Genomic DNA, 228,061 nt, shown 5'->3' with positions numbered 1-228,061 from the left:
TGCCGTCAAAAGTGAGCGTGTTGCCGCCACCCGTTCCGGCCAGCAGGTGATACGTGCTGGACGTGTCGACGTTGCCGATGGTCGCTACATTGTTTGGGCCGTCGCCCATCGTGATACCCCCGTTGAGGGTGCCACCGCTCCAGGTGACGTTATCGCTCCCACCGGCGGTGGCGACATCGCCCTGGATCGATCCCGCGGTAATGTTGACCGTATCGTCACCCGCGCTACCGAGGACGGCCACAGCCGCCGGCGACACGGCCGTGATTGCCCCGCTGTTGCTGAAACTCGTACCCGTACCGTTGGACAGGTCCACCACCGGCGCCGTCGTACTTACCGAATTCAGGGTGCCGCTGTTGGTCACCGACGAGGCCGTGCCTGCGAGAAGCGCGGGGCCACCCGCCGCATTGAGGATGTTCACGGTCGCTGCGCTGGCGACTGCACCGTTGGTCAATGCCTGGATGCCCGTCGCGCCGGCACCGTTACCGTTGATGACGAAGCCCGGGCCGGTAACGAGATTGGTACTCGCCGCACTGCCATCTGCACGACGGAACGCGTAACCGACGCCCGCCCCGTCCACCTGGACCGTCGCCGTCGAGGCCGGATCGATCGATGTGGCGGTACGCAGGCCAGCGCCATTGACGACGTGCAAGGTCGCACCACTGAGCGTAATGGCCCCGATCTCGGCCGCGTTCTCGATAGCGTTGCCGGTTCCCAGCGTGGTGATCGTCGTGCCGGAAGCCGTCAACGACGTCGCACCCGCGTCGAGCAGTACACCATGGGCTGACCCGTTGGTGACGATCGCCGAATCGCCGCTGCCAAGTGCGAGGCCCGCGCCGCTGATCAACTGCACGCCGGCAAGGCCGTCGTCCACCATGATGGACCCGGCCGGATTCAGGCGCTGCGTGCCCGCTCCCTCCACGCGCACGCCGGTTCCGCTCAAAACGTGGATCGTGCCGTTGTTCGCGAACGTGCCACCCGAGCGCAGGATGGCTCCCGTCGCCGCCGGGCCGCTCAGATTGACGGCCGCGCTATTGGTCGCCGCCGCATTGGTTTCCACGATGAAGCCCGTGGCGTTCGCGCCGGTAAAGTTCACCACGCCGGCATTCGACAACGATGCACCGTTCCGGGCGATGTACCCGGTCACGCCGCTCTGCGGAGAGGTCAGGCTAGCCATGCTCTTGAGTGACGTACTGCGCACCACCGAGCCACTGTTCGCGCCGGTAAGGTCATGCTTCTGGCCATCCGCGACGCCGGCGATGGCACCCACGCCGGTCAGCGACATGGTCGTCGCCGCGTCGATCGTCGCGGCCGAACCGCCTTCGGCCACGACGCCCTGCGCAGCGGCGCCCGACACGGTGATGTTCGCGTTGCGGGTGTTCAGCACTGACCCTGTTCCGCTACCGAGAATGCCGGTGGACTGCGCCCCCGACGCGCTCATGGTCAGGCCGGTACCGTCGAAGTCTGCGCCGCTGTCGAGGCGAAACAGCGTGGACTGTGCAGTCGACACATCGAGGTTGGAACCACCGTTGACGTTGATATGCGCGTCGTTTCCGAACGCAAAGAAACCGATCTGCTTTGTGCCGCTGGAAAAGGCCGGTGCAGCACCGGCGGCTACGGTGACCGTCGCACGACCGCGTGCATGAATGCCGATGGCACCGTCGCCCAGCAGGTTCACGGGCCCTAGTACATTCGCGCGTGCCGTCCCCGTACCCTGCCCCTCCGCCCAGACACCGAAGTTGCGTGTCCCGCTGGACGGATCGCCCCCGCCGCTGACGTTGATGGTCCCCGTCGAGCTGACCGTGGAAGCGGCGGCGGTGGTTGAAAGCGCCTTGATACCGACGCCATTCACACCGTTGACGTTAACGGTGCCGCTGTTCACCACCGTGCCGCTGACACCACCGTTCTGCACGAGGATGCCATCGTTTTCGCGGGGAACGGCGGCCGCACGACCGTTCACGTTGATCGTGCCGGAACTAGTGACGTTTGCCGTAGGCGATGTCACCAGGATGCCTGCCGCATTTTGCGTGAGGCTGCCGATGGTGATGTTGCCCTGGTTGTTCACCGTGCCACCCACGGCGACATTGATGCCGGTGGTGACCGCTTGCTGGTTGATCGCGACATCAGCAGGTGCCACCGCCGGATCCTGTTGCGGGCCCCGTCCTATGTAGATCGTGCCGCCGGCCGTGTTGATGAAGTTCGCGGTCGCATCGTTGAGGTAGATGCCGTCCATCGAGCCGTTGGAGCGCGAGCCCGTGACCCCGACGTTGACGATGCCGCTATTGGTGGCGCTTGCGCCGGCACCGACGCGAATGCCCGTCGACTTGCCTGCGCCGTTGGAGTTTCCCGTCGCGAGGTTGATGATCCCGTTGTTGGCGAACGTACTGTTCGACTGCACATCGACCACGTTGGAACCAAACTCGCCGTTGGTCACCGCGCCCGCCGCCGTGCGGAAGAAGTTCCCGTTGATCACACCGCTGTTTGTCCCCGAGCTACCGGTGGTGAGGATGACGGCCGAGCCGTCGCCCGTCGTATGCGTCGTGGCCAGCGTGCCCTGGATGGTCACCGTGGCACCGCTTTCACCGCGCACCGCGCCATTGTTTGCGTTCACCACTTCAAGCGTGGCGCCCGGTGCAATCGTTCCGTGTGCATTCGCTCCCACCAGGTGCATCACGATGCGATTGCCGATGGGTTGGGCGACTTCGTCGGGCGGGCTATCAGCGCTCTGTCCGTAGGTAATCTGTTCCGTCGTGGACGTATAGCCGCGGGAGAACAGCGTGTTGTACTGCGCTGGATCGAGGTTGCCGGCCTGCAGCTGGGCGATCAGGAAGTTGTTGTAGGTCCGCAAATCGGCGTCGTTGTTCACCGTGTGCGACGAGGTCACCCCGTCACTGGTGGTGACGTTGAACGTCCCGCCGTAGTGGGCGACGAAGGACACGCCGAATGTATTGGGAACCGTTGGGTTGGCTACCGCGCCGGTGAAGGTGATCCGGTTATTCGAGGTCCAGTCGATGTTGCTGGCGGCCGTGCCGGTGCCGTCGGCATAGAACAGCGACGATTGCTTGGCCGCCATCGTCCAGCCGTTCGTGGCGGCCGTGCTCGCAGCGCCGGCGGTGCCGATGTTGACGGTCAACGTCCCGCCCGCCGCAGTGACCGTGCCGACACGTGCGTTGATGTACTGCTGGTTGTTCACGTTGACGACATCGGGGACCGTCGTATTGAGGTCCACGGGCGCCGTCGGATTGAGGTTGGCCGTGGCATACGTCGACACCACCCGCCGTCCACCCGTGATCGGATCGGGCACGCTCACGCCGAAGTTCTGGCTTCCGGGATTGAGGCGCGCGGCGCCGATCCATTGCGTACCGGAAATCAGCCGGCCCAGGGAATCGAGGGCACCGAGCGTCGTGTTGCGCGTGCCGGAGTCGCCGGCAGCAAAGAGCTGCGGGCCGGATAGCGTGACCGTTCCGCCGCCGGGAACGACGGTCTGACCCACGAGGTTGTCATTGACCGTCGGGTCGTAACCAGGGAGCGTCACGGTTTGCGCTTGAGCTCGCCAGGGAATCGAGGCCAGGGCAGCCATCACGGCAAGAAACAAAACATCGTGCCTGCGGATCGCCGACCGCGGGCGACCGAACGTCGCGTGCTGCTTTTTCATCGTCGCGTACCCCGTTCCACCGCGTCCCGGTGGTGTGGTGCACGTCCTGACATCCCTGATCGCCAGCAAGGCGGAAGTCCCCCTTCCCTCCGCTCCGGCCGTGGTCACCATCGACCCACGCGCGAAGCGGCGATTCGCACGTTATCGTTGCGAATCGCCCCGTGGGCCCTTGATAAGCGCGCGCCCATGAAGGAAACGTGGATGCAGGGATCACAAAACGTGAACGGAAGTAACGGGCTGAACGTCGCCGCGTCCTCCCCTATACTCCCGCCGATGAAGCCAACCGTCCTGCTGCAGTACATCCTCCCGCACCGCTTCCTGTCGCGCATCGTTTATTGGGCGACCCGGTGGGAGTGGGCCCCATGGAAGAATTTCCTGATCGGGGAGATCGTGCAGCGGTACGACGTGGATATGAGCCAGGCCGCCCAGCCGGACCCGCTCAGCTATGCGCATTTCAATGCGTTTTTCACCCGCAAGTTGAAGCCCGGGGCCCGCAGCGCCGATCCGGACCCGCAGACGATCCTCTGCCCTGCCGACGGTCGGATCAGCCAGTCGGGACGCATTCGCGACGGCCGGATCTTCCAGGCCAAGGGTCAGGACTACACGGCTGCCGAGCTCCTCGGCGACGAAGCCGCGGCCGCACCGTTCCGCAACGGCAGCTTCGCCACGATCTACCTGTCGCCCCGCGACTACCACCGGGTGCACATGCCGCTGACAGGCGAGCTCACCGGGACCACCCACGTGCCGGGGCGCATCTTCAGCGTAGCTCCGTTTGCCGTCGCCGACATCCCGCGCCTGTTCGCCCGCAATGAGCGTCTGGTCTGCCGGTTCCAGGGCGAGCACGGTCCCTTCGTCTCGGTCATGGTCGGTGCCATCCTGGTATCCAGCGTGGCGACGGTCTGGGACGGCATGGCCATCCCGCCTTACGCCTCGGACATCATCCGGGTGGACTGCGCCGGCCGCGATATCCGCCTCGAGAGATTTGCCGAAATGGCCCGGTTCAACATGGGTTCCACGGTTATCCTGCTGCTGCCGGAGGGTTACGAGCTTGATGCCCTCCAGCCACAACAGCAGGTTGTCGTCGGACAACGCATCGGTCGCTGGGTGGGTGCCCCGTCACAGACATGACGGCAGGCGTCACTTTGTGACGAAAACGTCTTACATTTGACGTATGGGCAGCGTATGCTTCGGGCTTCTGGTGCCCCTCGGGGGAAGGGCCTGGACCGAAGAAGCATCCGTCTAGGGGAAGTCGTCCATGCGTCTCGTCAGCCATCTCATTGCCGTCAATCGCGAAATTCGCCTCCGCAGGCAGCTCGCGGATATCGAACGCGTGGTCCTGGCCCTGCCAGTCCGCACGCATGCCGACCTGCAACAGCTGGTCCGGCGCGAAATGGAGCAGGCAGCCGCCTGTGACTTCCCCCATCTGTACGGCACACCGCCGGAAGAACGCTACAGCACCTACGGGCACGGTCCGGACATCGGCCTGGGCAAAGCCCGGTCGGAAAACCCGCTGATTGCCACCCGTGGCGTGGCCCTGTGGATCGCCTCGGTCTATCACGAGACGCTCGATGCCCGTCGGCCGAACATGGAAGACCTGCATCGGCAGATCCTCCGCCTGATGCGTCAGATCAAGGAGCTCTCGGCTCCCGGCCGCAGCGGCGATGCCAGCGACCGTTGGATGGAACCTCACGCCGTAGCGTGAGGCGCCTGCCGCATCAGCGGCAGACCGGTACGCGGATCGACTGACCCACCCTCAATGCGTGGCCTTTGAGGCCATTGATCTTCGCGATGTCGTCGACATCCGCGCAGCTGCTCTTGCGCGCGATACTGACCAGTGTGTCCCCACGACGAACCGTGTAGCTCTTCGACGAGCTCCCCGAGGACTTCGACGACGACGATGACGAGCCCGGCGACGAGCTGCTGGCCAGTGCCGCCGAGGTAGCCGCGGGCGGAGGCGGCGCGATGATCTTTACCGCGTTATGCAGGTCGCTGGCGAGGATCGGCCACGGACCGTCGGCGCAACTGGACGCGTAAGCCTTCTCGAGCTGCTTGGGCACTTCCAGCCGCGCACCTACCGGCTGGCTGACCTGCGGATCGAGGCGCGGATTGAGGTTGCGCAGCGTGCGGAACCAGCCCTGCTGCATGTCCTCGGCCGAACCCAGGCAAACCGTGAGTTCGGACAGCGAGGCCGGGCGTTTGAGTACGATCTGCCCGCCTTCGCCATCGATCTTCGGCCACTTCAGGTGGTAGCTGTCCGGGTGCAGGAACAGCCAGGCGGCGGCGAGCACCATCGGCACGTAGTCGCGCGTCTCGGCCGACATCTGGCCGTAGATCTGCGGGTCGTAGAAGCTGGCTCCCGGGCTGCCGGCGGCGATGCGGCGCATGCGCCCTTCCCCGCCGTTATAGGCCGCCAGGGTCATCTCGAGATTGTTGTTGAACGCGCCGAGCTGCTCGTCGATGTATTCGGCGTTGGCCTGTGCGGCCATGGTCGGATCGAAGCGCTGGTCGAAGCCGTCCGCATTGGACAGGCCGAAGCGCAGGCCGGTCGCATACATGAACTGCAGCGGGCCGGACGCGCCGGAACGCGACACGGCGTGTACCTTGCCACCGGATTCCTTGGCCATGATGCCGAACAGCAGGGCCTCGGGCAGGTCGGCCTTTTTATAGGCCGGCCACATCTTGTAGCGCATCATCTGGTAATTGACGTAGGCGTCCATGAGGTTCGGGCGCAGCTGGGTCAGCCACATCTCGAGTGCGGCTTTGACCGGGCCGTTCATCACCATCATGTCGGAGAACTGCTGGCCGCGAAGCATGGTCACGCTGCGCTGTGCCTGCGGCAGCGTACCCACCGCGACGGTACCGGAGGTATCGCCCGGCTGGGCCCCGACCTCGGCACCCTGCTCGGTGTCGTCGGCGTCCTCACCCTCGATGAAGCTGCCGTCCTTCAGGCGCAGCAGGCGATCGAAAACGGCGGCGAAGCGCTGCGGGTCGCAACCCGGGGTCAGGCCACAACGGGCCGAGGCGTCCTTGAGCTGGTCGAGGGCCTGCTTGCGCGTCTGTGCCGCCTGGGGTGTATCGCCGCGGCGCGCCTGGTCGATCGAGGACTCGTAGCCCTTGCTTGCCTGGTTCATCCGGTCGTACAACGCATTGACCTCGGGCGTTGCGGCCTTGCCCGGACGCGGAGCGCCACCGGAAGCGCAACCGGCGAGGATCGCCAGTGGCAGGAATAGAAGGGGGCGCGGGACGCGAACAGACATGCGGGACTCGGGGTAAGACAATGGCGGTCACGTTACCCCTGGTGCCTCTGCGACTCAAGCGTCGCGATGAGGAAATCTCCGTAACGGCGCACTGTTGCGTAAACTTGTTCAGGACATCCTTAAGGACGAAGCCATGCCAAACATCCTGATCGGCCGCAATGACGAGGCCGCCGTGGAACTGGATTCCCGCTACGGCAACCGGCACGGCATGATCGCCGGCGCCACCGGTACGGGTAAGTCCGTGTCGCTGATGTTGCTGGCGGAAGGCTTCTCCCGACTCGGTGTGCCCTGCTTCCTGGCCGACGCCAAGGGCGATCTGGCCGGCCTGTCGCAGGCGGCCGGCGCCCCGTCCGACAAACTCACCGCCCGCCTCGCGAAGCTGGGCCTCACCGACTGGAAGCCCCAGGCCAATCCGGTGGTGTTCTGGGACATCTACGGCAAGCTTGGCCATCCGGTGCGCGCCACCGTCTCGGAGATGGGCCCGACCCTGCTCTCGCGCATCCTCGAACTGAACGACACCCAGGAAGGCGTGCTCGAGGTGGTCTTCCGCGTCGCCGACGACGAAGGCCTGCTGCTGCTCGACCTGGCCGACCTGCGGTCCATCCTCGGCTTCGCCGCCGACCACGCGAAGGACATCTCCTCGCGATATGGCCTGATCAGTGCGCAGAGCGTCGCCGCGATCCAGCGCTCCCTGCTCAGGCTGGAGCAGGACGGTGCGGACTCATTCTTCGGCGAGCCGGCGCTGGAACTGGCCGACCTGATGCGCCAGGACATGAGTGGCCGCGGCGTCATCAGCGTGCTGGCGGCCGAAGCGCTCATCATGAAGCCGCGCCTGTACTCCACCTTCCTGCTCTGGCTGCTTTCGGAGCTGTTCGAACAGTTGCCCGAAGTGGGCGACCTGGATGTCCCGAAGATGGTCTTCTTCTTCGACGAGGCGCATCTGCTTTTCGACGATGCGCCTCCCGCACTTCGCCAGCGCGTGGAACAGGTCGTGCGGCTCATCCGTTCGAAGGGCGTGGGCGTGTATTTCTGCTCGCAGAATCCGGACGACGTCCCGGGCGACATCCTCGGCCAGCTCGGCAATCGCGTGCAGCACGCCCTTCGCGCCTTCACGCCGCGCGACCAGAAGGCGGTGAAGGCCGCTGCGGAAACGTTCGCGCGTAACCCGAAGCTCGACGTGGTCGAAACCATCGGCACGCTCGGCACGGGCGAAGCCCTCGCCTCGACGCTTGGCGAAGGCGGCGTGCCATCGCCGGTGCAGAAAGTGCTCGTGGCAACGCCCGTCTGCCGCATCGGTGCGATCACGGCCGAGGAACGCACGGCCGTGCGTTCGCGCTCGCCCGTGGGCGGCAAATACGATACGACGGTGAATCGCGAATCCGCCGAGGAAATGCTGGCGGCACGTGCCTCGCAGAAGAGTGCGCCGGATGTGCCTGCGGCCCGATCCACGGCAGGCAAAAGCGACGAAGCAGCCTCCGGCGCGGGGTGGAGCAGCGCCGTACGGGACGCCGTATTCGGGACCAGCCGTCGCCAGGGCATGATCGAAACCATGGCCAAGTCCGTGGTGCGCACGGCCGGCTCGCGCGCCGGGCAGCAGATCGTACGCGGCATCCTCGGCAGCATTTTCGGCGGAAAGCGCTGACCATGCCGCGACACGCACTTGCCGATGCCAGCACGCCCTTCGCGCAACGGATCCTCCTCGGCGTGCGTTACCCGTTCCGGGGTGCCGCACCGGTCACAATCCTCGCCGTCGCGGCATTCGAGCTGCTGACGTTTTTCCCGATCACGTTCCTGCGCCTGATCGTCATGTTTTTCGGCTGGGTCGCGACCTATACCTATGCCATCGAGTGCCTGCGGCATACCGCCGATGGCTTCGCCGATCCACCGGAAGTGGCACTCAACACGGACGACCGCACCAGCATCGCCCTTATCGTCATCCAGCTCACGGGCAATGCCCTCGCTGTGCTCGCGACCCTTTATTTCGGCGCCCCGGGGCTACTGGTCTTGCCGGTGTTTGCCTTCGTCTTGCCGATCATGACGATGTCGCTGACCTTTGACGGCGTCGAGGCGGCGCTGAATCCGTTGACCTGGATCAAGGTGGTCGGACGCCTTGGAAGCGACTACCTGCTGTTGTTCGTGGTCGTCACAGCGGCCACGCTGCTCCAGGCCGGCGCCTTGTATGCCCTGGCCGAGCACGGTCCCGCGTTCCTGGGTACGGCCGTGTTCTACGTCATCGCCAATTACCTCACCATCTACACCTTTCACCTCATGGGTGCGCTTATCCACCATCGCCACGAAACGCTGGGTTACCAGCCCGAATCCGAGGTGATCGCCGATGCCGCGAATCCGGACGATGACGTGGCATTGCTTGGGCACGTAAACCTGATCGCCCGCGACGATATCCCCGGCGCCACCGATATCCTCACCGAGCGGCTGCGCGAGGGCATCGCGCCCGTGGCGATGCACACGCGTTATCGCGAACTGCTGCGCGTGCAGGGTCGCCTTCCCGAGCTGCTCGTGCATGGCCAGATATGGATCGCCGCACTCGTCCAGGCGCGGGAAGAGCGTCGCGCGCTCGGCGTGGTCCAGGACTGCATCGACGTCGATCCTGTCTTTCTTCCCGATGCCACGCTTACCTGCGGACCTCTTGCGGACACGGCGGCCCACGGCGGGATGACCCGCCTCGCCCTCCACCTCGCGCTTGGCTACCTGCGTAGCTGGCCCGGCGACATGGGCGCACCCCACTACGGCCTGCTCGCCCTGCGCATGCACGAACGCCAGCGTGAGCCCGCCGAAGCGGCCGCACTGGGACGACAACTGCTGGCCGCGTATCCCGATCATCCGCTCCGTGTCGACATCGAGGCGTTGCTCGATACCCTCGGCACGATGCGCAAGGTGTCGACATGAGTCGCTGGCGTCCACCTGCGCCCTCGTCGACGGCGATCATCACGCGTGACGGCTTCGAGCGCTTGAAGAGTGAGCTCGACCATCTCTGGCACACCGTGCGACCCGAGGTCGTCAAGGCGCTGGCCGCAGCGGCGGCGGAAGGCGACCGCTCCGAAAACGCGGAATATACCTATCGAAAGAAGCAGCTCGGCGAGATCGATCGCCGTGCGCGCTACCTGAGCAAACGTATTCCGGTACTGCAGGTGGTCGAGGCTGTCGCCTCGCAGCGGGACGCTGTCTTCTTCGGCGCGACGATGGACATCGAGAACGTCGAGACCGGTGAGACGGTGCGCTACCGCATCGTGGGACCGGACGAGACGGATGCCCGGAAGGGATGGATCAGCATCGATTCGCCGATGGCGCGCGCGGTGTTGAAGAAGCGCGTCGACGATGAGTTCGACGCCGATCTGCCGGGTGGGCGTACGCGGTTCGCGGTGTTGGCCGTCGAGTACACCTGACGGCCAGTGCGGCCGCTGCCGCGGCCATCGCCGATGAATCGGCTCCTACCCAGCAGGGTTCGGTGACCTGCAGGGTTCGGTGACCTGCAGGGTGCGATGACCTGCCTGGTAGGAGCCGATTCATCGGCGAAGGCTACGAAGCAATACCCAACCGGCTGGCCACGAGCTCCAGTCCATCGGTGAACCCCCCTACTTCCCGCGCGAACACCCCCACCTCATCGCGATCGACATCGCCCCCTTCCCGCAGCGCCAGTTCCATCCGCTCGCCGTCCACGGCAACCTTCGACGGCCCGAACACATTCACCCCGCCAAGCACATGATGAATCCACCCCGCGACTTCATCGCGGTCGGCGCGTTCGATCACATCCGGCAGGCGGTCCAAGGCCTCCCGCGTCGCGTCCACGCCGGCGCGAATGACGCTGGCAACGTTCTCGTCCGAACCGAACGCACGTCGCAGACGCGCCATGTCGATCACCGGCTCGGCCAACGCGCCCTCTTCCAGCCAACGCGCCACGACGTCGTGGAACGCTTCCAGCCGGATCGGCTTCCGCAACAGATCATCCATGCCAGCCGCCAGGCAAAGCTCGCGCTGGTCGGCACGCGCGTCCGCCGTCATGGCGACGATAGCGAGACGACGCCCGGTACCGGCTTCGCGGCGACGTACTTCACGCGCCACCGCATAACCATCCATACGCGGCATGTGGCAATCCACGAGAAGAAGGTCATAGGACTGCGCTTCCATCGCCTCGATCGCCGCTACGCCATCCTCGACCACGTCACACGTATAGCCGCGCATGCCCAGTTGCACGCGCACAAGGGCCTGGTTCACCGGATGATCTTCGGCCAGAAGAATGCGCGCGCCGGCACGGAGCGCTCGCGTCGGCAAGGGCAGGTCGGCGCGCATGTCGGCCGTGGGTAACGGTAGCTCCGCGATGGGAAGATCCAGCGTCACGGTCACCGTCGTGCCCTGCCCCGGCTCGCTGTCGATGGCGATGTGACCGCCCATGCGTTCGATCAGGCGCCGCGAGATACTCAGACCCAGGCCCGTGCCGCCAAACCGACGTGTAGTCGACGACTCAGCCTGGCTGAAAGGCGCGAACACATGGCGCAGCTTGGCGGCATGAATGCCAATACCGGTATCGGTAACGATGAAACGCAGGCGTTGGCTCGAGGCGAGTGCTTCATCGACCCGCACTTCCACGTCGACGCTGCCCGAACCCGTAAACTTGATGGCGTTACCGATGAGGTTGAGTAACACCTGACGCAGCCGCCCATCATCCACCAGAACACCGGCCGCAAGCGCCTCGTCGAAGCGGGTCTGCAACGTCAGCCCCTTCGCTTCCGCCTGCGCCGCGAGGATCGCCACCGCCCCTTCGACGATGCTGCGAGGATCGGATGGCCGCGGCTCGAAGGTGAGATGCCCCGCCTCGATCTTGGAGAAATCGAGCACATCGTCGAGGATGTGCAGCAAGGCCTCCGCCGAGTGCTCGATGGTGGAAACCATCTTGCGCTGCTCCGTATCCAGCCGCGTGCGTTCGAGCACGTCGAGCAAGCCGATCACGCCGTTCATCGGCGTACGGATTTCGTGACTGATCGTGGCGAGAAAGTCGCTCTTCGCACGCGTCGCGGCTTCGGCCTCGTCGCGTGCGTGCGCGAGGCCCCGGGCTGCCTGCTCTTGCGCCGTGACGTCCACCCAGTAGCCGTTCCAGCGCACCGTACCGTCGGCAGCGGCCAGTGGCACGGCATCCGAACTGAGATAGCGCACACGGCCGCCGATCTGCGCGCGCACCGTCACGTGCAACGGTGCGAGCTCACGTGCCGAGCGCTCGAAGGCCGCGCGCAGCGCTTCCCGATCCTCGGGCGGGATGGGCGCCAGCATGGCCTCACCACCGCCGAGCACTTCGGCAGGTTCCATACCTAGCACACGCTGCGGATCGCCGCCGACGTAAGTCATCGCATAGCTGCCATCCGTACCACGCAGGGCTTCATAGACCACGGCCGGCACATGGGCGGTGACTTCGGCCAGACGCCGTTCCGTGCGCTCGCGACGGCGCGTCTCCCGACGCAGGTTCAGGTAGGCGTAACTGATCGCAATGAGCGAGAACAGCAGGACCGCGACGAAAGGCAGCACGCGCCCGGCCACCTCCCGCCACGTCGGACCGACCACGTAATGCGACGCGAACCAGGTATTGCGAATCTCCTGCTGGCGATGCGTCGGCAGGTTCACCAGTACGCGGTTCACCAGCGGGAGCAACGGTGCCAGTTCGCGACGGACGCCGATCGCGATGGCTTCCGACTCGCCCGTGGGGGCAGCGACTTTCAGCTGACCAAGGAAGTTCTCGCGGATCAGGTAGTCGACCGAGGCGAGGTTGCCGACGAAGGCGTCGCCTTCGCCGGCCGCAAGCCGGCGCAAGCCTTCGGCTTCGGTGTCCACCGGAATGGCCTGGACGCCCGGAATCCGTCCCAGCAGGCGCCGGATCGGCTCGCGCGTCATGTTGGCGATCACGCGCTTGCCCGCGAGGTCGTCACGGCCGGCAATCGTCGGCGCGCCTTCGCGGGTGACGATCATGATCGGGAAGTCGAGGTAGGGAACGCTGGCTTCGAGGATGGGAAACGTCGCGCTTTGCGGATTGATCGCGGCGACGAGATCGACTTCGCCCTTCTTCACCCGGTCGACCGTACCGGCCCAGTTTTCGCTGGGCACCTGGGTGATCCGGATGCCCAACTCCGCGGCGATCTCACGTACGTAGTCGAGGGAAAGACCTTCGGCCTCACCTTGTCCGGTGATCAGGCTGAAAGGCGCGTAGCTCGGGTCGACACCCAACCGCAGCGGTGGCAACGCCGCCAGCCAGGCCTTCTCGCGCTCGCTTAGCGGGATGCCGTCCTGGCGAGGCCGGGGAGCAATATCGCGACCGACCCAGCGCGCACGCAGGCGGCCATGGTCGGCTGCGGTGAGTTCACCAAGGGCATGGTCGATGGCGTCCCCCAGGGGCGCGCGATCGGCAGGCACAGCGAACGCGAGCGCACTGATCGGGAGCGCCAGTGGCCCTCCAACACGCAGTTCGTTCTCGAGCCCCAGCCGGGCGACGAACTCGCGTGCCGAGTAGGGGTTATCGATATAGGCGGCGACGGCGCCGGAACGCACCAGCGCAAGTGCCTCCGCGGTTGTGCCGGTCTCCACCAGCGTCGTCTCAGGCAGCTCGCGACGCAATGCGCCGATATCGAAATAGCCGGTATGTACCGCAAGGCGCTTGCCGCTCAGTTCGCCCGGGCGATGAATGATCGGCACGTCGATCCGCTCGACCAGCGCCGGCAGCGACTCGAAATACGTGGCACCCACGCGGATGCCGGGCATGCCTTTTTCCAGCGGCGTCACGGAGGTAGCGACATCGATGTCGCCGCGGGCCAGCGCCTTGAGCAACTCTGGCCACGTAGCGTAGGTGCGGGTCTGCAGGGTCACCCCGAGCTCCCCCGCGATCTCGTGCAGATAGTCCGGGCCCAACCCCTCCAGCTCACCCTCGCGCAGTTCTTCGAACGGCGGATAGCCCTCGCGATAGGCGCCCACCGTGAGCACCGGATGGTGGCGTAGCCATTCGCGGTCTTCAGGCGGCAGCGGCGTATCGGGCATGGCCGAGACCGGGCCCGCGAGCACAACCAGTATTAACAGGAGGATTCGTCGAATCACGTCACAGGCTTCGTCAGGGGAACTTCATAGGCATAATCAGCTCTATACGCCGCGTTGACACGCCAACAGGAGAACACAAGGCATGCCACTCAAGGTCATTCTGGCAGACGATCACCCCCTGGTTCTGGTTGGGGGAAGGCTTGCGCTGGAGAATGCGCACATCGAGGTCGTCGGTGCGGCCAAGGCAGCGGACGAGCTTTTGAGCATGCTCGCAGAGCACGAATGCGATGTCGTCATTACGGATTTTCTCATGCCGAGCGATCGGCAGGACGATGGATTCCCCCTGCTCGAGACGATCACGAAGAAATTTCCGCACGTCGCCCTGGTCGTCCTGACGATGATCAATCGCCCCGCCGCGCTGCAGTCCATGCTCAGCCGCGGCGCACGCGGCATCATCGACAAGCGGGCGCCGATGGATGAGCTGGCGACCGCCGCGCGTGCCGTGCACGACGGCGAAACCTACCTCAGCGAAACCTTGCTCGACATCCTCAACGAGGCCGACGAAACGTCCGTGGCGATGCCCGGCACGCCCTTGTCGCCACGCGAGGTGGACGTCATCCGCATGTTCGTCCAGGGCATGTCGCTACAGCAGATCGCCGACCAGGAAGGCAAGTCGGTGAAAACCATCAGCCGGCAGAAACGTGACGCCATGCGCAAGCTCGGCGTGGATCACGACAGCCTGCTGGGCGAGTATGTCCGCGACCATGGCCTGATCTAGGCCCGCCGATCCAGACCTACCGGTTTACCAACGGCGCAGGATACGTCCTGCCTGCGCGCAAGGGCTGAAAACACGGCGCCGTCGTGTAGAACGACTCCACGGCGGTGCCCACATGCCAGCCTGGCACGCCCGATACGGGTAACGGGCGCAGCTCCTGTGGATCGTTGAGCACCTTGCCGGCAGCAATCGCACGGGCGCAGACCGCCTTGGCGTCGCCCTCGCCCATTACCACCAGTGCCTTGCCGACGAGCAGCTTGTCCGGCGTCAGCGCATGTTCGAGCAGCGCATGGCCGAATATCTCCACGCGGGCCCGGCCGTCGAGCCACGCCTCCCGGTGCGTCCATAGCAGGGTGTGCCAGTCATGCACATCCCACGCAGCGAGCATGGCCGGATCCTGCAACGTCACCACCATCCCGGCCTCGTCGAAGTGCGTCAGCGCGCACTGCGCGCGCGAGCGCTGCCGTGCGCCCATCACCGCGATCTCGGCGATCTGCCGCGCATTCAGTGCACGCTTGAGCGCGCCATGGCGAAGCCAGACGAAGGCGTTGAACAGGTCGTGCCAGTTTTCGGGGCGGGTGGCGATGGCGCCGTGGCGCGCGATGCGCTCTTCGTAATGAAGGCCATCCGCGAGGAGCGCGGGGTCCTGCGTCACGAAACGCACGCCCGATGTCTCCGGCAGTAAGGCATTCAGCGCGTCGATCGTGGGCCACGCGAGCCCATCGATCAACGCGGTGAAGTCGTTCCACTGCGATAGTGGCGGCGACACGAGCACGCTTCGCTCTAGCGTGTCACGCGAGGGCGCCACATACCGCATGGGACTTACGCCAGACGACCGTAAAGGTCGTGTGCGTCGGCCTCTTCCACGAGCACGTCGACGAACTGACCCGGCTTGAGCATCTGGCCATCGTCGATGCGCACGGCACCGTCGATTTCCGGCGCATCGGCGCTGGAACGACCCCAGGCACCGTCGGCATCGATCTCGTCGATCAGCACCTTGATCGTGCTGCCGACCTTGCGTTGCAGCTTGGCCGCGGAGATCTCCGCCTGCACCGCCATGAACTGCTCGAGGCGGTCTTCCTTGAGCTCTTCGTCGATCTGGCCGGGAAGATCGTTGGCCTTTGCGCCGTCCACCGGCGAGTAGGCGAACGCACCGACGCGATCGAGTTCGGCTTCGCGAAGGAAGCCGAGCAGTTCCTGGAATTCCGCGTCGGTCTCGCCCGGGAAGCCAACGATGAAGGTGCTGCGAATGGTGAGATCCGGCACCTGGCGACGCCAGTTCTGGATACGCTCCAGCGTCTTGTCGACATTGCCCGGGCGCTTCATCAGCTTGAGGATGCGCGGGCTGGCGTGCTGGAACGGAATGTCGAGGTACGGAAGGATTTTGCCGTCCGCCATCAGCGGCATGATTTCATCGACGTGCGGGTACGGGTAGACGTAGTGCAGGCGCGTCCAGATGCCGAGTTCCGACAGCCCTTCGCAGAGTTCCGTCATGCGCGTGCGATACGACTTGCCGCGCCATTCGCGCTCGGCGTAGCGGACATCCACACCGTATGCGCTGGTGTCCTGCGAGATGACGAGCAACTCCTTCACCCCGCCCTTGGCCAGCTTCTCCGCTTCCATCAGCACCTGGTCGACCGGACGGCTGACGAGATCGCCGCGCATCGACGGGATGATGCAGAAGCTGCAACGGTGATTGCAGCCTTCGGAAATCTTCAGGTACGCGTAATGCTTGGGCGTGAGCTTCACGCCGATGTCGGGTACCAGATCGAGGAACTTGTTGCGCGTGGGCGGGATGGCCTGATGCACCGCGCTCATCACGCTGGCGTAGTCCTGCGGTCCGCTGATCGAGAGCACATCCGGATAGCTTTCGCGGATGAGTTCCGAACGCTTGCCGAGGCAGCCGGTGACGATAACCTTGCCGTTCTCGTGCAGCGCTTCGCCGATCGCGTCCAGCGATTCCTGCACAGCGGAGTCGATGAAGCCGCAGGTGTTCACCACCACGGCATCGGCCTCGCCGTAGCTCGGGACGATCTCGTAGCCCTCGACCTTGAGCTGCGTGAGGATACGTTCGGAGTCGACGAGCGCTTTCGGACAGCCGAGGCTGACGAAACCGACTTTGGGTGCGGCCTGGGACATTGCCGTGGGTACCGGGGTGTAGGAAGCCGAGCATTATAGCGGGTTGACGGCCGCAGGGCCGGGCGGTCCTTCACGCCCCTTCCGGCTGTATCCGGGCCCGCTGGGTAGGAGTCGATTCATCGGCGATAGGGTGCTCGCCCCCCCTGGCCGCTGCCGCGGGGATCGCCGATGAATCGGCTCCTACATGGCTTCGGCATGCCCACACGCTGGCTTCAACGCTTCAGCGTTGCCGCGCGCTTCCCGGCCCGTGCAGCCACCCTTTTGAGCTCACTCAGTAAGGTGATCGCGCCATGCCAGGAGTACGTCAACCACCTCGGCATCGTGACTTGGGTTAGGCCCCATTCCAATGTGCTCCGTGCTCAACCAAAGCAAATAATCGGCGACATCCTTTCCGTCTTCCGTGCCCTTGAGAAGCTGAAACACATGGGGGACATAGCTTTCATACTCGTCCCTGGCTTGGGGGACGCCGGCGACGCCGATCGGATCCCACACGTAGTGGAGGACTTCATCGATTCTGCGGAGGAGCTCTTTCTCTTGTGGCAGAAGTTCCAATGTCTGATCCCCGATCAGGCTTTCGTCGACGTCCGCTGTGGGTCGAAAGCGGACATGGCAGGTACGCAGCTTCGCTCATCTCTCGCCGCCACACCATGGACACTCTCCGCCGGTTACGCTTGGGGACCTTTCTCACAGCCACGGAGACCCACCCCATGGGCCGCACGCTAATCCTCGATACCTCCCGCCCTCACGAGAGCATGGACGCCTACCTGGCCGAGCCGAAAGGCAAGCCCAAGGGTGGTGTCGTCGTGATCCAGGAGATATTCGGGGTCAATGCCCATATCCGCAGCGTGGCCGACCGCTTTGCCGCCGAGGGCTATGTCGCCATTGCTCCTGCCCTGTTCGACCCGGTGCAGACGGGCGTGGAGCTCGGCTACGACCAGGACGGCATGCAGAAGGGCGTGAAATACATCTCCGAACTCGGCCTCCTGCGCCCCCTGCAGGATGTCGGTATCGCCGCCGCCCTCATCGCCGACCAGTACAAGGTCAAGGTGGGCACGGTGGGCTACTGCTGGGGCGGCACCGTGGCCGCGCTGGCGGCCCTGCGCCTTGGCCTGCCCTCGTCCAGCTACTACGGCTCGCGTAACCTGCCCTTCCTGACCGAGCCGGCCAGGGCCAATGTCATTTTCCACTTCGGCGAACGCGACCACTCGATCCCGCCGGAGATGGTGGAAAAGCACCGCGAGCTGAAGCCGGAGATGGACACCTGGGTCTACCCCGCCGATCACGGCTTCAACTGCGACGTGCGCGGCAGCTACGACGAGCCCAGCGCGAAGCTGGCCTGGGAGCGCACCCTGTCGTTCTTTGCGCGCGAACTGGCGTGAGCACACCGTTCGAACTCGATGCCCGTCTCGCTGGCGACACCCTTGTGGTCGGCGACCTGGCGCTCTGCCGCGTCCTGCTGATCCGGGACAGCCGCTTCGCGTGGCTGGTCCTGGTGCCTCGCCTCGCAGGCAGGGTCGAGGTCTCGGACCTGACGGAGGGCGATCGCGCCCTGCTCTGGCGGGAAGTCGACGCCGCCAGCGCCGCGCTCCGGGCCGTTACGCCCTGCGACAAGCTCAACATCGGCGCCCTGGGCAATATCGTGCGGCAGCTCCACGTCCACGTGGTGGCGCGCCGTGAGGGCGACGCCGCGTGGCCGGGGCCTGTGTGGGGGTCGGGCAGTTCCGAGCCCTATGCCGCGGGTGAGGCAGAGCGCCTGATCGATGCCATCCGCCAACGTCTCGCGCCAGCGCTCTCGTAGGAGCCGATTCATCGGCGATGGGGGTTGCGACACGGTTAGGGATCGCCGATGAATCGGCTCCTACCAAGCGAAAGCAGGGTCACCTGGGCTCCAAAGAAAAAGCCCTGCGGCGAGCCGCTGAAAGCGGTCGCGAGCAGGGCTCGTTTTTTGCGGAACGGTAACCCCTAGGGGTTAGCGCTGGCCGCCCGGCTGGACGTTGCCGCCACCACCGTTCTGCGTGTCATACGGGCTGCTGGAGGCTTCCTTACCTGCCATGCGATCAGGCAGGGCGCCCTTGTTCGGCGTGTCTTCCAGCTGACGAGCCTCGGACTCAACGGCGTTCAGGCGAACCAGCTCGCCCTTCTTGTCGTAGTAAACGGCGAAGTTGTAATCCAGCGCCATGCGAGCCATGAAGCCGAGATGGTTGTCACGGATCTTCGAGTCGTCGCTGGGCAGCACGAGGACGGTCTTGGGCAGCTTGCCCTGGTCCTTCAGGTAGGCGAAGTGGCTGCCGGTATCGGCGGCCGAGAGCACGGCACCGTCGACAATGAACTGGCCGCTCTTGTACGCCTTGATGGTGTAGTCGAACTGACCCTGCGTCGTGGCAATGTGGTCATTCTTCGAGGCGCCACTGTGGCAGCCGGCAAGCACGAGCATGCTGGCGAGAAGAATCGCCGCGGCGGCGCGGGCCATCAGGGTGGGAACTCGGATCATGCGTGTCTCCGTGCATTCAATAAGGCGTGGAAGGGGCGAGTTTAACCCGCGCCCGTGTCGGGCGCGTCTGCGACGTGAAGAGCCGTTCAGGTGCTCGGAAGCGTGACGCCGCGCTGTCCCTGGTACTTGCCACCGCGATCGGCGTAAGAAACTTCGCATTCCTCATCGGATTCGAGGAAGAGCATCTGAGCGACGCCTTCGTTGGCGTAAATCTTGGCAGGCAGCGGCGTGGTATTCGAGAACTCCAGGGTCACGTGACCTTCCCACTCCGGCTCCAGCGGCGTCACGTTCACGATAATGCCGCAACGGGCATAGGTGCTTTTGCCCAGGCAGATCGTCAGTACCTGGCGCGGAATACGGAAGTACTCAACCGTGCGGGCCAGTGCGAACGAGTTCGGCGGGATGATGCAGACATCCGAATGCACGTCGACGAAGCTGCGCTCGTCGAAGGCTTTCGGATCGACGATGGTTGAGTTGATGTTCGTGAACACCTTGAACTCGGCAGCGCAGCGGACATCGTAGCCATAGCTGGACGTGCCATAGGACACCAGGCGTTGGCCGTCGCGCTCTTTGACCTGGCCAGGCGCGAACGGCTCGATCATGCCGTGCTCCGCGGCCATGCGGCGGATCCACTTGTCGGACTTGATGCTCACTAACTGATCTCCCTCGCTGGAGCCGGAAAGGTATAGGAACGCCGTCGAACACGCCACTTACGTGTTCTGGATGACGATCTTGGGGAAGGAAATGGCCTTGTTGCGGGCCTGCAACGACAGCCGGGCCGCCGTCGAGCGCGCAATGGCGCGGTAGCGGGCCGTCAGGTCGGAGTCGGGGATGGCCGCCACCGTGGGCTTGCCCTCGTCCGACTGCTGCCGGATGCGGATATCCAGCGGCAGGTCGCCCAGGTAGGGGATGCCAGCCTCTGCCGCCATGCGCGCCCCGCCGCCCTGACCGAAGATGTGCTCTTCGTGGCCGCAGTTCGAGCAGATGTGCGTAGCCATGTTTTCGACCACACCCAGCACCGGCACTTCCACCTTGCGGAACATGCCCAACGCCTTGCGGGCGTCGAGTAAGGCGATGTCCTGCGGGGTCGTGACGATGATCGCGCCGGAGACCGGCACCTTCTGTGACAGGGTCAGCTGAATGTCGCCCGTGCCCGGGGGCAGGTCGATGATGAGGTAGTCGAGCTCCTCCCAGCGGGTATCCGTCAGCAGCTGCATCAGGGCCTGGGTGACCATGGGGCCGCGCCAGATCATTGGCGTGTCCTCTTCGATCAGCACGCCGATCGACATGGCCTGCAGGCCGTGGGCACGCATCGGCACGATGCTCTTGCCGTCCGGCGAGCTGGGCTTGCCGGTCAGGCCGAGCATGCGCGGCTGGCTGGGGCCGTAGATGTCAGCGTCGAGGATGCCCACCGTGGCGCCTTCGGCTACGAGGGCCAGGGCGAGGTTGACCGAGACGGTGGACTTGCCCACGCCGCCCTTGCCCGACGCGACGGCAATGATGTTCTTCACGCCCGGCAGGGGCGCCAGCTGGCCCTGCACCTTATGCGCGTGGACGCGCCAGGTGACCGACACAGCCGCCGCGTCGATGGCCGGATCGGCTTCCAGCGCCGCTTTCGCCTCGGCGGCGGCCCTCTCCACGTAGCCCACGGCCGGGTAGCCAAGCTGGATATCGACCGACACGCGGCTGCCGTCCACGCCCACGGCGCGAACCGCGGCGCTCAGCGCCTGACCGGAATGAGGGTCGATGACGCGATCGAGCAGACCGCGTACGAGGGTTTCGGTGAGCTGGGTCATGAGGAGTTTTGAGCAAAATCGAAGATCGCCCATTATGCCAGTGCGTGCCCGCTCCCGCCGGGCTTGCCCGTCAGGGCCGCCCTCTGGCGCGTTGCAGCTTGACGCCCGCAACGCGCCTCGTCAGGCTCCGGCCATACCTGACCGTATGGGGAGCCCCGCAACACATGAAGCCGCTGATCCGCGCCACCTTTGCCCTCGCCTTTGCCGCGAGCGCCCTCCCCGCCCTGGCCGCCACCGACACGCCGGTCGGCAAGTGGAAGACCATCGACGACGACACCCACCAGGTGAAGTCCATCGTGGAGATCACCGATAACGGCGGCCTGCTCCAGGGCAAGGTGCTCCAGGTACTCAAGCCCGACGACCCGACCGACATCCATCCGGTCTGCAAGAAGTGCGACGGCGAGCGCAAAGACAAGCCGATCGAAGGCATGACCATCATGTGGGGCCTGAAGAAGGACGGCGACGAATGGTCCGGCGGCCAGATCCTCGACCCGGCCAAGGGCAAGATCTACAAGGTCACGGTGAAGCTGGTCGACGGCGGCAAGAAGCTCGACGTCCACGGCTACATCGGCTTCTCGCTGATCGGCCGCAGCCAGGAATGGGTCCGGGCCGACTAAAGCAGGGCTTTTTGTGGGAGCCGATTTATCGGCGATTGGCGTCGCGGCTAAACCGCTCCGTTGGCTTTTCGCCGCTGAAGCGGCTCCCACATGTCCGTTTCGCCGCTGGAGCGGCTCCCACATTTCCTACATGCCATAATCCCCGGTCCATCAGCCGACCGCGCGAATCATGGCCCGCCGCATACTCGTAACGAACGCCCTACCCTACGCCAACGGCCCGCTGCACCTGGGCCACATGCTCGGCTATATCCAGGCCGACATCTGGGCGCGTGCGCATCGCATGCAGGGCAACGAGGTGTGGTACGTCGCCGGTGAAGACGCCCACGGCACGCCGATCATGCTCGCGGCCGAGAAGGTCGGTAAGACGCCGGAGGACTACATCGCGGACATCCGCGCGGGTCACGAAGCGGACTTCACCGACTTCCACTTCAGCTACGACCAGTACCACACGACGCACTCGCCCGAGAATCGCGAACTCGCGACCTCGATCTACACGCGTCTGCGCGACGCCGGTTACATCGCCCGTCGCGACATCCAGCAGTTGTACGATCCCGAGCGCGACATGTTCCTGCCGGACCGCTACATCAAGGGCACCTGCCCGAACTGCGGCACGCCCGACCAGTACGGCGACAACTGCGAGAACTGCGGCGCCACGTATGCGCCCACCGACCTGATCAACCCTTATTCGGTGATGTCCGGCGCGACGCCGATCCTGCGCGACTCGGAGCACTACTTCTTCGAACTGGGCAAGTTCGAGCAGCTGCTGCGCGACTGGTTCGCGGGCAAGCTCACCGGTGGAAAGCCGGTCGCCAACAGCGGTGTCACCGCGAAGCTTGCCGAGTGGCTCGACGGCGGCCTGCGCGACTGGGACATCTCCCGCGATGCGCCCTACTTCGGCTTCCCGATTCCCGACGCGCCCGGCAAGTTCTTCTATGTCTGGCTCGACGCGCCGGTGGGTTATCTGGCTTCCTTCAAGGCGCTCTGCGACCGCACCGACCTGCGCTTCGACGACTTCCTCGGCCCGGACAGCACGGCCGAGATGCACCACTTCGTCGGCAAGGACATCATCAACTTCCATGGCCTGTTCTGGCCGGCGATGTTGCATGGCGCGAAGATGCGCGTGCCGACGGCACTACACGTCAATGGCTACCTGACAGTGAACGGCGCGAAGATGTCGAAGTCGCGCGGCACCTTCATCCAGGCACGCACATACCTAGCGTCAGGCCTGGATCCGGAAGCGTTGCGCTATTACTTCGCGACGATGCTCAGCGCCACGCCGGTCGATGTCGATCTCGACCTGAAGTCGTTCGAAGATCGCGTCAACTCGCACCTCGTCGGCAAGTGGGCGAACATCGCCAGCCGCACCGCCGGGTTCCTGCATACGCATTTCGCCGGCAAGCTGGCCGATCGTTTCGACGACGAAGCCCAGGCGATCTGGCTCGACCTGCTCGCCCAGTACGACGGCATCGAGACGGTTTACGACGCGGATGATTTCGCCGAAGTCTCGCGTCGCTTCGTCGCCATGTCCGATGCCGTGAACGGCTATATTGCCGCCAAGGCCCCCTGGGTCATTGCACGGGACGAGGCGCGCCGCGACGAACTGCAGCAGGTCTGCTCGTTCGCGATCAACGCCTTCCGCCTGCTGTCCGGCATGCTCAAGCCGATCCTGCCGACGACCGTCGCCGCTGCCGAGGCTTTCCTGGGCGCACCGGTCGACAGTTTCGCCGACGCCCGCCGTGAACTGCATGGCCACACCGTCAACGCCTTCACACCGCTGTTCGGCCGCCTCGATCCGAAAAAGATCGAAGCCATGGTCGATGCATCGAAGGAATCGCTGACGCCCGCCGAGCAGGTCAAGGCGAATGCGCCTGCCGCCAAGAAACCGTTCAAGTCCAAAGAAGCCACCCAGCCCATGACCGATACCGCCCCCACCGCCGAGACGGCCGCCACCATTTCCATCGACGACTTCGCCAAGCTCGACCTGCGCATCGGCAAGGTACTGGCCTGCGAATTCGTCGACGGATCCGACAAGCTGCTGCGCTTCGAACTCGATGCTGGCCCGCTGGGCAAGCGCCAGATCTTCTCGGGTATCCGCGCGGCCTATGGCGAGCCCGAAAAGCTGATCGGTCGCAACGTCGTCTTCATCGCCAACCTCGCGCCGCGCAAGATGCGCTTCGGCCTCTCCGAAGGGATGATCCTCTCGGCGGGCGATGGTGGCGCGGACCTGTTCCTGCTCGACGCCGACCAGGGCGCGGCGCCGGGCGCCACCGTTCGCTGATCCACCCTTCGGCAACGCGCCAGCCATGACGCCAACGCTCGCCGACCGGATCGACGCACTGCTCCCGCAGACCCAATGCGAGCAGTGCGGCTTCCATGGCTGCCGTCCCTACGCTGACGCCATCGCCGCGGGCGAGGCCGGCATCGACCGCTGCCCGCCGGGCGGCCATGTCGGTATCGCGCGCCTTGCCGCCCTGCTGGATCGCCCTGTCGTCCCGCTGGACACCTCTCGCGGCGTCGAAAAGCCGCGCACGCTGGCACGCGTGATCGAAGCGGACTGCATCGGCTGCACCAAGTGCATCCAGGCCTGCCCGGTCGATGCGATCGTCGGTGCGGCGAAGTTGATGCATGCGGTGATCAGCGACCTCTGCACGGGCTGCGAGCTGTGCGTTCCCGCCTGCCCGGTCGATTGCATCACGCTGGATCCCATGCCACTGGCCCAGGCCGACGACCGCCGTTACGCCGACGCCGCACGCATCCACTTCACGCGTCGCGAGGCACGCCTGGGTCGGGAGCGCGCCGCGCGTGACGAACGGCTCGCCACCAGCAAGAGTGACGTCGCGGCACCGACCGCGCGAAACGCCGTACTCGAAGCCCTCGCGCGCGCCAAGGCGCGGAAAAAGGACAGCCCATGAAAAAGGCCGATGTGATCGAGATGTTCAGCCGTCTTCGCGAACTGAACCCGCACCCGAAAACCGAACTCGAATACACCACGCCCTTCGAACTGCTGTCCGCTGTCGCACTCTCGGCACAGGCCACCGACGTTGGCGTAAACAAGGCCACGCGCAAGCTCTTCCCGGTAGCGAACACGGCGCAGAAAATCCTCGACCTGGGCGTCGACAAGCTCAAGACCTACATCAGCACCATCGGGCTCTACAACAACAAGGCGAAGAACCTGATCGCCATGAGCCAGATCCTGGTCGACCGCTACGACGGTGAAGTACCGCAATCGCGCGAAGCCCTCGAAGAGCTGCCAGGCGTGGGACGAAAGACCGCCAATGTAGTGCTCAATACCGCCTTCGGCCAGCCGACCATCGCCGTCGACACACATATCTTCCGCGTCGCCAACCGTACTGGCCTCGCGCCGGGCGCCGACGTGCGCAAGGTGGAAGACAAGCTGGAGAAGGTGATCCCGAAGGAGTTCATCCAGGACGCGCACCACTGGCTGATCCTGCACGGGCGCTATGTGTGCAAGGCGCGCAAACCGGAATGCCCGAGCTGCGCGATTATCGATCTCTGCGCGTACAAGCTAAAAACAAAGCCTGACTAAGGCCGGCTTTCGTATTCTTGCAACACACGTCGAACCGACGACACCTTGCTCGGTAGGAGCCGATTCATCGGCGATAAGGCGTAGCTACGTAGCAACGCCCGTTCGCCGATGAATCGGCTCCTACAGAAGCGATTTGCCGGTGGGTCAGCGCATGGATCAGGCGGCCTGGCGGGAACCTTCGACGCGGCGATTCAGCTCCTTCCAGTCGACCACCAACTCACATCCGCGCTTGGAAGCGTTCTGGCCCCACTCGCGCAGCAGCTCCAGCGACGCCTGGTCCACGTGTTGCAGGCGGTCCATGACGACGCTCAGACGCGTGTTCGGCGGCACCGTGGCCAGCGTGCGCGCCATGCTCGGCACTTTCAGGAACGTCGCAGAGCCTTCCAGATGGAGCGTGGCCTTGCCCGGCTCGTCATGGTGTTCCACGTCCATGCGCATCTTCGAAGAAAGCAGCGCGAGGCGGAACAACGACAGGCCGAAGCCGACGATCACACCGGTGAGCAGATCGGTCGCGACGATGGCTACTGTCGTTGCGACGTAAACCGCCGCCGTACCCTTGCCGTAAGCGGCGAGATCCTTGATCTGCTTCGGGTTGACCATCTTGACGCCGGTGTAGACAAGAATGCCGGCAAGGCAGGAGACCGGAGTCATCCGCATCAGCCACGGCAGCAGCATGACGAAGGCCAGCAACCATGCGCCGTGCATGATGGCCGCCATGCGTGTCGCCGAGCCGGCCTGAACGTTCGCGGCACTGCGCACGATCACGCCGGTCATCGGCAACGCACCGAGGACACCGCAGATCATGTTGCCCACGCCCTGCGCTGTCAGCTCTCGGTCGTAGTTGGTACGAACACCATTGTGCATCCGGTCGACCGCCGCCGCTGACAGCAGCGTTTCCGCACTGGCGATGAAGGCGAAGGTGACCGCTGCGACCAGCAGCGACGAATCGAACAAGCCGAACAGGCTGCCCATGCTCGGCAGGCTCACCGCCGCGAAGAGGTTCGCCGGTACATCCACGCGTTTGACATCGAAGCCGCCGAACTGCGCTGCCAGGGTCATGGCGACCACCGCAAGCAAGGCGCCCGGGACGAAGCGCAGCTTCGCAGGCCGCAGCTTCTCCCAGAACAACATGATGGCAATCGTACCGAGGCCGATCATCAGGGCCGCCGGGGCCTGCCCTTCGGCTGCGCCGGTCACCGACTCCCACGCCGCTGCGGGAAGTGCGGCGAAATTCTCCAGGCCACGAGCCTTGGGAATGGCGTCGAGCAGCACATGCGACTGCGACGCCACGATGAGGATGCCGATACCCGACAACATGCCGGCCACGACGGCCGGCGAGGTCATGCGGAACCACACGCCCACCTTGCACAACCCGGCAACAACCTGGATCAGGCCGGCCAACAGCACGACGGGACCGAGGGCGGCCACGCCGTGCTCGCGCACCAGTTCGAACACCAGGACCGCGAGGCCCGCCGCCGGCCCGCTGACCTGCAGCGGTGAGCCGGCGATGGCGCCTACGATAAGGCCGCCGACGATGCCGGAAATCAACCCTGCGCTGGGCGGCATGCCCGACGCTATCGCGATACCCATGCACAACGGCAGAGCGACAAGAAAGACGACCACCGATCCTAGGAGGTCGCGGCCAAAGAGGCCCTGGGAAAAATAAGCGCGCATGAAAAGCTTCCTGGTTTAAGCGGCGGACGCGATCGGTTGCGGGGTCGAGAAGCGTGCATGCGGCGTGGCATCGGGCACGTTGGAATCCCTCGAATCCAGCGGACGGAAGCGTCCTTCGATCGGGTCGAAGGCGGTGATCTCCGTCTTCGCGATGTCGTAGATCCAGCCATGGATACGCAGGCTGCCGTTCGCCATCGCTGCTGCAACGGCTGGCAAGGTACGCATGTTCTCCAGCTGACCCACCACGTTCTCCTCGGTGAGGTAGCGCAACCCTTCTGCACCGTGGATAGTCGGACGATTCTTCTCGACCACATAGCGGGCGACGTCGGCGTGCTTCAGCCACTGCTCGACGGACGGCTTGCCCTTGAGCGCGGCCGGATTCTGCAGGGCCTTCATCGCGCCGCAGTCCGAATGGCCACAGATGACAATGTGTTGCACGTTGAGGGCAGTGACCGCGTACTCGATGGCGGCGACCACACCGCTCACGTGCTGTGCGTAGGGCGGGACGATGTTGCCGACATTACGGTAGACGAAGAGATCACCTGGCTGAGCGTTGAACATCAGCTCCGGCATGATGCGCGAGTCCGCGCAGGTGATGAACATGGTGTGCGGCGTCTGGACGGAAGCAAGGCGCGCGAACAGTTCGCGGTGCTCCGAGGTCATGTCACGACGAAACTCTTCGAAACCCTGGATGAGACGTTCCATGGCAATGCTCTCTCTTTAGCGAGGATAGGGTGGCGAGCGCGCACGCTCGCTGGCGACCGACTCGTGTCGGCACGCAGGGGAATGGATTCGGTGTTACAGGGCGTGCGCAGGACGCGCACGCGAGCTTCGATCAGCCGGCGATAGGGGGGCGCAGGTCGAGGCTGGGGTGATGCGCGTGCGGCGCCGGGGCCACATCAGAATGGCTGGCGGCAACAAGGTGCGGCACAGTCAGCACGTGCTCGGTGGGCACATCGAAGGTGTCGTCGAGGCCGCCGCTGTTGTCTTCAAGCGAGGGCAACGTGCTGTCTTCGGCGGGCGCGGAGCCGTCGTCGGCAGCCAGGGCCACTACATGGCCGGGCGTGCTGTCGTAAGCGGCGTCACGGTCACAAGGCACGGCCTGGACGCCCATGCATGCGACGAACAACGCGATGAACACGAAGAACGTGCTCGCGAAGCGGCGCAGGAAGGATGTCGGGGACGTAGCCATGTCGCCGAACGTACGCGAGGCATTGTGACAATCGCAAGTGCGGCGACGCAGCAAATTCAGACTTCTGCCTATTGCAACTCCGGAGGCGATGGGCCGCAATGGATTGCAGCATTTCTCCGCAATAAATCCGGTGGCTGCGATTCAGGAATTAGACGTCCATAGGGATCCGGCGGCTCTGAGACGATTCGCAGACAAAAGAAAACGGCGGGCTTGCGCCCGCCGTTTGTTCGTCCTTGAGGAGAACTCCGTTCCGATGCTCGTTAGAAGCTCAGCATGCCCCAGAAACCCACTTCGTTGGTCTTGTAGTGGTACGGGGTGGCGTACGGGCCGTCCAGCTTGTTGTGCTTGTAGACGAGCGCCAGCTTCAGGTTCTTCAGCACGTCGTACGAGACGCCGGCGTTGTAGTACTTGTCCTTGATCTTTTCCTGAACCTGGACAAGGTTGTTGTACTTGTAATCGAGGTTGTCATAGCGAGCGAAGACCGCCCACTGGTCGTAGAAGTGCCAATCGGCCCATGCCGAGTAGCCGTCGGCTTTGTCCTTGGTCGTGCCCGCCGCAGCGCCCACGCCCGGACCGGTGCCGGCGTACTTCAGGATGTCGTCCCAGTTCTGGGAGTGGAAATATTCCACACCCGCGCCGAAGTTCGAGTCGCGCCAGGCAACGAGCGCGTCGCCGCGGGTCGCCGTACGGGTCGGAGCACCGCCTTCGGTGTCGTTGCCGCGCTTGCCGGAGTAACCACCGACGGCGATGACCATCTGCTCGATCGGCGAGTAGCCGAAGCGGGCTTCCGTATCGACGCTGTTCGAGCGGCTCAGGTTGCGGTAGCCGCGACCGTTGACGACGGACACCTGGTAGTTGACCGAGTTGTCGCCGGTCGTGGCACCCAGAGCGTGGACACCCCAGTCGGACGAGTTGCCGAACGCGCCAACGCCGCCGGCGGTTGCGGTACCACCGCTACGACCACCTTCGAACGAACGGTCGGTGATGGTGTTCTCGACGTAGCGGTAGCCGTACCACTTCTCGACGAACGGGATCCAGGGCATGTCAGCCGCACCGAAGCGGACCGTGAAGAGCGGATCGAACTTGCCCTGCACGTAGGCCTTCTTCACGAACAGGCTGGTGGACGACAGCGACGACTGGTAGCTGAAGTCGGTGGTCAGGTTGGCCGACCAGGTGTCGTTGAACTTGTGGTCGACGGTCAGGTAGAAGCGCTTGACGTCGAAGCCGGTGCCGTTCGTGGAACCGTGGCCGTCCTTCTTGACGTTCGGGCCAGCACCGACCTTCTCGTCGTGCGTCTGGTTCGTCGCGTCGAAGAACATCGTGCCGCCGATCTTCGTGTTGTCGACGATCTTGTTCAACGCATCGAGCTTCTTCGAGAGGTCTTCGGTCGGCTTGGTAGCAGCGACCTGGACGTCGTTGACGGCCTTGGCGGTCTCGACCTGGGCGTCAGCCTGGGCTTCCTGCTTGGCCTGGAGGTCAGCGACCTGGGCCTGGAGCGCGGCGAGCTGCGCCTGCAGCTGCTGAAGGGTGGCGGCGTCGACCGTGACACGAGCCGGCGGCTGCGACTTGGTAGTCGCGGCGAGGGCCGAGAAGCTCGTCACGCCCAGACCGGCAGCGATGGCCACCGTGAGCAACTTGGAACGCATGGGATTTCTCCGCTAGGTATGGATTAAGTGTTTTCCCCTGTCCCCCTCCTGAGATCTTTGTGTCCGAAAAACCTCAAGCGGGGCCAACGGCGCGAAGGATGAGCCGCTGGCCTTACCGTTCCATGCCTTTTTTGTTACAGAATGACGACACGAGTACATCCGCTTAACGCGAGCGCCTCATAAGGCCCCGGGCTGATATCCTTTGCGGTATGGATACGACGAGTAACAGCACCGCTACGGCGATCGCCGGGCGGTTCAGGGGCTTCCTTCCCGTGATCGTGGATGTCGAGACCGGTGGTTTCGACTCCGAACGGGACGCGCTCCTGGAAATCGCCGTGGTCGCGGTCAAGATGGAGCCTTCGGGGCTTCTCGTGCCCCAGCCGGCCGTGGCGGCAAACGTGGAGCCCTTTCCGGGCGCCAACATCGACCCGCGCTCGCTGGAAATCACCGGCATCGACCCGGATCACCCGTTCCGCGGCGCCCTGCCCGAGCGCCAGGCGCTGGACCACATCTTCAATGCGGTGCGCGAGGCGGTGAAAGCCGCGGAGTGCCAACGTGCGGTGCTGGTCGGCCATAACGCGGCCTTCGACCTTGCCTTCCTTAATGCGGCGGTGCGGCGGGTGGGCCATAAGCGCAATCCGTTTCACCCCTTCAGCTGCTTCGACACTGCCACTCTCGGTGGCCTGGCCTACGGGCAGACCGTGCTGAGCAAGGCCGTGCTCGCCGCAGGCCTCAGCTTCGACAGCCGCGAAGCGCATTCGGCCATCTACGATGCCGAGCGCACCGCCGAGCTGTTCTGCGAAATCGTGAACCGCTGGCGCCGACTGGAGCTCTTCGAGCGCGACCAGACGACCCCGATCGCGGTCTGAGACATTTCGTAAGTTCCTGAATATGACAGCAAAGTGGCTGCTGTCATCCAGTTGAAACATTCAGTACGTCTCATTGCAACACGGCAGGGCTGGAATACAGCCCCGGGCGGGCTTCGCCTGACACTCATTCTTCCGAGGACTACTCCGTGTTCACACGCAAACTCCGCATCGCCGCGTTGGTCGCTGCTTCGCTGTTCGGCATGTCCGCTCAGGCCACCGACATCACCGGCGCTGGCTCGAGCTTCGTCTACCCTGTTCTCTCCAAGTGGTCCGCCACGTACGCCGAGAAGACGGGCAATAAGCTGAACTACCAGTCCGTCGGTTCGGGTGCAGGTATCGCCCAGATCAAGGAAGGCACCATCGACTTCGGCGCCTCCGACGCTCCGATGAGCGCCGAAGACCTCGCCAAGTTCGGCCTGGGCCAGTTCCCGGCAGTGGTCGGCGGCATCGTTCCCATCGTCAACCTGCAGGGCGTGGCCGCTGGCCAGCTGAAGCTGGACGGCGCCCTTCTCGCCGACATCTACCTGGGCAAGATCGCCCGCTGGAGCGATCCGCGCATCGCCGCCCTGAACCCGGGCGTCAAGATTCCGGACGTGAAGGTCACCGTCGTGCATCGTTCGGACGGTTCGGGCACCTCGTTCAACTTCACCAACTACCTGTCCAAGGTCAGCCCGGAGTGGGCGTCCAAGGTCAAGTTCGGCACCGCCGTTGAGTGGCCGGCCGGCGTCGGCGGCAAGGGTAACGAAGGCGTCTCGCAGTACGTTCGCCAGATCCCGGGCTCGATCGGTTACGTCGAATACGCTTACGCCAAGAAGAACGCGATCTCCTACACCCAGCTGCAGAACGCAGCCGGCAAGTGGATCGAGCCGAGCGCCGTCACCTTCGCCGCTGCTGCTTCGACGGCTGACTGGAAGAGCGCCAAGGACTTCAACCTGATCATGACCAATGCCCCGGGCGACCAGGCATGGCCGATCACGGCGACGACCTGGATCATCATGTACAAGAAGTCCAAGAACGCCTCGCACACCAAGGTCGCGTTCGACTTCTTCAAGTGGTCCATGGAGAACGGCCAGTCGCAGGCTGCCTCGCTCGACTACGTCGCCCTGCCGGACACGCTGGTCAAGCAGATCGAAGCCTACTGGGCTGCCGAGTACAAGAACTGATCCTTCTCGACAGGCCGGCTGACACATAAGCGGCCCAGAGTAGGAAACCGGGTCGCCGCTCCCCAGGGAGCGGCGACCCACACTTTTGCATAGGCCCGGGGAAACGCACTCATCATGCATGCGACCGTCAGCAGCAACGCTCCTACCACCGCGCGTGCGGAGGAAGCGGCGCGCAACGCGAGGGATACGCGCAACGACCGCCTGTTCGGAGGGCTGCTCAAGACCTGCGCCCTGATCGTCCTGGTGTCACTGGTCGGCGCGGCGGCGTCCACCCTGTGGCTGGGTCGTGATGCGTTCGCCACCTTCGGCTGGGGCTTCCTGACCAGCTCTGCCTGGGACCCGACCAACAACCAGTACGGCGCCCTCGTACCGGTCATGGGCACGGTGACCACCGCGCTCATCGCACTCATCTTCGCTGTGCCGGTCAGCTTCGGCATCGCCCTCTTTCTTACCGAGATCGCTCCGAACTGGTTGCGCGGTCCGGTCAGTTCCGCCATCGAGCTGCTCGCCGGCATCCCGTCGATCATCTACGGCATGTGGGGCCTTTTCATCTTCGCCCCGTTCGTCGCGACGTATATCAAGCCGTGGCTGATGAACAATCTCAGCGCGGATCCGCCGGACGGCAAGATTTCCTGGCTGGTCCAGCACGTACCGTTCATCGCCAAGTTCTTTTCCAGCGAATACCCGTTCTTCGGCGCGGGCGTGCTCACGGCGGGCCTGGTGCTCGCCATCATGATCATCCCGTTCATCTCTTCGGTGATGCGTGAGGTCTTCCAGACCGTACCCACCCGCCTGAAGGAGTCCGCCTATGCGCTGGGTTCCAGCACATGGGAAGTGGTCTGGGACATCGTCGTGCCCTACACCCGAACCGCTGTGATCGGCGGCATCTTCCTCGGCCTGGGCCGTGCGCTGGGCGAAACGATGGCCGTGGCTTTCGTCCTCGGCAACACGTTCAAGTTCACGCCGTCCATCCTCGAGACCGGCAGCTCCATCGCCTCGACCATCGCCAACCAGTTCGGTGAGGCGGAAGGCCTGCAGAAGTCGGCGCTGATGGCGATCGCCTTCCTGCTCTTCGTGGTGACCTTCATCGTGCTGACGATCGCTCGCCTCATGCTTCGCCGCCTGGCTTCGAAGGAAGGCTCCTGATGTCCGCCTCGCTCTACACCACGCGCCGCATCAAGAACATCGTCGCGATGATCCTGAGTGTCGTTGCCACCGGCATCGGCCTGCTCTTCCTGGCGTGGATCCTCTGGGAGACACTGAGCCAGGGCATCGCCGGCCTCAAGCCCGCGCTGTTCACCAAGATCACCGCTTACCGCGAGGAAGGCGGCCTGGCCAATGCCATGGTCGGCAGCCTGATCCTCAACGTGATCGGCATCCTCATCGCCACGCCGATCGGCGTGATGGCGGGAACCTGGCTGGCCGAATATTCGCGCCGCTCGAAACTCGGTCCGACCATCCGCTTCCTCAACGACATCCTGTTGTCCGCGCCGTCGATCGTGCTGGGCCTGTTCGTCTACACCATCGTCGTGCTGCCCTCGAAGTGGCTGACCAATGGCGACGTGACTTTCTCCGGCATCGCTGGCGGCATCGCACTGGCCCTGATCGCCCTGCCCGTCATCGTGCGCACCACCGACGAAATGCTGCGCCTGGTGCCGGGCACGCTGCGCGAGGCCGCGCTGTCGCTCGGCGTACCGCAGTGGAAGCTCACCGTGCAGATCCTGATCCGCGCCGCGCGGTCGGGTATTGTCACCGGTGTGTTGCTCGCCCTCGCCCGCATCAGTGGCGAAACGGCACCGCTGCTGTTTACGGCGTTCGGCAACAACTTCATGACGTTCAACCCGATCGACAAGATGCCGAGCCTGCCGCAAGTCATCTACGAATACACGAAGGACCCGAGCCCGGACATCAACACCCTCGCCTGGGCCGGCGCGTTCGTCCTGACCATGTTCGTACTGGCGCTCAGCCTCGTCGCCCGCTTTGTATTCTCGCGCTCCAAGGTGTCCCATGACTAACATGAACGAAGTCGCCTCCAAGCCGGGTTTCGGCACCTCGGCCCATGGGTCGGACGTCGATCTCGGCCAGGTGCCGGCGAAGATGACCGTGCGCGATCTCAACTTCCATTACGGCGAGTTCCACGCGCTCAAGAGCATCGCCATGGACGTGCCGGAGAAGAAGGTCACGGCCATCATCGGTCCGTCCGGCTGCGGCAAGTCCACCCTGCTGCGCATCTTCAACCGCATCTACGCGATCTACCCGAACCTGCGTGCCAGCGGCGAAATCGTGCTCGATGGGGAGAACATCCTCGACCCGAAGTACTCGCTCAACCGCCTGCGCAGCAAGGTCGGCATGGTGTTCCAGAAGCCCGTGCCGTTCCCGATGACCATCTTCGAGAACGTGGCCTATGGCATCCGCCATCACGAAAAGCTCAACCGCACGGACATGGAAGGCCGCGTGGAGCAGGCCCTGCGTGGTGCCGCGCTGTGGGACGAAGTGAAGGACAAGCTCAAGCAGAGCGCGCTCGGCCTCTCCGGTGGTCAGCAGCAGCGTCTGTGCATCGCCCGCGGGATCGCGCTGAAGCCGGAAGTGCTCCTTCTCGACGAGCCGACCTCGGCACTCGACCCGATCGCCACGAGCCGCATCGAGCAGCTGGTGGAAGAGCTGAAGAGCCAGTTCACCATCGTCATCGTCACGCACAACATGCAGCAGGCCGCACGCTGCTCGGATATGACCGCTTTCATGTACATGGGTGAGCTGATCGAGTTCGACCGGACCGAGAAGATCTTCACCAAGCCGAACAAAAAGCAGACCGAAGACTACATCACCGGCCGTTTCGGCTAAGCCCCCCTACGAGGCATGCGATGAACACTCCGCACCAGCACATCATCAAGAGCTACGACGACGAACTGAAGCGCCTCACCGGCGAAATCGTCAAGATGGGCGAACTCGCCGTCGCCCAGCTCGAAGCCGCCATCGACGTGGTCCAGCGTCGTGACGAGCGCGCTGCCCAGCGCGTCGTCGACAACGACGAAGCCATCGACGCGCTCGAGCAGGAAATCAGCCAGGACGTCGTTCGCCTGCTGGCCCTGCGCGCACCGATCGCCGGCGATCTGCGTAGCGTGTTCGCCGCGCTGCGCATCGCCGCGGACATCGAGCGCATCGGCGACTACGCCGCCAACGTGGCGAAGCGTTCCATTCCGCTTAGCCGTGTAGCGCCGATCGCTGTCGTTGGCGGCCTCGCGAACCTTGCCGAGCTCGCCATCGAAGAGCTGCGCGACGTGCTCAAGGCTTACCACGACCAGGACGCCGAAGCCGCTTATGAAGTGTGGAAAGCAGATGCTCGCCTGGACGAGGAATACACCCTGGTCTTCCGCGCCCTGCTCACCTACATGATGGAAGACCCGCGCAATATCACGCCGTGCACGCACCTGTTGTTCATGGCGAAGAACATCGAGCGCATTGGTGACCATGCGACGAATATCGCGGAGAACGTATGGTTCGTGGTGAACGGTGAGCCGCTGGTCGCGCCGCGGATCAAGAAGGATACGACGGCCAATCCGGAGTTTTGATCGGCCGTAAGTAGTCTAAGGGTGTCGCGAGCACCCATCGCCGCTGAAGCGGCTCCCACAAACAGCAGAAATGTGGGAGCCGATTCAAATGTGGGAGCCGATTCATCGGCGATGCTCTTGCCCGGATCAAGCCGTCAGCTTCAACCCAAGAATCCCGACCACGATCAACCCGACGCAAAGCAGCCGCAACGGCTGCGCGGACTCGCCGAACAGGATGATGCCGAGCGTCACCGCACCGACCGCGCCGATGCCGGTCCATACCGCATAAGCGGTACCCAAGGGCAACTTCTTCGTCGCATACGCCAGCAGCACGATGCTGATCAGCATGGCGGTGCCCGTAAGAACGCTGGGAATGAGCTTCGTAAAGCCCTCGGTGTATTTCAGGCCAACGGCCCAGGCGATCTCGAAGAGACCTGCCAGAACAAGCACGAACCAATACATGGTGTGGCTCCGCAGAAGCGGGGTCGTCCCCGCGGAGATACTGCGCGTCATGGGGTCGTCCCCACGGGCAGACCGGCTTTGCGCCGATCTGCCCCCATTATACGGAGGGTGTGTAACCCCCCGCTGACCCGCCGCTCTTCAGGGCAGGCTGTCGGGCGTGATCACCGCGGCCTTCCGTGCCCGCACGCCACGGACGATGCCGTAGACGCTGATCAGGAACCAGGCCATCTCCTGCAGGAAGGCAGGGAGGTTGAACATGCCGAAGATCAGCGACAGCAGGATGCCGAAAGCACCGACCAGGTTCATCACCTGGTACGTATAGCCTTGCCCCGACAGCTTGTGTGCCTGAAGCAGGAAGAACGCGATCAACACCAGCGCCACGCCGACCAGACCGGTCCAGTCATGCCACACCATGCTGCTCATCGCTTTGCTCCTCGCTGCCTCAGTGCCTCGAACAGAACGACGCCGGTGGCGACGGAGACATTGAGGCTCTCCATGTCACCGGGCATCGGGATCTTCGCCAGGAAGTCGCAATTTTCGCGGGTGAGACGACGCATGCCATCGCCTTCGCTACCCATGACCAGGGCGGTAGGCCCCTTCAGGTCGAGGTCGTAGATCGACTTGTCGGTGTCGCCGGCCAGACCGGTGATCCACACGCCGGCATCCTTGAGTATGCCCAGGGCACGCGCCAGATTGGTCACTGCGATCAGCGGCACCCTGTCCGCGCCGCCGGCCGAGGCGCGACGAACGGTCGGCGTGATGCCGACCGCGCGATCCTTCGGCACGATGACCGCGGTGACGTTCGCCGCCGCCGCGCTGCGCAGGCACGCACCCAGGTTGTGCGGATCGGTCACGCCATCGAGCACCAACACGAAGGCGTTCGCACCCGCCGCTTCAAGCAGCGGCAGCAAATGGGTCTCGTCGCGCAACGGCGGCGTCTGATAGAGAGCGATGACGCCCTGATGGCGCGCTTCGCCACCGAGCTTCTCCAGCTGCTCTTTGCTCACCTGCTCCAGCACGAGGCCAAGCTTGCGCGCCATCGAGACGATTTCGTTTACACGCTCATTCTTCGACTTCTGCTCGACCAGAACCTTGCGGACGCGATCGGGGTCGTTGGTGAGAGCCGCTTCGACCGGATTGATTCCTACGATCCATGACTCACTCATGCTTCTGGCTTGCTCCTGGGTTTACGCGACCGACGCCGGGCCGATTTCTTGGCCGGTGCCGGTGTTTCCGAAGTGGCGACCGGCGCCTGCCGGGTCGACTGCTTCGTCACGGCGGTCTTCTTCGCCGCGGTTTTCTTGGTGGCGGACCGTCCCGCGGACTGTTCACCGCGTGCGGACTGTTCGCCACGGCCCGATGATTCGCCGCGGCCCGACCGGCCGCCGCGAGCGGACTGCTCCTGGGTCGAGCCCTGTGCCGAAGAACGACGACGCGGCGGCCTCGACGAGTTCTGCTCGCTCGCTGCAGGCTCGGCGGCACGACGACGCGATGCCGGCGCGGGGGCCGGAGGATGCGCGGAAGGCGCTTCGACCGCGACAGGTGCCTTGGTCTTCTTCTTGCCGAAGAGGCTGTCCATGGCCTTCTTCGCCGCACGGCCGATGGCCTTGCCAGCCTTGGCCATGCCTGAGCTCGGCGCAACCGGGGCAGCGACTGCGACCTTCGGTGCCGGCTTCGGTAACTGGGCCAGACGCGCAACCAGACGGAAGTCGATCTTGCGGTCTTCCAGGCTGGCGCGGAGCACCTGCACACTCACGTAGTCGCCGAGGCGATACGTGGAACCCGTGCGCTCACCGGTGAGCAGGTGACGGATCGGATCGAACTTGTAATAGTCGTTCGGCAGCTGCGACACGTGCACCAGACCCGACACGCGCGACGCCGATAGCTCGACGAACAGACCGAACGACGTGACGCCGGTGATGGTGCCGGCGAATTCCTCACCAACGTGCTTCTCCATCCAGGCGCACTTGAAGCGCTCGTCCACGTCGCGCTCGGCCTCTTCGGCACGACGCTCACGCTGCGAACAATGCACGGCCATGGCCGCCATCTGCGTTTCGCTGTAGACGTAATCGGCCGGCTTGCCCTTGGTCAGCGCAAAGCGAATGGCGCGATGCACGAGCAGGTCGGGATAGCGACGGATCGGCGAGGTGAAGTGCGCATACGCGTCCAGCGCCAGGCCGAAGTGACCCTGGTTCTCCGGATGGTAGATCGCCATGCTCTGCGAACGCAGCAGCACCGACTGGATGAGCTCGGCCTCGGGACGGTCGTGCACGCGCTTGAGCAAAGCCGAGAAATCCGCAGGCGTGACTTCGCCCGCCGGTGGCATCTTCAGCTTGAACTCCTTGAGGAAACGCAGGAGGTCTTCGTATTTTTCGGCCGGCGGCGGCGCATGCACGCGGTACAGCGCGGGAATCTTGCGCTTGGTGAGGTAGCGCGCCGCCTGCACGTTCGCGGCGATCATGCATTCTTCGATCATCTTGTGCGCGTCGTTGCGATCCGACGCACCCATCGATTCGACATCACCCGCCGGACCGATGCGGAATTTCACTTCCGGCGTTTCGAAGTCGATCGCGCCGCGACGCTTACGCGCCTTGGCCATCACCTTGTACAGGCGATGCAGGGCTTCGATGTGCGGGAGCACATCGGAGATTTCCTGGCGAACATCGGCATTGCGCTCGCCCACGGCCTGCCAAACCTTGTTATAGGTCAGGCGTGCGTGCGAGAACATCACCGCGTCGTAGAACTTCGAGCGTTTGACCTCGCCTTCTTCGTCGATCTCCATGTCGCAGACCATGCACAGGCGTTCCACCTTGGGCATGAGCGAGCAGATACCGTTCGAAAGGGTCTCCGGGAGCATCGGAACGACGAAGCCGGGGAAGTATGTCGAGGTGCTGCGGTTGTAGCCTTCCACGTCCAGCGGCGTACCGACCGGCACGTAGTGCGAGACGTCGGCGATGGCGACGACGAGGCGGAAGCCGCCATCCTTCAGCGGCTCGGCATAGACGGCATCGTCGAAGTCGCGAGCGTCGTCGCCATCGATGGTGACCAGCGGCAGCTTGCGCAGATCGACGCGACCCTTGCGCTCTTCGGAGGTGACCTTCGGCTCGACTTCCTCGGCCTGGCGGACGACCTGCGCCGGGAACTCATGCGGCAGGTCGTGGCTGGCGATCGCCATTTCGACGACCAGGGACGGCTGCAGCCGCTGGCCGAGCACGGCGCGGATCGTGCCCATCGGACCGCGGTGCGGGGTCGGCGGATCGGTGATCTCGACGACCACGATCTCACCGGAGTTGGCACCGGACTCGCGACCCGCGGGAATCATGATGTTCTGGTGCAGGCGGCGATCATCCGGCTCGACCAGGGTCACGCCGTTTTCAATGACGACGCGCCCAACCAGGCGCGGCGAACGGCGCTCGAGCACTTCCACGATGGCGCCCTGTCGGCGACCACGGCGGTCGATACCGACCACGCTGGCGAGCACGCGGTCGCCGTGCAGCACGCTGCGCATCTGCGCGGGCGACAGGTAGAGATCTTCTTCCCCACTCTCGTCCGGGCGCAGGAAGCCGTAGCCTTCGGCATTGGCGATGACGCGGCCCGGGATCAGGCTGAGCTTCTGGGCCGGGGCGTAGTCGCCCTTGCGGTTCCGCAGGAGCTGGCCGTCGCGGACCATCGCGCCCAGGCGCTTGCCGAGGGCGTTGATCTCGTAGTCGGTGAACAGACGCAGGGCGTGGGCGATGCTCTCTTCCGAAAGCAGCTCGCCGCGGTCGTCCAGCAGCGCGAGGATGGCTTCGCGGCTGGGGATCGGCTGGTCGTAAAGCGCAGCTTCCCGGTCGGCGTGGGGATCGACGACGGCGGCTGCCGACGAGCGATTCTTGTCCAGCGCCTTGCCGGGGCGGCTGGCCTTGGGTTTACGGGGACCGCGATCGGCTCCCGAACCTGAGTTTTTCTTCGTCACGTAAGGACCTTTGAAGGTGGATGCGAAATAGTTTCACATCCTGTGTGCAAAATCGTTGACAAGTTTCCCGGACCTACCTAATCTACGCGGCTCACGGGGCAGCGATGCTTCGGGACACCTGCCCAGGTGGCGGAATTGGTAGACGCACTAGTTTCAGGTACTAGCGGGTAAAACCGTGGAGGTTCGAGTCCTCTCTTGGGCACCAATTATAGACGAAGCCTCGCAGCGATGCGGGGCTTTGTTGTTTCTGGGGTTAAAGAAGCGGTGCCTGGTCCACGTTTGGCGCTATGACGGCTCTCCGGCATCGTCCGAGGCAGCCCCGTTCTGATCGAAGAACTGCCAATCTCCGATCTCTTCCCCTTCCTGATACGCGCCCTGTGCCGCAAGCTGCCCATTCGGGTAATAGTCCCGCCAGTCGCCCTGCTCCACCCCGTGGACGAACATACCTTCTGACGCGACAGCACCATTGACGTGATAGGCCTCGAAGCGGCCGTGGCGAATCCATCGGGTTCCGTCCTCCGACAGGTAGCGCGCATATCTAAAGCGCACGCGGCCGTCTTCGGACAGGATCTCCGCGATGTTCAGGTCTTCCATGTGCACTTCACCATTACTGACAATGTCGGATTCGAAACCCTGGTCATGGCTGAAACGCACAAGCTTGCGTTTAGGAATACAAACCGAAAGCATTTTCGAGGCTCGGCGAGGCAAGTCACTTGGACGCTATCGGCGCTTTAGAGTTCAGAGCCCTTTCGACGGCGCACGCTATTTCGCGAGCACGATATGCGTAGCTCGTTCCGTCGGAACATGTTCGACGGTCCGGTAACCCAGAGCGTGCAGGTCAAGGCCACTGAACAGCGCCTCCCCCTGGCCAAGCACCACGGGAGCTAAAGCGAGGTGAATCTCATCCACGTGACCGACCTGGATATATTGCCTCACCGTCTCCGTGCCACCACCGATCTTGATGTCCTTCGCGCCTGCCGCCTCGCGCGCCCTTTGCAATGCGACCTCGATCCCTTCGGTGACAAAGTGAAACGTCGTCCCGCCCAGCATCTCGATGGAGGGACGCGGGTAATGCGTCAGTATGAACGTCGGCGCGTGATAAGGCGGATTGTCACCCCACCAGCCTTTCCATTCCTCGTCCGGCCACTCGCCACGAATGGGACCGAACATGTTTCGCCCGAGGATGAAGGCACCGAAACCTCCCATCGCGCGTCGGGCGAACGTGTCGTCGAGCCCGGTTTCGCCATCCTCTTTTCCCTGCATCTGGCGAAACGTCCGCGTTGGGAAAAACCACTGAAAAAGTTCGGGCCCGCGCAGGCCAAGCGGGTTCTCTAAACTCTGGGATGCTCCCGCAGCGAGCCCGTCCAGCGAGACGCCGAAACCTGCAACTTTTACTTTAGTCATTGGATACTCCAGCGAAATCCAAAGCGGCCTCGCAATGGATCAGGGTCGTGTCGAACACAGGCACGGATACGTTTTCCTGATTGAGCAGCATACCCACCTCGGTGCATCCCAGAATCACGCTGTCCGCACCCCGCTCGACGAGCCGGGCGGCGATGGCAATGAAGCGAGCCTCGCTCTCGCGCGTCGTGACACCGCGGCAAAGCTCTTCGTAAATGATCCGGTGCACATCGGCACGATCGGCAGCCTCGGGAACAATGGGATCGAGTCCCGCCGCCACCAGGCGGTCAAGATAGAACGACTGCTCCATGGTGAAAGCGGTCGCGATCAGTCCGGGCCGACGTCGTTCCCTCTTCCGTACCGCTGCCGCCGTGGCGTCGGCGATGTGCAGCAGGGGGATCGAGACACCCCGCATCATCCGGTCCGCCAGCTTATGCATCGTGTTCGTGGCCAGGATCAGGAATCCGGCACCCCCGCGCTCGAGCGCCATCGCCTCCGCATTGAGGATGTCGCCAGCTTTATCCCAGTTTCCCGCGGCCTGGAGGACTTCGATACCCGCAAAGTCAAGCGAGCGGATGAGCAGCTCCGGCGAATGAAGGCCGCCGAGCCGCTCGCTCGTGAGCCGGCACAATTGCCGGTAATAGATTTGCGTGGAGGCGGCGGACATGCCGCCGAGCATCCCGATCGTTTTCAACGGACCCTCTCCACAAAAGCCGCTTGATGCCGAAGCGTAGCAGTGCCACTGCGCTTCCGGCCAATACTCGCCCAGTAGCGGAGATAGATCCGCCAGCGGCGCTCATGGGCTCCTCAGTTCGTCCAGCTTCTTCGTGTTGAAGCATTTCGTCATACCGGTTAGCGACGTTTGACTTCATACGTCCCGTGTCCGCTCCCCGGTGGGGTCAGCCTCCACGGCGGCCGCTATGGTTGCGACTTCCGCCGGTGAACGCAATGCGTGCTTGTCGGCTCGCTGCCCCGGCCGCCGGTAGGTAACGGCACAGCCAGACCGCCGCTCCAGCTCCTCAATGAACAGCTTCTCGCACGGAATATCGCTGCCGATCCGATGCCGGGCACCCGATCGAAGCACGATCGTAAACACCGCTTCCTTGCCATCGAACCATCTCACCAACTCACCTATGTCTGCATAGGCGATGTAACGTCGGCATCGCCAACCAAAACGGACTCCTGACGGTTCAAGGTGAAGAGCGAAGAACGAGCGAATCAAAAAGAACACCATGCCCGCCAACCCAAAGAGCGCCATCGGCCAGGTCTGATCCCGCTCCCTATGAAGGCCGATCGCGAACGCCATTAGCGTCGCGAACGAAGCCATCGAGAAAAACAAGACGACCAACCATCTCGGCGACCTCAGTTCTCCGGTTGCCTTGAACAACGCCGCATTCTGGCTTTCGGTGCGCGAATTCCTCAGCGCAGCGTACGTGACCAAGAGCGTACAAAAAAACAGAAAAGTGATCGCCAACCCGTTCGTCATCATGTTCCCCACATTTAATCCACAGCATGCACGTGCAGCCACCGGCCCTGCTTCAGGAAATACACGTCGGCAGCTGCCCCGAGCCCACCGAACCAGAAGCCTGCCTGCGCGCTGACGATTCGTTCCGCCGCGCCCGGTGACGGTCGCAATTCATACGCTTCAGTGTGGGAGTACGTGCCAGCCGGTGCGGCATCGAGAAACATGTTCGTCATCGGCGTAGCCGATGATTGAAGGCTGGTCACCCTGAAGCCGGACGGTGAGTCCAGTGCCACGACGAGGCGGTAGCCCGGCGACGCCTTCCTGGGGAGCAGCAGCACCAGGTCGTTCCTGCCGTCACCATTGAAGTCAGCGCTGGCAATCAGAAGGCAGGCCCGTCCGCTGGCCACCACAGCCTTACGATCTTCCAGCGGCGAATCGGTCTCCAGGGGCAATCTCACATCGCGAAACTGTCGCTCCAACGCCTGCCTCAGGGCATCCGGCACCGACGCAGCGCAAGCGTCGACCGGCATCGCGTGTGGCGTAGCAAGTGCGAATACCGCTATCAGTAGTGAATGCATGCCCCCTCCCCTTGTCGCCTGGAGGCTCTCCGATCTCGCCCCTTGCGCACGAGTATAGACAAGCACGTGTCCCAAGGTTGAGTGCGCCAGCGCGAGGCCGGACAATGTCCTGCCCCCTCGACGAGCCTGGAACGATGAGCGACCTGATCGGTGATGATAAGGAGTTCTACCTCAAGACCTTCCAGGGCCTGGACTATGCCGAGGGCACCCTGGCCTCGAAGACGTTCGAAGAATGCACCTTTACCCAGTGCTCCTTCAGTGACGCGGCGTTCGACCACTGCAAGTTCATCGAGTGCACCTTCCGTGCGTGCGACCTGAGTAACGTCAAGCTCACGGCCAGCAAGTTCCAGGCAGTGACGTTCGACGAGTGCAAGGTGATCGGGGTCGACTGGACTCGCGCAGACTGGCCACGGTACGCGGCGCCCGCCAAACTGGCCTTCCGCAAGTCCATCGTGAACTACACCTCGTTCTTCGGACTGAATCTCCAGGAGCTGGTCCTGGAAGAGTGCAAGGTCCGGAACGTCGACTTCAGGCAAGGCGACTTCGCACGCTCGAACTTCACCTACTCCGACTTCGCCGAGAGCCTGTTCGGAGGCACGAAGCTGCAGGGCACGGACTTCAGCGAAGCCACCAACTACGTCATGGACATCCGGGAAAACCAGGTCAAGGGCGCGCGTTTCACGCGCACCGAGGCCGCCGGGCTTCTCTACGGCCTGGGTATCGAACTGGTGGATTGATTGCCTCGGGTGAGCATGCTGGATGCCCGTTTCATGGCATCGTTTTCCAAGTACACAACGCCGCTCGCCGACGCATTTGCGACAAATTCAGCGACGAAGGCCCGCCCGATATCGTCCTGCTCGACAACGCCAAACCGCCCCGGAATCAGACGCCCGAGCCACGCCACGTACCCCGGCGTATGAACGTTGCCAGCAATAATGCCAGGACGAAAAATCGCAAGGCGTTGGAAGCCGATGCCTTCGATAGCCTGCTCCTTCAGCCCCATGACGCGCACATAGCGGAACCGGCTTTTCGGCGTGCTTCCCACAGCGGAGAGCAGGGAAAAGTGGGTGATGCCCCCGGCATGACAGCCTCGCGCAAAGGCACCGACGATCCCGACTTCCAGGGCCTTCAGCTCGTCCTCGCTCCACTTCAAGCTGCCTGCCCCGACACCAACGCACGAGACAGCGTAAACCGGACCGCCCTGCGCAACCATGGCCCGGGCGAGCGTGGCAACGCCGGCCGAAAATCCGGCCGCTGCCGTGTCGAGAACGACCTGACGAAGACGGGGATCCCTGGCCAGGTCCACCTCCCGGCGGTTGACCATGACAAGTTCGATGCAGGACGGCTCGGCGAGCACGGCGCGAACCACGGCAGCGCCGACCTGCCCGGTGCCGCCGATGATCAGGACACGAAATGCCATGTCAGGCCTCAATGGTGGAGTAGAAACCTCATCCTACGCGGGATTCCGGGGCATCATGAAATCTTGCGAACGACCCCGGGTTTCGCTGCATAAAGGCCGTCATGAACCTGGCCCGTCCGACGCGGTACATTGGTCAGCATGACCCACCCGCCGCCGAGGTGTGATCGTGACGACCGTTGCCCTTGTCATCGATATGCAGGCCGACTTCTTCGGTCACCAGCGGCTGTCCCTGCTCAGGCCAGCCCTCGCGGGGCACACCAACGCCCTCACTGCCATGGCACGTGACGCCGCTATTCCCGTCGTCTGGGTGCGCCAGGAGTTCGCAGCCGATCTCAGCGACGCGTCGCTGGAGGTGCGCAGAGGCCAGATCCAGGTGGTCATCTCAGGCACGCCTGGCGCCGAGCTCCTGCCCGAACTCGACATCGACACGGCGGATCACTTCATCCTGAAGAAGCGCTACAGCGCGTTCTTCGGAACCACCCTCGACGAGCTGCTATCGCAACTCAACTGCGACCAGCTCATCGTCGCCGGCGTCAACACGCACTCGTGTGTGCGAACCACGGTCGTCGATGCTTACCAGAGAGACTATGACGTGATCCTCGCGAAGGACTGCATCGACTCGCTGGACCGGGAACACCACGACGTGACATGGCGATACATGGACGGCAAGCTGGGGCGCGGCATGGCGAACGAGCAGATTCGTGCATGGCTTTCGGGTGGCAGGGAGCTGTAACCTACGGCCGCCGCTTCTCACGCGAGGTACTTAGGATGACTGCCCGCCTTTCCAGCCGCCCGGCCCTCTGGCGCGTCGGCGCTTACCTCGGCATGCTCGCCGCCTTCGGGGTCGTGGTGCTTGTCCCGGCCGGCCTTCGCGAAGCCGGCTTCCACGCTGCAAAAGCGTGGGGCCTCGGCTCAATGACCGCGCCGATCTGTTGTCTCGGCGCGATCCCCGGCATGTTCATCGCTGATCTCCGTTACCGATCAGCGCGACGCATCGCAGGCCCCTGAAGCGCGGCGGCCCCGAAACGAATATATTCGGGACCTGCCGCCTGATCGGAGACCGCCATGCATCACTCAAGGCTGTGCGCGCTATTGATCGACTGCTATACCGACGATGTCGACCGGGCTGCGAGTTTCTGGGCCGATGCACTGGGTCGGCCCGTCGACCTCGATCATCCCGGCTCCCGCGATAACTACCGCATGCTGGCCACGCCACCCGGCGAGCCCATCGTGCAGGTCCAGCGAGTCGGTCACGGGAGCCGAGTGCATCTGGACATCGAGACCGATGACATACCGGCAGAAGTTCGTCGCCTGGAAGCACTGGGTGCGGCCGTCGTCGATCGGCTGGAACGATGGATCGTCATGCAGGCGCCGACGGGGCAGCGCTTCTGCGTCGTGCGCGTCCAGCGACCCGATTTCCCCGCGAATGCGAATCGCTGGGAGTGACGTCGATGCGTCCTTAGCGGTTATCCAGTGCGCGATGCCAGCGCCGGGTCACCCGCCGCCACAGTCCCCACCACAGCAGCGCCAGGGGGAAGGCCAGCACCAGGAACGGAAGGCTGTAACCCAGCATGGGAATGGCCTCGCCGATACCCTCCTTCGTCTGCTGCAGCGTGTTTTCCCAAAGTCCACCGAGTGCACCGCTCCCGACATAATCACGGTCACGGAACTCGAACGTCAGCAGGTTGGTGTCCAGCCGGCTCTGTTGTGTCGCGGACGTAGCTTCCAGCGCACGACGCCTCTCCGCCACCCCGGCCTGCTCGCGACTCAACGCGATGAGGTCGCTTACCGAGAGATCCTTTCTTGCCGATAGCTCATCGAGCCGCTTGGCATAAGCTTCGAGCTCGTCGCGATCGTGCTGGGTGTCGTGAACGGCGCGCCCGATGTCTTCGGCGCGCGTGCGCCTTGACGCAACTTTCCCACCTTCGCTTGCAAGCGCCGTCAGGCGGGCGACACCGTCCGGCGCAATGCGCACAGTGAGAGACCCGCCACGGTCGGATTCGCTGAGCCCCAAAACGTTGCACGGACCGAACGAACCACCAACACACGCGGCGCGCACAGCCTGGATGCGCGGGGAAATCGCTGCGCGATCGATATCGATGTCCAGCGTGTGCTCGTAGGCGAGCATCGCACCGCTCGACGACGTGTCACCCTCGAACGCCGCAGGAGCACCTGCGACCTGCATTTTTGAGCAGCCCGCAAGGCCGACGGCCAGCGCGAGCAATACGACATGCCACGGTTTCATCCCTGAGCCCTTCCCGGTCGAGTAGCCAGACGATGGCATAAACCGGCGCGCCGTGTCAGCCCTGGCTTCGCAGCCCGCGCCAGTAACGATCCAGCGATACCTTCAGCTCAGCAGTGAAATCCAGGCTGGTAAATGCGACCGCCGCATCGCCCATCATTTCCAGGCAATCAGGTGGAATGTCGAGCGCCTGCCACAGCCCTTGCGTCAGCGCATAACTATGGACGAGCACGCGCGGACCCTCGCCTGGCGCTAGCCCCAACGCCGCCTCGACGACCGTACCGGCGTCGACGAGGGCGGTCCCGAGCTCTTGCTTATATGCGCGCAACCGATCCTGCTCGATGTTCCGCTCCAGCACGCTGTAGCCGAGCGATTCGAGCTTCGAGATGTCGGGCCGCGCGGTGACATGCGCGACGTAGTCGGCGATGAAGGCGGATATCTTCTCGTCGACCGTCCGAGTGTCGGGCGCGAATGCCGCGCGGATGCGCGCCATCATCGCCACACGCTCGACGTGCAGGAGATCCATGAAGATCTCCTCCTTCGTCGCGAAGTACAGATACACGGTGCCCTTCGCCAGCCCCGCCTCCGTCGCGATGGCCGCAGCTGACGGGAGCTTTTCCGGATCGCGTACGAACAGCGTGCGTGCGGCGGTCAGGATCGCGTCGCGACGCGCTTCCTTATCTTCTGCCGCCAGGGCGTATCGAACCATGCACGCTCAATCCATCATCAGGTCGTGGCCATTCTATAGGTGATGCGCGAGAGCTGCTGCCGGGAGAACAACCGCGACAGGAAGGCCATCACGCGATTGACGCGGCCTGCCACGACCGCCGACTTGCCCGCCGCCATGGCGGCAAGGCCGATGTCGACCACGGGACGCGACTTCATCATCATCCGCTTCATGGCCGCATTGGGTGCTTCACCCGCGGCATCGAAGAACGAGGTCTCGGTAACGCCGGGCGAGAGCACGGTGACGACCACCTTCTTCGCTTTCAGCTCGGTGTGCAGGGCCTCACCGAGCGACAACACATATGCCTTGCTGGCCGCGTACGCCGCGAAATGAGGGCACGGCTGGAAGGCGGCTACGCTGGCCACGAGCATCACACTGCCCCCGCCGCGCTTCGCCATGTCGGATGCGAAGACATGCGTCAGATCGGTCAAGCCGAGGACGTTGAGCCGAAGCATCGCGTTGATGCGATCAACCGGTGCATCCAGAAATTCCGCTGTAATGCCATGCCCGGCATTGTTGATCAGCGTATCGACCACGATGCCGTCTGCATCCAGGCGCAGCTTCAACGAGGCAGCGGCACCATCCGCCGAGAGATCGAGGGCCACCACCTTCGCCTTTACGCCATGACGCGAGCGCAGCTCTTCCGCGAGCCGCTCCATCGGTTCCTCCCGGCGCGCTGCCAGGACCACGTTACTGCCCTTTTCGGCCAGCGCATGGGCGAAGTCCCGCCCCAAACCACTCGATGCGCCGGTAATCAGCGCCCAACGTTGTTGCGATGCCATGGAGTCGCTCCGAAATGACCAGTGGTCATAACTTAAATGACCATTGGTCATTTGGCAAGTGACCTACTTGCGGGATACGGCAACCAGATAGGCGCGGCACATCAAACGAATCCCAATCGATTTCGGGCCGCGGCGGATGACAAGTCACCATGGGCAAGGCCTACATTTGACAGTATCGCATATTGCGATAATATCCCCTTCGCCGCTTACGGAAGAGCTACATGCGGGTCATCAGCAACCGCCGCCTGGTCGACTTTGGCCAGCTCCACCCCGACGCGGCGGAACCGCTCCGGTCCTGGAGAAAGTTAGTCGAATCCCGCTCCTATCAAGGCTTCAGTGATCTGAAGCAGACTTTCGGCTCTGCCGATATTGTCGGCGACAAGCATGTTTTCGACATTCGCGGGAACCGCTACCGGCTCGTGTGCCGCATCGATTATCAAGCCCAGCACTGTTATATCAGAGCAATTTTGACGCACGTACAGTACGACCGAGGACATTGGAAATGAGGACAAAGCGATCACTCGAGGCGATCTTCGCCCAGTGGGACGAATTCCAGAAGGTTTCCGGGGTTTGCCACATCGAAACCGCTCGCGACTATGACAAGGTAGTCGGCCTGACGGACGCACTTGTCGACGCCGGCGCCATGGCGTCCCAGCACTCGCAACATTCGCTCTACATGGTGCTGGCAGATCTGATTTACGCCTACGACCAGCAACATTTTCCTCAGGCCAAAGTCCATGGCATCGATCTGCTTCGATTTCTCATGGAACAAGACGGATTGACGCAAAGCCAGCTTCCCGAGATCGGCACGCAAAGCGTCGTCTCTGAAATCCTTGCCGGTAAACGCGAACTTACGACGGGTCACATCCGCGCTCTGGCGAAGCGCTTCGCACTGAGCCCCGCCGCCTTCTTCTAAGGCGCGGCTGCTTCTGCCTGCTCTCGCACCAGATCAATGAAGGCGCGAAGTCCTGCCGACATGTGTCGGTGCGCAGGGTAGTAGACGCTCAGGCCATCGAAGTACGGAGACCAGTCTTCGAGCACGGGCACCATGCGACCGTCAGCGATATAAGGCGCCACGTTCCACTCACTGGTCCATATCAAGCCCATGCCGTCCAGGGCCGCCGCGACCATGAGGTGGTGGCTGTCGAGCCCGAGCGGTCCGTCGACGTCAATGCGGCGTTCCTGCCCCCGCTTCTCGAATTCCCAGCGGTACCAGGTGCCGCTGGGAAGACGGCTACGAATACACGTGTGTGTCAGAAGATCCTCGGGCACCTTCGGCTTGCGTCGGTCCTTGAAGTACGCCGGCGAGCCGGCCACGATGAAGCGCAGGCGACCCGTGCAGCGCACGCCGACCATGTCCTGCGGCACGTCTGCCGCAATCCGCACGCCTGCGTCGAAGCCCTCGGCCACGATGTCGACAAGGCGGTCCTCGGTAACGATGTCCAGGCGCATCTCAGGAAAACGGCGCACATATTCGAAAAGCATCGGCTCGATAATCATCGAAGCCGCGCCCTCGGACGTGTTGATGCGCAGGGTGCCGGTCGGACTGTCGCGGAAGGCGTTGGCCGCTTCCATCGCCGCGGAGATCTCACCGAGCGCCGGGCGGATACGCGCGACGAACTGTTCGCCCGCCTCGGACAGGGACACGCTTCGCGTCGTGCGATTGAAAAGACGCACGCCCATGCGCTGTTCCAGGGCGGCGACGGCATGACTGAGGGCCGACGGCGACATACCCACGGCTATCGCAGCACGGCGGAAGCTCTGGTGTGTCGCTACCGCGAGCACCGCCTGCAGTTCAATGAGACCAGCCTTGTGCATTGTGCGAAATCCCGCATCGATACGTCCCGGATAAGCCTGATTGTTAGTACACCGGGACGCAACTAGTTTGTCTGGGATCACCCACAGGAATTCGTCATGACCCAGACCGTCCTCATTACCGGCGCTTCGACCGGCTTTGGCAAGGCTGCCGCCCTGCACTTCGCGACACATGGCTGGCAGGTGGTCGCCACCATGCGCAACCCGGATGCCGGAGCCGACCTGGCAGCCAACAAGAACATCCTGGTCACCCGCCTAGATGTTCAGGACCTCGTGAGTATCGAGGGCGCCATCGTCGAAGGCATCGATCGCTTCGGCGGTATCGATGCGGTGGTCAACAACGCCGGGTTCGGTCTGTTCGGCATCTTCGAAGGCGCCAGCCGCGAGAAGATCCAGGAACAGTTCGACGTGAACCTGTTCGGTGTGATGGACGTGACTCGCGCCCTCCTCCCGCATTTCCGCGCGCGCCGTCGCGGCACCATCATCAACGTGAGTTCCGGCGCCGGCGTTTTCGGTTTGCCGATGATCTCGCTGTACAACGCGAGCAAGTTCGCGCTGGAAGGATTTTCCGAGTCTCTGTCATACGAACTGGCCTCCCAGGGCATCACAGTGAAGATCGTCGAGCCCGGCGGCGTGCTCGACACGAAGTTCGGCGCACGATCATCGGACGAGTTCGGCAGCGCTTGCGTACCGGCGGGCTACGAAGACTTCGTCACGGCCACGGGCAAAGTGTTCGAGGGTCTACGCGCCAGCCGCCACGCCACCTCCGAAGATGTTGCCAAGGTGATCTTCGAGGCGACGACGGATGGGACCGACCGTTTGCGCTATGTGGCGACGGACGATATCCAGCCCTTGGTAAGGGCTCGGCGGGAGACCTCGGAAGAGGCTTATATGCATTTCATGCGCGAGCAGTTCCGCGCCTAGCGCACTTCGACAGGTGTAGCGCTTACGCTTCAATCGCACGCTATTTATATGACCGTTTGAGCCCTTCGGGTCCGGCGCTACGGGAGCAGACTGACGCACCGTGGCGGCCGCCGCCTGTATAATCCCAGCCAGCAACACCCGGTGGGAGAAGCGGAGGGATCCGCTGCCGAAGGCGCAACGCCCGTAATCGCTCAGGCCCCCATGACCACCGGCGTGCTTCATCACTCTGGAGAGACCGGTTAAATCCGGCGCCGAAGGTGCAAGAGGCTTCCTCAGCCTCCAAACTCTCAGGCAAAAGGACAGAGGGGCGCCCCACGTGCCGGCACGGCACGTTCTTTCGGATGCCTCCAAGTCATGAGCCAGAAAAACTCTCCTTCGCTGCGTGAGCTCGAGAACCATGGCGCGTTCATCGAACGCCACATCGGTCCGAACGATGCCGAGATCGCCGAGATGCTCCGCGTCGTCGGCCACAACACGCTGGACGCGCTGACCGACGCCATCGTTCCCGGCTCGATCAAGTCGCCCGCCCCGCTCGCCCTGCCTGCCGCGGTGACCGAGGAAGAAGCGCTGGCGAAGATCCGTACCATCGCCGACCGGAACACCGTCTTCCGCAGCTTCATCGGCCAGGGCTACTACGGCACGCTCACGCCGAACGTCATCCTGCGCAACGTGCTCGAGAACCCGGCGTGGTACACGGCCTATACGCCGTACCAGGCGGAGATCTCGCAGGGCCGCATGGAAGCGCTGATCAACTTCCAGACGATGGTCGCCGACCTCACCGGCATGGATATCTCCAACGCCTCGCTGCTCGACGAAGCCACCGCGGCCGCCGAAGCGATGACGCTGGCCAAGCGTTCGGCCAAGTCGAAGTCCAACGTTTTCTTCGTCTCGAAGGATGTGCACCCGCAGACGCTGGAAGTACTGCGCACGCGCGCCGATGGCATCGGTATCGAGCTGCACGTCGGTGATGACGCCGAAGGCGCCACCGTCGACAGCTTCGGCGTGCTGCTGCAGTACCCGAATACCTTCGGTCGTGCGAACGACTACAAGGCGCTGGCTGACGCGACCCACGCGCGCGGCGGTATCGTCTGCGTCGCCACCGATCTACTCGCCCTGACGCTGCTTGCTTCCCCGGGTAGCTGGGGCGCGGATATCGTCGTCGGCAACACACAGCGTTTCGGCGTGCCGTACGGCTTCGGTGGCCCCCATGCCGCTTACCTCGCCTGCCGCGACGCTTATAAGCGTTCCATGCCGGGCCGCCTGATCGGCGTCTCCGTCGACACCGAAGGCAAGCCGGCTTACCGCCTCACCCTGCAGACCCGCGAGCAGCACATTCGCCGCGAGAAGGCCACCTCCAACATCTGTACCGCGCAGGTGCTGCTCGCCGTCATGGCCAGCATGTATGCCGTGTACCACGGTCCGGAAGGCCTTACCCGCATCGCGCGTCGCACGCATCGCCTCACCGCGATCCTCGCCGGCGCGCTCGGCAAGGCCGGCGTGGCCGTGGGTGGCGACTATTTCGACACGCTCCACGTGACCGGCATCGATGCCAAGGCGATCCATGCCAAGGCCGCGGCTGCGAACGTCAACCTGCGCGCCATTGACGCATCCAGCGTCGGCATCAGCCTCGACGAGACCACCACGCGGGCGGACGTCGCCACGCTGGCTTCCGTCTTCGGCGCGAACGCGAACGACATCGACACGTTGGATGCCGCGACGGCCGATGCCCTGCCGTCGGGCCTCCTGCGCAACACCGACTTCCTGCAGCATCCGGTATTCAACACGCACCACAGCGAGCACGAACTGCTTCGCTACCTGCGCGGCCTTGCCGACAAGGACCTCGCGCTCGATCGCACCATGATCCCGCTCGGTTCCTGCACCATGAAGCTCAACGCCACCGCCGAGATGATCCCGGTGACGTGGCCGGAGTTCGCCAACATCCATCCGCTCGCTCCGGCCAACCAGACCCAGGGCTACAAGCAGCTGATCGACGAGCTGGAAGCGATGCTGGTCGAGTGCACCGGCTACGACTCGGTGAGCCTGCAGCCGAACTCTGGCGCCCAGGGTGAGTACGCTGGCCTGCTCGCCATCCGCGCCTACCACCGCTCGCGCAATGAAGGCCATCGCGACATCTGCCTGATTCCGGAATCCGCGCACGGCACCAACCCGGCGTCGGCGCAGATGTGTGGCATGACCGTCGTGGTCACGCGCTGCGATGCCAACGGCAATGTAGACGTCGACGATATCCGTGAGAAGGCCGAGAAGTATTCGGACCGCCTCGCCGCGATCATGATCACCTATCCGTCCACGCACGGCGTGTTCGAGGAAGACGTGGTCGCCATCTGCGACATCGTGCACAAGCATGGTGGCCAGGTGTATACCGACGGCGCGAACATGAACGCGCTGGTCGGCGTGGCCAAGCCGGGCAAGTGGGGTTCGGACGTCTCGCACCTCAACCTGCACAAGACCTTTTGCATCCCGCACGGCGGCGGCGGCCCGGGCGTCGGCCCGTGCGCGGTCAAGTCGCATCTCGCTCCGTTCCTGCCGCGTACCTTCGGTGGTGAGGGCGACGTGGGCATGGTCAGCGCCGCCAGCTTCGGCTCGGCCTCGATCCTGCCGATCTCCTGGATGTACATCACGCTGATGGGCACCGAAGGCCTGCGCAAGGCGACCCAGGTGGCCCTGCTCAACGCCAACTACATTGCCAAGCGCCTCGCACCGCACTACGACACGCTGTACACCGGTCGTAATGGCCTTGTCGCCCACGAGTGCATCCTCGACCTGCGCCCGCTCAAGGACGCCACCGGCGTCGGCGCGGAAGATGTCGCCAAGCGCCTGATCGACTTCGGCTTCCACGCCCCGACCCTGAGCTTCCCGGTCGCCGGCACGCTGATGGTCGAGCCGACCGAGAGCGAATCGCAGCACGAACTGGACCGCTTCATCGACGCCATGATCCAGATCCGCGACGAGATCCGTGCGGTGGACGACGGTCGCCTGGACCGCGAGGACAACCCGCTGCGCAACGCCCCGCACACGGCCACCATGGTCACGGGCACCGAGTGGACCCACGCCTACCCGCGCGAACTGGCCGCCTTCCCGCTGCCCTCGCTGAGGCTGTCGAAGTACTGGCCGCCGGTGTCCCGCGTGGACAACGTCTACGGCGACAAGAACGTGATGTGCGCCTGCATCCCGATCGATGCGTATAAGGAAGATGCCGAGGCCTGATAGGCGGACGGGTAACCCCCTGCTCGGTAGGAGCCGATTCATCGGCGATAGGGTGCAGGCGACACCGCCGCACCCTGGCCCGCTTTCGCGGGATCGCCGATGAATCGGCTCCTACCGAGCAAGGTCGTCGCCATCGGAGGGAGCCGGCGTTCCAGCCTGTCTACGTTCCATACCCCAGCGAATCCGCCCTACCCGCGTTTGTCATAAACTGTTCGCCTAGCTTTTCCAAGGCAACGAAAATGACCCAGGAAACCCCGCGCGACGACAGCCTCCTCGGCCTGCTCAAGGGCGTCGAGGACTTCAGCCACAAGGTTTTCCCCGAGCCGGAAAACCGCAAGCTGTTCAGCGAGCTGGCCGAAGGCCAGACCCCCCATACCCTCTTCATCACCTGCGCGGACTCCCGCGTGGTGCCGGAGATGATCACCCAGACCCAGCCGGGCGAGCTCTTCGTCTGCCGCAACATCGGCAATATCGTGCCGGGTTACGGCGAGATGCTCGGTGGCGTGTCCGCCGTCGTCGAGTACGCCGTGATGGTGCTCGGCGTGCAGCACGTCGTGGTCTGTGGCCATACCGATTGCGGCGCCATGAAGGGCCTGCTCAACCCGGACTCCACCAAGGACCTGCCCACGGTCGAAGCCTGGCTGCGCAATGCGCAGGCGGCCAAGAGCGCCGTGTTCGCGCGCAAGCTCGAGGGCGCCGATGCCATGCAGGCCGTGATCGAGGAGAACATCCGGCTGCAGCTGACCCATCTCCGATCCCACCCCGCCGTCGCGGCCGCGCTCGCCAACGATGCGATCAACCTGCTCGGCTGGGTCTACGACATCGGTGACGGCACGATCACCGTGCTCGACGAAACGGACAACACGTTCATTCCCCTGGCCGAAGCGATCAAACGCGAGCACCAGGCGTGATCCTTCCCGGCCGCGCGCATCTCGGCCACATCCTTCGGTATGTGGGCAAACCGCTGATCTGGCTGCTTGCGTGGGACGTGGCCGTGACCGCTTTCTGGTTCGTGATGCATCCAAGATGGACCGCGGAGTTTCCTGCCCTCCCCCTCACGCTGCTCGGCTCGGCCGTGGCCGTCTACCTGAGCTTCCGTAACACCACCGCCTATGCGCGTTGGTGGGAGGCGCGCACGCTGTGGGGCGCGATGGTCAACGCCTCGCGCACGCTTGCCCGCGAGGCCTTGACCATGCTGCCGGAGCGCGCCGGCGCGGTCGCCGTGGTGCATCGCCAGATCGCCTATGTGCATGCCTTGCGACAGCATCTGCGCAGGCAGGCACCGTGGGACGAACTATCGGCGCGCCTGCCCGCTGACGAAGTGGAAAGGCTGCGTGGCGTCACCAACGTGCCCAACGCGATCCACGCCCGCACCGGCACGTTGATCGCCGACGCAAAGCCCGATCCGATCCTGCTGACCGCACTCGCACGCACGCTCTCGGATATCTCCAACGCTCAGGGCGGCATGGAGCGGATCAAGAACACACCGCTGCCCCAGCAGTACGCCACCTACCCCGCCATCTTCACGCACGGCTTCTGCATCCTCCTGCCACTCGGCCTGGTCGAGACGCTAGGCCTGTACACGCCCCTGGGTTCCACGGTCGCCGGCTTCCTCTTCCTCGCGCTGCTGCAGATCGGCAACGACATGCAGAACCCCTTCGAGAACCTCGAAGACGACGTGCCGCTCACCACGCTCACCCGCGGCATCGAGATCGACCTGCGCGATGCACTCGGTGAGACGCATGGCCTCGAGCCGGGCAAGCCGGTCGAGGGCATCCTCTGGTGACGGACAAAGCTAAAGGATGCTGTTTCGAAATCTAAGATGGATTAAGCACGACAATGCTCTACATCTCGACAAGCACGAATGAAGGTTTTATTTCTGAAACGAGCAATTTGAGATCCTAGGGGATGAAGCCTGCGCGTTCCCCAGCTTTCGCGCTCTTTCCTGCAAACCATTCATAGTGGACCGCGTCGGCAACGCTCTGCGGCGGCTCTTTGTTCTCAATAATGATGAGTTGCGTCCCGGCCTTGATATTCTTTAACGAGGCCCAGAATGCCGCCTCGATGTCTACATTGATCGGCTCGTCCAAATCACCAAGCACTTTGGATTTCTTATAGCTTGTAAGTGGCGAATCGACAATAACAGGTCCGAGAAACGGCCTTCCATTCGCATGACAATACCGTAAAAGCCCCACAACGAACGCGGCATACAACACCGCACGCACCCCCTTCCCGTGGGACTGACGTCGTTGGCCGTCGACCAGAATATCGTACTCAGTTTCGTCAAACTCAACCCGTCCCACCCCTTCCCATCGCCATTCCTTGAGAACCGCCTCGACCTCAAGGCAGAAACTGCGAGTCGCCGAAGAGGAAATGCGTTCCCAATCACCTGACGAAGCGTTTCCTGGTTTTCTTAGTCGCTCGAGCTCGTCTCTTCGTGCACGAAGGTCTGAGACCTGTAGTTCCTCAAGACGGATTTTCTCAAGCCCAAGTCGACGCCCAACCAACAACTCCAACTTTGCTCCAGCGTCTTGCATCGCGGGCGCGACTGTTTCGTCGATCGTGGCGTCAATCTGATGAAGAGTTGCTTTGGATGTCGCGAGTTCACTCAGCCGGACTGACCGAAGCACCATCAGTGTCGCCGTCGTCTCAGCCAAATCTGCTTTATGGGCCAGTATCTTTGCCGCTTCTGCACTCGCGGCTTCGTAGACGCTCGAAGCTTCAGCCAAACCCGTGTGAACGTGCCCAGGTGTTATCACCTGGTCGCAAACTGGACAATTGACTTCCTGAAGTCCCTCGAAAAAATGGGAACCCTCAGCAATGAAGTCGAGTCGTGATAGGTCGGTACCATAGCGCTCGTCCAGCAGGCGGTACTGATTGAGCAACTCATCAATCGCCACGAGCTGAGAATCGGCGCGGCGACCGTCGTCAACGACCTTTGCCCGCCCTCCTTCGAGTGCCTTTCGCTCATCCGAATGCGAACTCATCGCGAGATAAACAGTCGAAATCTCTTCATCAATGGCCTCAACAGATTCTTCGAGCGGAACTCCGAGACGATCTTGCACTCTTCGCTCTAGCGGCTCAAGTAAGTCCGTTACAACGCTTATCTGGGCGGCCAACCTCGCGTCGACCACATCCTTCACCTCAGTGGAGACAACACCGCCGTCGTCTTTCCCGCTCAAGACGTACGCAAAACCTCGCTTCCGAGCTGTCTTGTCATAGCTTGCGCGGCCCAAGACCGGCGATTGCTCAGCAATTACCGAAATTTCGTCAACAAGGAAAAGTGGCAGCAACGTACGAACGGTCAAGCGGACGACGTCCCCACGATCATTTTTTCTGACCTTTGCCTCTTTTACTCCTGAAAACTCGAAAAGAATCTGAGTAACGTCTAACGCCTTACTCTTACCCGAACGCTTTGCCGCAACTTTCAAAGGAGCTTCAGTCCCGATCCGACTGAGCGACGATCTATAAGCCAGCAAATCACCACCGCTTAAGCTTCGTTCAAGCGTGATAAGTTTTCCTTCGTGGTTCTCGAACTCCACAAATAGTTGCGAGTAAGGGTCTACCTCCTTGAAACGCTTCTTCATCGCATCGGCGCCAAAGATGTAGTCAAGACAGTGAACCAGGTAGCTTTTTCCTGTATCTGACTCGCCCGCCAAAACATTCGCGCGATCTTCGAAGCGGACAGCGGCGTCGGCCACACCAACACCGCGAAGAGTAATTGACCTTATCTGCAACATCGCTAAAGCTCCAAATCCCTAATTGCGGCAATCCGGTCGAATTCGGCACCCCACCGTCCGACACTCGTCGCCATGAAGGTCGATAGCTCTGAATCGGCCATTGATCCGAATCGATCGATAATCCATCGAGAGCGCGCACGAAGATCGTGGGAGTACTGAGTATTCAGGAGCGCCAAGAATGCGGATGTAAGAGCATTAGAGCGATACAAGAATCCCGAAGGATCGAAGTCCTTTACAACAAGTTCACGGGACAACATTTGTAGCAATCCAAGTCTTAGAACGTCGCGCTTGACAAGCAACTCCGTGCCACGGAACGGAACCGATGGATGAATGCTTTTAGGACCACCTACGACGTCACCAGAGTGCACAAGAAGGTAGTCATACGAAACGAGGCGCTGTAGATCTGCAGAAGACCCGTTCGCACTGTCGAGGACGAAGAGCATGCGCAGTCCACATTCTAGCGGAGAGTTAAACAGGCGACGCTTGCCGGCGCTAGTTATGTCAGGAGTTATGGGCGTCACGGAATACACCAACTGACACCACGTTCATTAGCCAATTGGTGACACATTCCCTCGCGGTCGTTAGCAAGCACATGCGGGGCAAGCACGTGCCCTCCCAACTGAATTGCCTGTGCCGATAAGACCGTCGCAGCGAGGCGTTCAATGCCTGATAAGCCGGATTTGGTGTAGCTATAGAAGAGGCCGTTCTCGAACTCATTCAGAAGAGTCTCGAAGTAGCGTGCGTCAGCCATCCTATCGCTTGCAAGCTCCTTTAGATTCTCTGCACAGTAGAAAGTGATGCGGGATCGATCAAACAGACGAGAGTGCCCCTTATCATGCGCAAAGTCTGCGGAGCTAGAGACCGAGATTCCAAGCGCCTGCCCGATGGCCTCATACAAGCGATTCAAGTATCCATTTTCGCCTGGTGCGACTTGTGAAGGCGCCTTTGTCGGGACGGTGCGATCTATCAATGGCGCTCCGAAGACAATCAGGTGATACCTGGTCTTAGCATGCTCATTGATTAGATCAAGAGGCTGCTTAGCTCGGAAGATAGAAAAATCGAAGGCGTCAATGTGCGCTCGCAATTCATCCGTCAACGTGACGACGCCCTTAATAATCCTTGCTGAGCAGCGCTCGACCCAGTTTTCAAGAATGTAGGTCTTTAGCCTTGCAGGCTCATCAAGCAAGTCTTGCAAGTCGGATGTGACACCGAGATGGGTCACGAACCAATACCCGCTTGGCTTCGTGTAATGACCAGAAAATGTGTAGTACAAGACTTTCGCAATTTCGACGGCGGCCGCGCCCGCTCCGAGCCTCGCATCATAGTGCTTGCATTGATATAAGGACCAGCGACGCCCCGGCGTTTCTGGGGGTTCGAACCAAACGACTATGTCGCGACCTTTATCCCCCGCGCCACCCCGCTGCTGAACCTCGTAAACACCCGGAAGTTCCGAAGCCAGATACCCCGTCGCCCACTCTAAGGTAAAACGTTCGAAGTCCAGGGCGCTAAACTGTGCAAGGCGATCCAGCGGCTGAACAGGTAGCCCGACGCCCAACCCGAGAAGTCTCTCGTTAGCACTGGGCCAGCGCGTCGGCGACGGCAGGCTTTCAGCGCCACCGTGATTTCCCTTCTGCTCTGTCATAACATCTCCCTGTTCCACGCGCGAACGATATCCCGTTCCGCCTCCGGAGAAAACTGCTTCTCAAAGGCCCTCGCGTTTTTCGCGCCCAACCGATGCCGTATTTGACCCCGAATGGGCTCGTGCTCATCCGGCAGTGCCGCTCGCTGTGGGCTTGCATGGTGCGGCGCATCCATGACCGTTGGCACACGACCCGGGCCTCGAATCGGATTTCAATCGATATAAATACCGGTCCCACGGAGATCTGCCCTTGCGCGCGATGCACCCGTTCGTCCTTGCCGCCGCCCTGTTGCCCGCGGCCGTCGCCGCCGCCTCCGGTCCCGCCGCCCTCGTCAATCCGCTGATCGGCACCGCTAACGGCGGCAACGTGTTCCCGGGCGCCGTCGTGCCCTTCGGCATGCTGCAGTTCTCCCCGGAAGCCTCGCCGCTCCCCGGCAAGAAGTCGCCGATCGCCGCACCGGGTGGCTACGAATACCGCGCCGACGCGATCCGCGGTTTCAGCCTGACCAACGTCGAAGGCTGGGGTTGCGCCGGCGGCTCGGGCGACGTGCCGATCATGCCGGTCACCGAGGACGTGACCACGTCACCGTCGACGGACTTCCGCCACGCGTATGCGTCGAAGTTCTCGCACGCGAACGAGGTGGCCAAGGCGGGTCACTACCACGTGACCCTCGATAACGGCGTCACCACCGACCTCACGGCCGCCCTGCATTCGGGCGCGGCGCGCTTCGCCTTCCCTGCCGGCAAGCCAGTCAACGTGCTCGTGCGTGCTTCGGATTCCGAATCGGGCTCCGAGAATGCGACGGTCACCATCGACCCGGCCCATCAGCGCATCAGCGGCGACGTCACCAGCGGCAACTTCTGCGGCTACATCAACGAAGCGGATCGTCGCAGTTACTACACCGTCCACTACGTGATCGAATTCGACCAGCCCTTCGCCACCACGGGCACCTGGCAGGACACTACGGTCACCAAGGGCGGCAAACAGGCGCAGGGCGGCACGGGGTACGGCGAGAAAGGTTTTCCGGATACCGGCAAGGGTTCGGGTGCGTGGGTCGGCTTCGCGAAGGGTACGAGCGCCGTCAACGTGCGCGTCGGCATCTCGTATGTGAGTACCGCGAACGCGCAGGCCAACCTCGACGCGGAAAACCCGAAGGGAACGACGTTTGAAGCGCTGCGTGACAAGGCGGTCGACGCCTGGAACGCGCGCCTCTCGCATATCGACATCGAAGGCGGCACGCCGGACCAGCGCACCGTGTTCTACACCGCGCTCTATCACTCACTGATGACCCCCAACGTGTTCAGTGACGTTAACGGCGAGTACACCGGTTTCGACAACAAGGTGCACAAGGTCGCCGGCACCCAGAAGGCGCAGTACGCAAACTTCTCCGGTTGGGACGTCTATCGCTCCCAGCTGCCGATGGTCGCCTGGCTCGAGCCGAAGATAGCGAGCGACATCGCGCAGAGCCTCTACAACCAGGCCCAACAGAACAACGGCGTGTGGGACCGCTGGACGCACAACAACGGCGGCACGCATGTCATGAACGGCGATCCCGCCGCAGCAGCAGTCGCCGGCATCTACGCCTTCGGTGGACGCGACTTCGACGCGAAGGGCGCCCTCGCCTCGCTCGTCCACGCCGCCGACAACCCGACCGCCCTCGACCTGTCGCACGAAGGCTGCGAAGTCGAATGCGTTGGCCAGCGCCCCGGTCTCGATGCGTGGCTCAAGCTGCACTACATTCCCGTCGGTGCACCCGCGTGGGGGCCGGCAGCCGATACGCTGGAAACCGTCGCGGCCGAGTTCGGCATCAGCTCACTGGCGGCGCGCCTCGGTGACACGGCCACCTCACAGCGTTTCCTAGGCCGCGCGCAGTACTGGCGCAACCTGTTCGACCCCAAGGCCACGCCCGAAGGCGGCTACATCCGCAATCGCAATGCGGACGGCGCCTGGGCGCTGATCAAGGACGACGACAAGGAAGCCCCGCATGCCTTCACACCGTCGACCGAAGACGGCTTTGTCGAAGGCAGCGCGGCGCAGTACGTGTGGATGGTGCCGTTCAACGTCGGCGGTCTGTTCGATGCCATGGGCGGACGCGAGAAGGCGCGCAAGCGACTCGACGCATTCTTCTATCAGCCCGATGGCACGTTCGCCGTCACCAAGTCCGGCCCGCTGCATGCGGAGCTCGACAACGAACCGTCCATCGGCACGCCCTGGCTCTACAACTTCGCCGGCCAGCCATGGAAGACGCAGGAACTCGTGCGTCGCGTACTCGATACGATCTGGGTGAACGCACCGAACGGCATCCCGGGCAATGACGATCTTGGCGAGATGTCGTCGTGGTACGTCTTCGCCGCACTAGGCGTGTATCCGTCCATTCCGGGTCGTGCGGAGATGGTCGTGGGCAGCCCGCTGTTTACGAAGACCACCGTGCATCGACCGGATGGCGATGTCGTGATCGAAGCCCCGAACGCTGGCATGGGCAAGCCGTATGTCACGGCGATGAAGGTCGACGGTAAGGTAAGCACGAAATCGTGGCTGCCCGAGTCCTTCGCGCTCAAGGGCGGCAAGCTGGAGTTCGAGTTGTCGGATAAGCCGAACAAGGCCTGGGCAACGAAAGCGGCAGACGCCCCGCCCTCGTTCGACAAGAAGTAATCGCTCATGCTGTTGTAGGAGCCGATTCATCGGCGATTGGGTGCTTGCCGCGAGCACCCATTCGCCGATGAATCGGCTCCTACAGAAGGCCAGAGACCTGCTTTAGATGGTGACGCGCCGCAGGCGCAGCGCGTTCCCAACTACCGACACCGAACTCAGACTCATCGCCACCGCCGCAATCATCGGCGACAGGGTGATGCCGAACACCGGGTACAACGCCCCCGCCGCCAACGGCACGCCCACGGCGTTATAGACGAACGCGAAGAACAGGTTCTGCCTGATGTTCTTCACCGTCGCCTCGGACAGCGTACGGGCACGCGCAATACCCGCAAGATCGCCCTTCAACAGGGTGACCGAGGCATTCTGTATGGCGATGTCACTGCCGTTACCCATGCCGATACCGATGTCCGCCGCCGCCAGCGCCGGTGCATCGTTCACGCCATCACCGGCCATGGCGACCTTTGCGCCACCCGCCTTCAACGCGTTGACGACGTTCGACTTGTCCTCGGGCGAGGCACTCGCGTGCACCTCGTCGATCGGCAGCGATGAGGCCACGGCCTTCGCCGTCGCTTCGTTGTCGCCCGTCAGCATGACCAGCCTCACACCCGCCGCGTGCAGGGCATCCAGCGCCGGCTTCGTCGAGGGCTTCACCGCGTCAGCCAAGGCCAGCACCGCAGCGAGACGGCCGTCGATCGCCATGTACATCGCGGTGGCACCCTTCGAGCGAGCCTTGTCAGCGACATCGCGGCCCGCGGCAATGTCGACGCGCTCGTCCTCCATGAGATCCGCGTTACCCAGCGCAATATCGTGCCCATCGACACGACCGCTGACGCCGCGACCGACGACCGCCTGGAAACCGGTGATCGTCGGGATGACCAACCGCTCGGCTTCCGCCGCAGACACGATGGCTGAGGCGAGCGGATGCTCGCTCGGCTGCTCGACCGAGGCGGCCAGCGCCAGTACCTCGGCGCGCTCCCGACCGAAGACACGAAGCTCCACAAGCGTCGGCTTGCCCTCGGTAAGCGTGCCGGTCTTGTCGAAGACCAGCGTATCGACCTCGCGAAGCGTCTCGATCGCAGAGGCATCCCGGAACAGCACGCCCGCCTGCGCACCGCGACCACTGGCGACCATGATCGACATCGGCGTCGCCAGGCCCAGCGCGCAGGGGCAAGCAATGATGAGTACCGAAACGGCGGCGACCAGTGCATGCGCAAACGCAGGCGTCGGCCCCGTCGTCCACCACACGGCGAAGGCGAGCAGCGCCACGACGACGACGGCCGGCACGAACCACGCCGCGACACGATCGGCCACGCGCTGCAGTGGCGCGCGGGAACGCTGCGCCTCGGCCACTAGCGTGACGATGCGCGAGAGCACGGTGTCCTGGCCAACGTGATCGACACGCACTACCAGGGCGCCATGCTGGTTCTGCGTCCCGCCGGTGACCTTGTCGTGTATCTTCTTCGCCACGGGCACAGGTTCGCCGGTCAGCATCGATTCGTCGATATAGCTTTCGCCATCCATCACGGTGCCGTCTGCTGGCACTTTCTCGCCCGGACGTACACGCACGTGATCGCCAACGCGGAGCGATTCCAGCGAGGCGTCCTCCTCGGCGCCGTCCTTGCCGATACGCCGTGCCGTCTTCGGCACCAGACCCAGTAGGCCTCTCAAGGCCTCGCCTGTCTGGCGACGTGCGCGCAGTTCGAGGAAATCGCCAAGCGTCACCAGCGTGACAATCACCGCCGCCGATTCGAAATAGACGGCTATCTGACCATGCATGTCACGCATCGCAGGCGGAAACAGCGACGGCAACGCAAAGGCGACGACGCTGTACAACCACGCCACGCCGGTACCCAATGCGATCAACGTGTACATGTTGGGCGACCAGGGCAGCAGCGAGCGCCAGCCGCGTGCGAAGAACGGCGCACCGCCCCACAGCACCACGACCGTTGCCAACAACGCTTCTACCCAGGCAAGACCTGTCGCCCATGGCGCGTGCCACATGCGCCCGGTGATGTGCGGCACCATGGCGATCAGGAACACGGGCACCGTCAACGCGACAAGAGCGCCCAGACGGCGGCCCAGCGAGCGGACTTCGCCGTCATCGTCGTCGAGCGACGGCATGGCAGGTTCGAGGGCCATGCCGCACTTCGGGCAGGACCCGGGGCCTTCCTGACGGACTTCGGGATGCATCGGGCAGGTGTAGATCGTCCCTGATGGCATGGGCGCAAGATCGATCACGGTCGCGGCCTCGGCAGCCGCGTCGTGTGAGCAACAGGCGTGAGTCATGCCTTGGGCTCCGCCAGCGCTTTCAGGATCGGGCAGTCTTCCGGCGCGCCGTGACCTGGGCAGGCATCGACCAGGTCCGAGAGGCCGTCGCGGACGCGCTGCAGTTCCGCAATTCGCTCATCGATGGCGAGCAACCTGGCGGCGGCCCGCTCACGCACGCCCTCTACCCCGCCATGCCGGTCGGCAGAGAGGGCCAACAGTTCCCGAATCTCATCGAGCGTGAAACCGAGATCCTTGGCCCGCCGGATGAAGCGCAGGCGCGACACCGTAGCCTGGTCGTACTCGCGGTAACCCGAGGGCCGCCGCCGCGGGGCGGGCAACAGCCCTTCCCGCTCGTAGAACCGGATCGTATCGATGGCGACGCCGGCGGACTGCGCGATGCGGCCGATGGTGAGGGAGGCTTGAGTGTTCATGGGACCAAGTCTAGACCCTTGATCTAGGTCTAGAGTCAAGCCGCCCTCTTAATGCGTGAAGTCACCTTTTTTGGACCAGCAGTGGATGAGCCGAATACGTGTAGGGCCTTTCCGATAATCGTGTAGGGGGACAGCGCTCGGTTGCCATCCCTACGCCTGGCAACCCGCATGCGCGCTAGCGTCGATGAGCCTGATCCGAGGCATTCAAAGAAAGGAAGACAATGAATCGCACCCGTTACATGCTTGTCGCATTGCTCCTGGTCTGCTTCGGCGCCCTGCCCGGGGTCTCGATGGCATTGCCCCAGTTCGCTCGCGCCGTCATTTACTTCGATGCGAACGACAACATCATCGGAAACTCCAATCTCTACTGCAACAACGTCAACGAGCACGCGGGCACGGTGGATTACGGCAATGGCAACCGCGTCGAATTCGAGTTCGGTTGCGGCGATCCGATCGTCTCCTGTGACGCGCTGGGCCTGTGCTCGACGGTCGGTCACAATACCGTGGTCACGCCCGTCTACTTCCATTCCGCGACGGGCCGCACCATCGACAACTACTGTCTGGATACGACGTACCCCGGGGGCCCGTTCTTCAACAAGAAGAGCTGCGCGCTTCGAGCGCCTTCGGAGCTTTCCGGTTTAGGCGGCTATACGCCGGGCCTCGGTTTCTAGCCGCGGTCGCGACTTAAAAGAACGCCGGCTGCAAGCCGGCGTTTTTTTGTCTTCCAAAGAATCAAGTAGCCATCCCTGGGCCAGAGTTAACGCTGCCCGACATGGGGCTTCACGAATCGATAGACGAAGCGATCGGTCTCGCCTTTGATCGAGGGGTCGAAAACCTTGACCGCGTGCGGATCGTCCTCGTTTGCGAGCATGGTGCTTTCCTCGTCCAGTACGAAGCCAGCCGCCTCCACCTCGTCGCGCACGGATGCCGCGTCGATCCGATGCAGCGACTGGGTGTCGCTCGTGCCCGCCCCTGAGGCGGCGGCGTGATCGACGATGACGTAGAACCCGCCGGGCTTCAGCCGCTCGTAAACGGCTCGGTTGAACTCGGCCGCCGTCGCGCCCCTCTTCTGCATCAGCGCGGTGTGAAGGTCGTGGTAGAACAAGTGCAGCCACAGGACATCCGCTGCTTGCGTGGCTTCCGGCATCGCGACGAGATCCGCTGAGACGGCTTCGACGTTCGCCCGGCCCGGCTCCTTCGCGAGCGTTCGCATGAGGTCGACCTGATCGGCCTTTAAGTCGACGATTTCGGTTGGCACGAAGCTGTAGACCCGTCCTTCGGGTCCCACGACTTCGGAGAAGATACGGGTCCAGTCGCCGTCGCCTGGGTAAACGTCGATGACGGTGGAGCCCACCTCTACGCGTGCGAACCGGATCAGCTCGGATTGCTTGGATTGGTCGTACATCAGGATCTCCGTCGGTAGCCCATTCAGAGCGCTCGAGTGTGCCGGGCCACATGCGAGCTTCTGATGATGAAAAGGAGTGCCCGGCCGGACTAGCTCGTCAGAGTTGCGCCAGGCCGCCGTCGACGGCGACTTCGCTGGCGGTCATGAAGCTACTGTCCGACGATGCGAGAAAGGCAGCCGCGGCCCCGATCTCCGACGGATCGGCCATGCGCTGGAGCGGAGTCATTGAGGCGTAGACCTTCTGGCCTTCCTCGCCCAGCGCTTCCTTCGCAAGGTCGGTCGCCGTCGCTCCGGGCGACAGCACGTTTACCCGGATGCCGGTGCCCTTCAGGTCTTCCGCCCAGGTCCGCGCGAGGTTGCGCACCGCCGCCTTGCTAGCGCTGTACGCGCTCATTCCCGGTGCGCCCGTGGTGCCTGCGCTGGATCCGGTCAGGATGATCGAACCGCCCTTGCCCATCAGTGGCAGCGCCTTCTGCACGGTGAAGATCGTGCCCTTCACGTTGGTGTCGAAGGTTTCGTCAAGGTGTTCGGCAGTGATCTTGCCGAGCGCAAGCTGGCTTCCCGCGCCGGCGTTGGCAAAGACGATGTCGAGGGTTCCGCGCTCGGCCTTCACCGCCGCGTAGAGTCGATCGAGGTCGGCCTCATCCGAGACCGAGCCCTTCACTGCGCGGGCATTTGGTCCGAGGGCGGCCACGGCGGCGTCGAGCGCTTCCTGCCGACGACCGAAGATGAAGACGAAGGCGCCCTCTTCGATGAAGCGCTTTGCTGCGGCGCGGCCGATACCGGTAGCGCCGCCCGTGATGACGGCGGTCTTTCCATTCAGTCTGGTCATAGCGTGCATCCTTCTTTGAAGTTCCGTGAAAGCAGGCGTTTGCTTGCTTGAGAAACAAAGATGCAGGCCTGATAACCTAACGACAAGTATGCACTTTTAGGTAAGTACCAAAATGACGACGCCTCCTGAAATCTGCGATAGCGGTTGCGGGCTAAACGCCACACTCCGCATCCTCTCGGGCAAGTGGAAACCGCTAGCCCTGTTTTTCCTGCGCGATGGTCCGAAGCGCTACGGCGAGCTCAAGCGCTTGATTCAGGGCGTCAGCGACAAGGTGCTGATCCAGCAGTTGAAGGATCTGGAGGCCGACCAGGTGCTGGTGCGGACCGACTACAAGGAGGTGCCTCCGCGCGTGGACTACGCGCTGACCCCGCTCGGTCGCAGCCTGGCGGAGGCGATCGTCCCGCTGTGCACTTGGGGGACAGAGAACGCTACGGAAATGGCAAGTATCTTCGCCAAGCGCGATGCTTTGCCCTAGAGGCTGTTGCAGAACCAGCGAGCCACAGGCGCGAGTGAGATTGCGATCAATCAAACCTCGTCGAACGGCACGTGTCGCCGGCGCCGGTGATCCTGGTAAAAACCGGCCGTATGGTGAAGTTGCGCTACTTGCACGCCTGCCTCGTCGGAAACGACGCGGCAGATGAAGAACGTATGCAGGCCGATTTCCTGGCTATGCACGATGGTCAATTCCTGCACACGCAGCGCCTCGGCCACGGCCGGGATGCCGAACTCCCGCGACGACCGAACAGGAAACGACAACGCGCTCCAGTCCGTGAGTGCGTTCTTGTGATGCGCGCTGAACTGGTAGACCACCTGCTTCATCGTCGCGGGCACATGGCACAGGGCGACCCGGCGCGCTTCACGCAGGATCGGTACGGAAACGTTGGTCGAGCGCAGCGCGAGCGAAAAGTATCCGCTGCGCTCGAGCGGCCCGATCAGATCCATCGGGAATAGGTTCTGGTGTTCGTCCGTATTCACGGCGACCAGCACCACCGGCTTCGGGCACAGGTAGGCGACCATCAACTGCTGGACCGCGACAGGATCCGTGTTCAGGCCATTCGACGATCGATGCTTCAGCATCAGGCGGTTCTGAAGCCACGCATTCCATGTACGTCGCGGCCAGCTGAGACAGTAGTGTTCGCCGGATGCGACGCGATAAAGGGCGAGCGATGGTGCCTCGATCTCCAGAGGGTCCCTCACCAGATGAAGAACACCCAGGAGTCGGCTGGTCTTGTTGTCACGATATTCGAGGACAGCATGCTGGCCCGCATCGACACTCGTCGCGATCACCAGCGGATTGAGCGATGCCACGGTATGGTCGACCGTGACATCAGCCGACGAGCCCTCCCATCGCAAGGTCGCGGTGACCGCATGCTGCGGCGGAGCGAGCGCAATCGTCGACCACTGCGGTAGCGGTCGCACCAGGGGCCTTATCCAGTCCTTCCACATCTCAAAGCCGCCGGAACAGCAGGAACATATAGAGCTTGGTGGCCAATCCGAGACCCCGCGGGTCCAGACGCTCGAGCCGGAAGTGAGGAGCGGCGGCACGCGCTACCGCACTCGGGGTGAAACGATGGATACGGCTTTCACTGGGGATGCCGTAGCTACCATCCCGGATCAGGTTAAGTAGGTTCGCCCGCCACCAGGAATAGCGCGCATCGCCCAGGTAGAAAGGATTCAGCATGCTGGCCAGGACGAAGCCGCCCGGTTGGACCACGCTCGCGAGGTCCCCGAAAAGCGCCGCCTGGTCGGGAATGTGATTAAGGACCGCGAAGTTCGCCGTGACCCCGTGGACCTTGCAGGTGAGGGGCAACGACACATTAGTCACGGTATCGCGGGCGATTTCGTCCTGGCAGTGCTGCGCCAGGTAGCCCTTCATGGCATCGGACGGCTCGTAAACGAACGTCCGATGCCCATGAGCGGCGAATACCTTTGCATCGATACCGGTTCCGGCGCCGAAATCCAGCACGTCCGCTCCCTTGGGAAGCAGGTCCAGCGCTAGAGTCTGGAACCGCTCGCGTACCTGCCGGTCGCGTGGGGAGGTCTGAATGACCGCATGGTATTGCTCCCCGGTATGCATAACCCCCGCTTCTCCATCGATAAACACGTGGGTGCCGGCGGCGGCATGGAAAGTTGCGAGGGTGGGGCTACGCTTGCATGACAACCTTAGCTCACCGGCACCGAAGCGACATGCGACCGCGGGTGAACGTCGGCTTCCAGCGAATGAGATGAAACGCCCCGACCCAGGATGCGCTGCCCGAGAACCCTCAGCAACGGCTTCTCCAGGAAATGGTAGCTGAGCAAACCAAAGCCCAGGCCGATGGCGACCATCACAGCAGTAAGCCCGGTCGAACTTACTACGCCCACCCAGCCAAGGCGTGCGAACGCTTCCGCCACGGCATAGAACACCACGGCGTGCCACAAGTAGATCGAGAACGACGCGTCGCCGAGGTATTGCAGCGCGCGCGGCATGATCCATCGTTGGCGAATTTCCAGCAGGACGATGCCGTAAATGAAGATCGCTGCCGGTATCCCCAGACCGAGCACGTGGACGGCAAACGAGCGGGAAATCGCCACCAGCCTCCCCCAGTGGAGCTCATTCATGACGAACAGGCTGGGCCTCAGGAACAGCGTGCCGATGGCCATCCAGATGAAGGCACCCACCAGTAGCGCGCCATGGAATCGTCGGAAGCCGCGGTCGACGAGCATGGCTACGGCGATGCCAAGCAGGAACTCCAGCACGATGGGGGAGAACACGAAGTCTAGTGGCTTGACCCAGGGAACCCACCAGCCCAGCAGGGTTGCACCACCCACCATGGTGAACCAGATCGCTACGCCAACCATGGCCCGATTCGCGAGCAGGAGCAGGCTCAGGGCGACCACCGCGTAAAAATAGACCTCAAAGGTCAGTGTCCAGGCGACGTGGACAGGGACATTCGGCACGTTGCCGAAGAGCGCAAGCAACGGGAACAGCGGCCCGGGTGCAGGCGCCGTGGGCGCTGCCCAGGCCATGACCAGCCACGACGTGCCGAAGACGATCCAATAGAGCGGGTAGATGCGAATGAACCGCTTCATCGCGAACGCGTAGACCGCGGGCCCCTTCCCCACGATATCCATGCTGGCGATCGACCGCTGCATCACGTGATAAATGATGAAGCCCGAGATCACGAAAAAGATATCGACGCCCGCTCCTCCGACGAAGGCGAACTGTTTGGCCCAGTGCGTGCGCATGGGCGCCATGTTCTCGAAGATATGGCTCGAGACAACCATCAGCGCAGCGATCGCGCGCATGCCCTGGATATTGCGGTAACTCATGCCGGGTGATGCCTGTCGATGGTCGAAAGCCGGCGCAAGGTGCACCGGCTTTCGGCCAATCTAAGCGCTCAGGGAAGCCCCGGTCAATGAACTCGCCATGACATCGAACCATCTGATAAATAGCGGTATTTCGTTGCAACCTCAAGGGCCCGAACAGGCACTCACGTTACGGCTCTTTGTCTCTCGGTCGACGTCGGTAAAGACTTTGGAAGCCAACGGCGTCCAGGACGTCCACTCGTGGATGCCGGGCCCGGTGACGACATGCGTCGGCGGAATGGCTGGCGTCAACAGCGGCATGTTCGGCGCAAATTTATCCCTGTCGCCGTACGCCAGCCATACGCGCGGGTCTCCGCCAGGACGACTCGACCAGACTTTTGCACGGCGCCAGATCTGCGACTGCCAATTATCCGGCCCTGGCGTCGCGGCGGGCGGCGCTTGCCAATGGTTCAACCCACCGGCGTTGCGCACGTCATCGAGCACGCGACGATCTCCCAGGAAGGGTGCAAGCAGCACGATCCCGTCGACATCACATGGAAAGGTCGAGTCGTAAAGGAGGGCTCCCATGCCACCCAGCGACGCGCCGACCATCCACACCTGTCGGTAGCCCTTCTCACGCGCCGCCCGCACCATGTCGTGCAGATCGAGCATCGCTCGACCATCCTTGTAGTAGCCGATCGTCATTTCGATCAGAGCCACGTCTGCGTCCGGCCATGCCTCACGGATGGCCCGCCCGATCCCTCCCGCCTCCAGTGACTGAAGGTTGTCGGCTATGCCGGGAAGCACCAGGACCATGCGTTGCGCTGCCTCTGGAGCCCTCACGAGACGTACCGCCGGGGGACGTGACGTGTCGCGCACGGGATAGCATGCGGTGAGCGCCAGTGCGACCGCGACCATGGCTATGCAACCGAGACGCTTCATCGGGCAGGAAAGCCGGGAACGGTGGCTTTACCGATGACGGGCCTGGCGAACAGAAAACCCTGCTGCAGTACGATCCCAATGTCCAATAACGCCGACGACTCCTCGGCAGTCTCCACTCCCTCACCAATCACGCGCACGCCAAGGTCATCGCATAACTGGCTTACGTGCCGCACGATGCGTTGACGCACCTTGTCCGTATCGATCGAGCGGATAAGGCCAATATCCAGTTTCAGCAGGTCAGGCTGGAAATCCGCCAGCAGGTTCAGCCCCGCGTAGCCGGCGCCAAAGTCATCGATGGCCGTGAGAAATCCGTGCGCTCGGTACGTCATGAGGATGGAGAGCAGGTGGCGATGGTCGATGACGGCTTCGTGTTCGGTAACCTCGAAAATGATGCGCGACAGCGGCCAGTTCAACCGCTGCGCCGCAGCCAGCGTCGTCCGCAGGCAATGCTCGGGGTTGTAGACGGCGTTGGGAAGAAAATTGATAGAGACCATGGCGGGCAGCTGAGCCTCGACGGCACACTCCAGGGCCCTGACCCTGCACTTCTGGTCGAAGGCATATTGGTTGTTCGCATCGACAGATGAGAGGACATCCGCCGCGGATGCGCCGTCTGCTCCACGAACCAGTGCCTCGTGGGCGAACACCTTTCGCTCGACGGCGTCCACGATGGGTTGAAACGCCATCGTGATGGCTCCGGCGAAGCCTTCGCCATTTCGACATGCACCGCACGAGTCCCGCTCACCCATTGCACCCTCCAAAGCTTGACGAGTCACTCAACGTCCATGCCCAGGCAGCCAGCCTGGGACCATGGAGCGGTCTGGGCCCTATCATGCCGCCTTTGCCATGGGGCGGCGTGATGAGCGCCTCGACGTTTCGCCTCGTTACTTTTTATCTTGCGCCAGTGGCAGAACCTTCTCGCGTAGCACCCTGTACTCAGCGTCCACGACTTCCTGGTTCGGATCGTGCCCTGAATGCTCAAGCAGCACGAAGCCCTTCGCCGGTGCCTTGATGCTCTCGTAATACCGGCGGGCCAGCTCCGGCGGTGCCAGGAGGTCATGCGCACCTTCGACAAAGAACACCGGAATGGTGAAGTCCAACCCCAGCTTCGGCAGATCCACCTGCGACAGCATGCCGTCGCCGTGCATCCCGACGAAATTCATGAATGAGTAGTCTTCGCCAGCTTCGTAGTCCGCTTCGGCTTTTGCCGTTGTATACGGCGGTGCGCGGTGCCAGCTCTCGGGCGGCGGCAACGTGACCTTGGCTTCGTACTTGCGAATGACCCGGCGTACCTTGCCGAAGCTGCGCGGGTCGGTCCATGGCGGTGATCCGACCTGCTCGAGAACGGCAAGGGAGTCCTTGTCGTTCGCGCTGGTGGCGAGCGCCAGGAGCTTCCTGTAGCTCGCTGCCTGGGCTTCCACGGAGTTGACGACTTGCGACGTCCCCACGTACGCGTAGAACAACTCGGGATGCGCCTTGACCATGTAAACGGCGAGGATCGAGCCCCAGGAGCTGCCCCACAAGATGACCTTCCGCTTGCCATACTTCCTGGCCAGATAGGCGGCAAGTTCATTGCCATCCTGCGCCATCCTTTCGATCGTCAGTTTCTCGTCCGGTGCCGGCGGGCTCCGGCCATAGGTCATGCCCGATCCGCGCTGGTCCCACTGGACGACGATGAAGTCGCGTTCGCCCGCGCTATAGATGCTGTCGGAAAGGCCGCTGAGGGGATTGCCGGGTCCGCCGCTGATGAAGAGAAGGACAGGGTTGGCGTAGCTGTCTCCCTTGGCCGTCACCCACTGCTCGATGCCTCCGATGGTGACAAAGCCCGAATCGTCGACCTTGGCCGCTGCATCTCGTGTCGGAGCCCGTGCAGGCGCATCCGCAGAAACCGAGAGGGGCACCCATAGAACAGCTGCCAGCCCAAGAGCCAGCGCGATGCATCTCGTCACAATCCATTCCCCCTGTAGTGGCGAATACGCCATCTCGCAGGAATATAGCGTGTCTGATAGCCCGCACACAGCAGGCCGGAACCTGCCCGCGTATGATCGACGGAACTCCTTCTATGCACCGGTGACGACGCCAGTGGAAACCTTCGATGTAGTGGTGATTGGGGCCGGTCCTGCCGGCATCAGCGGCGCGGTAGCTGCCGGATTCATGGGCGCGCGTACGCTCCTGATCGAGAGGGAGACGCAGGTCGGCGGTGCGGGCATCAACACGGGCACGATCCCGAGCAAGACCTTGCGCGAAACCGCCCTGGCGCTTTCGGGCATCCGCTCCCGCCGCCTCTATGGTGTCGACCTGTCGCTTCGGCGCGAAGCCACGATCGCGGATTTCACGCACCATCGCGATAACGTGATGCTGGGCGAGCACAGGCGCGTCGGTCACCGCCTGGATGGCCTGGCCGTCCAGCGACGCGTCGGATCGGGGGCCTTCGTCGATGCGAATACGGTATGCGTGACAGGCCCGGGGAATGAGACCGAACGGGTGCGCGGCGACATCATCCTCATTGCCACAGGGTCCTCGCCGTTTCGACCTGCCGAATTTCCCTTCGAACATCCCCACGTGCACGACTCCGACGAGATCCTCAACATCGAGTCGGTTCCGCACGTGCTGGTGATCGTCGGTGCCGGCGTCATCGGCTGCGAGTACGCCTCGACATTCTGCGCGCTCGGCACCACCGTGCATCTCGTCGACGGTCGCTCATCACTGCTTCCCTTCATTGACGCCGAAATCTCGAGCGCCCTCACGACGGCACTGACAGCGCTGGGTGTACACCTGCACCTGGGCGAACGCGTCGCGCAATGCGTCACCCATGACGATGGCAAGGTCGAGGTGATACTGGCATCGGGTGAGTCACTGGCCTGCGACGATGTACTGGTCTGTTCCGGGCGAACCAGCAATACCGAACGATTGAACCTGGGCGCCGCAGGCATTGTCCCTGGTAAGCGTGGCCTGATCGATGTCGACGAGAACTTCCGCACCTCGGTGCCCCATATCTATGCCGCAGGCGATGTGATCGGCGCGCCGGCCCTCGCCTCTACGGGTATGGAGCAGGCCCGAGCCGCCATGAACCGGGCCCTGGGATCGGACCTCAAACGCGATGTCGCCTCGTTACTGCCCACGGGCATTTATACGATTCCCGAGATCGGCTCCATTGGCGCGACGGAAGAATCGCTTCGCGCAGCGGGCGTCGACTACATCGTGGGCCGCTGGCGGGCCGCCGACACCGCACGAGGATGCATCCTCGGCGATGACCACGGCATGCTCAAACTGCTGTTCCGGCGTGACGACATGAAGCTTCTCGGCGCGCATGTCATTGGCGAGCATGCTACCGAGACCGTGCACATCGGCATGATCGCGATGTTGCTCGATGCCGGAGCAGACCTTTTCAACAAAGCCTGCTTCAACTTTCCCACGCTCGGCGACCTTTACAAGTATGCGACCTACGATGCGCTGATCCAGGAGCGGGCATCCAGGGAAGCTTCGGCGCGGCCGGCGAAATAGCTAGCTTTCGCGACGCTTCCGAGAGTTTGAAATCGCTACCGGCACACTGGTCTTGAACGGCGTGCGCGTGTCGGCAGCGTCACCCTTCGTCGCCAATTCTCCGGTTACAACGATTTTCCCGTCTTGAAAGAGAAAATTTTCAGCGCCGTCATAGACGAAGACGGTGTGGGCACCCTTCAGGTCCGACACTTTCACTATGTCATTCGTCTGCATATGACCGCTAGCTTGGTTTAGCGTCGCTATGCTGATCAATGTTTGCGACAGTACCGGTACGGCATTCGTGTCGGACTGGACGAGGGCATAGATAGAGTCCCCGGCTGCTACGCAGTGCGACGCACGATTCTGGTACCAACCTGGACGCACAGGAATCGGTGTAATCCAGCGTATCTTGTGTGATGCAGATTCTTCCAGATACACATAGGCGCGTTCATCCGAGCTCTCTCCTTTATTTACTGCCGCACCAACAGCGGTTATAGCTGGACGCGACGAGCATTGAAGGATCGGGCGCTCGAATTCGGTAACCCGGGATGTTGCTCCGATGCCAACATTGCCAGCGACGGAAGTTCTTCGAGCCGTGGCCATACCGGCTAGCCCAACAGCCGCGTCCACGCAGCCGCACCACTCTTCGCCGCCAAAGTCATCTGTTCACCCCCGTCTCCCAACACATCCGCGCATGCGCCTGCGCCGTGCACTGCACCCCCATATGCGTCAAGGCACCGATCGCCTCCATGGCATGCGCCACCCGTTGGCAATCGACGGTGTCGGCTTCATGGATGAAGTCGGCAAGTAGCCGCGTGAGGCTACGAGCGTACTGAAGCCACTCGGTCGCCTCATTCATCAGGTCGTGGGACGTGGCTTCCGGATCGATGTGATAGTGGAACCCCGGATGGGTGGTGTGGGCTTTCGTTTTAGCCATGACGCTCTCCTTGCCTACCGCCCTCCCCCTCATCCAGGTGCGGCACGCTACGCATCGCGCAACGTGCCGCGGATCAAACGGATGCGCGGGTTCATCGGCTGCCCGTGTCCGGACGCCGTGCGGCTTGAGTTGACGAAGTGTGTTGCAGAGGCAGCCGCGCCCGTTCTCGGGTCCACACGGCGACGCGCCGTGCTGCTCGGCCGAGAAAAAACTCAGATTTACGGCTGCCGCCGCGGTTCTTCAACCGTGTCTGCGTGGACTGCAGAGCGCCCGGTGACCGATGGGAATGTCGCCGAGGGGGTTCGGCGGGCGAGCGGGTACCGTATCATCGGTAACAGCCATGACTGACTCCAGACTAGTTAGTTAGGGTTAGCGGTCCAGGGGTGCGCTAACACCTCTGGGCCGCGCTTCTCACCGCATAAAGCGATGGTTGCCTGCGCAGCATTCACAGCGACGACGCAGGCAACGGAATTACCGTATCAAAACAACTTGAAGTTGTCTGTAGGCGCCTCGACCGACGTGCTCGGCAGAGGCAACGGGATGCCCTCGTCAGGGCTGCCCGCCCGCACGTATCGTCGCATCATTGATCGCCCGCACCTTCGCCCCATCCACCTTTTCGATCTTCCGATCGTAGGTGTACAGACCATTGTGCTCACCCTCGACATCGGTGATTTGCGTATAGACGCTGCCGGATACGCCAATGCCCGGACCCTTGTCGCGCAGCACGGCCGTGTTGGCGACATAGCCATCGTTCAACGCGGCGTTGTCTTTCACTTCGCCATACGGGTTGATCGGCGTGTTCGGCCACACATGACCGGGGACACCCAGCGTCAGACCGCCGTGCTCACCATCCATCGAGGCTCGCGTCGCATCCGGTGCGGGAAGACCCGGACCCTGGTAGTCATGGATGTCGATGAGGTCACCGGCTTTCGGATCACCCTTGGTGTCGCAGCAGTTCGCACCGCTACGGGCATTGACCAGGCGCGACGGATCGAGCTTCTTGATCTGCATAGCCAACTCGGCAGCAGCCCGAATACTCCATTGCCCCCAGCCTTCGTTGAACGGAATCCAGCCGATGATCGACGTCTCGCCCTTGAGCTGCTCGACGATGGCCGTGACATCGGTGCGGAAGCCGGCTTTGTCGGCCTCGCTGAGCTTGTCGTTGTGCCCGTTCGGTAGCGCCGGCATGTCCTGCCACACCATCAGGCCGATGCGGTCGGCCCAGTAGTACCAACGCGCCGGTTCCACCTTGATGTGCTTGCGGATGGCGTTGAAACCCAGATCCTTAGTTTTCTGGATGTCGAACTTGAGCGCTTCGTCCGTCGGCGCGGTGTAGATGCCGTCGGGCCAGTAACCCTGATCCAGCGTGCCCAGCAGGAAGGTCGGCTTACCGTTGAGCACGATGCGGTTGAGTCCACCCACCTTCTTGATGCCGATGCTGCGCATGCCGGCATAGCTGGTCACGTCGTCGCGCTGGTCACCCTGCGTAAGGGTGCCCTTGAAGCTGTAGAGGAAGGGATCCTGCGGGCTCCACAGGTGCGGATGGGCGATGGCCAGATGCAAGGGCTTGCCGGCTGGTCCGCTTACCTCGCCCACCGACTTGCCGTCCGCATAAGCGATCACATGGAGGATGGCGTTCGCGGCGCTGCCCTGCAACTTCGACGTCACGGTAAAGGCATCCAGGCTAGACGCCGGCGTGAAGTCCAGCTGCGCCAGGCGGGTTGCCGGCACCGGTTCCAGCCAGACCGACTGCCAGATGCCCGACGCTGCGGTATAGAAGATGCCGTCGGGTTTCAGCCGCTGCTTACCGACCATGACGTTCACGCCGTCGACCGGCGCATGCACGGCGACGACGATCTCCTGCGGGCCGCCCGGCTGCAGCGCCTGCGTTATGTCCGCACTGAAGGAGGTGTAGCCGCCCGTATGGCGTGCCACTTCCTTGCCGTTGACGTACACGGTGGCATCCTGGGCCACGGCGCCGAAGTTCAGCTGTACGTGCTGGCCATGAGCGGTGAACGACGCCGGGACGTCCACCAGGCGGCGATAGACCATGAAATCCGAATGCTTCTGCACACCCGAGAGCACAGATTCGATCGGGTACGGAACCAGCACCTTGTCCTTCAGCGCCTTACCGAACGACGGTGCACCCTTCCCGTCGGTCGCCGCGTACTGCCACAAGCCGTTGAGGTTCATCCACTGGGGATGCTCGAGCGAGGGGCGCGCCAGTTGCGGGCGCGGGTACTCGGGTAGCGCGTTCGTGGGCGATACCTGGGAGGTCCATGGGGTTGCCAGAGGGGCTGCTTTTCCGTTCCAGACGGAGCTGTTGTCTGATGCGGCGACAGCCATCGGGGTGATGATTGCGGCTATGGCGAGGAGCAAAAGGCATCGCCGCTGAAGCGGCTCCCACAGGGTCTTCGTTGCGTTGGACTTCATGCGTTGTTCCTTAAGGGGCGGGGCTTGGGGCTGACATGGAAGGCGGTGCGTCCTTCGGGTCGGCGCCCCAGGTCTTGCTTGGCTCGGGGCCCATCGTGAGTACCAGCGTGGCGCCGTTCGCGATGTCTGCATCGCTGAACCAGGCCTTGGTCCACGGCTTGCCGTTGAGCGTAGCGGACTGGATATACATGTTCCGCTCGGAGTTGTTGCGCGCAACGATCTCGAAGACCTTGCCGTTACCTAGGTGCAAGCGAACGCTGTCGAAGAGAGGGCTGCCAATGATGTAGTCGGGCGTGGAGGGATCGACCGGGTAGAAGCCCATGGCACTGAGCACGTACCACGATGACGTCGAGCCCTGGTCGTCCATGCCGGGATAGCCGTAGCCGGTGGCGTCGCTGCCGTACAGGTCGGTGAGAATGCGGCGTGTGAGCGCCTGCGTCTTCCAGGGCTGCCCGCTCCATGCGTAGAGATACGCGGCCTGCTGGTCCGGCTGGTTGCCCTGCACGTACTGGCCGATCACCCCGGTGCAATCGCGGCAGATGCCCTTGGGCGCGTAGGGCGTGTTGAAGAAGGTGTCGAGCTTTGCATTGAACGCGTCGCGCCCGCCGAGCAGGTTCATCAGGCCTTGTACGTCATGCGGCACGAGCCACAGGGTGGACCAGCCCGAGCCTTCCTTCATCATGAAGTTGTAGTACGGCTCCGCCGGATCGAATGGCGATATCCACTTGCCGTCCTCGGTGCGGCCGCGGAAGAAGCCCACCGAGGGATCGAACACGTTGCGGTAGTTCGCCGCGCGGCGCTGGAATATCTCGGCATCGTCTTTCTTGCCGACGCGCCTGGCGAGATCGGCGAGCGCATGATCGTCCCACGCGTATTCGAGCGTCGTGGCGACACCGGCCTTACCGCCGGCATACGGCGGGCTGGGATTGCCCGGCGGAACGATGTCGGATATCCAGCCATTCTTGTCGTATTCGGCGAGGTAACCGCGCGGGCCCTTCGGGTCGGTGGCGTTCTTGCGCAGCACCTCATAAGCACCTGCATAGTCGAACGGAATACCGCGCTGCATGGCACCGTCGTAGAGGAAGACGGCATGGTCGCCGTGGAACGAGGTGTTCATGTAACCGTGTTCGCGTGCCCGTTCCAGCTCGGAGCGCATGATGTCCTGCACGACCTTCGGCTGGAGCAGCATGAGTAGCGCGATCTGGTTGCGGCCGGTGTCCCAGTACGGCACAGGGCTGTAGAGATCGTACGCGGCAACCTTGAGTTGGCCGTTGGCGTCGGTGTACTGCTCGCCCTTGCGCGCAACCACGCGCGGACTTGCAAAGGAGTGATACAGCGTCGAATAGAACAGCGCACGCTGCTTCGGCGTACCGCCAGTGACTTCGACACGATCGAACAGCTGAGCCCATGCCGCGCGCGCCTTGGCGTGCACGCTGTCGAAATCCCCCTCCGCTGCATGCAGCCGCTGGTCGGCTTCGTCCGCACTGTGGCCGTGGGCGATCCTCACCAGTACCTGATCGCCGTCCTTGGTATCGAAGGTGACATAGGCGCCGGCATAGTTGCCGGTCACCTTGCGCTGGCCCGTCTGCACGTCTTCATGACCGAGGCCCTCGCCCTTGTCGTTGACGTCGGCGTGGAACGTACCGAACGCAGCGAAAGGACGCGAGAACTCCGCCACGAAGTACGGACCGTCCGCATCGTGGTTCCCGTGGTTGCCGGTATCGACACCTCGGATCGTGCGGTCACCGACGACTTCCACATCGCCGCCCGCGCGACGAAGATTGACCACCACGTTCGAGCGATGGCTCGCCGGAAAGGTGAAGCGCATCAGGCTGGTCCACTGCGTCACCGTCAGTTCGGCGCGGGTGTGGAACGTGGCGAGATCGACGGCGTAGTAGCCCGGGGAGGCCTTCTCGGTCGACTTGTCGTAATAGGACGCGGCGTAGTCCGGCGGCACGGTCCAGTCGCCCACCACGGGCATGATCATCGGCGCGGCGCGCGCACCGTACGTCGAACCACCGCCGGTGAAACCGATCATGGCCGGGCGCCCATAGACATAGGCCACTGGAACGCCAGTGGCAAAGCTCAGGTCGGCATTGATATTGACGGGTGCGGCGTCGGTCGAGCTTTGCGGCAAGCTCGCACCGGGCGAGGTCATGCCCGAATACAGCGGTTCACCGGGGGGCGGCGCATTGCCGATGAACTCTTTCTTATCCAGTGGCGCGGTGCCGACCAGCGGATTGGCTTCGTCGACGGATGAGGTGGCCGGAGCCGTGTGTTTGCCGTTACCGGCGTGGACCGCGCTGATCGCTCCGAGCGCGAAGACCGAAAGTGCCACCGCGAGAGCGTGGCGACTAGGAAGACGTGGGCGCGGGAGATTCATGCTGTTTTCCTGGGGACGGAAACGAAAGCGGGGCCAGGCTGTGCACCTGACCCCGCTGGGCTTTCTTTAACCACCATCACCGAACTTGTACGTGATGCCGACGTAGTACTGGCGTCCCGCGTATTCGAGGCTGACCAGTCGTGCCGTCGTGTCGTTGCCCAGGTACTCGTGCGGCGTCGACTTCGACAGGTTGATCACCGACGCGGTCACCACGAAGTGCTTGTTGAACTCGTAATCACCGTTCAGGTCGATCTGGTGATACGGCGCCGAATAAATCGGCAGCCCCGCCGTCAGGCCCTGCATGGTCCGGCCGGTGAAGTTGTCACTGGCGCGGAGCAGCAGACCGTTCTTTTCGTAGAACACCGACACGTTGGCCGCGTACTTGGCGCTGCCGATCAGTTCGGATTTGCCGACCTGTGTGTCGCCCAGGGAAACCGGGGTTTCCGTGGTGTGGTTGAGCGTGTAGTTGGCGATGTAGCCAAAACCCGAGTCCCACGTGTGCTGTGTGTAAAACTCGATGCCCTTGGAGGTACCGGAGCGTCCGTTGGCATTGGTGCTGTACTGCATGAAGTTCGTCGGCGTGCCGTTAACGTCCACATTGATGTTGTTGACGGTGACCGGTACGACGAAGTTCTTCACCTTCTTCTGGAACAGATCGATACCCACCACCGAATGCGGTGCGTAGTACCACTCTGTCGCCAGATCGAACTGGGTCGCTGTGAACGGCTTCAGGTCCGCATTGGCACCACTGCCGTACCAGCCCGGCAGGGGTGAGCCGAACTGTTTGCGATCGTCGTAGTACGCCTGGGTGTAGTTGGTCAGGCTGCCCAACTGGGCAAGGTCGGTGTAATTGGCGCGAGCCAGCGCCTGCGAACCCGCCGCGCGAACGACGACGTCGTCCAGGACGTTCCACGCGATATTGAAGCTAGGCAATGCCTTGTTGTAGCGCTTGCGCGTGGTGCTGTTGTCGAACGTCTGCACGACCGCCACCTCGCGTGGCTGGTACTGGAAGTCACCCGGCGCGCAGGCGCCGCCGGCAATATTCTTGCCGGTGGTCGGGCAGATCAGGATGTTGCCGCCCGCGTCGTGGTAGTAGTCCGCGTTGTTGGTGGTGATTTCATCCGCAACCGTGAGGTCCTGCCCCGTGCTGACGAAACGCAGGCCCACGTTGCCGCGGATCGTACCGGTGTCGAAGTTAGCCTGCACATATGCCGCGGCGATCTTCTCCTGGATCGACGACTTGTCATCGGGGTGGTTGTAGAGCACCCGGTCGTAGGTCTGGTTGAGATAGTTGTAGTACGCCGGGTAGTTGATCGCCGGGAACGTGCTATCGCTATAGGCCTCGTTGGTCCCGTCGAGCGAATTCGCCTGGAGGAAGCCCGCGGGCAACTGGCCGGCGTTGGGATCGCAGGTCTGGAACTGCAGCGTCGTGCCCTTGCAGTACCAGCGCTGCTCGTTGTTCGTCTGCTCAGCGTGGTTGTCGCGGTACTTGAAACCGAACTGCAGCGACTGGAACCAGGTCGAATCGAAGGCCCAGGTGAGATCGGCCTGGGCGAAGTTCTGGGAGTTGCTGGTATTGACCATGTTGGAACCGGTCGAGCCCAGATCCACCTGCCCCGCACCGGCCAGCATGTTCTGGAGCACGTCCGGCGAGGCGGAGAGGGTCGGCTTGCCATTGAGGGTCCACGCCGCGCCGTTGCTGCCGTCCACCCACTGGCCATTGACGAAGTTGCGCGGCTTCGCGGCCATGCTCAACTGCACCGACGGACCGCCCGTGGCCCAGGTACGCCCGAAGTTAAACGAGCCGCTGAGGCTGCCGCCGTTGTCCCACTCACCTTCGAGGTTGAGGGTCTGAGAGGTGGCCTTCTCGACGTTGTAGCTGCCATTGAGCCAGGGAATCTCGGTGGAGCAGGTATCCACGGCTTGACGCGCTGCGCCGGTAGACGGGTTGGTCAGCGAATTACAACCCACGCCCTTCGGCGGCAGGACGTAGTTCGCGCCGGTGACGATGGTGTGCGACGGATCGAACGTCAGGCCATTGGGTGCGAGCAACCTGCCCTGCTGGTCCGCGTAATTGCTGTTGCTCGGCAGGCCCCACTCGGGCACTTCCAGCGTGTTGGTGATCTGGGTCTGCTGCCGCTCGAAGCGAAAGTAGTTACCCGTCAGCAGCAAATGGTCGATGGGCTTGAATTGCATGGTCGCCTGGGCGCCCTTGGTCTTCAGGTCCAGCTCGTTACGACTCGTGGAGAACTGCTGCGGCATCCAGTAGCCCGAATCGACCTTGCCACCCTGGTCGACGACACCGCCGCCGGACCACAGGTCGAGATTGGGCGCCACGTCGGGACCGTACGGCTTGCCATGCACGTCCGTCGGCGGTGCGGTACACGTGGCCTGGCTCGTACAGTCATTGCTCCACCAGTGCCAGCTATCGGCCTTGGCCGTGTAATCGATGTCGCGACGCTTCTGGTACGAACCCGCGACGAGGAAGCCGAACGTCTCGTCCTTGTTCTTCCACGACCACAGGGCCGAGGTCTGCGGGGTCTTCTTGCTGCTGTTGTCCGAGCCAGCCGCGTTGATGGACACAAAGCCGTCATTGGCCTTCATTTCCAGCGGACGGCGCGTGTGCAGGTCGACGTTGCCGCCGATGCCGCCTTCGTCCAGGCGGGCTTCGAGGCTCTTGTAGAGCTTGATCTCGGAGAACATGTTCGCCGGCATCAGGGTGTAGTTGAACGAGCGCGTCAGACCGGCGGAGGTATCTGCCGAGGCCACGTAGTTACCGTTCAGTTCGGTCAGTGTCAGCTCGGGCGCAAGGCCACGAATGCTGACGGTTTTGCCTTCACCCGACTCACGGCTGATGACCACGCCAGGCACGTGCGCAAGCGCATCGGCGATGTTCTTCGCGGGGAACTGCGAGATGTTCTGCGCGTTGATGACCTCGACGATGGAGTTCGCATCGCGCTTGTCCAGCACGTTCTGGTCGATCGACTGGCGATAACTCGTGACGACGACGGTGTCCAGATTCGTTGGACCGGCCGCGGTGTCGTTGCTCTGCTTATCTGCCTTCTTGTCCTTATCGTTTTTCGTTGCCGTCGAGCTATCAGTCGTTTGTGCCGGCGCGGGCGCTGTCGTCGTGACGGGCGCGGATGCCTGCGCGAAAGCCGCCGTCGGGACCCCCATGAAACCGACGAACGACAAGGTGGCCGAGGCGAGCGCGGCGCAAAGCGGCTTGCGCTTGAGCATGTGTGGCAGATAAGTCATTTCTTTTTATTTCCCTCAGTGGTGTGCGCCGTTCTTGAAGTCGGCGCGATGATCCCCCGTTACATCACTGCTGCAGATGCGCGACCTATGTCGGCATGCGTCCTCCTTATTTCCCGCATTTCAATCGATCCAAATTTACGGCGGCAGGCGGCACCTGCGGTCGTCAACGATGCGTGGTTCATAGCCCTGGGTGCGCCGCGGAAAGACCCACTGCACCGAACGCAGGGCAACGTTTCCCGTTGTTGCCGTCGTCAGTGGACGAGAGGCAACGCAGCGGCAGAATCTCTATGTCCGCCTACTGACTGCTAGGCGGAAGTCGGCGGCAACGATCCGCGCCGCGGTCAAAAGACCTCATGAACACGGTCACGCGCGCTTCGCGCGGGCTGGTGCTCATGGACGTACAGGTGGTGCTTGCTTTCATGTGGCGGCTTCCCCTTCCCCAAGACAGGCCCGGCAGGAAGCGGCAACGTTCCGGGTGGCGCACGATGCGCACAGCCCTCTGCCCTCCCCACCCCAGTCCAAGCCAATGCACACCTTCGCGGCTGCGACGTGATGCAAATCACACTAGCTTGGATCGATCTAAATCCCCTGGGGACAGATTAAGACGCTAAAGCGGAGAGGTGTCACGCTGCGCTGCAAAAATCTTAAGCCGGTTGGTCGTATTCACAACGGGCGTCGACTATCTTGCAGGGATGCAAGAGGACTCGGCCGCCATTGCGGCGGCCGATCCTGGCTTTCTTTTAGTTCGGACCGAATCTAGTTCAGGAGCGAATCTTCATGCGCGCCTGTCTGGCTCTGGTGCTCGACATATCTGTCGGTCAGACCCAGCTCGCTCGCGAGCGTCGCATTGTCGCCGTTGGCGACCAGTTCGAGCAGTCCACGCGAAGCATGCGTAGCCTCGAGCGCACGCACCAGTACCTCGGGCGAGGCACGACGCAACGTGGCATCGCGGCCAATGGCCTCAAGCAGTTCGACGGTATCGCGCATGTTATTCCCTTCGTTGGTTTGTTTATCTTGGCTGGCCTCGGTCGAGGACCAGACCGACGTTCTCTCAGTTGAAGAGAGAATCTTCATCCTCATGCGCCGTCTGGCTCCGGTGCTCGACGTATTTGTCCGTCAGACCCAGTTCCCCTGTCAGGGCGGTGACGTCGCCGTGAGCGACCAGTTCAAGCAGTGCTGGCGAGGCATGAATAGCCTCGAGTGTGCGTGCCAGCACTTCGGGTGATGCACGACGCAAGGTGGCGTCACGCCCAATGGCTTCCAGCAATTCGACGGTATCGCGCATGTTCTTCCCCTGATGGTTGGTTAGGTTGGTTGGCACTTACGCTGTAACGGCCGGCTCGACACCCGAGCCATGGATGGCATCGAGCGCATCGAGGCGCGCACGCCAGACGGCATTTGGCTTCAGCGCCTGCGCAGGCGGGATGACGAGCGTCTCGTGGCCCGTGTACTCGGCGGAAACGAAGTCACGCAGTTTCACGTGCTGGATGTGCGGCCCTTCGATCGGCAGTGTCGGCGCGCGATAGACGATCACCTCGTGATCGGCCGGATAGTCCAGGCACAGGCGCTCCGTCAGCAGTTCCCGGTATGCGTCGGGCGTGCGGAAGCGGCCGAGCGAGCGGTCACCGACGACGCCGAGCTGCCAGAGGATCACATGACCGGTCGTATCCAGGCTGCGCTCGAAGAAGAGCAGCTGGCTCGCCTCGAGATGCTGGCAGCCGAAGCGCGCCGGATCGATACCGAGATCGGCGTACAGGCAGTCTTCGGCGGAAATACCGGGCTCCATGTAAGCCTCGTAGCCTTCGGCGCGAGCAACCTCGATGACCTTATGCGGCGACCAGGCAAAGATGCCGGGGTGGCCGTAGAAGACGGCGCATACGCGCTTGCCTGCCCGCACCTCGGTCATCATCACCTCGACCCATTCACGATAGGTCTTCATGCGCGACTTGCCGGGCTTGTAGTAAGGCTGGAGGCTACGGACTTCGGGATTCAGGCGTTGCAGCCAGAGTTCCACCACGTGGTCCGAGAGCGCGGCGAAGACGACGTCAGCGGTCTCGATATAGTTGCGCGCGATCGGCGTCAGGTGCGAACCCAGGGTGATGCCCATGCCTACGGAGGTGATGCTGCCGCGCGGGGCGTCGGTCGAAACAGTCGTGGGTGTGTTCATAGGGCCATAGTATGCAAAGTCGAATATGACAAGCGACGACTTGCCAGGGCGGCAATCCGACGACTCGGGGGAAAAATCAGGCAGGTACCGGTCGCTCAGTTGAGAAGCGAATCCTCATGCGCGCCTGTCTGGACCATGTGCTCGACATATCTCTCCACGAGACCCAGTTCATTCGCGAGCATGGTGCTGTCGCCATGGGCGACCAGCTCCCGCAGGCCAGGCGAGGCATGGGTGGTTTCGAGTAAGCGCGAAAGGACCTCGGGCGAGGCGCGGCGCAAGGTGGCATCGCGGCCAATGGCCTCGAGCAGTTCGACGGTATCGCGCATATCCTTTCCCCTGGTTGGTGTTTTCGTCATACGGACGCCCCTGCCCGATGTGATAGCGGAAGGCCGTCCTACTCACTAGCTTCTCAGGAATGTCCTCGGGATGAAAGAAGCGTCGGGAAGCTTCAGAGTCGCCCTGCCCGCTTGATCGCCAGATACCGCTCCACCAGCCTGCCGGACAACTCGCTGGCGAGTACATCCAGCGTGGCAATACCTTCCCGTCGCAAACGCGCATGTACCGCGTCCCGTTGGTCAAGGTAGCGCAGCGCACCGGCTGTCCGGATGGCGGCTTCCAGGCTGTCTGTATCGCCGGTCGCCGCGCGATCCAGTGCCATTTCTCGCAGGCTCACCACCATGACCAGGTGCCGGCGCGACATCATTTTCACCGCCGCGCGTAGCTCCTCGTCGTCTTCGTCGCGCACATTGGTCACCAGAACGACCAGTGCGCGCCTTCGCTGGCGTGTCTGCAGCTCGCTGGCCGCGTGGAGGTAGTCGGTGGGCGTGGATTCGGCGCGCAGGTCGTAACCGGCGCCCAACAGCATGTCCATGCCGCCGGCACCCTGTTGCGGCGCCAACCAGCGTGTGTTCTCACCCGCGCAGGCGAGCAACCCTACGCTGTCGCCCTGGCGAAGCGCGATGTAGGCCAGGGCGAGCGATGCGTTGAGTACCTGGTCGAAGTGGCCCACGCCGTCGTCTTCGGCCAGCATGCGACGACCGCAGTCCAGCATCAGCACGACCTGCTGGTGGCTCTCGTCGCGGTACTGGCGCGACATCAGGCGGCCCGCCCGCGCGGTGGCTTTCCAGTCCACCTTGCGCAGGCTGTCGCCCACGCGGTAATCGCGCAGTTCCTGGAATTCCGTACCTTCGCCGCGCCGGCGTTGCAGCCGCGCGCCTACCGAGCGCGACGCCAGTTCCACGCTAAGGCCAGCCATACGCGCGAGCGGCGCGAAATTCGGAAACACGCGTACATCCGCCGTGACATCCAGCGTGCGGCGTTGGTGCCACAAGCGCCAGGGTGAGGTCAGTTCCACCTGGCAGCCGTCGAAGGCGAACTTGCCTCGGGAAGCCGGCCATAGCGCATACGAGAAATTCAGTTCGCGCGACGGCGCGAGGTCGACCGTGCGCGGCAGACCCTCGACGCGCCAGCCACCGGGATGCATGTCGTGGATGCGTACGCGACGCTTGCGCTTGCCCGCGTGGCGCAGGCGTAGCGTCACGTCGAGACGCTCACCCAACGGCAACACGGCATCGAGTTCGCGAGTCAGTTCGGGCGAGGCCTGGCGGCCCAGGCGAAACACGTCGCCTAGCATCACGATGGCGCACAGTGCGCCAAGCATGGCCCACCACGACAGCGGCAACAGCTCGATCGACACCAGCACGCCCGCGGCGAACCAGACGCCGATCAATGACAGCATGGCGGCAGCGGGACGAATCATCGGCGCGGCGCGGCGACTTTGTGCAGCAGGCCCTTCAGGATGTCTTCGGCATGCTGGCCATCGATCAACGCCTCGGGGGCCAGCAGAAGGCGGTGGCGCAACGCGGGAATCGCCACGCTGCGCACGTCGTCCGGCGTGACGAAGTCGCGGCCGTCCACCAGCGCGGCGGCGCGGGCCAGACGCACGAGTGCCAGGCCACCGCGTGGACCGGCACCGGCAAGCACGCCCGACCACTCACGCGTGGCACGTGCGATCCGCACGGCGTAATCCACCACTTCATGATCCACGCGCAGGGCGGCCACCATCCGCTGGATGGCCATCAGCTCCGCCTCATTCATCACAGGCGATACGCGCGACACGTCCAGGTCCGCGGCGACCTGCCCGTCCAGCACCTCGGTCACCATGCGTGTTTCGTCGGCCAGCGTCGGGTATTCGATCTGCACCTTCACCAGGAAGCGGTCCAGCTGCGCTTCGGGTAGCGCGTAGGTACCTTCCTGTTCGATCGGATTCTGCGTAGCGACCACCATGAAGGGCTGCGGCAACGGGAAACGCCGACCTTCGATCGTGACCTGGTTTTCCTGCATCGCTTCGAGTAACGCCGCCTGTGTCTTGGCCGGCGCACGATTGATTTCGTCGGCCAGGAGCAGGTTCGCGAACACCGGGCCGCGACGAATCTGGAAGCGCTCGGCCTTCATGTCGTACACGGCGTGGCCGGTGACATCGGTAGGCATCAGGTCGGGAGTGAACTGCACGCGGCCGAAGCTGCACCCCACGGCACCGGCAAGGGCGCGCACCAGTAAGGTCTTGCCCAGGCCAGGCACGCCCTCGATCAGCACATGACCGGCGGCGAGCAAGGCCAACAGTACCTGTTCGAAGACCGGCTGCTGGCCGATGAACGCACGACCCACCTGGCTGCGCAGCGCGGCGATGCGTGCGGCGACCTCCGTCGGTGTGAAGGTGATCGGGGGCGCGGCTTCGCGCGGGGTGTCGACGGACGTGTTCATGGATGTCTCCGCAATCGGGAAAGAATGGCGATGCTGTCGCGAAACGCATTGGCGTCGACGGGAGGCCGGAATGCCCGCGCAACGTCCGCGGGAGCCTCATCGAAGCGCTCGGCCAGGCGAACGTGGAGCGACTCGCCCTCGAGGTCGTCGGCACCGGGACCCAGCCGCCGTGCACGGGAAAGCACACCGGCGCAGACACGCGCATGCAAACCACGGCCGCGGTCACGTCGGTAAAGGAATTCGCCAGCGGCCTGCACGTGCTCCACAAGGGCACGGCGATCCGCACGCGGGGTGTCCAGCAGCGGGCCGAGACGCACGGCGCGCGATACCGCCCACGCTGCCAGCAACAGGGCGAACGCAAGCATGGCCGGCCAGCCGCGAGTGAACAGCAGGCTCCAGATGCGATCGCCGTCCACGCGGTACACCAGCGCGGCGGATTGTTCGTGGTCGTCCAGATGCAGCACGCGCACCAGCAGGCGACGTGCCACAGGGTCTTCGAAGCCACGACCGCTGAAAGGATCCAGCGACGGCACGAGGGTGATCGTACCGTCGCCGTAACGGAACGTCACCATCAGGTCACCCTTCGCATCGCCGAGTCCATCGACGCGGGCAGCGGCACGCAGCTTCACGCGCATACCGCACCACGAGTAGGACTTCTCACCGGCGAGCCCCTGAACGTCCAGGCAGCCGGTACCTGCCGGCGCGAGACCGACGGCCTTGCTCAGGCTTTTCCAGAAAAAGGCGCGGGCCATCTCCGCGTCCGAGCCGGTGCGCAACACGACCGTTGCTCCGTCATCCGCAAGCGAAAGCAGATCTTCGGCGTCGTCGCGATCCAGGTTGGCCGGATTCACCCCCATCACCACCAGCGAGTCATCGCCTGATGGCATGCCACTGACTGAATGCGCCGGAATACCCATGCCGCGCATCGTGCGCTCCAGGGCGTAAAAGCGATTGGTTGCCGCCTTGCCGGAGGGTGGCACGTCCACGTCGACTTCCTTGTGCTCGAACGTGCTGAGGAATGTTCCAACGCATAGCAGTACGAGCGCCGCAATGGCCAGTGCCCATGCATTACCCCTGCTCATACGTGCTCCACCGGCCAACCGCCGAGCATGACGGCCATTTCCTCATCAGAAGGATAACGATCCGCGTAGGCCGCGAATTGCCAGGTCCGCACGATACGAATGGCCCGGCGGCCCGCGTCGTCGTCATCGAGGCGGCGCGCACCGGCGATGGCGTCCGCTTCGGTGGCATCCGGCGACACTGGCTCGTCGAGCCGCGTCGCCACGCGCTCCACGGTGCCGCGATAAAGCAGCGCCAGCGCTTCCCGACGCGAACCCGACCGCCAAAGCTGGTGCACCTGCTCGCCGAAGCCCTTTGGCACGGCCACCACCATGTCCGTTTCCTGCACGGCACTCTGCACCGGCGCGCGAGCCGCCGCCGGCTCACCCCGGCGCGAGGGCCAGCGTTGCCGGGCGAACCACCCCAACCATGCGAGGGCGGCGATCAGTAATGCGATGAGAAGTCCCTTCGAGGCCACACCGGCCCCGGCGACGTCGCCCGGCACGATCGGTTTCTCCGGGACGATTTCTGCAGGTTTACGGGCAGCCGGATGCTTCGGTACCCAGCGCCAGGCCTGCGTCTTGCCACCAAGCAAGGGATCGGCCAGCACCTTGCCCGACACGTCGTTCATCCGCTGGTCGGCGCCCTGCTGCGGCGCGGGAAACGCCGAATCCAGCGACACGCGGACCGCATCGGTTTTGACGTCTCGCGGCGTGTCGGCGGCATGCGCCGTGGGCGCGACGAAACACGCGGCCATCAGAACGAGCGCGGTCGTCGCGGTGGCCAACAGGCGGTTACGCAACCGGCGGAACGCGAGGTCCAGGTCCCACGCTTCGAGCTCGGTGCGGCGGCCGAGATAGAGCGCGAAGCCGCCGGTCGTACACAGCGGCTCGGCGACCGACATGCCGAGGTAGTACGCCACGACAAGCGGAAGGGAAAGCCAATGGGGCATCGTTCGCAAAAAACCCGCGTTGAACCAGTACGACTCCCACAGCTCGGCGGGCACGAACATCGGCAGGAACAGCAACGGGCTAAGTGCCAACACCCACTCGAACATCATGCAGGTCAACGCGAGCCCCGTACCGGGACCCTCGACGCCACGGCCGAACACACGCCAGCGCTCGGCGCGTGCGCGGCGGTCCAGACCTTCGAGGTAAACGATGGGTTGCAAGACGCAGCGCCGCGGATCGAGGCGACGAATCGTCATCCAGGCCAGCAAGCCTTGCAGGCCCCACGTACGCATGCTGCGCAAGGCATCGCGCCAGCCGGGTGCCTCCGCGAACACCGCCCGTGAAACGACGTAGAGCGGAATGCGCGCGAACAAGGGCTTCAGCCACCAGAGAAACAGCAATGACACCCAAGGCTGTCCCAGCCACAGTGCCAGGCCGATGGCTATCGCGAGGAACGGAAGCGACGCGATGAACCATGCCGTGAAGATCGGCTGCGCGTGACGACGGAGCATCGCTGCGCCGAGGTCGGCGGATTCACGGGTACTGCGCGGGCGCAGCACGACGGAGATACGCTCAATCTCCACTGCGCCTCCTGCGGCCACCGAAAGCCAGCCACGCGATGACGAGTAACCAGAGCAGCGCGGCACTGCCAAACTTAACGACGTCCGGAAACGCCGCCACGGACGACCAGAACGCCTCGATGAAGGCGGCGACCACCAGCATGAGGAAGGCACCGAGTACCAGTTGTGCACCCACGCCACCGGCCTCGCGCAACGCATCGCCACGGCGCATGCGACCGGGCGCCAGCAGCGTGTAGCCCAGGCGCAAGCCGGCGCCGCCGGCGATGACGATAGCGGTGAGTTCAAACGACGAATGCGCGGCGACGAAGCGCCAGAACGGGCCACCGTAGCCGATCGCATCCAGGTGACCCGCGATGCCTCCGAACATGATCCCGTTGGTCACCAGCACGTAGATCGCTCCGACGCCGAAGAACAGACCTGCCGCGAAGGTGCGAAAAGCGATGCCGACGTTGTTGAGCACGTAGAAGCCGAACATCGCCACGTCCGTGCCGCTGGTACGACCCATCCTGTCGCGCGTCGGGTTGTACATCTGCTCGAACCGGTCCAGCGCCTGCCCGCTGAAAATCATGCCGGCCACGTCAGGCCGGAAGTGAATCAACAGCAGGCAGATGAGGGTCGGCAGGTACAGCAGCGCAGCGGCAATGACCATCGCCTTCCACTCGCGACGGACAAGGCGTGGGAATCCCGCGACGATGAACTCGCCGATACGGTGCCAGCGCGGCGCCGGCGGGCGATAGAGCAAACGATGGCCCCGATCCACGATGCGCTGCAAGCGGTCCGTCACGTCGTGGCTGTAGCCACGGGCACGAGCCATGGCCAGGTGCTGGCAGATGCGACGGTACTGGCTCGGGAAATCCAGTCCCTGCTCCGCCAGCGCCGACGACCACGCCTGGCGACCACTACCGCGCATCCAGCTCTCCACTTCCGACCAGCCCGCATCGTGCAAAGCCACGAACCGCTCTTGTTTCATGGGCGCCCCAGCAGCCAGTTGGCATGCGCCAGCAGCTTGCGCAGCCCGGCATTGCCCATGCGCCCGGTGAGCGGCTCCAGCAGGTCGCCCAGTTCGCGTTGCCGCGCTTCATGCAGGTTACGGCCACGCTCGGCAAAGGCCACGAGGGCTTCCTGTTCTTCCAGGCGCAAGGGCGTCGACGGTGGTTCAGCCGGCTCGTTCGGTATCTGGCCCAGGGCGCCACGCTGTAGCACGTGGATCACCATCGTGCCTGCCACGATGTCTCCAATGCGGCGACTGTAGGGATCGATCAGGCAACAGACGAGACCGATGCCATAGATGCCCGGGAGGGCATCGACCGTACGCAGCAGGTTGCGAATGACCGAGGGCAGCAGCGTCACGGGCGTGCCGTCCGCATTCACCACGCGCAGGTTCATCATGCGCTTGCCCACCGTCTGCCCATCCATCCAGACCTCGCAGGCAACGCCGTAAATCCAGAACGCCGCGAACAGCACCAGCATGCCCAGGCCGGCGCCCGCAGAGCCCAACATGCCGAGCACGGCCAGCAGGAAGAAGGCAGCGAGCGCACGCAGGGCGAAGTCGATAAGCCACGCATGCGCACGCGCCGTCGCCCCGGCCGCGTGCAAGCGGAGCGAGACGCCTTCCGGCGTCTCGATCTGGCGAACCGTATCGAGCATCAGGCGTCGACGACGATGGTGCCGGCGACGTAGTCGTGGCCGCAGCGGCGCTCACTGGCGAAGATCACGCAGGCATCGACCAGTGCCACGGCGATGCCCACCTTGGGAATCATCGACACCGCCGTCAGTGGCAGCCAGCGCAGAACCACGATGCGCCACAGCGGAGCCGGCGAGCCGTCGGCCATGACCACCTTGGTGCCCACGATCTTCTTGCCGAGTGTCTGGCCGTTTTTGCTCAACAGCACAAGGTTGATGATGCAGAGCACGACCAGGAGACCGAAGCCAAGCAGGGCCGCGCTACGCGTCATGCCTCCGCTCTTCATGGAATAGGTCCATGGGGCGAGGCAGATGGTGCTGAAGATGCCATCGAGGAAGGCAGCGCCGAAACGTTGGCCACGACTGGCCTTGGCGCGTTCGAGACTGGCTGGCGTGGCGGCGTGGGTTTCAAGCTCGGATTGAGGAGCGGCGTACGGATTGCTGTCCATTTGCATGAGTCCTGCCGGGTGAAAGTCAGAGGTGGACGACGATGGTGTCGGCCATGTAATCGTGCGCGCAGCGCCGTTCGTCGCCGAAAATCATCAGCATGTCCACGAGATTAAGCATGGGCCCGACCACAGGGACGAAGGCGACCGCACGCACCACGAAGATCCGCAGGACCAGGATGCGCCACAGGTCGCATCGGCTACCGTCTGTGCGAACGATCGCGATGCTCATGGCACGCTTGCCCAGGGTCTGGCCGAAGCGTGAAAGCAGGACGATATTGCCGATGAGCAAGGCGAGGCCGAACACGCCGAAGACGATGATGCCTGGGAGCGCGGAGACCCGCCCCTCGTTGACGCCACGGCCCACTCCCCCCGCCAGTGCGGTGATCGCCACCAGCACGAACAGGACGACGCCATCGATAAGGACGGCGGCGAGACGCGCCCCCCGCGTGGCCTTGTTCGCCCGCCGGTCCGCCAGCGACCGCGGTGGCTCGAGCTCTGCCCGCGGCGCGGCGTAGAAATTGTCATCCATTCCCTGAAACCCCCTGGGCGCCCCCCGGCGCCGAAGCGAGTATAGGCAGGGTGCGGTCCGGCCGCAAAGAGGGTCCGGAACGCCCATGCTGAAACCGGATAGGTCTTAGCCAAAACCAACGGCTACCGGGCCTGGGGGGCCGGGAGGATAGTCATCCCATCGGAACGGAGCGCCCTTTCAAAGGCGCCCGACCGAAGAGATTTCCACCTCCCGCTTCTCTTCCAGGAATACCCGTCATGTCCAAGAAAGTACTGATCACGGGCGCCACCGGTGACACCGGCCGCGCCGCCGTCCGCGAAGCCCTGGCCCTCGGCCTCGATGTCCGCGCCATGGTCCGCCGCCACGACGACCGCTCCGCCGCGCTTGCCGCCCTCGGTGCCGACGTGGTCCTTGGCGACCTGCAGGAGGTGAACACGCTGCGTGACGCCATGCAGGGTATCGAGTCGGCCTACTTCGTCTATCCGGTCGCCCCGGGTTTGCTCGCCGCCACGGTGAACTTCGCCCAGGCCGCCAGGGAAACGGGAGTGAAAACGATCATCAACCTTTCGCAGCGCTCGGCCGACCGTGAGTCCACGAGCAACTCCTGCCGCGATACGTACATTTCAGAGGAAGTGTTCAACTGGTCCGGTGTCCCGGTCGTCCACCTGCGTCCGACCTACTTCCTGGAATGGCTGCTCTACCCCTGGCAGCTGCCGTACCTGCAGAAGGGCATCCTGCGCATGCCCGTCGGCAAGGGTCGCCACTCGCCGATCGCTGCCGACGACCAGGGCCGCGCCATTGCCGCCCTGCTGAAGAATGCGGATGGCTACGTGGGCAAGATCGTCCCGCTGTCGGGTCCGGTCGAAATGGACCACGAACAGATGGCTGCGGAGCTCACCGAGGCGCTCGGCCGCAAGATCGTCTTCCAGGACCTTCCTGTCGACGAATACGCCCAGTCCATCACGGCGATGGGCGTTCCCGCTTACATCGTCCAGCACCTCAGTGGCGCGATGGTCGACTACCAGCACGGCCACATGGCCGGTGCCGACAACAACGTCGAGACGATCACCGGTCGCCGCTCGATGACCGTGGGCGAGTTCGCCCGCCTGCATGCCGACCAGATCAACGGCAACTGATTCCCTTCATCCACTTCTTTGAGGTCGTTATGGACGTCATCACCCAGTTCGTACAACGCAACGCCGAGTTTGCACGGCATGGCTTTCACGAAGAACTCAAGATCATTCCCACGTTGAAAACGCTGATCCTCGGCTGTGTCGACCCGCGCGTCGATCCCATGGATATCCTGAAGCTGGAACCAGGCGAGGCGGCGATCATCCGCAACGTGGGTGGGCGCGTGAACCCCTCGCTGTTCGAGACCATGAAGATTCTCAGCACCGTGTCCAAGGCTGGCGGTGTGGAAGTCGGTAAGGACTGGAACCTGGTGGTTCTCCAGCACACCCAGTGCGGCATCAACGGTTGCTACCACAACGCGCCGGAGTTGCTCGCACCGTATATGGGTGTGCCGCTGGAACAACTCGATTCACTGGCCATCACGGACCCGTACAAGGCGGTCGTCATCGACGTGGCTGCACTGCGGGCCCACCCTGTTCTTGGTCAGAACTTCACGATTTCGGGCCTGGTCTACGATGTCACCACGGGCTTGATCGAGACGATCGTCCCGCCGGAAGCGTGAGGCGCGTCTGGGGATCCCGCAACGTCACCCCTATCTTCCCCTCTCATCAAACTTCAACAGACGCCCCGCACTCGCCAGCACGACGAAGGCAGCGCAGTTCTGTAGAACCGCTGCCGTCAGCGCTCCACCACTCCGACCGCCGCTGGCCAACGCGAGTGCGATGAGCACGACGGTCCAGACGGCACTTAATGCAAGATTGAGCTGAAGCGTGCGGCGCGCCCGGCGGCCGAGACGAACACAGGTGGCGACACGGGAAAAGTCGTGTCCGGTGAGCACGACATCCGCCGATGCGATGGCGATGTCGCTGCCCTGCCCGCCCATGGCGATGCCCACGGCGCCGGCCCTCAGCGCCAGTGCGTCATTGATGCCGTCGCCGACCACGATCGGTCGTTGTCCCGCGTCGACCATTTTCCTGACGAAAGCCATCTTGTCGTGCGGCAGTGCGCCCGACACCACCTCGTCGAGGCCGACGAGCGCCGCGACACGGCGGGCTTCGCCGGCGCGGTCGCCGGTGAGCAGCGCTTGCCGGTCGATGCCTAGACCCCGCATGGCCTCGAGCGTCTCCGCCACGCCGGGTCGGACTTCATCCGCCAGCAGGACCCAGCCAAGAAACCGAGCGCCTTCGGAAACACCCGCCACGGGACCGGCGTGCGCAGGGGCCGGATTAAACGTCACGCCGTGGGCGGTAAACAACTCTTCACGGCCAAGCAGCACCGGACCCTGCGTGGTCACGGCAGCCATGCCGAAGCCGGCCTGCTCATGCACGTCCGCAAGGACGACCTCGTCGTCACCGGCAAGATGCGCCAGTGCACGACCGACCGGATGACTGCTGACGCGCCCGAGTGCGCGGGCGACCGCGCTGAGATGCCTGGATTCGACGCCTGCCTCACACCGAACCCCCACGACGCGAAGTTGACCCGTTGTCACGGTGCCCGTCTTGTCGACCACGAGTGCATCCGCATCGGCGAGACGCTCGAGAAAGATGCTGCTCTTGAGGAGGATGCCGTGGCGCGCGGCGACACTGACCGCGGCAAGTGCCGTGGACGGCGCGGCAAGCACCATGGCGGAGGGGCATGCGGCGACCAGGAGTGCGAGGACGGCGGCGGAGTTGAGCGTCGTAAACCAGACCATCGCGGCGAGCAGGATGACCAAGAGCAGGTATTTGCCCGCGTAACGTTCAAGAAGGCGAGTGACGGCCGGCTTGCTACGTTCGGCTTCCTGCATCAGGGCCACCACCCTGCCCAGCGCACTGTCCTCGCCGATGCGCGTCACGCGCACGAGAAGCACGCCGTTCAGGCTCACTGAACCACCCAGCACCGTTTGCCCGACCGTCGCTTCCACCGGCAAGGACTCGCCCGTCAGCGATGCGGTGTCCAGACTCGCCATGCCGTCGACCACGACCCCGTCGGCCGGCACTTTGTCACCGGCTCGCACTTCCACGATGTCATCGGGCCGAAGCCGCGCCACATCGATCGATTCGACCCGACCACCGGTGGCGACGCGGCGAGCCACGGCCGTGGTGAGGTTCGACAAGGCTTCGACTGCTTCGCGTGAGCCGAGCAAGGAACGATCCTCCAGCACGCGTCCGACCATCATCACCACCGGCAACAGGGTGGCCGTCACGAAATCGGCCGAGACCCAGCAAGCAATCACCGCAAGGGCCACGAGCTGGTCGACGACACCGTGCAGGTCAGGATGCCGAAGGCTGCGAAAGGCGGCCGCCATGACCGGGCCACCCATCAGGAGCGCCGCAAGCGCGGTGAGGAGTTGCCGCTCGACGGTCAGGGTGTCGGATGCCACGCCGATCAGCCACGCTAGCCCAAGCAAGCCCAGCGACCAGAGGACAAGAACGATGCGCAGGCGCCAGCCGCGGCGCTCGCGGCTCGTGAGGAGTGCGGCTCCGTTCACTGGCCCACCCCCGGCACGATAACGTGACCGTTGGTGCCTGCCGGAACGGTGTCGACGCGCTCAGCCACGTCGAACAGTGATTTGATCCGCTCCCGGTATACCTGGTCGAGCACCGTGGCATGACTCATGGTCGTGCTCTTGCCAAGGGCGAGCACCAGGGCCGAATTCGCCTCGGCCGCACTCACGGTCTCCTGCGCCCTGGCGCGCGCTTCGTCGAGGGTTTGCGCACGGGTTTGCTCCGCTGTCTGCCGTCGGATTTCCGCTGTGGTACGCGCCTGCGCAAGGGCACGCTCGACCTGTTGCGACACCTGGAGCACGTTGTCGAACGAGGCTTTGGCGCCGGCGGGAATGCTGGCGACGACATCGGTGCGCGCAACGTGGATGCCGAGGCCGTTCCGGGTGCGCCCCATGGCGTCCAGTCGCTGGTTGATAAGGGCAACGACGTCGGTGCGAAAGCGTTCCCGGCGCGCGGCATAGGAAGGGTCGTCAGAGCGTTCCGGACGAGCGACGAGGATCGAATCCAGATCCCGACTGGCACAGATTCGAACAGCGGCCGCCACGACGGCCCGGCGCAGCGCCGGCTCGACGTGCTCGGCAGAAATGACGTACGCCGTCGGGTCCGTGATCTGATAGAACACCGTCACCCTCAGGTGCACGATGCCGCCGTCGCCGGTCAGGAAGAACCAGGTGTTCTCGCGCGCCTCGTCGTTGACGATATAACCCGTCGACAACTCGTCCCCCGGTGGCGGCAATGAACCGCCGATCTCCAGTGTCTCGGGAGAAAACTGCACTTGTCGCCCGGGCGACGGCAACACGGTGATGCGATCGATCGGGGCCGGCCATGTCACCAGAAGTCCCGGCCCGCTTTCACGAATGACCTGACCGAAGCGAGTGACGACAGCCTGGCTGTCCGGTGTGATGCGGGAAATTCCCGTCACGGCCCATGCCGCGCCGAGTAGCCCGACCAGACCGAAGAGCAGGCGAAACGACCACTTGAGCGCGTCGCCAAGCAGCGACGTCGATGGGATCTCACTCATGGCCGGGCTTTCACGGGCGCAGCGAGGTGCGGCACCGGTCCGTCAACCAGCAAACGGAAGGGGGCCGCGTCCGTGCGCAGGACCAGGCGCGTGCTGGGCGTTATCGTGGCATCGAGCGTGTCGAACGAGCGCAACAAGGTGTACAGCGCGGGGTCGGACGTATACGCCTGTTGGTAAACCGTAGCGGACTTGACCTGCGCATCGGCCTCGATGGACGACGCCTCGGCCTTGGCGCCGGCGATCGCGATGCGCGCGTCACGCTCCGCTTCGGAGACGACCTGGGCCGCCTCGCGCTGGCCTTCCGCCGACCGCTGCGCGGATGCCGTGTCGCGCTCCGCCTTCATTCGTTCGATGGTTGCCTGCAGCGCTTCGGTCGACAGGGTCAGGCGCTCGATTCCCGCCTGCTCGACATCGACGCCGTAAACCGCCCGCGCCTGCTGGCCCACCAGGGTTCTCAGGCGCTCTTCGAAGGCTGCCAGCCGAACCTTGTCCGGGTCGGTGTTCACCAGTTGTGCGAGATCGAAACTGCTGGCGGTGATTTCGAGTGACGACGCCATGAGGCTCCTGAGCTGCGACGCGGCAATATCCGGCTGGTTCTGCACGGCGCGCAGGTAGCGCTCAACCGCATCCGCGTCCTGGGGAACACGCCAGACCACGTACGCCTGGACGAGGACGCGAAGGCCGTCGCGGGTGCCCACGTCCTGCAAGCCACTGGACGTGGTTCGAAGACGCAGGTCGATATCCGTGGTCGCCTCGATCGGCGCTGGCCACTTCAGCGCACCGCCAGCGGTGACGAGTACGCGTACCGGCTTGCCAAGGCGCGTGATGACGACGCCCTGCCCCGGGCTTACGACGACGAAGGACGCCGCAGCCACGGCGAGGCCGACGATGACTGCGGCGACGAGCCACCGTGCGCCGTGGCGCATGTTGGAAGCGTTCAAAGGGTTCCCCCTGTGGACCCGGCGAACGGCCGCAAGTCCAGCGTGGTTTGGGTGCCGTCGATGCGATGGTCGACGACGGTGAGATGCGCCTTACTCAGGTCATTGCGAAGGTGGGTCAGCCAGCTCTCGAAAACAAAGACATCGCGTCCGGCAGCGAGGCTTCGCGTGTCGGCTTCGAAGGTCGTCCTGGTCGCGGTCGCCGACGCCAGTTGCTCCGCTGCCCCGGCTTTTGCAAGGTTCACCGTGCGCAAGGCGTCCTGACTGGCCGAACCGCGTAGCGCGAAAGCACGCGCACGGCTGTCGAAACGCATGGCGTCCGCGCGGATCGCCGATGCCTGGACATTGTGGTACGCGACCGCCGCCGCGGGAGGTGGATGAATGGCTTCCACCACGACGCCGACGATCGCAATACCGGCGTGAAAGGCACTGACCTCGGCCTGCAGGTCACGCCTGAACCGTTCGACGAACGCGCTACGGTTCTCCCCCAGAAGCTGATCTAGGGTGGACGTTGCAAAGTGCGAGACGAGAAGGCGGCCCGCCGAGACGCGTATCAATCCCGTCGCGTCGGATGTTCCATACACGGAGTCGAGTACCTCGTCGTGGGTGTCGGGCACGCGAAAGATCACGCGAAGGTCGACGTTGACGATCTGGAAGCCCTCCCGCCCTCCCGCGCTGCTTGCGATGAGATAACTCGCCTCGCCGGGATGACTCGCGTCCCATAGCCGGTCAGCAGGCGGTTCGGGAATGGCTTCGGCATCCATGCCGGCATCGACATCCGCGCGGCCTGCACTGGCAAGCTCGGCAAGCAACCTGCCCCCGGGCCGCGCCGAGAAGACGATCGGCATCTGATGGACGACCCCCAGCTCGATGGTCCGCGTGCGCGCCAGCGGCCACGGCGGGTGAATGTGCAGACCCGGACCGATGAGCGCGACCGGACGTCCCATGCGTTCGACGACCGCACGCTCGTCGACGCCCAGCACCGTCACGCCCGTAGCGAGCCAGGCGAACACGGCGAGAGCGGCGGCGACGGGCAGCGTCGCGCGCAACGCATACGCGAGCACCCAACTCTGTGACAGGTCGATGCCATAGGATTGCCTGAGCCAGTCGCTCCCACGCGACACGCTCGGCCATTGCAAACGTAGCAGGCTGGCCGTCCATGTCAGGGCCGCCGAGCTCCGTTCGGCGAAGGGGCGCGCCGGAGCGAACAGGAGCGCGGTCGCGCGGATCATCGCTTCGGCCGCCGCAAGAGAAACCAGCGCGAGTGGCACGAAGGCCAACCACTCCGCCCAGATGTAACCAAGCGAAGCAAAGAGTGTCGCCGCGCCGAGGACGAGGGTGGATACGAGCGGAATGCGCACCACCGACTCCACCGCCGGACCGGACGCGGTTGAACGTACGGCGAGAAAGCGCTGCAGCACGAGTAGCGGCATGCCGGCAACGAGGAGGATCGCCGCCGAATACGGGGCCGGTGCGCCCATGGCCTGGGCAACGGCCTTGAAGAGGCTCGCAGCGACGATCAGGCACACCCCACCGCCGCCGAAGGCGATGGAACCCGGAAGCCAGTCGCCGATCCAGTCGATACCATCAAGACGGCGGCGTGCCTCACGGGCGGACAGCACGCCTCGCGCAAACGCGGTGTTGGCGGGAAGTCGGCGGTAAACCATGGCGCGGAACGGTCCGACCCATGCCTCTGGCCGCCCTCGCACCTGCACCGTCACGCCTTCGCTGAACAAGCCGGTGGCGGCGAACAGTAACGTAAGCCCCAGGACGCGCACCGGCACGCTTGCCGAAGCAAGACAGGTGATAGCGCCAACGAAAAGCACCGCGCCCAAGGCATGGTGCGCATAGGCCGGCAGTGAGCGCTCGATGATCATCCCTGCTCCATGCGCGCTGCCAGCCACATCACCAAGAGTCCCGCGGACGCCCCAATCACGGGAGCCGCTCGCTGGTTAGGCGCAAGCCTGGCCCATATGCCCGGAAGAATGTCCGCGAGCGCGACATACAGGACGGTGCCCGACGCCGCCGCCAACGCCAGCCCCAGGCCACTGGGCGACAACGGAACAAGGTTCATCATCAGGGCCCCGGCCGGCACACCCAGGGCCATCAACACCGACAGCGCGAACGCATGGCGCGGCGGATACCCACCCGCCACCAGCACGCTCGCACTGCTGAGTTCGCGCGGCACCTCGTGAAGGGCTATCGCCAGCATCACGGCGATACCTGCGGACTCGCCGGCGAGGAAGGCTGCAGCCACGATGACGCCATCCACCAGGTGATGCACGAAGTCCCCGGCAAGATTCATGCGCGCAAATGGCGTACGTTGCGTGCTCTCCAACGACGGCACGAGCGGTGCGCGTCGAACCCAGCTCTCCACCACGACAAGCGCCAGCGCACCCGCGGCGAGCGCCAGCATGACGTGGTCGAAGGGCTGCCCGGTCTCCAATGCCTCGGGCAGGACATGGAGCAAGGCGTCGCCGACGAGAAGACCGACAGCCAGCGACTGCAACCACACCAGCCACGGCGACAAGGCGCCGCCCGGCAACCAGACGACGAGGCGCGAAACCAGTGACGTGGCGCCCAGAACACAGGCTGCCAGCAGTACTTCATGCAGAGGAATCATCCCTTCACGACCGGCAACGTGATGACGGTCGCGTCACCGCCACGAAATACCTGTTGCGTCGCTGGCTGGAAATCAGCGGGCGTCGCAAAGAAGATGTTCGGCACGAACCTCTGCGGATTACGATCGTAGAGAGGGAACCAGCTCGACTGGATCTGCACCATGACCCGATGCCCGGGCAGGAACACGTGGTTGGCGTTTGGCAGGCTGAAATCGTACGGCAGCGCGGCGCCGGCGGTGAGGGCCGCGGGCTTGTCGAATCCCGTGCGGTAACGGCCCCGGAAGATGTCCATGGCGATGCCCAGTTCGTAGCCACCCATTTCGGGCTGCTCGGCAACCTGATCGGGATATACGTCGATCAGCTTGACGACCCAGTCGCTATCCGTCCCCGAGGTACTGGCCACCAGGTGAACCTGCGGCGGACCGCTGATGCGTAGCGGCTCGGTGAGCACGGCGCTGGTATAGGTCAGCACGTCCGGGCGCGTGGCGGCGGCACGCTGGTCGTCGGTCAGCCAGTGCTGCCATCCCTTGCCTGCCATCGGTCCGACAGGACGCGGACGGTACGGCACGGGATGGCTCGGGTCGGAGACGAAGCTATCGGAGCCGCTCTCCGCGACGGCGCCCAACTGCAGCTTGCCACCGGCATCCGGGCGAATCGCGAGCGTCGAGGATGCGTCGTTCGTCTCGGGCCACGCCTTCGACGTCGTCCAGACATTCTGGCCGGTGACAAAAGCGTTGACCGGCGCAGGCACGTCCGGCGCGTCCTTGAGATAGTGCGCGAGGAAGGGCCTGAGGATGTGCTGCCGGAAGTAGAGGCTGGTATCACTGCCAAAGCGCACGGCGCCCAGGCTACTGCCATCACCGACCTCCTGGCCGTGGAACCACGGACCGACAGCGAGAAACAACCGCTGGTCGGTGTCGTGGGGTTTCATCGCGTGGTAGACCGCCATGGCACCGTAGATGTCTTCCTGGTCCCAGAGGCTGGCAACCAGCATGGTCGGTACCGAGACGGGCTCGTTGCCGAGCACCTTGTCGACGGCCTGGTCGCGCCAGAACGCGTCGTACGCAGGGTGCTGCGCGACCTTGTTCCAGAACCCGAGTTGTTCCATGCCATAGGCCTTGGCCACCGCGCCTGCGGATACGCCTTCGAGGAAGAACTGATAGTCGTCGGCATAGTTCGACCACCATTTGAGCGTGTTCTTCCTCGATGCCGTCTGCTCGTAGATGTACTCAAGGTTCTGCTGGCGGAACGCGCCATGGTGGAACCAGTCGTCGCCCATCCATCCGTCGACCATCGGGTTCATCGGCACGGCCGCCTTCAGTGCCGGGTGCGGATGAATGATTGCCATCAACGGTTCGAAGCCGTCGTAGGAAATGCCGAGAATGGCCACGCGCCCATTGCTCTCCGGCACGTGTTTCACCAACCAGTCGATGGTGTCGTAGGCGTCGGTGGAGTCATCGACGGGTGTCGGATTGAGCGGGCCATGGAGCGGCCGATTCATGACGTAGTCGCCTTCGGAACCGTACTTGCCGCGGACGTCCTGAGCCACCCGGATATACCCGTCCTGGATCAGGACGTCGCTTGCATCATCGTCGTGGCTTACCGCCACACCGAGGTGACCGCTCTCGACCGCACTCGTCATTTCCGTTGCGTTGTAAGGCGTGCGCGTCAGCAGGATGCCGGCATTCTTCGCATGCCTGGGCACGAGAATGACGGTGTGGAGCTTCGCGCCATCGCGCATGGGAATCATGACGTCGCGTGCCTCGTAATCGAAGGCGTCGTGCGCAGGCTTGAAATGCTCGGGCGTTTCGCTCGGCAACGACGCGTACACGCCTTTCGCGGGAGGTTCCGCGCTTGCCACGGACGACAGGGCCACGGTGAGTGCCGCGGCAAGCAAGGAACGGGAGAACTTCAAGGTCAGGTTCAAGGCGAGGTGTCCTGGTATTTAACGGGTGTGCTGACGAACTCATTGGCACGTCGAAGGTAGGCGCATCACGGCATCGCGAATCTGCTGGGCAGCCGCGTCGGCCGTACCGCTACAGAGCCCCGCCACGCGCCTGCGCGCTTCCGCACGCAGGGCCGTGCATTGCCATGCGCGCGGCGCATCGAGCGGCAGGACGGCATAAGCCACGCCGTTACACGTGTCGGTCGCGCGCTCGGCCAGCGAGCGGCCCCCGAATTCGGCCGAAGCCGATGACAGGGAGGGATCGAAGTAGCTATCGGGAAACGCCGCGGCATAGGCCCCAACGGTCACGTGCTGCCGAAAGGACCCGATCGAGACATCGACAGGTCCGTCGCAGGGCAAGCGGGAGGCCAGCTCGCGGATTCCCGCAAGCAGCGCCGAGCGGCTGCCCGTATGTGGCCCCAGTATGCTTGTCAGTCCGGCGAGCACCGGTAGACGCGCGCGCGCCGCCATGGCGCCGAGTTCATGGGCGTGCGCCGGCGCACACCGGCCGTAGGCTGCCGCCACGGCGAGGAACACCACATCATTTGCGGCTTCAGGCGTGGAGACGAGCGATGGTCCGATGAGAGACAACGCCTGATTGGCTTCGACCTCATGCGCCGATGCATGGTCATGGTCATGGTCGTGCGGCGACGTCGAAGACGGCGTCCCGGCCACGCTGCTCGCATGGTCCCCGTTGTTCGCGGTCCGCTTTGCGACAAGCACGGAAAGCAACGCGGTAAAGAGGCCCGCGACGATAAGCAGGAGGCGCGGACGGGTCAGGAGAACTCGCACGGGTGCTCAATGCTCCGTCAGCGACCACGAGGGGAACGGATCGAACATCCGAAGCCAGGCTTCCGGCCCGCGCGCGAACTCATCGTCCTGCAACAGGCAGGCGTCGAGCGCATGCCGGATATCGGCCTCCGGCATGTCCACGCCGATGAGAACCAACTCCTGACGCCGGTCGCCGAACCTCGGATGCCAGATGTCGAGCAGCGCACGACGCTCGGCCTCATGCGGCAACTCGTTCTCGTCCGGCGCGGACACGCCGAGGTCTTTCAGGGCAAACGGCTCCCGCAGCCCCGCATCCACACGCTTGCGGCTGGCCCACCAATGACCACCCGCCAACGACTCCGTCGAGCCGCCAGCGACGGCAAGGCTTCCCACCCAGTCCATGCGGCTGGCCAGCCAGAAATAGCCCTTGGCACGCAATACACCGGGGATTCCCGCATTAAGCATGTCCATAAACCGTGCGGGATGAAACGGCCGCGCGTTGCGGTAAACGAAGCTCGTGATGCCGTAAGCCTCCGTCTCGGGCGTGTGCTCGCCCATCAGTTCCTTCACCCAGCCTGGCGCTCTCTGGGCACGTTCGTAATCGAAGCGTCCCGTGTTGAGAATGTCCATGAGATCGACTTCGCCGTGGGCGACGTCGACGAGCCGCGCGTCGCGGTTGAGGGCGCGAAGCACGCGCCGCACTTCCCGCCTTGCGACGCCGTCGAGCTGGTCGCATTTATTGACGACGATGACATCCGCAAACTCGACCTGCTCGGTCAGCAAGGTCACCAGCGACCGCTCGTCGTCCTCGCCGGCAGCCTCGCCGCGTTGTTCCAGGCTGTCGCTCGAACAGAAGTCCCGTAGGAAACTCCTGCCGTCGACCACGGTAACCATAGTGTCCAGCCGAGCGACATCCGACAGGGAGAACCCGGTTTCATCGCGGACATGAAACGTAGCCGCCACCGGCAAGGGCTCGGATACGCCGGTCGATTCGATAAGCAGGTAGTCGAACCGGCCCTCGGCCGCGAGACGTTTCACCTCCTGCATGAGATCGTCGCGAAGCGTGCAGCAAATGCAGCCATTGGAGAATTCGACCAGCTTCTCGTCCGTCCGGCTGAGCGCCGCCCCACCGTTCCGCACCAGGCCAGCGTCGATATTGACCTCGCTCATGTCGTTGACGATGACGGCGACACGCAAGCCCTGGCGGTTACGAAGGACATGGTTGAGCAACGTGGTCTTTCCGGCACCAAGAAAGCCGGAAAGCACGGTGACCGGCAACGTGGGGACGCTGGCGGATGCAAGGTTTTTCATGGGGTATCCTGCGAGTCTTTGGTGTTACTCGAATGCACGACGAAGTCTGTCGTCGTCACTGTTGCTGTAGGTTTCGAGCGTGCCGTTATCGACGGCGTACGCAGAGGCCGCGAGCGCGTTCTCGGTCACCTGCGTGTGAAGCACGCCCTTGAGCGTCAGAGGGTCGTAGAGGCTTGGCGTTGGGATACCGTGCGATAGCCGCACGTGCACCAGCATGTTTGGTGGCGGCGGGGGCACGTGGATGCACGCGCCGTAGAACGGCACGAAAAAGAACTCGACCATGTTCCCGTCGCTATCGGACTCCAGTGGCACCACGTAACCCGATAGCCGCACCTTCGCGCCATTGAGCGCCTCGACGGTGTGCAGCGTGCCGATCTGCTTCATGCGCTGGTTGCCGACGTGCAGCACCGGCGGCGCGTTCTCAAGGGCCTTGAAGTCCTCCGGGGGCACCATCTTCGTCCAGTCCAGATCCGCAAAGCCGTTCTCGTCCGGAAGGCCGAGCACGTCGGAACCTGGCGAGGGCGCTGCTTTCGCTACGCCGTGCGCCGCGGCGTAGGCATTGGCGGCCGCGATCCCGGCGGCACCTGCCGCAGCACGTTGCGCGCGCCCGGCATCGGCGTCCGCCTGTGCCCGCGCAAGCGCGCTCGTGGCACCGGAGGCCGGACCATCTGCAACGCTGTCCCCGGAAGATCCGGAACAACCCGCGAGAAAAGCAGCCAGCGCGACGGTCGTACTTACACGAGCAAGCAACGTGACGCGCTTCACAGGCGCACCTGGAGGCCATCGTTCAGCGAACGTCGGTAGGCAATCGCGCCGGGAATCGCGCCCGCGAAGGCTCCCAGAACGATGACGGCAGCCAGCAGCCACCACTCGGTGGCGGACGGTGCGAGCTCCAGTACCAGGCCGGCGTTGGCCAGCAGATAATCGTGTCCGATGGCGACGACGCCGAAAAGAAGCAGGCACCCAAGCACCGCACCGAACGTCGTCAGCAACGTGCTTTCGATAACAAGAAGCGCAAACACGGTACGGGCGGATGCGCCGACCGCCCTGAGGATGGCCATCTCGCGGCGACGCTCGTTCAACATGGCCAGGAGCGCGGTGAGCATGCCGGACATGCCCACCAGAACGACCATAACACTCACGGCCCGAAGCGCATTCTCAGCGGTGCCGATGAGGTGCCACAGTTCACCGAGAGCGACACCGGGCAGCACCGCAAGCAGGGCTTCGTCCGGGTACTCGTTGATGGCCCGCTGCACGGCAAACGAGGACAGGCGAGACTTGAGCCCGACCAGGCACGCGGTAATGGCCGTCGGCGTCAGATCCATGTGGCGCGTACTCTCCGCGCTTGCCTCCAGGCCCGGCAGGCGCATGCCGCCCCGCCAGTCGACATGGATAGCCTCGATAGCTTCGAGGCTCACCGCGATCGTGGCATCCACCGGTGTACCGGTGGGCGCGAGGATGCCCTTGATGCGGAAAGGCTTGTCGGCGTGCAGCGCCGTGGCTGGCCCACCGAGTCCGTGCGCGAGCACGATGCTGTCGCCCACCGTGTAATGCAGTTGGCGAGCGACTTCCGCTCCGATGACCGCGTCGTAGAGGTCCGCGAAGGGGGCGCCACGGGTGAACGACAAGGCCTGCTTCGCCCCATAGTGGTAGTGGACAAAGAAATCCGTCGTGGTGCCGACGACGCGAAAGCCGCGGTGCGAATCGCCGAGGGACAACGGTACGGTCCACGACACCTCCGGCATGGCCCGGATGTCTTCGTAGGTTTTCCAGGTGATGTTGTTGGTCGCCTCCCCCACATGGAAAATCGCGTACAGCAGAAGGTTCACTGGTCCCGACCGGGCACCGACGACAAGGTCGGTGCCCGACACGGTGCTGGAAAAACCGCGTCGTGCGTCGACACGAACGCGCTCCACGCCCAGCAGAAGAAAGACGCTGAGTGCGATGGTGACGACCGTCAGGAGCACGCCCGTACGACGCTGGCGAAGGCTCTTCAGGGCAAGCGAGATGAGGTTCACGATCAGGCCACCATCTGCGAAGGCGGGCGGTCGCCGAGACTCACGGCGCGATCGAAGTGACGGGCGAGGTTCATGTCATGGCTCACGAAAACAACGCCCGTTCCGTGCCGTGTGCACTCGGCAAGCAGGAGGCGAAGGAAAGCGTCGCGGTTGTCCGCATCGAGCGCCGACGTTGGCTCGTCGGCGATGAGAAGCTGTGGACCACCGATAAGGGCACGAGCGACCGCCACGCGTTGTTGTTGGCCGACGCTGAGGTTGCCCGTGCGCGAGCGCTCGACGAGCTGCGCCACCAGGCCTAGCGAGTCGAGAAGTCGAACCGCCTCGGCACGTTGCGCCTGTTGCGTGGTACCTGCGCGTGTCGCGCGCGCCGGGGACCACGCGCAACCGAGCAACACATTCTCGACGGGGCTGAGGAACGGCAACAGGTTGAACTGTTGAAACACATAGCCCAGGTGTTCAGCCCGAAAATGGTCCCGCTGCGAGGCCGATAACGCGGAGAACGGAACGCCAAGCACGGTGACTTCCCCGTGGGTCGCCCGCAGCACGCCTGAGAGCAAACCCAGCAGCGTGCTTTTGCCGCTGCCACTGGGTCCGCACAGAAACATGCGCTCGCCGGGCGCGACGGCGAAGTCATCCATCGACAACATGGCCTCCGAGCCGGGCCACTTGAACTGCAGCCCACGGCACGACACCAGCGGAGCGTCGCCATAGGGAATCATGGGGACAACGTCACATGCGTCATGGGCCTGTCGAGCACCTGCTGCGTGGCACCGTTGGCGGTCACGATGTCGACGACCACACGCTGCAACGCGGGGAAGGCGGCGAACAGGCCGACTTCGACGGCATCGAGTTTTTCGGGAGCCGCACACGTGAACTCATAGGTCACGTCGAAATCAGCGTGTCCGCCGGGCTTGGCATTAACGTCGAAGCCGTCGGCGACGACCTTCGCGGGGGGCGCCGTGCAGTTGGCCCCGCCGGCAGGCACGAGCCATTTGCCTACCCGCAGCGTTTCCCTGGCCTTGGCGAGCGCTTGCGCCTGTTCAGTGGTGGCCGGTGGATGCTCGAAGCCCACGGCGTCGTGACCAGGAATGCTCAGGGCGACCACCAACGCCGGTCCGTCCGATGACACCTGGAGCGTCGCCTGGCCGTGGACATGAGGACCCAGGTGGCGCTCTTCGGCCGGTAAGCGCCCTGCCGCGAGGGCCAGGACGACCAGAAACGGGGCTGTTCGTAATTTCATGTGCGGGTCGACTCGTGTATGTTATAACATAACGTACACGAGAACCTCGGCAGCGCGCTAGTCCCTCCATCGTCAGTGCGTTGTCGCCTCGACGTAGGTCTTGCCAGCCTCCACGGTCGTGACGTAAGGGCCCGACCAGTCACGCTCGAAGATGCGTGTCAGTGTCGCCGCCGGACCCGCTCCCCGCATGAAGACCGATGCGTCTACCGACGTATGGAAGTAACTCGACTCCCAGTTTCCTGTCCCGATGTAGACGCCGCGATCGTCGACCACCGCGTACTTCGCGTGTTCGACACGCGCATAGGGAATGAAGCCCGTCGGCGACGGCGGAACGCGACTGAACTTGACCGTGATGTTCGGCATCAGGCTGAGGCTCTTGAGGTAGCCCTGCATGGGTTCATGAAGTGCCCAGTCGGCCACGATGATCCGGACCTCCACCCCGCGCGCCGCGGCGTCACGCAATGCCGCGTCGACCGGTATCCACCATCCCTTCTCGCCATAGCCACGCAGCGCCGAGAGCGTCATGACCTGCACGCGAACGATGTGCTGGGAACTGTTGATGAGATCGACCAGTGCAGGCTCCTCGGCCGTGACCCAGTCCGGCATCAACGAGGTGGGACTGAACGCCGGATAGGAAACCACGTTGCCTTCGCCAGGCGCGCCCAGGATCTCCGGATCGGTCGCCGTGACCGGGGCGAACGCGAGCGCCGCCGCGGCGTGTTCCCCCGAAGTCGGCGAGGCCGGGCTTCCAGCCAGTTGCCAGTCGAAATCGAACGTGGCACCGAACGTCTGCGCGAAGCGCCGGTTGCGTACGCGAGCCCCTATTTCATGGATCTCGTTCAAGGCGCGCCAGTCCCAGTTCTGGCTCCCGACAAAGACGTCCGCGTTGTCGACCACCATGTACTTGGCGTGCAACACGCCGCCCGTCAGCGTCTTGACCGGCAGCACGCGAATCTCGAAGCCGGGCAAGGCACGGAAACGGTCGACGCTTTCATGGTTGTCCGCGAGGAACGTCTGGTCGACCAGGATGCGTACCTTGACGCCTGCGCGGGCACGCTCGACCAGCGCGTCGAGCACCGGCGCCAGTGGGCCACCCGGTTTGTCGGCGATGTAGAAGGCAGCGATGTCGATGCGGGTGGTCGCGCCACGAATCATCTCCAGCCAGACCGTCTGTGTACGTCGCACGCCCGGCTCGCCGTAAATCGAAGCATCGGGCACGCTCTCGACAATCTCGAAATCCGGTGCCGGGAGCATCTTCTCCCGCGCGTCCAGCGCGCTGGCGGACAGTCCCATGACAAGCAGCGAAGCAATGGCGATCCAGCGCCGCAGGGCGAGCGTACCGACGGGGGGCGGGAGGGGTGACATGGGCGTCCATCTCGAGTGAATGTTATACAATAACACTCGTTTTTTACCGTATGACTGCGGCGGCCGGCACGTCCCCGCCGCCGATGGCCTTGTAGATCGCTACCCGTTTGATAGCGAGCTGCGCATCGCTATCGGCGCGGTCACGCTGGGCCGCGAGCAGTGTCCGCTCGGCATCGAGCGCCTCCATGAACGTGGTTCGTCCGTTCCGGTAGCGAACGTCGGCGAGCGAGTAAGCGTCGCGAGACAAGCGTTCGCGCTCGGCGAGCTGCGCATTGCGCTGGGCTTCCGCCGAGTAAGCGTTCACTGCCGTGTCGATATCCGACCACGCCTGCAACACGCTCTTCTGCCAGGCCACGGCAGCCTCCTGCTGCTGCAACTTGCGCAGCGTCACTACACTGCGGCGGCGACCCATGTCGAAGATGGGCAGGTCCAGGCTCGGTCCGACCGACCAGTGTCGGCTACCCCAGTCACCAAAGTCCCCCGTCTGCAGCGATTCAAAGGCAAAACTGCCGCCCAGGGTGATGCGCGGGTAGAGGTCAGCGATCGCTACGCCGGTATTCGCCGTGGCTTCGTGCAGCTGCGCTTCGGCCTGTCGGATGTCCGGTCGGCGCCGCACGACATCCGAGGGGATGCCCAGCGCCAGGCTCGGGAGGACCGGCTTCGTATCCGCATCAGCGGGCGGCGCCAGCCGCGCCTGCAGGGTCCCGGGTGTCTGGCCGATCAGCACTGAGAGTTGATCGAGCGAATTCGCCTCCTCCGCGAGCAGCGCAGGCAGTCGCGCACGAAGGTCGGAGAGCAGCGCCTGCTGCTGTGTGGTGTCGAGGTCGCTGGCCATGCCACCGTCTGCCCTCGCCTTCATGAGCGTGAAGTGGTCCTGGGCAGCGTCGAGATCAGCACGCGTCAGTGCGATCTGCCGCTGCGTGCCACGCAAAGCGAAGTACCCACGCGCCACGTCGGCGGCGACATCCAGGCGCGCGCCATCGAACAACGCGCCCGACGCCGACACCTGCGCATCCGCCGCTTCGACCGACCGACGTACACGACCCCAGAAATCGGGCTCCCACGACGCGTCGAAGCCTCCCTGGTAGATGTCATAGGGCTGGCTTAGCAACTTCACCAGTGCATCGCGGCGATCGGCAGGTGCGAGTACGTCGATCGTGCGGCTGGTCGCACCATTCTCGCTGGGCCGCTGACGCTGCACGCTGGCCGTCATGTCCACTTGCGGGCCGCGCTGCGCCGCCGTGGTCTGGCGTTGCGCGCGACTCTCAGCGAAACGCAGCGCCGCTGTCTGCAGATCGGGGTTGGCTGCGGCGGCATCTTCCTCCAGCCGGTCGAGCACGGGATCACCGAAAGGCTTCCACCACTCGGCCGAAGTGACGGCGGCATTCCCCGTCGGGACGGCCTCGTGCAGCGAGGCGTCACCAGCACGCAAGGATGACCAGTCGGCCGGCACCTGCGCCTGCGGCGCCTTGAAGTCTGGCCCGACGGCGCAACCGCCCAACAGGGTGATGGTCGCCATCGTCAGCAAGGACAGGGAAAGAGAAGACAGGGTGCGCATGGGGAATACCGGAGTCAGACGAGACGATGACGGAAGAGCCACGCCGAGAACGGCAGGGTCACGGCGGCGATGATGAGCAGCGGCACGATGTCGCCAATGACGGTTCCCAGGCCGACGCCTTCCAGATACACCCGCTGGACGAGGTGGATGGCGTATCGCGCCGGGTTGATGGTGGTTAGCCACTGCATGGCGGTGGGCATGTTGGCAATCGGCGTCGTCATGCCCGACAGCAACACCAACGGCATCATCAGGACGAAGGTGTAGAGCATGGCCTGCTGCATGTTTACGGCCAATGCGGAGATCGCCAGACCGATGCCGACGCACGCCACGGTAAATACCAGCAGGCCGATGTACAGCGTCACCAGCGAACCTGCCATGGGAATGTGGAACCAGAGCGTCGCGATGAGAAGAATCAGTGTCGACTGGACCAGGCCAACGAAGATGGAGGGCACGGATTTGCCGATCATGATTTCCGCCGGTGTGCATGGCGTCACCAGCAACTGGTCGAAGGTGCCCTGCTCCCTCTCACGCGCCACCGAAAGCGCGGTGAGCATGAGCGTCTGCAGCATGCTCAGCACCGCGATCATGGACGACATCATGAACCATCGCGTCTCGAGGTTCGGGTTGTACCAGGCACGCACGTCCACGGTGAGCGGAGCAGCGCCACCGCCGTGGCTCTGCCGCCAGTCCGCATTGAAGCGAGAGACGATGGTGCCCAGATAACCGGAGGCCGTGCCCGCTGTCGTCGAGTTACGGGCATCGAGGATCAGCTGCACGGGTGTGGTTTCGCCCGCGCTGAGCCGTTGCTCGAAACGAGGAGCGATGTGAAGGACGAAAAGCACCTCACCGGCATCGACGATGGGGGCGATGTCGTTTTCGTTGTGGAGCGTCGCCACGCGACGGAACACGCCGGAGCCTTCGACATTCGCGATCAGTTGCACCGCCGCCGGGCCGTGATCCTGGTCCAGGAGCGCGTACGGCGCCTGACGCAGGTCCAGCGTCGCCGCGTAGCCGAACATGAGCGACTGCAGCAGGGCCGGCACGAAGAGAAGCACACGACTGGCCGGGTCCTTCAGGATGACCTGCAGCTCCTTGCGACAGAGATTGGCCACGCGGCGGAGGAAAGCGAGCATGGCATTCATCCGATCAGCTTCCGCGTCTTCAGGCGGGCGGCCGCCAGCACCACCACGGCGTAACCGATGAGGATGACGCAATTCTTCAGGATCACCGGCCACAGGTTGCCGGCGAGGAACAGGCTCTTCAGCACTTCCATGTAGTGGGTGGCAGGGAGAATCCGGCCTACCACCTGTACCGCCAGCGGCATGTTGCGCAGGTCATAGATGAAGCCCGAAAGCATCAAGGCCGGCATGAAGCTGGTGACCAGGGCAAGCTGGCTCGCGGTGAACTGGTTCTTCGTCACCGCTGAGATCAACAGGCCGATGCCGAGCGCCACGAACAGGTAGAACACCGATACCAGCAGGATCAGCCACAGCGAACCATAGATCGGCACGTCGAAGAGGAAGCGCGCCGCCAACAAGCACATGAGCAGCCCGATCATGCCGACACCGAAGTACGGGATGATCTTGGCAAGCAGGATCTCGAGCGGCCTCACGGGTGTCACGAACAAGGCCTCCAGCGTCCCGCGTTCCCATTCGCGTGCCATCACCAGCGCGGTAAGGAAGGCGCCGACCAGGGTGGTGATGAGCACGATGAGGCCCGGCACGAGGAACCAGGTACTCGTGTTGGCTTCGTTGAACCACAGGCGTTGCTCGAGGTACACGCTACCCACGGAGGCTCCCGGCGAGGCGCCGGCCCGGTCGCCCTGGAGCACCGTCGATTGCGCCAACGCGCTCTGCACGTAGCCTTCGATCGTGCGCGCCGTGTTGGCGTCGGAGCCGTGCAGGATAAGCTGCACGTGTGCGTCGCCCAGGCCCAGGCGTCGTGAAAAGTCGGACGGCAGACGCAGGATCGCGTCGACCTTCCGATCCAGCATGAGGCGCTCGGCGTCATGCATGCTGTTGACCACCGTGGGTGCCAGATAAGGGGACAGGCGCAGGCCGGCGATCATGTCGTTGGCGGTCACGGAATGGTCTTCCATGACGACAGCCACCGGCGCGTTCTTCACGTCGAAGGAGAGGCCGTAGCCGAAGATCAGGATCAGGATCGCCGGGAGCGCGATGCCCATCATGAGATTGCTGCGGTCGCGCAGCAGCTGCTTCACTTCCTTGCGCGTCAGCGCCAGGAGCCGCCGCCAGAAGCCGCCGCTCATGCCGCCTCCCGCGAACCGCCGCGTGAAGCCTTGCGGTTCTGTTCAACGATACCGATAAAGGCCTGCTCCATGTCGAAGGTCTGCGCGTCCGTTTCACCGGCCTGACGACGGATCTCCGCCGGCGTGCCGAGAGCGAGCACCTTGCCGGCATCCTGAATCACCACGCGATCGCAATATTCGGCTTCTTCCATGAAGTGCGTGGTGATGACGATCGTGGTGCCAGCCTCGGCCAGGGCCGTGATGCGTCGCCAGAACTCGCGGCGTGCCAGTGGGTCGGCGCCGCTGGTCGGTTCATCGAGAAAGAGGATGTCCGGTGCATGCAGCAGGCCCGTGGCCATGGCCAGGCGTTGCTTGAACCCGCCGGGCAGCAGACCCGCCTGGGCATGCCCTGAGTCGTCCAGTTCGAACTGCGATTTCACCGCAGCCATGCGTTCGCGCAGGTGCGTGCCGGACAGGCCATAGGCACCCCCGAAGAACTTCAGGTTCTCATCCACCGTCAGGTTGCCGTAGAGAGCGAACTTCTGCGACACATAACCAATCTGCTGGCGCGCATGTGCGCGTGCCTTGCGCAGGTCGTGGCCGGCGACGCGCAACGTGCCGCTGCTGGCGGGAAGCAGACCGCATAGCATGCGAAAGGTGGTGGTCTTTCCCGCACCGTTCGGTCCGAGCAGCCCGAAGATCTCGCCGCGGCTGACGGAGAAACTCGTGCGGTCGACCGCGGTGAAATCACCAAAGGTGCGGACGAGGTCCCTGACCTCGATGACGGTCTCATCGGCCTTCAACGCCCGCGTCGGCGTCGACATCGCGACGGACGCCACTGAAGAAAGGTCGCGCTGCACCTTGGACCGCAACGCCAGCATGAAGCCGTCTTCGAGCGTGGGCGGCACCGGCTCGGCCTGCGAGGTCCCCAGAAGGTTCGCCACGTCGGGGTCGTCCTGCTCCACTGCCGCCCTGGTCCGGACGAAGTGCACCTTGCCGCCACGCGGCACCGCATCGACGGTCTTATCGTCGTCGAGGAGGCGCGCCTGCAGGTGGCGCGGCGCTTCGTCGGCAGGCGGTGTCACCGCAAAGCAGAGCCCTTCGGCGGTATTCCGTATCGACTCGGGCGTTCCCTGAGCCAACACCTTGCCGTCATGCAGGATGGCCACATGCGCGCAACGCGCGGCCTCATCCATGTACGACGTGCTGACAAGGACGCTGAGGTTCTCTTCCCTCACCAGCTGCTCGAGGATCTCCCACAACTCACGGCGCGACAGCGGATCGACGCCCACCGTGGGTTCGTCGAGCAGCAGCAGTTCGGGCGACCGCACCAGGGTGCAGGCCAGCCCGAGCTTCTGTTTCATGCCGCCGGAGAGTTTTCCCGCAGGGCGGCTGGTGAAGCGCCCCAGGTCGGTCATCTCCATCAGGCGCTTGTAACGCTTGCCCCTTACGTCGTGCGGCACAGCGTGAAGGTCGGCGTAGAGATCGAGGTTTTCCTGCACGCTGAGGTCGTCATACAGCCCGAAGCGTTGCGGCATGTAGCTGATCCGGTTCTGGATCGCCTGCGGGTCGATCGCCGCGTCGATGCCGAGCACCGTCATCGTTCCCGTGTCGGCGACCATCAATCCGGCGGCCAGCCGCAACAAGGTGGTCTTGCCTGCACCATCGGGCCCGACCAGCGCGGTGAGCGCCGCGGTCTTCACTTCGATGGAGACATCGTCCAGCGCGACGACGGTGCGGCCCGCTTTCTTGATGACGAAGCGTTTGCCGACCCCCTGAGCAACGAGTGCCGCCTGCGTGTTCATGGCTGCGCCGCGACCGTACCTGGTAACTCCACGGTGGCCGGCATGCCCATGCGCAGGCGGTCATCCGGATCGTCGACATTGATGCGCACCTCGTAGACAAGACTGGTGCGCAGCTCGTTGGTCTCCACGTTCTTCGGTGTGAATTCGGCCACCGACGAGATGTATCCGATGCGACCGTCGACCGGATGATCGGGTGCACTGTCCGTCGTCACGCGCGCGGCCTGCCCTGGCTTGATCAGGCTGAGGTTGGCCTCGGAGACATACGCACGCACCCATTTCGGATGGACCAGGGCGAGCGCATAGGCCGGCCGCTGGGGCGATGCCATGTCGCCCGGCTCGAGCAACCGGCTTCGCACCACGGCGTCGGACGGCGCCTTGAGCACCGCGTCGTCGAGCTGCTGCTTTGTCACCGCGCTATCGGCTAGCGCGGCGTCGCGCTGGGCGCGCGCTTCATCGATATCTTCCTTACGCGGGCCGGCCACGGAGAGATCCTGGGCCTTGCGCTGGGCGTCCAGCCTCGCGTCGGCCGAGCCGGCGGCGGCAACGGCATCGTCGAGTTCTTCGCGACTCACGGCGCGACCGGCCGTTCCCTGGCTAATCGCCCGAAGGCGGTCGAGCGTCTGGTGCGCCTTGCGTGCATCGGCGGCAGCGGCACGCACGTTCGCGTCGGCCTGGGCGATCTCCTGGGGCCGATTGCCGGCCTCCATCCTGCGAAGCACCTCGTTCTGCACGGCGAGCTGGGCCTGCGACTTGGCAAGTCGCAGCGTCAACGTGGTCGTGTCCAGGGTGGCGAGCACTTGCCCGGCGGCGACCAGATCCCCCTCGTTTACCCGCATCTGGGAAATCCGTTCGTTGGCGTTGAAAGCCAGCGACACCTGACGGATGTCCACGTTGCCGTGCAGAACGATGGCCTCGGGCGCCTTGGGACGCATGAGCCACCAGATCCCGGCGCCCACCACGACAACGAGAACGACAGCGGCGACAACGATGCCTGGCTTGGGTTTGGGCATGGGATGGGCGCTCGGCCTGGGGAATGACGGCAGTCTAGGCCGACTTTTTCCATAAATCAAATGCAAATTTGAATTATATCTTTGCCGGTTCCTCTACAATGCGCCCCATGGCCGACCAACATCTTCCGAAATCGCACGCCGCGAAACGGGCACCCCGGCAGGACGGCGAGAACACGCGCTCCCACCTGCTGGACGTAGCCGGCCGGCTCTTTGCCGTTCACGGCTACCTGGGCACGTCCAGCAAGGAGATCTGCCTGCGGGCGGGTGTGAACATCGCCGCGGTGAACTATCACTTCGGCAGCCGCGACGGCCTCTATGGCGCCGTCCTGGTCGAAGCGCATCGACAGGTGGTCAGCCAGGAATCGCTGCTTGCGTTTGTGCAGTCAGACCTGGGCCCACGGGACAAACTTCGCGGGCTTATCAGCCATTTCGTCGCCCAGGCCGGGCAAGGCGAAAAGTCCTGGGGCTTCCGCGTCGTGCTGCGTGAAATGATGTCGCCCTCACCCATGGCTTCCACGCTGATCAACGAGGCCATCGCACCGAAGGCGGGCATCGTCGCCGGCCTGATGGCGGGCTATCTGGATCTGCCGCTCACCCATCCCGCCGTACAGCGCGGGATGATGATGACCATCGTGCCGTGCATCACCATGTTGCTCGGCCCCGAGAGTCTGCGCACCACCGTGCTGCCGGCACTGAATCCGACGTCGGAGGGACTGGTCGAAGACATGACGACCTTCGTTCTCGCCGGCCTAGATGCTCTGGCCGCAGCCCACGCCCGCTAGCGACCCACAGCCGCGCACGAATTCGGAGCCGGCTTCCCGTCCATGCGGTCGTCGATCCATGCAATTGCCGCCAGCGCGCTGTCCGACCCGGCGAAACCGTGCTTCACGCCCGGCAGGTCGAGGTAACTCACCCTGCTACCAGCGGCGCACAACTGCTGCACGTATGCCTGCGTGACCTCGGGACGCACCAGCGTATCTGCGTCGCCCTGCGCAATGAAAACCGGAAGTGAAGGTGGCAGCGTCCCCGGAATGTTTTGCACCAGCAGCGTGCGCCATGGCTCGACGCGCGTGATGTCCGGTACCTGCAGGAAGGCCGTTGCGAGCGGCTTCTGCGATCGGCGCCGCTCGAACATGTCGAGAACCGATTCGATGCACTCGTGGGATAACGCATCCACGGCCGGCATGGCTTGTGGCGCGACGAGCTTGTCGATCGGCAGGTTGTAGACACGCGACCAGGACCACAGCGTCATCGCAGTGATGTTGCGCCCACCATCGGTCGCGGCGTCGTCGCGCAGCAGGGTCAGCAGGTCCGTCGCCGGTGCCGCGGCCGCGACGCCGACCAGTTGCAGCTCGGGCGCGTAGCCGGCGACGATCATGCCGGTGAAGAGTGCCGCCTGTCCTCCTTGCGAATGACCCCAGACCGCGAAGCGATTTCCCGCCCCAACGCCAGGTATCAGCCGCGCCGCGCGCACCGCGTCGATGACGCCACGCGCCTCGCTTACGCCGACGAGATAAGGATGCGGCCCCACCGTGCCGAGGCCCGGATAGTCCGTCGCCACGACGACGTAGCCTTCGCGGACCATGGTTCGCAGGCCCATCATGTTCTGGAAGACAAAGAAGGCCTTCGATGGCGCGCAGCGCGATACCACGCCGGTGGTCGGATGCGCCCAGGCGATGACGCGACGCCCTTCCGGCGGTGGATCGCCGGGAGGAACCACGACAATGCCGGACACGGCGATAGGTTCGCCATTGAGCCCCGTGGACCGGTAGAGCACGCGATAAGCCACGGCACCGAGCGGCGGCCCGTCCGGACCGTCCATCGGTGCGATCCGGATCAGGGTGCCCGGCGGGCCCTGCACCTGCATGGAGGTGTACGAATAGAAGTCCTGTGCCGCGGCCGCTGGCGGGATCAGTGTGAAGGCGATCGTCGAAAGCATAAGCCACATGCGGAACACGGCATCTTCCCGGGACGACGGTTCAGCCACTTATACCCCGATGCACGGCATCTCCACCGGTTCGGACGATAATCAACGCCATGAAAAAGCGCCCTACCCCCACCGACTCCGTCCACGGTAACGGCTTCGTCCGTGTCCGCGGCGCGCGCGAACACAATCTGAAGAATATCGACGTGGCCGTTCCACGCGATGCGCTGGTGGTTTTCTCGGGCGTTTCCGGATCGGGAAAGTCCTCGCTGGCCTTCGGCACCCTTTACGCGGAAGCGCAGCGGCGCTACTTCGAATCCGTGGCGCCGTATGCGCGCCGGCTGATCGACCAGGTCGGCGTGCCCGACGTGGACGAGATCGAAGGCCTGCCGCCGGCGGTGGCGCTCCAGCAGCAACGCGGCACGCCCGGGACCCGCTCGTCGGTCGGCAGCGTCACCACGCTCTCCAGCCTGGTGCGCATGCTGTACTCGCGCGCCGGCAGCTATCCGGCCAGGCAACCGATGCTCTTCGCCGAGGACTTCTCGCCGAACACCCCCCAGGGCGCATGCCCGAACTGCCACGGCCTGGGCAAGGTGTACGAGGTTACCGAGCAGACGATGGTGCCTGATCCCTCGCTTACCATTCGCGAACGCGCCATCGCATCGTGGCCGCCGGCATGGCATGGGCAGAACCTGCGCGACATCCTCGTCACCCTGGGCTACGACGTGGACATCCCCTGGCGCGACCTGCCAAAAAAACAGCGCGACTGGATCCTGTTCACCGAGGAGCAGCCGGTCGCTCCGGTGTATGCGGGCTTCACGCCCGCCGAAACCCGGGCCGCCCTGAAGCGCAAGACGGAGCCCAGTTACATGGGTACCTATATGGGTGCGCGCCGCTATGTGCTGCACACCTTCGCCACAACGCAAAGCCCCTTGATGAAGAAGCGGGTCTCCCGCTTCATGATCGGCAGCCTGTGTCCTGTGTGCGATGGCAAGCGCCTGAAACGCGAGGCCCTGTCGGTCACGTTCGCCGGTGTCGATATCGGCAGCTTGTCCGCGATGTCGTTCGATACGCTGGCCGAGACATTGCGCCCCGCCGCCGAAGGGCGCTTCGATGAACTCGCCACGGCAGGCAAGGCCACGCAGAGCCGCGCCACGGGAAAGCGCGACATCGCACGTCGCATCGCGGCAGGTGGCCTGGGACACGAAGGCTCGTCGGATGTGCGACGCACGCCGAATCTTTCGGAAGAGAAACGCATTGCCGCGCAGCGCATCGCCCAGGACCTCGTCGCGCGCATCGGTACCCTGCAGTCACTGGGACTGGGCTACCTCTCGATGGACCGCAGCAGCCCTACCCTTTCGCCTGGCGAGTTGCAGCGCCTGCGCCTTGCGACGCAGATACGCAGCAATCTGTTTGGTGTGGTGTATGTGCTCGACGAACCGTCCGCCGGACTGCATCCGGCCGACGGCGAAGCGCTTTTCAATGCGCTGGATCAACTGAAGGCGTCGGGTAATTCCATCTTCGTCGTCGAACACGACCTGGACATGATCCGCCGGGCCGACTGGCTGGTGGACGTGGGGCCGGATGCGGGCGAAAAAGGCGGTGAAATCCTGTACAGCGGACCGCCCGCAGGCCTGGCAAAGATTGCTAACTCACACACCGCCCGTTACCTGTTCGGCCATGCCGACGTGCCGCACCGCGAGGCGCGTGAGCCGACGGGCTGGCTCGAACTACGCAACATCACGCGTAACAACCTGCAACGCCTGACGGCACGTTTCCCGCTGGGTGTGTTCACCTCCGTCACAGGTATCTCGGGATCGGGAAAGTCCAGCCTGGTCAGCCAGGCACTGGTGGAACTACTCGGCGAATACCTGGGCCACGAGCCACGTGTCGCCGAAGACGAAAGCGATGACATGGAGCCGAACGTCATCACCAAAACCACGGGCCACATCCATTCGGGCGCCGATGCCATCACGCGCCTGGTCCAGGTTGACCAGAAGCCGATCGGCCGCACGCCGCGCTCGAATCTCGCGACGTATACCGGCCTGTTCGACCACGTGCGCAAGCTATTCGCCGCAACGAAAGCCGCCCGGACGAAGCGTTACGATGCCGGACGATTCTCTTTCAACGTTCCCAAGGGTCGCTGCGAGACCTGCGAAGGGGAAGGCTTCGTCAGCGTCGAACTGCTGTTCATGCCCAGCGTCTATGCGCCCTGCCCCACATGCCACGGCGCTCGCTATAACGAGCAGACGCTCGCGATCCGGTGGAACAACAGGAACATTGCCCAGGTGCTCGGCATGACGGTGGATGAGGCCTGCGCGTTCTTTGCCGACGAAGCCAATGTGCTGAAGTCACTGCTTATCCTGCGCGACATCGGTCTGGGGTATCTCCGTCTGGGTCAGCCGGCGACCGAGCTCTCGGGCGGCGAAGCCCAGCGCATCAAGCTGGCGACCGAGCTGCAACGTGCCCAGCGCGGCAGCAGTGTCTATGTCCTGGATGAACCCACGACCGGCCTGCATCCGTCGGATGTCGACAAACTCGTCGCGCAACTGCAGGGCCTTGTCGAGGCGGGCAATACCGTTATCGTCGTCGAGCACGAGATGCGCGTGGTGGCAGGCAGCGACTGGGTGATCGACGTCGGCCCCGGCGCCGGCAATCAGGGCGGCCGGATTGTCGCCAGCGGCGCCCCACGCGATGTCGCGCGATCAAAGGAAAGCCGCACCGCCCCCTACCTCGCCGCGCTCCTGTCCTTGTAGGAGCCGATTCATCGGCGATGGGCGCTTGCGGCAACCAGGCCCGCTGCCGCGGGATCGCCGATGAATCGGCTCCTACATTTTTCCAGCAGTGACTCGTGCTGGTTGAGCGTCGCATTGGCGGCGTTGCGGACAGCGTTCGAGGCGACGAAGGCGGCCACATCGGCACGGGCCCCGGCCTTCACCGTGGCAGGTACCGAGTCTTCCAGATCTAACGACAAGGCATCGGCCGGACCGGCCAGCGCCTTGGCGAACAGTTCAACCGGACCTTAGTCGCTGGGCTGCTTGGCCAGGCGAATATCGACCTGCGCTTCGTCGACCTTATAGGTCTTCAGGATCGCATCGACTTCCTTGAAGTCGATCCTCAGCTTTTCCGGCGACAACCACGTCGCGTGAGGTTTGTCGCGAAACGCAGAGGGAATGTATTCGAACACGGGAATGCGTCGGGTCTCGCCACGTTTGACGAGGTAAAGCAGGACCTCGTCCGAATGAGCGAAGTCGTCGCAGCCGGTTTCGTCCGAACGAAGCACGTAGTCCGAGGTACCGGAAGCCGGAATGTCGAGAAGGTTATGAACGCAGTCCTCAGACGCGAGACCATCGTAGGAACACGCGTACAGACCTATGCAGCCGAACACGACGGCACATCGCACCGCGACCCTGGTCCACAAACTCTTGAAATACATACGCGTCCTGTCGGCGACTTATTTGCGGCTCTTCAGGGTGCCGACGAAAGCCTCGTAGGCGATCTCGAACCAGTCGAAGAATGAGGATGTCCGGGGCGGATTGACGTAGTAAATACGGACACTCGGCGCATCGACATCGTAAGACTTCAGAACCTCTTCTACCGCCCGGAAGTCGATCCTCAGCGTCTCCGGCGACACCCAGGTGGCGCGCGGTTCGTCGCGCGTCATGGCGGGAATGTACTCAAGCACCCTGATCCGCTTGTTGTCGCCGCGCCTGGCCAGATAGAGCAGCACGGAGTCCGAATGGGCGATGTCGTCACAGACGGTTTCTTCGGTGTGAAGGACATAGTCGGAGGCCCCGGTAGAAGCGACCTCCCGATCGTCATGAGCGCAGGCCTGGAAATGGGGATCGTCGTTCGAACACGCCGTAACGGTCGCGAACACGCAGGCGAGCGACACCGAGATCCCGACTCGCGTTGACTTGTGCATGCCTGGTTCCCCTTTCCCCTGTCCTGGGGCCGGCCGAAGGTACGTCCGTCTGTCCCGGGTGGTCAACGGGAATTTTTCACCCCGGCGTCCGTTGCTATAATCGGTGGCCTGCTCCCGCCCATGAGGTGTTCGTCCGATGCGCCAGTGATGCTCCGTCCCGAGTGACGGCAAGACTCGCCAGCCCCTGCCCGCAGGGGGAGTTTTCGGCATCCCTGGAATTTGCATGACGAACCCAAGCCTGACCCTTCAAGGGGTCACCTGCCTGCTGCCCGATGGCCGCCGGCTATTCTCCGATCTCGACGAAACCTTCGACGTGCGGCGCACCGGCCTCGTGGGCCGTAACGGTGTGGGCAAGAGCATCCTTGCCCGCGTGCTCGCCGGCTTGTGGTTGCCGTCCTCGGGTCGCCTGCTGGCACACGGCACGACGCACTACCTCGCCCAGGAACCGGCCCGCGACACCGGTGCGACCGTTGCTTCCGCGGCTGGGGTGGCAGAGGTACTCGACGCAATCGCCCGCATCGAAGCGGGAAGCATCGACCCGCGCGACTACGAGATCGTCGGATCACGCTGGACGATCCGCCAGAGCCTCGAACAGGCGCTTCACGCGCAGGGCCTGGACTATCTCCACGCGGATGTACCGATGCAGCGGCTGAGTGGCGGCGAGGCAGCGCGAGTCGCCTTCGCCGGCGCTCTGATCAGCGAAGCGGATTTCCTGATCCTCGACGAACCAAGCAATCACCTCGATGGTGACGCGCGCCGCTTGCTCATCGATCGGCTCGAACACTGGACGAACGGGTTGATCGTCGTCAGCCACGATCGGGCCCTGCTACGACACATGGAACGCATCGTCGAGCTGTCGTCCTCAGGCTTACGCTCCTATGGCGGCAACTATGACCTCTACGCCACGCGCAGCGAGGAAGAACGAGCCGATGCCGAACGTGAGCTCGACCAACGCAAGGCCGAACGCCGCCGCGAGGAGCGCAACCTGCGCGATCAACGCGAACGTGCCGAACGCCGCGAGGCACGTGGCGACCGTGGAGCGCGCGACGCCAACCAGGCACCCATCCTGCTGGGCAGGCGCAAGGAACGCAGCGAGGTCGCGGCGGGACGCCTGCGCGAACGACAGGAGCACGAGCGTGCGGTGCTGAGCGAACGCGTGCAGGACGCCGCACGGCGCGTGGACGATCGCGCGACGCCCGTTCTCCGTCTCGCCGCGCGGGGCGCCCCGGGTCCCTTCCGCGTCGCCAGTCTCGATGCCGTACGACTCACCCATCTTGGGGAACCCAGGGAGCAGGTGAACGTATCGATCACCGCCGGCCAGCGCATCGGCCTGGTCGGCCCGAACGGGTCGGGCAAGTCCACGCTGCTGCGGACCCTGGCGGGAAAACTGGCCCCTGCCGAGGGACACAGACAGGCGTGGGCGCCGGTCGCCTATCTCGACCAGCAACTGGTCGATGTCGATGCCGATGTATCCGCCGTCGAACTGCTGCGTGCCGCGAACGCCGCGTTGCCCGAAAGCGAGATTCGCACCCGCCTCGCACAGCTAGGCATCGATGGTCTCGCGTCGACCCTGCCCTCAGGCAAGCTCAGCGGTGGTCAGCGCCTGGCGGCGGGACTGGCGATGGCCATCTACGCCGACCCACCGGCACGATTGCTGTTGCTCGACGAGCCCGGCAATCATCTGGACCTTCCATCGCTCCGGGCGCTCGAGGACATGCTACGCACGTATGAGGGCGCTCTGGTCGTCGCATCACACGACGAAGCGTTCCTGGAGCGGATCGGCCTGACCGAACGGATCGAAGCGACGGCGACAGGATGGACGCGTACACCGTGCTGACCGCCGTCGTTATCGACGGCGGGGGAACCCGTGATCCCGGCGGGCTCGCTGCCGGGTTACTGGACGTTGACGACGTCGCGAACGCTGTACACGTCGATCGCGTAGGGCGATTTCGCGTCGTCGGTCGAGCGGAAGCGACCCGAGACCGTCGCGGTGGCCTGGGCGCCGTTCGATGCCACGGCACGTTTGAACGAGGTGATGTCGCGCTTGCGCGTGTCGCTGTCGTCGATGGAGAGGCTCACGCTACCCTTGCATTCCGCGTCGGAGAGCGTCGTGACCTTGCCGGCGGACGACGCCACGCCCCGCACGGTGACCGTGGTGCCGATATAGCGGGCCGCGGTCCCGATAACGGTGCAGAGCGTATCCGGCGGGGTCTCATCCGCTGAACGAGCGGCAGCGGGGCCCGCAGCCAGGGCCATAACCAGGGCGAATGTCGTCGCCCGACCAATCGATTTCGTACACATAGGTGTTCCCCCTTGTTACCCGGCCCCAGGACGGACCGCGCCGAATGGACGGCTAAACGAAGGACACCGCGTTTGCGGCGTCGCGTCAATAAGAAATTTGGGCAGTAAACTCGCCATCCTTGCCGTTTTCGCTGGAGTCACCCTTGGAAGAACGCACCCGCCTGGGACTGGGCATTGGCTTCGGCGTGGCTGCCGGCGCGCTCTGGGGGCTGGTTTTCCTGGCGCCCGAGCTGGCCCGGGATTTCACCGCCCTGCAGCTGGCGGCGGGACGCTATCTGGTTTATGGCCTGATTTCGGCCGGCCTGCTCGTGCCCCGGTGGCGGCCCCTGAGGACCTGGCTGCGGGCAGTGCACTGGCGCGGACTGGTCGGCCTGAGCCTGCTGGGTAACATCGTCTATTACGTACTCCTGGCCAGTGCCGTGCAGTGGGGAGGCGTGGCAATGACGTCGCTGGTGATCGGCTTCCTGCCTGTCGCGGTCACCCTGGTCGGGAGCCGCGCGGCAGGGGCCGTCCCCTTGCGCCGGCTGGCTCCGTCGCTGTGGCTCAGCGCCCTGGCCATCGGCTGTATCGCCTGGCAGGCGATGGCGGGATCGCACACCCAGGTTCAGCCCCACCGGTTGGCGGGACTGCTGTGCGCCATCGGTGCCCTCGCCGCCTGGACCGCTTACGCGGTCTACAACGCACGCTGGCTTGGGCGGCTGGACCACGTCTCCGCCCATGACTGGAACCTGCTCACGGGCGTGGTGACCGGGGCACTGGCCCTGTTGCTTGTTCCCGCCGCCCTTCTCACCGACACCGCCGTGCACGACGGCCAGGCATGGCTTCGCTTCGCGGGAATAAGCACCGGCATCGCCGTGTTCGCGTCGATCCTGGGCAATGGACTGTGGAACCGGATGAGCCGCCTGCTGCCGCTCACCCTGGTCGGGCAGATGATCCTGTTCGAGACCCTGTTCGCGCTGCTCTACGGGTTTCTCTGGGAACGACGACTACCGACGCCAGTCGAGCTACTCGCCGTGGCCGCCCTGGTGACCAGCGTGTTGCTTTGCGTGCGCGTCCACCGACCGCACGGGGAGTGACGAATCAGGCCTTGCCCGCGGCGATGTTCACGCTGATGGCGATGATGAAGACGTTGAAGAAGAATGCGATCGCGCTATGCATCAGGCCGATCCGACGCAGATAGCGCGTGGTGATCTGCACGTCGGAGACCTGGAAGGTCATGCCGATGGTGAACGAGAAGTACGCGAAGTCCCAGTAGTCGGGATCTTCGTCGCCCGGAAAATCCAGTCCTTTGTGCTTCTCCCCGAAGTCGCCGTAATAACCATGGGCGTAGTGCAAGGCGAACAGGGTATTCATGAACATCCACGACAGGATGATCGTCGCCGCCGCCACGGCGATCGCGAAGGCGCCACCCTTGCTGCCCGAATTGAGTTCGGTGGTGACCGCGATGAGCACGATGGCCGACAGCGCGACGCCGCTGAGCAGGGTGGTCCAGCGGCCGGAGTCCTGCATGCGCGCCTGCCGGTGCATCGTGGCTCGGGTTGCCCCGAGGAAGATGCGCAGGATCATCAACAGGTACGCCAGCGCACCGATGTCGAACCCGAGCAGCAGCGCGACACTGCGCTGCAACCCGGTGAATTCCAGTCCCGCGGCGGCAACGACGGCAATCGCGGCAGCGATGACCAGCCGTGGCCGCGAACGCGCGTAGCGGATCGGGCCCCAGCCTTTCTTCCGGCGATGGGCTGCCGCTGGCTGCTGGGATTCATCGCTCATGCCACCACTCCGCCGGTTCAGGTGGCGCGACTATAGCGGAGCTGATGTGATCGTAAGTTCGTACGTCACGGCTGGGGGATGACCAGGATCTGCGTGGCCTGCTTCAGCAGCGCGGTGGCCCGGCGTGTCGCCGCCGTCGTCAGGCGCACCTCCTCCCTCGCCTGCTCCCAAGCCCGCGCTTCGATGGCGTCACCGATACCCGGCAGCGGCGCCGTGTCCTCGCCCTCCCTACGCCCGGGGGCCTGGAGAAGGTGTCGGTACCACGGACGCTGGGGCAGTCCCGAGGCCTGCAAGAAAGCCGGCGCGATGTCGCGGATAGCCTTGTTCACGGCAGTCACCTGCTTCGCCGTGAGCTTGCCTGCCGACGAGGCCGCCTGATCGTAACCTTCGGCTGCGGTCAGGAAGTCCCGTTGGGCGTCGTGCAACGGTCCGAGATCGATGTCCTGCCAGGCATCGTCGAGCTTCGAGGGTGGCTGCTCATGACGGTACGCCACGGCTGCCAGGCGGTAGGCATCGTGGTCCAGCAGTGCGTTTCTCCGCACCGCCTCGCGATGCTCAGCTGCCGCACCCGTGGCAAGACGATCGATGTCCTTGCCAAGCGATAGCGCAAACGCGGTATAGCGCCAGGGCAACACATCGGCATTGGCGACCCGCAGCACCAGCCGCGCATTCGTTCGCGCCAGCAGGTTCACGTAAGTCAGCCCCGGATCGCCGAAGCGCTGGTAATGCGTGTACGTGTCATACAGCGAGTGGTAGATGGGCACGTTCTCGTCGTCGCCGTCACGGTCGTAGCCATACCGCACATGCAGCGACGGCACGCCAAGCCGATGGGCAAATGGCAGGTAGTCCGATCCCGTACCGAGGCGCTGCGGCACGATGGGGCCCTCCACATCCTTGCCCTTCTCCGCTGCGTCCACGGCACGTTTGGCCAGACGACGCGCCTGCACCGTGGCGCCGGTTTCCGGATCGCGAAGGTCTCCGGCGACACCGTCCACCAGGCTCGCCAACGACGGATCGCCCGCCGTGGCGAGAAATCCCCTGCCCGTGGTGTCGTTGTTGAGATAGAACACCGCCTTGTGGGCGAGCTCCGCCGCATGGCGATCCGTCCACGCCCTGGAGCCGAGGATGCCGAGCTCCTCCCCGTCCCAACTGGCGAAGACCAGCGTGCGCCGCGGCCGATGCCCGGCCTTTGCCAGCTCGCCGATCGCCCGGGCTTCGGCGAGCAAGGCCGTGGTGCCCGCCAGCGGATCCCAGGCGCCAAACACCCAGGCGTCGTGATGCACACCGCGGATCACCCACTCGCCAGGGAACTCACTGCCTCGCAACGTGCCGATCACGTTGTAAAGCGTGCGCCACTCCCAGGGCGAACGCACTTCGAGATGGACCTTCGCATCGCCGCCCACGTGGTACGTCAGCGGCAGGCCGCCCTGCCAACGATTCGGTACGGCAGAACCGCCGAGCGCGCGAAGGAAGTGCTCCGCGTCGCCATAGCCAATGGTGACGACCGGAAGATGCAGGTCGTCCGTATGCCTGTTTGCCTGGAAGGTGGTCGCACTCTTCGCGTCGAGCACGCTGTCGATGCCAAGCGTGCCGCGCTGCAGGGTGTGCGGTGTACGCCACGCGCCTTCGGGATAGACATCGCCCTTGGTGAAGCCGTCCGCGTCCGGGTCGGAATAGATCACCACGCCGACAGCCCCGTGCTGCTGTGCGAGCCGTGGCTTTACCCAGCGGCCGGCGCCGGTGGATTTGACCAGCACCACCTTGCCCTCGACAGACTGTCCCGCCCTGGCGAGCTCGTCGTAATCCTTCGACAGACCTTCGTTGACGAAGATCAGCGGCGCATCCACGGAGCCGTCCGCACTGTAGGCCTCCATGCCGGGCAGTACGCCGTCCCGCGTGGCGGTGTCCTTGTCACCCTCAATCGGCGGCTCGGAGAAGTCGGCGGCGTAGTTGTCGGTACCCAGCAGGGAGAGCTTTTGCACTGTCGGATACGCGACGAGGACCCGCGTCTGCTCGACCGCGACCTGCCAACCCCAGCTGCGCAGGCTGGCGGCGATGAAGTCGGCGTTCTCCTTGTCGTGTGGCGAGCCGACCTGGTTGGGTGCCGACGTCAGGCGCCTCAGCCAGCCGTCGAGGTCCGCGGTGGCGATCGAGGCATCCACGCGCTGCTCGAGTTCACTTTGCGCGGCAGGCACGGCCGTCTGCGCCGGGACCGCTGCGGCGATCGTCAGCAGCAAGGCGGGTAGCAGCACTCTCATCGTCATCACTTCCACCGGTAGGTCACGCTGGCATAGTAGTAGCGTCCGTTCCAGCTGAGCGGTGAAAAGAGGCTGTACTTGAAATTGCCGTTAGTCGAGTTGGCGTATTTGACCTGCTCCGGCTTCGCATTGAACGCGTTGTCCGCGCCGGCACTGAACGTCCAGTTGTCCAGGTTGTAGTCGGCCGACAGATCCAGCGTCCAGCGATGGTTGAAGTCCTGATCGAGCGCGGGGCCGCTATTGCTGTACACGGTGTAGTTGCCGTAACGCTGCACGTTGGCGTGACCTGCCCAACGCCCATGCAGGTAATCGAAGCCCACATCCAGTTTGGTCCGGGGATTGGTGTCGCCGAGCAGGCCGAGCCTTTCGCGGCGTTCCACACGCTGCACCGCGACACCCAGTTCGTCGAGGATCGCCGGGTTCGGCTTCACCTTCGTTACCTCGTTCTCGTTGTACGCCCAACTCACGGTGGTGTTCAGGCGATCGCCGTTGGAGAAATCGAAGGCATACTGGCTGACGAAGTCCAGGCCGCGGGTCCGCGTGTCCACGGCGTTGGTGAAGTAACGGATGGACTGGTAGTTCGCGTCGACACCGTTGGCAACGAGGTAAGCATTGACCGCCGGCGTATTGACCGGAATGTTCGACGACAGGTTGATGCGATTGGTGATCTTGATCCAGTACGCATCGACGCTCACGTTCCAGCCGGTCAGCGGCTCGAGTACCAGCCCAAGCGTCGCGCTACGCGATTTCTCCGGCTTGAGCTTCTCGGCGCCGAGCAGGCTTGCCGCCGGGGCGTCCACCGGGAAGGTGCCCGACTGCACCAGCACCTGGCCGTGGCCGAGGTCCTGCAGCTGCTGGGAAATGTCGGCATAGTGCTGCTGCACCAGGGTCGGCGCGCGGAAACCGGTACCGATGCTGCCACGCAAGGCAACGCGCGGCGTGAAGTCGAAGCGACCGGAAAGCGAGCCGGAGGTCGTGCCACCGAAGTCGCTGTACTGTTCGTGGCGGCCGGCCAGCGACAGCGCGAAACGGTCGGTGATATTGGTTTCGAGATCGATGTATTCGGATACGTCGTGGCGCTGCCAGTTGCCCTGCAGATCACCGGTGATGCCACCGTTCGCACCGTACTGCGAGACGGCATCACCCGGCGTCACTTTGTACGCCTGGCGCAGGTATTCCACACCGAACGACACACTGACCGGGTTGGCCAGCCACGACGGCGAGAACTCCTTGCTGATATCGACATTGCCGACCTGCTGATTGGTCTTGTAATCGGCACCCTGAATGAAGAACGGCGTATAGCCGAAGGCCTTGTACCAGTCGGCGTTGATCGAATGGCTGCGCTGGTCGTATTCGTTGGAACCATGGCTCGCCGATACGTCGTAATGCCATCCGTCGCCGAGTTCGCCACGAAGGCCGGCCGTGAGGGTCGTGTCGCTGACGATGGGGATGCTTACCGGCAGGTAGCCTTCCGGGTAAATCGCCGGCACATTGGTGGAATCGCCGCGATGCCGGTACAAGCTGGCGGTTTCGTCGCGATCACGGCGATACAGCGCTTCGAAGTACACCTCGGCCGCCTTGCTGAATTCGTACTGGCCGGTCAGGGACACCTTGTTCGACTGCACGCCCGGGTCGCCGAGGCGGTAAACCTTCTGGTTGTACGTCGTGCCCTTGGCAGCAGGCGTCTGGTCGGGACCGGCACGATTGGTGTAGTCGTTGTTCTGGGTGTCGATGGCGACATGGATCGAACCCTTGTCCCCGATCTTGAATCCGGTATCCGCGCTGAGCTGCCGCTGCAGACCATCGCCAGCGTCATAGCCACCGAACTTTGCCGTGACCTGCCCACCCTCGCCGCCCTTTTTCAGGATCACGTTGATCACGCCGCCGATCGCGTCGGAGCCATAACGCGCCGACTGGCCATCGCGCAGCACCTCGATCCGCTCGATCGCCGAGATCGGGATGGCGTTGAGGTCCACCGGATTCGATCCGCGACCGATCGCGCCACCGAGGTTGAGGAAGGCGCCGCTGTGCTGGCGTTTTCCGTCGATCAGCACCAGGACCTGATCCGGGCTGAGGCCACGCAAGGTCACCGGGCGCGCCACTTCCGCGCCACTGATCGTCGTCGGCTGCGGAAAGCTCAGCGAGGGCACCAGTCGTGCGAGCGCGGCCGTGAGCTGCGTAGCGCCACTCTGCTGCAACTGCTGTGGCGTGATCACGTCGATCGGCTGCAGCGAGCTGGAAACGGTGCGTTCCGTGCTGCGGGTGCCGGTGACGATGACGGTATCCAGTTGGCTGGTCTTCGGAGGCTCGGGCTTATCGGCGGGACCGGCGTCCTGTGCCAGGACCGGTGCCGCGGAGGCGGCGAGGACCAGCGAGACGGCGACGAATAACGGGGTGCGGCGGCGTGGAGCGAGAGCGAACATGGACGTGGTTCCCCTGGGGACGATGCAGAACGCCGACGCCTCTGGGCGCCGGGTGTGGGAAGACGGCCTCGCCCCGGCGACGCGCAACACGACGCCGATCGGGCATGACCGGAAAGAACGAGGGAGGGAGAAGAACCGCGGGCGGGCCGCGGTGGCTACGTCAGGGCGTCAAACGCCGGACGTGGGGCCGAACTCAGGCCAGTCGACAACAACAACACGCGCAAGCCGCCGAACGGTGCGGCATGGCCGCGAGCGTCATCGGGGAGGTCTTTGCGCTGTGGTTGAGTGCGTTCACTGGTGAGTAGATCGCCTGGCAGATGGCTTGGAGGGTTATTTGTTGCACTGCGTCGCACGTTTGTCAACCGTGCTGAATGGCCGTCCATTCGCCCCATGGCCGCTTCCGCTCGCCATTAATGCGATCATTCATCCGCAGACCCACAGGCCAACCCACATGAATTCCTACGACGACGAATCCTACGAAGAACGCGACTACGACGATGACGACAGCGAGGACACGGTCGAAAAACACGTCTGGCAGCTGCTTCTGATGATCAACCCCGGCGACGAAGAAGCCGCCAAGAAGCAGTTCAGCGACTATCGCAACGAAGTCGAGGACCAGGGCGACGACGATCCCATTCGCCTGGTCGGCCAGGTAACGGACTGGCGCGCCAGCTTCGAAGTGGATGCGGATGACACCCGCGCGCTGGTCGAAGCGCTCCAGGAGCTGGTGTCGCGCTTCCACGACGTCAGCATGGACTGGGACGGCGACCCGGACGACGACGAGTATCACGAGGACATCGATGCCGCTGAAATCTTCAACCGCGCCTACGATCAGCTCAAGCCGCACGGCTACACGCTGTGGTCGCGCGAGGCGGACGACGATGTTTCCGCCGGCTGGATCACCTCCTCCAGCGACGACGAGTCGATGCTGGTCGTCGCCACGGCACTGCACATCAACCTTCGTCGCGGCGACCAGATGAGCTGACCCGCCACGTGGCGATTACACGGTGAGCACCGTCTTGCCGCGCTTCGCCCGCGAGTCCGCTTCGAGAAACGCCTGCCGTGCTTCGTCGAGACGGTAGGCGCGATCCACCTGTACGACGATGCGTCCGTCAGCGACCCAGCGCACGATCTCCGCGAGCTGCGCGGGATCGGGCTTGACGATGAACCAGAAGGCTTCGATGCCGAGCTTTTGCGCCCGTTCCGGCGACGGCGCATCCTCGGCTTCGCCCGAGATGGTGACCAGACGCGCACCTGGCTTGACGTACTGCCAGCTACGCTCGAGCAGGTCGTGACCCACGGTGTCAAAGACGACATCGACTGGCCCCGCGACGTTTTCGAAACGCTCTGTCGTCGTATCGATCGTCACGTCCGCACCCAGTTCACGGCACAGGCCGGTGGCTTCGCTGCCGCGCGCGGTGGCGATCACACGTGTCCCGATGCCCTTGGCAATCTGGATGGCGAACGTGCCGACCGCGCCGGCACCGCCATGGATCAGGGCGGTCTCACCCGCTTTCAACTTTGCGAAGTCGAACAGTGCCTGCCAGGCCGTGAGCGCACCGATCGGCAAGGTCGCGGCCTCGACGGCGGAGAGCGCATCGGGCAGCTGCGTGATCTCGCCCGGCAGGACGCTCGCCTGCTCCGCTGCGGCGCCGTTACGCCAGAAGTCGATGAGCCCGACGACGCGGTCGCCGACCGAGAAACCCTTCGTCGCACGACCGACGTGAGCGATGTGACCGGCGAACTCGTGCCCGACGATCACCGGTAGTGGGCGCTTCGAACCATCCGGTAGCGCCATGGTGCCGTTGGTCACCCAGTGGGGTTCACCGAAGGTCAGGCCCACGGCGTCCACGTTGACCAGGAGCCGGTCGTCGGCGTGCGCGGGAGCCTCCGTGTCGCCCACGCGAATGGAGAGGTCACCACCTGCCGCATCGGAAATCCATGCCGCCTTCACAGCGTCAATCCCTTGCCGGTACCGATAACAACAACTCGCATGGCGACTACCTCGCTGGTTGATGGCCTGAGGGTTTCATGCCAGCGGGCCGCGAGCTTGTACGCCCCTGCCGTGGCGGTCAGGCCTTGAGACGTTCGCGGAGAAGGTCGATGAACGCCCGCACCTTTACCGAAGGCTGGCGCCCCGGATAGACCGCATGGACGCCGCCTTCGGGGAGCGTGAAATCGGGGAGCAGGGACACCAGCCGCCCTGCCGCCAGGTCCTCGTTCACCACGTAATCCGGCAGCACGGACACGCCCATGCCCGCGACGACGAAACCATGCGCCGCCAGCGTGGTGTTGGCGCTCGCGGCGCTGCGCATCTGCACGGGATGTTCGACGCCACCCTCGTCGGTGAAGGTCCAACGCGTGGGCGAGGTGAGGATCGTCAGGGCGATCCATCGATGACTCGCCAGCGCGGCGGGCGTGCAAGGCGTGCCGTGTTTCGTGAGATAGGCAGGCGAGGCCACCAGGCACTGGCGAAAACTGGCCAGTTTCGCGGCACGCAGGCTCGAATCGCGCAGCCAGCCCAACCGGATGGACAGGTCGAAACGCTCGGCGATGAGGTCGACCATGGCGTCGCCGACCACGAGCTCCACACTCACCTGGGGATAGCGCTCGGCAAAGGCCGCCAACGCCGGCGCGACGATGGCCGGACCGTGGTCGCCCGCCGCGGCGACGCGTAGCACCCCCATCGGCGTATCCCGGCACTCGCCGAGGCGGGCGATGGCGGATTCGGCATCGGCCATCACGCGAGCGCAGTCTTCGTGGAAGCGCTCACCTGCGTCCGTGAGCGACATCTTCCTCGTGCTGCGCACCAGCAAGGTCACGCCGAGCTCCTCCTCGAGCCTGGCCAGGTGCTGGCTGACCATCGCCTTGGTCGTCCCTAGCTGCCGGGCCGCCGCGGTGAACGAGCCGGCGCGGACCAGGGCAACGAAGACACCCAAGCGATTGAGGTTAACGTCGGCAGCCATGCGGTCGGGTCGATAGTAAAGCCATACTTTACGATGAATCGCGCTAGAAGGCGTATTTCCGGAACGATCTTAGGCGCATCCTCTGCCTCATCCTTTCCCTGCAGCAGGCCTACCGCCCATGAAGATCGTCCTGTTCGGCGCCACCGGCAACCTTGGCAGCGTCATCCTCGACGAGGCCCTCGACCGGGGCCACGAGGTCACCGCCGTGGTTCGTGACCCGGCGAAGCTCGCCACGAAGCATGACGCCCTGACCGTGGTGAAGGGCGATGTCGCCCAGCCGTCCTCGTATGCCAGCGTCCTGCCCGGCAACGATGCCGCCATCGCCAGCCTCAACGACCACGCCGACCCGGCCAATGTGCCCCGTCAGGCCGCGCTACTGCTGGACGCCCTGTCGAGGGCCGGCGTACGTCGCTTCGCCTGGGTGGGTGGTGCCGGTAGCCTGGAAACCGCCCCCGGTGTGCGCGTCATCGACGATCCAGGCTTTCCGGAAGCCTGGAAGGCCTCGGCCAATGCACAGATCGAAGCGTTGGCCGTCTTCCGCGCCAGCAAAGCCCCTATCGACTGGACCTATATAAGCCCCGCCGCCGAGATTGCACCGGGCGAGCGCAAGGGCAGTTTCCGCTTCGGCGGCGAGCAGTTGCTGGTGAATGCGGAAGGCCATAGCCGGATTTCGATCGCGGATTTCGCGATCGGCGTGCTGGACCGGATCGAGAAGGGTGACGCGGCGAAGAAGCGGGTGACCTTCGCGTACTGAGCGGCTCCCATAAGAAGCAGGCTCCACAGGGCGGGCCCCGCTATACTGGCGGGATGAATTATCGCCACGCGTACCATGCCGGCAACTTTGCCGATGTCCTCAAGCACATGGTGCTCGTGGCCTTGATCGACTCGCTGAAGCAGAAGGCCTCGCCGTTCTGCTACATCGACACTCACGCCGGCAGCGGCCGCTACGACCTTCGCGGCAATGAGGCACGCAAGACCGGTGAAGCCGACGAAGGCGTCAACATCCTCAAAACCGCCAGCGGCCTGCCGCCGCTGCTGTGGAAATGGCTGGAAATCGTGCGCGCGTGCAATCCGGGTGACGACTCGCTGCGCTATTACCCGGGCTCGCCCTGGTTCGCTGCGCACCTCATGCGCGACACCGACACCGCCCAGATGGTCGACACGCGCAACGACGAATCCAGCGCCCTGCGCCAGCTGTTCCATCACGACAAACGCATCCACGTGCATGAGCGCGACGGCTACGAGGCCCTGAAGGCCTTCGTCCCGCCGAAGGAAAAGCGCGGCCTCGTGCTGATCGACCCGCCCTTCGAAGCCCAGGAAGCGGAATTCCGCATCATTGAGAAAACCCTCAAGGCTGCGCTCGAAAAGTGGCCGACCGGTATGTATGCCGTCTGGTATCCGATCAAGGTCCGCAGCCATGTCCAGCCGTTCCACCGCTGGCTGACCAAGTGTGGTGCAAAGCGCGTTCTCGTCGCCGAGTTACTGCTGCGACCGGACAACTCGCCGCTGACGCTCAATGGCACCGGCATCGCTATCGTGAATGCGCCGTGGAAACTGGATGAAACGATCCGCGATTCGCTGCGCCTGCTACCGAAACTGCTCGGCAAGCCGGGCGAGTCCGAATACCGGCTGACCTGGCTGGTCGAGGAAGGGAAGGATGAAGAACCTCCCCACGCTCCGCACTCACCCCGTTCAGTCCGTCGGCGCTAAAGTTCAGCTACCTGCCAGGAGCTGACTCATGCGCCCGACCGTCGTCCGTCTAGCTGTCCCTGCCGCCCTGCTCACGCTGGCCCTCGCCGGCTGTGCACCTGCGCCTATCTACAAGCCCACGGCGAACAACGTCGCCGTGCCACCCGCCCAGGTGGCACGCGAACCGGAACGCTACGGCACGTCCGACGTGATCTGGGGCGGTCGCATCGTGAAGGTGAGTAACTTCGCCGATCACAGCGAAATCGAGATCCTGGCCTATCCGCTCGACGGCTCGCAGCGTCCGCAATCCAACGACACCGGTAACGGTCGCTTCATTGCAGCCATGCCTGGGTATGTCGAAAGCCTCGACTATCCGGCCGGCCGCCTCGTCACCGTGTCGGGGCGTATCAACGGTACGCGCGCCAGCAACGTGGGCCAGGCCAACTACACCTTCCCGCTCGTCACGGTGAACCAGTCCCACGTATGGACGGCCAAGGAAATGTCCGGCGGCCACCCGAACGTGAGCTTTGGCCTCGGGGTCGGCGTCATAAGGTAACGCCAGCTTATACTCTCCCGACGGCCGGTCGAGCCGCACAGGGGAGCAAGCGTTGTCGGAGGATCGTGGCCAGCTGTACCTGCGCGCGAAATCCGTCGCCCTCGTCGCGCTGGAATTGCCCATCGACGAGCGTGAATCGTATGTCGCCTCGGCGTGCGCGGGCGACGAAACACTACTTTCCGAAGTCCGCTGGACACTCGGCGCCGCGGAGGAGACCGGGCACCCCTACCCGGCCCTGCCAACGGCCATGCCGGAAGACGGCGCAAACCTGACCGCCGCGCTGCCCAGCGGCTACCGAATCGACCATTTACTGGGCGAAGGCGGCATGGGCATGGTGTATCTCGCAGAACGCACGGTCGACGCGGGATCTAGCGCTGAGTGGCGGCAGCGCGTGGCCTTGAAGTTATTGCGCTTCGCCGGCTTCGAAGGAAGCGAGGCCCATCGACGCTTCGCCGAAGAGCGCCGCATTCTGGCCACGCTGAATCATCCGTACATTGCCCATTTGCTCGATGCAGGCCGCACGGCAGGTAACACGCCCTACCTGGCCATGGAATACGTCGAGGGCGAACGTATCGACCACTGGTGCCAGAGGCATGACCTGTCGTTGCGAGAGCGCATCGAAGTGTTCCTGAAAGTGTGCGACGCGGTTCAATACGCCCATGGAAAGCTGGTAATCCACAGGGATATCAAACCCGCGAATATCCTGGTCACCGCGCAGGGCGAGCCAAAACTTCTGGATTTCGGTATTTCGCGACTCCTCGACGCCACCGGAGAAATGACCGAGGCACGCACCGGTACGATTCACCGCGCGCTGACCCTGGCCTACGCGAGTCCGGAACAGGTCAGTGGCCAGCCGCTCGACGTACGTACGGACGTATGGTCTCTCGGCGTCGTGCTCTATCAACTCGCCTGCGGCAGGCGCCCCTTCGATGTCGATACCGTGCAATCCCCGATCGACCTGTCGAAGGCGATCGTCGAGGGCGGCCTGACCGCGCCAAGCCGACATACACCCGGCGTCGTGCCTGCCGACGTCGATGCCATCGTCATGAAGGCGCTGCGTGTCGATCCGGCGCATCGCTACGCCAGCGTCACCTCGATGGCCCAGGATCTGCGTCGCTACCTGGCAGCACGTCCCGTGCTGGCGAGACAGGGCCGACGCTGGTACCGAGTACGACTGTTCGCCCGTCGCCACCGTATCGCGATGGGCGTCGCTTCGCTGTTGACCGTGCTGGTGGCGGCATTTGTCATGACGTTGCTCATGCAGTTGCAACGCGTCCAGCGCGAACGCGACAAGACACAGGCGGTGGCAGGGTTCATGAGCGACCTCTTCGAGCACGCTGATCCCGGACACGCGCAAGGTGAAAATCTGCGCGTGCGCGACATGCTCGACCGGGGCGCGCGGCAGGCCAGCGACGACCCACGCCTGACTCCGGAAGTGAGGGCCGCACTCCTGCTATCCATCGCGCAAAGCTATAACGCATTAGACCAGGGGGCGCGCGCGATTCCCTTGTTGAAACAGGTCTTGGAACTTCAGGCCACCAGCGGCTTGGGTGCCATCGAGCGTGCACGCGCCTGGAACGCGCTCGGACGCGCTTACGGCATTCAGACCGACCCCGCGGGCGCCGTAGCTGCTGACCGGAAGGCCCTCGCCCTGTATGCCGAGGCAAGCGGCGTGCCACGGGAAGAGTGGTTCAGCCTGCGCACTCATCTCCTGCTACAACAACTCAATGCCGGGGAAGCGTCGGCCCCAGTCCTCGCCGCACAGCTTGGACTCCTTGTCGCCGAACTTGATCGCGAGCAACCCGCCCTGCCGATCGCGCAGGTGCAGGCCCTGACGACCTGGGAGCTCGCCTTGAGCCAGGCTGGGCAGAACGAACTCGCCGTGAGCATCGGCAAACGCGCCTCCGCGCTTTCCGACAGCGTTTACGGAAACGACGATCCCGAACGCCTGCATGCGGACTTCATCCTCGCACTGGCGACGTCTGCCAGCGCCCCGGAGCAGGCCGTCGCGATATACGAGCACCTCATCGCCGAACGCACGCGGATGCTCGGCGTGTCGGGTGCCGGCATGTCGACGTTGCAGGGCTACCTCGCCCAGACCCTGGCTGGTATGGGGGAGCACGCGCGTGCAGCGGACATGCTGCAACAGACGTACGCTTCTTCGGTCGCCGAAAGTACGCCACGAACGGATTTCCAACAGGGCGTACTGGTGTTTCTGGCCAATGAGTACCTCGAGCTGGGGCGTTACCACGATGCTCAATCGTTGCTCGAGCCGAAACTCGAATCGTTCATCGCGCAGGCGAACGAAAAGTCGCCGTGGTCGGTGGCCAATCTCGTTGAAGCGCTGAATACGCTTGGCACCGTGGCGCTACATGACGGCCGACTGGCCGACGCGGAAGCGATCTATGCGCGCATGCCCGCACTTCCTTCCCCCGAGGTGACACCGGACGCATGGACGGCCTTGCTCGAGGGCAATGGGGCGCTGCAAATGGCGCAACGCCAGTATGCGCTGGCAAGCGAAACCTTGCGTCGCTTCGACGAGGTCAATGTGAAACTGAAGGTTGACGCTCACAGTACCGCGGCACTGCGTGCCCGCTTGCTCGAAGCGCGCCTGCGCTCCGCGCAAGGTGATCGCATCGGCGCGCAACGTGTGGCCGCCGCAGCCTATGCCACCGCTTCGGGCAGGCGCGTTCGCTGCGATCTGCTCAGCCGCGAACTGCTTGTCGCCTGGCAGCAAGCCGCCCCGGCCGGGGACCGGGTGTTACCCTCCCCCGCTTGCCCGCCACCAGCGACGGATATCGCGCAAAGGGAACCATCGCCATGAAGGACCATGACGTTACCCTTTGGCTGCAGCGCGCGCGGGCGGGCGATGCGCAAGCGCTCGATCGCGCGCTGCGGGAGATGTACAACGCCTTGCACGCGCTGGCCATGGGCAAGCTGCGGCAGAACCGCAGCGAGCGCACCTTGAGTGCCACCGCCTTGGTCAACGAGGCGTACCTCAAGGTGTTCTGTGTACCTGAAAGCCCCGACTGGGACGATCGCGGCCACCTTCTTGGGGTGGCCGCGCGTGCCATGCGCGAGGTACTCATCGACGCGGCGCGCCGTCGTCAGGCGGCGAAGCGACCGCAGGACGTCGATCGCCTGCAGCTGACCGAAATCGCCGCGTCCATCAGTGAGGACGTCGATCCCATGGCGTTGTCCGAAAGCCTGGAAAGACTCGAGCGGCTCGACCCTCGCCAGGCGCAAATCGTCACGCTGCGCTTCTTCGTCGGCATGAACGCCGCCGATATCGGCGCGAGCCTCGGCATCTCGCCGGCAACCGTGCAGCGCGAATGGCGCATGGCGCGCGCGTGGCTCCAACGGGAACTGCTGGCATAAAGGTCAGAACGGTTTGTTGACGCTGAAGCGGATCATCTGGTCGTGTGCACCCGGTTGCCTGAGATAGTCGTATCCGCCGCCTAGTAACCATCCACCAGCGAGGCGAAGGTCCAGGCCAAGACCCAACTGCACGCGATTTCCGTTCCTGCCGTACGGACTACCGACGATATCCCAGCTGCCGGCCGACGGTACCTGCGCGTAAGCAAGCGTGGTCCGGCTTCCATCCTGGAAATCATGACCCGCTTCCAGTCGGGCCCGGGGGGCCAGGCTAGCCCAGCCCAGGTCGATGTCGCCATTGACCCGCACACCGACCGATGCGACCGAGCTACGCACCGTCTGGCGACCATAGGCGAGTGCACTGGAGGCGGCCCCGTTTTCGGCAAAGCCGTTCAACGACGACAACGACCATGCCGCCCGACCATAGGGCGACCATACCCAGCGCGCCGCCCGGAATTCGAGGCCTGCCGTAAGCGACCCGAACCATTGCTGACCGTTACGGCTTCCCGTAAGCGACGGCCCGCCATCGGGATCCGTACGCCGGGTGGCAAAACGCAGACCACCCCCGCCCAGCACAGCGTCGACGTACGACCGTTCGCCGGGCTGCACGCTGCCGTAAAGCGCCGTGCTGTAGCCCTTGCCGATGCTTCGGGTATCGGCGCTGCCGATGTCGCTGTTGTCGTGGCTGTAGCCGAGGGTCATGCCCAGCAAGGCGCGATCGGCGACTCGTACATCCGCGCCCGCGCTGACGGACATCGCGTTGCTATCGACACTCGCCGCCTGCCGATACGCGTCGATGCTGCCGAATTGCGCCTCGCCAGCCACCCACGTGTGAATACCACCGTCGGTCCTTGCGTCGCCACGATTGCCCTGTGCCGGCAAGGGACGGCCATTCACGTTCAACGAGAGGCCGTTGCTGAAGGAAGGCGTGTCAGACAGATGATCGTGCAGGCTTTCCAGACGACCGCGGATGTTGTCGAGCTGCCCTTCGGCGAAACGTAGCGCCTGCGAGACCTGCGCATTGACAAGGCCGAGGGCGTCCGCGTTCTTTGACGGATCGGGCTGGGTACTCACCAGGACGAGCACGCTGACCGGCACCGTGTCACCACCGGCGGTCACCACCATGGCACTGATCTGAACCAGCCCATGAAATGAAGATGTCGATGTGAAATCAAGCATGCCCTGGGAAGTAAGCGACGCCTGCCCCGCGCTCGCCGGCGACAAGCCGACGAGATGCGCGCGTGCAACACCACCTGGAGCAAGGTCAGCCAGATCTACTGCGACCGGTGCGCCCGGCATCACGGTGACCGTGCGACTGCGTTCCGCCGTACCGCCTGTCCGCGTCACGATCACCGTGACTGCCGCCGGCGCCGACGCCCCGAACGCATTATTCAACTGATAAGTGAATGTATCGGTGCCCGTGAAGCCATCGGCCGGCACGTAGACAAGGGTCTTGCCCTGTGTGGAAGCCCTTCCGTGAGACGGCGCCGTCGCCAGGCCGATGCTCGTCCACGCCTGCGCGCCCGTACTATCCGCCGGCGGCGTGATGGTGACCGGCGTACCGGCCGAGGTAACCACCGACAACGCCTGCGTGGAAGGCGTCGCCGCGGGAAGCACCTGGATTGTCACGCTGGCCGCCACGGAATCGCCGCCCGCATTGCGCGCCGTGTAGCGGAAACTGTCGCTGCCGCCATAAAACGTAGACACCGGCGTATAGGTCACCGTCTGTCCGGAAATACTGATCTGCCCATGCACAGGCGGCGTCACGACCGCCACGCCGGTCACACCGGCACCGTCGATATGCGCAGCCAGGTCGATCGAAACTGCCGTGGCATACGGTGTGCTCACGGCGACAGCCGATGCCACGGGAAGCGGAATCGTGCCCACGGCAATGATCACCTTGCCAGGCGCCGAATCGCCCGCGGTGTTTCGCGTGGTGTAAGTGAAACTATCCGCGGCATTCTGGAAGCCGGTGGCCGGCGTGTAGGTGACGACGGTTCCGGAGACAGCAGCCGTACCGTGAGCCGGGGGCGTAGCGACCGCGACGGATGTAATTCCCGTCCCGTTGGTCACGCTGCCGAGGTCGATGCGGGTCGCCACGCCGTAGTCGGTATGCAACGAAACGTCACGGGCCGTCGGCAACGCGATGGGTGTCACGCTGTTGGAAGATGCCGATGGCGAACCGGTACCCACGGGGTTGGTGGCCGCCACGGTGAAGGTATAGGCGATGCCATCCGTCAGTCCGCTCACGGTGATTGGGCTGCCCCCACCGGACGCCGTGATGCCTCCGGGCGACGAGGTGACGGTGTAGCGCCCGACCGGTGCGCCGCCGTTGCCCCCGGGCGTGAATGACACCACTGCCCGTTCCGGCGCGGCGACCGCTGTGCCGATCGTCGGCGCATCCGGCAGGAAAGCATAAAGGAAGGCTCCGCCTGTGGCCTGACCGGCGTCGGTCGTCACCGCGACGGACACCGTGTCCGTACCGGGAGGTGCGACAGCAGAAATGTGGGTATCGCTGCTTACCGTGAAGCTCACGGCCGGACTGCCACCGAAACTCACTGCCGTGGTCCCCAGGAAAGCCGAACCCGTGATGTCGACGACGGTACCTGCAGGGCCCGCCGATGGCGCCAGCCCGGTCACCGCCGGTCGGGCCGACTGGCACTGGATGCTGTAGTTGATGACGGTTCCGGGGAAAGCGCCATTAGTCCGGAGGATAAGCGTCGATGGGCCAGCCGTGATCGCTTGCGAAAACACGTCACTGGACGACTGGGAGGTGGTTTCAACGCGCTGGACGACGGAGCCTGCGCCACCTACTGCATCCAGCTGAATGAGCAACCCTTCCTGGTTCGCAACGGTAGTGAGGCCAATCGTGTCGCCGACATTGAAGTTAACGGCCTGCGAGGGATTAAGGGTGAAGGTCTGGGACGTGCTTATCGTGCCGGACAGCCCGTCGAGTACCTGGCAGCCCGTGGACGCGATAGCCTGCAGCGGGGTGAGGACCGCGGCGGTACCCAGCAAGCCCACGGCCAGTCTGCCGCGCAACCGCGCGGATATTGAAGAAATACGAAACATGGCGATCCCCTGTTTTGTCGTGCCTAAACAGGAGTGCGTAAAACCCTGGCCGATCTGGTCACGGCATGACGTGGGCACGACGCCAGCGGGACGGCGACATCCCCAGATGTTCATGGAACGCCCGCTGGAACTGCCTCTCGTTCGAAAAACCCATGTCGTGCAACAAAATCGTCAGGTGCAGGGATGGGTTCCGGCGAAGCCGCGAGTCGGCGACGGGAGCAAGCGCCTCGTCGTGGGCGTGCTCATCACGTCGAACTGGCGTGTCGGAACCCATGGCGTGTGGAAGACGTCGACGCCGATCTCTATCGGTTCGATGCGTGATTTCCTGTCAGTCCATTTTTGAGGAGTTCATATCATGAGCTGGAAAACGAACCATTTAGCAGTCATCCCCGACTTCAACGTCGATGCGCTTGGCGAATGCGCCGCTCGGCGCTGTGCACGTGACCAGCGCGATCGCGGTCAACAGAGCGTTCCAGTGCGTTAGTATCTGCCGCGTACCGCCAGCCATGATGGCCGGCGGCTTCCTTCTGAAGGGCAGTAGCAACCATGTCGGGACACGCCGATTCGAAGCGCGCCATTTTTCTCGCGCTCGGAGCCAACTTCGCCATCTTCATCGCCAAACTGGTCGCCGCCCTGTTCACCGGATCCGGCGCCATGCTGGCGGAAGCGGTCCATTCGGCGGCCGACTGCGGCAACCAGGGGCTGCTCCTGCTCGGCATGAAGCAGGCCAAGCGGCCGCCCTCGCCGGACTATCCGCTGGGTTGGGGCCGCGCGCTGTACTTCTGGTCCTTCCTCGTCGCGATCCTGCTGTTCAGCGTCGGCGGTATGTTCTCGCTGTACGAGGGCGTGCATAAGCTGACGAACCCCGAACCGCTGAAGTGGCCCTGGCTCGCCGTTGGCGTGCTCGCCTTCTCCATCGTCACCGAGGGCATTTCCATGCATGGCTGCATGCAGGAAGTGAACAAGGCCCGCGAAGGACGCGGCCTGTGGCAGTGGTTCCGTGAGACCCGCGCCAGCGAGCTGCTGGTGATCTTCGGTGAAGACCTCGCGGCCCTGATCGGCCTGTGCCTGGCGATGCTGGCCGTGGTGGCGACCATTCTCACGGGTAACCTGGTCTACGACGCCATCGGCACCATCGCCATTGGCGTGCTGCTTATCGTCGTGGCCGTTGCCGTGGCCCGCGAGGTGAAAGCCCTGCTGATCGGCCAGGGTGTCGAGCCCAAGCGCCGGGCCGAGATGATCGCCTTCCTCACCGCACGCCCCGAAATCGACTCGGTCTACAACCTGCTGACCCTGCAGATGGGTACGGATGTCATGGTGGCTACCAAGGCCAAAATGGCTCCCGCGCCCACGGCGAAGGCCATGATCGAGGCGATCAACATCGTCGAGGCCGACTTCAAGGCGGAATTCAAGGACGTACGCTGGAGCTTCTTCGAGCCGGACATCGCCGACTGAGCCCACACAACCCCTTCGCCCCCGGGTAGTACAATCATCGGCTTGCCCGCAGCTGACAAGCCGACTTCATGCCTGTAGCGCTTCCCCGCCCGCCGCTCCCTCCCAACGCCAAGACCCGCCGCTACTGGGCCGTGCCCCATGGCTCCTCATGGGCGCTCGAGGTGGCCGAAGCGGCCCGGGCGCACGACGGCCTGCTGGTCGTGGTCGCCCGTGACACGCGCAGTGCGGACAACCTGGAAAGCGAGCTGGCCGTGTTCGCCGGCGAGCTGCCCGTGCTGCACTTCCCGGACTGGGAAACCCTGCCCTACGACGTCTTCAGCCCTCACCCGGAAGTCGTCTCCCAGCGCATCGCCACGCTCTACCGCCTGCCGAGCATCAAGCGCGGCGTGCTGGTGGTGCCGGTGGCAACGTTGATGCAGCGCATTGCGCCGCGCACCCACATCACCGGCTCGGGCCTGGTCCTGCGCAAGGGTCAGAAGCTCGACATCGGCGCCGAGCAGCGCCGCCTGGAAGCCGCCGGCTACCGTAACGTCCCCCAGGTGGGCGAGCCGGGCGATTTCGCCGTGCGCGGCGCACTGATCGACATCTTCGCCATGGGCGCGAACGAGCCCTACCGCGTCGAGCTGTTCGACGACGAAGTCGAATCGATCCGCACCTTCGACACCGAGACCCAGCGCTCCCAACAGCAGGTCGATAGTGTCGACCTGCTCCCCGCGCGCGAATTCCCGGTGACCGAGGAGGCCGCGAAGAACTTCCGCGCCAACCTGCGCGAGCGCTTTCCCATCGACATACGCCGGTGCAACCTCTACCAGGACATGAAGGAAGGCGTGACGCCCGGCGGCATCGAGTACTACCTGCCGCTGTTCTTCCCGGTGACGGAAACGCTGTTCGATTACATCTCCGGCGACGCTCTCTTCGTCCTCGGTGACGGGGTACTCGACGCGGCCGAGCAATTCTGGACGCAGACATCCGAGCGCTACGACCAGCGCGCACACGATATCGAGCGCCCGGTGCTGCCGCCCGCCGAGATCTATCTGCCCCCGGAACACCTGCGCGAGCGCCTGAACAAGCAGGTCCGCATCGATGTCGTGCCGAAGGGACAGGAGCACGCCGTCGACCTCGGCACGATGCCGGCCCCGGAAGTACCGCTCAACCGCAAAGGCGAAGAACCCGGCACCTCGTTGCGCCACTTCCTCGCCAGCTACAAGGGCAGCGTGCTGATCGCCGCCGACTCGGCCGGCCGTCGCGAAGCGCTCATCGAGCAGCTCGCCGGCGCGGGCGGCATGAAGCCCGTCAACGTGGACGGCTGGAAAGATTTCCTCGCCAAAGACGAGCGTTTCGCGATTACCGTCGCTTCGCTCGAGCAGGGCTTTGCCCTGACGAAGCCGGCGCTCACGGTGCTCACCGAGCGCGAACTCTTCGGCGAGCGCGTGCGCACCGACCGTAAGAAGCGCGTGGGTGCCGCGCGCGACCCCGAAAGCATCATCAAGGACCTGACCGAGCTTTCCATCGGCTCGCCCATCGTGCATATCGACCACGGTGTCGGCCGCTACCAGGGCCTGGTGTCGCTGGACGTTGGCGACATGCCCGGCGAGTTCCTCACCATCGAATACACCAAGGGCGACAAGCTCTACGTGCCCGTGGCGCAGCTTGGCCTGGTCAGCCGTTACACCGGCACCGCCCCGGAACTGGCGCCGCTGCATTCGCTGGGCGGCGACGCCTGGGAACGTGCGCGCAAGAAGGCCGCCGAGAAGGTCCGCGACGTCGCCGCCGAGCTGCTCGCGATCTACGCACAGCGCGAAGCCCGCCAGGGCGAAGCGCTGTCGATCGACCGCCAGATGCTCGAGGAATTCGGTGCCACCTTCCCCTTCGAAGAGACCGCCGACCAGCAGGCGGCGATCGACGCCGTCATCACCGATCTCGCCGCGCCTCGCGCGATGGATCGCGTGGTCTGCGGCGATGTGGGCTTCGGCAAGACGGAAGTCGCCCTGCGCGCCGCGTTCGCAGCGGCTACCGCCGGCAAGCAGGTCGCCGTGCTCGTGCCCACCACCCTGCTCGCCCAGCAGCACTACCGCAACTTCGCCGACCGCTTCGCCGACTGGCCGGTACGCGTGGACGTGGTCTCGCGTTTCAAATCGAAGAAAGAAACCGACGCCGCGCTGGAACGCCTTGCCGACGGTCAGATCGACGTCATGGTCGGCACGCACAAGCTGCTGCAGGCCGACATTCGCTTCAAGAACCTCGGCCTGGTCATCGTCGACGAAGAACAGCGTTTCGGTGTGCGCCAGAAGGAACAGCTGAAAAAGCTGCGTGCCGAAGTCGACCTCCTCACGCTGACGGCAACGCCCATCCCGCGCACGCTGAACATGGCGATGAGCGGCCTGCGCGATCTGTCCATCATCGCCACGCCGCCCGCGCACCGTACCGCCGTACGTACGCTGATCTCGACCTACCAGCCCGCCCTTATCCGCGAAGCGATTCAACGTGAGTTGGCGCGTGGTGGTCAGGTGTACTTCCTGCACAACGAAGTGGAGTCGATCGAGCGCATCGCGCGCGAACTCGGCGAACTGGTGCCGGAGGCGCGCATCCGCGTCGCCCACGGCCAGATGCCGGAGCGCGAGCTGGAACAGGTCATGGCGGATTTCCATCGCCAGCGTTTCAACGTGCTCGTCTCGACGACGATCATCGAATCGGGCATCGACATTCCGACGGCGAATACCATCGTGGTCAACCGCGCGGATCGCTTCGGCCTGGCGCAGTTGCACCAGCTGCGTGGCCGCGTCGGTCGCTCGCATCATCGCGCCTACGCCTACCTCATCGTGCCGGACCGCAAGGCCATGACGGCCGATGCCGAGAAGCGCCTCGAAGCGCTGGCCTCGTTGGAAGAACTGGGCGCGGGCTTCACCCTCGCCACGCACGACCTCGAAATCCGCGGCGCCGGCGAAATGCTGGGCGACGAACAGTCCGGCCAGATCCAGGAAATCGGCTTCGGGCTTTACACTGAGCTGCTCGATCGCGCGGTCCGCGCCCTGAAATCCGGCAAGGTGCCCGACTTCGACCTCACTTCCGAACACGAGACCGAGGTGGAACTGCACCTGCCCGCCCTGATCCCGAACGACTACCTGCCGGACGTGCACGCGCGCCTGACCCTGTACAAGCGCATCGCCAGCGCGCGCAACGACGAAGGCTTGCGCGAGTTGCAGGTGGAAATGATCGACCGTTTCGGTCTGCTACCAGACCAGACCAAGTGCCTGTTCGCCGTTGCCCAGCTGAAGCTCATGGCCACGCCGCTCGGTATTCGCAAGGTGGACTTCGGCGCCAGTGGCGGCCGCATCACCTTCCGCGACAAGCCGGACATCGATCCCGTCGCCCTGATCAAGCTCATCCAGACCCAGCCACGCATCTTCAAGATGGATGGCCAGGACAAGCTTCGCGTGATCCTGGAGCTACCCGGCTCCGCCGAGCGCATCCGGACGGCGCAGGAAACGCTGGTATCGCTAGGCGCCCGCCGCCCGAGCTAACCAGCATTTGCTCGGTAGGAGCCGATTCATCGGCGATCCCGGCGCAGCGAAACGATGGTGGTTATCGCGACCGGGTTTTCGCCGATGAATCGGCTCCTACAAAGAGCAACGGCACTCAGGCCACGGGTGTCGAACGCACGAGGTACTGCACACTGAAGCGGTGATCCTCGTCCATCCAGACCTTCGCCACGCTGAGCCCCGCCTTGGCTGCCAGCTGCGCGAAGTCCTCGAGCGAATACTTGCAGCTGTATTCGACGTGCATGGCTTCGTCTTCGCGGAAGGCAAACGTGTCGTGACCGACGTGCACGTCCTGCCGCTTGGTGCTCACCAGGGCGGTTTCGATGCGCCCGGCAAGCACGTTGTAACGGGCACGATGACGGAACGCGCTCACGTCAAAGTCCGTACCGATCTCGCGATTGAGGCGAACCAGCATATTGAGCGTAAAGTCGTTCGTGACGCCCGCCGCATCGTTGTAGGCGGCTTCGATCTCCGCCGGATCCTTCTTGAGATCCACGCCGATGATGATGCCACCACCGTCGCTCATCTCCGTGCGCATCAGTCGAAGGATGCGGATCGCCTCTTTCGACTCGAAGTTGCCGATCGTCGAGCCCGGAAAATAGATGGCCGTGCGTCGCGGTGAGCGTGAAGCGACCGGAAGACGAAGGGGCTGGGTGAAGTCCGCGCACACCGGCTGCATCGGGACATCGGGAAAACGCGTAGCCAGCTCGGCAACGCTTTCCATCAACGCCGAACGCGAGATTTCCACTGGCACATAGGCCACGGGTGTCACCAGGTGCTCAAGAAGCATGCGCGTCTTGATGCCGCTGCCACTGCCGTACTCGACCAGACGCACGTCGGGCCCAAGCGTGTCGGCAATGTCACCCGCGTGATCGCGCATGATCGCGATCTCGGTACGCGTGAGGTAGTACTCGGGCTGCTCGCAGATCGCCTCGAAAAGGGCGGAGCCGCGTTCATCGTAAAACAGTCGCGACGGAAGTTTCTTCGCCTTCAAAGCGAGCCCACGGCGAACGGTGTGCAGCGTGTCCTCGACATCCGGATGGCGGTCGTCGACGCGGATGTCTTTCGGTTGAGCGCTCATCGATCGTTTCCCAGTCGTATCCCCGAAAACTGCCAACGGGCATGGGGAGGAAAGAAGTTCCGGTAAGTCGCACGAACGTGATCGGCGGGCGTAGCGCAGGAACCTCCGCGGAGGATCCATTGCCCGTTCATGAACTTGCCGTTGTATTCGCCAAGGGCTCCGGCCAATGTCCGGTAACCCGGGTAACTGACATATGGGCTCATTGTCCATTCCCAAACGTCGCCATACATCTGCCCGAGCGGGGTCTCGAACGAGCAGGCACGGGGTTGGAACTCCCCGCTATCCTGAAGGTTCCCGCGCAGGGGTAAGGCCGCCGCCATGGTTTCCCACTCGACTTCGGTGGGAAGGCGCGCGCCAGCCCACCGCGCGAAGGCGTCGGCTTCGAAATAGCTGATGTGACACACGGGGGCATGCGGGTCGATCGCACGGCGCCCCTGCAGGGTGAATTCGGTCTCCAGGGCCTCGTCCCAGTACAAGGGCCGCTGCCACTGTTCTGCCTGGACCGTGGCCCAACCGTCGGCCAGCCATAGCGTGGGCTGGCGGTAGCCCCCATCGCGGATGAAGGCCGCGAACTCCGCATTGGTGGCCGGACGATTGGCCAGCGATCCGGCCTGTCGGTAGGTCCGATGACGCGGACCTTCATTGTCGAACGAGAAGCCCTCCCCGCCGTACCCGATCTCGACGATACCTTCGTCGAACGGTACGAAGGCCAGGACGGGCGCAGCGACGGACAGCGACCGAGGCGCATCCGGCGCAAACGCGGGCTCCAGCGGGTTCTGCGCAAACGCATGCTTGATATCGGTGAGCAGGAGCTCCTGGTGCTGCTGCTCGTGCTGAACGCCCAACTCGACCAGTGTCGGCAAGGTGGCATCGTCACCACGCGCGATTAACGTGACGATCGCGTCGTCCACGCGACATCGATAGTCCCGAACCTCATCCAGTGCAGGCCGCGTGAGCAGGCCGCGCTTCGGGCGCGCGTGCATCGGCCCGACCGACTGGTAGTACGAGTTGAACAGGAAGTGCCACTCCGGGTTCGGCGACACGTAGGCGGGGTCGCGCGACAGGATGAACTGCTCGAAGAACCAGGTGGTGTGCGCGAGGTGCCACTTCGTCGGACTGGCGTCCGACATGGACTGCACCACGGTATCCTCGGCCTTCAGGCGCGACGCCAGCTCCGCCGTACGGTGGCGGATGCTGAGGAAGCGTTGGGCGAGGTCCGCGCTGGCCGGCGGGTTCGGGTCGATGCCAAGCGGTCGGACGGTCATAAAGTGGGTTTTCCTGCACTGCCGACGGACTCGTCAGTCATTACGGAAACCTTGCCAGCGGAACTGTTCAACGAACGTGAGCGGACCCGACCGCCGCCTTAACGGCAGATCTACCGACGCCGCCTTTTCTCTCGTTTCGGGGCACAAACGGGCTTAACGTGCAGATTCATACGAAGGAGTGCCCGGCCATGAAAGTCCGTCACCTGTTTGTCGCTTCCCTGCTCCTCACCGTGGCCGCCCACGCCGCCGACCAGGCGCCCGCGCCCGGCGCCGCCCCCGCCACCAAACCCCTCGAGTTCAACGACTGCATGCGGACCGACAGGATCACCGACTGGAAGGTGATCGACGATCAGACCGTCGTTGTCGCGACCGGCCCCGATCACTTCCTGGTCAAGACGAACGTGGCGTGCCCGCGCATAGGGCTGGGCGGGGGTGTCCGCTTCAAGACCGCCGAGAGCAACAAGGCCATTGGCGGGTTTCGCATCTGTGGCACCCCCACTGAGAAGGTGCTGCGTATCAACGGCGACCCGCCGTGTGACATCCAGTCGGTAAGCACGATCGACAAGGACACCTACAAGGCCATGTCCAAGAACGCGAAGCTCAGCGGCTCCGGTGCCGGCACCAGCGGCTCAAAGCCATAAGCCAGAGCCTATCCCCCTCTGTAGGAGCCGATTCATCGGCGATCCCGCGGCAGCGGGCCAGCCCGCACAAAAAGAAGCCCGGCTATAAGCCGGGCTTCCTGTTTCAACCACTTACCTGCTCAGCGACGATCAATACCCGTCGTCACGCACATAGCGCGTGGTGCTGTAACCGTCGTCCACGTAGGTGGTGGTGGTCACGCGACGGGTAACGACCGGGGCGTCCTGGTAGACGACGGTGGCCGGACGGCTGTAGTAAGCCGGGCCGTCGTCATAGACGACCGTGCGCGGCTGCGAGGCATTGGCAACGAGGCCGACGACCGCACCGGCCACGATGGCACCGGCGATCCAGCGACCGGCGTGATCGTAGTGACCGCGGCCGTAGTAACCGCCGCCATGGTAGCCGTAGCCGCCGTGGTAGCCGCCGTAACCGCCATGGTAGCCACCGCCGTAGCCATACCCACGTGCGAACGCAGCAGGTGCGAACGCCATCAGACCCGCGGCGGCGAGAAGAAGGGCGGACTTAGCGAACTTAGCTTTCATGACAATTACCTCCGGGTGTTGAGCGCAGATTCGCGCTCGGCCACTGAATCCGGACTGAAGTTTTTTCCACGGCCCGTTCACGTTTTCCACGGGTTCACGAACGGCTTCCGAAGCAGCCAGCAGCCATGGATGTTGTGGCGGCGGGCGAAGTCGAACGGGATGCTCGGTGCACTCCAGTCTTCAATCTGGAAATGGGGCTCCAAAGCCTCCCGATCAAGCTGGAAACGACGGAAGTTGTTGGAGAAAACGATCACGCCGTCCGGCAGGAGGCGTTCGTTGCAGGCCAGCAACAGCTTCACGTGGTCGCGCTGGACGTCAAAGTCGTCGGCCTTCTTCGAGTTGGAGAAGGTCGGCGGATCGACATAGATCAGGCCGTACATCATGGAGCGCTTTTCGAGGAAGGTCAGGGCATCTTCCTGGACGAGCCGGTGGCGGGCACCGCTATAGCCGTTCAGGTCGAGGTTGCGCGAGGCCCAATCGAGGTAGGTCCCCGAGAGGTCCACCGTGGTGGTGTCGCGCGCGTCGCCGGCCGCGGCATAGACGCTGGCCGTACCCGTATAGGCGAACAGGTTGAGGAAATGCTTGCCGGCGGCAAGTTCCCGGATCCTGGCGCGGACCAGGCGGTGATCGATGAACAAGCCGGTATCGAGATAATCGGTGGGGTTGATCAGGAACTTCAGGCCCCCTTCGTTCACCTCGATGAACTCGCCCTTCTGGTCGAACTGCCCGTACTTGGAGCCACCCTTGCCCCGCTCGCGCGTCTTCACGGCGATCCGGTCGCGCGGGATCTCGAGCACTTCACTGGCCACGCGGACGATCTCGCGCATGCGGATGCGCGCGACGTCCACCGGCACATCCAGCGGCGCCTTGTATTCCTGGATGTGCAGCCAGTTTTCGTAGACGTCGATGGCGGCGGCGTATTCGGGGAGGTCCTGGTCGTAGGCGCGCCAGCAGGTGATGCCCTCGCGGCTCAGACGCTTGCGCAGGTGGCGGACATTCTTGTCCAGCCGGTTCTTCAGCATCTGCGCGCCGTCGGACAGCGGCTTGGCCTCGCGGGGCGCCTCGTCACGCGCGCGCAGGGCGAAGGTGAGCAGCGGTGTCTCGAGAGCGCCGTTGAACAGCACGTAGCGCTTGTCCGGGCTGAGGCGCAGGGCACGGCCCAGTTCTTCGTCGCCGGCCAGCACGGCGGCGCGCCAGCCTGCGAAGCGGTCCTTCAGGGCCTGGCCGAGGTCGCGATAGAGGGCCGGCAGTTCGGCGCGGTCGCCCAGACGCTCGCCATACGGCGGATTGGTGATGACGAGGCCGAGCGGCGTCTCCGGCGGCGGTTCGACGTGGACGGCGTCGCGGCGGTCCAGGTGGAAGAAGCCGGCTACGCCCGCGTTCTGCGCATTGCGCTTGGTGGTCTGCACCATGTGCGGATCGGAGTCGCTGCCGAAGAACACCGGACGCTGGTTCCGCAAGCCTTCGTCGGCGCGGGCCCTGGCCTCGTCGTAAATCGAGCGCCACAGGGAATAATCGTGCTTGGCCCAGCCGAGGAAGCCGTAGTAGTCGCGCTTCAGGCCGGGTGCCACGTCGGCGGCCATCAGCGCGCCTTCGATCAGCAGGGTGCCCGAACCGCACATGGGGTCGACCAGCGCGCCGCCTTCGGCATAGATGCGAGGCCACTGCGCGCGCACCAGCATCGCCGCGGCGAGGTTTTCCTTCAGCGGTGCCTCGCCCTGCTCCTCGCGCCAGTTACGGCGGTGCAACGGCAGGCCAGAGAGATCGATCGACAGCGTGGCGCGGTCACGCCTCACGCGGACGTTGATGCGTAGGTCCGGCTCTTCCGGATCGACATCCGGGCGCGAACCGGTCGCGGCCCGGTACTGGTCGACGATCGCGTCCTTGGTCTTCAGCGCGATGAACTGGCTGTGGGTGAGCTTGCTCATCGCCGTATTGGCGTCCACGGCCAGCGTGCCGTGCGGCGCCAGGTGCTCGGACCAGTCGATGTCCTGGATGCCTGCATAGAGCTGATCCGGATCGGCGGCGTCGAACTCCGACAGCGGCAAGAGGATCCGGCTGGCCATGCGCGACCAGAGGCAGGCGCGGTAAGCGGTCTCGATCGAACCGGTGAAGGCGACACCGGCGAGTGCCTCGCGAACGTCACCGGCGCCGATGGCGATCAGTTCGTCCTTGAGCAGGTACTCGAGGCCTTTCGGGCAGGTGGCAAAGAACTTGGTCTTGGTCATGCGAGGTTCCCCAGGAAGCGAAGGAACTCGGCTTCGATGTCGGGCAAGGTGGCGCCTAGGCGGTGGTCGTCCTGCACGAGCAGGGCGGGAATGGCGTGGTCACGGGCGAAAGCCAGTGCCTCGTCCAGGGGGCAGACGTCGTCGGCATAGCCATGGACGAGGAAGGTCGGTACAGCGGCCCTCAGGGCGAACTCCCTCGGATAGCCCGGGATCTTCGTCGGCAGGGCCAGCAGGAAGATGCCCGCCACGGGAACGTCCAGCGAGGCCAGCCCGGAGACGAAGGCGCCCATGCTCGAGCCGACCAGGACCGGCGGTGTCGGCGAGGCCGCGATGGCCCCGGTCAGCCGGGCCAGGCGCGGATCGATGCTGCCGGCATGGCCGCGGGCGTCGTCCTCCCGGTAATCCGGGCGGACCGTGGTCCAGCCCTGCGACTCGGCCAGGGCCGCCAGGACGCTCACCTTGGTGGCGTCGGGGCCCGAATCGGAGCCGTGGGAAAGAATGATGTGGCCGCGCATGGCGGTCTCCGGACGCGGAATGACCGGCTATGTTATCAAAGCGCCATGATCGACATTCTCGACACCCCCCTGCCCTATGTCGCCCGCCTGCCCGAACGGGCCGCGGACACCATCGACCTCGTGGTCATCCACTGCACCGAGCTGCCCGACCTGGCCATGGCCCGGGAGTACGGCGAGAAGGTGCTGTACGACACCGGGGCCGGCAATAGCGGCCATTACTACCTCGATCGGGACGGCACGGTGCTCTGCTACGTGGACCCCCTGCGCGTCGCCCATCACACCCGCGGCTACAACCCGCGCTCCATCGGCATCGAACTGGTCAACACCGGGCGTTACCCGGACTGGTTCCATTCGGCGAAGCAGACCATGACCGAGCCGTACCCGGAGGCGCAGATCACCGCCCTGCGCGCCCTGCTCGACCACCTGGTCGAACGCTTTCCTTCGCTCCGGCACATCGCCGGCCACGAAGACCTGGACACCGCCATGGTCCCGTCCAGCGACGATCCCGAGAACGAGGTCCCACGCAAGCGCGATCCCGGTCCGCAGTTTCCCTGGGTTCGTGCTTATGACGCCGGGCGCCTGGGCCGGCTCGACGGCTGACGCCCGCTATACTCGGCGCTCATTCGCTCCACGGTCAGAAAGGAAACCCATGTCGGACGCTCACGTCGGCGAACTCGTCGAACTCCTCGAACTCGAACGCCTGGAAGACAACCTCTTCCGCGGCCAGAGTCGGGACATCGGCACACGCTTCGTCTTCGGCGGCCAGGTGCTCGGCCAGGCCCTGTCGGCGGCACAACGCACCGTGGATCCCAAGCGTGAAGCGCACTCGCTGCACGCTTATTTCCTGCGCGCCGGCGACATCAATGCGCCGATCGTCTACAACGTGGAGCGTACGCGCGACGGCGGCGCGTTCTCCTCACGCCGCGTGGTCGCCATCCAGCACGGCCAGCCCATCCTCAACGGTTCCATCTCGTTCCAGGAGCCGGAGACCGGCTACGAGCACCAGATGACGATGCCGGAAGTGCCGGCGCCGGAAGACATCGAGCCGATGCACGCGATGAACGCGGAGCAGGTCGCCAAGCTGCCGGAGAAGACTCAGCGCTGGCTCGGCATCAACGGCCCGTTCGAGTTTCGCCATGTGTGGCCACGCGACGAACTGCGTCCGGCCAAGCGTCCGCCTTACCAGCACATCTGGTTCCGGCTCACCGCGCCGATCGAAGACACCCTGGCTCTGCACCAGGCCCTGCTCGCCTATGCCTCCGATTTCCACCTGATCGGCACGGCCACCCTGCCCCACGGCATCTCCTATCTCACCCGCAACATGCAGATGGCCAGCCTGGATCACGCCCTGTGGTTCCACCGGCCGTTCCGGATCGACGAGTGGCTGCTGTACTCGTTCGACAGCCCGACCTCGCAGGGTGCACGCGGCCTCGCACGCGGCATGATCTACACACGTGACGGCCGTCTCGTCGCCTCGACGGCGCAGGAAGGCCTGATCCGCGTTCGTCCCGACTGATCAGGTGAGCATCGAGCTACGGCATCTGCGTTACTTCATCGCCGTAGCCGATGAGCTGCACTTCAGTCGTGCTGCCGAACGGCTGGGTATTTCCCAGCCGCCGTTGAGTCAGCAGATTCGCGACCTCGAAGGCATGCTCGGCTTGAGGTTGCTGCGGCGGACCAATCGGCGCGTGGAGCTGACCGACGCGGGACGCGTTTACCTCGATGCTGCCCGGGACATCCTTTCTCGCGTCGGCGAAGCCGGCGACCTCGCTCGCCGCGCGGAACGCGGGGAGATTGGCGAACTGCATGTCGGGTTCACGCAGAGCACGCCATTGATTGCGCGGTTTCCGCGGGCCGTTCGCGCTTTTCGCGAAGCCTACCCGGCCGTGCGGTTGGTGCTGAAGGAACACAACACGCTGCAGCAGATCGAGCGGCTGCTCGACGGCAGTCAGCAGGTGGGGCTGATTCGCGGCACCGACCTACCGCCGTCGCTGACGGCACGCAAGCTGGTCGAGGATCCGCTCGTTGCCGTGCTGCGTGTAGACCATCCGCTGGCAAAGGGCCGCAAGCCACGCGTGCGTGTGGAGCAACTCGCCGCGGAGCCGTTCGTGGTGTTCAGTCGAAACGCCGGGACGGGCGTTGCCGCGCAGGTACAGGCGATGTGTCGTCGCGCGGGTTTCTCGCCTCGCGTTGCGCAGGAAGCCGGTGAATCGGCCACGATGGTCGGTCTGGTTGCTGCCGGGCTCGGCGTCGCCGTACTTCCGGCGTCGATGAGTCAGGTGCATGTCGAAGGTGTTGCCTACGTACCCATCGATTCGCCGGATGCGGCCAGTGCTCTCTATCTCGTGCACCGCCAAAGCGATTCGTCGCCGCTGGTGAAGGCCTTCATGCAGTTGATGCTGAAGGCGTGAGCCTGCGCAGCTTCAGAGCGATTGCGAGGCCTGCGAGGACGAGCAGCGCGACATACGTCGCCACGCCGTTCCAACCTGCGTAAGTCCAGGCCAGGCCGCCGATCGATCCGGCGATGCTCGAACCCATGTAATACGAAAAAAGGTAGAACGACGAGGCATGCGCGCGTGCGAACGTCGCGCGCTTGCCGACCCAACCGCTTGCAATCGAATGACCGCCGAAGAAACCGAAGGTCATCATCGCAATGCCGGCCACGATCGCCCACAGTGACGAGCTCGCCGTCAGCACGACGCCTGCCAGCATGATCACGAAGGTGGTCCAGAGCACGCGGGGACGACCCAGCTTGTCCGCCACCTTGCCCATCCATGCCGAACTCGCCACGCCGACCACGTAGACCATGAACACGGCGCCGACGTGCGATTGCGAAAGCGAGAACGGCGGCGCCAGCAGGCGATACGCGACGTAGTTGTAGATGGTGACGAAGGCTCCCATTAGCAGGAAGCCTTCGGCGAACAGCCAAGGCAGTCCCTTGTCGCGCCATAGCGAACCGAACGAGGCAAGTAGCGCGCGTGGATGCGAGCGACACTTTTCGAAATGCGCTGAAGCAGGAAGACCGCGGGCAACCAGTACGGCGGCGATCAACCCCATCGCTCCGATGATCGCCACGGCCACGCGCCATGAGGCGTGATCCGCCGCGAAGCCGGAGATCAACCGGCCGCCCATGCCGCCGATGGCGTTACCGCCGATGTACAGGCCCATGGCGAAACCCAGCGAGTCGCCGTGGATCTCTTCACTCACGTAGGTCATCGCCACAGCGGGCAAACCCGCGAGCGTGATGCCCAGGAGCGCCCTCAGCACGAGGAAGGTGCCCCAGGTCGGCGCCATCGCACTGAGCAGCACGAGCAGCGATGAGCCGAGCAGCGAAGCCAGCATGATCGGTTTGCGTCCGAAGACGTCGGAGATCGCACCGGCGAAGAGCATCGAGACAGCGAGCACGCCGGTCGTCAGCGATAGCGACAGGCTGCTGGATGCCGCGTCGAGCGCGAAGGCGCGCGAGAACGCCGGCAGCAACGGCTGCACGCAATACAGCAGACCGAACGTCGCGAAGCCCGACGAGAACAACGCCAGGTTGGTGCGCCGAAACGCTGGCGTGCCATGACGAATGCGCCGATCCACGACAACCGCCGGCGCGGCGGACGATGAGCCGTCCACGGGAACCTCCAGGGAATGTGCCATGAGACAAGGCTAAACCCTGAATTGAGTCGGATCGAGATAGTGCAGGCACCGATTCCATAGCTGAAACGTCTCAATGGCGCCGGATGCTGGTCCTTACCGTGTCACCGAACCGCCGTCCCCGGCGCATCGCCATCCCACTGGATCGCCGAAGCCAACTCTTCCCCGGTCAGGGCCAGTTCTCCCGAATCTGCCTCGGTCTTCAGCGACACCACATGCCCGTCGTGCCGCGACAGCTCGCGCGCTCCCGAACTTGCCATGGCGTGAGCTCGCTCATCGTCCGAGGACAGCAACACCAGCAAGGTTTTCGACCCGGCAACGAAGCGTACCCCGCTGGTCGCACCCGACGTCGCCAACGCCTTCGAATCCAGCGGCACGGCCTTCACCTTGCCCGCCCAGCGAGGTGGCGCGACGAACGTATAACCCGCTGCTTCGTCCCGCCACGCAAAGCGCTTCATCGGTTCCGGCGTCGGGGCAGCCTCGCCGTGCGTGCCCGGCCGCATCTGTGCCGATGCCATCAACGGAATGCCGAGCAGCAACGCGAGCGTGAACGATTTCATGGTGGCGTCTCCTGGAGTCGCCTTGCAGCCTACGCTTCGCGCGTGGCGATGGCGTCAAGCGCCACGATCGCCTGCCGCTTCCCCAGTATCGGCGGCGCCTTCCCTGCCGCTGACCCAGGCGAACAAGGCGATGCCGACCATGATGGCCACGGCACCCAAGGCGGCAACCGGTCCGGGTAAGGTCTCGTGCAGGAAGATCACTCCAATAACGGTGGCAAACAGCAGTTCGGCAGCCTGCATCGCCTCCACGGCCGCAAGGGCGGTCGCCTGGCGCCCCACCATCTCCGTCGCATGGAAAAACAGCACGGTGGCGATCACACCCGAAGACAACGCCACGCCACCGGCGAGCAACGCTTCACGGAGCGACGGCGGCCCGATGGTGAGCCACGTGACGACGGCGAGCAGCAACCACAACGGCCAACTCGCCAACGTCATCCCGAACACACGCTGCACCGCGCCAAGCTTCGTTCCCGTGCGTTCCAGATGCAGCAGGATCATCCGGTTGCCAAGCGGATAAGCGAACGCGGCAAAAACCACGGCGCCCACCGCAAGCCACGCTGATGCGTCGAGTGTCCCGTGCGAATGCCCGAACTGCAGCAACATCACCCCGGCAACGATCAGCACGCCGATCGACAGCGCAGCAACGTGCCAGCGCGCCCGTGCATCGCGATAAATGAAGGGCGCCAACATGGGCCCCGCCAGTACCGTGGTCTGGAAACTACCCGCGACGAGCCACGACGGCCCACTACTCGCCGCCCAGGTCAGCGGCACGCCGAACAACACGAAGCCCACGCTGCTCCACGTCAGCCACTGGCGCGTGTGCGCGCGCAACTCGTGCGGCAAGGCGCCCAGGCCACCCTGGAACGGCAGTACCACCGCCAGCAATGGCAAGGTCATCAGATAGCGAAGAATCACCGCCCACTGCCAATGCCCGCCGCCACTGACGACAGCACGATTGAGGACATAGGTGAGCGTGAAGAACAGCGCCGAAATCAGCGCGATCGTCACCGCCTTGAGGGCATGGGAACGCATGGACAGCCTTGCATGGAGCGAAGGCCGAGTGTGCCAGTGTCGCGCGGGTGCGTCAGCCCGTTTCGTTCAATTCGAGGAAGAGTTCCTGCAGCTCGCCGCCGATGACCTGGCCGCCGACGGAAAGCGTTACATCGCCGTCGACGCCCGAGACCGGACAGCATCCATCGACAATGCCAAGGATGTTCGCCGTGGTGTCGACCATGACGTTGGCGATCACTTCGATAAGGGTGTCCTTGCCCTCGTCGTCGAGCGTATTGAACATGGTGAGCGCACGAATCCACAGCGGATCCACCGCCCGGTCCACGGGCGTGGTGCGGAACATCTCGTTGTAGACCGCGAGATTGTCGCGGACCACGGCGTTCTGGATGGCCTGGACAAAGTGGTCGGGAGACATGGGGCTGCCACCTGATAAGGAGACGGTTAAGTGATGCACCCTATGTGTGGGAGGACAGCCCCCGGGTCAATGGGGGCGTGTCGCCGGCCTTCAGTAATGCTCCCGTCCCGCGCGCCGAGAGCAACGCGACGCCGGCACGTAGCCCGGCCAGATCGCATCGTAGAAGTAGCGTTCGAGCGCCGAAGGTGGCTCGTAGGGCCGTCCGGCTGCCGGGATGAGCTTTCGCAGCCGCGCCTCATTGTGTTCCGCCCAACGCATCACCATGCGCTGCATGAGCGAGACGCCCTTCAAGGTGGTGCCCTGCCCGCGCCGCGGCCCATAGCGCCAGCGGACGACCCAGTTGCCGTCCTGCGGGCTGACGCGGGCAAACGCCCGCGACGTCCCTTCCAGGATCGCGTACTGCCGTTCCCCCATCTGGACCCAGTGAACCATCGCCATGGGGCGAGGTTAGGTGGGCGGCGTCTCATAGATGTGGACGGGGTGTCGGGTTTACCCGAGGTTTATCGGGCAAGTGGTTGAGCCGACCGGATTACATCGACGTTACGGGTCTGCGTTGTCGATTTCCTGATCGGAGCCGCCATGCCGCGTGAAGCACTGCGGGCCCGCCGCATGCGCCCAGCCTTCCACCGCATGCCGCGCGCGGCCGTCGTTCTCGGAAGCAGCATCGAATGTGGCGCAGAGCCTGAAGGCACTAGTCCCAATCACCTCGTACCGGTAACGCACCCCCGTAACGGGATCGGTCGACACGTTCTGACCCACACCCATCGCCGCCAGCGACGCAGGAAGGGCCTTCTTGCGCTCAAGCTCCAGTCCAACGTACGTCGACAACGTGCGCAGGTTCGACACCCGCTGACTATCGAGACGGACGGCCCTCTGATGCGCGGGGGACCCCAGTAACGATAGTCCCGCCACGACAGCAGCCACCATGACGACACCACCGGCGATGGCCAGCCATTTACCCGGCGTCGGCCGGCTCATGCTTCACGCTCGTCGCGGCGCAGGTCCCACAGGTAATAGCCGAACACCGCCACCGCAATGATCGCGGCCACCACGACCTTCAGCAGAAAGCGGACGCTCAACTCACCGCCGAGCCCATGGTCGACCAGGGTGATCAGATCGCACAGGAGCACGACTGCAGCCACAAACAGCGTGAGGTAGGTAAGCCAGCGTCGCACCCCGGACAGACGCTTCTCCGGATGCCGGGTGAGTTCGGCACCGACCTTCATCGACATGCCGATGAAAACCGGAAAGGCGACGATGATCGAAGCGATGGACCAACGGATACCGTTCGAACTGCTGTCCGTGAAACTCGCCGGATCCGGAAAGGCGCGGTCGATCAGGTCGAATAGCAAGCTGCCCAGGTGATAGGCGCTCACATAAAGCGTCGTGAACAGTACGAGGTAAAGAAACGCCTCGCGTGCCGACAGGTAAGGTCGCGGTCGAGGTACCGGCAGCACGAACGGTACATCCGCAAAGCCAGACAGTGCGCTGCGCACCTGTTCGACAGTCCATCCCGCAGCGATCAGCGCCGACTGGACCTGCTCTTTGCTGCTTCCCTTTTCCAGCGCCTTGCGTACGAATCTTTCAAGATCCTGCGTACCGCTTGCCATGTTGTCCTTCCCCTGGAGTCGACGGGTTGTAGGGCCATCATACGGCCCGCCGGGCCAACCGGGTGGCGCGTCCATAGCTTTTTCGGGGCATCCACCCGGGCGCTGACGCGCTGCTTGTCTTAAGCTGGCGCCGCCATCGGATTAACGCCAAGGAATGTGCATGACCCCGTCCCGCCTGATCGCACGCATTGGGATGCTTCGCGTCGATTTCCGCGAGCGCATCAGAGTGAGGCAAGATTGAGTGAGTAGGCGATAGACATTATCTTCCAGCCTTTCTTGGCAAGTATAACTGTCCAGATTTCTGTGCCATGTCCTGCCGGTACCGAATAGTCGTAGGTGACAGTGCCAATTGCGCCATCCGTAAGAATGCGCAAATTTGTAACCTGTTCGACCGGCGCGTCAGCGCGAACGTCGCCATCGACCGATACCTGCGCCGAAAACGCCATGAATCGAGGAACGACTTGTTTTGGTGCTACTTTTTTGCTCGCTTCCACCATGAACGTGTAAGAGGCATCACTTGGAACACCCTTCACCGGCACGGATGCGTCCACAAAAAAGCCAAGGAGCGCATTCTTGTCTTTTTTCACCATCGCTTCGTGGTATCCGCTCGCCATCGCCCTCAGTTCGGATACTGATTGTGCTGGACCGACATCTTGGCCGGGAGTTGTCGTCTCGCCCGAAACGGCGCTTGCGACTACCAGGAGGCAGATAACCGCAAGTGATGCCATTTTGATAGTCATTTTATTACGAGCTCCGGTTGGTCTTAGGTACTCACAACAGCGTCCCGACAGGGCAACTGGTTGTGCGTTGAGGTGACTGGAAAACATCGCATGCTTGAAGGTCAGGAACTAGCGCGGCGGCAGCTATACCCGAGGTATATCGGGCAAGTTTCTGACCCTGCCCGATTTCCCGCGCCTCAGTGGCTTGGCGGAAACCAGACCTTCACGATCTGGCCCTCACGTACCTCGTAAATCGCCGCCAGATCCGGCGCGCTCTTTCCCGAGGGCAAGCCAATCACATGCTCCTTGTCGATCACGGTAGGGCCGGTCAGCGTGCGGCGGACGATCTGCACACCCATCTCCTTTGGCATGGTCCGGAGAAAGGCGAACCTCTCGAGGATTTCCGCCCTGCCCCGGATCACCGGATGCGAAGCATCGAGGTACACCATCTCGACGTTTTCCGCGTAACAACTGGCGAACGCCTCGACGTTATGCGCGTTGTAGTACGCGAATTGCGCGTCGACCACGGCGGACGGGGTTGGCTCGACGCCAGGTGCGAGGCAAGCGGCGTACGAAGGCGTTGCCGCTATGACAAGCGCCCCGCAAAAGAACAGCGCACAACTGGTCATTTCGCGGCATCCAGGATCACCGAATAAAGCATCGCGTTGATCTTCCAGCCGTTGTCGGTACGAACCACCTGCCAGGTTTCGTTGCCGTGATTGGTCGGCTTGCCGTCGAGCAGGAAGACGTAGTCGAAGTACACGGAGCCGACGATGCCATCCGTATCGATGCGCACGTTGTCGAACTTCTCTTCGATGGCATGGTTGGTGCTGCCGACAAACTTCGTGAAACCCTTATAGGCGTCTGGTTCAGGCCGGACGCGTTTGGCATCGGGTTTCTTCATGCGCGTCTGCTCGAGCGACGCTTGATCGAGAGCGGAGAACCAGCTGGTGTTCTCCGGAACGAAGAGCGTGTCGAGCTTCGCACCGTCCCTCGCGATGATCGCAGCCTTGAATGTATCGACAAGCTGTTTAATTTCCGACGTTGTCGTCGAGGAAGCGGATGTCGCAGCGTGAGCGCATGGGGTCGCACAGAGTGAGATGGCGAGCATTACGTAGCTACGAGCAAGCATACCGAGTGTCCTTGATAGTGGAGCTTGCAGCCTAGACACACGATTGCGGGCATTCCACGCCGCTGCGGCAAAACGGTCGTCCCGTGCGCCGGGCCGTTCGGGTCGAGCTTTCAGGGCGCCGCCAGGTACCAGCTTACGATCCGACGGAGCTCTTCCAGACTGAGGGGCATGTCCCCGTGACGATCGCCCATCGCCTGGTCAAGCTTCGACCGACTAAACTGCCAGTCCGTGTTTGCGAAAGGCATTCGCGGCTCCATACCGGCCACCACGACTTTTTCCAGCTCAGTCTCCGGGGGAGAAAAACGGACCGCGACGCCGCACAACCGTCCGATTTCCGTCACGACTTCACCCATCGACATGCCACCGCCACCTGAGCAGTTGAAAATCTCCAGAGGCTTTGTCGCCTGTGGCCGGACGGTCAACGCTACGGCTTGTTCGACGAGCCGATCGACAGAAAGGAGATCGGGACGACTCGTGCTCGTCAGGGGTAAGTTGCATGACGTCTGCGTGCCGGCGGCTATCATCTTTATCGCCTCCACGAACATGTACAGTCCGAACCCATTTCTGACGGTCCAACCCGTCACTCGGTGGCCCACGACGATAGTGGGACGAAATATCGTCACAGGCAGTCGGGACGCCGACGACAACAACGCCAGGGAGTATTCCGCACAACGCTTGCTCACCTGGTACGGATTGACGCAATTGCCACCGAAGTGCAGCGATTCGTCTACCTGGCCGCCATCCAGTCCAACCACGTAGGCAGTCGACATGTAGTAGAAGCGGCGGCATTGGGGAACGTGGGTTGCCACGTATCCGTACAGCTCACTCGTCATGCCGACGTTCGTGGCGAATGACTGGGGAAGCTTGCTTTTCCCCATACTCATATCCGCTGCGACGTGCCAGACATCGCTGATCGCCGCGAGACGAGCAGACGCCAACCTTGCCACGTAACTATCGTGATCGACTTCGACGACGTCCAGGTGCTGGTCTAGCACCGTCTCGGGAAGGCTGATCTCAAAGCCTTTCGCAGCAGCCCGGACGGCTGCGCGCGTTCGTTCGCCATCGGGGTCATTTCGAGCCAGGGCGATGACCCGATCGGATCTTGCGAGAAAGGCTGCCGCCAACGCACTTCCGACAAAGCCCGTTGCTCCGGTGAGCAGGATCGTCTTCATGTCTCATCCTTGAGAGTCCCGTTCTGGGGTCGAATCCCATCATGCGCCGCGCCGCGGGAAAATACACCGACGAGAGAAGCGTGTTTTCGGATGTGCCGTGGCCTCGGACGTGCACGATTGCCGTCGTCGCGTAGTCCGGATCAGCCCACCGGTTCCATATGCGTCAGCAACAACCGCAGGCTCTCCCTGCCCTGCCAGTCGTTGACAGACAGCTCGTACGCCACCCGTATGCGATCAGGCGGCGGCGTGCCGTCGTAACAGTTGAACATCACGGCATCGAGCGGCGCACCGCCCTGCGTGTGACGCAACTGCAGACGCAGGTGACGGCTCCCCATGGGCTTCCACGACGCGCATTCGAAGCGCGCTTCGAAGACCGGTGGCGGGAATCCCTGGCCCCAAGGGCCGGCATAGCGCAGCTGTTTGGCCAGATCGAGCGTGTGATCGCGATAATCGAGTTCGCCGTCTGTGTGGACGAGGGCCTGCAGACGTTCGTCGTCTAGATGTGCTCGTGCGGTCGCGTCGAATGCAGCAGCGAAACGATCGAAGTCATTAGCGCGAAGGCTGAGGCCGGCAGCCATGGCGTGGCCGCCAAATCGCAGGATCAGACCCGGATGCTTCGCGTCGATTTCCGCGAGCGCATCACGGATATGGAACCCCGGAATCGAACGCGCCGAACCGCGCAGCTCGTCGCTGTCGTCGCCAGCCGGCGCAAACGCCATGACAGGACGATGCAGCTTCTCTTTCAGCTTGGACGCGATCAGCCCGACGATGCCCGGATGCCAGCCGTCATCGAACAGCGCCACGCCCACCGAATCCACGTGCGCGGCACGTGCGACCATTGTCTCGGCTTCTTCGACCATGCCCGCCTGCATCTCGCGGCGTTCCTGGTTGATCGTCGACAGCTGCTCGGCGTAACGACGGGCCATGCCCGTGTCATCGGTGAGGAGGCAGGCGACGCCCAACGACATGTCTTCGAGCCGGCCGGCCGCGTTGAGTCGCGGACCAATCGCAAACGCAAGATCCGTCGCGCCAACGGTCGCGAGCGAGCGGCCGCTCGCTTCGATCAACGCCGTGATACCGGCGCAGGCCTTCCCGGCGCGCATGCGTTTCAGGCCCGCTTCCACGAGCACGCGATTGTTGAAATCCAGCGGCACCAGATCGGCCACGGTACCCAGCGCCACGAGATCGAGCAGCGCGCTCAGGTCCGGTTCGCCACCGGCAAAGTGACCGGCGTCGCGCATTGCGGCGCGAAGTGCCAGCAACAGATAGAACATCACACCGACGCCGGCGAGCGCCTTGCTCGGGAAACCGTCGCCTACGAGGTTCGGGTTCACCATGGCGTTGGCGTCGGGCAAGGTGTCGCCCGGCAGATGATGATCCGTGATCAATACGTCGATACCACGGGCGCGGGCGGCGGCGACACCTGCGACGCTCGCCACGCCGTTGTCGACGGTGACGATGAGATCAGGTGACGGGTCAAGCGAAGCGACCAGTGCTTCGCTCAGGCCATAACCGTGGACAAAGCGATTGGGCACCACGTGACGAACGTGCCGTGCGCCCAGTAGCCGCAGGCCACGCTCGGCCACGGCTGTACCAGTGGCGCCATCGCAGTCGTAATCCCCCGCAATGACGATGTGCCTGTCGCTCGCGATGGCTTCCATCAGCAAGGCGACGGCCGCGTCCATGCCGCCAAGCAGGGTCGGCGACAGCATCCTGGCAAGACGATGCTCGGCGCCCTCAGGCGTGGGTACACCACGCGCCGCGTAGATGCGCTGGATCACCGGATGAACATGGGGCGGCCAGCCGCTCGGCGCGGTGGCGACGTGACGCTGACGCCAGACGCGCGCCGTCATGCCTTGCGCCAGAAGCGCAGGCGGTGGCTCTTGCGTATGACCATGCGAACGCCATCGGCGAAGGCGATGCGGATTTCGGTGCCGGCGTCGAGGCGTGCTTCGATGTTGGGCCACCAGACCTGTTCGAATTCGGCAGGCTGGATGTCCTGGAGGTCGAGCAGGCTGTAAGGCACCTCTGTGGGAGCCGCTTCAGCGGCGATAGCCCGTTTGCCGCGAGCACCCATCGCCGCTGAAGCGGCTCCTACAGGAGGGGCCCTGAAGGCGCTTCGGGGCTGGACGTCGACGTTGGCGCGGTGACCCAGCGCCCACGCAAGCAAATCGTCGCTATAGATGCGACCCAGACCGCACTCGACCCAATCAGGCAACGCACCGGCGCCCCATAGCCATACGCTGTTGACCGGCGGCAGGCCACGCGCGACACGCGCGGCGTTGACCGGGTGGTTGTGCAGTACCACCTGCGCCTCATTGATCAGCGCGCGCCAGCGGCGGCCTTCCTCGCCCTTGGGCAGCTGTTCGAACAGGTCCGCCCCCAGTGCTTCCTCCGGCTCGGGGAACGAGGGCACGTCCACATAGGTCGGCAGACGCAACTGCCAGTGCTGCGAATCGCCGACGAGCAGCTTCATGCCTTCGGCTTCGAACGTCTCGGCAAGCGCGTTGACCAGCGCCATCGACTCTTCCAGGCGTAAGCCAAGGTTGCCGCAGGCAAGCAGTCGCGCGCCGTTGAGTTCCGGCTGCACCCAGGCCGGGTCCGCCGAGAGCCACAAGGCGTCGCCGGCATCACCCGCCACGGACTGACGGATGAGCGCGGCCGCCGGCAGCGGCCCGCTCGGCCAGCGGAACTGTTCCGCCATGGCCACGAGGTAGCCGGGCATGGCGGCGGACAACGTCGTGCCGCGTGCCAGCCACGCCGCGAAGGCGGGCACATAGCGAAGCTTGTCGCGACTCGGCAGCAGGACGTTAAGGGCGGCACCCATGCTCAGACCTCGATCTGTTCCAAAATCCCGAGCCATTCCAGCTCAAGCGCTTCTTTCTCGCCACGCACTTCGGCCTGGCGCTGACCGAGCTTCATCAGGTCTGCGGTGCTGCCGCCATAAACGGTCGGATCAGCGAGCTTGCCTTCAATGTCGGTGAGCTCCTTGTCCATGGTCGCGATGAGCGTCTCGATCTTCTTCACCCGGGCGCGCAACGGCTTTTCCTTCTCACGCTCGTCGGCGCTGAGCTTGCGCTTTTCTTTCGCGGCCTCTTGCACCGGCGCATTCTGCGGCGCCGAGGCGACAGCCGCGGTCTTGCGCGTGGTGCCACGCGTACGCAACCACTTGGCGTAATCGTCGAGGTCGCCGTCGAAGGCTTCAGCCTTGCCGTCCGCCACGCGCCAGAACTCGTCGCAGACCATGCCAAGAAGGTGGCGATCATGCGAGACCAACACCAGCGCGCCGTCGAATTCGGCCAGCGCATCGGCCAGCGCTTCGCGCATGTCGAGGTCGAGATGGTTGGTCGGCTCGTCGAGCAGCAACAGGTTCGGCTTGTCCCAGGCGATCAGCGCCAGGGCGAGACGCGCGCGCTCGCCACCGGAAAACTTGTCGACCGGTTCGAAGACGCGATCGGCCGGGAAGTTCCAGGTACCGAGATAGTCGCGCAGCACCTGTGCGCCGGCGTTAGGCGCCTTCTCCTGAAGATGGTCGAACGCGCTCCAACCTTCGTGCAGGCTTTCGACCGTATGCTGGGCGAAGTAGCCGATCTTCATGTCCTTATGGAAGGTGCGCTCGCCCACCATGGGCTCGAGCTCGCCGACCAGCGATTTCACCATCGTCGACTTACCGGCGCCGTTCGGGCCGAGCAGGCCGATGCGATCGCCCGCTTCCAGGCCGAAGGCGATGTCGCGGAGCACAACGTGGTCGCCGTAGCCCGCATCGATGTGATCGAGCTGCAGCATCGAGGTCGGCAACCGGTCGGGCGTGGGGAACGTGAAGCTGAAGGAGCGTTCCGCACGCACCGCTTCGGTGCCGGCCATCTTTTCCAGGCGTTTCATGCGCGACTGTGCCTGCTTGGCTTTGGAAGCCTTCGCCTTGAAGCGATCGATGAACGACTGCAGGTGGGCGCGCTCGGCCTGTTCGCGCACATGCGCGATCTGCTGCTGGCGCAGGTGTTCCGCGCGCTGGCGTTCGAAGGCGGTGTAGTCGCCGGTGTAGAGCTTGGCCTTGCCTTCGTGCAGATGCAGCGTGTGCGAGATCACGCCGTCGAGGAATTCGCGATCGTGCGAGATGATCAGCAGCGTGCCCGGATAACGGCGCAGCCACTCTTCGAGCCAGAGAACCGCGTCGAGATCGAGATGGTTGGTCGGCTCATCGAGCAGGAGCAGGTCCGAGGGTGCCATCAGTGCGCGCGCCAGGTTGAGGCGCACGCGCCAGCCACCCGAGAACGAGGCGACGGGCTGCTCATGGGTCTCCGGGCTGAAACCCAGGCCGTGCATCAGCCGTCCGGCACGCGCACGCGCGTCGTAGCCGTTGACCTCTTCGATGCGCATGTTTGCCCGAGCCACGGCTTCGTAGTCTTCCGCGTCGTAGGCATCGGCTTCCATCTTCAGCGCGGCGGCCACTTCCACGTCGCCGCCGAGCACGTACTCGATCGCCGGGTCGGGCAAAGCCGGCGTTTCCTGGGCCACGGAGGCCAGCCGGATCTTCGACGGCATGTCCAGATCGCCGACTTCCGGCTCCAGCTCGCCCTTCAGGGCAGCGAACAGGGTCGACTTGCCACAGCCATTACGGCCGATGACGCCGAGCGCCCAGCCGCTCTGGATAGTGAGGTCCATCTGCGACAGCAGCGTACGGCTGCCCCGGCGCAGGGCGAGGTTGCGAAAAGAGATCATGAATAGGGTTACTGCAATGAGCGACTGCCCATGATAGCCGTCCCGCCCCCCACGTGGCCGAAACGCGACGCAGCACACAGCCGTGACGCCCGGCGCACGCCGCCCATGGCGCGGGATGAGGCGGCATGTTAAAACGGCGTCTTGCGCCGCATGGGGAGCGCGACGGAGCCATCATGAATACCTTCAAGCCTGTTTTCACCGCGATCGCCCTGGCTATCGTCTCCGCCTCCGTGGCGCCTTCGGTTCACGCCGACAGCCTGCTGATGCAGCGCGTCCAGCAGGAAAAGGGCATGAGCCTGCCCAAGAAGGGCATGAGCATGGCCGAGGTGGAACGCCAGTTCGGCGCACCCACCTCCAAGCTCGACGCCCGTGGCGGCGGCAGCGCCAAGCAGCCGGTCATCAACCGCTGGATGTATCCGGGCTACATCGTCTATTTCGAGAAGAGCCACGTGGTCCACACGGTGCTGAACACGCCGGCCGGGAATAATACGAACCCGCAAGCGCCAAAATAAGCGGCAGGCCCTGTTCGGTAGGAGCCGATTCATCGGCGAATGGGTGCTCGCGGGCACCTGGCCCGCTGCCGCGGGATCGCCGATGAATCGGCTCCTACGACAATCCGGCCCGCTGCCGCGGGATCGCCGATGAATCGGCTCCTACACCGCGCGGTGAGCGGCGAGGCAACGGTAACCCGGAAGCCCTACAATAGGCGGCTTCCCCAGCTGCCTCCCCGCCCGCCATGACCGACCGCACTTCTTATCGACTTCCCGCCGAATGGGAGCCGCAGGCCGGCGTGCTGATCGCCTGGCCGCATGCGGACACCGATTGGGCCGATCGCCTGGCCGAGGTCGAGACGACCTATGTGGCGCTGGCCGCCGCGGTGACCCGCTTCGAACCGCTGCACATCATCGTGGCCGACGCCGCGCTGCGTGAGCGCGCCCGCCTGGCAATCACCGAAGCCGGCGCGGACCTGTCGCGCGTGCACTTCATCGAGCTGCCCTACGACGACACCTGGCTGCGCGACTCCGGCCCGATCACGCTCACCGGCCCGGACGGCGTGCTGCTCAACGATTACCGTTTCACCGGCTGGGGCGGCAAGTTCGGCGCCGAGCAGGACGATGCGCTGATCTCCGGTCTGCTCGAACGCGGCGTACTCTCCGGCCTCCCGCACAAGCGCATCGACTGGGCGTTGGAAGGTGGCGGCATCGAGAGCGATGGCCGCGGCACCATCCTGACCACGTGGAAGTGCCTCAACCAGCGCCATCCCGAGCTCTCGCGCGAAACGATGACCGAGACGCTGGCGACCACCCTGCACGCCGACCGCGTGCTGTGGCTGGACCACGGCTACCTTGAAGGCGACGACACCGACGCCCATATCGACACGCTGGCGCGCTTCTCGGAGGACGGCGGCATCGTGTACCAGGCTTGCGACGACGAAAGCGATCCGCACTTCGCCGAACTGGGCCAGATGGGCTCGGAACTCGCCGCGCTGCGTTCGCCGGAAGGCAAGCCGTACCCGCTGCATCCGCTTCCCTGGGCCGAGCCGATCCTCGACGAAGGTCGTCGCCTGGCGGCGTCCTACGCGAACTACCTGATCGTCAACGGCGCGGTGCTCGTGCCGGCCTATGGCGACAAAAAGGACGCGGAAGCAGCGAGGATCATCGGCGTGGCTCATCCGGGCCGCGAAGTCGTCCAGGTGCCATGCCGTCCGCTGATCTGGCAGAACGGCAGCCTGCATTGCATCACCATGCAGCTGCCCGCCGCGATTGCCCAGTAACCCTGAGGAACGAACACGATGACCCGCAAGACCCTCAAGGTCGCCCTGCTCCAGGAAACCGACCGCGGCAGCCGCGACGGTAACCTCGATGCGATCGAAGCCGGCCTGCGCGAAGCCGCGAAGGCTGGCGTCGAACTGGTGTTGCTGCAGGAACTGCACAACGGCCCGTACTTCTGCCAGCGCGAGAGCGTGGACGTGTTCGACCTCGCCGAGACCATTCCCGGCCCGGGCACCGAGCGCATCGGCAAGCTCGCCGAGGAGCTCAAGCTCGTCGTCATCGCGTCGATCTTCGAAAAGCGCGCGACCGGCCTGTATCACAACACGGCCGTGGTCTTCGATCGCTCGCGCGAGATCGCCGGCAAGTACCGCAAGATGCACATCCCCGACGACCCGGCCTTCTACGAGAAGTTCTACTTCACGCCGGGCGACCTCGGTTTCGACCCTATCCAGACCTCGGTCGGCAAGCTCGGCGTGCTGGTGTGCTGGGACCAGTGGTACCCGGAAGCCGCGCGCCTGATGGCGCTGGCCGGCGCCGATATCCTGTTCTACCCCACGGCCATCGGCTGGGACCCTAACGATGACGACGCCGAGAAGGCCCGTCAGCGTGATGCCTGGATCACCGTGCAGCGCGGTCATGCCGTCGCCAATGGCCTGCCGTTGCTCTCGTGCAACCGCACGGGTTATGAGGCGGATCCGTCCAACGTCGGCAGCGGTATCCAGTTTTGGGGTTCGAGCTTCGTGGCCGGCCCGCAGGGCGAGTTCATCGCCCAGGCCGGCACCGAGGGCCGTGAGCTGCTGATCTGCGATGTCGACATGGAGCGCAGCGAGCACGTCCGGCGCATCTGGCCCTTCCTGCGTGACCGTCGCATCGACGCTTACGGCGACCTGACCAAGCGCTACCGCGACTGATCCCCCTCTTAAGGACTCCGAGCGCATGATCCCTGCCGAGCACGACGCACCGCTTCCCGCGGCCCTGGAAGGCCAACCTATCGAGCGCATGAGGCGCGACGGTGTCGATTACGTCATCCTCGGCACGGCCCATGTTTCGCGTGCGAGCGTGCACGCGGTCGAAGCCCTGCTCGAGACCGAGCACTTCGACGCCGTCGCCGTCGAGCTATGCGCCAGCCGTGCGCATGGCATTCGCGACCCGGAAGCGTTCAAGCAGCTCGACCTCTTCCAGATGATTCGCCAGGGCAAGGCCGGCATGGTCGCGGCCAGCCTTGTGCTCGGTTCGTTCCAGAAGCGTCTCGCCGCGCAATACGGCATCGAGCCGGGCGCCGAGATGAAAGCCGCGATGGACGGCGCCGATGCGCGCAGCATGCCGGTGTGGCTCGTCGATCGTGAAGTCGGCACGACCCTCAAACGAGCCTGGCGCAGCGTCGGTTTCTTCCAGCGGTTCGGCCTGATGGCCGGCATGCTCGGCAGTGTGTTCGAACGCGAGGAGATCGCCGAAGCCGATATCGAGAAGCTGAAGGAGTCCGATCTGCTCGAAAGCGCCTTCAGCGAGTTCGCCACCAACTCCGCGCCGCTCTACAACGCACTGATTGCCGAGCGCGATACGTACATGGCTGCGCGCCTGCGAGAGAACGGCTTGCGCATGGACACCGAGGCCGCCACGCGCAAGGTGCTGGTCGTCATCGGCGCCGGCCACCTCAAGGGCATGAGCGAGAAGCTGGCCCACCAGCATGGCGACGCGCAGGCACTCGCGGATGACCTCGCCGTCACGCCGCCCGCCTCGAAGTGGCCCAAGATCGTCGCCGTGGGCCTGGTGCTGGCGATCTTCGTCGCCATCGGCTTCGCTTTTCATCGCAGCCCCAGCCTGGGCGCCGACGCGGTAAAGAACTGGATCCTGCTGACCGGTGGCCTGTCGGCTCTGGGCGCACTCATCGCCGGCGGCCATCCGCTGTCGATCGTGGCAGCCTTCATCGCCGGGCCCCTGAAGCCCTTCCGCCCCGGCATCCCCTCCGGCGCCATCAGCGCCATGGCCGAGGCCTGGATCCGCAAGCCGCGCGTGGTCGACTTCGAGCACCTGCGCGACGACATCACCCACTGGACGGGCTGGTGGAAGAACCGTGTGGCGCGGACCCTGCTCAATTTCTTCCTGGTTTGCGCCGGTACCATCGCCGGCGAATACATCGCGGGCTTCCACATCATTCGCAGCCTGATCTGAGGTCCGGGTCTCCCTGAGTTGTCCGCCGTCGCGACAGGCCTCTATACTTCGACGGCTTTTCAACCCCGGCCCCGCCCGGCACCCAGGGAACTCTTAATGAAGCGTCTGCAACTGGTTGGTCTGATCGCTGTAGCACTGTGCGCCGCGTCCGCCGCGCACGCCGAAGGGGACAAGGCCAAGGGACGGACGCTGGTCTATACCTGCAACGGCTGCCACGGCGTGCCGGGCTATGCCAACGCTTACCCCGAATACCACGTGCCGCATATCGCGGGCCAGAACGAGCAGTACATCGTCAACGCCCTCAAGGCCTACAAGAGCGGCGAGCGCACCCACCCGACGATGGGTATCCAGGCGCAGAGCCTGTCCGATGAGGAAATCGCGGACGTTGCCGCCTACCTCTCCAGTCTCGCCAAGTAAGCCGCCGAGGACGAATGATGATCCGTGGGTTTTCCCTGATAGCCATCGGCGCGCTACTCGCGCTGACCGCCACCCAGACCTTCGCCGCCGGTGATCCCGCCCGCGGCAAGACCAAGATCGCGACCTGCGTGGCCTGCCACGGCCAGGACGGCAATGCCGTCGACCCGCAGTACCCGCGACTGGCCGGCCAATACGCCGACTACCTCGCGATGGCCCTGCATGAGTACAAGGACGGCCGCCGCGGCAACCCGATCATGAAGGGCTTCGCCGCCACGCTCTCCGACCAGGACATCGAGGATGTCTCGGCGTATTTCGCCACGATGCCGACCAAGCTCGACGGGCTGGAGCATCACATCCAGGGCAGCGACTGACCGGTTATTGCCTGCCTGAAGACGAAAAGCCCGCTTATGCGGGCTTTTTTTATTTCTGTAGGAGCCGATTCATCGGCGATTGGGAGCTTGCGGCAAGATTGCTATCGCCGATGAATCGGCTCCTACACGGGCAGGCTCGGTTTAACCGGCGGCCTTGGCGAAATACGGCTGTTCGCCGGTTTCGTGGTCGGTGACGTCGCGTACCTCGGTGATCTCGGGGATGCGCTCGCGCAGGGTCTTTTCGACGCCGTTCTTCAGCGTGACGTCCACCATGCCGCAGCCGTGGCAACCGCCGCCGAAGCGCAGCACCACGATATTGCCGGCGGCGACTTCGACCAGCGAGATGCGCCCGCCGTGGGAGGCGATCTGCGGCGCGATCTCCGACTCCAGCACGAACTGCACGCGTTCGATAAGACCGGCGCCCTCGCCCGGTGCCTCACCCTTGATCCGCGGGGCGCGGATATTGAGCTGGCTGCCGGTCTCCGTGGTCTCGTAGTCGATATTGGCCGGATCGAGCCAACGCGCGCTCTCGCCGTCCACATACAGATTGAAGCCCGTGCATTCGATGGTCCATTCGTCCCCGGTCAGTTCCGAGGTGGAACAGAACTCGAGCTCGCACTGCGCCGACGGCGTGCCGGCGTTGACCACGCGCACGCGAATGCCGAGGTCGTCGTCGCCCTGCTGCGAAAGCAGGCGCTGGAAATGCGCCTGGGCGCGCTCCGAAATGTCGATCATGGATGGCTCCGGACTGGGGTCCGGCGTGGGGAGCGCCGGATATAGCACCATTCTAGTACTGTTTAGAAATGGACGCCGCCTTTTGACAATTCAACCGCGACCGCCGACGCTTCGCGCTTTCACAGGACGGACCTCCTCCATGACCCTTTCCCCCCTCGCCAGCCAGCACTGCACGCCGCGCAAGGGCGCCGAGCACGCCCTCGACCGCGCCACCGTCGAGGGTCACCTCGCGACCCTGCCCGGCTGGAAGATCACGTCGGACGGCAAGGCCATCGTCAAGGACTTCCCCTTCAAGGACTTCCAACACACGCTGGGCTTCATCAACGCCGTAGGTTTCATGGCCAACCAGGAAGATCACCATCCGGATCTCGAAGCGGGCTATGGCCACTGCCAGCTGCTCTGGTCCACGCATGATGTCGGCGGGCTCTCGCTGAACGACATGATCTGCGCGGCCCGTGTCGAGGCCCTGCTGGATCGCTGAGGTGCGCAAGCTGTCGCCTCGCGGGACCGCTTTCGCAGCGGTGCTGCTGGCGGTCGCGTCGCTGTTCGCCCTGCCCTGGCTTGCGGCCACGGTGGTTCGCGGGGCGATCGAGCGCGATAGCGCAAACGACCGCGCCGCGTACGCCACGGGATCGTCCCCATGGCGCTGGCATCTCCGTGACAGCGGCGATGTCGTTGCCGGGCGGGTCTTCGGTGGTGGAAGACTGCAACAGGTACCGGGCGGCCTGCAGGTGCGGGCAACCGACGGCAGCCCGCTCGAGATTGGCTTCCCGCTGCGCCGCCCGGCCGACCTGCGTGCGCTGGCGACCCTGCGCCTGGATGCCTCGGCGTCGGCGGCCGGGCATTACGCCCTGGCGGTCCGCCCGACGCTGCAGGCACCCGTGGCACATGCCGATCTGGGTAATCTGTCGCCGGAGGCCTTGTCGCACCCCGTGCGGCTTGACCGGCTCAAGTGGACCGATGACACCCACCACACCGTCAACGCGCCGGGCCGCGCCGCCATGCTGCGACTCGTCGCCACACTGCCCGCCGGCCAGACCCTTACCCTTCGCGAGGCCTCTCTCGCACCGCCTCAAACATGGCTACCACCGGCCGCCACGTCCCTGCCTGACGGACTATCGGCCGAAGGCCTGCTCGACTGGCGCGACGCCCGGTTGGCGACCTCGCCCACGGCGAGTTTCGGCAATGCCGTCCGGCAACCTCCGGCTCCCGCCTGGCAGCCTTGGGCGGCTCCGCTGCTCTACCTCTTGCTGCTGGTCGTCGTGCCGTCGGTACGCGCGGCGATGAAACCCGCCGAAGCGGACGCGGTGCGGCCCGTCCGGGCCGGTCCGATAGAAGCACTGCTCGTCATCGCCGGACCCGTCTGGTTCATTGCGGGTCTCGGCTTGTCTGCGAGGCCGGCCGCACCGGCTGTCGTCATGTTCGCGCTGGGCGTGGTTTACGCCCTTGTCCTGGCGATCAGGCGCCAGCTGCCGCGCTGGCGCTGGCTCGGTGCCTGGCGCACGGCAGGCTGGCCGCTCCTTGCCCTGCCAGTCACCATCGCGATCGTGGCGGTGGCGGGCCACGCACCGGTTTGGCCGGTACCGGGCCGCGCACTCCTCTATATAGCGTGGGCCTTCGTCCAGCAGTGGCTGATCCTCGCCGTGGTCGCCTCGCTGCTCGCGCGGGCCCTTACGCGGCCGCTGGCCGTCCTGCTCGCGGCGCTGACCTTCGCTCTGCTGCACACGCCCAACAGCCTGTTGATGCAGCTGTGTTTCGTCGCCGAGCTCGGCTGGGCCTGGTGGTACCTGCATCACCGCGCCCTGCTTCCCGTGGCACTGGCCCATGCGTCCAGCGCCCTGTTGCTGCAGGCCTGCCTGGCCGGCGGGATCCTGCGCTCGCTGGAAGTGAGCGCCAGGTTCCTTGGCTGACCGGCCTCAGCCGGCCAGTTTGTTGAGGAACGCCTTGAGTTCGTCGGGCAACGGCGAGGAAAAATCGTAGTTCTTGCCGTCCAGGTCGAAGCTCATGCGTGCCGCGTGCAGGAACATCCGCTTCAGGCCCATGGCCCGGAACCGCTTGTTCGCCGCCTCGTCGCCATACTTCGGGTCACCGGCCAGTGGATGCCCGGCGTACTGTGCATGGACGCGGATCTGGTGGGTACGGCCGGTACCCAGGGTCGCCTGCATCAGGCGGGCGTTCGGGTACTGCTCCAGTTCCTTGAAATAGGTCAGGGAGGGCTTGCCCGCATCGTCGACGCGGACCAGGCGCTCGCCACCGTGCATCACGGACTTCAGAAGCGGCGCATTCACGTCGAACTTGGCTTTGCGCGGCGTACCGGTCATCAGGCAGAGGTACTGCTTGGTCACCGTATTTTCCCGGATCAGCGCCTGCAGGCCCGTCAGTCCCGACCGGGACTTCGCCAGCACGAGCACACCGCTGGTATCGCGGTCGAGGCGATGGACCAGTTCGAGGTGCTCATTCGGCCGTGCCGCGCGCAGCAGCTCGATGGCGCCATGGCTGACGCCACTGCCGCCATGGGCCGCGATGCCGACCGGCTTGTCGATCACCAGGAAGTGTTTGTCTTCGAAGATGACGGCGTCCGCCACCGACCGGACCATGCCGGAAGGCGCCTCGTTCTCTTCGCGCTCGGCCACGCGGACCGGCGGAATCCGCAACATATCGCCCAGGGCAAGGCGCGTGTCCGGCTTGGCCCGCTTGCCGTTGATCCGGACCTGCCCCGTTCTCAGGATGCGGTAGACCAGGCTGCGCGGCACTCCCTTGAGCATGGTCATCAGGGCGTTGTCCACGCGCTGGCCGTCCCGCTCAGGGCCGATTTCGACGATGCGCACACCTTGGCCGCCGTCGAGGGAAGTTACCGTCTGCATTGATAAAACTCGAATTTGATAGGATACTCGGCGAGCGCCAGGCTCCGCTGAAGACTTATCTCTCGCGGGGTGCCTGTACCGTCACGTAAGGCGAGTGTCATGCCATTCCGTCCGAGGGGTCGGAAGGTGAGCACACCCCACATCGTAGCGGTTCGGGTTGCGGTTGTCCGGCTAATCCGTAAGGACGCGGACCGGTTGCAAGGCGCTTATCACGAATCACGCCGGGTCCAGGTATCGGTCCCGGATCCCATGCCGCTTGAAGCCTCACCGCTGCGGCGCGATCCCCGGCAGGCCGCCCCAAAGGGCGCCACCGCGGCCCGCGGCCGCGCGGCAAGGCCGAGGAACTTACAATGAAGCGTATGTTGATCAACGCGACTCAGCGCGAAGAGTTGCGCGTGGCCATCGTCGATGGCCAGAACCTTTACGATCTCGATATTGAAATCCCGTCCCGGGAACAGAAAAAAGCCAATATCTACAAGGGTCGTATCACCCGCGTCGAACCGTCCCTCGAAGCCTGCTTCGTCGACTACGGCGCCGAACGCCACGGCTTCCTTCCGCTCAAGGAAGTGGCCCGCGAGTACTTCAACCCGAACGCGGAAGGCAAGTCCAACATCCGTGAGCTGTTGAAGGAAGGCCAGGAAATCATCGTCCAGGTCGAGAAGGAAGAGCGCGGCAACAAGGGAGCCGCCCTCACCACCTTCATCAGCCTCGCCGGTCGCTACATGGTGCTGATGCCGAACAACCCCCGTGCTGGCGGCGTGTCCCGTCGCATCGAGGGTGAAGACCGCCAGGCCCTTAAGGAAGCGATGGAGCACCTCTCGGTGCCCGACGACATGGGCCTGATCGTGCGCACCGCCGGTATGGGCCGTGACGCCGAAGAGCTCCAGTGGGATCTCGACTACCTCCTGCAACTGTGGAAGTCGGTCTCGGGCGCTGCGAACTCGCAGAAGGCCCCATTCCTGATCTACCAGGAATCCAAGCTGTTCATCCGCGCCCTGCGCGACTACCTGCGTAATGACATCGGCGAGATCCTCATCGACGAGGAGCAGCTGTTCAACGACGCCCGCGACTTCGTCCAGCAGGTGATGCCGAACAATCTGCGCAAGCTCAAGCTCTACCAGGATCCGACGCCGCTGTTCTCGCGGTACCAGATCGAAACCCAGATCGAAAGCATCTTCGAGCGTAACGTCCGCCTTCCCTCCGGCGGTTCGATCGTCATCGACCAGACCGAAGCCCTCACCGCCATCGACATCAACTCGTCGAAGGCGACCAAGGGCAGCGACATCGAAGAGACGGCGTTCAACACCAATCTCGAAGCCGCCAGCGAGATCGCCCGTCAGCTGCGCATCCGCGATGCCGGCGGCCTGATCGTCATCGACTTCATCGACATGGATAGCCCGCGCCACCAGCGCGAGGTGGAAGAGCGCCTCAAGGACGCCCTCAAGGCGGACCGCGCCCGTGTCCAGATCGGTCGCATCTCACGTTTCGGCCTGCTCGAAATGTCGCGCCAGCGCCTGCGCCCGAGCCTGGGCGAAGCCACCCAGATCGTCTGCCCGCGTTGCGAAGGCCATGGCCACATCCGCAGCGTCGAATCGCTGGCCCTGTCCACCCTGCGTCTCATCGAAGAGCACGCGATGAAGGAAAACACCGGGCAGGTCCTGGTGCAGGCGCCGCCCGCGGTCGCCAACTTCATGCTCAACGAGAAGCGCGCCAGCGTCGTCGAGATCGAACTGCGCCACAACGTGCACGTGGTCGTCGTCGCTGACGACAAGCTCGAGACGCCGCACCTGGAAATCACCCGTATCCGTGAAGCGGACATGGGCGAGCACAGCAAGCCGAGCTACGAGCGCACCACCCCGGTGGTCGCGGTCGCCCTGCCGAAGATGGGCCAGGCCCTGGGCAGTGGCGAGCAGCCGCTGGTGACCGGCGTCGTGCCGTCCACCCCCGCCCCGATCCGTGACGACGAGGACGAGACTCCGGTCGCGCCCGTCGCCGCCGCGAAGGCACGTCCCCCGGTTGCCGCTCCGGCAGCGAAGGGCGGCTTCTTCTCGCGCCTCTTCGGTGGCCTGTTCAGCTCCTCCGAGCCAGCAGCGCCCGCCGCCGAGCCGGCGCCGGCCCGTCGCGACGAATCGCGCCAGGGCAGCGGTGGACGTAACGAGCGCAACCCGCGCCGTGATGACCGTCGTGGCAACGAAGGTCGCAACAAGAACAACGAACAGCGTCAGCGCGGCGAACGCAGCGAACGTGGCGAGCGCAAGGACAACGCGCAGCAGCAGCCGAAGGGCCAGCAGCAGGCCAAGGGCGGCAACAAGCAGGCCCGTAACGAGCCGCGTCAGGGCGAGCCACGCCAGGGCGAAGAGAAGGCGCCGCGTCAGCCGAAGGAACAGCAGCAGGGTGGTCGCCAGGGCGGCCGCCAGGAGCAGCAGGTCCAGGGTGAAGGCCGTCAGGGCGGCGAAGGCCGTCGTCAGCCGCGTGGCGAGCGCCAGCCGCAGGGTGACAAGGTCGAGAAGATCGAAAAGGCCACGACGCTCGTTGCCGGTGCTGCGCAGACCGCCGCACCGGGCACCGTTCGTGTCCCGGCCGAGAAGCCGAATGCCCCACTGAAGGACGAGGACGGCATCTCGCCGGTCATTACCGACGAAGCCCTCACGCAGGTCGAGGGTTCGGTCGCCGCCGATGGCGGTGCCCCGTCCACCGAAACCAAGGACACCGAGGGTGGCCAGCGCCGTCGTCGTGGCCGTCGCGGCGGTCGTCGTCGTCGTCGCCAGGAAGATGGTACGCAGGCCGGCTCGATCGAAGGCGGCAACGCCGACGACCTCGATGACGACGAGAATGACAACGACGACATCGTCGAGACCACGCCAGCTCGCACCACGCGTGACAGCGCCAGCGTGCCGCCGATGCTCGACACCGCCGCTGCCGCCGAGAACGCCTTCGCGGTAGAAGCGCCACGCAATGAAGCCACCCGTCCGGCTCCCGCCGCGGCGACGGCTGCGGTCACAACAGCCGCGTCAACGGCAGCGGATGACGAGTCGGTGCCCTCGGCACTCACCCTGACCTCGCTGCCGAAGCTGCCGCCGATCCCGGGCACCTCCGCTCCGGTCGCGCCGCATGCGCATCCTGTCGATCCCGCTACTCCGGCCGACTCGGCGCAGGCGCGTACGACCGAACGTCGCCAGACCGAGTCGGGCGCCCCGTTGAAGACGGCAGACGTCTCCGCAGAGGCGCCAGTCGCGGCCACGCCGGTCGAAACCAAGGCTGTCGAAAGCGCACCCGTCCACGTCGATGCACCGGCCGCAGTCGCACCAGCCTCGATCGCACCGGCCGTAGACGAGCCTTCCATCCCGCTCTCCACGCCGGCCAGGCAGTCGTCCGTGCTCGACACGCCGGCTCGCGGCATGCTGCCGGAAACGGCACCGGAAGCCCCGATCGTGGAAGTGCCCGCCGAGGCAGCCGCCCCGGTCGAAGCGCCGAAGCCCGTCATCGCTCCGGCTCCAGCCCCGGTTCCGGCTCCGGCCCCGGTCGTTACCGAGGCCAAGGCGCCCGAAGCACACCATGCACCGGCACCTGCCGTTGCACCGGTAGCGGCGCCCGCGCCAGCCCCGGTGGTTGCTGCTCCGGCACCTGCCCCGGCCCCGGCCCCGGCCCCGGCTCCGGTCACGGCTCCGACGCCGGTTGCTGCTCCGGCACCGACGCCGGTCGCTGCGCCGGCACCGGCCCCGGCTCCGGATACGACCCGCGCTCCGGTCGCTGAGCCGGCTCCGGCAGCTGATGAACCGTCCACCGGTTCGCCGTGGGCGCCACCGGCGCAAGGCGATCTCCTGACGCGTCCTCGCCAGGAAACGCCGCACGGCGACACGCCGCGCGACGAGCACTAAGGGAAGTACGGGGAGGCCTCGGCCTCCCTCACAAAAAAACGCCGGGCATTGCCCGGCGTTTTTTTTGTTACCGATTGCGAACTATCTCAACTGCCGACCTGATGGTTGTGGGTGTCGAGAAGTCCATGCACGGTCATCAGGTGAGCAAGGCCCACGACATGGTCCACATGCAGCTTTTCCATCAGGCGCTGTTTGTACGTGGATACCGTTTTGGGACTGAGGTTGAGACGCTCACCGATCGACGTGAGCGGCATCCCGCGAACCAGCATCATCGAGACTTCCATCTCGCGAGTGGACAAGGTGTCGAAGGGCGACTCCGAGCCGTCCAGCGTCGCGAGGGCAAGTTGCTGCGCGACGGACGGAGCCAGATAACGCCGACCGGAGGCAACCTGACGCACGGCGCTGAGCAGTTCGTCCGACGAGCAGCCCTTGGTGAGATATCCGAGCGCGCCTGCATCGAGAAGGCGCTTCGGAAAACGGGCGTCATCGACGATAGTGAGAATCACGATATTCGTGCGCAGTTTGGCGCGTACGACTCGCTCAGTGAGTTCCACGCCGCTCATGCCCGGCATGTGCACATCCACGAGTGCGATGTCCGGTGCGAGCGTACGGATGAGCCGCAGGCCCTCTTCCGCCGTGCCCGCCTCTCCCCTGACCCGGAAATCCGCTTGTTGCTGCAGGATCATCCGGAAACCGGTCCTGACCAGCTCGTGGTCGTCGACCAATACAACGTTAATCATTAAGTGCCCTCCCTGGGCCGACTGTACTTCAATGCGCGCGGATCGATCGCGCGCGGCCTGCGGACGCATACAATGCCAGATGTGCAGGCGAGACAACCAGCGTGTGCATATCATCAACCTCGGTCGCGACAGCCTGTAGCGGTAGACGCCGTGCTGCGTGAGGTGACATGACCTGATGTTCGTGTCATCGTCGCCCACGCCTGTTTGTAGGCGTATACGTAAGGACATGCTTTTCTCATGGAAGACACCACCTACCTCCTCGGTAAACTTGCCGCGCTGGAATCGGCTCTCGATGCCGCCATGGCCACGCATCCCGACCCTCCCGCGCTGATAGCGGCGCTGGCCGAAGCCATGTGCCGGTATACACCTGCCTGTCGACCGCAAGATGAGAGTTCATTCGCAGAAGGATGGATGGCGGTCGTGACACCTTTATTGACCGACCAGGCATGTCACGAGACATCCCCCTTGTTTGCCGGCATGACCGCGCCCGGTGACACGATGTTTCCTACCCGCAAGCGCAAGGCGCACTAGGCGTCGACCACGCTGTCGTCACGTCCCGGGCACGACATCGTCAACCACATCGAAGCATGGTGCATCCTCCCCTACCGAACGGAGTGCACCCCATGGCTAATGAGAAAAATCGCCCGCCACAGCATCCGGGCCAGAACGATGCGCCGAACGACCAACGCAATCCGACGCGTGAACCCGAGACGGATGCATCGGGCGATCCGCTCGACGACTCGGGCGAAGACAATCATCAGACGAAGAAATAACGTCCTCAGGTGAGAAACGAAGTCGACAAGCGCGGCGGCGACATTCACTATGACGACCTCTACCGATCCGATGCCACGAACCGATGCGCCGAACCCTAGCCGACTTTGCGCCCTGGATCGCCATTGCCCTGGCCATCGGCGTCGCCGCAGCGTACTTCGCCCTGAACGCACCGAGCGGGCGAGAAACGTACGACGACTGCCTCGCCCGTCTCGCCACCTCCGACGACACTGACGCCACCCGTGCGCTGAATCGTGCGTCGTGTGCGAACAGGCCCCGCTCCCCGTCCGGCGCGGAAAACCCCTAGCTCCCCCTTCGCGCCCGTTTCATGGCCATGCGCCGAGCATCGGCGCATGAGCTACTTCGCATGGATACTCTTCATCGGCGTGCTGCTGGTGACCACGTCCATGGCCGCTGGCGTCATACGTCGCGGCCCTATCACGTCGTTCGCCGTCTATCTCGCCGCCGGCATAGCCGCTGGCCCCGCGCTACTGGGCGTTGCGCGCCTGTCATTCGACCATGACAACGCCGATTGGCTGCGCTCGGTGACCGAGACGGGGCTGGTGGTGTCGCTTTTCATCACCGGCCTCAAGCTCCGCGTGTCCTTCCGGCACGGCGCCTGGGTGACTGCCGCACGGCTCGCCGTGCCCGCCATGCTGCTCACCATCGGCGGCCTCACCGTGCTTGCCCACCTTGTCCTTGGCTGGTCGTGGCCTCTGGCGCTGGCGCTCGCGGCGATCCTCTCCCCCACCGATCCGGTGCTGGCCAACCTGGTCTCGGTGGACGACGCGCGCGATGACGATGCCCTCCGTGTTGCCCTTTCGGGCGAAGCCGGCCTCAACGACGGCACAGCCCTTCCCTTCCTCCTGCTGGCCCTGGGCCTGATGACGGCGCACACCGGAGACACCGACCTCTGGATCCGCTGGATCGGCATCGACGTCGCCTGGGGGTGGCTGGCCGGGGCTGGACTGGGCTTCGCCGTTGGCTGGCTGGTTGGCTACGCCGGAACCCATCTGCGCCATGTCACGAAGGACGTGGCGCCCAGCGATTTTCTGGCGCTGGGCATCATGGCGCTGGCTTATGCGGGCGCCGAGCTGCTGCACGCATCGGGCTTCCTGGCGGCCTTTGCGGCCGGTGTGGGCTTGCGCCGGGTCGAAGTGCACGTAGCCGGCAAACACTCTTCGCAGAGCGAAGACGCCGCCGCCGACGGCACGACGAATCCTGCGGAGCTGCTCGTGCGCCCCAACGAGCGCAGCACCGCCGGCAACGACCACCCCGTGCAGACCGTGGGCTGGGTGGTCTCGGATGCCCTCTCGTTCGGTGACACGATCGAGCGCCTGATCGGCGCGCTTCTGGTCTTCGTCGTGGGCGTCGCGGTGTTGCCTGTTTTCAGCGGGACGGGTGCGCTCGTTGCCCTCGTCCTTTTCGTGGGCATACGGCCGGCGTCCGTCTGGTTGTCGACGGTCGGCAACGGGCTGCCGTGGCAGCGCCGCCTGCTCCTGGGCTGGTTCGGCATCCGCGGACTCGGCAGCCTGAACTACCTTGCCTACGCCCTGACTCACGGCCTGGTGGCGCGGAACGGCGACGACCTCGCGACCGTGGTCCTGACCGTCGTCGCCCTCAGCATCTTCGTCCACGGCGTGACCACGACGCCACTCATGAACTGGCGGGCCAAAGTTCTCGAGCGCCGACGGCAGGAAACCGTCGCTACGTAGAACTACGGTAGCGGGCGACGGAAGTTTCGCGCGTACTCACGCGCATGGACGCCACGCAGCCAGGCGTCCTCTCCGGAGACTCCGCTCATGGGCAACCTCACCCCCGCGTCCGCACGGTTGGCGCCACATCGGCATAGGGCCAACTACACGCCCAGACGCGATCAGCACGTCACCTCGCCGCTCGACGACATACAGCTGAACCGGCGCGCGAACCTTCGTGGCGTCCTTATCGAACTGGACTGGCTGGGTGTTTGCTCATACGAGAACCAGGCCTCGTTTCTGGGACTGGGGAAACGCCAAGTGCTGACCGAGCTGTTACGTGGCGCCGAGATTACGCCATCCATGGCGCGCGATATGGAATGGGCGATGCAGAAGCGCAAGGGCTGGATGGACGACGATCACCGCGGGGAGTCGCTCGCCGACTGAGGACCACCGCGCCGGGTGCACGACGTCAGCTCGCGGGAACCATCTGTCCGACCACCTTGCCTTTCGCGTCGAGCATCTGCAATGACGGCGTACCGTCCGCGGCCACTTTCATCACGATACGCGGGTGACCTGCGGTGTCCGCCATGGTCAGCGCCACGCCGTCATTGCCGTCTTTGCCACCGCGGTTGAGGATCATGCGCGGCGTGGGTCGGCCACGCTCGTTGAAGAACGCTTCCAGCCTTGCGTTTCGTTGTTCCTCGGGTAAGCCCTTTGTCGATTCGAGGAACGTCACGAGTTCCATGATCGAGTAGTCGGGGTAGTCGGTGAACTGCAGCGTTGCCGTGCGCTGCTTGCCATGCTGCGCGGAACCGAGTGCCATGGTCTGGTCCTGCTCATAAGCGTCGAACGAAAGGTGCCCACTCGACTCCTTGATGCCACCGGACCCCATCTCGCCGCCGAAACTCAGGCCACCATTCTCGGTGCCTTCCGCGTTCATGAAGAGAAACCCAGCATCCTTTCGACCCGCCGGATGAGGGAATTCTTTGCCCTTGTAGTAGATGCCCGGGGATCTGCCCGCACTGGTCATCACCATCCGCAAGGTGCCGTCGGGCTCGCGCAGGTTGATGCGTTGGACGTCCAATTGATCGAGTGTCATCGTCCTTGGCGAGACGACAAATCCGCTGGCGACGGTGACGACAAAGACCGCCGTCAGCACGCCCGAGTAAATCATCAAGAAACGCTGGCCCGGTGCTTTCATCGTCCGACTCCCGTTCGAATGAAGTGTGCCCGTGTTTACCGTGGGCAAGGCTGCACTACCGATCGGGCCCGTTTCAAGTGCCGGGGGCTCGCCCCTCTCTATGGCACCGCCGCAGGAAGGACACCAAGCGTCCTCATCCATTGTTCGGCAAGCACGGGCCACCGCGTGATCGGATTCGCCGTGGGTCGAACGCCGAACGCATGGCCACCCTTGGCGTACAAATGCATCTCTGCGGGGATTTTTGCTTGCGACAGTGCCAGGTAGTAAGTCAGCGATTCCCGGATGTCGTCCGTGGCATCGTCTTCTGCCTGGACAATGAACGTCGGTGGCGCGTCAGCGGCAATTTTCACGTCCGGCATCAAGGTCAGGCCCGGAGATGTCCACAGATGCCCCGGATAAAGTGCGATGGCGAAATCCGGTCGGCTGCTCTGTCGATCGGCGGCATCGATGGGTCGATAGCTGCGCCGGGAATGATTGCTGATATCAGCGACCATGCGTCCACCCGCGGAAGAGCCAAGTACGCCGATCTTGTGCGGATCGATACCCATGGTTGCCGCCTGCTCGCGCAGCAGGCCCATCGCGCGTTGTGCATCCTGCAAGGCCATGGGTACGGAGGGGGCGCGGCGGCAGTTGCATTCATCATTCCAGTACGGGCCGGAGCCGGGCACGCGGTATTTCAGGACGACGCACGTGATGCCCTTGGCCGTAAGCCAGTCGCACACTTCCGTGCCTTCCAGGTCGATCGCCAGGACGCGATAACCGCCGCCGGGAAACACGAGTACGGCGGCACCCGTGTTCTTTGCTGTCGGGCGATAGATCGTCATCGTCGGCACGGAAACATGCTCGACCATCGTGATCGGCAGGCCCGCGATTTGCCCTTTCGACGTACCGAAGGCTTCGTCACCGGGCGTGGCGGGCGGTGCGATCTTGAGGCCCTCTGGCCAGAGCGGGGTCTGGATAGCAGGCGCCGCAGGTTGCCACGGTTTGTTTTGCTGGTTGAGAAGGTCCCCGGTACCCGTGGTCTTCGCCCCCGCCGTCGCCGATATCAGTAGTGCGATGGCCAAGCCGATCCATCCTGCCTTTCTCATGTCGTCCCCTGTGCGAATAGCGAATCCAAGAGCCATCACTGTGGCCGTGGCGGCTGGCTTTCTCAGGGCAATGAACCGACAACCTGCGGACGCGTCGACCCTTATCCGTCGAGCACTCCTGACATCAATAATCTGCGAATTCGGCAACTACTTGCGATTTGACCCTTTCCTATTTGAGAATCTGCCCACCTTAGTTCCCACCGGACGGACCCGATGAGCGATCCCTACAACTCCTATGGCTCCCAGGTGGCTCCCATGCCCGTTGAGTCGGCGGAGCCCAGGAAACCCTTCGTCGCACCCGATCCCATCGAACGGGCCGACGTGTCCGAGACCTGGAAGCGCCGTTTTCGCACGATCAGGGACGCAGGCGGCCCGGACCTGCCCAACATCAGGGCTCTCCCCTTCGGCGAACGGTTCGCGGTCACGCTCAACCTGCTCGCGTTTCTTTTCGGCCCGATCTACTTCATCGTCAAAGGGATGTACCGCCAGGCACTCGGCTATTTCATGCTGAGCCTGGTCTGCCTGTTCGTCCTCGAAATGATCGGACTGGGTCGTCACTTCCGAGCGCTAGGTGCCGGCATCTCGGCCGTCTATGGCGCACGCGCCAATGTCAGCTATTACCGATTGGTCATCGATCGCGAATCACGGTGGTTCTGAACGTTCGTGTCGACTAGAGGACGCCGGGAATCAAGGCTTTCGTCCGCGCCCGGTAAGCGGCGTAGGTTTCGCCGAAGGTCTCGCCCAGCATCCGCTCTTCCATTCTCAGCTTGCGCCAGAACGAGAGGAAGACGATCAACACGCCGAAGATGACTCGCACGTCACCCTCTTTCAGCGCAGTGCCGATGAAGGCAAGCAGGATGCCGGTGTAGATGGGATGCCGAATGTAACGATAGGGGCCGGCCTCGATCAGCTCATGATCTTCTTTGATCTGGACAACGCTGCTCCAGTTGCGCCCGAGCAGATACCTGGACCAACACGCCAGGGCGACTCCCGTCACCACGAGCAGCAGCGCGACAGCGAAAACCGGCACCGTATGCGGCACGATTCCCTCGCGAAGCCAGGTGTGGCCAAACCAATCCCCGGGCCCAAGCAAGCCGAACGCCACGACGAGTGGCAACCAGTAAAGCAATAACCGCGTCAGCCACGGTTCGCCGCGCGCGACGGATTTATTTCCCCACGCGCTGACCAGCCACCACAACAGGAGTATCAGCCACGCGATGTCCATGCCGCGTTTGAGCCAGTCTTCCGTTGTCATGTCCACTCTTCCCTGTCGATGCGTTCTGCCGAGAGCGCGGGGGTGCGGTCATACACGCCCACGAGGACGGACGCCAAGAAGTTTCCAGCTATCGCTGCTGGTACGAACAAAACCCAGCGAAGCGTGTTCCCTGCTGGCCTCTCCCAGAAACCCTGCACTACATCCATGAACATCATCTCCCCTGATGGCGCGGGCATTCTGGCTAGCGCTCGGAGGATCCGTCAATGGCCGTAGGTCACATCACCTGCCGTAAGTCATGCGCTGACGAATCCAAAGCGCCAGCGTGACGAAGAAGAAAAACAACAACGGACTCACGATGGTTTTGATTGCGATGTCATCCGCGAATCAGGCACCTGTCGACAAGCGCGGTTCACTCAGAATCGAAATTCCGCAGCCATGCCGTAAGCGTCGAAATTGACATCTTCCTTGACGCCGAACGCTTCGTACCGGGGAGCGTAGTGGTCGTAGTTGAAGCTGAGGCTGACTTGCGGATTGAAGTCGTAGCCGAAGCCAATGCCTGCGTAATAGTTGGTGTCGTAGTAGCGGTACCGGTCATGGAAGCCATCCGTGGGCAAACCATCGAGCGTGCCCGTCGAATGCACGCGAACGACGTTCCTATAGCGGGCGACACCCGCATGAGCGGTGATGAAGTACCGCCCGGGAAGTTCCCACTTCCCGTTGACGCCCAAGAGCAGGGCTTCGTTCTTCGAACCGACCCGGCTCTGACTCGTCAACGTGTGCGGCCCGACGATGTCGGTAGTCACCAGGGTGTTCTTGTATGTGAAGTGAGAGTGGTTGAGGTTCATGTAACCGCCCTCCATCCCCAGGTAGAAAGGCGCGTCGACCGTCCACCGGTAACCGCCTAACACGCCGTACGCGGAACTGCTCTTGACGTTTGAATTGGCGTGTCCAGCGTTCGCCTGGACGAAAGCGCCCTGACTGTCCGCGAAGACAGCGCTCGACGTGGAGAGTGCCGCGACGGCAGCGGCGGTGAGTAGCAGAACGTTCTTCATGAAATTCCCTGTTCCAGATCGATACCCGGCCGGCTGACCGGTTGGGCCCCTTGGGGCAGGCGCATTGTAGCTGCGGGACGACATCCGGCCTACCACCCCCTCTGGCGCAAAACAGCTCCTGAGTGTCCACGAAAAGCTGGGCTATCCAATGCCACCATCGAGTATGGTCACTCCAACTCCATGCGTTCGTCAGGGTCCATAGGTTTGCGAAAGCCAAGAACGACCCGGATCGGCATATCGCGGTCTTCCTGGCACGACGCAACGAACAGGAAGTGATAGCCGCGTTCCCAGGCGTTCAGTGCGCCAGCAAAGGGGTGAAGCTCCCATACCCACTCCCCGCGCGTTTTATGCGTCAGGTCGGGTGGCCCCAGTTTCAACTCGCAGAGTTCGCGCCAACTGGCGAAGCGAGCCTTGCACTCATCCAGAATGGCAACGAGTAGACCTTCATCGTGCTCGTCGTCTATGCCCGGCATGCGTCGTTCGAATACCACCAGCTCGTCCGAAGGGGCGGCAAGGAAGGCATCGAGTATCTCTGCATCGTTCCCCATCATGTCCACTTCCTTCCCTGTCATGCGCCGACTGACGCTTAAGGATTCTCAGTCGTTACTGCACAACGCGTCAACGGCCGTCAAAGCACCGCCACTCCGCTATATCTATTACATCTTGTCAGACGGGAGCGGAAAGAACATCGGCTTGATCTCGACCGCGAAGGGTTCATGCATGACCCACGTGGGCTCGGCCACCGTCAAACTCGGCAGCAGGAGTTCATAGGGCACGTAGATGAACCGAGCGAAGCCCGGAGCTTCCAGTTGCACCCGAAGTGCATCCTTCACTGGCGAGTTGTATCGGTCGGGTACGTTGACATCGGCAGCAAGCGCGACACCGATGACTCTCCCCTCCCCCACCGCTGAGATGAATGCACCGGCCAGCAGTTGGTAGATCTCCTGGCTTTTTGGCCTCTCGTCGCCGTCCCACCCCCCGACAGCGGCCACCTCGCCGTCAGGCGAAAGTGTCGCTCCAAACGGGAAGAACTCCCCGGAGTCCTTGAGCATGGTGTGAGCAAAGTCCATGCAGTAGGAAAGAAGCTCGTGTAGTTGATCGGGTGTTGCTGCCATGGATTTACTTCTTCGACTGGATGGCCGTGTTTTCGAGAATCGCCGTGGCACACGCAGCGGTCTTGCCACCAGGGCCGGATGAGCACATAGGCTTAGGACCCTGCACACCGACGGGAGGACGATCGTCAGCCCAGTTCGGCGACGCCGTGGCGCATGCCGAGAGACAGAACGCGACGCACAAGCAGGCAAGAAAGCGCATGGTTGACTCTCCTAAGATCCGGACTTCGACCGCCGCGCCGACAATGTCGAACTGGGCGGCTTCCTTGGTCCCCAAAGCTTCGCCTCGGGGAAGTCGCAATCATAGTTTGCCTAGCGCAGCTTGAGGCGCTTGCGTCGGCCTTCCGCACTACCCTTTCCGAAACGCTTCTTCTCGGCTTCGATGCGCCCACGGTTTCGGCGCAGCAGCCAGCTCCATCCCCCCACAGCGATGGTCGCGAGGATCACGAACGCCACTAGGGCCCCCCAGCCCGTGAGGAACAGAGGTCCTGGGCCCGTCGCGGGCATGGGATGAAGAAGAACGAAAGCCACAGGTGAGATGTCGATTCTCTGACTTTGGTGCCGGAGTGGGCATCCAGAACCTAGATAGTAGGCGGCTTCTAAGACCGAAACCTGCCGGTTACTCCCATAGTTACTCACCTGCTGACTTGCCTAGATGAGCCTAAACTAGGTTCGGGGTCGTCACTGGGGAGGGACGAACATGCACAAGGTGCTTCTTGCGGTCGTCGGATCGCTACTGCTGGCCGGGTGTGCGACAGGCGAAAAGATGCGTCGCCTCGATGCCGGTATGGACCGGCAGACCGTGGAGAAGCAGATGGGGCGTCCCGATGGCTTCAGCGAGCAGGACGGTTATCAGGTGCTCACCTACAAGAATCGCCTAATGAGCGGCTGGTCGTGGGACCTGGCTGACTATCAGGTATTGCTGAAGGACGGACGTGTCGCCCAGTACGGCTCTGGCGTGGTCCGGCAGAACCAGGCGAATACCGGTTTGGTCATCGTGGCCCCCGTCCAGTGAGGGCCCTGATAGTCGCGGCCATATCAATCTTTCTCGCCGGTTGCACCACTGCAACCCATATCTATGACGACCGTGGCGACCCCATCGTAATGGTCCAGTGCGGGTCTGGCTTGTCGTTCTCCATCTGTTACGACAGGGCCGCGAAGGAGTGCCCGAACGGCTACCGAACCGTTTCGGAGGAACCGGGGTTCAACCGAAAGACCCTAAAAGTGGAGTGCAAGCGATGAACAGGCGAATTGCCGCAGTGGGAATTGTGGCTGGGCTAATGACAGGCTGCGCAGGGGCCCCCGTGACCGTCAGAGACAAGATGCCCACCGGCTCCGACGTGGCAGTCGTCATGTTTCGGGACTGCACAATCCAAGGGCAAGAGGACTGCGACGGTTCTGGGCTGAGCGCCGGCTCCGTATTCGCCAGAGTCATCGCCTCCACGGCCGGGAAGAAGGCAGTGCCCTTGGACAGGCCAGTAGGCCCGAAGGATGCCTTATCCGACAGCGATGCAGCCGCCTACGCCAAAGGCAGGGGCTACGCCTACGTGGTCAACGGTGAGGTGCAGGATTACTACCGGGTGGCCCCGTTTACGTTTCGAAGCGAGCGAGCAGGTGTTGCGGTCCGCATCCTGAAGACCTCTGACGGCTCCGTGGTGTCGTTCTTCAACGACCGAGGCACTGCTAACAACCTGAGCAGCCCGGACTCCATCATTGAGAGCATGGCTACGAAGGTTGCCAAGGCGATGTGACCACTGCCGGATGGCGCATTCTGCACCTCACTCCCACCGACGCCCCCCGTATTCAGTAGCGGTCCGATCTTGAGTTCGGAATTAATGTAACTGTTTCGCGTAGGCGACCGCCGCGACTACGAGCGATTTGAAAGCGTTGAAGTCCAATTCTTACCCTCTCGCATGAAGTGAAATAAAAGGGTCCGCTCCGGGTCGGAAGCGGGCATGCGACATCGATGCCTTTACCGACTGAACCGCCTCCGGCTACTGGAGCATGATCGGCGAGTCCACGTGGAACCCAAGGAAGCGCCACTCGCCGTCGATTTGAATCAGCCGAATATTAAAGTCGGCGCGCCCGTTCTCGAACTCGCCGGTTTCTGTATAAGAGGCGCTGATCACCTTGCCGCTACCGGTATTGATCGCCACAAGCGACTGGCCCTTCGGTTCGCTCAAACTCTTCAGAGCGCCGAGCTTGGAGAATTTTTCGAACAGGCGATCAACCTGACTCGGTTCCTTGCCAAGAATTTCAATCAGCTGCGGTGACGCACGCTTCAGAAGCTCATCTTTTGACCAGGTAGCGACGACCGGCTTCACGTTTGCTTCGACATAGGCCTTACTAGACGAGTCGAGGCGAGTGCCTTGGTAAATGCCCATACCCACGAATGCGGCGATGATCAAGACCAGCACCAAAAAGATCCCGCCAAGGATCTGGAAGAACTTCTTCATATTTCCCCTTTATCGGCCAGCAACGTGCGCCGAGCCATGTTGGCTACCCTAGGCTGATAGTGGCTGCTTCGGGTCGAAGCGGACATCACCAGCATCGCAATCTCTGCGAAGCATAGTGAAACCGTTGGTTCAACGGGTGGCGGCTGGTCATAAGGCCACCTAGGAAAGGGCAAGTTCTAACATTGGACCTAGCGGATGGCGGGAACCTGGGGGAACAAAGCAGGGACGGATCGTCGACACGACGATTCCTCCATAGAAGCGCCTGCGGAAGAACCGAGCAGGATGAGCTGAAGGTTTTCCGCGGTGGGGGTGCCCCGCCCCCCGGAATCCAACCATTTATCGTAACCGAACCTACCAGAACGACGAGAAAGGCCGTCAGCTCATCTTCTACAGAGGTTCTCATATCAGCTTTGGCTCGTTTGTTGGTGTTCCTTCCGGCGTTCGGCCTGGCTCGGCGGAAAGCTCCCATCTGACGTCGAAAGCTATATTCGATAGCAAACGGCAACGATCGCATCTGAAGTCGAATAGGTCGTGAAGTCGTGACGTGAGGCGCCAATCATTTCCGCAGCCAGGGCACCGCCGTTCAAGTTCAGTCTGAAGGCTCTCGCTCTCACCACTGAATAGGTAATAGTAGAAGGGGCGATTGCTGGTGGTGGCGAGTGTCTGGCAGTGCGCCAACCCGATTTTATTCAAGCTACTGTCAATGCTTGAAAGCTCTCGCGTCGCCTCCTGCTCTAGAACGCTGCAATTCATTTGAAGCTGATCGCAGGACTGATAGTCTGATTGCCACGTTACAAGCTCGTGGAACTCCCCACTTGCCATGACTTCCATGTGATACAACGCTATCGGGCCGAAGCAATCCATGCATCGAATCGGTGATTCTAAAGCGGTGTAGCTCGTGAACAGCACATAGGCGCTCGGGCGATGGCACTGACATGAGGGTAAGGATTCGGCATCCTCACCAAGCACTTCCAATGTAATGAGCAGTCCTTCAGCTTCGCAGTGCGCCATCGCCGCGGTGACATACTTGCCATTGAAGCGGGCATCGAACGACCGCTCTTCGGGAGAAAGCACGATCGCCGAAACGATTTCTCCTTCAGCTACGATCGGCCATTCGCGTCCACAGATCTGTCCATTCATACGGTATGCCGCGAGCATCGTTACAAGCAGATCCACGCCGGATTCCCTGCTGCATTTGTCCGGCTTCGTACTTGTGACAGAGACTCGATTTACGTACACGGGAACCCCCTGACTGATCCTATGCCCGGCCTGCACTAAGGCCGCTTTGGGTCGATAGCGGACATCTTTGTGCAAGCGAATTCTAAGCGGAGCGCGCCGTCACTCGTTTCACGCGCCCCCATGCCTTCGTGCCGCCCTCCCAAACCTCGAACATCTTGCCCGCTTCGAACATTGGAAGCGCTATGTCGCCCATTAGTAGCCATACGTTCGCTTCGAAGGTCGCCCCAGGAGCTGGCGCCTCCTCGAACCTAAGTATCGCAGACCAGTGTTCACCATCTATACCCAGCACGGTGCGCCACTCGCCACGGGGCAACGCGATCTTGCGCCCCCCTGCTTCGGTAGGAAGAAGTTTAATTTCAGCGATGAAATCGGGCGATTCTCTTCCAACCACGATCAGATCCTCCTGAAACTCGGCCTTTGACGATGGGTGGCAAAAGCAGCCTGAGCGTTTGCTCATTTCAGTGCCGAAGCGCATCGAGAACTGCAGCCACCGTCCTGGACGCCTTGTCGGAACACAGTCTTGGGTTGTCGACTTCGACGGTAACAACCTGACCTTGCACAACCGCGTCCACCAGGTCCGATTCGCCATCCATAACACCGCACGACGCAGCTTTTCCGTTGTAAGCCTTCAACACCTCAATGAGCTTCTTCAGGCCGGCCAGATCGAACACCGGTTTCTCGACTTCTAAACCGGCCGTTTTGACGACCAAGGTTCCTTGATGATGAGTTGATTCGCTTGCGAATGAGCGTTGCTTGCCGTTAGACACAATAAATCCAGCGACCCTGCCGGACATGTAGTCGCGGGTCCAGACGCGGAGCTCAAAGCCTGTTGTCGACCTTAACGGTGCAAGGCCAGCAGCACGCGCGTATTCGCTCGCCGCGGGTTTGAGATCGCCCGCAAAGAAGTTGGAAGGCCTACCCGCAGCAGCAAAGGAAACGAACGCGAGCAATAGAAACGCGAGACACTTCATTGACCAAGCTCCTCAGAACCCATCCAAACGTGTAGAAATCCTGACAAGGTAAGCCGCTCAAACCGACGCGCCCAAGTCCACTTCGGGTCAGAAGCAGACCTAATGCGTGTCGATCATATGACGGTCTGCAATAGCCCAGTGTCGGCCTGCGTACCAGACGTGAACAAAGCCAGAGAACGCGCGCACTTCCAGGCCCGGAACAGGAAGCCATGATTCGATGGGCAGCTCGCGAGCCCAAGCAACCCGGTCTTCCTGCACTGCAATTGGACATTCCGCCGAGCATTTAGGGCACGAAAAGTGTAATACCGAGGCCTCTGTTGATGAGATTGCGCAACTATCGAGAAGCACATCGACCCCATGCGGTGTTCCGCAGTTCAAACATTCGACTGACGTGACCATCTGCCCGCACCCTCCTTTGGCTTCTGGGTTATACGTGTCCGTACATGGTCTGCTACGCCGCGAAAGCTGACCTACCCAGCATCGCAGCCTCTGCGAACACGAGCAAGATTGAGCCCCGACAACCTGGATACGCGCCCGAACCCGGGCGGTGCGCTTCCGGTGCGGCGCTTCTTGGGGGATGGTGCTGCTTGGTTTCTTATCTTCACTCGTCTTACGTCTTAACAGACATAGCCGGACGAGAGATCGAGGGGGAAACAGCCTAAGCCTATGGTGCCCGGAGTGGGACTCGAAACTATTGTAGGAACCCATGGGCGACAATGCCGTTCAACCATTAACGTCGGATCTTACTCACACCATTACTCACAAATGCCGGTGATTAAGCGGATGAGTCCCTTTGCCGCCTTTTCTGCGGCCCGGCCCGATGCTTCTTACGCCACTCCAGAACCTCGCGGGCAATCCACGAGGCTGGCCGAACAGACAGCCGTGCCGGGAAGTCTGGCTTACAGGCGATCCGCTCGAGCACCTGGCGGCCGGTGCACCCCAAGAGCTACCCGACCTCGTCGGCAGTCAGGGCCAGTTCTTCGAACGGTATCCTGCCCTCGATCGTCATCCCAAGGCCTCCGCGGACGTGGTTGGAATGGCAAGAGATTTAAGTCCCTTGCAAGAATCAGCTAAATCACACGGATGCGAACCATAATTTTACGGCTGCTTTGCAGATAGACCATTGATTAGCATAGGATGCGAGGCACAATTTTACGGGGCTGACAGCCCGCAACGGAGGCGGCATGCAAGTCTTTATAAGCTGGTCAGGCGAGCGAAGCCAGCGGGTCGCCGAGTTGCTCGCGGACTGGATCAAGGTCGTGGTCCAAGCGTCGAAACCATGGGTTTCCACAGAGCTTGATCGTGGCTCGAACTGGGTTGGGGAGATCAGCACCGCGCTCAGCTCCACGAATGTCGGGGTGCTGTGTGTCACGGCGGCGAATAAAAATGCGCCTTGGCTCCTGTTCGAGGCCGGCGCGCTTGCCAAGGGGTTAGCGAAGTCTCGGGTAATTCCCCTGCTCATTGATCTTCAGCCAACCGATTTGGGGATGCCACTCAGCCAATTTAACGCAACCTCTTGCACACGCGAAGGAATAGCGCAGCTCGTTCACACGGTCAATCGTGCGACGGACGAGCCCCTGCCCCAGGAGATCGTGGAAACGTCGATCGCCGCGCACTGGGCGCGATTTGAAACTCGACTGTCGGGAATTCTCGCCACGACAGAGTCTCCAGAACCGGTCATTCCAAGGTCGGACGGCGACAAGCTCGACGAGGTCTTGAGCCTCGTACACGGCCTGTCCGGCCGCATCCAAAGGCTTGAGAAGGATCAGGTCACACCGAGCGCCCAGGCGCTCGCGAAGGCGCTTTTGATCCATCAGAGCGTTCCGGCTGATCCCCAGATTTACCTGTCTGACTTGGCTTATGCAAACCAAGCTCGGCACTTGTATCCGCGTTCGATCTCACCGGGGGGCGCCATGATGGGCGGTAGCGTCGCTGACGGGACTGACGCAATCCCTTCGGGCGACGGCCAAACCTAGCCGTTAGATCCCTTGACTGTTAATCAGGGGGGCGTTGGTTCGAGTCCAACTTCGGACGTGGTCGGCCGGGAGCGCCAGATCGCGCCTCACGCTGGATCGAAATACAGCGACCAGTCGCAAGTATCGCGAATCGAACCCGCGTCGTCGTCGGCATCGTCAATCATCGATGTATCGGTGTGTATGTGTTCTGCTCGGAACTCGAGCTGCCACTGGGTGTTCACCTTGAAGATTGTTCGATCAGAAGTTTTCGTCGTCGTGCCCTTGCAGCTCCTGCTGACCCCACACATGCCAACCCCATCGAGATCCAGTCTTTTCGACGACTCATCTATGGTCCCGTTTAGCGGATCCCCAAATTCGCCGGCAAGGCGTGCTTTGAAATTGGCGAGCCCCGTGCCACGGCACTCCAAGGCAACTTCTTCCCCCGAAACACCGACAATCGCCTGGTTGCGCCTATAGGTCCAGCTGTCGGCGACTTGGCTCAAAAATGTCGCCCTGGTAATCCTCCCGCTAACAACTTGTTCGTCGACGCGCCAGACATGACCGCCGACGGTCGCGGTGTAGGTCAATAGCAGACCATTGTCGTTCTTCGCCCAGTGAAAAGGCATCGGTCGCGGCTTTGGAATACCGTCGCCAGGCTTGATCTCTAACGCAGCGATCCAGTCATTCTCTGGCCATGCAAGGCGAGCAGCCGGCGCGGGTGGTGCTATTACGGTGTCGTCTTTGAGCCACGGTAATGGGACGCATGTTCCGATATCCGGGACGGCTTTTAGCGATCCCAAGACCGCGAACAACAAGCCTATGGCGCCTACAACGCAGCTTCTTTTCGGAGTGAACTTGGATAGCCCGCTAGTACCAACATTAATTCCCCCTCCGATAGCCGCCAACAAGAGGACGACGAATCCGAGCGCTTGAAGCCATGCATTGATCGACATGCAGCTGACTGTCATCGTCGCCCCCTATGGAGTCGAACCGAGCCGTCGCGAAGTGAAATAACCAGGTCGCCGGTTATAAATCTAACCCTCGCTGCTGGTGGCGTCCAGCAAGCGCAAGCCTGTGCGCGCTCCGCTGGTCGCGACCGTTGAGATCGAGTGGCGAGAAAAGCGCCAAATGGACTCCTTCCGACGTATCTCCCGCGCAGCTCGCGACCAGCGCTAGGCGCTGACGCGACGCTCTTCCGATGGTGGCCGAGGCTTTCGGTTCTGTGAGCGCCATCGTGAGCGCTACCCCATCGGCGCACCCTGCCCCGTCTTCATGCCTCCCACGTCCAGCACTCGCCGCGCGAGACCGCGGTGATGCCTTTCCAAGGGCGGCGCGAACGCTACCAGTCACGCCAGAACCTGGCCGCCGAGGCATGGTGTTTAAAGCACCAGCGCTACTATCGAACCCACATGAAGATGGGATGCCGGATTGTGCCTACCGGTGGCTGCCCGCAGTGCGCGATCAGCCTGCACGACTATTTGCACGAAAGCCGGCGTACTCAACCTCCCCTGACCTGAAGGAATGCGCGAAGTCACCGGGATCGAATTCTCGTTCGTTTGGGTGGGACGTAGGAGGCGTAGAAGGCGGCGTAGCGGGCTTGTTCCTCGGCGGTCGGCTTTGCGTAGCCGCCGGCGGCGCTTGGCCCTACTCCTGGTGTCGCGGCGAGTCTGCCCAAATGCGCGAGGCGCCGGCCAGCGAATCGCTCGACCCATGCCCTGCCCTTGGCCTGGCTTGGCACGGAGGCTCGGCCCTTGGGGTCCACTTAGCGCCTGATTGGCGGTTATCTAGCGGCGGTTCAAGACAGCAGACTTACTTGATTAATCCCTCAACATATCCGCGCATGATGATGTACGGGCGCATGATTGGACTGACAAACCGGTAACGGAATCGCTTGGTGGTTCCAACCCGGGTCAGCATCTCAGCTCGCTCAACCTGTCCGAACTCCTTCAGATGACGTGCAAAATTAGGGATATCAATCGTTCGACCTAGGATATTACTCAACGGCGACCTGACCGCAGCCGCAGTGAAATATCCAGCTTCATCAACTTCTGCCAAAGCGCATGCAAGCAGCACTTCTTTGAAGATGTTTCCCGGCTGCGGGCTTTTGACGGCGTCGTAGTACGAAGATTTGATGGACTGTTGCCATTGATCGAGCGAGTCGGTAACGCCCCTATCGACGTGATCGCGGTTCACCTCCATGGACTCGTTAGTCAGCGCAGCGCGTGTACTGTGAAGTGCCAGCAGGTGCGTGATGTAAGGCAGACCTTGGGACAGAGCGACGATGTGAGCCAAGCCACCTGCCGATATCGTCATGCCAAGCCGCGTTAGGCCGTTGGACACGATCTGCGCGATCTCCTCGGTAGACATTCGTGGCATCGGAACCTGTACCAAGTTTCGCTCAATGGACAGATGCCCTTCCACTAGCTGATCGACCGATTCAGCTACTCCAATCAGTAGCAACGATGCTGCGACGGCGTTGTCGGAGAGGGATTTAATAGTGTCCGAAATTAGTACAGCTACCTGACGATCCGCTATACGATCGTACTCGTCGAGAATGATCAGCGTAGGCGTCTGTGAGCTCAGATCGAAAAGTAGCCGACGCACATCGTCAGGCTGTACGACGCTGGGAAGCGAAGACGCCACCGGAATTACTTGCTGAGTGGGTGTGCCGGTAAAGCCCGCAGGTGTCGAGTGGTGGGTGTATGTGATATCGCGGAACGCCTTGTGCCAAATGGAACTGAAGGTATCGCCCGCGTCACAGTTGACCTTTGCCACTAGGTAATTCTGCGTCACCCGCAGGTGGCCAGTAAGGATATTCGCCAGAGAGGTTTTGCCGACACCACGCTCTCCGAAAAGCACTCCGTGATAGCCACGCTGGGACACGGCCGTCAGGATCCGATTCAAGACATTCACGCGGCCGGAAAAAAGGTCCCGTTCGTTCACTGGCGACCCAGGGGTGAAGACCGATCCGGCGTTGAACCAAAGAGCATTTAAAGCTTGGGCGTCCATGTGCTACCTCCGACTTGTTAAGCGAAGGCTAATAGCATTTAACAAATTCCGTCAAGTGGCCACTTGATACACTCGCATGACTCATAGGATTCGCGCTTTCGCCCTCCTTAGCCAAAAGTCACGACCGATCCTCAATGCCCTTGGGTTTCCGCGGCTTTAAACCCTCGGGCGGCATGATCTGACGACCTTTCGCAGGCGCGATACGCCGGTGGTTGACCTCAGCCCAGCACTCGACGAATTTCCGAGCAATGGCCTCAGTCGCCACCATGGCGCCTACCGAATGATGGGACTGGCCGTCGGGAAATACGCCAACTCGCCACTTCCCATCGGGCATGTTCTTGACGAGGGCGAACGTGGCGCCGTTCCACTCGGCGAAGGTGGCGGCCCCGGGGGTGCTTGGCGGTTTCCAGTTGGGCGACATCGAAGCAGGATATCGGTCGACAGTCTCAGAGCGTGATTGGCTGAACCAGCTCGGGACCCTTGTTCCTGGGCGAGCCAACTGCCTTGGATACTGGGTAATAGACGAGCTCGGCCTCAGGGGCCGCTACCAGCGTTGCACTGGCCTCGTCGGGCATGCCATCGCACCACACCGCCCATAGGTCGGGCGGCAGGATCACGGGCTGCCGGTCGTGGATATCGCCGGAGACCTTCCCAGGCTCACCGGTGACGATGGTGAGGGTCTTGACCCATTACTCGCCCTCGGCGGGACGCCAGGCTTCCCACAGGCCGGCGAACATAAGCAGGTCGCCGACCTGGTCGCGGATGAAGTACGGCTGCTTGCCGCCCTCTTTCACGCGCCACTCGAAGTAGCCGGAGGCCGGCACCAAGCAGCGGCGTTTCTTGAAGGCTGCACGGAAGGCCGGCTTGGTGGCCACGGTCTCGGCGCGGGCATTGATCGTCTTCGCGCCGATCTTCGCGTCCTTGGCCCATATGGGGATCAGGCCCCACCGAAGCGGCTTGATCTCGTAGCCCTGATCGCCGCTGGCCATGACCAGCGCCTTCTGGGTCGGCGCAATGTTGAACAGATCTTCCCGCTGATTGATCTCGCTGACGACATCCAGCTCGAGCTGGTCCAGCACCGTCTTAGCCTCGCGGCTCAGCGATACAGGTCCGAATGTGGCGTAGCGTCCGCACATGGACTGATCGTCAGCGCGTGGCCGTCACCTCAAGGTGAAGCCACCTCGACCATGCCGATCAGCTTGGAGCGTCCGGTAAAGATTCGCCGCGACAGGCTCCGCGAAACTCACCGCGCAACGATCTCGCATGTGCAGCGGCGGCTCATCATCGGCTACAACCGCGCCGCTCGCTTGGTGGAGCGGATGGAAGTCGAAGGCGTGATCAGCAAACCCAACGTTCAAGGCATGCGCACCGTGCTTCCGGTCGTGGCGTGACCATGGCCGTCGCGCAGACCGACTGCTGGCCGGACGGCGTCTTCGACGTCGTCGCTACCGGGCGCCGCGAGTTCTGGCGCGACGGCCGCCTCTGCCGCTACGCCCGAAAAAACACCGTTGGCCTACCGAGCCCGTGCTTTAGCGAGATGAAGAACCCCTGGGGCCATTACCCCGACCTGCCGGCGGTTGCCGCCAAGGAAGCAGCGTGACCTCACCAGCCAGCCAGCAGTCTGGGCGAAAGCTCAACGTAAACCTCGGAAGCCTTCGCCCGAATCTGCGTAACAGACGCGTTGATCCATCCGTCTCGCGCGTGCGCATCGGGGTGATCCACGTTCTCCAGGGAAGCTCGCTCGTCGAGGGCTTTTGTCACGTCGATTATCAACGCGAAAAGCTTACGCACATCTCTACCGGATGCGCCGAGTTCATGCAGCCGCGTCATGTACGCTCGCATCGTGTCGGTCAGCCGTATCTGACCCGATACAAGCTCATCAGCAGGATTTTGAGCTTGCAAACCGAAATCGAGAAAATATCCAAGCGTCGATTCTATCCAGAACATGTCTTCGAGCACGGCCAATGCGAGGCTCGCCGCTCTTGCATCATCGATAGCTTCCGTCCGGCTTCTCTCATCGCTAAGCTCCTTTTTTCGGTCGGCTCTCTGACCTCTCGCGATTACAATCGCAACTCCAGAAGCAATCAGAGCAATCAGCGCGCTGGCGAGCGTTCCTGCTGCAGACGCCTTCGTCCAAGCATCGGTCGGAGGCGGACTGGCTTGCATCGCCCATGTGAAAAAAAGGAGAGGCATAACGGGCAGTCCTATGGTCGAGGCGGGCTCGCATGATGACGCATTCGAGCGTTGCCGACCTCAGGCCCGGAACTGCCATCCAGCACCTCGTCAACGTGTCGGGCGGTAAGGACAGCACGGCCACGTATCTGAAGGCCATGGAGTCGGGTCGGGAGTTCCGCGCCGTCTTCGCCGACACCGGCAACGAGCACGAGGCGACTTACGAGTACGTCAGCCGCCTGGCTGAGCCCACTGGCGGCCCGGTAGTTGAGGTCGTACGCGCAGACTTCTCTCGCCAGCTTGCCATCCATCGGCAGACGATCCTGACAAAATGGCCTGCCGAGGGCATTGCGGACGAAATCGTCGCGGAAGCGGCCGCGCTCAACACGCCGAGCGGCAATCCGTACCTTGACCTGTGCATTCTCAAGGGCCGGCTCCCCTCACGCAAAGCTCAGTTCTGCACTGAAGAGCTGAAACAGCTGCCTATTTCGTCGCAGGTTGTCGGCCCGATGCTTCGTAGCGGTCCGGTCCTGCAGTGGCTTGGTATCCGCGCTGACGAAAGCGCTAATCGCGCCCAGCAGCGCCGCTATAACCGCCATGACGATGGATCAATCGTTTGGCGACCGATATTTCGCTGGAGTGTCGAAGATGTCTGGGCAATGCATCGCAAGCACGGCGTTCTTCCGAACCCCCTTTACGCGATGGGAGCGCGGCGCGTCGGCTGCTGGCCGTGCATCAACTGCCGCAAAGACGAGGTCCGCCTGATCGCCGATATGACGCCGGAACACATGGACCGGATCGAGCGGTGGGAGGCTGTGGTAGCAGCCGCCAACAAGCGCCGCATGGCGACGTTCTTCGCGCCGATCAATGGCGACATCCTGCCGATCCGCAACGTCATCGACTGGGCGCGCACGGGCCGCGGCGGCCGCCAGTACGACATCTTCATGCAGGACCAGGCCGGCGGCGGTTGCACGTCCGACCTGGGGCTTTGCGAGAGGGAGGCAGCATGACCACGAAGCGAATCACCCAGCGCGAGGCGCAGGCCCTGGGCCGGCGCGTTGCGCTCCTTGAGGAGCGCGAGGAAGACCGGCGGACCGCCTGGGTTAAGGACTACCCCGGGCACGTATATCGGCTCCGCCGTCCTCAGCGAGGGCGACGCGGCGAGGATTCGAACTGCTCGCCTGCTCGAACACGCCGTCGTTGCAACCTGCGTCAACGGCCTCGAAATCAACTTCTACGCACTGCCCGTGGCAAAGGACACCGACGCATGAGCACGATGACGCTCGCCAAGACCCGGGACCAGATCCGCGCGTTCGCGACCTTGCGGGAGAGAGACTGCACGGTCGTGAACTACTACGTCGAGATGAACGTGCTGGTGATGGACGACTGGTGGAAGGCGATCGACACCCACCTAGCGCTGGCTGGCCGTGAGGCGGCACAGCCGAAGCTCATCGGTTGGCGCATGGCCGACTACACGAACGAGACGGACAGCATCGACACCGCTCGTAACTGGTCGAGCAATGTGTCCGTCCTGCCCATCTTCGACGGCGACCCGAACACAAAGCTCGTCGCCACGCCGGATGTGAAGCCGTGAGCGTCGAATACATCCGCAAGGCCTACGGCGTTCCCGCCCGTCGCGGCGGTCGGGTCGAATATACAGGTGGTGGCAACCTTGAGATGGGCACAATTCGTTCTGCGTCAGGCGGTAACCTGAACATCAAGCTGGCCGGGATGAAGCACGCCATGCCTTTCCGCCCGACGTGGAAGCTTCGTTACCTGGATGCGTCTGCCGCAGGCGCTTCGTCACCATGATCCGCAGGATCCTGGCCGCCATTCTCGTACCAGTGGCTCAGTCTCGGAGGACCGGTACGCCGCATCCCGTAGACCATCGAAAGGTCAAGAAGCTCACTTTTAAGCGCCTCGGTCGCATCTATCAACCTTGCACGCAACTGTTCCGAGAGCTGTCCGCCGTAGAACCGCGTCGCCTCGCTTTGGCTTTCGATGACATCGACCAGCGCTTCCTTTGCACACTGCGCGCACTCTTCAGTTCGGTTCGATATGTGCAGCGCGTCGGCTTTCAAGCGATGGACGTTTGGCTCTACGCGCCGTATCCGCGCTTGGCTCGTGTCCATCGCTCGAATCGCCGCGCGAATTTCGCGCGAAAGGGTCGCCCACTGCTCATTCGTCCAGTTTCGTTCGACCGATTCGGCGTCGAAACGATTCATCGCACCCTCGACCGACCACAGCCGGAACAACGCGGGTTCATACGAGAGTAGGACGTAAGCAGCGATGTTTCGCCCTTGAACGTAGTCCGTCGCGAGGACGACGCAAAGCGCACCCCCGATGCCCGCCACGGCCCCAATTGCTGCTCCTACCAGGCCATTGACCGAATCTGGCAGTTTGAATCCGAGCTGCATCATCGTCACGACGCCGGCCAGATAGGCCAGCGCTATGACTATGAGAAGCCACGGATACATCGCTATCCACCTTGCTGCGCGACGGAGCCACTTACCCATGCGTGAACTCCTCATCCTGATGAATGGCGCCATGGTGCGCGAGCACGCGGCCGCCAGCAAACTACCCGCGATAGGGCTCGGGCTGAAGTGTTCGGTCGTTGCTGAGAACCCTTACCCGCTCGATGCCGCGGGCTCGCGCGATGTTCCAGGCCGGCTCCATGTGGTCAAAACCGACATCGTCTCGATCGCTTTCCACCATGCGGAGGTCGCCGTCTTCCTGACGCTCGAAGATCGTCCACGACCCATACCAATTCTCACGGAGCGTGTCCGAAATACTGGCCGCGCTCAACATCACCACGTAGTTGCCGACGGAGTCGATCATGGCTGAGCGTCCCATTCTCTTCAGTGGCCCGATGGTGCGCGCCATCCTCGAAGGCCGCAAGACGGTGACCCGGCGGATCGTGAAGACCCAGCCGCCCGAGGGAACAACTCACTACACCCCGAACTGGGTGCACAACTTTGTGCACGGGTACTTCGTGCCCATGAAAGGCTCTTCGACCAATGATCTGGAGCGATGGGGCGACGGTGCCATCCTGTGCCCTTACGGCGATGCCGGGGACATTCTGTGGGTCAAGGAGACGTTCTTCGCCTGGGGCGAGTGGACGGTTAGCTTCGATCAATCGAAGGGACGCGACGTATGGTCGTTCGTAGACCGCACTGTCGAGACGGGGCGCAAGTACGGCTATGCGGCGGACGGTGCCGCTGACTACACCCGGCCGAGGGAAGCCGGCAGGCTGCTGTGGTGGAAGCGGCCGACCCTCTTCATGCCGCGCTCTGCATGTCGGATCACGCTCGAGCGCGCCGCCACGTCGGTCGGTCGCGCTCAGGGGTTAAGCCCGGAAGACGCCCCCGCCGAGGGCGTTCCTGGCGACGCGCCCAGCCAAGAGGGGCGTGATCAGCTCCGCGACGCATGGCGTAAGCTGTGGACACGCATCAACGGGGAGCAGAGCTGGACCTCGAATCCTTGGGTCTGGGTCGTCGCCTTTCGTCGGACCTCAGGAGGCGCACAGTGATCAGGAAAGGGGCGTCGCGGGTGGTCTTTCTGCTCGGACCTTGGGCCATCAAGGTGCCGCGCCTAACCGAGCCCCACCGTTCGATCGGGCGACGCGCAAACCGAGATGAGCGACACCTGTGGGCGACCGATGCCAGGCGTCACCTGATGTGCCCAGTGCAGTGGGCTGATCGCCGTGGCTGGGTTCTCATCATGCCGCGCTGTACGCCCGTAGATCCTGTCGCCTACGAGGTGTGGGACGACGAGAACAGCTTCGAGATCCACGTTATCGGGGAGACCAGTTCGCCGTTTGAAAGAGCGGCCAAGGACGTTGGCCGCCTGCCAGATGGCCGCATTGTGTTCATCGACTATGGCGCTCGCGCGTACAGCGCTACCGATCCGGAGGTGCCCAATGGGGGCTGATGAGAAACTGTGCCTTTCCCGCGAGGAAATCGCCTAGCTGACCCGGGCCCACACCCGCGCGACCCAGCTCGCGTTCCTCCGCCGGAACGGGATCAGGCACCATGTCGACAATCAGGGCTGGCCGGTGGTGACGCACGCAGCGGTCGCTGGCGAGGCTCGCGAGCAGCCCAGGCCAAACCCGCGTGGCATCCGAACAAGGCGGCATAGGAGGGGAAGACGGCCTTCAAGACCTGACGCGGTTCCGCGCCTTCGCGCGCGCCGAAAGCCGTTGGGCGTAGTCCACTACTACTACGATCACGGCGGCAAGCCGCGCCGTGAGGAGCCGCTCGGCCCTGATTACGGGCTTGCGATCCAGAAGTGGGCGGACTACGAGCGAAGCCGCTACGCGAAGGAGAAGCTGGCCGAGGTCATCACCTTCCGGTACGTGGCCGACCGCTACCGCGCAGTGGTTATGCCGACAAAATCGCCGGCGACGCAGGCCTGCAATGCCCGGGAACTGAAGCAGCTGCTCGACTTCTTCGACGATCCTCCGGGGCCGCTAGATGCCATCGCCCCGATGCATGTAAGGAAATACCTGATTCACCGATCCAGCTCGCCGGTACGTGCCAATCGCGAGAAGGCCCTTCTCTCCCACCTTTGGAACTTCGCGCGCGACGCCGACTACACCAACCTGGCGAATCCGTGCGCGGGGATCAAGGGAAACAAAGAGAAGGCCCGGGACGTCTACGTCGACGACGCAACGTACCTAGCGTTCTGGACGGCGGCCGATCAGCCGCTTCGCGACGCCATGGACCTCGCGTACCTCACGGGTCAGCGGCCGGCCGATGTGCTTCGGATGCAGGAGACGGACGTTCGGGATGGCTCGCTCGAACTGACGCAGGCAAAGACGGGCGCGAAGCTGCGCATAGGCGTGACAGGTGAGCTTGCTGACCTGCTGGCCAGGATCAGCGAACGCAAGCGTGGGTATGCCGTACGGGCGATGCGGCTGATAGTCGATGAGGATGGAGGCCACTCACCGCAGCGAAGCTGCGTGGCCGTTTCGATCGCGTGCGCGAGGCGACAGGCCGGCGGTTTCAGTTCCGGGATCTGCGCGCGAAAGCAGCGTCCGACAAGACGGATTCGAGCGGCGATATCCGCCAGGCGCAGCACCAACTGGGCCACACATCAGTGGTCATGACCGAGGCCTACGTGCGATCGCGCCGAGGCGCCAAAGTCGATCCGACGAAGTGCTTGCGGACCGAATCAGGAATTGCGGACCGAAAAGCGGTCCGACTTTCGGGCTGTAGCCCTTGGTGCCCGGAGTGGGACTCGAACCCACATACCCTTGCGGATGAGGGATTTTAAGTCCCTTGCGTCTACCGATTTCGCCATCCGGGCGGAAAGAAAAAAGGCGCAGCCGCGGAAACGGTTGCGCCTTCAAAATGCGATGGAGGCCGAGGTCGGAATCGAACCGGCGTACGCGGATTTGCAGTCCGCTGCATGACCACTCTGCCACCCGGCCATCGCTTGCGCAGCGCGAGAGTAACCGCGAAGCGCTTAAAAAACAAAACCTCGGAGGTCCGAGGCTTTGTAGAATTACATGGAGCGGGAAACGAGACTCGAACTCGCGACCCCGACCTTGGCAAGGTCGTGCTCTACCAACTGAGCTATTCCCGCGTCGTTGTCCAGCTATTCTAAATCAGATCGCATTTGTGTCAACCACTTTACGCCGACTTTTTTTCACTTTTTTTCACGTCCTCTGAATCTCCCCGCAAACTGGGCCACGCGGCCCGCAGGTAGTCCAGTCCGGACCAGATAGTGAGGATGCCGGCGAGCACTAGGAGTGCCTCCCCGATGTTGTACGAGGCCAGGGATTCGGTGTCGTGCTGAACCAGCAGCACCACCAGGGCGACCATCTGCGCCAGCGTCTTCAGCTTGCCGAGGAAGGCCACCTTCACCTTCGAGCGCGCACCGATCTGCGCCATCCATTCACGCAGGGCGCTGACGCTGATCTCACGGCCGACGATCACCGAGGCGGTGACGGCGAGAAGCACGCCCTGCCAGCCGCCCGGATGGGACTGCACCAGCAGGAACAGGGTCACCGCCACCATGAGCTTGTCGGCCACGGGGTCGAGGAAGGCGCCGAAGGCCGACGTGAGGTTCATCCGGCGGGCCAGGTAGCCGTCGAGCCAGTCCGTGAATCCGGCGATCACGAAGACCGCCGCTGCCCCGAGATTGGACCAGCGGAACGGCAGGTAAAAAACGACGACCATGACCGGCAGCAGGAGCACGCGGAAGAGGGTCAGCCAGGTAGGCAGGTTGATTCGCATAGTCGGTCGCATGCAACTTAGGGATGAAGCATGGCATAGATGCGTTCGGCGAGGCCGCGATCAATCCCCTTCACGCTCATCAATTCTTCGACGCCCGCCGCTTCGACCCCCGCCAGACCGCCAAAAGCCTTCAGCAGCGCAGCGCGGCGACGTGCACCCACGCCCGCCACGTCTTCCAGCGTACTCCGCTCACGCGTCGCTTCACGGCGCCGGCGGTGTCCGCTGATCGCAAAACGGTGCGCTTCATCACGAACCGCGGCCACCAGATGCAGCGCGGGCGACGAGGTACCCGGATGCAGGGTCTTGCCGGTCTCGGCAAGCACCAGGGTCTCTTCTCCGGCACGACGCCCCGGCCCCTTCGCCACGCCCACCACGCGAATGCCTTCGACGCCGAGTTCGCGCAACACATCCACCGCCTGCCCCACCTGCCCAGCGCCACCGTCGATCAGAAGGATGTCCGGTTTCGCGCCGCCCTCCACCACTTTCTTGAAGCGGCGGGTCAGGGCCTGATGCATGGCTGCATAGTCGTCACCCGGTGTGATGCCCGCGATATTGAAGCGGCGGTAATGCGACTTCTCCGGACCCTCGGGACCGAACACGACACACGAAGCAACGGTGGCCTCGCCGCGCGTGTGACTGATATCGAAGCACTCGATCCGGCGAGGGGCTGCCTCGAGCTCGAGCACTTTCTGCAAATCGTCGAAGCGCGCCAGCAACGTATGCCGGCTGGCAAGGCGTGACGTGAGCGCCGCACTCGCGTTGCGCTGGGCCATCTCAAGGAAGCGCGCACGCTCGCCGCGGACGCTGGGCTTGAGCGATACGACGTAACCGGCGTGATCGGAAAGCACCTGCGCCAGCACGTCGATGTCTTCGACCGGATCGCTCAGCACCAGCTCACGGGGCACCTGCCGCTCCAGGTAGTACTGCGCGATGAACTGCGCCAGCACGTCGCCCACCGACGCATCGATCGGCAACCGCGGGAAGAAATCGCGCGACCCCAGGCTCACGCCATTGCGGAAGAACAGCACGCTCACGCAGGCCATGCCGCCTTCCAGGCAGCAGGCGATCACGTCCATATCCGCGCTGGCGCCTTGCACGAAGTGCTGGGCCTGCAGCTTGCGCAACGCTGAGACCTGATCGCGCAGCGTGGCCGCGCGCTCGAAATTCAGCGCCATGCTGGCCTGATCCATCGCCACGGCCAGCTCGTCGATCACCGCACTGCTGCGACCTTCAAGGAACATCTCGGCGTGACGCACGTCGTTCTGGTAATCGGGCACATCGATCAGGCGCACGCAGGGCGCACTGCAACGACCGATCTGGTGCTGCAGGCAGGGGCGTGAGCGGTTACGGAAATAGCTGTCTTCGCACTGACGCACCTTGAATAGCTTCTGCATCAGGCCAAGGCTTTCGCGCACGGCGAAGGTGCTCGGGTACGGCCCGAAATAACGTCCCGGCCCCGTCTTCGCGCCGCGATGGAAACCCAGGCGCGGATACTCTTCGCCCGCCGACAGATAGATGTACGGGTAGCTCTTATCGTCGCGAAGCACGATGTTGTAACGCGGCTTGAGCGACTTGATCAGCTGCGATTCGAGCAGCAGCGCCTCGCCCGCCGTACGCGTCAGGGTGACTTCCGCCCGCGCGATCTGCGACACCATCGAGGCGATACGCGGATCCATCGGGGGCTTGAGGAAGTAGTTGCTGACACGCTTCTTCAGGTTCGCCGCCTTACCGACGTACAGCAGCTCGTCCTCCGCATCGAAATAGCGGTAGACGCCTGGCGAGGTGGTGAGGTGGCGGACGAAGGCCTTGCCGTCGAACGGATGCGACTCGGTGTGCTCCATAGCCGACATTTTAGCGTGTCGGCGCGGACCAGACGCGAAAAACGCCGGCATGGGGTGGACCATGCCGGCGCTATGCCTTCCGTGGGCTGTCGCCGTCCTTGGGGGATGACAGTGGCGACAGGGATAGATTAAGGGTTCGCCCCCGGCGACGCCCTCGGGCTAGGCCGGTTATGGGTGTCGGGCTCGCCCTCGTTGCGCTGTAGGGGAAGCCTGACCCCATTCAGCGGCCGCCCGAGGCAAGCCAGCGCTCGGCCCGGACCAGGTCCTCGGCGGTGTCGATGCCCGGCGGGAACGGCTCCGGGGTCAGCTGGACCGAAATGGCGTAGCCATGCTCCAGCACGCGCAGTTGCTCGAGCGATTCCGCCCGCTCCAGCGGCGTCCTCGGCAGGGCTGCCAGCCGGCGCAGAAAGCCCGCGCGGTAGGCATAGATGCCGATATGACGCAGGAAGGGCACATCCGCAGGCAGGCTGTCCCGGCTCTGGGCGAAGGGGTCGCGCGCCCAGGGGGCCGGCGACCGGGTGAAATAGAGCGCGCGGCCGTTGCTGGCGCGGACCACCTTGACGATGTTCGGATCGAAGAACTCGTCGGCATGCGTGATCGGCGTGGCCAGCGTGGCCATGGGGGCGTCATCCCCCGCCAGGGTAGCCACCACGGCGCGGATGCCGGCAGCCGGGGCGAAAGGCTCATCGCCCTGCAGGTTGACCACGATGGTGTCTTCGGGCCAGCCGAAATTGTTGGCCGTCTCGGCGATACGGTCGCTGCCCGACGCGTGGTCTTCGCGGGTCATGCAGACCAGGATGTCCTCTCCGCAGCCGCGCAACTCGCGCGCGACCCGGTCGTCGTCGGTGGCGACGACCACCTGCGCGGCACCGGCCTGCCCTGCCCGGGTCGCCACGCGGCGGATCATCGATTCGCCGTCGATCTTCAGCAGTGGCTTGCCCGGCAACCGGGTCGAACCGAACCGCGCGGGCACGACGACGACGAAGGGTGGGAGCTTCTGAGCCATGACGACATCCGTAACAGGAAAGCAAAGCCTAACGCCTTCCCGAGACGGGGGCCATGTATCAGCCTGCGCTTTCCAGCTGAAAACCGACGCCGTTTGCCAGTTCCATGAAGCCGGGGAACGAGGTGGCGACATTGGCGCAGTCGCCGATGGTGATCGGCGCCGAGGCGACGAGGCCGGCGATGGCGAAGCTCATGGCGATACGGTGGTCGCCATGACTGTCGATCGTCCCGCCGCCGATCGTGCCGCCCTGGATCATCGCGCCGTCCGGCAATTCATCGAATTTCACGCCGCAGGCTTGCAGGCCCGCCGCCATGCTGGCGATGCGGTCCGATTCCTTCACGCGCAACTCGGCGGCACCACGAATCGTGGTGAGTCCATCGGCGACGGCGGCAGCGACGAACAAGGCGGGAAACTCGTCGATCATGTCCGGCACGATATCCAACGGCAACGCCACGCCGTGCAATCGCCGGTAACGGACGACGAGATCGCCGATGTCTTCACCGCCGCTGCTGCGCTCATTCTCCACGGAAATATCCGCGCCCATCAACTCAAGCGCGGCCAGAAGGCCCGTGCGACGCGGGTTCAGGCCCACGCCTTTCAGGCGCAACGCCGAACCGGGCACGATGCAGGCTGCGACGATGAAGAACGCCGCGGACGAGATATCCGCCGGCACATCCACGTCGACGGCGTGCAAGGTGTGACCACCTTCGACCGTCGCCTTGCCCGGCGAATACTCGATCGGCCAGCCGAAGGCCTTGAGCATGCTTTCGGTGTAGTCGCGTGTCGGATGCGGCTCGATGACTTCGGTCTTGCCCTCGGCGTACAGGCCGGCCAGCAACAGTGCCGACTTGATCTGCGCGCTGGCGACAGGCGGGTGATACGTGATGCCCTTGAGCTTCGATCCGCCATGAATGCGCAACGGTGGCTTGCCATCGTCCGTGTCGATCGACGCGCCCATCGTGGTGAGCGGATCGGTGACGCGACGCATCGGCCGGCGTGACAGCGACTCGTCGCCGACCAGCGTCGAATCGAAAGCCTGTCCCGCAAGCAGGCCGGCGAGCAGGCGCATGCCGGTTCCCGCGTTCCCGCAATCGAGGGGCTCGGTGGTACCGCGCAACCCGTGCAGGCCCACGCCATGCACGAGACGTTCGCCGGCAGCAGGCGTTTCGAAACGCACGCCGAGCTTGCCGAGGATGGCCGCGGTCGCGCGGGTATCCTCACCTTCGAGGAAACCGCGAATATGCGACGTGCCCTCGGCCAGCGCGCCAAACATCAGCGCGCGGTGGGATACCGACTTGTCGCCGGGCACGACCACGTCGCCGCACAAAGGGCCGGCAGCGGCACGGCTCAGCCAATCCAGGCGGGTCATGGCAGGTTCTCCAGAAGACGTTGCAGCTCGGCACGGCTACCGATGCTGATCCGCACCGTGTGCGGCAGACGGTAGCCACCCATCGGGCGGACGATCACACCGCGTTCGAACAGGTGAGCTTCGAAGGCAGCGGCATCGCGACCGAGGTCGACGAGCAGGAAGTTGGTTTGTGACGGGAGCACCCGCAAGCCGCGGGTCGTGAGTTCGTCGGCGAGCCATGCGCGATCGCGGTGGTTCGCCTCGCGTACGCGTGCGCGGTGTTCGTGATCGCCCAGCGCCGCTTCGGCAGCGGCCAGCGCCACACCGTTGACGTTGAAGGATTCGCGAAGCCGCTCGCAGACGGCGGCAACGGACGGGTGGCTGAGCATGTAGCCGATGCGCAGGCCCGCCAGCGCGTACGCCTTCGAGAATGTGCGCGTGACGACGAGATTCGGAAAGCGAGCGAGCAGGTGCATCGCCGTGCTCAGGCCCGGCGCATCCACGTACTCGTGGTACGCCTCGTCCACGACGACGAGCGTGTCCGCCGGCACCTTGCCGAGGAAACCCTCGAGCGCGGCGTCGGTGAACCAGGTGCCCGTCGGGTTGTTCGGATTGGCGAGGTACACCAGTCGCGTCGACGGCGTCACCGCCGCCGCGATCGCATCGAGGTCATGCCCGTAGGGCGCCACCGGATGGTCTGCTGGCAACGCGGGCACGGCAACGGACGGCGCACCGGCAGCGGCGGCGGCGATCGGAAACACAGCGAAGCCGTATTGCGAATGCACGACCGGGTGCTCGGCATCCGCGAAGCACTGCGCCAGCAACATCAACAGCTCATGCGAGCCGTTGCCCAACGTGATGCCGGCGACGGACACGCCCAGTTCCGTCGACAACCGGTGTTTCAGCGCAGCGCCGAGAGGATCGGGATAGCGCCAGATGTCTTCGAGAACGCGCGTGGCAGCCCGCATCGCCAGCGGACTCGGCCCGAGCGGGTTTTCGTTGGAACCAAGCTCGGACAACACCGCGCCGAATTGCAGGCGCAGCGCAGGAAGATCATGACCGGGATCGTAGGCACGCAGGGCCGACGTCGCCCGGTTGGCGAGCGTGGCTGCATCGAACGCGCCGGTCATGGCAACGCGACGGGGTAGGAGCCGAGCACGCGTACGTCCGCGGCGGCCGGTTTCATTTCCTCGAGCGCGGCCTGGAGTGCCTCGTCCTCGACATGGCCCGAGACATCGATGAAGAACGCGTACTGCCATTTGCCCGTATGCGCCGGGCGCGATTCGATGCGGTTCATGCTGATGTCGTGGCGCGCAAGCGGGCTCAGTACGTCGTAAAGCGCACCGGGCTTGTCCTTCACCGAGACGAGCAACGACGTGCGATCGTTGCCCGAGGGCGGGAAGATCGAACGACCGATGACAAGGAAGCGCGTGGTGTTGTCCGAGCGATCCTCGATCGGGCCAGCGATCGTTTTCAGACCGTAGACGCGGCCGGCGATATCGCCGGCGATCGCAGCGGATTCCGGCGCCAGTCGGGCCATGCGCGCAGCTTCGGCATTGCTCGACACCGGCACGCGCTCGGCGTCCGGGAGGTTCACACGCAGCCACGCCTGGCACTGCTGCAACGACTGCGGGTGCGAGAAGACGCGCTTGACGTCCTTCAACTCGCCGCTCAACGAGAGCAGGTTCTGGTGGACGCGCAGCTCCACTTCGCCGCAGATGGTGGCCTTGGAAACCAGGAACATATCCAGGGTCATCTGGATCATGCCCTGCCCCGAGTTCTCCACCGGCACCACGCCGAAGTCGGCATTGCCGGCAGCCACTTCCTGGAACACTTCCTCGATGCTGCCCAGCGGCAGGCCGTAGGCGGCGTGGCCGAAATGCTTGCGCACCGCCTGTTCGCTGAAAGTACCTTCGGGGCCGAGGAAGCCGATCTTCAGCGGCTGTTGCTGCGAAAGGCACGACGACATGATTTCGCGGAACAGACGCACCAGCTCCGCATTCGGCAACGGGCCGTCGTTGCGATCGATCACGCCACGCAGCACCTGGGCCTCCCGTTCGGGTCGGTAATATTCCACCGCCGCCTTCAACGGGCCTTTGGCCCGGCCGACCTGCTGTGCCCAACGGGCACGCTCGCTGATGAGCGACTGCAGTTGCTGGTCGATGCTGTCGATGCGCGTACGCGCCTCGACGAGCGTGGCTTGTTTGTCGGCAGGGGTCTTACTCATGGACGTCCAGGCGGCTAAGTGGTTACAAATGAAACGGTTACCACCGCAACAGCTATGCTGCAGTGCGGTGACCCCCGACTTTAACCGTGCTTCGCCGCAAAGTCCCGCATGAAGTTCACGAGCACGTCCACGGCTTCTTGCGGAACCGCGTTGTACAGCGATGCACGCATGCCGCCGACGGCCTTGTGGCCCTTCAGCGCAAGCAGACCCGCGGCTTCGGATTCGGCGAGAAAAACCGCATCCAGCGCGCTGTCGTGCAAAGTGAATGGCACGTTCATTCGTGAACGTGCATCGACCGCGACAGGACTGCGATAGAAACCGCCGGAGGCCTCGAAGGCGTCGTACAGGGTCTTCGCCTTGCGTGCGTTGCGCTCTCCCATCGCGGCGAGGCCGCCCTGCGCTTCGAGCCATTCGAAGGTGAGACCGGCCAGATACCAGCCCCACGTATTGGGCGTGTTGAGCATGGAATCGTTGGCGGCGTGCTCGGCGTAGCTGAAGATCTTCGCCATCGGCCGTCCCGTACGCGCCAGCAGGTCGTCGCGAATAATCATGACCACCAGGCCGGACGGCCCGATGTTTTTCTGCGCGCCCGCATAGATCAGCCCGAACTTCGAGACATCGACCGGCTCACTCAGGATGTTCGACGACATGTCGGCGACAAGCGGAACGTCACCTACGTCCGGCACGGCGTGGAATTCCACGCCGTGGATCGTTTCGTTCGGCGTGTAATGCACGTACGAGGCGCGGGGATTGAGGCCCCAGCGCTCGCGCGGCGGCAAGTCGAGGTAATGCACCTCCTCCGACGTACCCGCCACGCGGGCGTCGATGTAAGGCGCCGCTTCGCGCACGGCTTTCTCGCCCCAGTGCCCGGTGACGATGTAATCGGCGGTGTCGCCATCGGCGGCGAGGTTCATCGGGATCTGGGCGAAATGCTGCGTGGCCCCACCCTGCAGGAACAACACCTTGTAGCCCGCAGGCACGGCGAGCAGCCGGCGCAGACGCTCTTCCGCGGTGGCGGCCAGCTGCATGAAGGCCTTGCCACGATGGGACAGCTCCATGACCGAGGCGCCCGATCCGTTCCAGTCGAGCATTTCGGCCTGCGCGCGCGTCAACACCGCTTCGGGTAGCGCCGCCGGTCCGGCGCTGAAATTCCAGGCTCTGCTCACTTGGTCTCGTCCACGGGGAAGGTCCCCGCATTATGCCGCTCAAAAATGGACGAACAGCACCATGGCGATGCCCAAAGCGAGGACGGCAGCCGTCAGGATGAGCCACCACACCTCGCCACGCGGGCCGGCGACGTCCTCGGGAAGCGCCTCATCCGGCTCGGGCTCAGGCATGACGATGATCGGCTCGGCAGACCAGCCCGGCCCGTCGAGAACGAAGCGATGCGCGGCCAGGCCGATCTGATCGCCGGGCTGCAACGAAGCACGCACCACTTTCACGCCATTGACGCGCACGGCATGGCGGGCGGGCACGCGGGCACCATCGAGGATCAGCTCGCCATCCTCCCAGGCCAACACGAGCAGCGCGGCATCGTCGCCGGGTAATTCCAGGGGCAGCGCGCCATGCGTGGCGCCGAGTTCAAGGCGGTCACCCACCGGAATGGTGCGTCCGGACAGCGGTCCGGCCACCGGGCGCAGGGCCACCGTGCAGCGGGCATCGGTCGGTTCGGCTACCTCGCGTGCGTCGAGATCCGCGTCGTCACGGACGAGCATGCGGCAGTCGCCCAGCGAAAGGCTGTCGCCCGCCCGCAGGAGGGCGCGCTCACGCACGGGACGCGCATTGACATAGACCCGGCCGGCATCGGGCACGACATCCAGTACCAGGCCGCGACGGTCGCGGTGGATACGGACATGGTTGGCGGCTACCTGGCTCTCGGAGACGACGAGGTCGTTGTCGTCGGCGCGACCGATCGTGAGGACGGGCCGTGACCAGTGGAAATCACCGCGAGCCGAGCTGACGAATTCGATGCGCATGGAGGAACCGGGACGTTGACGAAGCGACTTTAGCAGAGTGCGGTATCTGTTTGAACGCAAAGGTGTCGACGTCACGTGACGCAAGGGCCTGATAAACTCCGGCGCTTTCCAATGGACGAGGACGCCTCATGGCGAAGATCGATATCCGCCGCCCGCACGGCAAGACCGTGGCCGAGGCGCGCGCCGTGGTCGAACGTGTAGCCGATCGCATGCGTGAGAAGTTCGGCACCGAGGGCGCCTGGGATGGCGACACCCTCACCTTCCAGCGTTCGGGCGTCAAAGGCGCCATCGCCGTTTCCCCCAGCGATGTGCACGTGACCGCTGAGCTGGGCATGCTCCTGTCGCCGCTGAAGGGCGCGATCGAAGAAGAGATCCGCAAGAAGCTCGACGAACAGTTCGCCTGACGCCCCCGGCTGGCTCGCAAGGGCCAGCTGTGGCATACTAATGGACTTATGCGGCCATTCCGGCCGTTCATCCGACCCGGAACACATGGCAAAAGACGACGTCATCGAAATGGAAGGCACGGTCCAGGAGACCTTGCCCAACACCATGTTCCGCGTGCAGCTCGAGAACGGGCATGTCATTACTGCCCACATCTCCGGCCGCATGCGTAAGCATTACATCCGCATCCTGACGGGCGATAAGGTGAAGGTCGAAATGACCCCCTACGACCTGACCAAGGGTCGCATCACCTACCGCATGAAATAAGCGACGTTGATGCGATAACGAGAAAGGCCGCGCAGTGCGCGGCCTTTTTTCGTGCCTTCTGTAGGAGCCGATTCATCGGCGATCCCTAACTGTGTCGCGAGCACCCATCGCCGATAAATCGGCTCCTACCAAGCTACCCCTGTAGGAGCCGCTTCAGCGGCGATGCCCTTTAGGGCACCGCCACTTAAGATCCTGACGGACCTTATGCCGTCACATGCGCCGGCTCCGCCGACTCCGTCTCCACATGCAGCTCGTCGCCTTCGACCGACAAGGTGACCTTGCCACCCTCGGCCAGCTTGCCGAACAGCAACTCGTCCGCCAGTGCACGCTTGACCTTGTCCTGGATCACGCGGGCCATCGGGCGAGCACCCATCTGCGGATCGAAGCCGTGCTCGGCCAACCAGCGACGAGCCTCCGGCGTCACATCCACACTGACCTTCTTCTCGGTCAACTGGGCTTCCAGCTCGATCAGGAACTTGTCCACCACGCGCAGGATGTGGTCGAAGTCCAGGGCGTTGAACTGGATGATCGCGTCGAGACGGTTGCGGAACTCCGGCGTGAACATGCGACGCAGGGTCTCCATGGCATCCGGGGCGTGGTTCTGCTTCATGAAGCCGATGCCGCGACGCGAAGCCAGCTGGGCGCCGGCGTTCGTGGTCATGACGATCACGACGTTCTTGAAGTTGGCCTCGCGACCATTGGTATCCGTCAGCACACCGCGATCCATGACCTGGAGCAGGATGTTGTAGACGTCCGGATGGGCCTTCTCGATTTCGTCCAGCAACAGCACGCAATGCGGATGCTTGGTGATCTGCTCGGTGAGCAGGCCACCCTGGTCGAAGCCGACATAACCCGGAGGCGCACCGACCAGGCGCGAGACCGAATGCGCTTCCATGTACTCGGACATGTCGAAGCGGACCATCTCGATACCTAGCTGCATGGCGAGCTGCTTGGTCACTTCCGTCTTGCCGACGCCCGTGGGGCCGGCGAGCAGGAAGCTACCGATCGGCTTGGACGGATCGCCCAGGCCGGAACGGGCCATCTTGATCGACGAAGCCAGGGCCTCGATCGCGGCGTCCTGACCGAACACGACCATCTTCAGGTTGCGCTCGAGGTTACGCAGCACGTCGCGATCCGACGCCGAGACCTGCTTGGCCGGGATACGCGCCATCTTGGCCACGATGTATTCGATCTCGGCGACGTCCACTTTGCCCGTGCGCTGATCTTCCGGCAGCAGGCGCTGGCGGGCACCGGCTTCATCGATGATGTCGATGGCCTTGTCCGGCAGCAGGCGGTCGGGGATGTGCTTGACCGAGAGGTCCACCGCGGCGCGCAGCGCCTCACCCGTGTATTCCACGGAGTGGTGTTCCTCGAAGCGGCTCTTCAGGCCCTTCAGGATTTCGATGGAATCGGCCACGGTGGGCTCGACGACGTCGATCTTCTGGAAGCGACGAGCCAGCGCGCGATCCTTCTCGAACACGCCACGGAATTCCTGGAACGTGGTCGAACCGATGCAACGCAGCTCACCCGAAGCCAGCATCGGCTTGATCAGGTTGGAGGCGTCCATGGTGCCGCCGGACGCGGAGCCCGCACCGATGATGGTATGAATCTCATCGATGAACAGGATCGTGTTGGGCTGCTTCTTGAGCTGGGCGATGACTGCCTTCAGGCGCTTCTCGAAATCGCCGCGGTACTTGGTACCGGCGACCAGGGCGCCCAGATCCAGCGACCAGATCGTGCAGTCTTCCAGCACTTCCGGGACCTGACCCTCGACAATGCGCTTGGCCAGACCTTCGGCCAGGGCGGTCTTGCCCACGCCGGCTTCGCCGACATAGAGCGGGTTGTTCTTGCGCCGGCGGCAGAGCACCTGGATGGTCCGCTCGACTTCGTCCTCGCGGCCGATGAGCGGGTCGATCTTGCCCTGGATGGCAAGCTCGTTCAGGTTGCTGGCGTATTCGCTGAGGGGGTTGCCCTTGCTCTCGCCGCCGTCCTCGCCATCCCGCTCGGGATTGGACGACTGGGCTGCCGACTCGTCGCCGATCTTGGCGATGCCGTGCGAGATGTAATTAACCACGTCCAGGCGGGTGATTTCCTGCTGATGCAGGAAATAGACCGCATGGGAGTCCTTTTCGCCGAAGATAGCGACCAGCACGTTGGCGCCGGTGACTTCCTTACGGCCCGAGGACTGCACATGGTAGACGGCGCGCTGCAGCACCCGCTGGAAGCCCAGCGTGGGCTGCGTATCGCGCTCGTCCCCGGCCGGAAGCACCGGCACGGTCTCGGCGATGATCCGCTGGAGATCGGCCGCGAGGCGCGGCAGATCGACGCCGCAGGCCCGCAGGGCGGCCAGGGCGGAGGTGTTTTCAGTCAGGGCGAGCAGCAGGTGCTCGACCGTCATGAATTCGTGGCGTTGTTCCCGGGCCTGCTTGTAGCAGTGCCCGATGGTGACTTCGAGATCCTTGCTGAACATACGGACCGTCTCCGATAGCTGTGGGCGGCGGGGACCAGCCCCTGTCAATGCCGCATGAACACCAAATGGGGCATCGCCTACATCTTTTCCATAGTGCACAACAGCGGGTGCTGGTGAGACCGTGAGTATTCGTTGACCTGTGTCACCTTCGTTTCTGCCACCTCGCGGGTGAAGACCCCGCACACGCCCTTGCCCCGGGTGTGTACGTGGAGCATCACCTGGACCGCGCGTTCCTGGTCCATGCCAAAAAAGCTACGCAATACCTCGATCACGAAATCCATCGGGGTGAAGTCGTCGTTTAGCAAAACGACCTGGAAGAGCGGCGGCCGCGCCGTCTCCGGACGCGTTGTTTCGATGGCGAGGCCGTGGCCCCGGTCGCTTTCCTGATCGTGTTCGTGTTCCTGGGACATTAATTAAGAACCTTCGGTACGCGATTCGATTATATACACCGGTTTCCCGACCGCTTCGGGGTCGACATCCACAGGTAATGGCACAATATGCCTTTTACCAGAGCCCCTCCCCCCCCATTAAGCCGATGCCATCCTCACTTTCCCAGGCCGAAAACGTTTGGTGCCCCCGTGTCACGGTGGCTTGCGTGGTCGCGCGCGGCGATCGCTTCCTCATCGTCGAGGAGGAGATTTTCGGCGAGCTCGCCTACAACCAGCCCGCCGGCCACCTCGATCCGAACGAAACGATCCAGGCCGCCGCAGTTCGCGAAACCCTCGAGGAAACCGGCTACACCATCGTCCTCGACGCCTTTCTTGGGGTCTGGCAGTGGATCAGTCACGAACACGGCGAGCAGGTGCTGCGCTTCAGCTTTGCCGGCCATGTGGTCGCCCATGACCCGGATCGCACGCTCGACGAAGGCATCCGCCGCGCCCTGTGGCTGCGCCGGGACGAGATCGAGGCCCTGGGCTCGCGCCTGCGCAGCCCGCTGATCCTGCCCACCCTCGATGCCTGGCTGGACGGCCGGCGCCTGCCGCTGGATACAGTGGACAGCCTGCTGCCCCAGGCGACGCCGTGAAGGTCATCCTCGGCGTCTCCGGCGGCGTGGACTCCTCGGTCGCGGCCCTCCTGCTCCAGCAGGCCGGGCACGAGGTCGAGGGCATGTTCATGCAGAACTGGGAGGAAGACGACCGTTCTGGCCCCTGTACCACCGACGACGACCGCAAGGACGCCGTGGCCGTGTGTGGCCGGCTGGGCATTCCGTTCCACGCGCGCAACTTCGCCGGCGAGTACTGGGACGGCGTCTTCGCCTACTTCCTGGCCGAGTACGCGGCGGGCCGGACGCCCAACCCAGACGTGCTCTGTAACCGCGAAATCAAGTTCAAGACCTTCCTCGAGCACGCACAGGCCCTGGGCGCGGAAAAGATCGCGACCGGTCACTACGCGCGCGTCGACTTGCACGAGGGCCGCTACCGCCTGCTGCGCGCGGTCGACGCCGCCAAGGACCAGAGCTACTTCCTCCATGCGCTGGGCCAGAAGCAGCTGGCCGCCACCCTGTTTCCGGTCGGCGAGATCGAGAAGCCGCTGGTTCGCGAACTGGCCCGCGAAGCGCACCTGCCCACGCATGCCAAAAAGGACTCCACGGGCATCTGCTTCATCGGCGAGCGCGACTTCCGCGCGTTCCTGGCCCAATACCTCCCGGCCAGGCCCGGCCCGATGGTCGACCCCGACGGCCGTGTCATCGGCGAGCACCAGGGCGTCATGTATTACACGCTTGGCCAGCGCAACGGCCTGGGCATCGGCGGTCGCGCCGATGCGCCGAACGAGCCCTGGTATGTGGTCGGCAAGGATGTCGGGACAAACACACTGATCGTGGCCCAGGGCGGCGAGAACCGCTGGCTGCAGTCCTCGCGGCTCACCGCCACCGATATCACCTGGGTGGCCGGCGAACCACCCGCGAACGGCGCCGAGCCCTCGGGCCCCGGTTTCCGCTGCACCGCCAAGACCCGTTACCGCCAGGCCGACCAGGCGTGCACCGTCGAACTGCGTGGCGACACGCTGCACGTCGTTTTTGACGAGCCGCAACGCGCCGTCACCCCCGGCCAGTCCGTGGTCCTCTACGACGGTGAGGTCTGCCTCGGCGGCGCGGTCATCGCGGCCACCGATGCCCCCTACGGCGGCCTGAGCCCATGACGCACCGCACTGCTCTTGTAGGAGCCGCTTCAGCGGCGACGCTCTCTGTGGGAGCCGCTTCAGCGGCGATGGCGGTTGCGGCGTCTCCGCTCCGTTGGCTTTTCGCCGCTGAAGCGGCCCCCACATGGCCTGATTCGCCGATGACTCGGCTCCTACAGAAGAACCCCCACTCCTTTTCTGAGCTTTATTCATGAACGAAGAACGCGTCCTCGCTCTCGCTGGGGTTTTCCAGGGCGCTGCCCTGGCCCAGCAGATGGCCACCGACGGCCGCTGCGACGAGGTGGCGTTCGAGGCCAGCCTCGCCAGCGTCTTTCGCATCGATGCCGACTCGGTTGCTTCGGTCTATGGCGGTGTGAGCGGCGTGCGCCGTGGCCTGCGCACCCTGGTCGCGCAGTTCGAGGACGAAACGCGCGACGTCGCCGTCATGCGCATGGCGATCACCGTGCTTCGCCTCGAGCGCTCACTGTCGCGCAACCGTCCCATGCTCGACCGTCTGCGCGAGGGCGTCATCGCCACGCAGCGCCAGGTCGAGCACTTCGGCATCAACCATGCGAACGTCACCGCGCGGCTGGCCGAGGTCTACGCCTCGACCTTGTCGACGCTTAAGCCGCGCGTGATGGTCACCGGCAACCCGACGCACCTGCAGCAGAAAGCCAACGTGGATCGCGTGCGCTCCGCCCTGCTCGCCGCCGCACGCTCGGCGGTGCTCTGGCACCAGTTGGGTGGGCGGCAGTGGCACCTGCTCATCTATCGAAAGCAGTGCGCAATGCTCGCGCGGGGACTGCTGACCGGGTCGACGCTCGAGGGCGGCGGCTGAGGTCACGCTGCAACACCCTGCTTGGTAGGAGCCGATTCATCGGCGATAACCAGGTCGCCGCAGAACCGCATCGCCGATGAATCGGCTCCTACCGAGCAGGGTGCGGTTGCCGGACAGCGAGCGATTACCGAGCCGCGTGCAACGGTTACGGCGCGGCCGCATCCAGCCCTGGAATCGTCCCGGCCAGCTCCCGCAACAAATCGCCAAACCGCGCCAGATCGTCCCGCCACGGCGTAGCGCTTCGCCAGTAGAGCGCGATATGGCGCCCCGGCCGCGCCCCCTGCACCGCCGCCAGCACGACATTGGGGATCGAACCCAACCGATCGTGGGCGAGGATCGGAACCAGTGTGTAGCCCCCACGCAGGGCCACCAGCGTCGCCAGGCTCTCGATGCTCAGGTCCTGGATGCGCTCCGGCCGCGCCGCGCCCGGCATGCCGAGGTCCGACACGCCGTTGCCGTGACTTTCCGCCATCAGCGTCGCGTCCGCGGCATCCAGTTCGGTGAGCGCGATGGCGCTGCGGCCGGCCAGGGCATGGCCCGCCTGCAACAGCAATTCATAGGGTTCGAAGAAGAGCGCCGTCGACTCCAGGCCGGTGATCGTGGCGCTGGGCGGCGCCAGCACGGCGTCCAGCTCACCTTCGTGAAGACGCCGAAGCAGACCTCGCGGCTTGCCCTCGGAGATGGTCAGCCGGGCGCCGGGGAAACGCAGGGGAAAGGGCTCGATGAAATGGGGAAGCAGGTACGGCCCGAGCGTTGATGGCACGCCCAGACGGAGTTCGCTGCCGAAAGCGACGTCGCCAGCCCGGGCCGCGTGCTCCAGATGCTCGGCCGCGCTCAGTACCGACTCGATATAACCGAGCAATCGCTGGCCGCTGGTGGTGGGCACGACGCGTCGACCGCCGCGCTCGAACAGCGGCATACCCAGCGCCTGCTCCACCTTCTGCACCTGGTGCGAGAGGCCGGATGGACTGATGTACATGGCGCGAGCCGCGCTGTTGAAGCTGCCCTCGCGGGCCACCGCCTGGACCAGGGCGAGGTCGCGCAGGGACACCGATGACAGGGCCATCGAAATCATCGAACGCTGCGTGCCATCAAATACGTTTGCGCCCATCGTCCGCCCGCTCCATCCTTTCGCCGCCGAATTCGCGCGGCATGCTGCGCCACGAACCCGCCATTCTAGCCGGTCACCGGTCTCACGGCGGTCGCACGCAAGGCCCAGACTGCGCGATAATCGACGCTTTGGCGTCCCCACAAGGGGCGTCAGGCCTCCCCAGCTTAAGAACACGCCAGGAGTACAGCATGAAAGACTCGTTCTCAGTCCGAGACAGCATCGAAGTCAACGGCAAGCGCCACACCATCGCCAGCCTGGCCAAGTTCGGCGAAAAGTTCGACATCAAGCGCCTGCCCTACTCGATGAAGATCCTGCTGGAGAACCTTCTCCGCCAGGAAGACGGCCTGAACGTCACCTCGAAGGAAATCGAGGCGGTGGCCAAGTGGGATTCCAAGGCCGAGCCGGAGATCGAAATCTCCTTCATGCCCGCCCGCGTGGTCCTGCAGGACTTCACCGGCGTGCCCTGCGTGGTCGACCTGGCCGCCATGCGCGATGCCGTCGCCAAGCTCGGCGGCGACCCGAACAAGATCAACCCCCTGGCGCCGGCCGAACTGGTCATCGACCACTCGGTGCAGGTCGACGCGTTCGGTTCGGAAGGTGCGCTGGAACAGAACGTCGAGATCGAGTTCGAGCGTAACCAGGAGCGTTACTCGTTCCTGCGCTGGGGCCAGAAGGCGTTCAACAACTTCAAGGTCGTGCCGCCGCGTACGGGCATCGTCCATCAGGTGAACCTGGAGAACCTCGCCCGCGTCGTCTTCACCGCCGACGTCGACGGTGAGTCCTTCGCCTATCCGGATACCGTGTTCGGTACCGATTCGCACACCACCATGATCAACGGCCTGGGCGTGCTCGGCTGGGGCGTGGGTGGTATCGAAGCCGAAGCCGCCATGCTCGGCCAGCCGTCGTCCATGCTGATCCCGCAGGTCGTCGGCTTCCGCCTCACCGGCAAGCTCAGCGAAGGCGTGACCGCGACCGACCTGGTCCTGACCGTCACCCAGATGCTGCGCAAGCTCGGCGTGGTCGGCAAGTTCGTCGAGTTCTTCGGCGAAGGCCTGCCGAACCTGCCGCTCGCCGACCGCGCGACCATCGCCAACATGGCTCCGGAATACGGCGCCACCTGCGGCATCTTCCCGATCGACCAGGAGTCGCTGAACTACATGCGCCTGTCGGGTCGCGACGAGGCGCTGATTTCCCTCGTCGAAACCTACGCCAAGGCCCAGGGCCTGTGGTACGACAAGGACACGCCGGACGCCGAGTTCACCACCACGCTCGAGCTCAACCTCGCCGACGTCCGTCCGTCCATGGCCGGCCCGAAGCGTCCGCAGGATCGCGTCCTTCTCGAAGGCGTGCAGGAAAGCTTCCTCGATGCCGTCGGCCCGCTCACGGCCAACCGCAAGCGCAAGAACGGCGACGACGTGGACAGCTTCAGCAATGAAGGTGGCGCCACGGCCGTCGGCAACCCGGCCAACACCGTCAGCAAGAGCGAAGGCGTGCTGGTCGAGAAGGACGGCAAGCAGTTCCACATCAACGACGGCTCGGTCGTGATCGCCGCGATCACCTCGTGCACCAACACCTCCAACCCGGCCGTCATGCTCGCCGCCGGCCTGGTGGCGAAGAAGGCCGCCGCGCGTGGCCTCACCTCCAAGCCGTGGGTGAAGCCCTCGCTCGGACCAGGCTCGCTGGTCGTTACCGAATACCTGAAGAAGACCGGCCTGCTCGAAGAGCTCGAGAAGGTGAACTTCTTCGTGGTCGGCTACGGCTGCACCACCTGCATCGGCAACTCCGGTCCGCTGCCCGCTGAAATCAGCAAGGGCATCGCCGAGGGTGACCTCGCGGTGGCGTCGGTGCTCTCGGGCAACCGCAACTTCGAAGGCCGCGTGCATCCCGAAGTGAAGATGAACTACCTGGCGTCGCCGCCGCTGGTCGTCGCTTACGCGCTGGCCGGTACGCTCGACATCGACCTGACCAAGGATCCGATCGCCAACGGCAGCGATGGCCAGCCGGTGTACCTCAAGGACATCTGGCCGACCAACAAGGAAGTCTCCGATGCGATCGCCGGTGCGATCAACCCGCAGATGTTCAAGGACAGCTACGCCGACGTGTTCAAGGGCGACAGCCGCTGGAACGCCATTGCGTCGCCGGATGGCCAGACCTACGCCTGGGACGACTCGACGTACATCAAGAACCCGCCCTACTTCGACAACATGACGGCCGAAGCCGGCACCATCGAAGACATCCACGGCGCGCGCGCCATGGGCATCTTCGGTGACTCGATCACCACCGACCACATCTCGCCGGCCGGTTCGATCAAGAAGGACTCCCCGGCGGGTCGCTTCCTGATGTCGAAGGGCGTCGAGCCGAAGGACTTCAACTCCTACGGTTCGCGTCGCGGCAACGACGACGTCATGGTCCGCGGCACGTTCGCCAACATCCGCATCAAGAACCTGATGCTCGATGGCGTCGAGGGTGGCTTCACCAAGTACATCCCGACCGGCGAAGAACTGGCGATCTACGACGCGGCCATGAAGTACAAGGCCGACGGCACGCCGCTGGTGGTCCTCGCCGGCAAGGAATACGGCACCGGCTCGTCGCGTGACTGGGCGGCCAAGGGCACCCTGCTGCTCGGCGTCAAGGCGGTCATCACCGAGAGCTTCGAGCGCATCCATCGCTCGAACCTGGTCGGCATGGGCGTGCTGCCCTGCCAGTTCCAGGAAGGCGAGAACGCGCAGACGCTCGGCCTGAAGGGCGACGAAGTGTTCGACATCACCGGCCTCAACGGCGGCGAGTCGAAGACGGCGAGGGTCAAGGCCACGCGTCCGGACGGTTCGGTCAAGGAATTCACCGTGAAGGTGCTCCTGCTGACCCCGAAGGAGCGCGAGTTCTTCCGCCACGGCGGCATCCTGCAGTACGTGCTTCGCCAGCTGGCGAAGGCGGCTTAAGCAGCCCCTGAAAGCGCCCCGGTGAAAGCCGGGGCGTTTTTTTGTGTGGGAACCGCTTCAGCGGCGATGGTTCTTGCGGCAACCTGGTTATCGCCGCTGAAGCGGTTCCCACACAAAGCGGCGCTTCTACAAGGCTTTTTT

At 63.8% G+C, this 228,061-nt stretch carries 214 protein-coding genes, 4 tRNA genes, 4 pseudogenes and 1 riboswitch (2 of these 223 only partly in view); of the genes and pseudogenes, 84 read left to right on the top strand and 138 right to left on the bottom strand.

Annotation, left to right across the window (positions count from 1 at the left end; translation table 11 throughout):
- Positions 1–3,652 carry the 5' portion of an autotransporter outer membrane beta-barrel domain-containing protein gene (locus HB634_RS07285; RefSeq protein WP_213948112.1) on the bottom strand. It extends 1,841 nt beyond the left edge of the window, so only the first 3,652 of its 5,493 coding nucleotides appear in the window; it begins with the start codon at positions 3,650–3,652; its stop codon lies off the left edge, out of view.
- 273 nt (positions 3,653–3,925) lie between these two features.
- On the opposite strand from HB634_RS07285, the gene asd reads away from it, so the two are divergent.
- Positions 3,926–4,780, top strand: coding sequence for an archaetidylserine decarboxylase (gene asd / locus HB634_RS07280; RefSeq protein ID WP_213948111.1), 855 nt, complete (start codon positions 3,926–3,928; stop codon positions 4,778–4,780).
- A 127-nt stretch (positions 4,781–4,907) separates the two neighbouring features.
- Complete coding sequence (locus HB634_RS07275) at positions 4,908–5,354, top strand: hypothetical protein (RefSeq protein WP_063573830.1); 447 nt, start codon at positions 4,908–4,910, stop codon at positions 5,352–5,354.
- Between the two features lie 13 nt (positions 5,355–5,367).
- Here the strand turns inward: HB634_RS07275 and HB634_RS07270 are convergent, their stop codons facing one another.
- Entirely contained in the window at positions 5,368–6,909 is a 1,542-nt protein-coding gene (locus tag HB634_RS07270; RefSeq protein WP_213948110.1) for a transglycosylase SLT domain-containing protein, read from the bottom strand.
- A 133-nt stretch (positions 6,910–7,042) separates the two neighbouring features.
- On the opposite strand from HB634_RS07270, the gene HB634_RS07265 reads away from it, so the two are divergent.
- From HB634_RS07265 to greB, 3 genes are read left to right on the top strand one after another with little or no spacing between them, the layout of a single operon-like run.
- Entirely contained in the window at positions 7,043–8,551 is a 1,509-nt protein-coding gene (locus tag HB634_RS07265) for a helicase HerA-like domain-containing protein (RefSeq protein ID WP_213948109.1), read from the top strand.
- A gap of 2 nt (positions 8,552–8,553) precedes the next feature.
- Positions 8,554–9,816, top strand: a complete 1,263-nt coding sequence (locus HB634_RS07260; RefSeq protein WP_213948108.1) for a hypothetical protein — start codon at positions 8,554–8,556, stop codon at positions 9,814–9,816.
- Entirely contained in the window at positions 9,813–10,313 is a 501-nt protein-coding gene (gene greB, locus HB634_RS07255; RefSeq protein WP_063574115.1) for a transcription elongation factor GreB, read from the top strand. The genes HB634_RS07260 and greB overlap by 4 nt, the downstream gene beginning before the upstream one ends.
- A 133-nt stretch (positions 10,314–10,446) precedes the next feature.
- Here greB and HB634_RS07250 read toward each other — a convergent pair whose 3' ends face one another.
- Positions 10,447–13,941, bottom strand: coding sequence for a transporter substrate-binding domain-containing protein (locus tag HB634_RS07250; protein ID WP_213948107.1), 3,495 nt, complete (start codon positions 13,939–13,941; stop codon positions 10,447–10,449).
- A gap of 139 nt (positions 13,942–14,080) precedes the next feature.
- Here HB634_RS07250 and HB634_RS07245 point away from each other — a divergent pair, with 139 nt between their 5' ends.
- The gene (locus HB634_RS07245) at positions 14,081–14,716 is read left to right on the top strand and encodes a response regulator transcription factor (RefSeq protein WP_213948106.1); all 636 of its coding nucleotides are present in this window, start codon (positions 14,081–14,083) and stop codon (positions 14,714–14,716) included.
- A 16-nt stretch (positions 14,717–14,732) separates the two neighbouring features.
- Here the strand turns inward: HB634_RS07245 and HB634_RS07240 are convergent, their stop codons facing one another.
- Both HB634_RS07240 and rimO read right to left on the bottom strand, forming a co-directional pair.
- Entirely contained in the window at positions 14,733–15,482 is a 750-nt protein-coding gene (locus HB634_RS07240; RefSeq protein ID WP_345777473.1) for a DUF3025 domain-containing protein, read from the bottom strand.
- Between the two features lie 53 nt (positions 15,483–15,535).
- Positions 15,536–16,852, bottom strand: a complete 1,317-nt coding sequence (gene rimO / locus HB634_RS07235) for a 30S ribosomal protein S12 methylthiotransferase RimO (RefSeq protein ID WP_063574184.1) — start codon at positions 16,850–16,852, stop codon at positions 15,536–15,538.
- A gap of 707 nt (positions 16,853–17,559) precedes the next feature.
- Here rimO and HB634_RS07230 point away from each other — a divergent pair.
- Both HB634_RS07230 and HB634_RS07225 read left to right on the top strand, forming a co-directional pair.
- Positions 17,560–18,231 (top strand): dienelactone hydrolase family protein, encoded by a 672-nt coding sequence (locus HB634_RS07230; RefSeq protein ID WP_213948104.1) that lies wholly within the window; start codon positions 17,560–17,562, stop codon positions 18,229–18,231.
- A complete protein-coding gene (locus tag HB634_RS07225) occupies positions 18,228–18,650 on the top strand; it encodes an HIT domain-containing protein (RefSeq protein ID WP_213948103.1) in 423 nt (140 codons plus the stop codon). Before HB634_RS07230 ends, HB634_RS07225 begins: the two co-directional genes overlap by 4 nt.
- Positions 18,651–18,821: 171 nt before the next feature.
- Here the strand turns inward: HB634_RS07225 and HB634_RS07220 are convergent, their stop codons facing one another.
- The 3 genes from HB634_RS07220 to apbC form a co-directional block, all read right to left on the bottom strand.
- Positions 18,822–19,343, bottom strand: coding sequence for a hypothetical protein (locus HB634_RS07220; protein WP_063573582.1), 522 nt, complete (start codon positions 19,341–19,343; stop codon positions 18,822–18,824).
- An 86-nt stretch (positions 19,344–19,429) separates the two neighbouring features.
- Positions 19,430–19,996 carry a dCTP deaminase gene (dcd, locus tag HB634_RS07215; RefSeq protein ID WP_063573581.1) on the bottom strand — a complete coding sequence of 189 codons (567 nt, stop codon included), beginning with the start codon at positions 19,994–19,996 and terminating at the stop codon, positions 19,430–19,432.
- 57 nt (positions 19,997–20,053) lie between these two features.
- Complete coding sequence (gene apbC, locus HB634_RS07210) at positions 20,054–21,139, bottom strand: iron-sulfur cluster carrier protein ApbC (RefSeq protein WP_213948102.1); 1,086 nt, start codon at positions 21,137–21,139, stop codon at positions 20,054–20,056.
- A gap of 164 nt (positions 21,140–21,303) precedes the next feature.
- Between apbC and HB634_RS07205 the strand changes: the two genes are divergently transcribed.
- From HB634_RS07205 to nth, 4 genes are all read left to right on the top strand, one after another.
- Complete coding sequence (locus HB634_RS07205) at positions 21,304–21,756, top strand: DUF2147 domain-containing protein (protein WP_063573579.1); 453 nt, start codon at positions 21,304–21,306, stop codon at positions 21,754–21,756.
- A 169-nt stretch (positions 21,757–21,925) separates the two neighbouring features.
- Complete coding sequence (metG, locus tag HB634_RS07200; protein ID WP_213948101.1) at positions 21,926–24,034, top strand: methionine--tRNA ligase; 2,109 nt, start codon at positions 21,926–21,928, stop codon at positions 24,032–24,034.
- Positions 24,035–24,059: 25 nt separating this feature from the next.
- The gene (locus HB634_RS07195; RefSeq protein WP_213948100.1) at positions 24,060–24,668 is read left to right on the top strand and encodes an RnfABCDGE type electron transport complex subunit B; all 609 of its coding nucleotides are present in this window, start codon (positions 24,060–24,062) and stop codon (positions 24,666–24,668) included.
- Entirely contained in the window at positions 24,665–25,303 is a 639-nt protein-coding gene (gene nth / locus HB634_RS07190) for an endonuclease III (protein ID WP_213948099.1), read from the top strand. Before HB634_RS07195 ends, nth begins: the two co-directional genes overlap by 4 nt.
- Before the next feature lie 156 nt (positions 25,304–25,459).
- Here nth and HB634_RS07185 read toward each other — a convergent pair whose 3' ends face one another.
- The 4 genes from HB634_RS07185 to HB634_RS07170 all read right to left on the bottom strand — a co-directional run bounded on the left by HB634_RS07185 (position 25,460) and on the right by HB634_RS07170 (position 29,815).
- Positions 25,460–26,977, bottom strand: a complete 1,518-nt coding sequence (locus HB634_RS07185; RefSeq protein WP_213948098.1) for a SulP family inorganic anion transporter — start codon at positions 26,975–26,977, stop codon at positions 25,460–25,462.
- Positions 26,978–26,992: 15 nt separating this feature from the next.
- Positions 26,993–27,682, bottom strand: a complete 690-nt coding sequence (locus HB634_RS07180; RefSeq protein WP_063572886.1) for a carbonic anhydrase — start codon at positions 27,680–27,682, stop codon at positions 26,993–26,995.
- Between the two features lie 130 nt (positions 27,683–27,812).
- Positions 27,813–28,169, bottom strand: coding sequence for a hypothetical protein (locus HB634_RS07175; protein ID WP_213948097.1), 357 nt, complete (start codon positions 28,167–28,169; stop codon positions 27,813–27,815).
- Positions 28,170–28,429: 260 nt separating this feature from the next.
- The gene (locus HB634_RS07170; RefSeq protein ID WP_213948096.1) at positions 28,430–29,815 is read right to left on the bottom strand and encodes a carbohydrate porin; all 1,386 of its coding nucleotides are present in this window, start codon (positions 29,813–29,815) and stop codon (positions 28,430–28,432) included.
- Positions 29,816–30,024: 209 nt separating this feature from the next.
- On the opposite strand from HB634_RS07170, the gene rnt reads away from it, so the two are divergent.
- The 6 genes from rnt to phoU all read left to right on the top strand — a co-directional run bounded on the left by rnt (position 30,025) and on the right by phoU (position 35,416).
- Positions 30,025–30,684, top strand: a complete 660-nt coding sequence (rnt, locus tag HB634_RS07165) for a ribonuclease T (RefSeq protein ID WP_063571064.1) — start codon at positions 30,025–30,027, stop codon at positions 30,682–30,684.
- 146 nt (positions 30,685–30,830) lie between these two features.
- The gene (pstS, locus tag HB634_RS07160; RefSeq protein ID WP_063571065.1) at positions 30,831–31,847 is read left to right on the top strand and encodes a phosphate ABC transporter substrate-binding protein PstS; all 1,017 of its coding nucleotides are present in this window, start codon (positions 30,831–30,833) and stop codon (positions 31,845–31,847) included.
- Between the two features lie 114 nt (positions 31,848–31,961).
- Positions 31,962–32,993, top strand: a complete 1,032-nt coding sequence (gene pstC / locus HB634_RS07155) for a phosphate ABC transporter permease subunit PstC (protein WP_063571066.1) — start codon at positions 31,962–31,964, stop codon at positions 32,991–32,993.
- Positions 32,993–33,862, top strand: a complete 870-nt coding sequence (pstA, locus tag HB634_RS07150) for a phosphate ABC transporter permease PstA (RefSeq protein ID WP_063571067.1) — start codon at positions 32,993–32,995, stop codon at positions 33,860–33,862. Before pstC ends, pstA begins: the two co-directional genes overlap by 1 nt.
- A gap of 82 nt (positions 33,863–33,944) precedes the next feature.
- Complete coding sequence (gene pstB / locus HB634_RS07145; RefSeq protein ID WP_231873861.1) at positions 33,945–34,688, top strand: phosphate ABC transporter ATP-binding protein PstB; 744 nt, start codon at positions 33,945–33,947, stop codon at positions 34,686–34,688.
- Positions 34,689–34,708: 20 nt separating this feature from the next.
- Positions 34,709–35,416, top strand: coding sequence for a phosphate signaling complex protein PhoU (gene phoU / locus HB634_RS07140; RefSeq protein WP_063571069.1), 708 nt, complete (start codon positions 34,709–34,711; stop codon positions 35,414–35,416).
- Positions 35,417–35,542: 126 nt separating this feature from the next.
- On the opposite strand, the gene sugE is transcribed toward phoU, so the two are convergent.
- The 4 genes from sugE to rnr all read right to left on the bottom strand — a co-directional run bounded on the left by sugE (position 35,543) and on the right by rnr (position 39,812).
- Positions 35,543–35,857, bottom strand: a complete 315-nt coding sequence (gene sugE / locus HB634_RS07135) for a quaternary ammonium compound efflux SMR transporter SugE (protein WP_063571070.1) — start codon at positions 35,855–35,857, stop codon at positions 35,543–35,545.
- Between the two features lie 138 nt (positions 35,858–35,995).
- Positions 35,996–36,280, bottom strand: a complete 285-nt coding sequence (locus tag HB634_RS07130; protein WP_213948095.1) for a hypothetical protein — start codon at positions 36,278–36,280, stop codon at positions 35,996–35,998.
- Positions 36,277–37,023: a 23S rRNA (guanosine(2251)-2'-O)-methyltransferase RlmB gene (rlmB, locus tag HB634_RS07125; protein WP_213948094.1), complete on the bottom strand. Its 747-nt coding sequence runs from the start codon at positions 37,021–37,023 to the stop codon at positions 36,277–36,279. The genes HB634_RS07130 and rlmB overlap by 4 nt, the downstream gene beginning before the upstream one ends.
- Positions 37,020–39,812 (bottom strand): ribonuclease R, encoded by a 2,793-nt coding sequence (gene rnr, locus HB634_RS07120; protein WP_063571073.1) that lies wholly within the window; start codon positions 39,810–39,812, stop codon positions 37,020–37,022. The genes rlmB and rnr overlap by 4 nt, the downstream gene beginning before the upstream one ends.
- A gap of 120 nt (positions 39,813–39,932) precedes the next feature.
- Between rnr and HB634_RS07115 the strand changes: the two genes are divergently transcribed.
- Positions 39,933–40,017, top strand: a tRNA-Leu gene (locus HB634_RS07115).
- An 80-nt stretch (positions 40,018–40,097) separates the two neighbouring features.
- Here the strand turns inward: HB634_RS07115 and HB634_RS07110 are convergent.
- The 5 genes from HB634_RS07110 to HB634_RS07090 all read right to left on the bottom strand — a co-directional run bounded on the left by HB634_RS07110 (position 40,098) and on the right by HB634_RS07090 (position 43,256).
- Entirely contained in the window at positions 40,098–40,406 is a 309-nt protein-coding gene (locus HB634_RS07110; protein ID WP_213948093.1) for a hypothetical protein, read from the bottom strand.
- Positions 40,407–40,574: 168 nt separating this feature from the next.
- Positions 40,575–41,216, bottom strand: coding sequence for a dihydrofolate reductase family protein (locus tag HB634_RS07105; RefSeq protein ID WP_213948092.1), 642 nt, complete (start codon positions 41,214–41,216; stop codon positions 40,575–40,577).
- Positions 41,209–41,907, bottom strand: a complete 699-nt coding sequence (locus tag HB634_RS07100; RefSeq protein ID WP_213948091.1) for an aspartate/glutamate racemase family protein — start codon at positions 41,905–41,907, stop codon at positions 41,209–41,211. The genes HB634_RS07105 and HB634_RS07100 overlap by 8 nt, the downstream gene beginning before the upstream one ends.
- 174 nt (positions 41,908–42,081) lie before the next feature.
- Positions 42,082–42,702 (bottom strand): hypothetical protein, encoded by a 621-nt coding sequence (locus HB634_RS07095; RefSeq protein ID WP_213948090.1) that lies wholly within the window; start codon positions 42,700–42,702, stop codon positions 42,082–42,084.
- 11 nt (positions 42,703–42,713) lie between these two features.
- On the bottom strand, positions 42,714–43,256 hold the full coding sequence (locus HB634_RS07090) for a hypothetical protein (protein WP_213948089.1): 543 nt from the start codon (positions 43,254–43,256) through the stop codon (positions 42,714–42,716).
- A 134-nt stretch (positions 43,257–43,390) separates the two neighbouring features.
- On the opposite strand from HB634_RS07090, the gene HB634_RS07085 reads away from it, so the two are divergent.
- Complete coding sequence (locus HB634_RS07085) at positions 43,391–43,993, top strand: pentapeptide repeat-containing protein (RefSeq protein ID WP_213948088.1); 603 nt, start codon at positions 43,391–43,393, stop codon at positions 43,991–43,993.
- Here HB634_RS07085 and HB634_RS07080 read toward each other — a convergent pair.
- Positions 43,963–44,625, bottom strand: a complete 663-nt coding sequence (locus HB634_RS07080) for a hypothetical protein (RefSeq protein ID WP_213948087.1) — start codon at positions 44,623–44,625, stop codon at positions 43,963–43,965. The two genes, HB634_RS07085 and HB634_RS07080, sit on opposite strands and share 31 nt — an antisense overlap.
- Before the next feature lie 217 nt (positions 44,626–44,842).
- Here HB634_RS07080 and HB634_RS07075 point away from each other — a divergent pair, with 217 nt between their 5' ends.
- The 3 genes from HB634_RS07075 to HB634_RS07065 are packed head-to-tail and all read left to right on the top strand — an operon-like array spanning position 44,843 to position 46,122.
- A complete protein-coding gene (locus HB634_RS07075) occupies positions 44,843–45,409 on the top strand; it encodes an isochorismatase family cysteine hydrolase (RefSeq protein WP_213948086.1) in 567 nt (188 codons plus the stop codon).
- A gap of 35 nt (positions 45,410–45,444) precedes the next feature.
- The gene (locus HB634_RS07070) at positions 45,445–45,684 is read left to right on the top strand and encodes a hypothetical protein (protein ID WP_213948085.1); all 240 of its coding nucleotides are present in this window, start codon (positions 45,445–45,447) and stop codon (positions 45,682–45,684) included.
- A gap of 57 nt (positions 45,685–45,741) precedes the next feature.
- Positions 45,742–46,122 (top strand): VOC family protein, encoded by a 381-nt coding sequence (locus HB634_RS07065; RefSeq protein WP_063570862.1) that lies wholly within the window; start codon positions 45,742–45,744, stop codon positions 46,120–46,122.
- A gap of 13 nt (positions 46,123–46,135) precedes the next feature.
- On the opposite strand, the gene HB634_RS07060 is transcribed toward HB634_RS07065, so the two are convergent.
- From HB634_RS07060 to HB634_RS07050, 3 genes are read right to left on the bottom strand one after another with little or no spacing between them, the layout of a single operon-like run.
- Complete coding sequence (locus tag HB634_RS07060; RefSeq protein WP_255548416.1) at positions 46,136–46,921, bottom strand: DUF4349 domain-containing protein; 786 nt, start codon at positions 46,919–46,921, stop codon at positions 46,136–46,138.
- Positions 46,922–46,976: 55 nt separating this feature from the next.
- Positions 46,977–47,627: a TetR family transcriptional regulator gene (locus tag HB634_RS07055; RefSeq protein ID WP_213948084.1), complete on the bottom strand. Its 651-nt coding sequence runs from the start codon at positions 47,625–47,627 to the stop codon at positions 46,977–46,979.
- Between the two features lie 17 nt (positions 47,628–47,644).
- Positions 47,645–48,427: an SDR family oxidoreductase gene (locus tag HB634_RS07050; RefSeq protein WP_213948083.1), complete on the bottom strand. Its 783-nt coding sequence runs from the start codon at positions 48,425–48,427 to the stop codon at positions 47,645–47,647.
- 221 nt (positions 48,428–48,648) lie between these two features.
- Between HB634_RS07050 and HB634_RS07045 the strand changes: the two genes are divergently transcribed.
- Together HB634_RS07045 and HB634_RS07040 are read left to right on the top strand one after the other, a co-directional pair.
- The gene (locus tag HB634_RS07045; protein WP_213948082.1) at positions 48,649–48,933 is read left to right on the top strand and encodes a type II toxin-antitoxin system HigB family toxin; all 285 of its coding nucleotides are present in this window, start codon (positions 48,649–48,651) and stop codon (positions 48,931–48,933) included.
- On the top strand, positions 48,930–49,343 hold the full coding sequence (locus HB634_RS07040) for a helix-turn-helix domain-containing protein (RefSeq protein ID WP_063570858.1): 414 nt from the start codon (positions 48,930–48,932) through the stop codon (positions 49,341–49,343). The genes HB634_RS07045 and HB634_RS07040 overlap by 4 nt, the downstream gene beginning before the upstream one ends.
- Here the strand turns inward: HB634_RS07040 and HB634_RS07035 are convergent.
- A complete protein-coding gene (locus HB634_RS07035) occupies positions 49,340–50,245 on the bottom strand; it encodes a LysR family transcriptional regulator (RefSeq protein WP_213948081.1) in 906 nt (301 codons plus the stop codon). The genes HB634_RS07040 and HB634_RS07035 overlap by 4 nt on opposite strands.
- 96 nt (positions 50,246–50,341) lie before the next feature.
- Between HB634_RS07035 and HB634_RS07030 the strand changes: the two genes are divergently transcribed.
- The 4 genes from HB634_RS07030 (at position 50,342) to HB634_RS07015 (ending at position 56,177) form a co-directional block, all read left to right on the top strand.
- Positions 50,342–51,166 carry an SDR family oxidoreductase gene (locus tag HB634_RS07030; RefSeq protein WP_213948080.1) on the top strand — a complete coding sequence of 275 codons (825 nt, stop codon included), beginning with the start codon at positions 50,342–50,344 and terminating at the stop codon, positions 51,164–51,166.
- A 216-nt stretch (positions 51,167–51,382) separates the two neighbouring features.
- A riboswitch (glycine riboswitch) is annotated at positions 51,383–51,479 on the top strand.
- Between the two features lie 41 nt (positions 51,480–51,520).
- On the top strand, positions 51,521–54,391 hold the full coding sequence (gene gcvP, locus HB634_RS07025; protein WP_213948079.1) for an aminomethyl-transferring glycine dehydrogenase: 2,871 nt from the start codon (positions 51,521–51,523) through the stop codon (positions 54,389–54,391).
- A 239-nt stretch (positions 54,392–54,630) separates the two neighbouring features.
- Positions 54,631–55,302 carry a carbonic anhydrase gene (locus HB634_RS07020; protein ID WP_213948078.1) on the top strand — a complete coding sequence of 224 codons (672 nt, stop codon included), beginning with the start codon at positions 54,631–54,633 and terminating at the stop codon, positions 55,300–55,302.
- Positions 55,299–56,177, top strand: a complete 879-nt coding sequence (locus tag HB634_RS07015) for a bestrophin family ion channel (RefSeq protein WP_213948077.1) — start codon at positions 55,299–55,301, stop codon at positions 56,175–56,177. Before HB634_RS07020 ends, HB634_RS07015 begins: the two co-directional genes overlap by 4 nt.
- 115 nt (positions 56,178–56,292) lie before the next feature.
- Here HB634_RS07015 and HB634_RS07010 read toward each other — a convergent pair whose 3' ends face one another.
- Complete coding sequence (locus HB634_RS07010; protein ID WP_213948076.1) at positions 56,293–58,092, bottom strand: hypothetical protein; 1,800 nt, start codon at positions 58,090–58,092, stop codon at positions 56,293–56,295.
- Positions 58,093–58,648: 556 nt separating this feature from the next.
- On the bottom strand, positions 58,649–59,773 hold the full coding sequence (locus HB634_RS07005) for an ABC-three component system protein (RefSeq protein ID WP_213948075.1): 1,125 nt from the start codon (positions 59,771–59,773) through the stop codon (positions 58,649–58,651).
- A 256-nt stretch (positions 59,774–60,029) separates the two neighbouring features.
- On the opposite strand from HB634_RS07005, the gene HB634_RS07000 reads away from it, so the two are divergent.
- The gene (locus HB634_RS07000; protein WP_213948185.1) at positions 60,030–62,423 is read left to right on the top strand and encodes a GH92 family glycosyl hydrolase; all 2,394 of its coding nucleotides are present in this window, start codon (positions 60,030–60,032) and stop codon (positions 62,421–62,423) included.
- 102 nt (positions 62,424–62,525) lie between these two features.
- Here the strand turns inward: HB634_RS07000 and HB634_RS06995 are convergent, their stop codons facing one another.
- Complete coding sequence (locus tag HB634_RS06995) at positions 62,526–64,709, bottom strand: copper-translocating P-type ATPase (RefSeq protein ID WP_213948074.1); 2,184 nt, start codon at positions 64,707–64,709, stop codon at positions 62,526–62,528.
- Entirely contained in the window at positions 64,706–65,122 is a 417-nt protein-coding gene (locus HB634_RS06990) for a heavy metal-responsive transcriptional regulator (RefSeq protein WP_213948073.1), read from the bottom strand. The genes HB634_RS06995 and HB634_RS06990 overlap by 4 nt, the downstream gene beginning before the upstream one ends.
- Before the next feature lie 221 nt (positions 65,123–65,343).
- Between HB634_RS06990 and HB634_RS06985 the strand changes: the two genes are divergently transcribed.
- Positions 65,344–65,793, top strand: coding sequence for a hypothetical protein (locus HB634_RS06985; protein WP_213948072.1), 450 nt, complete (start codon positions 65,344–65,346; stop codon positions 65,791–65,793).
- An 86-nt stretch (positions 65,794–65,879) separates the two neighbouring features.
- On the opposite strand, the gene HB634_RS06980 is transcribed toward HB634_RS06985, so the two are convergent.
- Together HB634_RS06980 and HB634_RS06975 are read right to left on the bottom strand one after the other, a co-directional pair.
- A complete protein-coding gene (locus HB634_RS06980) occupies positions 65,880–66,527 on the bottom strand; it encodes a class I SAM-dependent methyltransferase (protein ID WP_213948071.1) in 648 nt (215 codons plus the stop codon).
- 97 nt (positions 66,528–66,624) lie between these two features.
- The gene (locus tag HB634_RS06975) at positions 66,625–67,359 is read right to left on the bottom strand and encodes an SDR family oxidoreductase (RefSeq protein ID WP_213948070.1); all 735 of its coding nucleotides are present in this window, start codon (positions 67,357–67,359) and stop codon (positions 66,625–66,627) included.
- A 112-nt stretch (positions 67,360–67,471) separates the two neighbouring features.
- Here HB634_RS06975 and HB634_RS06970 point away from each other — a divergent pair, with 112 nt between their 5' ends.
- A complete protein-coding gene (locus HB634_RS06970; RefSeq protein ID WP_213948069.1) occupies positions 67,472–67,834 on the top strand; it encodes a helix-turn-helix domain-containing protein in 363 nt (120 codons plus the stop codon).
- A gap of 50 nt (positions 67,835–67,884) precedes the next feature.
- Here HB634_RS06970 and HB634_RS06965 read toward each other — a convergent pair whose 3' ends face one another.
- From HB634_RS06965 to HB634_RS06940, 6 genes are all read right to left on the bottom strand, one after another.
- Positions 67,885–68,778 (bottom strand): flavin reductase, encoded by an 894-nt coding sequence (locus HB634_RS06965; protein WP_345777472.1) that lies wholly within the window; start codon positions 68,776–68,778, stop codon positions 67,885–67,887.
- A gap of 28 nt (positions 68,779–68,806) precedes the next feature.
- On the bottom strand, positions 68,807–69,436 hold the full coding sequence (locus tag HB634_RS06960) for a class I SAM-dependent methyltransferase (RefSeq protein WP_213948067.1): 630 nt from the start codon (positions 69,434–69,436) through the stop codon (positions 68,807–68,809).
- A gap of 86 nt (positions 69,437–69,522) precedes the next feature.
- Entirely contained in the window at positions 69,523–70,671 is a 1,149-nt protein-coding gene (locus HB634_RS06955) for an acyltransferase (RefSeq protein ID WP_213948066.1), read from the bottom strand.
- 141 nt (positions 70,672–70,812) lie between these two features.
- Complete coding sequence (locus HB634_RS06950; protein ID WP_213948065.1) at positions 70,813–71,589, bottom strand: alpha/beta hydrolase; 777 nt, start codon at positions 71,587–71,589, stop codon at positions 70,813–70,815.
- A complete protein-coding gene (locus HB634_RS06945) occupies positions 71,586–72,335 on the bottom strand; it encodes an EAL domain-containing protein (RefSeq protein ID WP_255548415.1) in 750 nt (249 codons plus the stop codon). The genes HB634_RS06950 and HB634_RS06945 overlap by 4 nt, the downstream gene beginning before the upstream one ends.
- Positions 72,336–72,470: 135 nt before the next feature.
- Positions 72,471–73,379 (bottom strand): alpha/beta hydrolase, encoded by a 909-nt coding sequence (locus HB634_RS06940; RefSeq protein ID WP_345777471.1) that lies wholly within the window; start codon positions 73,377–73,379, stop codon positions 72,471–72,473.
- Here HB634_RS06940 and sthA point away from each other — a divergent pair.
- Positions 73,369–75,090: a Si-specific NAD(P)(+) transhydrogenase gene (gene sthA, locus HB634_RS06935; protein ID WP_255548414.1), complete on the top strand. Its 1,722-nt coding sequence runs from the start codon at positions 73,369–73,371 to the stop codon at positions 75,088–75,090. The genes HB634_RS06940 and sthA overlap by 11 nt on opposite strands.
- Here the strand turns inward: sthA and HB634_RS06930 are convergent, their stop codons facing one another.
- The 17 genes from HB634_RS06930 to HB634_RS06850 form a co-directional block, all read right to left on the bottom strand.
- Positions 75,091–75,672, bottom strand: coding sequence for a hypothetical protein (locus HB634_RS06930; RefSeq protein WP_213948062.1), 582 nt, complete (start codon positions 75,670–75,672; stop codon positions 75,091–75,093).
- 55 nt (positions 75,673–75,727) lie between these two features.
- Positions 75,728–76,006: a hypothetical protein gene (locus HB634_RS06925; RefSeq protein ID WP_213948061.1), complete on the bottom strand. Its 279-nt coding sequence runs from the start codon at positions 76,004–76,006 to the stop codon at positions 75,728–75,730.
- Positions 76,007–76,555: 549 nt separating this feature from the next.
- Positions 76,556–78,439, bottom strand: a complete 1,884-nt coding sequence (locus HB634_RS06920) for a sugar-binding domain-containing protein (protein WP_213948060.1) — start codon at positions 78,437–78,439, stop codon at positions 76,556–76,558.
- A 10-nt stretch (positions 78,440–78,449) separates the two neighbouring features.
- Entirely contained in the window at positions 78,450–80,822 is a 2,373-nt protein-coding gene (locus HB634_RS06915) for a GH92 family glycosyl hydrolase (RefSeq protein ID WP_213948059.1), read from the bottom strand.
- A gap of 66 nt (positions 80,823–80,888) precedes the next feature.
- The gene (locus HB634_RS06910; protein ID WP_213948058.1) at positions 80,889–84,080 is read right to left on the bottom strand and encodes a TonB-dependent receptor; all 3,192 of its coding nucleotides are present in this window, start codon (positions 84,078–84,080) and stop codon (positions 80,889–80,891) included.
- A gap of 756 nt (positions 84,081–84,836) precedes the next feature.
- Complete coding sequence (locus HB634_RS06905) at positions 84,837–85,067, bottom strand: hypothetical protein (RefSeq protein ID WP_213948057.1); 231 nt, start codon at positions 85,065–85,067, stop codon at positions 84,837–84,839.
- 64 nt (positions 85,068–85,131) lie between these two features.
- A complete protein-coding gene (locus tag HB634_RS06900) occupies positions 85,132–85,365 on the bottom strand; it encodes a hypothetical protein (protein WP_213948056.1) in 234 nt (77 codons plus the stop codon).
- Between the two features lie 36 nt (positions 85,366–85,401).
- Complete coding sequence (locus tag HB634_RS06895) at positions 85,402–86,247, bottom strand: SAM-dependent methyltransferase (RefSeq protein ID WP_213948055.1); 846 nt, start codon at positions 86,245–86,247, stop codon at positions 85,402–85,404.
- Between the two features lie 95 nt (positions 86,248–86,342).
- Positions 86,343–86,573, bottom strand: a complete 231-nt coding sequence (locus tag HB634_RS06890; RefSeq protein ID WP_213948054.1) for a hypothetical protein — start codon at positions 86,571–86,573, stop codon at positions 86,343–86,345.
- 122 nt (positions 86,574–86,695) lie between these two features.
- Entirely contained in the window at positions 86,696–88,003 is a 1,308-nt protein-coding gene (locus HB634_RS06885; RefSeq protein ID WP_213948183.1) for a DUF58 domain-containing protein, read from the bottom strand.
- Entirely contained in the window at positions 88,003–89,010 is a 1,008-nt protein-coding gene (locus tag HB634_RS06880; protein ID WP_213948053.1) for a MoxR family ATPase, read from the bottom strand. Before HB634_RS06880 ends, HB634_RS06885 begins: the two co-directional genes overlap by 1 nt.
- Positions 89,007–90,092 (bottom strand): hypothetical protein, encoded by a 1,086-nt coding sequence (locus tag HB634_RS06875; protein ID WP_213948052.1) that lies wholly within the window; start codon positions 90,090–90,092, stop codon positions 89,007–89,009. The genes HB634_RS06880 and HB634_RS06875 overlap by 4 nt, the downstream gene beginning before the upstream one ends.
- Positions 90,089–91,603 carry a DUF4129 domain-containing protein gene (locus HB634_RS06870; protein WP_213948051.1) on the bottom strand — a complete coding sequence of 505 codons (1,515 nt, stop codon included), beginning with the start codon at positions 91,601–91,603 and terminating at the stop codon, positions 90,089–90,091. Before HB634_RS06870 ends, HB634_RS06875 begins: the two co-directional genes overlap by 4 nt.
- On the bottom strand, positions 91,593–92,570 hold the full coding sequence (locus HB634_RS06865) for a stage II sporulation protein M (protein WP_213948050.1): 978 nt from the start codon (positions 92,568–92,570) through the stop codon (positions 91,593–91,595). Before HB634_RS06865 ends, HB634_RS06870 begins: the two co-directional genes overlap by 11 nt.
- Positions 92,567–93,247: an RDD family protein gene (locus HB634_RS06860; protein WP_213948049.1), complete on the bottom strand. Its 681-nt coding sequence runs from the start codon at positions 93,245–93,247 to the stop codon at positions 92,567–92,569. Before HB634_RS06860 ends, HB634_RS06865 begins: the two co-directional genes overlap by 4 nt.
- Positions 93,247–93,732, bottom strand: coding sequence for an RDD family protein (locus HB634_RS06855; RefSeq protein ID WP_213948048.1), 486 nt, complete (start codon positions 93,730–93,732; stop codon positions 93,247–93,249). Before HB634_RS06855 ends, HB634_RS06860 begins: the two co-directional genes overlap by 1 nt.
- 25 nt (positions 93,733–93,757) lie before the next feature.
- On the bottom strand, positions 93,758–94,261 hold the full coding sequence (locus HB634_RS06850) for an RDD family protein (protein WP_213948047.1): 504 nt from the start codon (positions 94,259–94,261) through the stop codon (positions 93,758–93,760).
- Positions 94,262–94,497: 236 nt separating this feature from the next.
- On the opposite strand from HB634_RS06850, the gene HB634_RS06845 reads away from it, so the two are divergent.
- Positions 94,498–95,376: an NAD(P)H-binding protein gene (locus tag HB634_RS06845; protein ID WP_213948046.1), complete on the top strand. Its 879-nt coding sequence runs from the start codon at positions 94,498–94,500 to the stop codon at positions 95,374–95,376.
- A 29-nt stretch (positions 95,377–95,405) separates the two neighbouring features.
- Positions 95,406–95,933, top strand: a complete 528-nt coding sequence (locus HB634_RS06840) for a carbonic anhydrase (RefSeq protein ID WP_213948045.1) — start codon at positions 95,406–95,408, stop codon at positions 95,931–95,933.
- A 30-nt stretch (positions 95,934–95,963) separates the two neighbouring features.
- Here the strand turns inward: HB634_RS06840 and HB634_RS06835 are convergent, their stop codons facing one another.
- The 18 genes from HB634_RS06835 to HB634_RS06750 all read right to left on the bottom strand — a co-directional run bounded on the left by HB634_RS06835 (position 95,964) and on the right by HB634_RS06750 (position 117,708).
- The gene (locus HB634_RS06835; RefSeq protein WP_213948044.1) at positions 95,964–97,841 is read right to left on the bottom strand and encodes a cation-translocating P-type ATPase; all 1,878 of its coding nucleotides are present in this window, start codon (positions 97,839–97,841) and stop codon (positions 95,964–95,966) included.
- Positions 97,838–98,878 (bottom strand): SPFH domain-containing protein, encoded by a 1,041-nt coding sequence (locus tag HB634_RS06830; RefSeq protein ID WP_213948043.1) that lies wholly within the window; start codon positions 98,876–98,878, stop codon positions 97,838–97,840. The genes HB634_RS06835 and HB634_RS06830 overlap by 4 nt, the downstream gene beginning before the upstream one ends.
- Positions 98,875–99,819, bottom strand: a complete 945-nt coding sequence (locus HB634_RS06825) for an SPFH domain-containing protein (protein ID WP_213948042.1) — start codon at positions 99,817–99,819, stop codon at positions 98,875–98,877. The genes HB634_RS06830 and HB634_RS06825 overlap by 4 nt, the downstream gene beginning before the upstream one ends.
- Positions 99,816–101,693, bottom strand: coding sequence for an SPFH domain-containing protein (locus HB634_RS06820; protein WP_213948041.1), 1,878 nt, complete (start codon positions 101,691–101,693; stop codon positions 99,816–99,818). Before HB634_RS06820 ends, HB634_RS06825 begins: the two co-directional genes overlap by 4 nt.
- Positions 101,690–102,439, bottom strand: a complete 750-nt coding sequence (locus HB634_RS06815) for a ZIP family metal transporter (protein WP_213948040.1) — start codon at positions 102,437–102,439, stop codon at positions 101,690–101,692. The genes HB634_RS06820 and HB634_RS06815 overlap by 4 nt, the downstream gene beginning before the upstream one ends.
- A complete protein-coding gene (locus tag HB634_RS06810; RefSeq protein WP_255548413.1) occupies positions 102,436–104,364 on the bottom strand; it encodes a CocE/NonD family hydrolase in 1,929 nt (642 codons plus the stop codon). The genes HB634_RS06815 and HB634_RS06810 overlap by 4 nt, the downstream gene beginning before the upstream one ends.
- A 39-nt stretch (positions 104,365–104,403) precedes the next feature.
- Entirely contained in the window at positions 104,404–105,174 is a 771-nt protein-coding gene (locus tag HB634_RS06805; protein ID WP_213948039.1) for a hypothetical protein, read from the bottom strand.
- 6 nt (positions 105,175–105,180) lie between these two features.
- Positions 105,181–106,464 carry a GTP-binding protein gene (locus HB634_RS06800; protein WP_213948038.1) on the bottom strand — a complete coding sequence of 428 codons (1,284 nt, stop codon included), beginning with the start codon at positions 106,462–106,464 and terminating at the stop codon, positions 105,181–105,183.
- A gap of 24 nt (positions 106,465–106,488) precedes the next feature.
- The gene (locus HB634_RS22835; protein WP_345777470.1) at positions 106,489–107,229 is read right to left on the bottom strand and encodes a DUF3299 domain-containing protein; all 741 of its coding nucleotides are present in this window, start codon (positions 107,227–107,229) and stop codon (positions 106,489–106,491) included.
- Positions 107,226–108,482 carry an FtsX-like permease family protein gene (locus tag HB634_RS06790; protein WP_213948037.1) on the bottom strand — a complete coding sequence of 419 codons (1,257 nt, stop codon included), beginning with the start codon at positions 108,480–108,482 and terminating at the stop codon, positions 107,226–107,228. Before HB634_RS06790 ends, HB634_RS22835 begins: the two co-directional genes overlap by 4 nt.
- Before the next feature lie 2 nt (positions 108,483–108,484).
- On the bottom strand, positions 108,485–109,201 hold the full coding sequence (locus tag HB634_RS06785; protein WP_213948036.1) for an ABC transporter ATP-binding protein: 717 nt from the start codon (positions 109,199–109,201) through the stop codon (positions 108,485–108,487).
- Complete coding sequence (locus HB634_RS06780; protein ID WP_082879009.1) at positions 109,198–109,722, bottom strand: DUF2796 domain-containing protein; 525 nt, start codon at positions 109,720–109,722, stop codon at positions 109,198–109,200. The genes HB634_RS06785 and HB634_RS06780 overlap by 4 nt, the downstream gene beginning before the upstream one ends.
- A 72-nt stretch (positions 109,723–109,794) precedes the next feature.
- Complete coding sequence (locus tag HB634_RS06775) at positions 109,795–111,087, bottom strand: phospholipase D-like domain-containing protein (protein WP_255548412.1); 1,293 nt, start codon at positions 111,085–111,087, stop codon at positions 109,795–109,797.
- 43 nt (positions 111,088–111,130) lie between these two features.
- Positions 111,131–112,645 (bottom strand): efflux transporter outer membrane subunit, encoded by a 1,515-nt coding sequence (locus tag HB634_RS06770; RefSeq protein ID WP_213948035.1) that lies wholly within the window; start codon positions 112,643–112,645, stop codon positions 111,131–111,133.
- A gap of 14 nt (positions 112,646–112,659) precedes the next feature.
- Complete coding sequence (locus tag HB634_RS06765; protein ID WP_255548411.1) at positions 112,660–113,778, bottom strand: ABC transporter permease; 1,119 nt, start codon at positions 113,776–113,778, stop codon at positions 112,660–112,662.
- A 5-nt stretch (positions 113,779–113,783) separates the two neighbouring features.
- Complete coding sequence (locus HB634_RS06760; protein ID WP_213948033.1) at positions 113,784–114,914, bottom strand: ABC transporter permease; 1,131 nt, start codon at positions 114,912–114,914, stop codon at positions 113,784–113,786.
- Entirely contained in the window at positions 114,911–116,698 is a 1,788-nt protein-coding gene (locus HB634_RS06755) for an ATP-binding cassette domain-containing protein (protein ID WP_213948032.1), read from the bottom strand. Before HB634_RS06755 ends, HB634_RS06760 begins: the two co-directional genes overlap by 4 nt.
- A complete protein-coding gene (locus tag HB634_RS06750; protein ID WP_213948031.1) occupies positions 116,695–117,708 on the bottom strand; it encodes an HlyD family efflux transporter periplasmic adaptor subunit in 1,014 nt (337 codons plus the stop codon). Before HB634_RS06750 ends, HB634_RS06755 begins: the two co-directional genes overlap by 4 nt.
- 107 nt (positions 117,709–117,815) lie before the next feature.
- On the opposite strand from HB634_RS06750, the gene HB634_RS06745 reads away from it, so the two are divergent.
- The gene (locus HB634_RS06745; RefSeq protein ID WP_213948030.1) at positions 117,816–118,490 is read left to right on the top strand and encodes a CerR family C-terminal domain-containing protein; all 675 of its coding nucleotides are present in this window, start codon (positions 117,816–117,818) and stop codon (positions 118,488–118,490) included.
- On the opposite strand, the gene HB634_RS06740 is transcribed toward HB634_RS06745, so the two are convergent.
- Complete coding sequence (locus HB634_RS06740; RefSeq protein WP_213948029.1) at positions 118,487–119,695, bottom strand: alpha/beta fold hydrolase; 1,209 nt, start codon at positions 119,693–119,695, stop codon at positions 118,487–118,489. The two genes, HB634_RS06745 and HB634_RS06740, sit on opposite strands and share 4 nt — an antisense overlap.
- 50 nt (positions 119,696–119,745) lie before the next feature.
- Here HB634_RS06740 and HB634_RS06735 point away from each other — a divergent pair, with 50 nt between their 5' ends.
- Complete coding sequence (locus HB634_RS06735) at positions 119,746–122,388, top strand: excinuclease ABC subunit UvrA (RefSeq protein WP_213948028.1); 2,643 nt, start codon at positions 119,746–119,748, stop codon at positions 122,386–122,388.
- An 8-nt stretch (positions 122,389–122,396) separates the two neighbouring features.
- On the opposite strand, the gene HB634_RS06730 is transcribed toward HB634_RS06735, so the two are convergent.
- The 3 genes from HB634_RS06730 to HB634_RS06720 are packed head-to-tail and all read right to left on the bottom strand — an operon-like array spanning position 122,397 to position 123,527.
- The gene (locus HB634_RS06730; protein WP_213948027.1) at positions 122,397–122,606 is read right to left on the bottom strand and encodes a hypothetical protein; all 210 of its coding nucleotides are present in this window, start codon (positions 122,604–122,606) and stop codon (positions 122,397–122,399) included.
- A 48-nt stretch (positions 122,607–122,654) separates the two neighbouring features.
- Positions 122,655–123,035, bottom strand: a complete 381-nt coding sequence (locus HB634_RS06725) for a hypothetical protein (RefSeq protein WP_213948026.1) — start codon at positions 123,033–123,035, stop codon at positions 122,655–122,657.
- Positions 123,036–123,086: 51 nt separating this feature from the next.
- Positions 123,087–123,527: a hypothetical protein gene (locus HB634_RS06720; RefSeq protein WP_213948025.1), complete on the bottom strand. Its 441-nt coding sequence runs from the start codon at positions 123,525–123,527 to the stop codon at positions 123,087–123,089.
- A 253-nt stretch (positions 123,528–123,780) separates the two neighbouring features.
- On the opposite strand from HB634_RS06720, the gene HB634_RS06715 reads away from it, so the two are divergent.
- Complete coding sequence (locus HB634_RS06715) at positions 123,781–125,394, top strand: ATP-binding cassette domain-containing protein (protein ID WP_213948024.1); 1,614 nt, start codon at positions 123,781–123,783, stop codon at positions 125,392–125,394.
- A 56-nt stretch (positions 125,395–125,450) separates the two neighbouring features.
- On the opposite strand, the gene HB634_RS06710 is transcribed toward HB634_RS06715, so the two are convergent.
- Positions 125,451–125,858 (bottom strand): hypothetical protein, encoded by a 408-nt coding sequence (locus tag HB634_RS06710; protein WP_063571053.1) that lies wholly within the window; start codon positions 125,856–125,858, stop codon positions 125,451–125,453.
- 143 nt (positions 125,859–126,001) lie between these two features.
- Between HB634_RS06710 and HB634_RS06705 the strand changes: the two genes are divergently transcribed.
- Positions 126,002–126,934 carry a DMT family transporter gene (locus tag HB634_RS06705; RefSeq protein WP_255548410.1) on the top strand — a complete coding sequence of 311 codons (933 nt, stop codon included), beginning with the start codon at positions 126,002–126,004 and terminating at the stop codon, positions 126,932–126,934.
- Between the two features lie 4 nt (positions 126,935–126,938).
- Here the strand turns inward: HB634_RS06705 and HB634_RS06700 are convergent, their stop codons facing one another.
- The 3 genes from HB634_RS06700 to HB634_RS06690 all read right to left on the bottom strand — a co-directional run bounded on the left by HB634_RS06700 (position 126,939) and on the right by HB634_RS06690 (position 132,309).
- Positions 126,939–127,628, bottom strand: coding sequence for a DUF1345 domain-containing protein (locus HB634_RS06700; protein WP_213948023.1), 690 nt, complete (start codon positions 127,626–127,628; stop codon positions 126,939–126,941).
- Positions 127,629–127,693: 65 nt separating this feature from the next.
- A complete protein-coding gene (locus HB634_RS06695) occupies positions 127,694–129,886 on the bottom strand; it encodes a transferrin receptor-like dimerization domain-containing protein (RefSeq protein WP_213948022.1) in 2,193 nt (730 codons plus the stop codon).
- Positions 129,887–129,891: 5 nt separating this feature from the next.
- Positions 129,892–132,309, bottom strand: a complete 2,418-nt coding sequence (locus tag HB634_RS06690; protein ID WP_213948021.1) for a TonB-dependent receptor — start codon at positions 132,307–132,309, stop codon at positions 129,892–129,894.
- A 451-nt stretch (positions 132,310–132,760) separates the two neighbouring features.
- On the opposite strand from HB634_RS06690, the gene HB634_RS06685 reads away from it, so the two are divergent.
- Entirely contained in the window at positions 132,761–133,294 is a 534-nt protein-coding gene (locus tag HB634_RS06685; protein WP_082878937.1) for a hypothetical protein, read from the top strand.
- A gap of 15 nt (positions 133,295–133,309) precedes the next feature.
- Here HB634_RS06685 and HB634_RS06680 read toward each other — a convergent pair whose 3' ends face one another.
- Positions 133,310–134,263 (bottom strand): NADP-dependent oxidoreductase, encoded by a 954-nt coding sequence (locus tag HB634_RS06680; RefSeq protein WP_213948020.1) that lies wholly within the window; start codon positions 134,261–134,263, stop codon positions 133,310–133,312.
- 118 nt (positions 134,264–134,381) lie between these two features.
- Entirely contained in the window at positions 134,382–135,275 is an 894-nt protein-coding gene (locus tag HB634_RS06675) for a LysR family transcriptional regulator (RefSeq protein ID WP_213948019.1), read from the bottom strand.
- 118 nt (positions 135,276–135,393) lie between these two features.
- Between HB634_RS06675 and HB634_RS06670 the strand changes: the two genes are divergently transcribed.
- From HB634_RS06670 to HB634_RS06650, 5 genes are read left to right on the top strand one after another with little or no spacing between them, the layout of a single operon-like run.
- A complete protein-coding gene (locus HB634_RS06670; RefSeq protein WP_213948018.1) occupies positions 135,394–136,029 on the top strand; it encodes an NAD(P)H-binding protein in 636 nt (211 codons plus the stop codon).
- A 53-nt stretch (positions 136,030–136,082) separates the two neighbouring features.
- A complete protein-coding gene (gene rlmJ, locus HB634_RS06665) occupies positions 136,083–136,985 on the top strand; it encodes a 23S rRNA (adenine(2030)-N(6))-methyltransferase RlmJ (RefSeq protein ID WP_213948017.1) in 903 nt (300 codons plus the stop codon).
- A 28-nt stretch (positions 136,986–137,013) separates the two neighbouring features.
- Complete coding sequence (locus tag HB634_RS06660) at positions 137,014–137,520, top strand: Slp family lipoprotein (protein WP_213948016.1); 507 nt, start codon at positions 137,014–137,016, stop codon at positions 137,518–137,520.
- A gap of 52 nt (positions 137,521–137,572) precedes the next feature.
- Complete coding sequence (locus HB634_RS06655; protein WP_213948015.1) at positions 137,573–140,344, top strand: serine/threonine-protein kinase; 2,772 nt, start codon at positions 137,573–137,575, stop codon at positions 140,342–140,344.
- Positions 140,341–140,898 carry an ECF-type sigma factor gene (locus HB634_RS06650; protein ID WP_213948014.1) on the top strand — a complete coding sequence of 186 codons (558 nt, stop codon included), beginning with the start codon at positions 140,341–140,343 and terminating at the stop codon, positions 140,896–140,898. The genes HB634_RS06655 and HB634_RS06650 overlap by 4 nt, the downstream gene beginning before the upstream one ends.
- Positions 140,899–140,901: 3 nt before the next feature.
- Here HB634_RS06650 and HB634_RS06645 read toward each other — a convergent pair whose 3' ends face one another.
- Positions 140,902–143,967 carry an autotransporter domain-containing protein gene (locus HB634_RS06645; RefSeq protein ID WP_213948013.1) on the bottom strand — a complete coding sequence of 1,022 codons (3,066 nt, stop codon included), beginning with the start codon at positions 143,965–143,967 and terminating at the stop codon, positions 140,902–140,904.
- Positions 143,968–144,025: 58 nt separating this feature from the next.
- Positions 144,026–144,121, bottom strand: coding sequence for an AraC family transcriptional regulator (locus HB634_RS22830; protein ID WP_255548430.1), 96 nt, complete (start codon positions 144,119–144,121; stop codon positions 144,026–144,028).
- A 392-nt stretch (positions 144,122–144,513) separates the two neighbouring features.
- Between HB634_RS22830 and HB634_RS06635 the strand changes: the two genes are divergently transcribed.
- Together HB634_RS06635 and mfd are read left to right on the top strand one after the other, a co-directional pair.
- Positions 144,514–145,422 carry a cation diffusion facilitator family transporter gene (locus HB634_RS06635; RefSeq protein ID WP_063572342.1) on the top strand — a complete coding sequence of 303 codons (909 nt, stop codon included), beginning with the start codon at positions 144,514–144,516 and terminating at the stop codon, positions 145,420–145,422.
- Positions 145,423–145,490: 68 nt separating this feature from the next.
- Entirely contained in the window at positions 145,491–148,943 is a 3,453-nt protein-coding gene (gene mfd, locus HB634_RS06630) for a transcription-repair coupling factor (RefSeq protein ID WP_213948011.1), read from the top strand.
- Between the two features lie 115 nt (positions 148,944–149,058).
- Here mfd and egtD read toward each other — a convergent pair whose 3' ends face one another.
- Both egtD and egtB read right to left on the bottom strand, forming a co-directional pair.
- Positions 149,059–150,042 carry an L-histidine N(alpha)-methyltransferase gene (gene egtD / locus HB634_RS06625; RefSeq protein WP_063573925.1) on the bottom strand — a complete coding sequence of 328 codons (984 nt, stop codon included), beginning with the start codon at positions 150,040–150,042 and terminating at the stop codon, positions 149,059–149,061.
- A complete protein-coding gene (gene egtB, locus HB634_RS06620) occupies positions 150,039–151,307 on the bottom strand; it encodes an ergothioneine biosynthesis protein EgtB (RefSeq protein WP_213948010.1) in 1,269 nt (422 codons plus the stop codon). The genes egtD and egtB overlap by 4 nt, the downstream gene beginning before the upstream one ends.
- 188 nt (positions 151,308–151,495) lie before the next feature.
- Here egtB and HB634_RS06615 point away from each other — a divergent pair, with 188 nt between their 5' ends.
- Positions 151,496–151,948, top strand: a complete 453-nt coding sequence (locus HB634_RS06615) for a DUF6491 family protein (protein WP_213948009.1) — start codon at positions 151,496–151,498, stop codon at positions 151,946–151,948.
- 129 nt (positions 151,949–152,077) lie between these two features.
- Here HB634_RS06615 and HB634_RS06610 read toward each other — a convergent pair whose 3' ends face one another.
- The 3 genes from HB634_RS06610 to HB634_RS06600 all read right to left on the bottom strand — a co-directional run bounded on the left by HB634_RS06610 (position 152,078) and on the right by HB634_RS06600 (position 155,231).
- Positions 152,078–152,488 carry a hypothetical protein gene (locus HB634_RS06610; RefSeq protein WP_213948008.1) on the bottom strand — a complete coding sequence of 137 codons (411 nt, stop codon included), beginning with the start codon at positions 152,486–152,488 and terminating at the stop codon, positions 152,078–152,080.
- Positions 152,489–152,565: 77 nt separating this feature from the next.
- Positions 152,566–154,716: a bifunctional 23S rRNA (guanine(2069)-N(7))-methyltransferase RlmK/23S rRNA (guanine(2445)-N(2))-methyltransferase RlmL gene (rlmKL, locus tag HB634_RS06605; RefSeq protein WP_213948007.1), complete on the bottom strand. Its 2,151-nt coding sequence runs from the start codon at positions 154,714–154,716 to the stop codon at positions 152,566–152,568.
- A complete protein-coding gene (locus HB634_RS06600) occupies positions 154,713–155,231 on the bottom strand; it encodes an alpha/beta fold hydrolase (RefSeq protein WP_063572569.1) in 519 nt (172 codons plus the stop codon). Before HB634_RS06600 ends, rlmKL begins: the two co-directional genes overlap by 4 nt.
- Before the next feature lie 45 nt (positions 155,232–155,276).
- On the opposite strand from HB634_RS06600, the gene HB634_RS06595 reads away from it, so the two are divergent.
- Genes HB634_RS06595 through HB634_RS06585 form a run of 3 tightly spaced genes read left to right on the top strand, consistent with a single transcriptional unit; the run spans position 155,277 to position 157,642 of the window.
- Positions 155,277–155,831: an N-acetylmuramoyl-L-alanine amidase gene (locus HB634_RS06595; protein WP_063572568.1), complete on the top strand. Its 555-nt coding sequence runs from the start codon at positions 155,277–155,279 to the stop codon at positions 155,829–155,831.
- 49 nt (positions 155,832–155,880) lie between these two features.
- A complete protein-coding gene (gene tesB, locus HB634_RS06590; RefSeq protein WP_063572567.1) occupies positions 155,881–156,747 on the top strand; it encodes an acyl-CoA thioesterase II in 867 nt (288 codons plus the stop codon).
- A 4-nt stretch (positions 156,748–156,751) separates the two neighbouring features.
- Positions 156,752–157,642, top strand: a complete 891-nt coding sequence (locus HB634_RS06585; protein ID WP_213948006.1) for a LysR substrate-binding domain-containing protein — start codon at positions 156,752–156,754, stop codon at positions 157,640–157,642.
- Here HB634_RS06585 and HB634_RS06580 read toward each other — a convergent pair.
- The 14 genes from HB634_RS06580 to HB634_RS06515 form a co-directional block, all read right to left on the bottom strand.
- A complete protein-coding gene (locus HB634_RS06580) occupies positions 157,617–158,876 on the bottom strand; it encodes an MFS transporter (protein WP_213948005.1) in 1,260 nt (419 codons plus the stop codon). The genes HB634_RS06585 and HB634_RS06580 overlap by 26 nt on opposite strands.
- Positions 158,877–158,977: 101 nt before the next feature.
- Complete coding sequence (locus HB634_RS06575; RefSeq protein ID WP_213948004.1) at positions 158,978–159,433, bottom strand: hypothetical protein; 456 nt, start codon at positions 159,431–159,433, stop codon at positions 158,978–158,980.
- A gap of 54 nt (positions 159,434–159,487) precedes the next feature.
- Positions 159,488–160,465 (bottom strand): multidrug resistance efflux transporter family protein, encoded by a 978-nt coding sequence (locus HB634_RS06570; RefSeq protein ID WP_213948003.1) that lies wholly within the window; start codon positions 160,463–160,465, stop codon positions 159,488–159,490.
- A gap of 52 nt (positions 160,466–160,517) precedes the next feature.
- The gene (locus HB634_RS06565) at positions 160,518–160,859 is read right to left on the bottom strand and encodes a hypothetical protein (RefSeq protein WP_063574097.1); all 342 of its coding nucleotides are present in this window, start codon (positions 160,857–160,859) and stop codon (positions 160,518–160,520) included.
- 90 nt (positions 160,860–160,949) lie between these two features.
- Positions 160,950–161,297, bottom strand: a complete 348-nt coding sequence (locus HB634_RS06560) for a hypothetical protein (RefSeq protein ID WP_213948002.1) — start codon at positions 161,295–161,297, stop codon at positions 160,950–160,952.
- A 102-nt stretch (positions 161,298–161,399) separates the two neighbouring features.
- A complete protein-coding gene (locus HB634_RS06555; protein ID WP_213948001.1) occupies positions 161,400–161,837 on the bottom strand; it encodes a hypothetical protein in 438 nt (145 codons plus the stop codon).
- On the bottom strand, positions 161,834–162,469 hold the full coding sequence (locus HB634_RS06550) for a DUF5671 domain-containing protein (protein WP_213948000.1): 636 nt from the start codon (positions 162,467–162,469) through the stop codon (positions 161,834–161,836). Before HB634_RS06550 ends, HB634_RS06555 begins: the two co-directional genes overlap by 4 nt.
- A gap of 221 nt (positions 162,470–162,690) precedes the next feature.
- Positions 162,691–163,209, bottom strand: coding sequence for a hypothetical protein (locus HB634_RS06545; RefSeq protein WP_213947999.1), 519 nt, complete (start codon positions 163,207–163,209; stop codon positions 162,691–162,693).
- Between the two features lie 176 nt (positions 163,210–163,385).
- Entirely contained in the window at positions 163,386–163,817 is a 432-nt protein-coding gene (locus HB634_RS06540; RefSeq protein WP_213947998.1) for a nuclear transport factor 2 family protein, read from the bottom strand.
- Positions 163,814–164,320, bottom strand: coding sequence for a hypothetical protein (locus HB634_RS06535; protein ID WP_213947997.1), 507 nt, complete (start codon positions 164,318–164,320; stop codon positions 163,814–163,816). Before HB634_RS06535 ends, HB634_RS06540 begins: the two co-directional genes overlap by 4 nt.
- A gap of 110 nt (positions 164,321–164,430) precedes the next feature.
- Positions 164,431–165,492, bottom strand: coding sequence for an SDR family oxidoreductase (locus HB634_RS06530; protein WP_213947996.1), 1,062 nt, complete (start codon positions 165,490–165,492; stop codon positions 164,431–164,433).
- Between the two features lie 140 nt (positions 165,493–165,632).
- Entirely contained in the window at positions 165,633–167,345 is a 1,713-nt protein-coding gene (gene recJ / locus HB634_RS06525) for a single-stranded-DNA-specific exonuclease RecJ (RefSeq protein WP_213947995.1), read from the bottom strand.
- Positions 167,342–168,319: a phosphoglycerate mutase gene (locus HB634_RS06520; protein ID WP_213947994.1), complete on the bottom strand. Its 978-nt coding sequence runs from the start codon at positions 168,317–168,319 to the stop codon at positions 167,342–167,344. Before HB634_RS06520 ends, recJ begins: the two co-directional genes overlap by 4 nt.
- A 2-nt stretch (positions 168,320–168,321) precedes the next feature.
- Positions 168,322–170,211, bottom strand: a complete 1,890-nt coding sequence (locus tag HB634_RS06515) for an ATP-binding cassette domain-containing protein (protein WP_063572661.1) — start codon at positions 170,209–170,211, stop codon at positions 168,322–168,324.
- 173 nt (positions 170,212–170,384) lie between these two features.
- Here HB634_RS06515 and HB634_RS06510 point away from each other — a divergent pair, with 173 nt between their 5' ends.
- The 6 genes from HB634_RS06510 to HB634_RS06485 all read left to right on the top strand — a co-directional run bounded on the left by HB634_RS06510 (position 170,385) and on the right by HB634_RS06485 (position 174,943).
- Positions 170,385–170,723: a hypothetical protein gene (locus HB634_RS06510; protein ID WP_063572662.1), complete on the top strand. Its 339-nt coding sequence runs from the start codon at positions 170,385–170,387 to the stop codon at positions 170,721–170,723.
- Positions 170,724–170,947: 224 nt separating this feature from the next.
- Positions 170,948–171,985, top strand: coding sequence for an agmatine deiminase family protein (locus HB634_RS06505; protein ID WP_213947993.1), 1,038 nt, complete (start codon positions 170,948–170,950; stop codon positions 171,983–171,985).
- Between the two features lie 18 nt (positions 171,986–172,003).
- On the top strand, positions 172,004–172,894 hold the full coding sequence (locus HB634_RS06500; RefSeq protein WP_063572664.1) for a carbon-nitrogen hydrolase: 891 nt from the start codon (positions 172,004–172,006) through the stop codon (positions 172,892–172,894).
- A 25-nt stretch (positions 172,895–172,919) separates the two neighbouring features.
- Positions 172,920–174,155: a TraB/GumN family protein gene (locus HB634_RS06495; RefSeq protein WP_213947992.1), complete on the top strand. Its 1,236-nt coding sequence runs from the start codon at positions 172,920–172,922 to the stop codon at positions 174,153–174,155.
- Positions 174,156–174,251: 96 nt separating this feature from the next.
- A complete protein-coding gene (locus HB634_RS06490) occupies positions 174,252–174,572 on the top strand; it encodes a cytochrome c (RefSeq protein WP_046969130.1) in 321 nt (106 codons plus the stop codon).
- Positions 174,573–174,589: 17 nt separating this feature from the next.
- A complete protein-coding gene (locus tag HB634_RS06485) occupies positions 174,590–174,943 on the top strand; it encodes a cytochrome c (protein ID WP_213947991.1) in 354 nt (117 codons plus the stop codon).
- A 141-nt stretch (positions 174,944–175,084) separates the two neighbouring features.
- On the opposite strand, the gene HB634_RS06480 is transcribed toward HB634_RS06485, so the two are convergent.
- Positions 175,085–175,678, bottom strand: a complete 594-nt coding sequence (locus tag HB634_RS06480) for an NfuA family Fe-S biogenesis protein (RefSeq protein ID WP_063572125.1) — start codon at positions 175,676–175,678, stop codon at positions 175,085–175,087.
- 139 nt (positions 175,679–175,817) lie between these two features.
- Between HB634_RS06480 and HB634_RS06475 the strand changes: the two genes are divergently transcribed.
- Positions 175,818–176,159, top strand: coding sequence for a 4a-hydroxytetrahydrobiopterin dehydratase (locus tag HB634_RS06475; RefSeq protein WP_063572126.1), 342 nt, complete (start codon positions 175,818–175,820; stop codon positions 176,157–176,159).
- A 1-nt stretch (position 176,160) separates the two neighbouring features.
- Positions 176,161–177,588: a CPBP family glutamic-type intramembrane protease gene (locus HB634_RS06470; RefSeq protein WP_213947990.1), complete on the top strand. Its 1,428-nt coding sequence runs from the start codon at positions 176,161–176,163 to the stop codon at positions 177,586–177,588.
- Between the two features lie 6 nt (positions 177,589–177,594).
- Here HB634_RS06470 and HB634_RS06465 read toward each other — a convergent pair whose 3' ends face one another.
- A complete protein-coding gene (locus HB634_RS06465; protein ID WP_213947989.1) occupies positions 177,595–178,542 on the bottom strand; it encodes an RluA family pseudouridine synthase in 948 nt (315 codons plus the stop codon).
- A 350-nt stretch (positions 178,543–178,892) separates the two neighbouring features.
- Here HB634_RS06465 and rne point away from each other — a divergent pair, with 350 nt between their 5' ends.
- Entirely contained in the window at positions 178,893–182,420 is a 3,528-nt protein-coding gene (gene rne / locus HB634_RS06460; RefSeq protein WP_213947988.1) for a ribonuclease E, read from the top strand.
- 86 nt (positions 182,421–182,506) lie between these two features.
- Here the strand turns inward: rne and HB634_RS06455 are convergent, their stop codons facing one another.
- Positions 182,507–183,160 (bottom strand): response regulator, encoded by a 654-nt coding sequence (locus HB634_RS06455; RefSeq protein ID WP_046969125.1) that lies wholly within the window; start codon positions 183,158–183,160, stop codon positions 182,507–182,509.
- A 237-nt stretch (positions 183,161–183,397) separates the two neighbouring features.
- Between HB634_RS06455 and HB634_RS06450 the strand changes: the two genes are divergently transcribed.
- From HB634_RS06450 to HB634_RS06430, 5 genes are all read left to right on the top strand, one after another.
- Positions 183,398–183,691 carry a hypothetical protein gene (locus tag HB634_RS06450; protein ID WP_063573694.1) on the top strand — a complete coding sequence of 98 codons (294 nt, stop codon included), beginning with the start codon at positions 183,398–183,400 and terminating at the stop codon, positions 183,689–183,691.
- A gap of 92 nt (positions 183,692–183,783) precedes the next feature.
- Positions 183,784–183,933, top strand: coding sequence for a hypothetical protein (locus HB634_RS06445; RefSeq protein WP_213947987.1), 150 nt, complete (start codon positions 183,784–183,786; stop codon positions 183,931–183,933).
- Positions 183,934–184,016: 83 nt separating this feature from the next.
- Positions 184,017–184,238 carry a hypothetical protein gene (locus HB634_RS06440; protein WP_213947986.1) on the top strand — a complete coding sequence of 74 codons (222 nt, stop codon included), beginning with the start codon at positions 184,017–184,019 and terminating at the stop codon, positions 184,236–184,238.
- A 46-nt stretch (positions 184,239–184,284) separates the two neighbouring features.
- On the top strand, positions 184,285–185,646 hold the full coding sequence (locus HB634_RS06435) for a cation:proton antiporter (protein WP_213947985.1): 1,362 nt from the start codon (positions 184,285–184,287) through the stop codon (positions 185,644–185,646).
- 87 nt (positions 185,647–185,733) lie between these two features.
- Positions 185,734–186,072, top strand: coding sequence for a hypothetical protein (locus tag HB634_RS06430; RefSeq protein ID WP_063572350.1), 339 nt, complete (start codon positions 185,734–185,736; stop codon positions 186,070–186,072).
- Between the two features lie 25 nt (positions 186,073–186,097).
- Here the strand turns inward: HB634_RS06430 and HB634_RS06425 are convergent, their stop codons facing one another.
- Together HB634_RS06425 and HB634_RS06420 are read right to left on the bottom strand one after the other, a co-directional pair.
- A complete protein-coding gene (locus tag HB634_RS06425) occupies positions 186,098–186,829 on the bottom strand; it encodes a hypothetical protein (RefSeq protein ID WP_213947984.1) in 732 nt (243 codons plus the stop codon).
- Positions 186,830–186,927: 98 nt separating this feature from the next.
- Positions 186,928–187,893 carry an alpha/beta hydrolase gene (locus HB634_RS06420; RefSeq protein WP_255548409.1) on the bottom strand — a complete coding sequence of 322 codons (966 nt, stop codon included), beginning with the start codon at positions 187,891–187,893 and terminating at the stop codon, positions 186,928–186,930.
- 237 nt (positions 187,894–188,130) lie between these two features.
- Here HB634_RS06420 and HB634_RS06415 point away from each other — a divergent pair, with 237 nt between their 5' ends.
- Positions 188,131–188,574, top strand: coding sequence for a DUF2628 domain-containing protein (locus HB634_RS06415; protein WP_213947982.1), 444 nt, complete (start codon positions 188,131–188,133; stop codon positions 188,572–188,574).
- A 13-nt stretch (positions 188,575–188,587) separates the two neighbouring features.
- On the opposite strand, the gene HB634_RS06410 is transcribed toward HB634_RS06415, so the two are convergent.
- The 4 genes from HB634_RS06410 to HB634_RS06395 all read right to left on the bottom strand — a co-directional run bounded on the left by HB634_RS06410 (position 188,588) and on the right by HB634_RS06395 (position 191,300).
- Entirely contained in the window at positions 188,588–189,172 is a 585-nt protein-coding gene (locus HB634_RS06410; protein WP_213947981.1) for an isoprenylcysteine carboxylmethyltransferase family protein, read from the bottom strand.
- Positions 189,173–189,546: 374 nt separating this feature from the next.
- On the bottom strand, positions 189,547–190,185 hold the full coding sequence (locus HB634_RS06405; RefSeq protein ID WP_213947980.1) for an outer membrane beta-barrel protein: 639 nt from the start codon (positions 190,183–190,185) through the stop codon (positions 189,547–189,549).
- 167 nt (positions 190,186–190,352) lie between these two features.
- On the bottom strand, positions 190,353–190,736 hold the full coding sequence (locus tag HB634_RS06400; RefSeq protein ID WP_213947979.1) for a hypothetical protein: 384 nt from the start codon (positions 190,734–190,736) through the stop codon (positions 190,353–190,355).
- Between the two features lie 105 nt (positions 190,737–190,841).
- Positions 190,842–191,300 carry a hypothetical protein gene (locus HB634_RS06395; protein ID WP_213947978.1) on the bottom strand — a complete coding sequence of 153 codons (459 nt, stop codon included), beginning with the start codon at positions 191,298–191,300 and terminating at the stop codon, positions 190,842–190,844.
- Positions 191,301–191,997: 697 nt separating this feature from the next.
- On the opposite strand from HB634_RS06395, the gene HB634_RS06390 reads away from it, so the two are divergent.
- Both HB634_RS06390 and HB634_RS06385 read left to right on the top strand, forming a co-directional pair.
- Positions 191,998–192,312, top strand: a complete 315-nt coding sequence (locus tag HB634_RS06390) for a hypothetical protein (RefSeq protein ID WP_213947977.1) — start codon at positions 191,998–192,000, stop codon at positions 192,310–192,312.
- 289 nt (positions 192,313–192,601) lie between these two features.
- Positions 192,602–193,048 (top strand): hypothetical protein, encoded by a 447-nt coding sequence (locus HB634_RS06385; protein WP_213947976.1) that lies wholly within the window; start codon positions 192,602–192,604, stop codon positions 193,046–193,048.
- Between the two features lie 243 nt (positions 193,049–193,291).
- Here HB634_RS06385 and HB634_RS06380 read toward each other — a convergent pair whose 3' ends face one another.
- From HB634_RS06380 to HB634_RS06365, 4 genes are all read right to left on the bottom strand, one after another.
- Positions 193,292–193,753, bottom strand: coding sequence for a hypothetical protein (locus tag HB634_RS06380; protein ID WP_213947975.1), 462 nt, complete (start codon positions 193,751–193,753; stop codon positions 193,292–193,294).
- 399 nt (positions 193,754–194,152) lie between these two features.
- Positions 194,153–194,992, bottom strand: a complete 840-nt coding sequence (locus tag HB634_RS06375; RefSeq protein WP_213947974.1) for a DUF2310 family Zn-ribbon-containing protein — start codon at positions 194,990–194,992, stop codon at positions 194,153–194,155.
- Positions 194,993–195,074: 82 nt separating this feature from the next.
- Positions 195,075–195,467, bottom strand: a complete 393-nt coding sequence (locus HB634_RS06370) for a hypothetical protein (protein ID WP_255548407.1) — start codon at positions 195,465–195,467, stop codon at positions 195,075–195,077.
- The gene (locus tag HB634_RS06365; RefSeq protein ID WP_213947973.1) at positions 195,451–195,963 is read right to left on the bottom strand and encodes a hypothetical protein; all 513 of its coding nucleotides are present in this window, start codon (positions 195,961–195,963) and stop codon (positions 195,451–195,453) included. The genes HB634_RS06370 and HB634_RS06365 overlap by 17 nt, the downstream gene beginning before the upstream one ends.
- A 1,184-nt stretch (positions 195,964–197,147) precedes the next feature.
- Here HB634_RS06365 and HB634_RS06360 point away from each other — a divergent pair.
- Positions 197,148–197,939 carry a toll/interleukin-1 receptor domain-containing protein gene (locus HB634_RS06360; protein ID WP_213947972.1) on the top strand — a complete coding sequence of 264 codons (792 nt, stop codon included), beginning with the start codon at positions 197,148–197,150 and terminating at the stop codon, positions 197,937–197,939.
- A gap of 86 nt (positions 197,940–198,025) precedes the next feature.
- Here the strand turns inward: HB634_RS06360 and HB634_RS06355 are convergent, their stop codons facing one another.
- The 4 genes and pseudogenes from HB634_RS06355 to HB634_RS22825 all read right to left on the bottom strand — a co-directional run bounded on the left by HB634_RS06355 (position 198,026) and on the right by HB634_RS22825 (position 202,063).
- Positions 198,026–198,871 (bottom strand): hypothetical protein, encoded by an 846-nt coding sequence (locus HB634_RS06355; protein ID WP_213947971.1) that lies wholly within the window; start codon positions 198,869–198,871, stop codon positions 198,026–198,028.
- Positions 198,872–199,727: 856 nt separating this feature from the next.
- A complete protein-coding gene (locus HB634_RS06350) occupies positions 199,728–200,927 on the bottom strand; it encodes an ATP-binding protein (protein WP_213947970.1) in 1,200 nt (399 codons plus the stop codon).
- Between the two features lie 118 nt (positions 200,928–201,045).
- A complete protein-coding gene (locus HB634_RS06345; RefSeq protein WP_213947969.1) occupies positions 201,046–201,348 on the bottom strand; it encodes a hypothetical protein in 303 nt (100 codons plus the stop codon).
- 25 nt (positions 201,349–201,373) lie between these two features.
- A pseudogene (locus tag HB634_RS22825) lies at positions 201,374–202,063 on the bottom strand (SOS response-associated peptidase).
- Positions 202,064–202,159: 96 nt separating this feature from the next.
- On the opposite strand from HB634_RS22825, the pseudogene HB634_RS06330 reads away from it, so the two are divergent.
- Positions 202,160–202,318 (top strand): annotated as a pseudogene (locus HB634_RS06330) (DNA translocase FtsK); the annotation flags it as partial.
- Positions 202,319–202,320: 2 nt separating this feature from the next.
- Positions 202,321–202,527: a hypothetical protein gene (locus tag HB634_RS06325; RefSeq protein ID WP_213947966.1), complete on the top strand. Its 207-nt coding sequence runs from the start codon at positions 202,321–202,323 to the stop codon at positions 202,525–202,527.
- Positions 202,528–202,529: 2 nt separating this feature from the next.
- On the opposite strand, the gene HB634_RS06320 is transcribed toward HB634_RS06325, so the two are convergent.
- Positions 202,530–203,120 (bottom strand): hypothetical protein, encoded by a 591-nt coding sequence (locus HB634_RS06320; RefSeq protein ID WP_213947965.1) that lies wholly within the window; start codon positions 203,118–203,120, stop codon positions 202,530–202,532.
- A gap of 32 nt (positions 203,121–203,152) precedes the next feature.
- On the opposite strand from HB634_RS06320, the gene HB634_RS06315 reads away from it, so the two are divergent.
- Entirely contained in the window at positions 203,153–204,109 is a 957-nt protein-coding gene (locus tag HB634_RS06315) for a phosphoadenosine phosphosulfate reductase family protein (RefSeq protein ID WP_213947964.1), read from the top strand.
- Positions 204,110–204,366: 257 nt separating this feature from the next.
- Positions 204,367–204,693: a hypothetical protein gene (locus HB634_RS06310; protein ID WP_213947963.1), complete on the top strand. Its 327-nt coding sequence runs from the start codon at positions 204,367–204,369 to the stop codon at positions 204,691–204,693.
- 178 nt (positions 204,694–204,871) lie between these two features.
- Here HB634_RS06310 and HB634_RS06305 read toward each other — a convergent pair whose 3' ends face one another.
- Positions 204,872–205,615 carry a hypothetical protein gene (locus tag HB634_RS06305; protein WP_213947962.1) on the bottom strand — a complete coding sequence of 248 codons (744 nt, stop codon included), beginning with the start codon at positions 205,613–205,615 and terminating at the stop codon, positions 204,872–204,874.
- On the opposite strand from HB634_RS06305, the gene HB634_RS06300 reads away from it, so the two are divergent.
- From HB634_RS06300 to HB634_RS06280, 5 genes and pseudogenes are all read left to right on the top strand, one after another.
- Positions 205,614–205,943 carry a hypothetical protein gene (locus HB634_RS06300; RefSeq protein ID WP_213947961.1) on the top strand — a complete coding sequence of 110 codons (330 nt, stop codon included), beginning with the start codon at positions 205,614–205,616 and terminating at the stop codon, positions 205,941–205,943. The two genes, HB634_RS06305 and HB634_RS06300, sit on opposite strands and share 2 nt — an antisense overlap.
- A complete protein-coding gene (locus tag HB634_RS06295; RefSeq protein WP_213947960.1) occupies positions 205,936–206,628 on the top strand; it encodes a hypothetical protein in 693 nt (230 codons plus the stop codon). Before HB634_RS06300 ends, HB634_RS06295 begins: the two co-directional genes overlap by 8 nt.
- 191 nt (positions 206,629–206,819) lie before the next feature.
- Positions 206,820–207,029 carry a hypothetical protein gene (locus HB634_RS06290; protein WP_213947959.1) on the top strand — a complete coding sequence of 70 codons (210 nt, stop codon included), beginning with the start codon at positions 206,820–206,822 and terminating at the stop codon, positions 207,027–207,029.
- A gap of 37 nt (positions 207,030–207,066) precedes the next feature.
- Positions 207,067–207,120, top strand: a pseudogene (locus tag HB634_RS23055) (hypothetical protein); the annotation flags it as partial.
- 96 nt (positions 207,121–207,216) lie between these two features.
- A pseudogene (locus tag HB634_RS06280) lies at positions 207,217–208,256 on the top strand (tyrosine-type recombinase/integrase); the annotation flags it as partial.
- A 63-nt stretch (positions 208,257–208,319) separates the two neighbouring features.
- Here HB634_RS06280 and HB634_RS06275 read toward each other — a convergent pair.
- From HB634_RS06275 to HB634_RS06225, 11 genes are all read right to left on the bottom strand, one after another.
- Positions 208,320–208,406, bottom strand: a tRNA-Leu gene (locus HB634_RS06275).
- A 50-nt stretch (positions 208,407–208,456) separates the two neighbouring features.
- A tRNA-Cys gene (locus tag HB634_RS06270) sits at positions 208,457–208,530 on the bottom strand.
- A gap of 79 nt (positions 208,531–208,609) precedes the next feature.
- Positions 208,610–208,685, bottom strand: a tRNA-Gly gene (locus tag HB634_RS06265).
- 47 nt (positions 208,686–208,732) lie between these two features.
- Positions 208,733–209,338, bottom strand: a complete 606-nt coding sequence (gene pgsA, locus HB634_RS06260; protein WP_213947958.1) for a CDP-diacylglycerol--glycerol-3-phosphate 3-phosphatidyltransferase — start codon at positions 209,336–209,338, stop codon at positions 208,733–208,735.
- Between the two features lie 17 nt (positions 209,339–209,355).
- Positions 209,356–211,179 carry an excinuclease ABC subunit UvrC gene (gene uvrC / locus HB634_RS06255; protein ID WP_213948176.1) on the bottom strand — a complete coding sequence of 608 codons (1,824 nt, stop codon included), beginning with the start codon at positions 211,177–211,179 and terminating at the stop codon, positions 209,356–209,358.
- 220 nt (positions 211,180–211,399) lie between these two features.
- A complete protein-coding gene (kdsB, locus tag HB634_RS06250; RefSeq protein WP_213947957.1) occupies positions 211,400–212,185 on the bottom strand; it encodes a 3-deoxy-manno-octulosonate cytidylyltransferase in 786 nt (261 codons plus the stop codon).
- 58 nt (positions 212,186–212,243) lie between these two features.
- Positions 212,244–213,554 (bottom strand): 3-phosphoshikimate 1-carboxyvinyltransferase, encoded by a 1,311-nt coding sequence (aroA, locus tag HB634_RS06245; protein ID WP_213947956.1) that lies wholly within the window; start codon positions 213,552–213,554, stop codon positions 212,244–212,246.
- Entirely contained in the window at positions 213,551–214,663 is a 1,113-nt protein-coding gene (gene hisC, locus HB634_RS06240) for a histidinol-phosphate transaminase (RefSeq protein WP_213947955.1), read from the bottom strand. Before hisC ends, aroA begins: the two co-directional genes overlap by 4 nt.
- Entirely contained in the window at positions 214,660–215,760 is a 1,101-nt protein-coding gene (pheA, locus tag HB634_RS06235; RefSeq protein ID WP_213947954.1) for a prephenate dehydratase, read from the bottom strand. Before pheA ends, hisC begins: the two co-directional genes overlap by 4 nt.
- 80 nt (positions 215,761–215,840) lie before the next feature.
- The gene (serC, locus tag HB634_RS06230; protein ID WP_213947953.1) at positions 215,841–216,926 is read right to left on the bottom strand and encodes a 3-phosphoserine/phosphohydroxythreonine transaminase; all 1,086 of its coding nucleotides are present in this window, start codon (positions 216,924–216,926) and stop codon (positions 215,841–215,843) included.
- Positions 216,927–216,965: 39 nt separating this feature from the next.
- A complete protein-coding gene (locus HB634_RS06225) occupies positions 216,966–217,736 on the bottom strand; it encodes an FHA domain-containing protein (RefSeq protein WP_213947952.1) in 771 nt (256 codons plus the stop codon).
- 128 nt (positions 217,737–217,864) lie between these two features.
- Here HB634_RS06225 and HB634_RS06220 point away from each other — a divergent pair, with 128 nt between their 5' ends.
- On the top strand, positions 217,865–218,140 hold the full coding sequence (locus HB634_RS06220) for a polyhydroxyalkanoic acid system family protein (RefSeq protein WP_213947951.1): 276 nt from the start codon (positions 217,865–217,867) through the stop codon (positions 218,138–218,140).
- Positions 218,141–218,225: 85 nt separating this feature from the next.
- Entirely contained in the window at positions 218,226–218,444 is a 219-nt protein-coding gene (gene infA, locus HB634_RS06215; protein ID WP_019466733.1) for a translation initiation factor IF-1, read from the top strand.
- A gap of 202 nt (positions 218,445–218,646) precedes the next feature.
- Here the strand turns inward: infA and clpA are convergent, their stop codons facing one another.
- Positions 218,647–220,914 carry an ATP-dependent Clp protease ATP-binding subunit ClpA gene (clpA, locus tag HB634_RS06210; RefSeq protein WP_213947950.1) on the bottom strand — a complete coding sequence of 756 codons (2,268 nt, stop codon included), beginning with the start codon at positions 220,912–220,914 and terminating at the stop codon, positions 218,647–218,649.
- 77 nt (positions 220,915–220,991) lie between these two features.
- Complete coding sequence (gene clpS, locus HB634_RS06205; protein ID WP_046966087.1) at positions 220,992–221,324, bottom strand: ATP-dependent Clp protease adapter ClpS; 333 nt, start codon at positions 221,322–221,324, stop codon at positions 220,992–220,994.
- 125 nt (positions 221,325–221,449) lie between these two features.
- Between clpS and HB634_RS06200 the strand changes: the two genes are divergently transcribed.
- The 3 genes from HB634_RS06200 (at position 221,450) to hflD (ending at position 223,870) form a co-directional block, all read left to right on the top strand.
- Positions 221,450–221,938 carry an NUDIX hydrolase gene (locus tag HB634_RS06200; RefSeq protein ID WP_213947949.1) on the top strand — a complete coding sequence of 163 codons (489 nt, stop codon included), beginning with the start codon at positions 221,450–221,452 and terminating at the stop codon, positions 221,936–221,938.
- A complete protein-coding gene (gene mnmA / locus HB634_RS06195) occupies positions 221,935–223,053 on the top strand; it encodes a tRNA 2-thiouridine(34) synthase MnmA (protein ID WP_213947948.1) in 1,119 nt (372 codons plus the stop codon). The genes HB634_RS06200 and mnmA overlap by 4 nt, the downstream gene beginning before the upstream one ends.
- Positions 223,054–223,243: 190 nt before the next feature.
- Entirely contained in the window at positions 223,244–223,870 is a 627-nt protein-coding gene (gene hflD, locus HB634_RS06190) for a high frequency lysogenization protein HflD (protein WP_063571774.1), read from the top strand.
- Positions 223,871–224,015: 145 nt separating this feature from the next.
- On the opposite strand, the gene HB634_RS06185 is transcribed toward hflD, so the two are convergent.
- Positions 224,016–224,981 carry a LysR substrate-binding domain-containing protein gene (locus HB634_RS06185; RefSeq protein ID WP_255548406.1) on the bottom strand — a complete coding sequence of 322 codons (966 nt, stop codon included), beginning with the start codon at positions 224,979–224,981 and terminating at the stop codon, positions 224,016–224,018.
- Between the two features lie 188 nt (positions 224,982–225,169).
- On the opposite strand from HB634_RS06185, the gene acnA reads away from it, so the two are divergent.
- On the top strand, positions 225,170–227,920 hold the full coding sequence (gene acnA / locus HB634_RS06180; RefSeq protein ID WP_213947947.1) for an aconitate hydratase AcnA: 2,751 nt from the start codon (positions 225,170–225,172) through the stop codon (positions 227,918–227,920).
- 126 nt (positions 227,921–228,046) lie between these two features.
- Here acnA and HB634_RS06175 read toward each other — a convergent pair whose 3' ends face one another.
- A protein-coding gene (locus HB634_RS06175) for a hypothetical protein (protein ID WP_213947946.1) crosses the window boundary here: on the bottom strand, positions 228,047–228,061 show its 3' portion. The gene runs 417 nt beyond the window's last position; 15 of the gene's 432 nt are visible here — the last part of the coding sequence; its start codon lies beyond the right edge, outside the window; its stop codon occupies positions 228,047–228,049.

The organism is Luteibacter sp. dw_328 (assembly GCF_018449605.1).
Taxonomy (GTDB): Bacteria; Pseudomonadota; Gammaproteobacteria; order Xanthomonadales; family Rhodanobacteraceae; genus Luteibacter.
This window is presented reverse-complemented; position numbering and strand designations above follow the sequence as displayed.

Bases quoted from the DNA above. Each gene is read 5' to 3' on its own strand.
- asd (WP_213948111.1), top strand. From the start codon at position 3,926: ATGAAGCCAACCGTCCTGCTGCAGTACATCCTCCCGCACCGCTTCCTG.
- HB634_RS07275 (WP_063573830.1), top strand. From the start codon at position 4,908: ATGCGTCTCGTCAGCCATCTCATTGCCGTCAATCGCGAAATTCGCCTC.
- HB634_RS07270 (WP_213948110.1), bottom strand. From the start codon at position 6,909: ATGTCTGTTCGCGTCCCGCGCCCCCTTCTATTCCTGCCACTGGCGATC.
- HB634_RS07265 (WP_213948109.1), top strand. From the start codon at position 7,043: ATGCCAAACATCCTGATCGGCCGCAATGACGAGGCCGCCGTGGAACTG.
- HB634_RS07260 (WP_213948108.1), top strand. From the start codon at position 8,554: ATGCCGCGACACGCACTTGCCGATGCCAGCACGCCCTTCGCGCAACGG.
- greB (WP_063574115.1), top strand. From the start codon at position 9,813: ATGAGTCGCTGGCGTCCACCTGCGCCCTCGTCGACGGCGATCATCACG.
- HB634_RS07250 (WP_213948107.1), bottom strand. From the start codon at position 13,941: ATGCCCGATACGCCGCTGCCGCCTGAAGACCGCGAATGGCTACGCCAC.
- HB634_RS07245 (WP_213948106.1), top strand. From the start codon at position 14,081: ATGCCACTCAAGGTCATTCTGGCAGACGATCACCCCCTGGTTCTGGTT.
- rimO (WP_063574184.1), bottom strand. From the start codon at position 16,852: ATGTCCCAGGCCGCACCCAAAGTCGGTTTCGTCAGCCTCGGCTGTCCG.
- HB634_RS07230 (WP_213948104.1), top strand. From the start codon at position 17,560: ATGGGCCGCACGCTAATCCTCGATACCTCCCGCCCTCACGAGAGCATG.
- HB634_RS07220 (WP_063573582.1), bottom strand. From the start codon at position 19,343: ATGATCCGAGTTCCCACCCTGATGGCCCGCGCCGCCGCGGCGATTCTT.
- apbC (WP_213948102.1), bottom strand. From the start codon at position 21,139: ATGACCCAGCTCACCGAAACCCTCGTACGCGGTCTGCTCGATCGCGTC.
- HB634_RS07205 (WP_063573579.1), top strand. From the start codon at position 21,304: ATGAAGCCGCTGATCCGCGCCACCTTTGCCCTCGCCTTTGCCGCGAGC.
- metG (WP_213948101.1), top strand. From the start codon at position 21,926: ATGGCCCGCCGCATACTCGTAACGAACGCCCTACCCTACGCCAACGGC.
- HB634_RS07195 (WP_213948100.1), top strand. From the start codon at position 24,060: ATGACGCCAACGCTCGCCGACCGGATCGACGCACTGCTCCCGCAGACC.
- nth (WP_213948099.1), top strand. From the start codon at position 24,665: ATGAAAAAGGCCGATGTGATCGAGATGTTCAGCCGTCTTCGCGAACTG.
- HB634_RS07185 (WP_213948098.1), bottom strand. From the start codon at position 26,977: ATGCGCGCTTATTTTTCCCAGGGCCTCTTTGGCCGCGACCTCCTAGGA.
- HB634_RS07180 (WP_063572886.1), bottom strand. From the start codon at position 27,682: ATGGAACGTCTCATCCAGGGTTTCGAAGAGTTTCGTCGTGACATGACC.
- HB634_RS07175 (WP_213948097.1), bottom strand. From the start codon at position 28,169: ATGGCTACGTCCCCGACATCCTTCCTGCGCCGCTTCGCGAGCACGTTC.
- HB634_RS07170 (WP_213948096.1), bottom strand. From the start codon at position 29,815: ATGCGTTCCAAGTTGCTCACGGTGGCCATCGCTGCCGGTCTGGGCGTG.
- rnt (WP_063571064.1), top strand. From the start codon at position 30,025: ATGGATACGACGAGTAACAGCACCGCTACGGCGATCGCCGGGCGGTTC.
- pstC (WP_063571066.1), top strand. From the start codon at position 31,962: ATGCATGCGACCGTCAGCAGCAACGCTCCTACCACCGCGCGTGCGGAG.
- pstA (WP_063571067.1), top strand. From the start codon at position 32,993: ATGTCCGCCTCGCTCTACACCACGCGCCGCATCAAGAACATCGTCGCG.
- pstB (WP_231873861.1), top strand. From the start codon at position 33,945: ATGACCGTGCGCGATCTCAACTTCCATTACGGCGAGTTCCACGCGCTC.
- phoU (WP_063571069.1), top strand. From the start codon at position 34,709: ATGAACACTCCGCACCAGCACATCATCAAGAGCTACGACGACGAACTG.
- sugE (WP_063571070.1), bottom strand. From the start codon at position 35,857: ATGTATTGGTTCGTGCTTGTTCTGGCAGGTCTCTTCGAGATCGCCTGG.
- HB634_RS07130 (WP_213948095.1), bottom strand. From the start codon at position 36,280: ATGAGCAGCATGGTGTGGCATGACTGGACCGGTCTGGTCGGCGTGGCG.
- rlmB (WP_213948094.1), bottom strand. From the start codon at position 37,023: ATGAGTGAGTCATGGATCGTAGGAATCAATCCGGTCGAAGCGGCTCTC.
- HB634_RS07110 (WP_213948093.1), bottom strand. From the start codon at position 40,406: ATGGAAGACCTGAACATCGCGGAGATCCTGTCCGAAGACGGCCGCGTG.
- HB634_RS07105 (WP_213948092.1), bottom strand. From the start codon at position 41,216: ATGACTAAAGTAAAAGTTGCAGGTTTCGGCGTCTCGCTGGACGGGCTC.
- HB634_RS07095 (WP_213948090.1), bottom strand. From the start codon at position 42,702: ATGATGACGAACGGGTTGGCGATCACTTTTCTGTTTTTTTGTACGCTC.
- HB634_RS07090 (WP_213948089.1), bottom strand. From the start codon at position 43,256: ATGCATTCACTACTGATAGCGGTATTCGCACTTGCTACGCCACACGCG.
- HB634_RS07085 (WP_213948088.1), top strand. From the start codon at position 43,391: ATGAGCGACCTGATCGGTGATGATAAGGAGTTCTACCTCAAGACCTTC.
- HB634_RS07070 (WP_213948085.1), top strand. From the start codon at position 45,445: ATGACTGCCCGCCTTTCCAGCCGCCCGGCCCTCTGGCGCGTCGGCGCT.
- HB634_RS07065 (WP_063570862.1), top strand. From the start codon at position 45,742: ATGCATCACTCAAGGCTGTGCGCGCTATTGATCGACTGCTATACCGAC.
- HB634_RS07060 (WP_255548416.1), bottom strand. From the start codon at position 46,921: ATGAAACCGTGGCATGTCGTATTGCTCGCGCTGGCCGTCGGCCTTGCG.
- HB634_RS07055 (WP_213948084.1), bottom strand. From the start codon at position 47,627: ATGGTTCGATACGCCCTGGCGGCAGAAGATAAGGAAGCGCGTCGCGAC.
- HB634_RS07050 (WP_213948083.1), bottom strand. From the start codon at position 48,427: ATGGCATCGCAACAACGTTGGGCGCTGATTACCGGCGCATCGAGTGGT.
- HB634_RS07045 (WP_213948082.1), top strand. From the start codon at position 48,649: ATGCGGGTCATCAGCAACCGCCGCCTGGTCGACTTTGGCCAGCTCCAC.
- HB634_RS07040 (WP_063570858.1), top strand. From the start codon at position 48,930: ATGAGGACAAAGCGATCACTCGAGGCGATCTTCGCCCAGTGGGACGAA.
- HB634_RS07035 (WP_213948081.1), bottom strand. From the start codon at position 50,245: ATGCACAAGGCTGGTCTCATTGAACTGCAGGCGGTGCTCGCGGTAGCG.
- HB634_RS07030 (WP_213948080.1), top strand. From the start codon at position 50,342: ATGACCCAGACCGTCCTCATTACCGGCGCTTCGACCGGCTTTGGCAAG.
- gcvP (WP_213948079.1), top strand. From the start codon at position 51,521: ATGAGCCAGAAAAACTCTCCTTCGCTGCGTGAGCTCGAGAACCATGGC.
- HB634_RS07020 (WP_213948078.1), top strand. From the start codon at position 54,631: ATGACCCAGGAAACCCCGCGCGACGACAGCCTCCTCGGCCTGCTCAAG.
- HB634_RS07005 (WP_213948075.1), bottom strand. From the start codon at position 59,773: ATGACAGAGCAGAAGGGAAATCACGGTGGCGCTGAAAGCCTGCCGTCG.
- HB634_RS07000 (WP_213948185.1), top strand. From the start codon at position 60,030: ATGCACCCGTTCGTCCTTGCCGCCGCCCTGTTGCCCGCGGCCGTCGCC.
- HB634_RS06995 (WP_213948074.1), bottom strand. From the start codon at position 64,709: ATGACTCACGCCTGTTGCTCACACGACGCGGCTGCCGAGGCCGCGACC.
- HB634_RS06990 (WP_213948073.1), bottom strand. From the start codon at position 65,122: ATGAACACTCAAGCCTCCCTCACCATCGGCCGCATCGCGCAGTCCGCC.
- HB634_RS06985 (WP_213948072.1), top strand. From the start codon at position 65,344: ATGAATCGCACCCGTTACATGCTTGTCGCATTGCTCCTGGTCTGCTTC.
- HB634_RS06980 (WP_213948071.1), bottom strand. From the start codon at position 66,527: ATGTACGACCAATCCAAGCAATCCGAGCTGATCCGGTTCGCACGCGTA.
- HB634_RS06975 (WP_213948070.1), bottom strand. From the start codon at position 67,359: ATGACCAGACTGAATGGAAAGACCGCCGTCATCACGGGCGGCGCTACC.
- HB634_RS06970 (WP_213948069.1), top strand. From the start codon at position 67,472: ATGACGACGCCTCCTGAAATCTGCGATAGCGGTTGCGGGCTAAACGCC.
- HB634_RS06960 (WP_213948067.1), bottom strand. From the start codon at position 69,436: ATGCATACCGGGGAGCAATACCATGCGGTCATTCAGACCTCCCCACGC.
- HB634_RS06955 (WP_213948066.1), bottom strand. From the start codon at position 70,671: ATGAGTTACCGCAATATCCAGGGCATGCGCGCGATCGCTGCGCTGATG.
- HB634_RS06950 (WP_213948065.1), bottom strand. From the start codon at position 71,589: ATGAAGCGTCTCGGTTGCATAGCCATGGTCGCGGTCGCACTGGCGCTC.
- HB634_RS06945 (WP_255548415.1), bottom strand. From the start codon at position 72,335: ATGGGTGAGCGGGACTCGTGCGGTGCATGTCGAAATGGCGAAGGCTTC.
- HB634_RS06930 (WP_213948062.1), bottom strand. From the start codon at position 75,672: ATGGCCACGGCTCGAAGAACTTCCGTCGCTGGCAATGTTGGCATCGGA.
- HB634_RS06925 (WP_213948061.1), bottom strand. From the start codon at position 76,006: ATGGCTAAAACGAAAGCCCACACCACCCATCCGGGGTTCCACTATCAC.
- HB634_RS06920 (WP_213948060.1), bottom strand. From the start codon at position 78,439: ATGAAGTCCAACGCAACGAAGACCCTGTGGGAGCCGCTTCAGCGGCGA.
- HB634_RS06915 (WP_213948059.1), bottom strand. From the start codon at position 80,822: ATGAATCTCCCGCGCCCACGTCTTCCTAGTCGCCACGCTCTCGCGGTG.
- HB634_RS06910 (WP_213948058.1), bottom strand. From the start codon at position 84,080: ATGACTTATCTGCCACACATGCTCAAGCGCAAGCCGCTTTGCGCCGCG.
- HB634_RS06905 (WP_213948057.1), bottom strand. From the start codon at position 85,067: ATGCGCGATACCGTCGAACTGCTTGAGGCCATTGGCCGCGATGCCACG.
- HB634_RS06900 (WP_213948056.1), bottom strand. From the start codon at position 85,365: ATGCGCGATACCGTCGAATTGCTGGAAGCCATTGGGCGTGACGCCACC.
- HB634_RS06895 (WP_213948055.1), bottom strand. From the start codon at position 86,247: ATGAACACACCCACGACTGTTTCGACCGACGCCCCGCGCGGCAGCATC.
- HB634_RS06890 (WP_213948054.1), bottom strand. From the start codon at position 86,573: ATGCGCGATACCGTCGAACTGCTCGAGGCCATTGGCCGCGATGCCACC.
- HB634_RS06880 (WP_213948053.1), bottom strand. From the start codon at position 89,010: ATGAACACGTCCGTCGACACCCCGCGCGAAGCCGCGCCCCCGATCACC.
- HB634_RS06875 (WP_213948052.1), bottom strand. From the start codon at position 90,092: ATGAGCAGGGGTAATGCATGGGCACTGGCCATTGCGGCGCTCGTACTG.
- HB634_RS06865 (WP_213948050.1), bottom strand. From the start codon at position 92,570: ATGAAACAAGAGCGGTTCGTGGCTTTGCACGATGCGGGCTGGTCGGAA.
- HB634_RS06860 (WP_213948049.1), bottom strand. From the start codon at position 93,247: ATGCTCGATACGGTTCGCCAGATCGAGACGCCGGAAGGCGTCTCGCTC.
- HB634_RS06855 (WP_213948048.1), bottom strand. From the start codon at position 93,732: ATGGACAGCAATCCGTACGCCGCTCCTCAATCCGAGCTTGAAACCCAC.
- HB634_RS06850 (WP_213948047.1), bottom strand. From the start codon at position 94,261: ATGGATGACAATTTCTACGCCGCGCCGCGGGCAGAGCTCGAGCCACCG.
- HB634_RS06845 (WP_213948046.1), top strand. From the start codon at position 94,498: ATGTCCAAGAAAGTACTGATCACGGGCGCCACCGGTGACACCGGCCGC.
- HB634_RS06840 (WP_213948045.1), top strand. From the start codon at position 95,406: ATGGACGTCATCACCCAGTTCGTACAACGCAACGCCGAGTTTGCACGG.
- HB634_RS06830 (WP_213948043.1), bottom strand. From the start codon at position 98,878: ATGAGTGAGATCCCATCGACGTCGCTGCTTGGCGACGCGCTCAAGTGG.
- HB634_RS06820 (WP_213948041.1), bottom strand. From the start codon at position 101,693: ATGATCATCGAGCGCTCACTGCCGGCCTATGCGCACCATGCCTTGGGC.
- HB634_RS06815 (WP_213948040.1), bottom strand. From the start codon at position 102,439: ATGATTCCTCTGCATGAAGTACTGCTGGCAGCCTGTGTTCTGGGCGCC.
- HB634_RS06800 (WP_213948038.1), bottom strand. From the start codon at position 106,464: ATGAAAAACCTTGCATCCGCCAGCGTCCCCACGTTGCCGGTCACCGTG.
- HB634_RS06785 (WP_213948036.1), bottom strand. From the start codon at position 109,201: ATGATTCCCTATGGCGACGCTCCGCTGGTGTCGTGCCGTGGGCTGCAG.
- HB634_RS06780 (WP_082879009.1), bottom strand. From the start codon at position 109,722: ATGAAATTACGAACAGCCCCGTTTCTGGTCGTCCTGGCCCTCGCGGCA.
- HB634_RS06775 (WP_255548412.1), bottom strand. From the start codon at position 111,087: ATGTCACCCCTCCCGCCCCCCGTCGGTACGCTCGCCCTGCGGCGCTGG.
- HB634_RS06770 (WP_213948035.1), bottom strand. From the start codon at position 112,645: ATGCGCACCCTGTCTTCTCTTTCCCTGTCCTTGCTGACGATGGCGACC.
- HB634_RS06765 (WP_255548411.1), bottom strand. From the start codon at position 113,778: ATGCTCGCTTTCCTCCGCCGCGTGGCCAATCTCTGTCGCAAGGAGCTG.
- HB634_RS06760 (WP_213948033.1), bottom strand. From the start codon at position 114,914: ATGAGCGGCGGCTTCTGGCGGCGGCTCCTGGCGCTGACGCGCAAGGAA.
- HB634_RS06755 (WP_213948032.1), bottom strand. From the start codon at position 116,698: ATGAACACGCAGGCGGCACTCGTTGCTCAGGGGGTCGGCAAACGCTTC.
- HB634_RS06750 (WP_213948031.1), bottom strand. From the start codon at position 117,708: ATGCCCAAACCCAAGCCAGGCATCGTTGTCGCCGCTGTCGTTCTCGTT.
- HB634_RS06745 (WP_213948030.1), top strand. From the start codon at position 117,816: ATGGCCGACCAACATCTTCCGAAATCGCACGCCGCGAAACGGGCACCC.
- HB634_RS06735 (WP_213948028.1), top strand. From the start codon at position 119,746: ATGAAAAAGCGCCCTACCCCCACCGACTCCGTCCACGGTAACGGCTTC.
- HB634_RS06715 (WP_213948024.1), top strand. From the start codon at position 123,781: ATGACGAACCCAAGCCTGACCCTTCAAGGGGTCACCTGCCTGCTGCCC.
- HB634_RS06710 (WP_063571053.1), bottom strand. From the start codon at position 125,858: ATGTGTACGAAATCGATTGGTCGGGCGACGACATTCGCCCTGGTTATG.
- HB634_RS06700 (WP_213948023.1), bottom strand. From the start codon at position 127,628: ATGAGCGATGAATCCCAGCAGCCAGCGGCAGCCCATCGCCGGAAGAAA.
- HB634_RS06695 (WP_213948022.1), bottom strand. From the start codon at position 129,886: ATGAGAGTGCTGCTACCCGCCTTGCTGCTGACGATCGCCGCAGCGGTC.
- HB634_RS06690 (WP_213948021.1), bottom strand. From the start codon at position 132,309: ATGTTCGCTCTCGCTCCACGCCGCCGCACCCCGTTATTCGTCGCCGTC.
- HB634_RS06685 (WP_082878937.1), top strand. From the start codon at position 132,761: ATGAATTCCTACGACGACGAATCCTACGAAGAACGCGACTACGACGAT.
- HB634_RS06675 (WP_213948019.1), bottom strand. From the start codon at position 135,275: ATGGCTGCCGACGTTAACCTCAATCGCTTGGGTGTCTTCGTTGCCCTG.
- HB634_RS06670 (WP_213948018.1), top strand. From the start codon at position 135,394: ATGAAGATCGTCCTGTTCGGCGCCACCGGCAACCTTGGCAGCGTCATC.
- rlmJ (WP_213948017.1), top strand. From the start codon at position 136,083: ATGAATTATCGCCACGCGTACCATGCCGGCAACTTTGCCGATGTCCTC.
- HB634_RS06660 (WP_213948016.1), top strand. From the start codon at position 137,014: ATGCGCCCGACCGTCGTCCGTCTAGCTGTCCCTGCCGCCCTGCTCACG.
- HB634_RS06650 (WP_213948014.1), top strand. From the start codon at position 140,341: ATGAAGGACCATGACGTTACCCTTTGGCTGCAGCGCGCGCGGGCGGGC.
- HB634_RS06645 (WP_213948013.1), bottom strand. From the start codon at position 143,967: ATGTTTCGTATTTCTTCAATATCCGCGCGGTTGCGCGGCAGACTGGCC.
- HB634_RS22830 (WP_255548430.1), bottom strand. From the start codon at position 144,121: ATGGGTTTTTCGAACGAGAGGCAGTTCCAGCGGGCGTTCCATGAACAT.
- HB634_RS06635 (WP_063572342.1), top strand. From the start codon at position 144,514: ATGTCGGGACACGCCGATTCGAAGCGCGCCATTTTTCTCGCGCTCGGA.
- mfd (WP_213948011.1), top strand. From the start codon at position 145,491: ATGCCTGTAGCGCTTCCCCGCCCGCCGCTCCCTCCCAACGCCAAGACC.
- egtD (WP_063573925.1), bottom strand. From the start codon at position 150,042: ATGAGCGCTCAACCGAAAGACATCCGCGTCGACGACCGCCATCCGGAT.
- egtB (WP_213948010.1), bottom strand. From the start codon at position 151,307: ATGACCGTCCGACCGCTTGGCATCGACCCGAACCCGCCGGCCAGCGCG.
- HB634_RS06615 (WP_213948009.1), top strand. From the start codon at position 151,496: ATGAAAGTCCGTCACCTGTTTGTCGCTTCCCTGCTCCTCACCGTGGCC.
- HB634_RS06610 (WP_213948008.1), bottom strand. From the start codon at position 152,488: ATGAAAGCTAAGTTCGCTAAGTCCGCCCTTCTTCTCGCCGCCGCGGGT.
- rlmKL (WP_213948007.1), bottom strand. From the start codon at position 154,716: ATGACCAAGACCAAGTTCTTTGCCACCTGCCCGAAAGGCCTCGAGTAC.
- HB634_RS06600 (WP_063572569.1), bottom strand. From the start codon at position 155,231: ATGCGCGGCCACATCATTCTTTCCCACGGCTCCGATTCGGGCCCCGAC.
- HB634_RS06595 (WP_063572568.1), top strand. From the start codon at position 155,277: ATGATCGACATTCTCGACACCCCCCTGCCCTATGTCGCCCGCCTGCCC.
- tesB (WP_063572567.1), top strand. From the start codon at position 155,881: ATGTCGGACGCTCACGTCGGCGAACTCGTCGAACTCCTCGAACTCGAA.
- HB634_RS06580 (WP_213948005.1), bottom strand. From the start codon at position 158,876: ATGGCACATTCCCTGGAGGTTCCCGTGGACGGCTCATCGTCCGCCGCG.
- HB634_RS06575 (WP_213948004.1), bottom strand. From the start codon at position 159,433: ATGAAATCGTTCACGCTCGCGTTGCTGCTCGGCATTCCGTTGATGGCA.
- HB634_RS06570 (WP_213948003.1), bottom strand. From the start codon at position 160,465: ATGCGTTCCCATGCCCTCAAGGCGGTGACGATCGCGCTGATTTCGGCG.
- HB634_RS06565 (WP_063574097.1), bottom strand. From the start codon at position 160,859: ATGTCTCCCGACCACTTTGTCCAGGCCATCCAGAACGCCGTGGTCCGC.
- HB634_RS06560 (WP_213948002.1), bottom strand. From the start codon at position 161,297: ATGGCGATGGTTCACTGGGTCCAGATGGGGGAACGGCAGTACGCGATC.
- HB634_RS06555 (WP_213948001.1), bottom strand. From the start codon at position 161,837: ATGAGCCGGCCGACGCCGGGTAAATGGCTGGCCATCGCCGGTGGTGTC.
- HB634_RS06550 (WP_213948000.1), bottom strand. From the start codon at position 162,469: ATGGCAAGCGGTACGCAGGATCTTGAAAGATTCGTACGCAAGGCGCTG.
- HB634_RS06545 (WP_213947999.1), bottom strand. From the start codon at position 163,209: ATGACTATCAAAATGGCATCACTTGCGGTTATCTGCCTCCTGGTAGTC.
- HB634_RS06540 (WP_213947998.1), bottom strand. From the start codon at position 163,817: ATGACCAGTTGTGCGCTGTTCTTTTGCGGGGCGCTTGTCATAGCGGCA.
- HB634_RS06535 (WP_213947997.1), bottom strand. From the start codon at position 164,320: ATGCTTGCTCGTAGCTACGTAATGCTCGCCATCTCACTCTGTGCGACC.
- HB634_RS06530 (WP_213947996.1), bottom strand. From the start codon at position 165,492: ATGAAGACGATCCTGCTCACCGGAGCAACGGGCTTTGTCGGAAGTGCG.
- recJ (WP_213947995.1), bottom strand. From the start codon at position 167,345: ATGACGGCGCGCGTCTGGCGTCAGCGTCACGTCGCCACCGCGCCGAGC.
- HB634_RS06520 (WP_213947994.1), bottom strand. From the start codon at position 168,319: ATGGGTGCCGCCCTTAACGTCCTGCTGCCGAGTCGCGACAAGCTTCGC.
- HB634_RS06515 (WP_063572661.1), bottom strand. From the start codon at position 170,211: ATGATCTCTTTTCGCAACCTCGCCCTGCGCCGGGGCAGCCGTACGCTG.
- HB634_RS06510 (WP_063572662.1), top strand. From the start codon at position 170,385: ATGAATACCTTCAAGCCTGTTTTCACCGCGATCGCCCTGGCTATCGTC.
- HB634_RS06505 (WP_213947993.1), top strand. From the start codon at position 170,948: ATGACCGACCGCACTTCTTATCGACTTCCCGCCGAATGGGAGCCGCAG.
- HB634_RS06500 (WP_063572664.1), top strand. From the start codon at position 172,004: ATGACCCGCAAGACCCTCAAGGTCGCCCTGCTCCAGGAAACCGACCGC.
- HB634_RS06495 (WP_213947992.1), top strand. From the start codon at position 172,920: ATGATCCCTGCCGAGCACGACGCACCGCTTCCCGCGGCCCTGGAAGGC.
- HB634_RS06490 (WP_046969130.1), top strand. From the start codon at position 174,252: ATGAAGCGTCTGCAACTGGTTGGTCTGATCGCTGTAGCACTGTGCGCC.
- HB634_RS06485 (WP_213947991.1), top strand. From the start codon at position 174,590: ATGATCCGTGGGTTTTCCCTGATAGCCATCGGCGCGCTACTCGCGCTG.
- HB634_RS06480 (WP_063572125.1), bottom strand. From the start codon at position 175,678: ATGATCGACATTTCGGAGCGCGCCCAGGCGCATTTCCAGCGCCTGCTT.
- HB634_RS06475 (WP_063572126.1), top strand. From the start codon at position 175,818: ATGACCCTTTCCCCCCTCGCCAGCCAGCACTGCACGCCGCGCAAGGGC.
- HB634_RS06465 (WP_213947989.1), bottom strand. From the start codon at position 178,542: ATGCAGACGGTAACTTCCCTCGACGGCGGCCAAGGTGTGCGCATCGTC.
- rne (WP_213947988.1), top strand. From the start codon at position 178,893: ATGAAGCGTATGTTGATCAACGCGACTCAGCGCGAAGAGTTGCGCGTG.
- HB634_RS06455 (WP_046969125.1), bottom strand. From the start codon at position 183,160: ATGATTAACGTTGTATTGGTCGACGACCACGAGCTGGTCAGGACCGGT.
- HB634_RS06450 (WP_063573694.1), top strand. From the start codon at position 183,398: ATGGAAGACACCACCTACCTCCTCGGTAAACTTGCCGCGCTGGAATCG.
- HB634_RS06445 (WP_213947987.1), top strand. From the start codon at position 183,784: ATGGCTAATGAGAAAAATCGCCCGCCACAGCATCCGGGCCAGAACGAT.
- HB634_RS06440 (WP_213947986.1), top strand. From the start codon at position 184,017: ATGCGCCGAACCCTAGCCGACTTTGCGCCCTGGATCGCCATTGCCCTG.
- HB634_RS06435 (WP_213947985.1), top strand. From the start codon at position 184,285: ATGAGCTACTTCGCATGGATACTCTTCATCGGCGTGCTGCTGGTGACC.
- HB634_RS06430 (WP_063572350.1), top strand. From the start codon at position 185,734: ATGGGCAACCTCACCCCCGCGTCCGCACGGTTGGCGCCACATCGGCAT.
- HB634_RS06425 (WP_213947984.1), bottom strand. From the start codon at position 186,829: ATGAAAGCACCGGGCCAGCGTTTCTTGATGATTTACTCGGGCGTGCTG.
- HB634_RS06415 (WP_213947982.1), top strand. From the start codon at position 188,131: ATGAGCGATCCCTACAACTCCTATGGCTCCCAGGTGGCTCCCATGCCC.
- HB634_RS06410 (WP_213947981.1), bottom strand. From the start codon at position 189,172: ATGACAACGGAAGACTGGCTCAAACGCGGCATGGACATCGCGTGGCTG.
- HB634_RS06405 (WP_213947980.1), bottom strand. From the start codon at position 190,185: ATGAAGAACGTTCTGCTACTCACCGCCGCTGCCGTCGCGGCACTCTCC.
- HB634_RS06400 (WP_213947979.1), bottom strand. From the start codon at position 190,736: ATGATGGGGAACGATGCAGAGATACTCGATGCCTTCCTTGCCGCCCCT.
- HB634_RS06395 (WP_213947978.1), bottom strand. From the start codon at position 191,300: ATGGCAGCAACACCCGATCAACTACACGAGCTTCTTTCCTACTGCATG.
- HB634_RS06390 (WP_213947977.1), top strand. From the start codon at position 191,998: ATGCACAAGGTGCTTCTTGCGGTCGTCGGATCGCTACTGCTGGCCGGG.
- HB634_RS06380 (WP_213947975.1), bottom strand. From the start codon at position 193,753: ATGAAGAAGTTCTTCCAGATCCTTGGCGGGATCTTTTTGGTGCTGGTC.
- HB634_RS06370 (WP_255548407.1), bottom strand. From the start codon at position 195,467: ATGCGCTTCGGCACTGAAATGAGCAAACGCTCAGGCTGCTTTTGCCAC.
- HB634_RS06365 (WP_213947973.1), bottom strand. From the start codon at position 195,963: ATGAAGTGTCTCGCGTTTCTATTGCTCGCGTTCGTTTCCTTTGCTGCT.
- HB634_RS06360 (WP_213947972.1), top strand. From the start codon at position 197,148: ATGCAAGTCTTTATAAGCTGGTCAGGCGAGCGAAGCCAGCGGGTCGCC.
- HB634_RS06355 (WP_213947971.1), bottom strand. From the start codon at position 198,871: ATGTCGATCAATGCATGGCTTCAAGCGCTCGGATTCGTCGTCCTCTTG.
- HB634_RS06350 (WP_213947970.1), bottom strand. From the start codon at position 200,927: ATGGACGCCCAAGCTTTAAATGCTCTTTGGTTCAACGCCGGATCGGTC.
- HB634_RS06345 (WP_213947969.1), bottom strand. From the start codon at position 201,348: ATGTCGCCCAACTGGAAACCGCCAAGCACCCCCGGGGCCGCCACCTTC.
- HB634_RS06325 (WP_213947966.1), top strand. From the start codon at position 202,321: ATGGCCGTCGCGCAGACCGACTGCTGGCCGGACGGCGTCTTCGACGTC.
- HB634_RS06320 (WP_213947965.1), bottom strand. From the start codon at position 203,120: ATGCCTCTCCTTTTTTTCACATGGGCGATGCAAGCCAGTCCGCCTCCG.
- HB634_RS06315 (WP_213947964.1), top strand. From the start codon at position 203,153: ATGATGACGCATTCGAGCGTTGCCGACCTCAGGCCCGGAACTGCCATC.
- HB634_RS06310 (WP_213947963.1), top strand. From the start codon at position 204,367: ATGAGCACGATGACGCTCGCCAAGACCCGGGACCAGATCCGCGCGTTC.
- HB634_RS06300 (WP_213947961.1), top strand. From the start codon at position 205,614: ATGCGTGAACTCCTCATCCTGATGAATGGCGCCATGGTGCGCGAGCAC.
- HB634_RS06305 (WP_213947962.1), bottom strand. From the start codon at position 205,615: ATGGGTAAGTGGCTCCGTCGCGCAGCAAGGTGGATAGCGATGTATCCG.
- HB634_RS06295 (WP_213947960.1), top strand. From the start codon at position 205,936: ATGGCTGAGCGTCCCATTCTCTTCAGTGGCCCGATGGTGCGCGCCATC.
- HB634_RS06290 (WP_213947959.1), top strand. From the start codon at position 206,820: ATGCCGCGCTGTACGCCCGTAGATCCTGTCGCCTACGAGGTGTGGGAC.
- pgsA (WP_213947958.1), bottom strand. From the start codon at position 209,338: ATGCGAATCAACCTGCCTACCTGGCTGACCCTCTTCCGCGTGCTCCTG.
- uvrC (WP_213948176.1), bottom strand. From the start codon at position 211,179: ATGGAGCACACCGAGTCGCATCCGTTCGACGGCAAGGCCTTCGTCCGC.
- kdsB (WP_213947957.1), bottom strand. From the start codon at position 212,185: ATGGCTCAGAAGCTCCCACCCTTCGTCGTCGTCGTGCCCGCGCGGTTC.
- aroA (WP_213947956.1), bottom strand. From the start codon at position 213,554: ATGACCCGCCTGGATTGGCTGAGCCGTGCCGCTGCCGGCCCTTTGTGC.
- hisC (WP_213947955.1), bottom strand. From the start codon at position 214,663: ATGACCGGCGCGTTCGATGCAGCCACGCTCGCCAACCGGGCGACGTCG.
- pheA (WP_213947954.1), bottom strand. From the start codon at position 215,760: ATGAGTAAGACCCCTGCCGACAAACAAGCCACGCTCGTCGAGGCGCGT.
- HB634_RS06225 (WP_213947952.1), bottom strand. From the start codon at position 217,736: ATGCGCATCGAATTCGTCAGCTCGGCTCGCGGTGATTTCCACTGGTCA.
- HB634_RS06220 (WP_213947951.1), top strand. From the start codon at position 217,865: ATGGCGAAGATCGATATCCGCCGCCCGCACGGCAAGACCGTGGCCGAG.
- infA (WP_019466733.1), top strand. From the start codon at position 218,226: ATGGCAAAAGACGACGTCATCGAAATGGAAGGCACGGTCCAGGAGACC.
- clpA (WP_213947950.1), bottom strand. From the start codon at position 220,914: ATGTTCAGCAAGGATCTCGAAGTCACCATCGGGCACTGCTACAAGCAG.
- clpS (WP_046966087.1), bottom strand. From the start codon at position 221,324: ATGTCCCAGGAACACGAACACGATCAGGAAAGCGACCGGGGCCACGGC.
- HB634_RS06200 (WP_213947949.1), top strand. From the start codon at position 221,450: ATGCCATCCTCACTTTCCCAGGCCGAAAACGTTTGGTGCCCCCGTGTC.
- hflD (WP_063571774.1), top strand. From the start codon at position 223,244: ATGAACGAAGAACGCGTCCTCGCTCTCGCTGGGGTTTTCCAGGGCGCT.
- HB634_RS06185 (WP_255548406.1), bottom strand. From the start codon at position 224,981: ATGGGCGCAAACGTATTTGATGGCACGCAGCGTTCGATGATTTCGATG.
- acnA (WP_213947947.1), top strand. From the start codon at position 225,170: ATGAAAGACTCGTTCTCAGTCCGAGACAGCATCGAAGTCAACGGCAAG.